Source organism: Parabacteroides sp. AF17-3, assembly GCF_003635445.1.
Classification (GTDB): Bacteria; Bacteroidota; Bacteroidia; order Bacteroidales; family Tannerellaceae; genus Parabacteroides; species Parabacteroides goldsteinii.
In genome coordinates this window covers 73864-249942 of the sequence record NZ_QTMM01000013.1, presented here as the reverse complement: position 1 = coordinate 249942, position 176079 = coordinate 73864, and the positions used below count along the sequence as shown (strand labels likewise).

137 protein-coding genes and 2 CRISPR repeat arrays are annotated in these 176079 nt (G+C 44.8%); of the genes, 56 read left to right on the top strand and 81 right to left on the bottom strand.

Annotated elements, in window-relative coordinates; genetic code table 11:
* The first annotated feature begins 465 nt into the window (after nt 1-465).
* From DWW91_RS18090 to DWW91_RS18080, 3 genes are all read left to right on the top strand, one after another.
* Nucleotides 466-1344 (top strand): pirin family protein, encoded by an 879-nt coding sequence (locus DWW91_RS18090; protein WP_016213103.1) that lies wholly within the window; start codon nt 466-468, stop codon nt 1342-1344.
* A 129-nt stretch (nt 1345-1473) separates the two neighbouring features.
* Nucleotides 1474-2634, top strand: coding sequence for a lactaldehyde reductase (gene fucO, locus DWW91_RS18085; RefSeq protein WP_122328504.1), 1161 nt, complete (start codon nt 1474-1476; stop codon nt 2632-2634).
* A 114-nt stretch (nt 2635-2748) separates the two neighbouring features.
* Entirely contained in the window at nt 2749-3261 is a 513-nt protein-coding gene (locus DWW91_RS18080; protein ID WP_007659478.1) for a ferritin-like domain-containing protein, read from the top strand.
* A 47-nt stretch (nt 3262-3308) separates the two neighbouring features.
* On the opposite strand, the gene DWW91_RS18075 is transcribed toward DWW91_RS18080, so the two are convergent.
* Both DWW91_RS18075 and DWW91_RS18070 read right to left on the bottom strand, forming a co-directional pair.
* Nucleotides 3309-3815, bottom strand: a complete 507-nt coding sequence (locus DWW91_RS18075) for a 5'-nucleotidase (RefSeq protein ID WP_233584516.1) — start codon at nt 3813-3815, stop codon at nt 3309-3311.
* 233 nt (nt 3816-4048) lie between these two features.
* Nucleotides 4049-4717, bottom strand: coding sequence for a Crp/Fnr family transcriptional regulator (locus DWW91_RS18070; protein ID WP_044215266.1), 669 nt, complete (start codon nt 4715-4717; stop codon nt 4049-4051).
* Nucleotides 4718-5078: 361 nt separating this feature from the next.
* Here DWW91_RS18070 and hcp point away from each other — a divergent pair, with 361 nt between their 5' ends.
* Entirely contained in the window at nt 5079-6734 is a 1656-nt protein-coding gene (hcp, locus tag DWW91_RS18065; protein ID WP_122328503.1) for a hydroxylamine reductase, read from the top strand.
* A 75-nt stretch (nt 6735-6809) separates the two neighbouring features.
* A complete protein-coding gene (gene mscL / locus DWW91_RS18060; protein WP_007659472.1) occupies nt 6810-7235 on the top strand; it encodes a large-conductance mechanosensitive channel protein MscL in 426 nt (141 codons plus the stop codon).
* Between the two features lie 85 nt (nt 7236-7320).
* Here the strand turns inward: mscL and DWW91_RS18055 are convergent, their stop codons facing one another.
* The 10 genes from DWW91_RS18055 to DWW91_RS18010 all read right to left on the bottom strand — a co-directional run bounded on the left by DWW91_RS18055 (nt 7321) and on the right by DWW91_RS18010 (nt 20646).
* Nucleotides 7321-8664: an aspartate kinase gene (locus DWW91_RS18055; protein ID WP_122328502.1), complete on the bottom strand. Its 1344-nt coding sequence runs from the start codon at nt 8662-8664 to the stop codon at nt 7321-7323.
* A 29-nt stretch (nt 8665-8693) separates the two neighbouring features.
* Nucleotides 8694-10424, bottom strand: coding sequence for an ATP-binding protein (locus DWW91_RS18050; protein ID WP_122328501.1), 1731 nt, complete (start codon nt 10422-10424; stop codon nt 8694-8696).
* Between the two features lies 1 nt (nt 10425).
* A complete protein-coding gene (locus DWW91_RS18045) occupies nt 10426-11547 on the bottom strand; it encodes a sensor protein KdpD (RefSeq protein ID WP_122328500.1) in 1122 nt (373 codons plus the stop codon).
* Between the two features lie 17 nt (nt 11548-11564).
* Nucleotides 11565-12338: a TorF family putative porin gene (locus DWW91_RS18040; RefSeq protein ID WP_122328510.1), complete on the bottom strand. Its 774-nt coding sequence runs from the start codon at nt 12336-12338 to the stop codon at nt 11565-11567.
* A 170-nt stretch (nt 12339-12508) separates the two neighbouring features.
* A complete protein-coding gene (locus DWW91_RS18035; RefSeq protein ID WP_122328499.1) occupies nt 12509-13090 on the bottom strand; it encodes a K(+)-transporting ATPase subunit C in 582 nt (193 codons plus the stop codon).
* Nucleotides 13091-13121: 31 nt separating this feature from the next.
* Nucleotides 13122-15164, bottom strand: coding sequence for a potassium-transporting ATPase subunit KdpB (gene kdpB / locus DWW91_RS18030; protein WP_122328498.1), 2043 nt, complete (start codon nt 15162-15164; stop codon nt 13122-13124).
* Between the two features lie 347 nt (nt 15165-15511).
* The gene (gene kdpA / locus DWW91_RS18025) at nt 15512-17221 is read right to left on the bottom strand and encodes a potassium-transporting ATPase subunit KdpA (RefSeq protein WP_122328497.1); all 1710 of its coding nucleotides are present in this window, start codon (nt 17219-17221) and stop codon (nt 15512-15514) included.
* A 21-nt stretch (nt 17222-17242) separates the two neighbouring features.
* Nucleotides 17243-17323 (bottom strand): potassium-transporting ATPase subunit F, encoded by an 81-nt coding sequence (locus DWW91_RS28420; protein WP_081615916.1) that lies wholly within the window; start codon nt 17321-17323, stop codon nt 17243-17245.
* A 462-nt stretch (nt 17324-17785) separates the two neighbouring features.
* On the bottom strand, nt 17786-19555 hold the full coding sequence (locus DWW91_RS18015) for an ATP-binding protein (RefSeq protein ID WP_122328496.1): 1770 nt from the start codon (nt 19553-19555) through the stop codon (nt 17786-17788).
* Between the two features lie 296 nt (nt 19556-19851).
* Nucleotides 19852-20646, bottom strand: a complete 795-nt coding sequence (locus DWW91_RS18010) for a DUF6261 family protein (RefSeq protein WP_046147849.1) — start codon at nt 20644-20646, stop codon at nt 19852-19854.
* Between the two features lie 858 nt (nt 20647-21504).
* Here DWW91_RS18010 and DWW91_RS18005 point away from each other — a divergent pair.
* Complete coding sequence (locus DWW91_RS18005; RefSeq protein WP_046147848.1) at nt 21505-22173, top strand: chloramphenicol acetyltransferase; 669 nt, start codon at nt 21505-21507, stop codon at nt 22171-22173.
* A 47-nt stretch (nt 22174-22220) separates the two neighbouring features.
* Here DWW91_RS18005 and DWW91_RS18000 read toward each other — a convergent pair whose 3' ends face one another.
* The 7 genes from DWW91_RS18000 to nrfH form a co-directional block, all read right to left on the bottom strand.
* Nucleotides 22221-23561 (bottom strand): sigma-54 dependent transcriptional regulator, encoded by a 1341-nt coding sequence (locus DWW91_RS18000; RefSeq protein ID WP_122328495.1) that lies wholly within the window; start codon nt 23559-23561, stop codon nt 22221-22223.
* 82 nt (nt 23562-23643) lie between these two features.
* Nucleotides 23644-24309, bottom strand: coding sequence for a Crp/Fnr family transcriptional regulator (locus tag DWW91_RS17995; RefSeq protein ID WP_010800213.1), 666 nt, complete (start codon nt 24307-24309; stop codon nt 23644-23646).
* 64 nt (nt 24310-24373) lie between these two features.
* A complete protein-coding gene (locus DWW91_RS17990; RefSeq protein ID WP_122328494.1) occupies nt 24374-25684 on the bottom strand; it encodes an alginate export family protein in 1311 nt (436 codons plus the stop codon).
* Between the two features lie 37 nt (nt 25685-25721).
* A complete protein-coding gene (gene ccsA / locus DWW91_RS17985; RefSeq protein ID WP_122328493.1) occupies nt 25722-26516 on the bottom strand; it encodes a cytochrome c biogenesis protein CcsA in 795 nt (264 codons plus the stop codon).
* Between the two features lie 3 nt (nt 26517-26519).
* Complete coding sequence (locus tag DWW91_RS17980; protein ID WP_122328492.1) at nt 26520-27791, bottom strand: cytochrome c biogenesis protein ResB; 1272 nt, start codon at nt 27789-27791, stop codon at nt 26520-26522.
* Nucleotides 27792-27793: 2 nt separating this feature from the next.
* Complete coding sequence (gene nrfA, locus DWW91_RS17975) at nt 27794-29278, bottom strand: ammonia-forming cytochrome c nitrite reductase (RefSeq protein WP_048317390.1); 1485 nt, start codon at nt 29276-29278, stop codon at nt 27794-27796.
* Nucleotides 29279-29303: 25 nt separating this feature from the next.
* Entirely contained in the window at nt 29304-29891 is a 588-nt protein-coding gene (gene nrfH, locus DWW91_RS17970) for a cytochrome c nitrite reductase small subunit (RefSeq protein WP_010800218.1), read from the bottom strand.
* 95 nt (nt 29892-29986) lie between these two features.
* On the opposite strand from nrfH, the gene DWW91_RS17965 reads away from it, so the two are divergent.
* A complete protein-coding gene (locus tag DWW91_RS17965; protein WP_122328491.1) occupies nt 29987-30820 on the top strand; it encodes an OmpA family protein in 834 nt (277 codons plus the stop codon).
* 163 nt (nt 30821-30983) lie between these two features.
* Here the strand turns inward: DWW91_RS17965 and DWW91_RS17960 are convergent, their stop codons facing one another.
* The 4 genes from DWW91_RS17960 to DWW91_RS17945 all read right to left on the bottom strand — a co-directional run bounded on the left by DWW91_RS17960 (nt 30984) and on the right by DWW91_RS17945 (nt 35668).
* Nucleotides 30984-31505, bottom strand: coding sequence for a hypothetical protein (locus DWW91_RS17960; protein ID WP_046147842.1), 522 nt, complete (start codon nt 31503-31505; stop codon nt 30984-30986).
* A gap of 49 nt (nt 31506-31554) precedes the next feature.
* On the bottom strand, nt 31555-32109 hold the full coding sequence (locus DWW91_RS17955; RefSeq protein ID WP_122328490.1) for a hypothetical protein: 555 nt from the start codon (nt 32107-32109) through the stop codon (nt 31555-31557).
* A gap of 695 nt (nt 32110-32804) precedes the next feature.
* Nucleotides 32805-34025 (bottom strand): sugar MFS transporter, encoded by a 1221-nt coding sequence (locus DWW91_RS17950; RefSeq protein ID WP_007659426.1) that lies wholly within the window; start codon nt 34023-34025, stop codon nt 32805-32807.
* Between the two features lie 158 nt (nt 34026-34183).
* The gene (locus DWW91_RS17945; RefSeq protein WP_122328489.1) at nt 34184-35668 is read right to left on the bottom strand and encodes a DUF4153 domain-containing protein; all 1485 of its coding nucleotides are present in this window, start codon (nt 35666-35668) and stop codon (nt 34184-34186) included.
* 154 nt (nt 35669-35822) lie between these two features.
* Between DWW91_RS17945 and DWW91_RS17940 the strand changes: the two genes are divergently transcribed.
* On the top strand, nt 35823-36305 hold the full coding sequence (locus DWW91_RS17940; RefSeq protein ID WP_007659422.1) for a ferritin: 483 nt from the start codon (nt 35823-35825) through the stop codon (nt 36303-36305).
* A 492-nt stretch (nt 36306-36797) separates the two neighbouring features.
* On the opposite strand, the gene DWW91_RS17935 is transcribed toward DWW91_RS17940, so the two are convergent.
* From DWW91_RS17935 to DWW91_RS17920, 4 genes are read right to left on the bottom strand one after another with little or no spacing between them, the layout of a single operon-like run.
* Nucleotides 36798-37574 carry a GDSL-type esterase/lipase family protein gene (locus DWW91_RS17935; RefSeq protein ID WP_370449594.1) on the bottom strand — a complete coding sequence of 259 codons (777 nt, stop codon included), beginning with the start codon at nt 37572-37574 and terminating at the stop codon, nt 36798-36800.
* Nucleotides 37498-38460: a glycine betaine ABC transporter substrate-binding protein gene (locus DWW91_RS17930; RefSeq protein WP_007659418.1), complete on the bottom strand. Its 963-nt coding sequence runs from the start codon at nt 38458-38460 to the stop codon at nt 37498-37500. The genes DWW91_RS17935 and DWW91_RS17930 overlap by 77 nt, the downstream gene beginning before the upstream one ends.
* Nucleotides 38461-38493: 33 nt before the next feature.
* Complete coding sequence (locus tag DWW91_RS17925; protein WP_007659416.1) at nt 38494-39309, bottom strand: proline/glycine betaine ABC transporter permease; 816 nt, start codon at nt 39307-39309, stop codon at nt 38494-38496.
* Nucleotides 39306-40532: a glycine betaine/L-proline ABC transporter ATP-binding protein gene (locus tag DWW91_RS17920; RefSeq protein WP_122328487.1), complete on the bottom strand. Its 1227-nt coding sequence runs from the start codon at nt 40530-40532 to the stop codon at nt 39306-39308. The genes DWW91_RS17925 and DWW91_RS17920 overlap by 4 nt, the downstream gene beginning before the upstream one ends.
* A gap of 950 nt (nt 40533-41482) precedes the next feature.
* Between DWW91_RS17920 and DWW91_RS17915 the strand changes: the two genes are divergently transcribed.
* The 6 genes from DWW91_RS17915 (at nt 41483) to DWW91_RS17890 (ending at nt 49094) form a co-directional block, all read left to right on the top strand.
* The gene (locus DWW91_RS17915) at nt 41483-42331 is read left to right on the top strand and encodes a DUF3298 and DUF4163 domain-containing protein (protein WP_010800224.1); all 849 of its coding nucleotides are present in this window, start codon (nt 41483-41485) and stop codon (nt 42329-42331) included.
* Between the two features lie 9 nt (nt 42332-42340).
* Nucleotides 42341-42961, top strand: coding sequence for a 16S rRNA (guanine(527)-N(7))-methyltransferase RsmG (gene rsmG / locus DWW91_RS17910; protein ID WP_007659413.1), 621 nt, complete (start codon nt 42341-42343; stop codon nt 42959-42961).
* The gene (locus DWW91_RS17905; protein ID WP_122328486.1) at nt 42958-43596 is read left to right on the top strand and encodes an MBL fold metallo-hydrolase; all 639 of its coding nucleotides are present in this window, start codon (nt 42958-42960) and stop codon (nt 43594-43596) included. Before rsmG ends, DWW91_RS17905 begins: the two co-directional genes overlap by 4 nt.
* A gap of 14 nt (nt 43597-43610) precedes the next feature.
* A complete protein-coding gene (gene gcvP, locus DWW91_RS17900) occupies nt 43611-46463 on the top strand; it encodes an aminomethyl-transferring glycine dehydrogenase (protein ID WP_048314237.1) in 2853 nt (950 codons plus the stop codon).
* An 18-nt stretch (nt 46464-46481) separates the two neighbouring features.
* Entirely contained in the window at nt 46482-47597 is a 1116-nt protein-coding gene (locus DWW91_RS17895) for a hypothetical protein (protein ID WP_007659409.1), read from the top strand.
* A 114-nt stretch (nt 47598-47711) separates the two neighbouring features.
* Nucleotides 47712-49094 (top strand): MFS transporter, encoded by a 1383-nt coding sequence (locus tag DWW91_RS17890; protein WP_122328485.1) that lies wholly within the window; start codon nt 47712-47714, stop codon nt 49092-49094.
* A gap of 84 nt (nt 49095-49178) precedes the next feature.
* Here the strand turns inward: DWW91_RS17890 and DWW91_RS17885 are convergent, their stop codons facing one another.
* The 6 genes from DWW91_RS17885 to DWW91_RS17860 form a co-directional block, all read right to left on the bottom strand.
* Nucleotides 49179-51872, bottom strand: coding sequence for a glycoside hydrolase family 2 protein (locus DWW91_RS17885; RefSeq protein WP_233584518.1), 2694 nt, complete (start codon nt 51870-51872; stop codon nt 49179-49181).
* A 221-nt stretch (nt 51873-52093) separates the two neighbouring features.
* A complete protein-coding gene (locus DWW91_RS17880) occupies nt 52094-53215 on the bottom strand; it encodes a DUF4998 domain-containing protein (protein ID WP_122328483.1) in 1122 nt (373 codons plus the stop codon).
* A gap of 32 nt (nt 53216-53247) precedes the next feature.
* A complete protein-coding gene (locus DWW91_RS17875) occupies nt 53248-54426 on the bottom strand; it encodes a DUF5000 domain-containing lipoprotein (protein ID WP_048314243.1) in 1179 nt (392 codons plus the stop codon).
* Nucleotides 54427-54455: 29 nt separating this feature from the next.
* Nucleotides 54456-56360 (bottom strand): RagB/SusD family nutrient uptake outer membrane protein, encoded by a 1905-nt coding sequence (locus DWW91_RS17870; RefSeq protein ID WP_010800233.1) that lies wholly within the window; start codon nt 56358-56360, stop codon nt 54456-54458.
* Between the two features lie 20 nt (nt 56361-56380).
* Nucleotides 56381-59614, bottom strand: a complete 3234-nt coding sequence (locus DWW91_RS17865; RefSeq protein WP_010800234.1) for a TonB-dependent receptor — start codon at nt 59612-59614, stop codon at nt 56381-56383.
* A gap of 167 nt (nt 59615-59781) precedes the next feature.
* Nucleotides 59782-60531 carry a DNA-binding domain-containing protein gene (locus DWW91_RS17860; RefSeq protein WP_122328482.1) on the bottom strand — a complete coding sequence of 250 codons (750 nt, stop codon included), beginning with the start codon at nt 60529-60531 and terminating at the stop codon, nt 59782-59784.
* A gap of 885 nt (nt 60532-61416) precedes the next feature.
* On the opposite strand from DWW91_RS17860, the gene DWW91_RS17855 reads away from it, so the two are divergent.
* From DWW91_RS17855 to DWW91_RS17845, 3 genes are read left to right on the top strand one after another with little or no spacing between them, the layout of a single operon-like run.
* Nucleotides 61417-62325: an electron transfer flavoprotein subunit beta/FixA family protein gene (locus DWW91_RS17855; RefSeq protein WP_007653585.1), complete on the top strand. Its 909-nt coding sequence runs from the start codon at nt 61417-61419 to the stop codon at nt 62323-62325.
* Between the two features lie 4 nt (nt 62326-62329).
* A complete protein-coding gene (locus tag DWW91_RS17850; RefSeq protein ID WP_046147828.1) occupies nt 62330-63349 on the top strand; it encodes an electron transfer flavoprotein subunit alpha/FixB family protein in 1020 nt (339 codons plus the stop codon).
* Between the two features lie 4 nt (nt 63350-63353).
* A complete protein-coding gene (locus DWW91_RS17845) occupies nt 63354-65060 on the top strand; it encodes an acyl-CoA dehydrogenase family protein (protein ID WP_007653587.1) in 1707 nt (568 codons plus the stop codon).
* A 67-nt stretch (nt 65061-65127) separates the two neighbouring features.
* Here the strand turns inward: DWW91_RS17845 and DWW91_RS17840 are convergent, their stop codons facing one another.
* A complete protein-coding gene (locus tag DWW91_RS17840) occupies nt 65128-66414 on the bottom strand; it encodes an MATE family efflux transporter (protein WP_122328481.1) in 1287 nt (428 codons plus the stop codon).
* A gap of 268 nt (nt 66415-66682) precedes the next feature.
* A CRISPR array of direct repeats spans nt 66683-68632; the repeat unit is 32 nt; unit sequence GTCGCATCCTTTACGGGTGCGTGGATTGAAAC.
* A 319-nt stretch (nt 68633-68951) separates the two neighbouring features.
* Here DWW91_RS17840 and cas5c point away from each other — a divergent pair.
* The 6 genes from cas5c to cas2 are packed head-to-tail and all read left to right on the top strand — an operon-like array spanning nt 68952 to nt 74260.
* Nucleotides 68952-69632 (top strand): type I-C CRISPR-associated protein Cas5c, encoded by a 681-nt coding sequence (gene cas5c, locus DWW91_RS17835; RefSeq protein ID WP_122328480.1) that lies wholly within the window; start codon nt 68952-68954, stop codon nt 69630-69632.
* Nucleotides 69629-71383, top strand: a complete 1755-nt coding sequence (gene cas8c / locus DWW91_RS17830; RefSeq protein WP_122328479.1) for a type I-C CRISPR-associated protein Cas8c/Csd1 — start codon at nt 69629-69631, stop codon at nt 71381-71383. The genes cas5c and cas8c overlap by 4 nt, the downstream gene beginning before the upstream one ends.
* Before the next feature lie 12 nt (nt 71384-71395).
* Nucleotides 71396-72262: a type I-C CRISPR-associated protein Cas7/Csd2 gene (gene cas7c, locus DWW91_RS17825; protein WP_122328478.1), complete on the top strand. Its 867-nt coding sequence runs from the start codon at nt 71396-71398 to the stop codon at nt 72260-72262.
* Nucleotides 72259-72927: a CRISPR-associated protein Cas4 gene (gene cas4 / locus DWW91_RS17820; RefSeq protein WP_122328477.1), complete on the top strand. Its 669-nt coding sequence runs from the start codon at nt 72259-72261 to the stop codon at nt 72925-72927. The genes cas7c and cas4 overlap by 4 nt, the downstream gene beginning before the upstream one ends.
* A gap of 3 nt (nt 72928-72930) precedes the next feature.
* Complete coding sequence (gene cas1c / locus DWW91_RS17815; protein ID WP_122328476.1) at nt 72931-73965, top strand: type I-C CRISPR-associated endonuclease Cas1c; 1035 nt, start codon at nt 72931-72933, stop codon at nt 73963-73965.
* Between the two features lie 4 nt (nt 73966-73969).
* A complete protein-coding gene (gene cas2 / locus DWW91_RS17810) occupies nt 73970-74260 on the top strand; it encodes a CRISPR-associated endonuclease Cas2 (protein WP_007653596.1) in 291 nt (96 codons plus the stop codon).
* Nucleotides 74261-74432: 172 nt separating this feature from the next.
* Nucleotides 74433-75191: direct repeats of the CRISPR family, unit length 32 nt; unit sequence GTCGTATCTTATAGAGGTACGTGGGTTGAAAC.
* Nucleotides 75192-75330: 139 nt separating this feature from the next.
* Here cas2 and cas3 read toward each other — a convergent pair.
* The 5 genes from cas3 to DWW91_RS17785 form a co-directional block, all read right to left on the bottom strand.
* Nucleotides 75331-77550 carry a CRISPR-associated helicase Cas3' gene (cas3, locus tag DWW91_RS17805; protein WP_122328475.1) on the bottom strand — a complete coding sequence of 740 codons (2220 nt, stop codon included), beginning with the start codon at nt 77548-77550 and terminating at the stop codon, nt 75331-75333.
* Between the two features lie 128 nt (nt 77551-77678).
* The gene (locus tag DWW91_RS17800) at nt 77679-79706 is read right to left on the bottom strand and encodes a BT4734/BF3469 family protein (RefSeq protein WP_233584515.1); all 2028 of its coding nucleotides are present in this window, start codon (nt 79704-79706) and stop codon (nt 77679-77681) included.
* Nucleotides 79707-79907: 201 nt separating this feature from the next.
* Nucleotides 79908-80294, bottom strand: coding sequence for an HU family DNA-binding protein (locus DWW91_RS17795; protein WP_007653605.1), 387 nt, complete (start codon nt 80292-80294; stop codon nt 79908-79910).
* 284 nt (nt 80295-80578) lie between these two features.
* Nucleotides 80579-81412: a PAS domain-containing sensor histidine kinase gene (locus tag DWW91_RS17790; RefSeq protein WP_007653606.1), complete on the bottom strand. Its 834-nt coding sequence runs from the start codon at nt 81410-81412 to the stop codon at nt 80579-80581.
* Nucleotides 81409-81933: a response regulator gene (locus tag DWW91_RS17785; RefSeq protein ID WP_007653607.1), complete on the bottom strand. Its 525-nt coding sequence runs from the start codon at nt 81931-81933 to the stop codon at nt 81409-81411. The genes DWW91_RS17790 and DWW91_RS17785 overlap by 4 nt, the downstream gene beginning before the upstream one ends.
* A 176-nt stretch (nt 81934-82109) precedes the next feature.
* Between DWW91_RS17785 and DWW91_RS17780 the strand changes: the two genes are divergently transcribed.
* Both DWW91_RS17780 and DWW91_RS17775 read left to right on the top strand, forming a co-directional pair.
* A complete protein-coding gene (locus DWW91_RS17780) occupies nt 82110-84452 on the top strand; it encodes an FtsX-like permease family protein (RefSeq protein WP_122328473.1) in 2343 nt (780 codons plus the stop codon).
* A gap of 49 nt (nt 84453-84501) precedes the next feature.
* Nucleotides 84502-85182, top strand: coding sequence for an ABC transporter ATP-binding protein (locus DWW91_RS17775; RefSeq protein ID WP_122328472.1), 681 nt, complete (start codon nt 84502-84504; stop codon nt 85180-85182).
* Between the two features lie 94 nt (nt 85183-85276).
* On the opposite strand, the gene DWW91_RS17770 is transcribed toward DWW91_RS17775, so the two are convergent.
* Nucleotides 85277-85906, bottom strand: coding sequence for a nitroreductase family protein (locus DWW91_RS17770; protein ID WP_048314255.1), 630 nt, complete (start codon nt 85904-85906; stop codon nt 85277-85279).
* A 131-nt stretch (nt 85907-86037) separates the two neighbouring features.
* Between DWW91_RS17770 and DWW91_RS17765 the strand changes: the two genes are divergently transcribed.
* A complete protein-coding gene (locus DWW91_RS17765; RefSeq protein ID WP_122328509.1) occupies nt 86038-86892 on the top strand; it encodes an AraC family transcriptional regulator in 855 nt (284 codons plus the stop codon).
* A 203-nt stretch (nt 86893-87095) separates the two neighbouring features.
* On the opposite strand, the gene DWW91_RS17760 is transcribed toward DWW91_RS17765, so the two are convergent.
* Nucleotides 87096-88703: a RagB/SusD family nutrient uptake outer membrane protein gene (locus DWW91_RS17760; RefSeq protein WP_122328471.1), complete on the bottom strand. Its 1608-nt coding sequence runs from the start codon at nt 88701-88703 to the stop codon at nt 87096-87098.
* Between the two features lie 34 nt (nt 88704-88737).
* Nucleotides 88738-91833, bottom strand: coding sequence for a TonB-dependent receptor (locus DWW91_RS17755; RefSeq protein ID WP_122328470.1), 3096 nt, complete (start codon nt 91831-91833; stop codon nt 88738-88740).
* Between the two features lie 607 nt (nt 91834-92440).
* On the opposite strand from DWW91_RS17755, the gene DWW91_RS17745 reads away from it, so the two are divergent.
* Entirely contained in the window at nt 92441-94033 is a 1593-nt protein-coding gene (locus DWW91_RS17745; RefSeq protein WP_122328469.1) for an arylsulfatase, read from the top strand.
* Between the two features lie 85 nt (nt 94034-94118).
* Here the strand turns inward: DWW91_RS17745 and DWW91_RS17740 are convergent, their stop codons facing one another.
* From DWW91_RS17740 to tpx, 3 genes are all read right to left on the bottom strand, one after another.
* Nucleotides 94119-95336, bottom strand: coding sequence for an MFS transporter (locus tag DWW91_RS17740; protein ID WP_122328508.1), 1218 nt, complete (start codon nt 95334-95336; stop codon nt 94119-94121).
* 225 nt (nt 95337-95561) lie between these two features.
* Nucleotides 95562-97274 (bottom strand): ATP-binding protein, encoded by a 1713-nt coding sequence (locus DWW91_RS17735; RefSeq protein WP_122328468.1) that lies wholly within the window; start codon nt 97272-97274, stop codon nt 95562-95564.
* A gap of 139 nt (nt 97275-97413) precedes the next feature.
* Nucleotides 97414-97920, bottom strand: a complete 507-nt coding sequence (gene tpx / locus DWW91_RS17730; protein WP_007653626.1) for a thiol peroxidase — start codon at nt 97918-97920, stop codon at nt 97414-97416.
* Nucleotides 97921-98082: 162 nt separating this feature from the next.
* On the opposite strand from tpx, the gene DWW91_RS17725 reads away from it, so the two are divergent.
* The 4 genes from DWW91_RS17725 to DWW91_RS17710 all read left to right on the top strand — a co-directional run bounded on the left by DWW91_RS17725 (nt 98083) and on the right by DWW91_RS17710 (nt 100620).
* Entirely contained in the window at nt 98083-99351 is a 1269-nt protein-coding gene (locus tag DWW91_RS17725) for a DNA recombination protein RmuC (protein WP_007653627.1), read from the top strand.
* Nucleotides 99352-99388: 37 nt separating this feature from the next.
* Nucleotides 99389-99766 (top strand): diacylglycerol kinase family protein, encoded by a 378-nt coding sequence (locus tag DWW91_RS17720; RefSeq protein ID WP_044215250.1) that lies wholly within the window; start codon nt 99389-99391, stop codon nt 99764-99766.
* 77 nt (nt 99767-99843) lie between these two features.
* Nucleotides 99844-100020: a DUF4250 domain-containing protein gene (locus tag DWW91_RS17715; RefSeq protein ID WP_010800257.1), complete on the top strand. Its 177-nt coding sequence runs from the start codon at nt 99844-99846 to the stop codon at nt 100018-100020.
* Nucleotides 100021-100095: 75 nt separating this feature from the next.
* A complete protein-coding gene (locus DWW91_RS17710; protein WP_370449596.1) occupies nt 100096-100620 on the top strand; it encodes a phosphatase PAP2 family protein in 525 nt (174 codons plus the stop codon).
* Nucleotides 100621-100732: 112 nt separating this feature from the next.
* Here the strand turns inward: DWW91_RS17710 and DWW91_RS17705 are convergent, their stop codons facing one another.
* The 6 genes from DWW91_RS17705 to DWW91_RS17680 all read right to left on the bottom strand — a co-directional run bounded on the left by DWW91_RS17705 (nt 100733) and on the right by DWW91_RS17680 (nt 108648).
* The gene (locus DWW91_RS17705) at nt 100733-101995 is read right to left on the bottom strand and encodes an ABC transporter permease (protein ID WP_010800259.1); all 1263 of its coding nucleotides are present in this window, start codon (nt 101993-101995) and stop codon (nt 100733-100735) included.
* A gap of 20 nt (nt 101996-102015) precedes the next feature.
* Nucleotides 102016-103308, bottom strand: coding sequence for an ABC transporter permease (locus DWW91_RS17700; protein WP_122328467.1), 1293 nt, complete (start codon nt 103306-103308; stop codon nt 102016-102018).
* 15 nt (nt 103309-103323) lie between these two features.
* Nucleotides 103324-104598, bottom strand: coding sequence for an ABC transporter permease (locus DWW91_RS17695; RefSeq protein WP_122328466.1), 1275 nt, complete (start codon nt 104596-104598; stop codon nt 103324-103326).
* 10 nt (nt 104599-104608) lie between these two features.
* Nucleotides 104609-105916: an ABC transporter permease gene (locus tag DWW91_RS17690; protein WP_122328465.1), complete on the bottom strand. Its 1308-nt coding sequence runs from the start codon at nt 105914-105916 to the stop codon at nt 104609-104611.
* 170 nt (nt 105917-106086) lie between these two features.
* Nucleotides 106087-107337, bottom strand: a complete 1251-nt coding sequence (locus DWW91_RS17685) for an ABC transporter permease (protein WP_122328464.1) — start codon at nt 107335-107337, stop codon at nt 106087-106089.
* Nucleotides 107338-107346: 9 nt separating this feature from the next.
* Nucleotides 107347-108648, bottom strand: a complete 1302-nt coding sequence (locus DWW91_RS17680) for an ABC transporter permease (protein ID WP_122328463.1) — start codon at nt 108646-108648, stop codon at nt 107347-107349.
* A gap of 114 nt (nt 108649-108762) precedes the next feature.
* Between DWW91_RS17680 and DWW91_RS17675 the strand changes: the two genes are divergently transcribed.
* On the top strand, nt 108763-109569 hold the full coding sequence (locus DWW91_RS17675) for a DNA-binding domain-containing protein (RefSeq protein ID WP_122328462.1): 807 nt from the start codon (nt 108763-108765) through the stop codon (nt 109567-109569).
* Nucleotides 109570-110012: 443 nt separating this feature from the next.
* Here DWW91_RS17675 and DWW91_RS17670 read toward each other — a convergent pair whose 3' ends face one another.
* Genes DWW91_RS17670 through DWW91_RS17655 form a run of 4 tightly spaced genes read right to left on the bottom strand, consistent with a single transcriptional unit; the run spans nt 110013 to nt 114561 of the window.
* Nucleotides 110013-110678 (bottom strand): ABC transporter ATP-binding protein, encoded by a 666-nt coding sequence (locus DWW91_RS17670; protein ID WP_007653641.1) that lies wholly within the window; start codon nt 110676-110678, stop codon nt 110013-110015.
* Between the two features lie 33 nt (nt 110679-110711).
* Nucleotides 110712-111974: an FtsX-like permease family protein gene (locus tag DWW91_RS17665; RefSeq protein ID WP_010800267.1), complete on the bottom strand. Its 1263-nt coding sequence runs from the start codon at nt 111972-111974 to the stop codon at nt 110712-110714.
* Nucleotides 111975-111995: 21 nt separating this feature from the next.
* Nucleotides 111996-113267 (bottom strand): ABC transporter permease, encoded by a 1272-nt coding sequence (locus DWW91_RS17660; RefSeq protein ID WP_044215248.1) that lies wholly within the window; start codon nt 113265-113267, stop codon nt 111996-111998.
* Nucleotides 113268-113316: 49 nt separating this feature from the next.
* Nucleotides 113317-114561 (bottom strand): efflux RND transporter periplasmic adaptor subunit, encoded by a 1245-nt coding sequence (locus DWW91_RS17655; protein ID WP_122328461.1) that lies wholly within the window; start codon nt 114559-114561, stop codon nt 113317-113319.
* Nucleotides 114562-114769: 208 nt separating this feature from the next.
* Here DWW91_RS17655 and DWW91_RS17650 point away from each other — a divergent pair, with 208 nt between their 5' ends.
* Entirely contained in the window at nt 114770-115609 is an 840-nt protein-coding gene (locus DWW91_RS17650; protein WP_122328460.1) for a PepSY-like domain-containing protein, read from the top strand.
* Between the two features lie 242 nt (nt 115610-115851).
* On the opposite strand, the gene galB is transcribed toward DWW91_RS17650, so the two are convergent.
* On the bottom strand, nt 115852-118362 hold the full coding sequence (galB, locus tag DWW91_RS17645; protein WP_122328507.1) for a beta-galactosidase GalB: 2511 nt from the start codon (nt 118360-118362) through the stop codon (nt 115852-115854).
* Nucleotides 118363-118456: 94 nt separating this feature from the next.
* On the opposite strand from galB, the gene DWW91_RS17640 reads away from it, so the two are divergent.
* The 3 genes from DWW91_RS17640 (at nt 118457) to DWW91_RS17630 (ending at nt 120977) form a co-directional block, all read left to right on the top strand.
* Nucleotides 118457-119761, top strand: coding sequence for an anaerobic C4-dicarboxylate transporter family protein (locus tag DWW91_RS17640; RefSeq protein ID WP_122328459.1), 1305 nt, complete (start codon nt 118457-118459; stop codon nt 119759-119761).
* 207 nt (nt 119762-119968) lie between these two features.
* Nucleotides 119969-120517, top strand: a complete 549-nt coding sequence (locus tag DWW91_RS17635; protein WP_010800273.1) for a hypothetical protein — start codon at nt 119969-119971, stop codon at nt 120515-120517.
* Between the two features lie 103 nt (nt 120518-120620).
* Nucleotides 120621-120977: a co-chaperone YbbN gene (locus tag DWW91_RS17630; RefSeq protein ID WP_010800274.1), complete on the top strand. Its 357-nt coding sequence runs from the start codon at nt 120621-120623 to the stop codon at nt 120975-120977.
* An 18-nt stretch (nt 120978-120995) separates the two neighbouring features.
* Here DWW91_RS17630 and DWW91_RS17625 read toward each other — a convergent pair whose 3' ends face one another.
* Nucleotides 120996-121646 (bottom strand): DUF5715 family protein, encoded by a 651-nt coding sequence (locus tag DWW91_RS17625; protein ID WP_007653656.1) that lies wholly within the window; start codon nt 121644-121646, stop codon nt 120996-120998.
* 109 nt (nt 121647-121755) lie between these two features.
* Here DWW91_RS17625 and DWW91_RS17620 point away from each other — a divergent pair, with 109 nt between their 5' ends.
* From DWW91_RS17620 to DWW91_RS17595, 6 genes are all read left to right on the top strand, one after another.
* Nucleotides 121756-121998: a hypothetical protein gene (locus DWW91_RS17620; RefSeq protein ID WP_010800275.1), complete on the top strand. Its 243-nt coding sequence runs from the start codon at nt 121756-121758 to the stop codon at nt 121996-121998.
* Nucleotides 121989-122306 carry a type II toxin-antitoxin system RelE/ParE family toxin gene (locus DWW91_RS17615; protein ID WP_046147804.1) on the top strand — a complete coding sequence of 106 codons (318 nt, stop codon included), beginning with the start codon at nt 121989-121991 and terminating at the stop codon, nt 122304-122306. The genes DWW91_RS17620 and DWW91_RS17615 overlap by 10 nt, the downstream gene beginning before the upstream one ends.
* Before the next feature lie 109 nt (nt 122307-122415).
* On the top strand, nt 122416-123411 hold the full coding sequence (locus DWW91_RS17610) for a PhoH family protein (RefSeq protein WP_007653659.1): 996 nt from the start codon (nt 122416-122418) through the stop codon (nt 123409-123411).
* Between the two features lie 17 nt (nt 123412-123428).
* A complete protein-coding gene (locus DWW91_RS17605) occupies nt 123429-124379 on the top strand; it encodes a phosphoribosylaminoimidazolesuccinocarboxamide synthase (RefSeq protein WP_010800277.1) in 951 nt (316 codons plus the stop codon).
* Nucleotides 124380-124385: 6 nt separating this feature from the next.
* A complete protein-coding gene (gene ubiE / locus DWW91_RS17600) occupies nt 124386-125150 on the top strand; it encodes a bifunctional demethylmenaquinone methyltransferase/2-methoxy-6-polyprenyl-1,4-benzoquinol methylase UbiE (RefSeq protein ID WP_010800278.1) in 765 nt (254 codons plus the stop codon).
* 19 nt (nt 125151-125169) lie between these two features.
* Nucleotides 125170-125910, top strand: coding sequence for a shikimate dehydrogenase (locus tag DWW91_RS17595; protein WP_007653662.1), 741 nt, complete (start codon nt 125170-125172; stop codon nt 125908-125910).
* Between the two features lie 66 nt (nt 125911-125976).
* Here the strand turns inward: DWW91_RS17595 and DWW91_RS17590 are convergent, their stop codons facing one another.
* Both DWW91_RS17590 and DWW91_RS17585 read right to left on the bottom strand, forming a co-directional pair.
* Nucleotides 125977-126741: a TIGR03915 family putative DNA repair protein gene (locus DWW91_RS17590; RefSeq protein WP_122328458.1), complete on the bottom strand. Its 765-nt coding sequence runs from the start codon at nt 126739-126741 to the stop codon at nt 125977-125979.
* Between the two features lie 5 nt (nt 126742-126746).
* The gene (locus DWW91_RS17585) at nt 126747-128006 is read right to left on the bottom strand and encodes a putative DNA modification/repair radical SAM protein (RefSeq protein ID WP_122328457.1); all 1260 of its coding nucleotides are present in this window, start codon (nt 128004-128006) and stop codon (nt 126747-126749) included.
* 67 nt (nt 128007-128073) lie between these two features.
* Here DWW91_RS17585 and DWW91_RS17580 point away from each other — a divergent pair, with 67 nt between their 5' ends.
* Complete coding sequence (locus DWW91_RS17580) at nt 128074-128901, top strand: AraC family transcriptional regulator (protein ID WP_122328456.1); 828 nt, start codon at nt 128074-128076, stop codon at nt 128899-128901.
* Here DWW91_RS17580 and DWW91_RS17575 read toward each other — a convergent pair.
* The gene (locus DWW91_RS17575; RefSeq protein ID WP_122328455.1) at nt 128896-130110 is read right to left on the bottom strand and encodes a multidrug effflux MFS transporter; all 1215 of its coding nucleotides are present in this window, start codon (nt 130108-130110) and stop codon (nt 128896-128898) included. The two genes, DWW91_RS17580 and DWW91_RS17575, sit on opposite strands and share 6 nt — an antisense overlap.
* Nucleotides 130111-130285: 175 nt before the next feature.
* On the opposite strand from DWW91_RS17575, the gene DWW91_RS17570 reads away from it, so the two are divergent.
* Complete coding sequence (locus tag DWW91_RS17570; RefSeq protein ID WP_122328454.1) at nt 130286-131458, top strand: glycosyltransferase; 1173 nt, start codon at nt 130286-130288, stop codon at nt 131456-131458.
* Between the two features lie 8 nt (nt 131459-131466).
* Here DWW91_RS17570 and DWW91_RS17565 read toward each other — a convergent pair whose 3' ends face one another.
* From DWW91_RS17565 to DWW91_RS17520, 10 genes are all read right to left on the bottom strand, one after another.
* A complete protein-coding gene (locus DWW91_RS17565) occupies nt 131467-132711 on the bottom strand; it encodes an ABC transporter permease (RefSeq protein ID WP_122328453.1) in 1245 nt (414 codons plus the stop codon).
* A 14-nt stretch (nt 132712-132725) separates the two neighbouring features.
* Nucleotides 132726-133925: a pyridoxal phosphate-dependent aminotransferase gene (locus tag DWW91_RS17560; protein WP_007653673.1), complete on the bottom strand. Its 1200-nt coding sequence runs from the start codon at nt 133923-133925 to the stop codon at nt 132726-132728.
* 141 nt (nt 133926-134066) lie between these two features.
* The gene (locus DWW91_RS17555) at nt 134067-134963 is read right to left on the bottom strand and encodes a YitT family protein (protein WP_046147797.1); all 897 of its coding nucleotides are present in this window, start codon (nt 134961-134963) and stop codon (nt 134067-134069) included.
* A gap of 141 nt (nt 134964-135104) precedes the next feature.
* Complete coding sequence (locus tag DWW91_RS17550) at nt 135105-135461, bottom strand: hypothetical protein (protein WP_046147796.1); 357 nt, start codon at nt 135459-135461, stop codon at nt 135105-135107.
* Nucleotides 135462-135588: 127 nt separating this feature from the next.
* Nucleotides 135589-136110 (bottom strand): DinB family protein, encoded by a 522-nt coding sequence (locus DWW91_RS17545; RefSeq protein ID WP_010800288.1) that lies wholly within the window; start codon nt 136108-136110, stop codon nt 135589-135591.
* 65 nt (nt 136111-136175) lie between these two features.
* The gene (locus DWW91_RS17540) at nt 136176-136850 is read right to left on the bottom strand and encodes an RNA polymerase sigma factor (RefSeq protein ID WP_122328452.1); all 675 of its coding nucleotides are present in this window, start codon (nt 136848-136850) and stop codon (nt 136176-136178) included.
* 10 nt (nt 136851-136860) lie between these two features.
* Nucleotides 136861-139185, bottom strand: a complete 2325-nt coding sequence (locus DWW91_RS17535) for a hypothetical protein (RefSeq protein ID WP_122328451.1) — start codon at nt 139183-139185, stop codon at nt 136861-136863.
* A 97-nt stretch (nt 139186-139282) separates the two neighbouring features.
* A complete protein-coding gene (locus DWW91_RS17530; protein WP_010800291.1) occupies nt 139283-140458 on the bottom strand; it encodes an MFS transporter in 1176 nt (391 codons plus the stop codon).
* 4 nt (nt 140459-140462) lie between these two features.
* Nucleotides 140463-142346, bottom strand: coding sequence for an ABC-F family ATP-binding cassette domain-containing protein (locus tag DWW91_RS17525; RefSeq protein ID WP_046147794.1), 1884 nt, complete (start codon nt 142344-142346; stop codon nt 140463-140465).
* A 178-nt stretch (nt 142347-142524) separates the two neighbouring features.
* Nucleotides 142525-143058, bottom strand: a complete 534-nt coding sequence (locus tag DWW91_RS17520) for a hypothetical protein (protein ID WP_122328450.1) — start codon at nt 143056-143058, stop codon at nt 142525-142527.
* Between the two features lie 92 nt (nt 143059-143150).
* Here DWW91_RS17520 and DWW91_RS17515 point away from each other — a divergent pair, with 92 nt between their 5' ends.
* Complete coding sequence (locus DWW91_RS17515) at nt 143151-143585, top strand: DUF6078 family protein (RefSeq protein ID WP_122328449.1); 435 nt, start codon at nt 143151-143153, stop codon at nt 143583-143585.
* 149 nt (nt 143586-143734) lie between these two features.
* On the opposite strand, the gene DWW91_RS17510 is transcribed toward DWW91_RS17515, so the two are convergent.
* A complete protein-coding gene (locus DWW91_RS17510; RefSeq protein ID WP_007653691.1) occupies nt 143735-144574 on the bottom strand; it encodes a phospholipase A in 840 nt (279 codons plus the stop codon).
* Nucleotides 144575-144735: 161 nt separating this feature from the next.
* On the opposite strand from DWW91_RS17510, the gene DWW91_RS17505 reads away from it, so the two are divergent.
* Complete coding sequence (locus DWW91_RS17505) at nt 144736-146529, top strand: MutS family DNA mismatch repair protein (RefSeq protein ID WP_173012305.1); 1794 nt, start codon at nt 144736-144738, stop codon at nt 146527-146529.
* A 41-nt stretch (nt 146530-146570) separates the two neighbouring features.
* Nucleotides 146571-146822, top strand: coding sequence for a hypothetical protein (locus DWW91_RS17500; RefSeq protein ID WP_010800294.1), 252 nt, complete (start codon nt 146571-146573; stop codon nt 146820-146822).
* A gap of 383 nt (nt 146823-147205) precedes the next feature.
* On the opposite strand, the gene DWW91_RS17490 is transcribed toward DWW91_RS17500, so the two are convergent.
* The 9 genes from DWW91_RS17490 to DWW91_RS17450 form a co-directional block, all read right to left on the bottom strand.
* Nucleotides 147206-148006 (bottom strand): M48 family metallopeptidase, encoded by an 801-nt coding sequence (locus tag DWW91_RS17490; RefSeq protein WP_010800296.1) that lies wholly within the window; start codon nt 148004-148006, stop codon nt 147206-147208.
* A 179-nt stretch (nt 148007-148185) separates the two neighbouring features.
* Complete coding sequence (locus DWW91_RS27700; RefSeq protein ID WP_158599461.1) at nt 148186-151272, bottom strand: glycoside hydrolase family 97 catalytic domain-containing protein; 3087 nt, start codon at nt 151270-151272, stop codon at nt 148186-148188.
* 10 nt (nt 151273-151282) lie between these two features.
* The gene (locus DWW91_RS17480) at nt 151283-152665 is read right to left on the bottom strand and encodes a GDSL-type esterase/lipase family protein (RefSeq protein WP_046147791.1); all 1383 of its coding nucleotides are present in this window, start codon (nt 152663-152665) and stop codon (nt 151283-151285) included.
* Between the two features lie 6 nt (nt 152666-152671).
* The gene (locus DWW91_RS17475; protein ID WP_046147790.1) at nt 152672-154534 is read right to left on the bottom strand and encodes an FAD-dependent oxidoreductase; all 1863 of its coding nucleotides are present in this window, start codon (nt 154532-154534) and stop codon (nt 152672-152674) included.
* Nucleotides 154527-156827, bottom strand: coding sequence for a hypothetical protein (locus tag DWW91_RS17470; RefSeq protein ID WP_147426554.1), 2301 nt, complete (start codon nt 156825-156827; stop codon nt 154527-154529). The genes DWW91_RS17475 and DWW91_RS17470 overlap by 8 nt, the downstream gene beginning before the upstream one ends.
* 159 nt (nt 156828-156986) lie before the next feature.
* The gene (locus DWW91_RS17465; protein WP_046147880.1) at nt 156987-158717 is read right to left on the bottom strand and encodes a RagB/SusD family nutrient uptake outer membrane protein; all 1731 of its coding nucleotides are present in this window, start codon (nt 158715-158717) and stop codon (nt 156987-156989) included.
* Between the two features lie 12 nt (nt 158718-158729).
* Nucleotides 158730-162020, bottom strand: coding sequence for a TonB-dependent receptor (locus DWW91_RS17460; protein ID WP_224264512.1), 3291 nt, complete (start codon nt 162018-162020; stop codon nt 158730-158732).
* 193 nt (nt 162021-162213) lie between these two features.
* Nucleotides 162214-163197, bottom strand: a complete 984-nt coding sequence (locus tag DWW91_RS17455) for a FecR family protein (protein ID WP_122328446.1) — start codon at nt 163195-163197, stop codon at nt 162214-162216.
* A 64-nt stretch (nt 163198-163261) separates the two neighbouring features.
* On the bottom strand, nt 163262-163801 hold the full coding sequence (locus DWW91_RS17450; RefSeq protein WP_046147878.1) for an RNA polymerase sigma factor: 540 nt from the start codon (nt 163799-163801) through the stop codon (nt 163262-163264).
* A gap of 314 nt (nt 163802-164115) precedes the next feature.
* On the opposite strand from DWW91_RS17450, the gene argR reads away from it, so the two are divergent.
* The 8 genes from argR (at nt 164116) to DWW91_RS17410 (ending at nt 173679) form a co-directional block, all read left to right on the top strand.
* Nucleotides 164116-164559 (top strand): arginine repressor, encoded by a 444-nt coding sequence (gene argR / locus DWW91_RS17445; RefSeq protein WP_044215257.1) that lies wholly within the window; start codon nt 164116-164118, stop codon nt 164557-164559.
* 66 nt (nt 164560-164625) lie between these two features.
* Nucleotides 164626-165219 (top strand): GNAT family N-acetyltransferase, encoded by a 594-nt coding sequence (locus DWW91_RS17440; protein ID WP_007653699.1) that lies wholly within the window; start codon nt 164626-164628, stop codon nt 165217-165219.
* A gap of 66 nt (nt 165220-165285) precedes the next feature.
* On the top strand, nt 165286-166485 hold the full coding sequence (locus tag DWW91_RS17435) for an argininosuccinate synthase (RefSeq protein ID WP_007653701.1): 1200 nt from the start codon (nt 165286-165288) through the stop codon (nt 166483-166485).
* Nucleotides 166482-167450 (top strand): N-acetyl-gamma-glutamyl-phosphate reductase, encoded by a 969-nt coding sequence (argC, locus tag DWW91_RS17430; protein ID WP_010800306.1) that lies wholly within the window; start codon nt 166482-166484, stop codon nt 167448-167450. The genes DWW91_RS17435 and argC overlap by 4 nt, the downstream gene beginning before the upstream one ends.
* Nucleotides 167451-167488: 38 nt before the next feature.
* The gene (locus tag DWW91_RS17425; RefSeq protein WP_007653703.1) at nt 167489-168616 is read left to right on the top strand and encodes an aspartate aminotransferase family protein; all 1128 of its coding nucleotides are present in this window, start codon (nt 167489-167491) and stop codon (nt 168614-168616) included.
* 288 nt (nt 168617-168904) lie between these two features.
* Entirely contained in the window at nt 168905-171139 is a 2235-nt protein-coding gene (locus DWW91_RS17420; protein WP_122328445.1) for a S9 family peptidase, read from the top strand.
* A 27-nt stretch (nt 171140-171166) separates the two neighbouring features.
* Entirely contained in the window at nt 171167-173023 is a 1857-nt protein-coding gene (locus DWW91_RS17415) for a mechanosensitive ion channel family protein (protein ID WP_122328444.1), read from the top strand.
* A 98-nt stretch (nt 173024-173121) separates the two neighbouring features.
* On the top strand, nt 173122-173679 hold the full coding sequence (locus DWW91_RS17410; RefSeq protein ID WP_010800309.1) for a copper resistance protein NlpE N-terminal domain-containing protein: 558 nt from the start codon (nt 173122-173124) through the stop codon (nt 173677-173679).
* A 104-nt stretch (nt 173680-173783) separates the two neighbouring features.
* On the opposite strand, the gene DWW91_RS17405 is transcribed toward DWW91_RS17410, so the two are convergent.
* On the bottom strand, nt 173784-174971 hold the full coding sequence (locus DWW91_RS17405) for an aminopeptidase C (RefSeq protein WP_370449595.1): 1188 nt from the start codon (nt 174969-174971) through the stop codon (nt 173784-173786).
* Nucleotides 174972-175112: 141 nt separating this feature from the next.
* Here DWW91_RS17405 and proC point away from each other — a divergent pair, with 141 nt between their 5' ends.
* Nucleotides 175113-175916 carry a pyrroline-5-carboxylate reductase gene (proC, locus tag DWW91_RS17400; protein ID WP_007653711.1) on the top strand — a complete coding sequence of 268 codons (804 nt, stop codon included), beginning with the start codon at nt 175113-175115 and terminating at the stop codon, nt 175914-175916.
* Nucleotides 175917-176079 lie beyond the last annotated feature (163 nt).

Here is a 176079-nt window from a genome sequence, read left to right as displayed (position 1 = left end):
TAATACTTGTACTACTTGTTGATATGTAAATCTTTCAAAGAACTCTTGTTGTTACACTCGCTTTATTTTAGCGAACGTGGATGCAAAGATAAGAACTTTTATTCCATACTTCCAAATGTTTTAGGAAGTTTTTTCTAAAAGTTTTTTTCATCATGTTTTGCAGTGCCGTTCTCTCTCGAATGCGGATGCAAAAGTAGTGCTTTACAACATACGCTCCAAACTTTTATGGGATTATTTTTTCAACTAAATCGTTACCGACAGACTATAATTCTGAACGACTGACAATTACAAAAGAAAAAAAATCTAACAGAGTCTCACCATGCAACTATCCTTAAAATTCAGACGTTATTACCTAACTAAGATCTTTTCAAGGACCTTCCCTATACATTATAATATGGGAATAACGAATTGCAACAACAAAGCCATTTTCTTTTTTGTTTTACTAAAAAACAAAGAGATTATTTTATGACAATAAAAAAAGTAGAAAGTATCATAGCTCCGCCTGCTCCGCATATGGTTGGAGACGGATTCAGAGTTCATAATTTCATACCGCATTTGGAAGAACTAAGCAGGGAACGTATGAATCCTTTCATCCTGTTAGATTATAATGCAAAAATGGAGTTCTCTCCACGTAAAGAGCCGAGAGGAGTCGGAGTACACCCTCACCGCGGGTTTGAGACCGTCACAATCGTATATAAAGGAAAAGTAGCCCATCACGACAGCAGAGGCAACAGCGGCGTGATCGGACCGGGCGATATCCAATGGATGACAGCCGCATCCGGAGTACTTCATAAGGAATATCACGAAGAAAGTTTCAGCCGGAAAGGAGGCGAATTCCACATTGTACAATTATGGATCAATCTTCCCGCCAGGGATAAGAAAGCCGATCCTAAATATCAATCTATCGAAAACAGCCAGATACCTAAAGTCGAATTACCCGATAACACAGGTATGGTGGAAGTTATTGCAGGCAGATATCAGAATACAAACGGAATAGCATCCACTTTTACCCCGATGCATCTGTTCAATGCTAAACTAAACAAAGGTGGAAATGCTGAATTTTCATTTCCGGCAGACTACAATACTGCTATTTTAGTCGTTGAAGGTTCCGTAAAAATCAATAATAATGAATTGGTTCCAACCGACTATTTTGCTTTATTTGAAACTAAAGGAGAAACGTTCACCATCCACGCTGTAAACAAAGCTACTGTTCTTATAATGAGTGGTGAACCGATCAAAGAACCTATTGCAGCATATGGTCCGTTCGTTATGAATAACGTGGCAGAATTAAAACAAGCTTACATTGATTTGGGAGCCGGCAAGTTCGGCAAACTGGACGATTAAACGACAATAATCCTAACGTAAAAGCATTATCAGTTTTGAAACCATAAATATCATATTTATAAGTTTCAGAAACTGGTAATGCTTTACTTTTGACGCCCTATTACAATACATAACAAAAGAAAAACGATCATGAACACGAACAGAATCGTATTGAATGAAACATCTTACTTTGGTCCGGGATCAAGGAGTGTTATCCCTGAAGAAGTAAAAAGGAGAAACCTTAAAAAAGCATTTATCGTAACAGACAATGATCTTGTAAAATTTGGAGTAGTAAAACAGGTTACCGACATATTGGAACAGGCGGCTATCCCCTACACCACTTTTGCAGAAGTAAAACAAAACCCAACTGTTACAAATGTAAAAGCCGGCGTAAAAGCATATGCAGCATCTGCTGCCGATTTCATCATAGCCATAGGAGGCGGTTCCCCGACAGATACGGCAAAAGCAATAGGGATTATTACTAATAACCCTGAATTCTCAAATGTCGTTTCACTGGAAGGTGTAGCCAATACCAAAAACAAATCCGTTCCTATTATAGCTTTGCCAACTACGGCAGGAACAGCAGCAGAAGTAACTATCAACTATGTGATTACCGACGAAGAGAATGTCAAGAAAATGGTCTGTGTAGACCCGAATGATATTCCAGTCCTGGCAATCGTCGATGCAGAGCTGATGAGTTCCATGCCCAAATCGCTCACTGCTGCGACCGGTATGGATGCGCTCACCCATGCTATCGAAGGTTATATAACCAAAGGTTCCTGGGAAATGTCAGATATGTTTGAACTGAAAGCCATTGAAATGATTGCCCGCCATCTTCCCGCAGCCGTTGCCAACGGCCATGATCTTGAAGCGCGTAATGGTATGGCAGTAGCTCAATATATTGCAGGTATGGGATTCAGTAACGTCGGATTAGGAGCCGTACACGGAATGGCTCATCCCCTGGGAGCTTTCTATAACATACCTCATGGAGTTGCCAATGCTTTGTTACTTCCTTATGTGATGGAATATAATATGCCTTCTTCCATTCAGAAATATAAGAAAATAGCACAAGCAATGGGATGCAACATACAAGGAATGAACGATGAAACGGCAGCTATCGCAGCAGTAGAATCCGTCAAACAACTATCCCTGAAAATCGGCATTCCACAGAAACTAAGCGAGATTGGAGTAAAGGAAGAAGATCTGGAGCAACTGGCCCAATCAGCTTATGCAGATGTATGTACTCCCGGCAATCCGAGAGACGTTACCGTCGAAGATCTTCTTGCTCTCTACCGGAAAGCCTACATCTAACATAATAGAAAAAATAATAAATTACCATTCCAATTTAGTTTAGTATGAACAAACACACGGCAGTATTGTTTGAACAGTACGAACGAGCATTATACTAAACTAAATTTTACAATTATGGCAAAAGAAAGTGTTAAGATTCTACAGAAAAAACTAGACGTAGAAAGTTTGTTATCACAGCTTAACGCTGCATTATCAGAAGAATGGTTAGCATACTATCAATATTGGGTAGGCGCTTTGGTTGCAGAAGGTGCTATGCGTGCAAACGTACAGGCTGAATTTGAAGAACATGCCAACGAAGAGTTAGGCCATGCCAAACTATTGGCCGACCGTATCATCGAACTGGAAGGTGTTCCCGTTCTCGATCCGAAACAATGGTTCGAACTGGCCAGATGCAAATATGACGTACCAAATGACTTCGATGTTGTCAGCCTGCTGAACCAGAATGTCGCTTCAGAACGTTGCGCCATTGTCAGATACCAGCAAATTGCCGAATTTACAGATGGCAAAGACTTTACTACCTGCGAAATAGCCAAACATATCCTGGCTATGGAAGAAGAACATGAACAGGATTTGCAGGATTATCTGACTGATATTGCCAGAATGAAAAGTTCTTTCCTGAATAAGTAATACCTGGTCCGGTATAGATTACTTAAAAAAATAAACCCACTCTTTTCTTAGAAAATTGTGGGTTTATTCGATTCCAGCCGGATAAAATAAAGATTTGCCATATTAATATATTTCTGATAATCAAACAGAAGTATATCCAATGAGTTCCATCTCTGCTCGATACTTGCCATCTTTATAGCCGGAGTTTCCGAAACAACTCTGCTTTCTGCCTGTAAAGGAGTAGGAGCAGCTACAGTAGGTCCGACTGGTTCTTCCGGTTCAGATGGTTCTTCTCCCTCACCTTCACTTTCTTCACAAAAATAAATATGATCAAGATAAAGCGTCCGTCCTCCGGGAGCACAGGATAAATTAATCCGGTTAATCTTCCCTTCTGTTTTAATAAGAAGTCCGGCCAAATCTATATCAAGGGCATTCCATGTATGAGGTTTTAAATCATAACTATATTCTTGTTCTACAGTATCATTACCAACCGTTATTTTCAGACTCATTCCACTTCCGGGAAATACATTCAGACAAAGACGACCTTTATCGTTCAACTGGACAGATGTTCCCAAAGTGATATTCTGCTTATCGAAATTCTCCAGTTTTAAACTTTATTCCCTTTCACATCTTCCTCTTCCCCTTTTATGGTTAAGTCCATTTCCGGGTCGGTTTGTGGCACTGTTCTAAAATTCAGTTACGAAGATAATTAAAAGCTGACCGAAGTCGGTATATCAGTCTGACGGATTAATTTCTTTTAATCCTTATTAAGGATATTGGCTGGCAAAACTGTTTCCGATTGGATGCTTTATTGCCCCATCTGCCGCAAAAGCTGCATGTTACAAATCGTTATCACTTTCCTGTCTATAGAAATAATTCCTTCCTGCTCCATCTCTGCCAATGCACGTGCCAACGAAGGACGGGTCACACCAAATGAATCGGCTATCTCCTGCTGAGTATCGGTCAGATGAATCACCGTAGACCACGCGTCCGGCAGTTTATGAAGCAAATAATCCGCTATCTTATTCTTTATATTCTTCAAAGACAAGAACATAATCTTGTCACTCAGGAAATGGCTCCTGCCGGATATCAGCATCAGGAAGTTTTGAAGAAGCTGCCTGTTCTGCTGCATCCACACGGTAAAATCATCCCGATGGATAAATAAAATCTCTGACGGCTCCATGGCGATGATATTTACCGGCAAATTGTTTTTTGGGGCATATAAAAAAGCGGGGGCTAACAACTGAGCCGCTTCCAATTCTTCAATAACAACGAGTTTACCCGCATCATTCACCATCTGTCCCTGCAAAAGTCCGTTCAACACGATCATCAGATAATTGCATGGCGTTCCCTGCAAAGCTATAATGTCCTTTGGGCGGTAAGATGCGACCCGGTAAGCCGTTGTCTCCAACAAACCGGAAATGTCTGATTCCGGGATATTCCGGAATAATATGGATTTAGAAAGAATTGCTATCATGTTCATTTATATATACAGACTTATTCAATTATATATACAGGCAAATATAGGAAAAGATACGGAAGAAACCTTATTCTCCTGCTGATGTAAGTTGTTGCCGACGCTGTCGGCAAAATAATCGACGACGTCGGCAAAGCTTTCGACAGTGTCGGCAATATTGTCGAGGACGTCGGCAACAACTTACATCAGCAGATAAATAAAATGACATAGGAACCGACACATGTTTCCCCCGTATCCAAATGAAAGTATGACCGCGTTTATCAAAGAAATATCCGCGTTTGTAACATTTGGTACAATATAAGAGACCGGCCTGTCCTACTTTTGTTTCGGAATAATATAAACCAATAAATTATAGAATAGTATGGATGCAAAAATGTTTTGTTTTCAGTGTCAGGAAGCTGCGAAAGGTACCGGTTGTACTATCAAGGGTGTCTGCGGGAAGGATGATGAAACGGCCAACCGGATGGACCTGCTTTTATTTGTCACCAAAGGTGTTTCCGTTGTGGCTACCCTGTTACGGAATGCCGGAGTAGAAGTTCCCGCGCATATCAACCGTTTCGTTGTCGATGCGCTCTTTTCTACTATAACAAATGCGAACTTCGATATAGAGAGTATTACCGGCCGAATTGTCAATGGCTTGAAGTTTAGGGAGCAGCTAAAAGAAGAGGCGACCGGATACGGCATCGAACTGCCGGTCATCGATGAACTGGTCTGGAAAGGCAACGAAAGTACTTTCGAAGGAAAAGCCCTTACGGTCGGTGTGTTGCGTGAAGCCAATCCCGATATCCGTTCCCTGAAAGAACTCATCATCTACGGCTTAAAGGGAATGGCAGCTTATGTCGAACATGCCGGCAATCTGGGATTCGAGGAAAAGGATTTACATGCTTTCATACAGCATGCCCTTGCCGAAACTCTGCGGAAAGACCTTTCGGCCGAACAATTGACGGCACTCGTTTTGGAAACCGGCAGTTACGGTGTAAAAGCAATGGCATTACTCGACAAGGCCAATACCAGCAGTTACGGTAATCCGGAGATCACACAGGTAAACATCGGTGTACGCAACAATCCGGCCATTCTGATTAGCGGCCATGACCTGAAAGATATGGAAGAGCTGCTTGCACAAACGGAAGGAACCGGAGTCGATGTATATACGCATAGCGAAATGCTTCCGGCCAACTATTACCCAGCCTTCAAGAAATACAAACATTTTGTCGGTAACTACGGAAATGCCTGGTGGAAACAACGGGAAGAGTTCGAGAGCTTCAACGGACCCATCCTGTTCACGACCAACTGTATCGTTCCGCCACTGGAAGGAGCTTCTTATAAAGACCGTGTGTATACAACCAACTCGACAGGCTTTCCGGGATGGAAACATATTCCGTCAAGGGAAGACGGCAGGACGAAAGACTTCTCGGAAATCATAGCCCATGCCAAACGATGTGACGCGCCCAAAGAAATCGAGCACGGACAGATCACCGGAGGATTTGCCCATAACCAGGTTATGGCGTTGGCCGATAAGGTAATCGACGCCGTTAAGAGCGGTGCCATCCGTAAATTCGTCGTGATGGCCGGCTGCGACGGACGAATGAAAAGCCGCAATTACTATACGGAGTTCGCCAGCGAACTGCCTTCCGACTGCGTAATCCTGACGGCCGGCTGTGCCAAATACCGTTACAATAAGCTGCCACTCGGCGACATCGGCGGCATTCCCCGCGTGCTGGATGCCGGACAATGCAATGACAGTTATTCATTAGCCGTCATCGCCATGAAGTTGCAGGAGGCTTTCGGACTGGAAGATATCAACGAGCTGCCGATTGTATATAATATTGCGTGGTATGAACAGAAGGCGGTTATCGTCCTGCTGGCGTTGCTGAGCCTGGGCGTTAAGAACATTCACCTGGGACCGACGTTGCCGGCATTTCTTTCACCGAACGTGGCGAAGGTACTGGTTGAAAACTTCGGCATCGGAACCATCAACACCGTAGATGAAGATATAGAAAAGCTAATTCTTGCCTGATATTTTAACTAAACTTTGTATATTCGCAACCAAATGCAATCATTTATGGTTATAACATAAAAAAGGCGAATATGTATGGGAAAGTTTTTACAAGAATTTAAACAGTTTGCCATGCGCGGCAACGTCGTTGACATGGCTGTCGGTATCATCATTGGTGGTGCTTTCGGAAAAATCGTATCTTCGGTCGTTGGAGATATTATCATGCCTGCCGTAGGGTTACTGGTGGGTGGAGTCAACTTTACCGATTTAAAAATCGTGCTGAAACAGGCGGTTATGGAAGGCGATAAAGTCATTACGCCTGCCGTCACAATCAATTACGGGAATTTTATACAGGTGACTTTCGACTTTATCATTATTGCGTTTGCTATCTTTATGATGGTAAAGGGGATGAATGCCCTGAATAAAAAGAAAACGGAAGAAGCGCCTGCCGCCCCTCCCGCTCCGCCAGCCGATGTTCAGTTGCTGACTGAAATACGTGACTTACTGAAAGAAAAGAAATAAAGAAAAACCTTATCCGTAAGGTTTCCTGAACAACAAGGAAGCGTGTCAAAACAGAGGTCAGCCTCTTTTTGGCACGCTTCTGTTTTCAGGCACCAATCGCTTCCGTCTCATCCGGTTTCGGGAACAGGCGGGAGCTCAGTGCCTGCAATGCACGCGTTTTATCGGCGGACTTCATCACCAGGGAGACGTTGCTGCTGCTTCCCCCGTAAGAAATCATCCGCACGGGGATATCTTTCAATGCATCTATGATTCTTGCCTCGAAGCCGACATTCTGCCATTCAAGGTCGCCGACCACGCAGACGATTACCATATCCTTTTCGACACTGATCGTTGCATATTTCTCCAGGCTGCCCACTATTTCCTGCAAATGTTCGGGATTGTCGGTCGTCACGGAGATGCCTATGTCGGAAGTCGTCACCATATCGACGGCCGTTTTGTAGCGGGCGAATGTATCGAACACCGTGCTCAGGAACTTATGAGGCGGCAGGATATTCAACGACTTCATTTTGATGAAGACGATATTGTCTTTCGCTGCTACCGCCTTGATCCTGCCCTTCTCCGCTGTATTCGAGATTAATGTTCCGGGAGCATCGGGTTGCAGGGAGTTCAGCAGGCGGACCGGGATATTGCTTTCCTTTGCCGGGCGGATGCAAAAAGGATGGAGTATCTTCGCTCCGAAATAAGCCAGCTTCGCCGCCTCTTCAAAGTTAAGCTGACGGACAGGAGCGGTATGGTTTACCACGCGCGGGTCGTTGTTATGCATACCGTCGATGTCCGTCCATATCTGTATTTCACTGGCATGGACGGCCGCTCCGATCAGGGAGGCACTGTAATCGCTTCCCCCGCGTTGCAGGTTATCCGTCTCGCCATATGCGTTCCGGCAGATGAAACCCTGAGTAATAAAGATATCCGTGTCCGGGAAGCGGGACAGCAGTGTTCCGAGATGCTCTTCGATGTAGGACATATCCGGCTCACCGTCGGCATTTATCCGCATAAAATCGAGAGCCGGAAGCAATGCCGACTTCATTCCCTGCTCTTGCAGGTAAAGATGCATCATGCCGGTGGAAATCAATTCACCCTGCGCCAGCACCACCTTTTCATCGAAGACGGTAAAAGGAGTACCGGCAAACGCCCATATTTCATTGAAACGTTCCGTTACCAGTTCCAGCGCCTTTTCCTTATAGGCGACAGAGGTATATAAATCCTCGATATGACCGGCATAAGCCTGTTCAAGGCGGGTAATGATTTTATTTGCCTCATCGACCTCCTTGCGATAGAAGCAACGGGTGATGTCGACCAGCGAATTAGTTGTTCCGGCCATCGCCGATAAGACGACAATTTTAGGTTCACCGCCGGATATGATAGATACGACGTTCTTCATCCGTCGGGCCGAGCCGACAGATGTACCGCCAAATTTTAATACTTTCATGATTGTTTACTGTGTTTTCTTACTTATTATCAGACATTAAATGAAACGATAAAGGTACTGCCCTTTCCTATTTCGCTTTCCACGCGGATGGTTCCGCCATGAGCTTCGACGAAGTCCTTGCTGATAGCCAGTCCGAGGCCGCTACCCTGCACTTTCGTACCGGGAACGCGGAAGTAACGGTCGAAGATACTCTGGTGGTAACGCGGGTCGATGCCCTTGCCGAAATCGCGGACGAATATCTCCACGACTTTGCCTTCCTGGCGGGCACCGATGATGATGCGGCCGTTCTCCGGCGTGTAGTGGATGGCGTTCGACAAAAGATTTGTCAAGACCCAGGCTATCTTTTCGCTGTCGACAAAGAGTTTGGAGATTTTCTCCGGATACTCGACCTCTATATGGCAGCCGAAACGCTCCGCCTGCACACGGTTCGCCTTGATGGCATAGTCTATCAGTTCGATTGGCTTGGTGATTTTCGGGTTCAGTTGCAGTTTTCCGGTTTCCACCTGCGTCATTTTGAGCAGTTCGCCGGTTATTTCGAGCAGGCGGTCGCTGCTTTCCTTAATGCTTTCGGCAAGCGCCTTCTGTTCGTTGTTCATATCGCCTACCCGCTGGTCTTCCAGGAGTTTGAGGCTCATCATGATGGCTGAAATAGGTGTTTTCAGTTCATGAGAGATGGTCGAGATGAAGGTCGTCTTTGCCGAATCCAGTTCCTTGAACTCGGTGATGTTTTTCAGGAGGATAACGTCGCCGACGTATTGGCTGACGTCTTTCTGCCCGTCCGTCAAATGGATGGGAATGTATTGTACCTTGAAATAACTTTCTTTGTTATCAGCATAAATTTTGAGAGGCTCCTTCTTTTCGTCGGGTTGCACCAGTTCGCGCACGAGGCGTCGCAGGAGATCGTTTTTCAGCGCCAGTTCGGCGGCTGACTTGCCGATGACATTTTCACGTTTCAGATTGAGGATTGTCAGGGCGACATCGTTGGCGAAAAGTATTTTACGGTTCCCGTCCAGTCCGATGATCGGCTCGGTGATGCTGTTGACGATGGCTTCGATGTATTTTTTCCCCTGGATAATATCCGCCAGCGTACTTTTACGGTATTCGGTCAGCCGTTCCGCCATCCGGTTGAAGGAGTTGGCGACGGCGGCGAACTCTTCATATTTCCCGAGGTCGAGGCGCTTCTCATAATTATGGTTGGCAATCTCCATGATACCGTCCGTCAGCTTGTGGATCGGCGTGTTGATGGACCGGGGGAGGCGGATCAGGAAGGCAAAGGCTATCAGGATGCAGGTGATGCCGAGGATGCAAATCCACAATAAGGCTTCATGTGCCGTATGCTCCGCCACCTGGCTTTTCCGGTAGATGGAAGCCATGTTCAGGCTCATCACCTCGTTCAACGCCATGCGGACACGTTGGATGGAGGCGTCGTTCATATCCTTTTTCATGGATTCGTATTGCGTGATCAGATGGGTGGTCGCGGCATTCTCGTCCACTTCCGTTATATTCTCCTTTTGCAGGTTCAGGTTCTTTTCGAACTCGGTACGCGCCACCGGGTCGGTCTTGATACGTTCGAGGGCATCCAGCATACGGCGCGAATACAGGAGCGTATTGTAATTATCCGCCAGGATATTCTGCGTATCCGCCGACATGCGGTAGATATTCTTTACCGAAAGACCGCCCAGCAGGACAATCATTGCAAACAGCAGACCTATACCATAGGTGAGCTTCGTTTTAATCTTCAGACTAACAGACTGTAACATATTATGCCAATATTATCAGGTCAATATTCATTTGCGACAAGCTATTCAGCAATTTCCGGTATTGGAAACAGGCACGGAACACGGAAACAAGCGTAAAGGCAGGCTTCCCGATACAGACGGTCGAAATCTGCTTTTCGCGGCATACTTCGATAATGCTGTCGGGAATACTTCTGGACTGCACTTGTATGATTTCGCCTCCCAGTTCGGCCGCCAGCTTGAAATGATTCGACAGGTAACGCTGGTTTGCCAACGGGATGCGGTCGATACTTTCGCGGGGCGTCTGCACGTAGAGAACAAAGAACTTCGTGTTGTAGCGGGTAGCCAGCCGGGCAGCCTTGCGGATGACCTTTCGCGGCGTCTTCTCCTGACTGCTGATACAAGCCAGGAATTTTTCATGCCGGACACCTGTATTGACGGGGACCGCGCTCTCCACCTTCTTCTCGACACGTAACGCAACCTCCTTCAAGGCAAGTTCACGCAACTGGAGAATATTTTCGGACTTGAAGAAGTTGTTCAGCGCCGTCTGAATCTTTTCCGGCTTGTATATTTTTCCGGCTGTCAGGCGTTTCACCAATTCGTCGGCTGTCAGGTCGATATTCACCACCTCGTCCGCCTGTTCCAGGACACTGTCGGGGATGCGTTCCTTTATCTCGATGCCGGTGATATCCTGCACGTCCTCGTTCAACCCTTCCAGATGCTGGATATTGACGGCGGTGATGACGCTGATACCTGCCTCCAAAATGTCCGAAACGTCCTGCCAGCGCTTTTCGTTCTTGCTACCTTCGATGTTGGTGTGCGCCAGCTCGTCTACTATCACGACCTCCGGATGGATATTCAGGATAGCCTGCAAATCCATCTCCTCCACTTCTTTCCCCTTATAAAATGACCGGCGACGCGGTATCAAAGGTAAACCTTCGACCAACGCCTCCGTTTCAACCCTGCCGTGTGTTTCCACGTAACCTACCTGCACGTCGATACCGCTCCGAAGCAATTCGTGTGCCTCCTGCAACATACGGTAGGTTTTCCCCACACCGGCAATCATGCCGATGTATATCTTGAAATTTCCGCGGCGGGATTTTTTCAGCAAATCTAAAAAGTGTTGTACGCTCTGTTCTCTGTCCATGAGTTGCTTGTTTCAGATTACCACGGTCTTAGTGAAATGCCAAAGACCAGATGTGCATCTTCCATACGGGGATTCCAAATAGCCTGCGCAAATATAGGCAAAGAGAATGAATCGCTGAACTTTATAGCGGTACTTCCTTTCAGCGCGACGTTGGTAACAGCAAATCCGTCGTTGGTCTTCGCCCCCGTATAAACTCCGTAAGAGGTATAGGGAAGGAAACCGCAGGTGGCGGTCATGTCGACCATTTTCACACGGAACGGATAGTTGAGTTCGACGTAGGAAGAATAGTTCTGATTGTCGTCCTCGTCCTTGTCCTGTCCGGCAAACATCGTATACCAGGCAACGGAGAGGGGAAATTTCTCCACGGGAAGCGTATAAGCCAGTCCGGCCTCGAAATGATGGGCGGTTTCATGGCTTTTGAAGTTGAAGTATTTGTTCGCTCCCTGTCCCGCCCACCACAGGTCGGCGATGGAGAGGGTAAGTCCGGAGTTGCCGAAGGTATAGGCGGCCGTCAGGTCGATTTCCTTGTTGGCGGCACCTTCCGAAGATTTATAACCGTCGAAATCGGTCGATCCCCACGCTGTCAGAGAGAAGCCGGCGACGCTAAAAGCGAGGGTCGGCTGGAAACTTGCTCCCGTTTGATAGAACCCTCTCCAAAGATACGAACTCAGAAGGTCCCCTTGCACGGTAAATGTGGCTCCGCTATCGTCTTTTTGAGCCATGACGCATGTAAAAGAGGTAAAAAACAGTAACAGAAACGCCGTTACTATGCGTTTTATAGATATATTCATTGTTTTATGCATTTTTACCAGGGTATTCATCATTCGATATATTTATTTTGAGGCTACGCCGCCGATTTAACCCATAAATAGTTGTTTTTATGCGTTTTTACCTAGGTATTTGCCCATAAATACGTTTATCTGATGATTTTTACCCTGCGTTTGGTATTTCGATACGATTGTTATTTATTTTTTTCGGCCTTTTCCAAAGCGATATTCAATTTCAGGACATTAACCTTCTCCGGGCCGAACAAACCTAATAAGGGTCCTTCGGTATTAGCACTCACCAGGGCCATGACGCTTTCGGGCGAGAGGCCGCGCGCCTGTGCGACACGTTGTACCTGTGCATAGGCGGCTTTCGGGGAGATATCGGGGTCGAGTCCGGAAGCGCTGGCGGTGACCATTTCGGCGGGCACTTCCTCACGTGTCAGATAAGGATGATGAATGAGGAAAGTGTCGATGCGGGCTTTGACTTCCGAAAGGTATTCTTCGTTGGAAGGGCCTTTGTTACTTCCGGCGGAAGAAGAAGCATCGTAGCCATCGCCCGCACAAGAGGGGCGTCCCCAGAAATAGATGTCCTCCGTGAAGTTCTGGCCTACGTTTGCGGCTCCCACGACTTTGCCATTGAGTTCAAGAACTTCGGCGTTACCTTTATTCGGACCTGCTATCTGTGCAAAAATCCATAAGACGAAGATGTAGCAGATACTAAACAACAGACTGAATGCTATTGTCAGTTTAAATGATTTGAAAAGAGTTGATATCATACTTGTTTGTTCTTTATTTTATTATTAATGATTACATAAACATGCTTACCACCAAATCGATCAGCTTGATGCCGACGAACGGAGCAATTATCCCTCCTACCCCATAGATGAGCAGGTTGCGGCGAAGCAGGGCGGAAGCCCCGATCGGTTTGTAAGCGACACCGCGCAATGCCAACGGAATCAAAGCCGGGATGATGAGCGCATTGAAAATAACTGCACTGAGTATCGCGCTTTGCGGACTATGCAGGTGCATGATATTCAATGCTGCCAACTGCGGGATAGCGACCATGAACAAAGCCGGCACAATGGCAAAATACTTGGCAACATCGTTCGCGATGCTGAATGTGGTCAGCGTTCCGCGCGTCATCAGTAACTGTTTGCCGATTTCAACGATTTCGATGAGCTTGGTCGGGTCGTTGTCGAGGTCCACCATATTTCCGGCCTCCTTGGCTGCCTGCGTACCGCTGTTCATGGCGACACCGACGTTTGCCTGGACCAGTGCGGGAGCGTCGTTCGTTCCGTCACCCATCATGGCGACCAGTTTTCCGGCTTCCTGCTCCTTCTTGATATAGTTCATTTTATCTTCCGGCTTGGCTTCGGCAATGTAATCGTCTACGCCAGCCTTTTCAGCGATATATTTTGCAGTCAGCGGGTTATCGCCTGTCACCATAACGGTCTTGACACCCATCTTGCGGAGGCGTTCGAAACGTTCCTGTATTCCCGGCTTGATAATATCCTGCAACTCAATCACACCGATAATAAAATCATCCTGCGAAACGACCAGCGGCGTCCCTCCGTTGCTGGTAATCTTTTCCACCAGTTCGGCTACTTCCTCCGGATATTTATTTCCGGCAGCCTCGCTCATCCGGCGGATGGCATCGAAAGCTCCTTTGCGGATACGTGTTCCGTCTTTCAGGTCGACGCCTGAACATTTCGTTTCCGCCGTAAATTTAATCATGCGGGAACCCGACGTACTCAGGTCGCGGATGCGGACACCCTTTTCGCGTCCCAGTTCCACGATAGACTTGCCCTCAGGCGTTTCGTCGGATAAGGATGCCATCAGGCAAGCCTGAACAAATGCCTGTTCGTCAATCCATTTTACAGGATAGAACTGAGTTGCCTTACGGTTGCCAATCGTGATCGTTCCTGTTTTATCGAGTAGCAGTGTGTCGATATCGCCCGCCGTCTCCACAGCCTTACCGGATTTGGTAATTACATTTGCACGCAAGGCACGGTCCATGCCCGCGATGCCGATAGCAGAAAGCAGTCCACCGATCGTCGTCGGAATCAGGCAGACGAACAAGGAGATAAAGGCAGCAATCGTAATCTGCGTATTCGAATAATCAGCCATCGGCTTCAACGTCCCGCAGACAACCACGAACACCAACGTAAAACCTGCCAGCAGGATGGTCAACGCAATCTCATTGGGTGTTTTCTGGCGGGAAGCGCCCTCAACCAGGGCGATCATCTTATCAAGGAAACTTTCGCCCGGCTGCGTAGTCACTTTCACACGTATCTGGTCGGACAAAACTTTCGTACCGCCCGTTACCGAACTTTTATCGCCGCCTGCCTCGCGGATGACCGGCGCCGATTCGCCTGTGATGGCACTTTCGTCGATAGAGGCGAGTCCTTCGATAATCTCACCGTCGGAAGGGATGGTATCGCCTGCCTCGCAGATAAAAATATCGCCTTTCTTCAGTTGCGAACTGCTGACTGTCGTGATACAGCCATTCGCACCGATTAGTTTGGCAGGTGTCTCCTCACGGGTTTTCCGTAAGCTGTCTGCCTGCGCTTTGCCGCGTGCTTCGGCTATTGCCTCGGCAAAATTGGCAAAGAGCAAGGTGACAAATAGCACAATGAAAACCAACATATTGTATCCGAACGAACCCTGCGCGTGATCGCCCGTCGCAGCGGACCAGATGGTGACAAAGAGCATTACGAACGTGACAACCTCCACGATAAACATGATTGGATTCCTGAACATCGTCTTCGGGTTCAGCTTCACGAACGATTGCTTCAAACTTTCTATAACAAGCTCCCTGGGAAACAGGGAAGCGGCTTTATTATTTTTCATATAACTTATTCTTTTTATGTTTCGATATAAATTGTATATCTATTGACAGAGTTAATTTCATATACCGGAAAATATCAGCTAGATGCTTATAGTGCCGGGAGTAACTTCTCCCCTCTCGAGAGGGGGTAGGGGGTGTGTTAACACATATCAATAAAGCAGACTTAAAATGCATTAACATGGAAATAGTTTAATTTATACTGAGGGTAGCATGATAAAGCCGGTTTACAGGCTGAGATATGACACACCCCCTGCCCCCTCTCAAGAGGGGAAAAAGTTACAATCAGTTTTTACTAATAAACATTCATCATTTAATAAACTGTGATACGTATTAATTCAATCAATCGTTATTAATATATCGAGAAATATTCCGCTATCGGCCCCAGCGTCAACGCAGGGAAGAAAGACAGGGCGGCAACGATAAAGATTACGCTGAACGTCATCACGGCAAATGTGGCCGTATCTGTCTTCAATGTCCCTGCACTTTCCGGGATATATTTCTTTTGTGCCAGCAGTCCCGCAATGGCAACCTGCCCGACGATAGGGAGATAACGGCTGATAATCAGTGCCAGACCAGTCGTGAAGTTCCAGAAATAGGTATTATCGCCCAGTCCTTCAAATCCCGACCCGTTGTTTGCCGAAGCCGACGTATATTCGTAAAGCATCTCGCTGAACCCGTGGAAGCCCGGATTATTCAGCCACCCTCCTTCCGCCTCCACAAAGGCCGGATTATATACCCAATAATAGCATGCCACCGCCGTGCCGATCAGGATAACGAACGGATGAGCCAGCGCCACAATCGTCGCAATCTTCATCTCGCGTGCCTCCACTTTCTTTCCCAGGAACTCAGGCGTGCGCCCGACCATCAACCCGCTGATAAAGACGGCGATAATCAGGAAAGCGTAATAGTTCATGAATCCCACGCCTACACCGCCGAACCAGGTATTAATCTGCATATTCAACATCTCCATCATCCCCGACAGTGGCATCGTGCTATCATGCATGCCATTCACGGAACCGTTGGAAGTCACCGTCGTCGTGCAACTCCACAAAGCGGTGGCAGCCGGACCGAGGCGGGTTTCCTTTCCTTCCATGGCACCGGCCTGCTGGTCGATTCCCATCGCCGAGATCATCGGGTTCCCTTTCGTTTCATAGTATGTATTGATGCCGACACTCACGAGGTAGGCAAACAGCATCACTCCGAATATCGAATAGGCGAGTTTCTTCCGTTTCAGATAGAATCCCAATGCAAACACCATCGCCATCGGCAGGATAAGGATGGACCAGCATTCCACCATATTCGTCAGGTAAGTCGGGTTTTCCAACGGATGCGAAGAGTTAACCCCGTAGTAACCACCGCCATTCGTTCCCAATTGTTTGATCGGGATGATTGCGGCAGCCGGACCTTGCGAAACAAGTTGTTCCTGTCCTTCCAGCGTCGTCAGTTTCATCTTGCCGTCGAATCCCATCGGCGTACCTTCTATAATCAGGATAAAACCAACCACCAGCGCCAACGGCAGCAGGATACGTGTACTACTCTTCATCAGCAGATTCCAGAAGTTACCGATCGTATGGGTCGATTTCGATGCCATCGCCTTGAAAACTCCCGCCAGGGCCGCCATACCCGTTGCCGCCGTAATAAACTGGAAGAGCATGATGACAAACAACTGTGTAAAATAAGTCAACCCGCTCTCGCCGCTGTAATGCTGCAAGTTACAGTTCACCATGAAACTGATACAGGTATTAAACGACAGGTGCGACGACTGGCTCGCATTGCCGTCGGGGTTCAACGGCAGGTACTGCTGGAAATACAGCAGGAACATTCCCCAGAAAAACCAAAACAGGTTAATGGTCAGCAATGCTTTGAGGAAGCTCTTCCAACTCATTTCCACGTTCGGGTCGATGCCGCACAGTTTAAAAATCCATCTTTCCACCGGGGCGATGAAGTCCAGGCAGGTCTTCTCCCCTTTATAAACTTTTGCAATGTACTTCCCCAGCGGGTAGGCCAGCACGACCATGAGTACTATTTGCGCGATGCTACCTAATAATTCCGTATTCATCTTTTTACCATCATTATTTGTTTAAAACTTTTCGGGCTTAATCAACACATACATCAGATACCCGAAGATAACCAGGCAGAGTATAAACAGTGCTACGAACATATCTCTCCTCCTTCCTTTAAATCTTTTCGAACCAATCTACACACTTGAAAAAAAACCAGTAGCAAAGGCTACCTACCGCACATAAAAAAATAAATGATACAATTTCATTCTCTAACATAGCTTTGTCTTTTAATCGTTTATACAAATCATTTTGCCCTTCTATATGCCAAAGCCGTGCCAAAGCGGAGACAACAACATGTTAAAACCTGTATCACAAATACTTATCAGAAAAACGCAGCATAACGTCGGAAGAGGCAACCCTTCCATTTTGAAAAGGTCGTCCTGTCAAAACGGTAAAGTATACTAAAACGGAAAGATGAAAAAGAGAGTGAGAGAATAAAAATAAAGCCCCGGCTTGTATAGGGCCCGGGGCTTTAATAAAAGTAAAGGTAGCCTATATCTCACGACATATCTGGCTACAGCAGGTCTCACGACCTAATAACTTAAAATCAAAAAAAAATATTATTCGGTAAATTGGTAAGGTACGGTGAACCAGAAACAGGTACCTCTGTCTATTTCCGAATCCACCCATATCCTACCACCTAGCTTATGAACAATCATTTCACATATACTCAGGCCTAAACCGCTTCCCTGAATAAATGTATTCAGCTTTGTGAAACGATGGAATATATCTTTCACCTTATTTTTAGGAATGCCGATACCCGTATCCCTGACAAAAAACTTCAACAGGCTCTCCCTTTGGTTATATTCATAACCAACCGTTATAGTTCCCTTCTCCGTAAACTTCATGGAGTTGTTCATCAGATTGGTCAGCACCTGCATCAAACGGTGTTTGGCAATGACAGCATAACATTCCATCAAACCTTTGCTGGAGATAATCTGCACATCCTTATTTCTGTTCGTCATCCGGGCAGACGTCGCAATCTCGTCGATAATATGGTTTATACAAGTCCTCGATTCGTTAAAGTCGAGCGTTTCCGCATCAATCATTGCCAGGTCGAAAATATCATTAATCAGTTTCAGCAGCAGCGCGTTGTTACTTTCGATAATCCCGATATACTCCCTCTTTTCTTCTTCCGTCTCAACGTTAATCAACAAATTGGAAAAACCGATGATCGCATTCAGCGGCGTCCGTATCTCATGGCTCATATTCGCCAGGAAGGCGGATTTCAACCGGTTGGCCTCTTCGGCGGCAGTGAGAGCATCACGTAGGCTCTGTTCCAGCAATTTTTGTTCCGTGATAGGCATGAAAATACCGTCGAGGGCAATAACATTCCCTTTGCTGTCGTACTCGACCTCAACCAGCATCTCTTCCCATGAGACTTCCTTGTCGTTATATATATTCAGATCGCTCAACTGGTATTCGAGATGTCCCCTGCATATCTCTCCACTGATTAATTGCCTGAACAACTCCCTCGCCTGCTCACGGAAATCGGTATGCACCAGCATCAAAGCCGTTTCCAGCGGGACTTTTTTATCTTCAACCAGCCTCCGGTGTGTCTTTCCGGTCAACGAATCATATTCGGCCACCATCTTTTTTACGGAGAATATATCATTCTTTATATCATAATACCAGCAGACCATATTGGCAGCCTCTATCGCTATCGACAGTTTATAATTCACCAGTTCGAGATTTTCGCGGTAATTTTTCAGCTTCGTCACATCGACAAAGAACACATCCACTACATCTTCTTCTTCCGATAGACGGATTATAACTGTATAATAAGATCCGTTTATCAAATATTCACCCCTATGCGTTTCTTTCGTAATCAATATTTCTTGAGAAATATCCAGAAACCGCTCCATTGATCCCAATGAAGTCTGTTCCAGTTGTTCTCTATTTTTATGCAGGATATCTATTTTCGGCAGTACCTTTTCATTAAAAGCTTTATTAACATCGAGCACCAAAAGGTCGGGCGCCTCCCTGTCGCTCCGGATTTTACACCGCAAATATGGGATAGGCATGTTGTCGAATAAATCACGATATTTAAGAAGCAATTTATATTCGCGGGTCCGCATCTTCGATTTTATATGCCTGATATAGATGATTGTAAGTAATGCAACAATGATGGAAGCAAGGAAATAGAGACTGAATATCAGCAGGTCATAATGTTCGATAAAATTCAATGGCTTTTCCAGCATGGAAGAATTTTCAGTATGAAACACATTCCCTCCTATTGCCGGAGAAATATTTATCGCAGAGATGCACCCTGCATATATCTTTCCGGTAAAATATTCCAGTAAAATAAATATACCGATGTTGCGCTTCATAATTTTATTTTAGACCCAGGTTATACCCTTTTAATAAATTCATTGTATTTTCTGTTTCATCTTATCCACATATGAAGAATAGTTGAAAAACATTGCTTTTATATTATCTGCAAAGTTATTGTAATAAATCTATTCTTCAAAGATAATTTGTAATTAAATCCATGAAAACCATTGATTTTTATTGACTATCACAAAAATAGCACATAAAAAACATAATATGGAATATCAAATTCGTATCAAAAATGCAGGCGGAAACCTCGCGGCCTCCGCCTACCCCCCTTATCAATCCTAACCTCCTATTCAATTTCAGGACGGTCGCCACCGCTACTTCCTCCCGATGATGGCGGGCGGGTAGTTCCGGTGCTTGTCTTTCCTCCCTTGCCTGCTCCGAGGCTGTCGGAGATGACGACACGGTAATGATCGATACGCGCGTTCCACCATGCGAACAGTTCGGCGTATTTATCATCTCCTTTGACGAGTGCCAGGGCATTTAGTTTTTCCACCAATGCGTTATAAGCCTTCTCGTAAATGGGACGTGTCATTTCGGTACTTCCTTTTCCGCTCTTTTCGGAGTGTTCTTTCGAGCGTTTCGATGTCAGCTCGGCACAAAGGTCGTTCGCTTTTTTAAGTTCGGCTATCCAACCGTCCAAACCTAAGAGAGTAGCGTCCGCCTTGTATTTATCGGACGCCAGTTCCTGCAAAAAGTTATTGATGAAACTTGTCTGGTCGTCGAACGAGCGCCGTTGGGCACCGGTAAAAGTATCAGCCAATACGCTCAGACGCAAAGCACCGTCTCGCTTATCCTGATCGAAGTGTCTCAATCCGTTTCTTATTTCTATAAGTATGGCAACATGCAGGTTACCACGCTGTTTGTTACCCGTAGTCATCTGTTCGGTAATAGAACTTTTGGCAACGTTGACAATGCTATCATCAAACGCCTGCAATTTTGCCTTATAATCGGGAAATATATCGGTTATCTCCAGTGTATCGTCGCCTTTGGCTTCGATAGCTGTTTCTATTTCACGACCGAACGTCAGACTTTCGTTGTTCTTCAACCGTGTTTTTGTTCCAAATGTTTGTATTTTAGTCATAAATATGTGTTTCTATTCTTTTAGTACCTGGTAAAAATATTTTCAATATTTTACAATAACATTACGCTCTAGACACAATCCCCCGATACTTATATCGATGAAACAAAAAACCCTTTAAACTGGTTCGATACTTATATCGGGGGCGCCTTCGTTGTGTAGAAAGCTTTCGATACTCGTATCGAAAGCTTTGGCTGCCGTATGTGTCTCACGACAAAAAATCGGCATATCTAGTATTAAATGATTTGCTTGAAAACAATTTTATCGTTATCTCTAATTTTTATTCTCGCTTCCTCCTTTTGTTTATCAACATCCGGAGGATGTTCAGATTGTCTTTGTTTCATTTTTATTAGATTTAAGTTATGGCCCGTCAAGGGGTCAAATTATATTTACGTTTATATTTATTAACAGCAAAATGACTAGAAAAAACGTTCCTTTTTTCCTGTCATTGCAAAGGAAGGAAAAATAATTAAAGAAACAAATATTATTTCAAAAAAAATCAAAGAGAATGATTGATTTTCTTATCATAATGAGCGTTATTTAATCGGATATGATTATTTCTAAAGAAAAACTTAAACGTGACTAGAAAAAAGGAACGATTAATTTAGTCATTCGCACTTAACACTTTTCACGATTGTTTTTCAATGGATACAAGCAGGTTATTCATTTAGGATTTAACATGTTTCAATTGTAAAAATCCCCTATTAGTATATATATTTTTTTATTAATAAAAAATCAATCTTATGAGGATTTCGGTATTGATTGATTTTACAATAAGTTTTCAGTCTTCCTTTTCAAAAAATAGATTCCTTCAAAACGAAATAGCTATCTTTGCATCTAATCAATAAAACTTAGTAGAGAATGGATAAGCAAACGGCCTTTCCGAAAAGACAAATCGTCGATATTGAAACGTGGGAACGGAAAGATAACTTTAATTTCTTCCGGAATTTCCTGAATCCGTGTATCACTATTACCTCCGAAGTGGAATGTACTGCGGCAAAAGAGAAAGCGAAAAAGAACGGGCAGTCCTTCTTCATACATTATTTATACGCCATCTTGCGGGCGGCAAACGAGATTAAGGAGTTGCGCTTCAGAGTAGATGACGAAGGGCAGATAATATATTTCGAGACTGTCGATGTCTTATGCCCCATCCGGATGAAGGAGAACGGGAAATTCTTTACGGTCAGGATTCCATGGATAACCGGATTTGAGGACTTCCATCGGGAGGCGCGACGTATCATCGCCTCTATCCCGGAGGACGGAGACCCGTATAATGCCGAAAACCTGTCGTCCGAAGAAAACCGGTACAGTGTTATCCTGGTGAGCGCGACGCCCGACCTTTATTTTACATCGATGACACATACGCAGGAGCGCGAAAGCGGTAGCAGCTACCCGTTACTGAACGTGGGAAAGGCGGTGACGAGGGAAGGAAAACTGGTTATTCCCGTCGCGATCAACGTGCATCACGGGTTTGTGGATGGGGCGCATCTGGCGACGTTCTATCAGAAGGTGGAAAAATATTTGGGATAGTATCCCCTCCCCTCTCGAGAAGGGGGCAGGGGGTGTGTTATAGTTAACTACAACCCGTATTCCTCAATCTTCCTATACAGCGTAGTCAGCCCAATCCCCAGCAGGCGGGAAGTTTCGGTTTTATTCCCGTTCGTATATTTCAGGACTTTCTGTATATGCATTTTTTCAACGCCGCTCAGGTCGAACCCGGCATAGGCTTCGTTTGCCGAGGCATTGGGTTGCTGAATGTTCAGGGGCAACGAATCCGGCGTCAGCACATCGCCATCCGCAATAATCAGGCTGCGTTCCACCACATTCCGGAGTTCGCGGACGTTTCCTTTCCAGGTGTATTTTTTCAGCAGGTTGATATAATCGGGCGAAATCGTCTGGATTTCCTTGCCCATCTTTGCCGACAAAGCCGCAACGAACGCCTTCACATGCAACGGAATATCCTCCGACCGTTCCCGTAACGGCGGCAGATGTATCTGGAAAACGGAAAGGCGGTAAAACAAATCTTCGCGGAAATGTCCCTCGGCAATCTCTTTGGAAAGATCGCGGTTGGTGGCGGCAATGACACGGACGTTGACCTTTACCGGACGTGTATCGCCAATCTTGATGAACTCGCCGGTTTCCAGGATACGCAACAGCTTGGCTTGCAGGTCGAAAGCCATTTCACCGATTTCATCAAGGAAGATAGTGCCGTTATCGGCCTCCTCGAAAAGTCCTTTCGTCTCCTTCAAAGCACCCGTGAAAGCGCCGGCTTTATGGCCGAACATCTCGCTCTCCAGCAGGTCGCGGCTGAAAGAAGAGCAGTTGATAGCCACAAAGGCTTTTCCGCTGCGCGAACTGTGTTGGTGGATGGACTGGGCGAAGACTTCCTTTCCGGTGCCTGTCTCGCCTGTCAGCAGCACGGGTACATCGGTTTGCGCCACCTTGCGGGCCAGGGCGATCGCCTCCTGTATGGCGGGCGATTTGCCGACGATGGTGTCGAACGAATATTGCCGGCCGACCGGCGAAGCGGCAGCTTTCTCCTGACGGTAGGCGGCGGTGGCCTTCTCCATAGCCTTGGCGATCAGGGGGAGGATTTTATTGTTGTCGTCGCCTTTGGTGATATAATCGAAAGCACCGTTCTTGATGGCTTGCACGCCGTCGGGGATATTGCCGTGGGCGGTCAGCAGGATGACTTCGGAATGGGGGCGCAGCTTCTTTAGTTCGCGTACAAGTTCAACGCCGCTGCCGTCGGGCAGGCAGACGTCGCACAGGATGACTTCGGGGGTCTGCTGTTCCAGTTGTTTCAGACCTGCCCGGCAGGTGGACGCCTGGAACACATCGTAACCTTCAAGTCCGATGATACGTGAGAGTAAACCTAAAATCTGCTTTTCGTCGTCAATAATCAGTACTTTTCCCATACATTCAACAATTCTGTAACGCAGGCAAATGTACGATGATTATTTTTTCCGGCAAGGGGATGCGGGGGCAATATGCTGAATTTTATAGCATACTGATAAGGGCCTGCTTGTTCAGTATCTTCACCTTGTTACGCGAGATGCGGATGAAACCGCTGTCTACGAGCTTATTGATTTCTTTGGAAAGGGCGGGCCGCGTGACGCCGAAATACTCGGCAAGCTGCACCTGGTTGTGCTCCATATCGACCGTGTCTTCGCCCTCTTTCAGATGGTCTATCAGATAATAGATGTAACGGCTGCGGATGCCGCGGAAAGAGAGGACACGCAGGCGGGTCATGGTGCATTTGTTGCAACTGGTGCTGACGCAAAGGAAGTTATGAAGGAGCACGGGCATCGAATGCATCATCTTAAAGAATGAATCTTTGGAAATCTTCATCAGGACGACATCTTCCTCGACCGAGAAGGTGGCGGGGAACTGGTTCTTTTCGGCAAAAACATGCGGAGTAGCAAAGGTGCGCGGGGCTTTGATGACCTCTACCCTGACTTCGCCTCCCGAGACATCGACTACGTCTACGTTCAGTTTACCTTCGAGCAGAACGTGTATGGCCTGGCACGGCGAACCCTGGTGGATAATCGTTTTTCCTTTCGGATGGTTCTCTAGTGTGTATTCCAGATTTTCCAGGAAGTCTTCCTGCATCTTCTGCGTGAAATTCCGGAACAACGGTATTTGAAAGATATCGGTTATATTCATTCAGCATCGATTTAGTGTCGGAAATGTTTCTTACAAAGATAAGAACATTTCCGACACCTGCAAGTTACCACTTGGCAATAAATATTCTTGGGTTGATGTTGATCGACAACCATCCCCAGTCTTGCCAACTATCTTTACTGCCTCCCTTGACGGCTTCCATCGTAGATGTTCCGAGCATCGTGGAGTAACCGGCGGAGAGTTTCACGTCTTTCATAATCTGCCAGTCCACCTGGAGGTCGAGTTCAGAACCTAGTCCGCGGTCGAGGTCTTTTCCCTTAATCGTTACATCGCTTGTGGTGGAGAAATAATGGTAGGCAAGCGACAGGTCGACTTTTTTCGACGGTTTGAAGGCGAGCTTCACCTGATTGTCCCAAAGTCCCGGATTGAAACCCGGCAGAAACGGGGTGGCATAATAATAATCCATCGCGCCGTAGAATTTGTGATGGGTTCCGTACAGCGGGTCGAAGGCCGTGTATTTGGCATCCGGGCCGTCCGTATTGTCTGCACCGCTCAGGTAATCGCTGCCGAGGGCAGCGCTCCATTGCGAATTGATTTTATAGGCGGCATTCAAAGCCCAGAGGAAAGCGGAGACGTCACGTTTCTTCGCATTCTTGCCGGACTGGTAATAAAAGGTACCGCCAAAGGTCCAGTCGCCCGGCTGGTAATACAGGTTTGCTCCCATCGTTTGCATGAACTGGGTGTCGGAAACCTTTTCTTTCGGGTCGCCGCCTTCCAGTCCGAGGTTCATGAAAAGGAAAGAGGCTTTAAATTCTTTGCTGCCGATATGCTGGTACCAAAGGGTTTGCATGTTCTTGTAAGGTTGCGCGCCCTCGGCGTAGAAGGTGCCGCCTATTTTAGTTTCGTCGTTCTGGTTAAAGGCGAGGATGAGATGAAGTTTGTTCTGTTTGTTCTCATAACCCAGTTTCAGGGCGTCGTGATAACGGCCGGCGATGTTCCAGTCCAGTCCGCCGAGGATACGTTCGTCATCGTAGATGAGCGACTGGCGTCCGAGTTTAGCAAAGAGGCCGTATCCGAAGTCGAGTTGTGCCCAGGCCTCGTTCAAGATGAAACGGCCGTTCTTGTCGATCTGCGGGTCCTGTCCCCAGACGCCTACGTGCTGTGCGGAAAGGCCGATCGAGAGGTTCTGCCGCTCGTAATTCATGGAGAGGCGGGCACGGTTATTGATGAAGCCGGCCGGCTCCTGCCCTTCGCTACGGGGATTTAAAACTCCGTTCCTGTACTCTGCACGCGGACGTATCTGCGCACTCATCGAGAATGTATTCTCTTTATCCTTGGATGTTTCATTTTCGTCTGCTTTCATCCACATCGAGCTTACCAACAGAAGCCCGGAAAAAACAATCACCCGTTTCTTCATATCGTTTATGTTTTAAGTTGATATTTCTTTTTATTTGTTATTCCATATTGTAAACGTGTACGCTGTTGCCTTGTGCCGAAGGCAGATAATTCACGCCGAACCAGCAAACTTGCAGCAAGATAAAAGCGAACACCAGTATTCCAAGGGCTGACCTGTACTGTTTATTCTTCTGAAATCGGAAGTGTATATACAGCAGATTGCCCAGCCAGGTCGCTGCTGCCCAGGTCTCTTTCGGGTCCCAACTCCAGTAATGCCCCCAGGCTTCTTTCGCCCAGAGCGCCCCGAAAAGCATCCCGATAGTCAGGAAAGCAGTTCCCACATAGACCAGGTTATCGCAGAGATTCATTACGCCCGGCTCAATCGCAGTCTTTCGCGACCGGACCAGTAGATAGACAGCCACCACGGCCCCCGCTCCCAGCATCGCATAGGCAAACATATAAACAATCACATGCGGTGCAAACCAGGGACTTTGCAAGGCGGGCATCAGCGTCTTATTATGTATCTCCGGTTTAAACAGGTTGATACAAATAAACACCAGCGACATGACCGTACTGAAAGACAAGATCCATTTATAGCGCCAGCGGATATAAGTAATGATTCCGGCCACCGGCAGGAAGAAGGAGTACCACAGGCGCGTCTCCCCCATCGTCCGCAACGGCGGTCGTTCCAGCGACACCCACATCCCGACAATGAAAGCCATAAAGATAGCCAGGCCGGCAACCGTCCACAAAACCACCTGCAACGACTTGCCGGGCCGGTAAGCCGCCATTGCCCCCATGCCCCAGCAGAATACGGCCGGCAAAGCAAAATATATCAAATGATTCCATTCCATACGTTATACTGTTTTTGCGTCATTAACCACCGTCTGTTCCGGCTTATTCCCGGGTGCCAGAATGAAAAGGCAGACGGAGCCGAGCAACATCATCAGAATGCCGGTATATACCAACGGAAGCCACGGGTCTTTCACCAACTCGAAGATGCTCAGGCAGCTCCATTTCCCTTTTGTTTCGTCGTAGCTTAGCTGGTAAATCTTCCAGCCGGACATACTGAAAGGCTTATTCACTTCAATCAATGCCTTGGCCTGCTCCTTTTCCTTCGTATACACCAAGACCTCGGAGGCGAAGCGTTTCGGTTCGCGTTCCGGCATGACCAGGCTCACCTCCTCATTCAGTTGCAGTGATACGTACGGGAACATGAAACTGCCGCAACTCACCCAACCGCTTTTTTCGACACCGCTTGCCTTATTGCGGGCAGTTACGTATAAGGCGGTTGTCGCCCCTTCGGAATGAAAGGCGACAAAGTTGACCGTGTCCTTTCCGGGGACGCAGGCGGCCATCGGCAACAGGTCGGTTACTTCTATCTCCCAATCCAGCAGGTTGCCGGACAAAGGAGTGGATTCGACCAAGATGTTTTCAGGATTCTTTTCGGGCAACGCTTTACCGTCCGCATTGTCGATAATCAACAACTTCGGAGGATATTCGTCGATTGTAAATGATTTCAGTTCGATGGCTAAAGGCAGTTCCTGCATTTCTCCGGCTTCGTCGGTTGCCCGCCATTCCGGTTCACCTTGCGAAACCGTCATCCGCAGACGTTGCAAGTCACCATTTCCTAAAATGGCTGCCAGCAACGTAATGAATAATCCGGCATGATTCAGGATAAAAGGAACATCTTTCCATTTAAAACAGCTTATCTTCCGAATCGTCACCAACCCCAATACGGAGAGAAAATAAAGGAACAGCAGCATAAAAGGCCACGAGACCGTCATTTGCATGAAACCTAACCCGGACAGTAGTCCTCCGTGAGTAACCGTCGCAGAGGGAGCCACTTGTCGGGTCAGTCCCATGATGATAACCAAAACCATCCAGGCCGTCAAAGACGTAATACTCGCCGTCAGGCTGTAAAACCACTGCAAAACAGCAGCTTTACGGCTCGCGGCATATACCATTATCAAGAAAAACAGGAACACTCCTCCTGCTATAGCGTTCAGGGGATACCGGAAAAGAGTCGCGTCCACCTTCCCGGTTGTCATTTGCAGAATGACTCCGGTAATGAACAGGCCGATGCTTATCGCCCATCCTTCTGCATATCCCCAGGGTTGCTTCCACATAATCAGATCTTTTCAGCCAGACGTTTGTTTGCTTTCGCTTCCTTAATCCATTCCGGAACGACAGTGTTCAGGAATTTCTCTTTTGCCTGACGTTCGGCAGCCATATCCAGACCGATATATTGCTGTGCTTTTTCCTTTGTCGAGATATCCGGCATCGGAACATCATCTGTATAACCCAATTTAGCTAATACTTTGGATACAGCCAGACGTGCCTGCATGGTCCTGTCGAGGCCGTTACCCAGGATACGTTGTATCTCCTGCGGTGCATGGAATGCTCCACCGTGGGAAGCAACACCGAAATCCCAACGCCATTGTGCCTGACGGAGCAGTTTCAATACCGGAGCCATCTGGTCTTCCGTTGCGCCTTTATCCCAGGCAAACTTTGCTTCGATATGTGCTTTTGCCAGTTCGGCTTCCAGGCGGTTACGCATTTCGTTTGCCTTGTTCTGACGTTCGTAAACATTATTACGCAAAGTTTCTTCGCTTTCACGATGGCAAACCTGGCAGGTACGGTCAATCATAGCCAGCGGGCTCATGATATGGTGGTCACTGTATTTCACACCGCCTTCGCTTTTATAAGGCATATGGCAGTCGGCACAGGATACGCCACGCTGTGCATGGATACCCATCATCGACAATTCATAATCCGGATGCTGCGCTTTCAGAATCGGTGTACGGCTCAGTTTATGGGTATAGTCTGCGAAACCTTCTTCGTCATAATAAGCCTCCATGTCTTCAACAGTAAAGCCTTTATCCCAGGGGAAAGTCAGATACTTGCCGTCACCCTTGAAATAATATTCCACATGGCACTGCGCACAAACCAGTGAACGCATTTCCTGCTGGGTCGCCTTGGTGATGTCGCGTCCCTGGCGCTGGAATGCTTCAATCAAGGCCGGACGACTGATATGCAGATTCATATTCTCCGGTTCATGGCAATCGGCACAACCGATAGGATTCACAATCTCCGTTCCCATTGCCGCCCATTTGCTCTTATAGAAATTATCTACTCCTATCGCCTGCATCATACGGGGAACGTCCGGACTCTTACAAGTCCAGCAAGTTGCCGGCTGCGGACCTTCATCGGGCGTCATCGGAGCGCCGACACGCAGGGTATGACGCATATCGTCAATCGCATGCATATGACCGCGTGGAGTTGAATAATCTTTAGAAAAAGCATATCCGGCCCAAAGAATAACCATTTCGGGACGGGCTGCCAGCACATCGACCATCTGGTTTCCGTTATACTTGGTTTGAAAACTGGTATCCATCGTCTGCGTCCAGGTTTCATATTCCCGCGGATAGTTCGGGGCAAACTTTTCGTTTACCGACTCAATGCCGGTAATCTCGACTTTCTTGTTATTCATCACACTGGCAATCTCGGCCCTCCGTTCATTGATCGAGGCAGCGAGTACGCCCAATACGAAAACAACGGCCATTGTTCCGCCGAACAACAACCAGCCTTGCCATGATTTAAGTTTCTTTTCCATATTCGTTGATTTTTATTTATTCGTTTTATTTAAGCATATCTTTCAGCCATTGCGGCGTATTGGTTTTCGGATAAGGCACAATGGCCGAAGGAGTGGACGAGAGGCTGTTGGAACCTCCGTGCGGAACATCGCGGTGACAGTCCCAACAGGCTTTTCCTTCACCCGCCATCGCCATATTGTGGTCGATACGTCCGGTGTTTACAAATTCGGTATTCAGTTGCGTGTGGCAACGGACACAGTTGTTCATGATTACTTCAGCGCTTTCGTCGATAGCCTGTATTACCTGCGGTTCGCCACGCATCATAAAGACAGCGGCATGTCGCATACCGTCCATTCCTTTGAAAAACCATTTCTTTGCGGCGTTTTCGTGCGGCACATGGCAATCGTTACAAGTAGCGTTCCGGCTATGCGAACTGTGACTCCAGGTAGCATAATAAGGCCCCATGATATGACAGTTCACACAGGTCGACGGCTCATCAGACAAGTAACTCCAGGCCCTCGATACATAAAATGTATAAAAGCCTAAACCACAAATCGCTCCGCTCGCGACAATGGCAAATAATTTCCATCGCCTGGAAGGAAGAATCGCGTTTATTATCTCTTTTATCTTCATACAGCCTTAATTAAAGTTTAATTCTTGACAAATATCTTAAATCGAGTACAGGTAAAGTGTAATAAATATTACATTGCGCGAAAATTATCCAACAAATGAGAAAAGTTTTATTCATGGCAGTCTCCGCACTGCTGATCTGCACCTCGTGTGTAACGAAGAAAAAATACCTGGAAGCCGAAAATGGGCGGCTCGAAGCCATCGGCCGCGGCAATGCTTTACAAGAACAACTGGTCGATTGCAAAGATGCCGGTGACAAACTGAACGAGCGCTTCGCCGCCCTCCAGCGAGACACGGCAAAGATGGGCAGCAACATCCGCAACTATCAGACGATGCTGAATTCGAACATGACACAACAGGAAAAGTTAAACTCCCTCCTCAGCCAGAAGATGGAAGAATTGAACGAGCGGGAACGGACAATTAACGAATTGCAGGACATGATTAATGCCCAGAACGAAAAAGTTCAAAAGCTGCTAAGCAGCGTAAAGGATGCCTTATTAGGTTTCAGCAGCGAGGAACTGACTGTTACGGAGAAAGACGGCAAAGTATATGTCGCCATGTCGGATAAGTTATTGTTCGAATCAGGAAGCGCCCGGGTGGATAAACGTGGAAAAGAGGCATTGGCTAAACTGGCGGAAGTCCTCAACAAGCAGTCGGATATAGATGTATATATCGAAGGCCATACCGACAGCAAACCGATTAACACGGCACAGTTCAAAGACAACTGGGATCTGAGTGTAATCCGTGCAACTTCGGTTGTCCGCATCCTGACAAAAGATTACGGCGTGAATCCGTTACAGATACAGCCTTCCGGACGTGGAGAATATATGCCGGTAGCAGACAACGAATCGGCTGAAGGCCGCAGCAAGAACCGCCGGACAGAGATTATTATGGCACCGAAGCTGGATAAATTATATCAGATGTTACAATAACCTATAAATAGCGGGAATGTGTCAAAAGTCGCTATCCTGTCTGTCATCCCGGGCTTAACCCGGGATCGTATACTACGTTGATATGCACCATTTAGTATAAGTTGGCGGATCAAGTCCGCCATGACAAAACGGACTTTTGCAACAGTCCTGTTATTCTATTGACCTATAGTGGATTTTTAATCGAAAAAAAGCTCCACTCCAAATCAAAGGGAGAACATGGGTACCAGATATCTTGTTTCTCTCCCCCTACTTCCTGAAAAATATGGATGAGACAGGTAGATGTTTTTAGGTATTTATCTCCATTTTCTTTCAATACGCTTACTTGACCAATCCCTTTGTTTTCAAATTCTCTGGTCGAATATCCCAAATTCGTATATTCCCTGAAAGAAGCCAAACTTTCTTCGTTATCCTTCACTTCTACCGATGCTTCATATATATAATACAAATAAGATTTATCAAACCCTGATTCCTTTGCTACATTTCCTGGAAGTGCACCTTTGCACACGTCAAGAGCTTCACAACGCGTAAATCCTTTGACAGCCACACTGTCATAATCATCAAATGTAAACCAGGTTATCTCCGGTTCCGATAAATAGATTTTTTTATCATACTGGAACTTTGTCTTTGAACAAGAGAGTAAAGCAAAGACAACTAACAGACTATAAATAAATGACAGATTCTTCATAATTCCTTAATTTAATATTAAATACCAGTCTTTTCATTCGTAAAACAAACTATTTATCCTCTTTCGATTTTACATCTATATCTTTAAAGGAAAAACAATGCCACTCCAAATCGAAAGGGGAACACGGATACCAGATATCCATCTTTTTACCATCCTTTTCCTGGGAAATATAGATTAGATAAGTGTTCATGACAAATGAATCATCAAGACTGTCATAATCTTTTACAGTATTGGAAACCCCAATATAACCCATATCCGGAAAAGAATATCCCAATTTAGTATTTTGATCAGCATACATAATAATAAAATCCTCCTCATTCATCTTAAATTCAGCAGTAACCGTGCAGATATAATAAACATAAGATTTATCGTATCCCGAATCCTTCACAACACTATCAGGCAGCATACCTTTATGTTCATCCCCGATAGTCCAGCTATTAAATCCCTTCACTACGATACTGTCCCCTTTCTCTACAGGATACCGGTTCACTTCCGGCTCCGACAAATACAAATAAACCTGACCGTTAAAACCAATCTCAGTCTTAGAACACGACATCAAGGTCAACATCAATAATAGATAAAACACAAACATTCGATTTCTCATATCATTCTCACATTTTAAATACTTCTATCCATTAAACGCCAGCCTTTGTTTCATATTGCGTGAGTGATAATCAATAAATTATTGTATGAGGCAGTGATAATAAAATATAAAAAAGACTCCCCCCTAATATTATTTATCATTAAATATTTATCATCTACTATCATACTATCATTATTTGATATAAATACATAATTATCAACACCCTATCTTATGACAGTAAGTGCTTTTAACTATCATATATCTATCATGCAACTATCATACCCGCTTAAAAAGTAAGATAGGAAACGTCTTCTTTTGGATAAATATATAGCTAAAAATCAACAACATAGTAACATATATTGCTTGACACCCGGGTCTTGACACCTTCGACACCCGGGTGTTCGCATCGTCAAGATGGGGGTGTAAAACAGGGTAAGATGGGCATCCCGGCAACAAAAAGTCTGTATTCGGGTGAAATTAAGTCATTGTTTTGGGATAAAAAAGTAGTAGACTAACGAATTATGAGAGACAGCATGTAACCGGGCAGTCATCTTTTTAAGGTCAAAAAGATGGCTGCTTAGTTAAAATAGAGTTAAAATGATGGTTGCATGATAGATAAATGATAGTTAAAAGTACCTACCATCATAGATTAGAATGCTTATAATCAGATATTTATATCAACCAGTGATAGTATGATAGTAGAATTAAAGATAATTCTACTTCTTACATCTTATTGCAAAATACAGAATATACAGAAATGCAATCAACGGCACAAAGAATCCGATTGCCATATTGTTTTCCCCGATATATCCCATCAGCATCGGACTGAAAGCGCCACCAGCCACTCCCATCACGATATAGGAAGATGCCTTTTTGGTATAAGCGCCCATCCCTTCCAGACCTAACGCAAAGATTGTCGGAAACATGATGGACATAAAGAAGAATGAAATATACAACGCATACAAAGATATCGTTCCGGCAGAAACAATTACCAACGCCATGCAGATGGCATCAGCCAAAGCAAACCAGGTCAGCAATTTTCCCGGAGCCATCCATTTCATCGTAAAACTTCCGGAAAGGCGGCCAATCATGAATAAAGCCATCCCGCCAAACGCAAGTATCCGCGAGGCTTCGATATTCGTCATCTGCGGGTCGAGTTCCGTGACATAATTAATAAAGAAACTAAAGATACCGGTTTGCGCCGCACAATAACAGAACTGGGCAATCACCGCCCGTACAAACTGCCCATGCCTCCACATCGAAGTGGCGGGGAGTTTTGTATCAAGTCTATTTTCCTCCTGTTCCTCTACCTTTATCTCCGGCAAACGAGTGAAAAAGAAAAGGATAGCTACCAATAAAACGATACCGCCCACAAGAATATAAGGTTTCGTCAGGGTAAACGGGTCATCCTGCGCACCTCCGAAGATTAAAGCCCCACCAACCAGCGGACCAAGTATCCAGCCCAACCCGTTAAACGATTGCGACAAATTCAGACGCTGCGCACCCGACTCCGTCGGTCCCAGAATAGTCGAATAAGGATTGGCTGCCGTCTCAAGAATACACAACCCGCAGGCAATGATAAATAAAGCGACCAGAAAAGGAGTCGCAGAATGCAAAAAGGCAGCAGGGATAAAAGCGAAAGCCCCGGCAGCAAAAAGTAACAATCCCAGAATAATACCTTTCTTATAACCGTAACGTTTCATAAACATTCCGGCAGGCAACGCCATCAGGAAATAAGCGATATAAGTGGAAAACTGCACCAGGCCGCTCTCTGCCTTCGTCATCGTGAAAGCGCCCTGGAAATGTTTGTTCAGTACGTCCAGTAAACCATGCGCAAATCCCCACAACAGGAACAGGCTGGTGATAAGTATGAATGGAACGAGATATGATTTTCCATTGGGGGCAGCAAATAAGCTTTGTTTGTTTTTCTTTTCCATCAGATTCTTTTGATTCGGGTAATTGAAATATGTCCATCAATTGCCATTTCTCCGCGGATATGGCGCCGGAAATGACTTAACAGATTGCAAAGGTAATTCTTTTCTGCCAATAAACTATGTATAATCAGGACCTCGCAGATATTGGAGGTCTTGACCGGTTATTTCTTTTTCAGATAATAATTCGGATTAAAGTAGGAAATCCGGTAAGCAGAGTCCGGAGCGTTACGGTATAAATTGATCGTATTAAAAACCAACTTTGCCGAATCCATATCGAACTCAAGTAAAACAGGGAACATCTTTTCAGGAACAGAATCATAAGGAGTCAACCCGGCTTTTGCCAGCTGGTTGTTCCAGAATGTCGTCAAGCTCTCCTGGTAGATAGTATATCCTTTATGGTTAAACAGATAAAAAGTATCCCGCTCTGTCGTTGTCCACATTTTACCGGGATTTTTATATCCGGCAACCGGCATTAAAAACTGATAACCCGAAATATCCACCGGCTCCCCGTTATCAATCTCAAGATAAGCCTGATAGTCATATCTCTTATCTTCCGGAGAGTAGTTATCCCGTCCGGTTTGCGAAATCCGTTCAATATCTTTTGCCGTGATTCCGGGTATATAAGTAACCACCGACAAGAAGACGATCGCCAGGCAGGAAGCATACAGATAACGGCCGTACTGTTTGGTAAAGAATAAAACGGCCAGACAAGTCAGTATCAACCCGACTACCACCAGATACACACGCGGCTCTGTAAATCCGTACTCGTTGATACGATAACAAGCACCCACCCAATACATCACCAAAGCGGGCAATACGGCAAAACTGGCCTGTTTATAAAACCAATCATAATACCTCTTCGTCAGAAAGACCTGGCAACCTTTCAGAATAAAAGTGACAGAAACAAAACTGACAACGATATAAGCCACCGCCCCTTTCGGCAACGACCAGAGAACCGCTACCTTAATAAAATAAAGATACAGAATGACCGCATAGATCAGCAAAGCCGGCGAAAGCACATAATTCAGCAGCACTTCAAACAGCCGGTTACGGCTCTCCTCCTTTTCTTCCCTTTCTTGATTGAACATGAGGAACAACAAAGGCATCCCACACATAAACAGAAGGTAAGCCGAGTCGGTATAGAAACTCCTGTAACTGTTTTCCCATATCTCAAAGATGTATTGTATGGATGTATAGATCGAAATTGCCAGCAAATAAGCAATCCCCGCCAGTAATCCGGCAGACAACAAAGACTTCACATAACGCAACCCGACACGTACAAACTCATCATTATCACGTTTCCAGCCGCTAACCAGATAGAGAAGTTGCACTACAATCAATGAAACCAGATAGGTCGGTTGCCATATCTCATCCTTATCCAGCCACAAAAAAGGAATAAAAAAGAAAGCCGATAAGAAATACAACGGCCGTAGTTTGTGTTGTACGGTCAGTCCGTTCAATATATAGGTTATCAGGAACAGGACCGGAAAATAAGCCAGCGGCGCCGCCAGAAAAGAATATCCGAATGCATACTCGAAATAGACACATCCTGCCAGACTGAAAACGACTGACAACACAACTTCCACCGGATGTTTCCTGACAGCCAGTTTCAACCTGTTTATGAGAACCTCTATTTTCTTTTTCATATTGATTCAACGTTTATTAGATAGAAACGAAGATAAGAACTTCTTATTACATAAAAGCGATGAGAGACGAAATAAATAAACACATATTAGAACAAATCCCATAACTGTTTGTTTTATTAATAAAATCAATAAACGTAATATAAAACATACAGCTATGACTTTAAGTAGAAAATTATCCGATGCTCTGAACGAACAGATACTGGCAGAGATGTGGTCTTCCAATCTCTATCTGTCCATGTACATTCATTTTGCTCAAATAGGTTTGGACGGTTGCGCCCATTGGATGAAAAAACAATCGGAAGAGGAACTCGAGCATGCCTATAAAATGATTGATTATTCTGTAAAACGTGGCGGACAGGTGAAACTGGAACAGATCAATGTTGTTCCGACAGCTTTCGGCACACCGCTGGAAGTATTCGAACATGTATACCAGCATGAGGTTCACGTTTCCGAGTTGATCGACAAACTGGTAGACATCGCACATGCAGAAAACGACAAGGCGACACAAGATTTCCTTTGGGGTTTTGTACGTGAACAGGTAGAAGAAGAAGCAACCGCCAAAAACATCGTTGAAAAACTAAAACTCTACGGTGAACATCATGTGGCAATCATGGATCATCATTTGGGTAAGAGATAATTGGTTCAGATATTATCAGGTTTGAATGTTACTTTTCTCTTGAAAGAAAAGTAACCAAAAGTTCAAGGCTGCATCCGCCTCGCTACTCAGCCTCCTACGTTCGCTGTCGTCTGTGAACTCGCTGCGCTCAAACAGCACAGCCTCCGGGCGCTCACTGCGGATGCTTCGTTTAACGCTCACTAGATGAGGCCTTTCATAGAACGCTTTGCGTTCTCCTAAGATTGCCGATACTACCTGTTAAATCCAAAAGTTTTTGTTCTATAAGTACCGGTATCGGCCATCTTAAGAGGAAGCACAGCTTCCTAGGAAAGGCCTAAGCGGATGAACGTCCGCGAAGGGGGAAGACGAAGCGGTTAAAAAAATCCGTTGTCTGAGCGAAGCGAGTTTCGGATTTTTCAGCGGAGTCTTTCACCGAAGCAGTGAAGCCGGTTAAGCCTTGATCTTTTGACTACTTTTCCATCAAGGGAAAAGTAGGTTCAATTATTTCTATATTTACTCTACTACCTTCATTATCGCCTTTCCCCAATATTCCCCCAATACGGCTGCCCCTTTTTCGTTCGGATGGAGATAGAACGTACCGGCATTACCTTCTTCCGGTATTAAATCCGTGAGGTAATTGGCCTTGAAATAGTCGAATGCCTCCGTATCTCCCATAAACACCTGACCGGGAAAACGTTTGGCATACTCTTCGACCAACGATTGCAATACCGGATAATAACTTTGTAGACGGTTTAAACCTTCTTTCAGATACATGGCGCCGTTATATGTATTCGGACTGTACCATACCGGACGATGTAAAACGATTTTACAACTGGGATACAACGCTAGTAACTGGTTGATAATAGCTTTCATGTTTTCTTCATATTTTTCAGGAGAGGCCGGTGCACCGTTCGGACCTGTAATCGCGCTATCGTTCGTCCCCAACATGATGGAAAAGATAAGGGTCGCCCAAGTCTCGTCCGCAAACTTATCGGCAGCCGCTTTCGCCTTCGGGAAAAGTGTTTCCGTTGTCGGCAGATAATCAGTAGTCGTACAGCCGCTTACTCCCTGATTGGAGTATTTGACAGAAGCGACCGACGGTTGCTTTGTTAAGTATAAAGCGGCTTTTACAGGAGGAGCGTCATGTGACGGAGTAGCGATTAACGCTCCCTGGGTAATACTGTTTCCTATAAATACGATGTTCATATTCTTTTTACTTTCCGCCTTCATAAAAGGACTGCTTATCGCCAGTCCCAACAACAGGCAGGCTATTTTCGCGATCTGTTTCATATTCGTTTAGCTGAGTTAATTTATTCGTTTGCGAAGGTAAAAATAAATCAACTATTTCGGGATGTTTTTGCAGCCAAACTTTTGCTCCCTCCGATTCACGTAAAGGATACTCTTCCATTATATCCATCAGTTCGCTCAGCTGCTCATTGGTAAACCTGAAGTTTTTAAAGAAAGCCGCAACGTAAGGGTGAGTTTCGGAAAAGCCTTTAGTAGCAACGGCTTCGATATGTTCTGCATTACCGAACACACCTTTACTGTCTTCCAGAAATTTCAGGTCATAACGGGAAAACATCCAGTGAGGCGTCCAGCCTGTCACGACAATCCAGTCGTTATGTTCAACCGATTTTTGCAGGAACGCCGTCATGGTAGGCCCGCTGGAAGGCATCAATGCCAGTTGTAATCCGTATTCATCAACAGCCTTTTCCGTCAGGTTCATCAGACTGGCACCGATATCGATTCCGATAATTTCATTTTTGAAACGTTCTTTGTGCGCATTCAGTTCTTCTATCGTATTGATCGTTACATAAGACGGAACAGCCAGTCCTAAACGGGCTTTTTCAAACGGAACACCAATCGTTTCCAGACGGTCGCCATATTTTTTCATATAGTCGACATGCGTATCCGGAAGCCACGCATCCAGAAACAGATCGACTTTACCGGCAGCGACGGAGGTAAAGATCGGAGCGATATCGGCATTCTTCAAAGTCACTCTATATCCCTGTTCCTCCAGCATTGCCTTTGCCAGGTAACTCATGGCGATGCCTTCCGACCAGTTCACATAGCCGATCGAAATCTCCTTCGGGTCTTTGGCACGACTACAACCGGCAAGGAACATGAGCACAGCCAGGAGCAGGATCAGGTTGATAAGTATAAATAATCTTCTCATACAATTTTTCTTTTTACAGTTAATCACGCAGGTTTATTTCTTACGAACAAACCCCTGAGTTATACGATCCAGTACAATGGCCAGAATCACAACGGCAATACCGCCTTCAAATCCGAGACCGATCTTCATCTGGGTAATACCTTTCAATACGATCTCCCCCAAACCTCCGGCGGAGATCATTGCAGCAATCACCACCATAGACAATGCCATCATAATCGTTTGATTCACTCCCGTCATAATCGTCGGCAACGCCAACGGCAGCTGTACTTTGAAAAGTAGCTGGCGGGAAGTCGCTCCGAATGAGCGTGTCGCCTCAACGATATCCTCCGGAACCTGCCGTATTCCTAAATCCGTCAAACGGACAACCGGCGGCATGGCAAATATCACCGTGGCAAAAGCACCCGGCACAGGTCCCAGCCCGAAGAACAAGACAGCCGGGATCAGGTAAACAAAAGCCGGCATTGTCTGCATCAGGTCCATAACCGGACGAATTATTTTGGCGGCAATGCGGTTTTGAGCCGTCCATATCCCAAGCGGGACACCCAGGATGAGGGCGATTACGGTAGACGATAAAACCAATGCTACGGTCTGCATCGTTTGTTCCCAGAATCCCATCCCGTAGATCAGGAAAAGTCCCAGCAACGTAAGCACAGCTGTCCCTTTACCGGCTTTATACCAGGCCAGTACCGTTAAGGCCGGAATCATAATGTAAAAAGGTATCCATAACAATCCATGCTGAAAGGTCTCGATGAAACCACCGATAATATTATTGATGACATCAAAAAAATGTGCCCAGTGCTCCGTCATCCAGTTGATGACGATTTCTATATATTTCCCGATATTAATCATAAATCTATTGCGTTTTGAATTATTTCTTCTATTTCTTTCTGATCTTTCCCGGTCATCTCAATGATGATAGCGGAAGGAGAGACAACACCCACCAACCGATTTTCCTCATTGACAACAGGTAAAGCCTGCCGCACTTTCGGAAGTAAAGGAAGCATATCTTCCACCGTAGTATTTTCAAGGACAGAAGGTACTTCTGTCTGTACGATAGAACTGACATCCTTGCTTCCCTCTTTCCGCAATTTCAATACATCTTTATATTGTATCTCACCGATAAACTGATCGTCATTCCCGATAACAGGCAGTGCATACAATCGTCTTTCACGCATTTTACGGAAGATTGCTTCCGGACCGTCTCTTTTAATCCTTACAACGATCGGTTGTTTAAGCATTATCGATGAAGCTGTTACGATGCGTCCCCGATCCACACTTTCTGTAAAACGTGTTACGTAAGCATTTGCCGGATCAGTCAGTATCTCTTCCGGAGTACCGACCTGCACGACTTCGCCATCTTTCATAATGGCAATACGGTCGCCCAGTTTAATCGCCTCGTCCAGGTCATGCGTAATAAAAACGATCGTCCTCTTCATCTTCTCCTGCAAAAGAAGTAATTCATCCTGCATCTGTTCACGGATCAACGGGTCCAATGCAGAAAATGCCTCATCCATCAAAAGGACTTCCGGATTATTAGCCAGAGCACGGGCCAGGCCGACACGTTGCTGCATACCACCGGACAGTTCATCGACCCGCTGATTTTCGTAACCTTTCAGACCGACCAGTTCGATACTCTCCTGTGCTTTCTTCTCCCGCTCTTCTTTAGGAACACCTTGCAATTCCAGACCGAACGAAACATTACTTAATACCGTACGGTGAGGTAATAACCCGAAATGCTGAAAAACCATTGCCAGTTCTTTCCGGCGTATCTGTAATAATTCCTTATCAGACGAACGTGTTATGTCGATCCCGTTCACACGGATCTCTCCCATTGTCGGTTCATTCAGCCGGTTTATGCAACGCAACAAAGTAGACTTTCCACTACCGGACAATCCCATGATAACGAACATCTCCCCTTCTTCAATTTCCAGGTTTGCGTTACGGACTGCGACTGTACATCCGGTTTCTTTCAAAATCTCCTGTTTACTTTTACCTTTCAGTATCATCTTTTTCGCCCTGTTCTTCTCAGAACCGAAAAGGATAGATAAGTTTTTTATTTCTATCTTCGTCATATATCTAATTATTTTGATTTCATACCCGGTGGTTATAGTCCGGATCTGCTTTTTCAGACAAGTACAATCTGGTACCCGGACGCACATAATGAATCCGGAATAACTTTTTGACAATAAACTTTATATGCTAATTTTTACACCCTGGTGGTAAACGGAATCAGTACCGTTACATTATTACAACAAGTAAACCTTGATTTAGTTCATTTAAGGCTAAAAACATCTCGTGTCGGACAAATATTACCGGACAATAAAACGGCTTTCGCCATTTCTCTAAAAAACTTCTAAAGTTCAGTGAAAATCAATAAGATGAATTACATCTGAAAAATATCATATATTTTTGTAAGAAGAAACTTCCGTCAAATGCCGCTCCGCAGAATACCGGAGAAAAAAAGTTTATAAACTGTAGCCTGGAAAAATCAAAGAAGCGTGGATACTGTCAATATATAGACATTGAGGCTCTCGACAGGCCCCCCAACAATATGTATAACAGTACCACGCTCTTATCTATATACACGAACAACTTTACAATTATCTCATTGTGTATAAACAGAAAAGAACATTTGCATTTACAGTACTATTACTTGTTGGGTGAAATTGTCGAGATTTCGATGTCAAATAATATAAAAAAACGCTTATGTCTAACTTATAAAATGCTCATGAAGCAACACCTTGCATTTCATGTGCGGAACAAAGATACACAGAAGATTTAAATAATCAATTTTTCATCTAAAAATATACATGTATACAATAGAAATACATGTAACCATTGTTATTTGATCAGTAAGTATTTTGTTTTCGAGGGCCTCATAAATGTTTTTGAGGACGCCAAAAACAGATTACTACCGGTAAAAAGAATAGGATTACCTAAAACAACCGGTAAACTAATTCGGTAATTCGGAGAGAAACATGTACATTTGCATTTTAAAGTATAAAATTAAATCTGTATCACAATGAAGACGCAATTATGCCAAAAGCTTGTAGTTCTCTTTCTCATAAGTGTATTTGTCAGCGGTTGTAACATCGGGACAAAAAAGACGACGGATAACGATGTGACATTCGATTCGATCAGTGTGGACAAAACATATCACCTCCTGGAAAATCCGGAAAATCCGAATTGTAATCTTCAGATAAACTTCACCTATCCGGCAAAATACGACAATAAAGATATCCTGAAAAAGATACAACAGCAATTTGTGTATTCTTACTTCGGAGATGGTTACGAAAACTTATCCCCCGAAGAAGCGACTGCCAAATATACCGAAGATTACCTGAACAACTACAAAGATTTGGAAGACGAATATAAAGCAGAAGTAGCAAAAGCCGACGAAACTCCGGTCGGAGCATGGTTCTCCTATTTTGAAATGTCGTCCGATGATATAGCCTACAATAAAAATGACATCCTAAGTTACACTGTCAACTTTGAAAATTACACAGGTGGTGCTCATGGCGCCCATTCTTTTACGAATCATGTCATAGATATGAAAACAGGTAACCTGATCAAGGAAGACGACATCTTTATCGAAGGTTTTCAGGAAGACCTGGCACAAATCCTTATAGACCGGATTGCCAAACAAAATACCGTGGAAAATCCGAAAGAACTGGAGAATATAGGGTTCTTCAGTATCGACGAGATTTTCCCGAACGGCAATTTCCTGATTGACGACAATGGTATTACCTATACATTTAACGAATATGAGATAGCCGCCTATGTAGTCGGTGCAACGAATGTACATCTTCCTTACGAAGAAATACAATATCTGCTCAAAAAAGAAAGTCCGATTGCACATCTGGCATTTTAAACATAATCTATGGAACTGATAAAAACTTATTTTCCGGAGCTGAACGAAACGCAACTTGCACAATACGAAGCTCTGTACGATTTATATACTGATTGGAATTCAAAGATCAACGTGATATCACGCAAAGATATCGAGAATCTTTATCCTCATCATGTCCTTCATTCGCTGGGGTTAACTAAAATGATGAAGTTTAAGGATGGTTCATCTGTTATGGATATCGGTACCGGCGGAGGATTTCCCGGTATTCCGTTGGCTATATTCTTTCCGGAAGTACAATTCCATCTGGTTGACAGTATCGGAAAAAAGATCAAGGTCGGACAAGCCGTGGCGGAAGCTATCGGTTTGAAGAACGTAACATTCCGTCACTGCCGGGCAGAAGAGGAAAAACAGCTTTTCGATTTTGTTGTCAGCCGGGCAGTCATGCCATTGGGAGACCTGGTCAAAATATCCCGCAAAAATGTAAAGAAAGAACAGCAGAACGCATTGCCCAACGGATTGATATGTCTGAAAGGCGGTGAGTTGCAACACGAAATACAGGCTTTTCAGAAACAGGCAATCGTTGTTGAACTGGGCGATCACTTCAAAGAAGAATTTTTTCAAACTAAAAAAGTAGTATACGTACCGTTATGATTACAATAAAGGCTTTTGAATTCAATTATTTCCAGGAAAACACATTCGTGTTGTATGATGACACCAAAGAAGCTGTCATCATCGACTGCGGTTGTCTTCGCCCGTCGGAAGAAAAAGAGCTGAGCGATTTCATTACAGAGAATAAACTGACAGTGAAACATCTGCTTTGTACGCATTTACACCTGGACCATATCTTCGGGAATCCGTTTATATATAAAACGTATGGTTTATCCCCGCAGGCACACCGGCTCGATGTGGAACAACTCCCTGCACCCGACAAACAGGCACAGGCATTCGGACTACCGGGACATTTCCAAGAAATCCCGGTACAGAAACAGCTGGTCGGCAATGAAGTGATCAAATTCGGACATTCGGAATTATTGGTCCTGACAGTTCCCGGACATTCTCCCGGCAGTGTGGCTTTCTACAATAAAAAGAACGGTTTTGCCATTGTTGGAGACGCGTTGTTTGCAGGAAGCATCGGCCGTACGGATTTATGGGGTGGTAATCAGGAAGTACTGATCGCCGCCATCAACGACAAATTGCTGTCATTACCGGATGAAACGGTTATTTATCCCGGACACGGACCGGAAACAAGAGTTATCGACGAAAAATTAAACAATCCTTATTTATAAACACATTAAATACTATGGACACAAATAAATTTGTAAACCGCCACGTCGGCATTGCAGAGGAAGATATCCCGGCTATGCTTGAAGCTATCGGTGTTAAATCGGTTGACGAACTGATTGACCAGACAATCCCGGCCAATATTCGTCTGAAAGAACCTCTGAATCTTCCGGAGCCAATGACTGAGCGGGAGTTTGCAGAACATATCGCCGAACTGGCATCCAAAAACGAAGTTTTTACGTCTTACATTGGAATGGGATGGTATGATACTATCTGTCCTGCTCCTATCCAGCGTAATGTTTTCGAAAATCCGGTTTGGTACACCTCATACACACCGTACCAGGCAGAAGTATCGCAGGGACGCCTGGAAGCACTGTTGAACTTCCAAACTGTAATCAGTGAGCTGACTGCTCTACCGCTAACCAACTGTTCTTTGTTGGATGAAGCGACTGCTGCTGCCGAAGCTGCAACCATGTTTTATGGCAGCCGCAGCCGTGCACAGGCAAAAGCCGGAGCTAATACGCTATTTGTTGATGAGAATGTATTTGAATCAACTTTAGCCGTAATCAAAACACGCATGATCCCACAAGGTATCAACGTGGTAATAGGAAATTATAAGACATTCGCCTTTACACCGGATGTATTCGGAGCTATCGTACAATTCCCGAATGCGGATGGTTCGATTGAAGATTATAAAGAATTCATTGCAAAAGCGAACGCCAACGAAACCCGTGTAGCCGTAGCAGCCGACCTGATGAGTTTGGTATTACTGACACCTCCGGGCGAATGGGGAGCCGACGTAGTGTTCGGCAGCAGCCAGCGCTTCGGTATTCCGATGTTCTACGGTGGTCCTTCTGCTGCTTATTTTGCAACAAAAGACGAATACAAACGTGCTATTCCGGGACGTATCATCGGTATCTCGAAAGATGCTTACGGACATCCGGCTTACCGCTTGGCTTTGCAGACACGCGAACAGCATATCAAACGTGAAAAAGCAACTTCAAATATCTGTACCGCACAGGCTTTATTGGCAACAATGGCCGGTTTCTATGCCGTATATCACGGAGCAGAAGGTCTGCGCAACATTGCCGGACGCATCCACGCTTCGGCCGGATTCCTGGCTGCCGAACTTGAAAAATTAGGTTACAGACAACTGAACAAGGATTACTTCGATACGTTGAAGATCGAATTGCCGGCTCATGTTTCTGTAAATGCACTGCGTGAAATCGCTTTGGAATGCAAGGTGAACCTTCGCTACTTCGAAGGCGGCCAGGTAGGCATCAGTATTGACGAAACAACACAGCCTACCGATATAGGCGTATTGTTGTATATCTTCGCCGGTGCTGCCGGAAAAGACTATATGCTGGAAGAAGCCATCCCGGAAAAGACTTATTTCGATCAGAAATTCGTCCGTACTTCCGACTTCCTTCAGGAAGATGTATTCAAAAAATATCATACGGAAACCGAGCTGATGCGTTATATCACCCGTCTGGGACGCAAAGACGTATCATTGGCACAGTCGATGATCTCCCTGGGATCATGTACGATGAAACTGAACGCTGCATCTGAAATGCTTCCGCTCAGCCGTGCTGAATTTATGAATATTCACCCGTACGCACCGGAAGAACAGGTAGAAGGCTATACGGAGTTGATTGAAAACCTGTGCTGCTACCTGGCAGAGATCACCGGATTCAAAGGTGTTACATTACAACCGAACTCAGGTGCCGCCGGCGAATATACCGGACTTCGTGTCATCCGCGCTTATCTCGAAAGCATCGGACAGGGACATCGAAATATCGTATTGCTTCCGGCATCGGCCCACGGAACTAATCCGGCCAGTGCTATCCAGTGCGGTTATACCACTGTTACTGTTAAATGCGACGAAAACGGTAATATCGACCTGGAAGACTTCCGCGCCAAGGCAGAAGCCAACAAAGACAACCTGGCTGCCAGCATGATCACTTATCCGTCTACCCACGGTATTTTTGAAGTAGACATCAAAGAAATGTGTGATATTGTTCATGCTTGTGGCGGACAGTTGTATATGGACGGTGCCAATATGAACGCTCAGGTAGGATTGACCAATCCGGGAACTATCGGAGCTGATGTTTGTCACCTGAACCTGCACAAGACATTTGCTTCACCTCACGGTGGTGGTGGTCCGGGCGTTGGTCCGATCTGTGTTGCCGAACATCTGGTACCGTTCCTACCCTCTCATCCGGTAGCCTGGGGAAGCGATCTGAATACGGTTTCTGCTGCTCCCTATGGTAGTGCAGGTATCCTTCCGATCACTTATGCTTATATCCGCATGCTTGGTACGGAAGGACTGGAAACTGTTACTAAAACTGCCATCCTGAATGCAAACTATCTGGCTTCTAAATTTAAAGACACTTACGGAATCGTCTATACCGGAGCCACAGGACGGGTTGGCCACGAATTGATTCTGGAATGCCGCGGTGTAAAAGAACGTTCAGGCATCGACGAAGGTGATATCGCTAAACGTCTGATGGACTTCGGGTATCATGCACCTACGCTTTCATTCCCGGTACACGGAACTTTAATGGTTGAACCGACCGAAAGCGAAAGCAAAGCCGAACTCGACCGTTTTGCCGAAGTAATGGACTGCATCTGGAAAGAAATCAAGGAAGTGGAAGAAGGCAAAGCCTCTAAAGAAGATAATGTGCTCAAAAATGCTCCTCATCCGGAATATGAAGTAACCGCCGATGAATGGAAGCATGAATATCCTCGTAGTAAAGCAGCCTTCCCACTGGAATGGTTGCATGACAGTAAATTCTGGATCAATGTGGCCCGCGTAGATAATGCTTACGGCGACCGCAATCTGATCCCGACACTCTGTGCTTGTGAAATTTAATAACAACAAACTATCTGAATGAAAAAAGTATTTTTAGCTTTAGCAGCCGTTGCCCTTCTGGTAACGGCTTGCAACAAAGCACCGGAAGCAAAAATCAAAGTGTACGGCTGGCAAGGTGAAGGCGGTAATACAACCGAAGAGACCTTACAAGCCGATTTTAGTAAATGGAAATCGCATGGGCTGGATGGTATGTGCTACAACGCCGGACATGATTTGCAAAAAATCCAGCGTGCCGCTAAAGTGGCTCACGCAAACGGTATGGAATACCATGCTTGGATACCGGCCATGTTACAGGGAGGCATGGACTCCACCCTATATGCTGTAAACCGCAAAGGCGAACCGGCTTACGAAGTACAAGCGTATGTTCCTTATTACAAATGCCTTTGCCCAAACCATGAAGGGACTGCCGAATTCCTGACCGATCTATACGGCAAAGTAGCCGATATTCCTGAAGTAGATTACGTTCATCTGGATTATATCCGTTATGTAGACGTTATCCTCGCCAAAGGTCTTTGGGAAAAATACGGTCTGGTTATGAACGAAGAATATCCGACTGCCGATTATTGCTATTGCGACAAATGTGTAGCCGATTTCAAGGCTGCTACCGGTATCGATATTAAATCTGTTGAAGATCCTTCCAAATGCAAAGAATGGGCTCAGTTCCGTTGCGACCTGATCACTAAGCTGGTAGATCGCATTGCAGATACAGTCCATGCTAAAGGTAAAAAGATCAGTGCAGCCGTATTCCCCGGTCCTGACTCACACGCCAAATGGATGGTTCGCCAGGAATGGAATAAATGGAATATCGACGCATTCTTCCCGATGAACTACAACGACTTCTACCTGGAAGACGCTGCCTGGGTAGGCGAGGTGACGAAGGAAGAAGTAAACTCTGTGAACGGAGAAAAACCCGTTTTCAGTGGTTTATTCATCTGCCACGATTGGCAAAACAAAGCTAACATCAAAGATCCGGAAGGACACGGTCTGATCCCTTCTGAAATAGAAGAAGCAGTACGCGGATCGATGGAAAGCGGTGCAGCCGGTGTTGCCCTGTTCACCCCCGGTAACATGACCGACGAACATTGGAAAGCTTTCGACAAAGCGATTCATCAAACTTACACTGTAAAGAAATAAAAGACTTACACAAGATGTAAATAAACGCAGGTATACGCAGCTCTAATTTTCTCATCTGCATATCCCTGCGTTTTTACATTTCATATTCTAATTCTAAAAACAAATAACTATCGCATGAACACAACGACAAAGAAAGAGAAAATCAAATTCAGTAAAGCGTTTTGGGTAGCCAATACCGTCGAACTATTTGAACGTGCCGCCTACTATGGCGTATTTATCGTAATAACACTCTACCTCAGCCGCATCCTCGGATTCAACGACATACAAGCGGCAACTATCGCCGGAACATTCTCCGCATTCCTCTACTTCCTCCCGACTTTTGCCGGTGCACTGGCCGATAAGATCGGATTCCGCAATTCCATGCTATTGGCCTTCTCTTTGCTGACCATCGGTTATGCCGGGTTGGGGCTTTATCCTACCTGGCTCCAGTCAGCCGGACTGGTTGAATACGGGACAACAACAACATTTACCGGATTGCTCGAAAGTAATCTCCGTTATGGAATTATCCCGATCATGATACTGATCGTTATCGGAGGATCATTCATCAAAAGTGTAATTTCCGGAACTGTAGCCAAAGAAACAACTCCCGAAACCCGTGCCAAAGGTTTCTCCATTTTCTATGCAATGGTAAATATAGGAGCCTTCTCCGGCAAAACTATTGTAAAACCGTTGCGCGAAGCATTAGGGAACGAGGGGTTGATCACTCTCAACTATTTTTCCGCTTCAATGACATTCCTGGCTCTTATTGCGATCTGGTTTTTCTATAAAAGCAGCCAACATTCCGGTGAAGGAAAAACTTTCGGACAAATATGGACGGCACTGATCAAAGTCTGTACAAACGGTCGCCTGATCATATTGATCTTTATTATTTCCGGTTTCTGGATGGTTCAGCACCAGCTGTATGCAACCATGCCTAAATATGTTTTACGTTTGGCTGGCGAAGGAGCTTCTCCTTCCTGGTATGCCAACGTGAATCCGCTGGTTGTAGTATTGACCGTAAACTTAGTTACCCAGTTAATGCGTAAGAAAACCGCACTTACCTCTATGACATTCGGTATGTTCATCATGCCGATCTCCGCTCTTTGCATGGCATCGGGAAATATGCTGGATGGCAACACAACTATCCTCGGTATGCATCCGGTAGCTTTCATGATGGTAGTCGGGATTGTCTTCCAGGGACTAGCGGAAACATTTATCTCCCCCCGTTTCCTTGAATATTTCTCATTGCAGGCCCCCAAAGGCGAAGAAGGATTATACCTCGGTTTCAGCCACCTTCACTCCTTCCTGTCATCTATACTCGGATTCGGCTTATCAGGCTTCCTATTAAGCAAATACTGTCCGGAACCGACACTGTTCGCCACGCATGAAGAATGGGTAGCCGCCAGTGCACATGCACATTATATATGGTATTATTTCGGGGCGATCGCACTGGTATCGGCTGTTGCTCTGATTATATATGGGCAGGTAGTAAAGAAACTGGATGCAACCCGCTGTTAAAAACCTAGTATAGAGCAAAAAAAGAAGGAGATTTTCTCATTTTCAGAGAATAATTTCCTTCTTTTTTATTAGGTTATCTACTTTCTATTTATTCAGTAATTGCTGAATTGCCGTTTGAGATCCTTTCTGCTTTTTTGATATAGAGATTGTAGGAAAAAGTGCTTCTATTTCATATGATTGCAAAGTATCTCTCGGATCAAAACGATCTGAAGCCACATATTTTTCAACCGAAGTTATTAATTGCCTCGTCGCTAAACGGTTATCTATATCACTTTCCGGATCTACACAAAGAACGAACAGCTTACCCTTTCTAACCTTTGCCTCGAAAGCAATACCCAGTTTCTGATTTGTTTCATACGAATCTATACTTTGAATAATAGGAGTTATATTATTCAAAGCAGTCAAATCCATAGCCGTTGCATGATTCAAAATATCCCACCATTGCCAGTCGGCATATGATTTTGTGGGAAAACACCTAAAAACCGAATGTTGGGCATTAATCAAAGTACCCACAATCATCGGATTCCAATTAAACATGATCGGGTTCCAAAAATGACTGGCAAAATGAGTTTTACGACCTTCGCACTTTTCCGGAATCAGTAATACATTATTTCCATCTTCAAGCATCTTCAAAGTTTCTTCATTCCATTTACGTGTATAGACAAAATTCGTTTGTTTTTCCGTTTGTTGCGGATATACCCAAATATTCCATTCATTTTTTACTCCTCCCATTCCTGCTTTCAATGTTAGTTGACAAGCATGAGTTATTCCATCCAAATCAATATCAATCGTACCTAAAGAGTCAACCGTATAAGGCTGGATATTTTTATTGTCCAAAGTGCCTTTGCTTATTATTTTCCCATCTTCATCTATCAGGCTCCAGTTTAGCTTTTCCTTTTTAAGAACATCTTTACCAAAATGATATATATCCATTTTTACTTTCAATTGTTCACCTGAAAGAAAAGTTCGTTTCTGTAAACGGGCCAGCAAAACAGTCGGTGCACATGACTCACGAAATTTCTCGGGAGAAACTAAACCTTTACTTTCCCAAAAAGCATCCAGGATTCCTACAAAAGCACTCCCTTGCCCCGGAAAATCAGCAAGGCCTAACAATTGAAAACCTCCCGAAGTACGGGTACGAAGTAAAGATTCATTTACTTCTTTATACTGTAATACGGTATGTGCACCTGTAGCTTTGAAGAAATCATTTGCCTGATGTAACATTCCATTTTTGGTTAACCTTTCTCTAAACACTTCAAAATTACGCGCTTCGAGTACACCCGTATATTTCCTGATCTCATCAAAATTGGGATACATACAACGCTGCCCGGTTTCATGTGCTATAACAGGTACATCAATGTCTGACTCTTTGTTGCGATCCCAATCGGTAGACGGAGTCCCTTCATAAACAGTGATCCATCCTTTGGAAGTAACATGTGACACATAGTATTGATCGGAAGCGGTATGAGTACGAGCCGTAGATGCAGAATAAAGACGACGGTTATCATAAGTCTGCGCTTTCTTGACCAAATCTTCCAAAACAGCAAAATCACCTTCATTTTCATTACCATTACACATTAAAATAAAAGAAGGATGATTACCGTAGGTATCCAGAATAGCATACATCTCTTTTTCAAAAAAATCGCGCCTGGCAGGATATTTGCCAACATCCTTAATCCACATGGGTAGTTCGGCTTGCAGATACATTCCCAATTCATCTCCTGCCATAAATGCAGCTTCGGGAGGACACCATGAATGAAAACGGACATGATTCATACCATATTCCTTAATTGTAGAGAATATACGTTTCCAATCATCCACATAGGTAGAAGGATAACCGGTCAGAGGAAACACTGCACAGTCGAGTACCCCACGCAAATGGATATCGTGACCGTTCAAACGGACATGATGCTTACCTTGTTCTACATTTCGCATACCAAACGTAATCGTCCGGGTGTCCTGCTTTCCGTCTACATGCAATGTTGTTTCAAGTTCATACAAAAAAGGATTGAACTCATCCCATAACTTTATCTGTTTACCTAAGTTGATCGTTTGCTCAATGCCCTCTTGTGCAACGAGACTATCTATCCCAACCTTATGAGTTGCAACAAGTTTACCTCCTTTTTCACGGACATGCAGTTCTAATGATCCTTTTTGGAATGTAGTTAAAGAAGATAACTCGACTTTCGCTAAAACAGACTTATTCTCTATATCAGGATACACATTTACATGGCGAATATGAACCTTTTCTTTGGCCTGTATAGATATATCACCTACTATTCCATTCCAATTAGTTTGTGTGTATTCGGTAGTTCCGTGGTTCCATTGATCCATTGGATATTTCAAACGATTGTCCACACAAAGGGTCAGGGTATGCACTCCCGGTGTTAAATATTTTGTTAAGTGGAAAATATTGGGTGTACTCAAACGTTCATCCATACCAACCAATTGCTCATCTACAAAAACTGTCGTCTCCCAATGACAACGTTCCAGATTCAAGACTATATCTTTATTCTTCCATTCTTCAGGAATAACAACTTCACGTTGGTACCAGGCAGCTCCCTGATACTCGAATTTACGACTGAGACGGTCCACATAACGAGCATTATTTTTAATACCTTTCCCACTCTGATCCGTAGATCCGGGTAATACAATAGTCTCTACTAATTTATCCAGATAGAGTTCCGATCCGGGGGTTTTACCAAATCCCATAGGATCCAATTGAAAACGCCACATACCGGACAAATCAATCTTTAGCGAATCTGTTTTCGCCTGCATCAAATATGCCACAAAGCATAACAACAATAATACTACAGTTTTTCTCATCTTGTTTTTAATTATCACGCAACAAAGAAATATCAAATCCTCTCAATAAAAAATAGACTATATTTAACCGAGATGGACTATCTTAAGAAATCAGGTATAGATTTAAGCTAAATCGAAGCTAAAATCCATACCTGATACTTAACCTTAACACTCTAAAAAACTTTACCTATTATCTATTTTCCATACACATAAATCTCGGCAACACTTGTAGACGGTTCATTATTACTATCCGGAAGCAACAATTTCAAATAACGTCCCTGTTCTGCCGATTCAGGTATTGATATAGAAAGACTATCACCATCAACAAACACTGCATTTCCTATTTTTTTCCATCCATCGACATTTCCGTTCGATTGATCAGAAACATATAATTCCACGCTCTTCGTATCCGTATTACCGGCTCTGCGATAGATTTCGATCCTTGAGATTTTTTTCTGAGATTGCATATCGATTACTGCCCAGTGCGGCAGAGGTGCACTTTCTGTTTCCCATTCAGAATGCCAGAAAGTACTCAAATCTCCATCCAGCAAAGCGACTCTTCCTCCATGATCTGCTGATTCATCCGATGCAGCCAAAACAGTCCATGAACTACTGTCATATTTATATTCTTCTGGAATAACGGTTTCAAATGTTTTCCATGCAGTTGCAAACGTATCGATAGCTACCGTTTCCGGAATAAACAAAGACCTGTATTCAATCGAAGAACCGGGTTTCACCTCCGGAAGTTCTACAACATCCTTTGTTGAAGAAGTTTCAACTATCGACTGCGAACCATCATTCTTCGTATACCGTATTTCACTACAAACAAGGTCACCCGGAGCAAAATACCAGGAAACTACACCTCCTTTATCCGATAATGATACCGTTTTAATGCGGCGGTCGCTTAACCTTGATTGATAGATTTCGCCATACGATGTTCCAAAATCCGTCAGATATAATGATTTATGTCCGAAATTATCTGTAGTACGAACATCAAACGTATAAGATTTTTCTTCCATATTATCCAATATAACAGAAATACTATCATAACCAGTCTTCAATTCAACAGGAACGATCAGCGAATCTAGTCCGTCATTCCAATATACATCAATAGACCGGACATTCGGAGCATTATAAGTACGACAGTTAAACAAAATCCGATTTTTACCTGCAATAAAACCTATCGTATCCGGTTTAGGAGCATAAATGATCTCACCATCTTCAATATATTCTTTATGTACGTCCATAAAATCATCGCAAGAAACGAAAGATAAAACAGATACTACAAATGCAACTATACCATATATTCTTTTCATAATCATTCTTTATTAATTCATTGAGCCAATCATTACTCTTCATTTTCTCCATAAAAAGATATTTCTGCTGGAGAAACATAAGAAGTACCCTTCCAAGCTGAAGTAAGAAGTATACGCACATATCTCATCGGAGGCTGCGATAAATCAAATGAAAACTCATGTCCTTTATCTGCCATTTCCTTATCAAGATCAGTAACAGTATTACCTGGAGAACCAGAAGGCTTAACAATTTCACAATCCATAATTTTAACCCATTCACTCCAATCTCCATCTTTACCAGGCTCGTGATCACAAGTATACACTTCCATTCTTTGAGGGTTACCATGATCATAATAAATATTTGTAGAACCATTTAACTTTCGTTGATGCATAACAAAACGACTAAGTTTAGCCATACAACCCAGATCTATTGTCAAAGCTGCCGGTAAAGCATTATTAGGGGTATGTCCAAAAGTTAAAGGATCATCATCAATCATATAAGCATCCAAACATCCCCATTCTGCAAAAGAAGCATCGTTATCCAAACGCATAACTCGCATTTTTTTCTTATCCAACTTTTCTTCAAACAAAGGCGTAACTTCAGCTGAAATCGTATCTGAGTAATTGTTGAAATTATCTCCTAAAATCATTGAGAATTTGGATAACTCTGGAGCATATCCACGTACGCTATACGTATTTTTATCAATATCACTAGTCAAAATATTTAATGTAGACATCCGACCTAAAGAATCAGGTCCTAACAATTCAACATTTAGAGGAACCTTGTCCGAATTTCCCCAACTAAAATTAGCACCTCCAAAATCTGCTTTAATTCTTACTGTTTTTATAGCTTTACTTAAAGGGGACTCTAAAGGATAAAACTTTACTTCCACAGGATCAGACAGTTCTTGAGCACGATTTACAGCATAAAGCACTGCAGTATGTTCTAAAGTATCATTGTATCCTTGAATTAATAGTTTGTTTTCATAATACGATGCCATTACTTCATTTTCTTTACCATCTGATAGAGTATATACACACTTCACTGCCAATAAATCTTCCGAATTGGGAATCTTATAAGAAATTGTAGCTCCACCGGCAGACGGCTCCACCGTAACATCTGTAACAATTCCCGGCTTACCTAAACTGCCACTAATAGGAGCCAGTTCTTTCTCCGAACAAGAAGAAAAGACCAACAGTAACAATAAAAAACTCAAATATTTCGTTTTCATACACTTATACTATTATTAAAAATAAACAATTACCACCCCGGATTCTGAATCAATTGCGGATTCTTTACAATATCCGATTCAGGTATAGGGGCTAAATAATTTTTAAATGAGAAAGACTGTTCATAAACAGGAGTCACCGTATAATAATTTTCCGCATCAGAAGCATTTATGTTCCACCCTTGAATCAAACGATTTTGTTCTTGCAATGCAGTTTTCCAACGGCGACTATCCCAATAATAACTTCCTTCGCAGGCTAATTCAATCTTACGTTCACGCTGAATGATTTCGCGCATACCTTCTTTTGTTGTCGGTTTTTCCGGATGATTCGAATATTTACGCCAGCTTTGCAATACACCGTCCAATCCGGCACGCTCACGTACCATATCTATATATTTATAAACCTCTGCATCAGGTACATTTTTCGATTCGTTCAATGCCTCGGCACACATCAGCAATAAATCTGCAAAACGCATATCCGGAAAAGGATATGACTCCCAGGTCACACTGTTAGCATCACGATAAGACGAATTTATTGAAACCAATTTTTTAGGCCAATAACCAGTTGCATTATAATTTCCAGGATCTGCCGCAGAAGAATATTCTCCAAAACGATTTTTAGGGTACAGACACTCTGCATCATCATCCGGTATATTTTTGTAAGAATTTCCATACCATTTACCACGATCGAAACCTAATGTTGAATAAAAACGTGGTTCACGGTCAAAGTTCAATCCTGCAGTTTGTTCCCCTTTCTGAATATAATAACGATTTCCTTCATCCCCTGTACGCAGACTATAACGGTTCGTATAATCATACATTATATCTTCTTCAATGGGAACCCCATTTTTCGAATAAAACCATTCAACAGTCGACAAAGGAACGCTCAACCTTTGTTTAGTACCCAAAGTTAAAGCAGACTCAAAATAAGTAAAACAGTCTGACTGGAACCCTCCATCAACAGGATAAGACGTGTTACTCCAAATTAGTTCAGCATTCCATCTGTGACTAATAACACCTCTCAGTGTTTGAACCTGCAAAGTTTGATCTGATAATTTCTTTGCCGATATATAATCAGAAGTTCGGTACAAACGAATTCCTGCAGTTTCACAAATATCTACAGCTTTTTTACATGCTTCTGCCGCAGTTGTCCAACGTGAAGCATCATAAGTCTGATTAAAAAATGGTTCTCCGTTATGATCCCTGAAACTATTATAGTCAGTATTTCCATTAAACAAAGGGCTGGCCCAATACAAAAGTATCTTAGCCTTCAACATATAAGCTGCCGGCTGCGTAAAACGTCCTAACTCTGTTGTCGGATTTGAAAGAATCAACGGTAAAGCTTCACTTTCTATCACTTCATCCATCAGATCAAGAACATACGAAAAACAATCATCCACTTTTTCGCGGTAAACACGTACAGCTTGAGTAGATTCGTTTACAGCCGGACTTTCACGTAACGGACAGATAGGTCCGTAATAAGACAATAAATAAAAATGAAAATAAGCTTTAAGCATTTTGACTTCAGCTATCATACGCTTTTTTTCATATTCATCTAAATCCTTTACATCACCTATCCCCATCATAAAAGTATTACAATCACGAATACCGGCATACAGCGAATAACTACTTGCCCAATAATTCATAAGTGCACTGGTCGGACTGTCTTGTCCTAACCCTAATTTCATACCAGTATCACCACTATACTCAGTATTTAAAATCATCTCCATAGCTCCATGAATCCCCGGATTCTCGCTCATACTCGCAGCCTTTGGTACTCTCCAATAACAAGAAGCCAGATATTTTTCTACAGTGTAGCGATCAGCAAAAGCATGCTCTTCGGTAGCCACATTGTCAGGAACCACATCCAGAAAATCACAGGATGTTGCAGCCAATGCAGTACAAACACATACGATATATTTATAAATTGATTTCATATTGTACTATTTTTCTTGTTTTAGAATCCTAAATTAATACCTACATTAATGACGCGTTGTATCGGATATCCCAAACCGTTTCCTGCCATTTCCGGATCCCACAGTTTGAATTTACTCCAGCATAATAAGTTTGTTCCACTTACGTACACACGTAAGTTTTGTACCTTAACTTTCTTTGTTAACATCTGTGGTACAGTATAACCTACTTCTACAGATTTCAAACGAAGGAATGTCGCATCCTGCATAAACCACGTACTCTTTTGGTTGTTGTTTTCAACAGACTGATTCGACAATCTGGGCCAGAATGCATACGGATTACGGTTACTTTCCGACCAATAACTATCGGCAATTACTTGCAAAACCTGGTTTTCACCTTTCAAACCATCGTCATCACTTTGACCGGAATTAGCGTCCATAAACGGAGTGATTTTCTTTTGGTCAAGCCAGAAAGACTGACGGGCTGATCCTTGAAAAAAGAAAGAGGCATCCAGTCCTTTATAACCGACAGAAAGTCCAAAGCCATAATTGATCTCCGGTGTCGTAGGATAACCGATGGGAACCTTATCCAACTCTGAAATTTTTCCATCTCCATTCACATCACGATATTTGATATCTCCCGCCATATAGTTACCGAACTGTGTCGGAGAGTTTTTTACTTCCTCATCGTCAATAAACAATCGTTCTGCAATATATCCCCACTCTTGTCCTAAAGACTTTCCGATCTTTGACAACCAGGGAGTAGAGCTATAATCCGGTTCTTCCCACTCTACCGCTTCACTCGTGGCATAGGTAAAAGTACCGCGTCCTGTCATCCACCAGTCTTTGTTGAAACTCTTCTCATAATTCAATTCCATATCGACACCATGCCCTTTTGCCTTTCCCAGGTTTGCCTTTACAGCCGGAAGGATACCCATTGTAGCAGGAATCACACGATCCAACAATATATTCTCACGACGTTCCGTAAAATACTCCACATTAGCAGATAAACCGAAAGTTGTCGTAGCCTCTAATCCGACATTCATTTTATAAGAAGTCTCCCAACCGATCTGATCGTTGGCATAACGATTGAAGCTAATAGCACCGGGATTATAATTCATCTGTGTACCCCAGTTAACTTTACGGTCTGCATTCATATTTACATCCGACAAGTAATAAAAACGATCATTCCCACTTCCTATCTGATCCTGACCGGACATACCATAAGAACCCTTAAATTTAAATTGAGAAAATACATCCTTTAACGGTTCAAAAAACGCTTCATTAGAGACCATCCATCCCAATGCCCCTGATGGGAAAAAGCCCCAACGGTTATTTTCTGAGAATCGTTCGGAACCATTATAACCAAAAGTAAACTCTCCGAAATAACGAGAATCGAAGTTATAAGCCAAACGACCGGCTAAACCTATATTTCTATAAGGTAATGACAATTGAAGATTATCCGCAATACCGGATTTCTGATTGCGCATCGTATAAACCAACAGAGCATTCACATTATGTTTATCATTAAATAAACGGGTATATTCTGCTTTTCCTTCCAAATAGATACTACTGTTTATATAGCGCTGCCCTGGTTCGTAATTAATCCATTCCGTACCATCGTTAGGATTTAAACGATTCAACTTATAAGAATTTGCCTGCAAATCATAAGATCCTATGCTATAATAAAATGGTTTATATGCACGATTTACAGAATATTCTGAATAACGATCCATATTGACAAGCACACTAGCCGTCAAACCCTCTGTTATCATTTTCAAATCCTGATTCAACACAAATTGTGTCAGCATCGTATTCTTACTGTACTCATTATAACCTCTTAAAGCCTGCGCATAAGGATTAACATAGTTAGCACTTCCATAATTACCAAATAAAATATGATTAGCATGGGCATATTTTTCATCCGGTTCATAATATGGTTTAAACAAAACAGGATTAGCCTGCATCACATGAGTATACATACCACTACCACCGCCAATAGGCCCTGAATAATCATCAAACGCAGCACTCATTCGCAAAACCAGTTCTGTCGTTTTAGTCAAGTTCACATTCACATTTGAGCGAATTGTATATTTCATCAAATTGATATTCGAGTTGAAATTATTACGTTTATCAACCTTCACATTTCCATTATCTCGTGTCATATTGGCCGCCACATAATAACGAGCAACCGTACCGCCACCACTCACACTGATATTTGCACGCTGATTCATAGTCAAATCTTTGAACATGGTGCTATACCAGTCTGTCGAAGGGAAAATATCCGGATATAACCCACGTTCAGTCATGGTTATCTTTTCCTGAGAATATAAAGCTAACCCCAACGGATCACGTGTTTTAATTGCCTCATTCTGCATCCGCATGTAGGTAACCGGATCCGCTTGATCGACCCGGCTGGTAGGAGTAGAAAATGAATTTTCAATACGGACATTCACTGCGACCTTACCTTCACGTCCTTCTTTTGTTGTTACGGAGATAACACCATTTGCACCACGCGCACCATACAATGCTGTAGCCGTTGCATCTTTCATGATTGTAAAGCTGGCGATGTCATCGGTGTTCAAACGAGCCAGGTCATCGGTACTCAATTCGATTCCGTCAATCAGAATCAAAGGATCTTTTTTCGCATCTGCTCCAAAAGTCGTGATACCGCGAATAAAGAAGTTGGCATTATCCTGCCCCGGTTCACCACTTGTCTGATAAGAAATCAAACCTGCTACACGACCAGCAAAGGCTGTGGTCAAGTTACTACTCGGAATTTTCAGTTCTGCCGGTTTTACTGTTGTGATAGCAGAAACCACGCTTTCTTTTTTCTGCTTGGCAAAAGCAACAACCGTTACTTCTTCCAACTCATCTGCTTTCGGCTCCATCACGATATTCAGGAACCCCTCTCCCTTATAAGTCAATTCTTTCGTTTCCATACCAATGAAGGAAACAACCAGTACCGCATTGGTATTAACTCCATCGAACTCGAAATTTCCATCTACGTCAGCAATCACACCTTTCGTACTTCCTTTGATTTGCACAGTAGCACCAGGTAGCGGATCACCACCGGTGTCAGAAATCTTACCTTTTACTTTTTTCGAGTTCTGTAAAACAAGGCCGACTAACGGTTCCATCCTGTTTCTTTCCTCATCATAGCGACTAATTTGAATGTCTCTCTTCTCTGTTGCAGGTATATTTCCGGCAGCAAATACCGGAATTGTACAAACAAATGGCAGGGAGACAAAAAGTCCTAAGAGTACTTTTTGCTTCATAATGTATAATTTTTAGGATAAATATAAATTAGGTTATCTTCTCTTTCTCTAAGTCTTACTTCCGTGAAGAGACAGTACTATCTCCTGTATGGAGGCAATACTGTCTCCGGCATGGCGATAACGGTATCTCCAGATAAAAGACAGTAAAATATTCTATTGCGATAAAATTATTCAATCTCCGGACGGTCGCTTCCTCCTCCCGTTCCTACATGTACCGGAATCGAGACAGAACGAGGGGTTTTCAAGGTTATTCCTGTACCTTTTGTATATTGTGTGGTTACGGTCAGTTCATATTCGCCGTCGGTCAGTTCAGTAGGGACTAAAAAGATCAGCTCCGAAGGGTTATTAGTAGCAAACATATCCTCAGTCACTTTTGTCACAGTATCGTTCTCCTTATTACGAATAACGATACCCACAGAAGCATCATCACCTACAACCTTCAAATATGCACCGCGAATCACAAAATTCCGTCCGGGAGTCATACTACCATCTTTCAATTTGGTTTTCTTGTCTTCTGTTTCCAGGATATACATGACATCATTTTTCTCACCTTGTATAACCACCTGGGTTTTGGCAATTTCTTCCCGCAATACTTTATCCTGATTGAAGGATACATAAATACTGTTCTTTTCAGGATTCCAACGTCCTCCTTCTATCAGACCTGTAAAACGTGGAACCGCATAAAACAATCCGGTATTCACATTGTAACCATTCATCAGAAAACGGGCTATGATACGTTCGTAAAGGCTAACAACGTGTACCAGTGTTTCTTGTCTTAAACCGGTATCCTCTTCCCGCATTTCTTTGTACACCTGTTCAAGACCAACATTTCCGGCAGCATCAAGAATCAAAATCTTGTCATTAGGATCTTTCGTCACACTATTGGGTACGATCCATCCTTTTAATTTGTTTTGCATAATAGCTCAAATTGTGAAAGACTAATCTTTCTGGTTTGTATTAAATATTGTAAATCCTACAACCTAAAAAAGCAATAGTCTTAGCAGAACTATGGTATCCATCTACATATTCTGGAAGTTTATTCAATAGAAGTCGTATATTATGACAATAAAACTCAGATTGGATATCTCAACTCATTCTTTGAAAATAAACACATCAAACAACTGAATAAACATTACAATCTCAAATTAAATATTTTGAAATACAGATTTTGAAAGTTTATATTTATTTGTACTTTATCAGCTGTTTCGAAAGATAATCCATTATCAAAGAATGAAAGTCTATTTTCTATTCTTAGAAAGCTCTGTATTTTTGCATTGTTAATTAAATAACCTAAAACAATACCATAGTTCTGCTAAGACTACAGTAACTCAGATGAAAAAATATGGTTATATAATCTTCCATACAGGTATGATAGTTTCTCCCGAAATTATCTAAATATAAAAAACTAAAACTTTAGCACACATCAAAAAAATCAATTAAACATCAAGTTCTTTCATCATATTATATATATGTAACCGGCATTTGATTATTTGCACAATCTTTCGATTAGATGTACAATCTTTCGATTTGCCATACCTCATCCTTCTTTAAACTTACATTTTAAATATTTGTAAAAATCGGATATTACATAACTATTGAACTTTTCCCTTAAAATAGCGAATGAACAGCTTATGTCAAAAACAACAAAGGTGCAGTCTGGGTGCTCAAAAAACCCTAAAGTGTGCAGATTTCAGGTTAAAGTTCTTTGAGATAAAGAATGTTTGACTACTTTTGCAATCGGTAATTTTTTTACTAATTACCAATTAATTTTCAGACAATAGAAATCTAATATTCCTATTAATATGAGTTTAAGAATTATTGTTTTAGCGAAACAGGTTCCGGACACACGCAACGTGGGAAAGGATGCGATGAAAGAAGACGGAACGGTAAACCGTGCCGCCCTTCCTGCCATCTTTAACCCGGAAGACCTGAACGCATTGGAGCAGGCACTGCGCCTGAAAGATGCCTACCCCGGATCGACTGTTACATTACTGACTATGGGACCGGGACGTGCCGCCGAAATCATCCGTGAAGGTTTATACCGCGGAGCAGACGGCGGCTTTTTGTTAACCGACCGTGCCTTTGCAGGAGCCGATACACTGGCAACATCATACGCCCTGGCTACGGCTATCAAAAAAATTAACGAGTACGATATTATCATCGGTGGCCGTCAGGCTATCGACGGAGATACTGCACAGGTAGGTCCCCAGGTAGCTGAAAAGCTGGGATTGACACAAATCACCTATGCTGAAGAAATCCTGAACGTGGATGAAGCAGCACGCCGTATCACCGTAAAACGTCATATCGACGGAGGCGTGGAAACCGTAGAAGGCCCGCTGCCTATCGTAATCACAGTAAACGGCTCGGCAGCTCCCTGTCGTCCGCGTAACGCCAAACTGGTACAGAAATACAAACGTGCCATGGGAGCACAGGAAAAAGCGGCTCAACCGACAGCCTGCCACCCCAATGGCCCGCAAGCTATTCAGTATCCTGAACTATACGAAACACGCCCGTATCTGAACATCCCCGAATGGAGTGTGGCTGATGTGAACGGCGACCTGTCTCAATGCGGATTATCCGGCTCGCCGACAAAAGTAAAGACTATACAAAATATCGTGTTCCAGGCAAAGGAAAGTAAAACACTGACCGGCTCGGACAAAGATATAGAAGATATGATTGTTGAACTGTTAGCTAACCATACCATCGGATAAGATTATGAATAACGTATTTGTATATTGTGAGATTGAAGGCACAACCGTTGCCGATGTAAGTCTCGAACTTCTGACCAAAGGTCGCAAGTTAGCGAATCAGTTAGGTTGCCAGCTGGAAGCAATTGTTGCCGGTAGCGGCCTCGAAGGCGTAGAAAGCCAGGTGTTGCCTTACGGTGTCGACAAACTGCATGTGTTCGATGCACCGGGCTTGTTCCCTTACACATCCCTGCCCCACTCTTCCGTACTGATCAACCTGTTCAAGGAAGAAAAACCCCAGATCTGCCTGATGGGCGCTACTGTTATTGGCCGCGACCTCGGTCCGCGTGTATCATCCGCACTGACCAGTGGTCTGACTGCCGACTGTACTTCATTGGAAATCGGTCCTCACGAAGATAAAAGAGCAGGTATCACTTACGAAAATCTGCTGTACCAGATCCGTCCGGCATTTGGCGGTAATATCGTTGCCACCATCATCAACCCCGAACACCGTCCCCAGATGGCAACCGTTCGCGAAGGTGTGATGAAAAAAGAGATTCTGGACGCAAATTATAAAGGCGAAGTGATCCGGCACGACGTAGCTAAATTTGTTCCGGAAACGGATTATGTAGTAAAGGTGATCGACCGTCACGTAGAAAAGGCAAAACACAACCTGAAAGGCTCTCCGATCGTCATAGCCGGCGGTTACGGAATGGGTTCGAGGGAAGGATTCGACAAATTGTTCGAACTGGCTAAAGAACTTCACGCTGAAGTAGGTGCCAGCCGTGCAGCCGTCGATGCCGGTTTCTGCGATCACGACCGTCAGATCGGCCAGACAGGTGTAACAGTTCGTCCGAAATTATATATCGCTTGCGGTATCTCCGGACAGATACAGCACATTGCAGGTATGCAGGATGCAGGTATCATCATCTCTATCAACAACGACGAGAACGCTCCGATCAACACGATCGCCGACTATGTTATCAACGGCACAGTCGAAGAAGTGATCCCGAAGATGATTAAATATTACAAACAGAACAGCAAGTAAAGAGATGGCAAATTATTATACAGACATACCGGAACTCAAGTATCACTTGAACAATCCGATGATGGAACGTATTTGCGAACTGAAAGAACGCAATTACAGAGATAAAGAAGAGTTCGATTACGCACCGCAGGATTATGCCGATGCAATGGATTCATTCGATAAAGTGCTTGAAATCACCGGGGAAATCACCGGAGAGATCATTGCCCCCAACGCCGAAGGTGTTGATGAAGAAGGTCCTCACTGCGCTAACGGACGTGTGGAATATGCTTCCGGAACAAAACAGAACCTGGATGCCATGGTGAAAGCCGGCCTGAACGGAATGACCATGCCGCGTCGTTTCGGTGGTTTGAACTTCCCGATCACTCCGTACACCATGTGCGCCGAAATCGTTGCCGCCGCCGATGCCGGATTCGGAAACATCTGGTCTCTACAGGATTGTATCGAAACATTATATGAATTCGGAAACGAAGACCAGCATAACCGTTTCATCCCGCGTATCTGCGCCGGAGAAACCATGTCTATGGACCTGACCGAGCCGGATGCCGGTTCTGATTTACAATCCGTCATGCTGAAAGCTACCTTCGACGAAAAAGAAAACTGCTGGCGCCTGAATGGTGTAAAACGATTTATCACCAATGGTGATGCAGACCTTCACCTGGTACTGGCCCGTTCGGAAGAAGGAACGAAAGACGGACGTGGTTTGTCTATGTTCATCTACGACAAGAAGCAGGGTGGTGTAGACGTTCGCCGCATTGAAAACAAGTTGGGTATCCACGGCTCTCCTACTTGCGAATTGGTTTACAAGAATGCAAAAGCAGAACTTTGCGGCGATCGCAAATTAGGCTTGATCAAATATGTAATGGCGTTGATGAACGGTGCCCGCCTGGGTATCGCTGCACAATCTGTCGGTTTGAGCCAGGCTGCCTACAATGAAGGAATGGCTTATGCCAAAGAACGTAAACAGTTCGGCAAAGCGATCATCGACTTCCCGGCAGTTTACGATATGCTGTCTATCATGAAAGCGAAGCTGGATGCCGGTCGTGCACTGTTGTATCAGACTTCACGCTATGTGGATATCTACAAAGCGCTGGATGATATTTCACACGAACGCAAACTGACTCCGGAAGAACGTCAGGAACAGAAGAAATATGCAAAACTGGCTGATTCATTCACCCCGTTGGCAAAAGGTATGAACTCTGAATACGCCAACCAGAATGCGTACGACTGTATCCAGATTCACGGCGGATCAGGTTTCATGTTGGAATATGCTTGCCAGCGTATTTATCGTGATGCCCGTATCACTTCAATCTACGAAGGTACGACACAGTTGCAGACTGTTGCCGCTATCCGTTATGTAACAAACGGTTCTTATCTGGCAACCATCCGCGAATTCGAAACAATCCCATGTTCTGCGGAAATGGAACCGCTGAAAGCACGACTGGTAGAAATGGCCAACAAGCTCGAAGCATGCATGAACAAAGTGAAGGAAGCGCAAAATCAGGAATTACTGGACTTCGTTGCCCGCCGCCTTTATGAAATGGCTGCCGACTGCGTCATGGCTCACCTGTTGATCCAGGATGCAACAAAAGCACCTGAATTATTCAGTAAATCAGCCGTAGTATACTTGAACTATACAGAAGCCGAAGTAGAAAAACACAACAGCTTCATCGAAAAGTTCAACGCTGACGAATTAGTAAACTACAGACAATAATAAGTATTGTCTCTTCATAAAAAAGCCGGATATCATCTTTATTCTGATATCCGGCTTTTTTCAGATATTACCGATGAGAAGAATGCCATAATATCCATTGCATAATCCCTCTTAATGATAAATAGATCAGGAATGCCATCCATAAGGCATGGTTTCCCATCACACCGTAAAAGAGATAATAGACCACAAAAAACAGTCCCGAAGCCACCAGCATCGAATAAAGCATCAACCGGGTAGCTGTTGCACCAATCAGGATACCGTCCCAAAGGAAAGCGGCAAAGCCAGCCAAGGGAATAGCCAAAACCCAATAATAATAACTTCCGGCAGCATTAATGACTGTTGTATCATTCGTCAGCAATCCCAGAAAATCTTGTCCACCTATCATATATAGAATCGTAAAAGACAACGACAATCCCCATCCCCAACGGAATAGCAAACGAATCATCCTTTGTAATCCAGTATTGTTTCGTGCGCCGATATAACGTCCGGTCATCGCTTCACCGGCATAGGCAAAGCCGTCCATTATATAGGAAAATAGTGTAAACAGCTGCATCAACAACGTATTAACAGCCAATACGACATCTCCCTGCCGTGCACCTGTCGATGTAAAAAAGGTAGTAACAGCCACCAAACATAATGTACGGAAAAAGATATCGCTATTCACCTGAAAGAAACGCTTCATAGCTGTCTTGCCGATTATCTCCCGCCAACGAAAAGCAATCTTCAACCGCCCATAATAACGAAGCCAAAGCAACGAAGCCATAAAAAATCCGGCATACTGAGCAATCAACGTTCCCAACGCCACTCCTTCTATCTTCATATCCAGCAAATACACGAAAGAAAGGCTGGCAACAATATTCACCACATTCTGTGTAATCGCTATAAACATCGGGAAACGTGAATTTTGCATGCCGATAAACCACCCTGCAAAACCATAAAGTCCCAATACGGCAGGTGCTCCCCATACACAAATATTGAAATAAACCGTAGCCAGTTCGCGCACCTCCGGAGTAGCATCTATCAAAAGAAAAGCTATTTTCCGGATCGGATATTGAAGCAGCAACAGACATAAAGCGATAAACAACCCCACTCCCACTGCCCGTAACAAAACACGTGTCACCTCTTTCAGGTCACGCTGTCCAAAAGCCTGCGAAGTCATACCACTCGTCCCCATCCGCAAAAAACCAAACAGCCAGTAAATAATATTGAATAGCATCCCTCCTACGGCAATCGCCCCGATATAAGCCGCCGATCCTAAATGACCGACAATAGCGACATCAATCAGTCCCAATAAAGGCACGGTTATATTCGAAACAATAGAAGGTATTGCTAATTGAAGAATTTTTTTGTTCATGTTATTGTATATACCAAAAGCTTATTCTTAAATTTGTAAGCAAAGTTACGGATTACTTTATATATAACATTATAACGCAACAATGTTTCAATAACAGATAAAACGCGAACCCAAAGTGGTTGTAAAAACACAGGATGTTCGCACTCCCTGTTATTCTGATATTTACAATATTATTAATAACTATACAAATACCTATTATTTGTACACTTTATTATTCGCAAAATTATATGCTGAAAATGTTATCAATAAAGCTTTCCATAAACATGGAGTCGCATCCTTTACGGGTGCGTGGATTGAAACAAGTTAACGATTCCAGCGTCAGAAACCGGGCGATAGTCGCATCCTTTACGGGTGCGTGGATTGAAACTCCGGGAGGATCGGGATGGCTTAATTGCTGTAGTTGTCGCATCCTTTACGGGTGCGTGGATTGAAACAGAAAAGGATTATCCTTGTATGTTGAGATAAAATGTCGCATCCTTTACGGGTGCGTGGATTGAAACCGGGTGTTTCCCATGCCAAAAGCCTCGATAAAATGTCGCATCCTTTACGGGTGCGTGGATTGAAACAGGAAGAAGACAATCTAAATTTAATTCTGCGGTAGGTCGCATCCTTTACGGGTGCGTGGATTGAAACCTCTGAGATAAACTACGACATCGAAGAAATGAGGTCGCATCCTTTACGGGTGCGTGGATTGAAACTCCGGGAGGATCGGGATGGCTTAATTGCTGTAGGTCGCATCCTTTACGGGTGCGTGGATTGAAACAATACATATAACACCTTTGATCGTAAAAGGGCAGAGTCGCATCCTTTACGGGTGCGTGGATTGAAACTAACATCGATACGATACTTGTATCCATTCGGACAAGTCGCATCCTTTACGGGTGCGTGGATTGAAACAAATTGATAGTTTAGGAAACTTACTAGCAAAAGCTGTCGCATCCTTTACGGGTGCGTGGATTGAAACATAAGCCATCCTCTGGGGCTGGGAAGTAAAATAAGTCGCATCCTTTACGGGTGCGTGGATTGAAACAGCTTAAATTTACTCTAACAGCCAAACCCAAAAGTCGCATCCTTTACGGGTGCGTGGATTGAAACAGAGAGTGTCCCTATGACTGAATTGGCAAGAAAGAGTCGCATCCTTTACGGGTGCGTGGATTGAAACATCATAATCTGCCATCTCGTTAATAGCTTCGACAGTCGCATCCTTTACGGGTGCGTGGATTGAAACAGAAAAACAGTGGGAACTCGGTGACTGGGATATGTCGCATCCTTTACGGGTGCGTGGATTGAAACTATTTTATCTCCTATATCCTTCTTAACATGGGAGGTCGCATCCTTTACGGGTGCGTGGATTGAAACCTCTGGGGCTGGGAAGTAAAATAAAAGCCCCCCAGTCGCATCCTTTACGGGTGCGTGGATTGAAACTATTTTGCCACATGATATACATCGGCAATAACCAGTCGCATCCTTTACGGGTGCGTGGATTGAAACGTTGTTACCGATGGATCTGGCAAATGGTCACATGGTCGCATCCTTTACGGGTGCGTGGATTGAAACTGGTTATCATACATAGTATATATGCTAGCTCGTAGTCGCATCCTTTACGGGTGCGTGGATTGAAACCATAAGACTATAACCTTAGCCTTAATAGCTCCTGAAGTCGCATCCTTTACGGGTGCGTGGATTGAAACATCGATCTTTAGCGGTATCATAATAGGTGGGACGGGTCGCATCCTTTACGGGTGCGTGGATTGAAACCGGTGGATAACAGGATCAAGTCTGATCTTATCAAGGTCGCATCCTTTACGGGTGCGTGGATTGAAACTTTTTACGATTTACGGCTTTTATTTTGTCTACGTCGCATCCTTTACGGGTGCGTGGATTGAAACCTGTGTATGAGGATTTTATGCAAATGGAGTTTGAAGTCGCATCCTTTACGGGTGCGTGGATTGAAACTATTTTAGCAGCCATAGAGGAAGGGGGTATCCTAGTCGCATCCTTTACGGGTGCGTGGATTGAAACATCAAATCTTTGTAACGCATGATCTTGTCCTTTGTCGCATCCTTTACGGGTGCGTGGATTGAAACAGTTATTGAAAGGATGTGGTTAATGTTGCCGACAAGTCGCATCCTTTACGGGTGCGTGGATTGAAACTTTTAACCCATGCCTGACCATGTGTAAACTTGGTCGCATCCTTTACGGATGCGACACGTTCCTTTTTCAGAGCGTTCAAATCATCATCGTTTCAATCTACTTAGTGAGTTCGTTTCATTACTAAGAATTACTATACTAAGTATAATTATAAACAAAATACAAACGACCACAAAAAGAAAATGTCATTATTCATCAATAGACTGTTCTTATGTCATTTACCTCTACTAAATCAAATTAATTTGCCTTCCATTGTAAATTAAAGCATGAAAGCTTAGTTCATTAAAAAATAAAACATAACTTTGTGAAATAGGAATAACAGAGAAAGTATATTTCTCAAAATGTGGACACCTATATTATTATTCACAATTTGTTAACCTAAACTTATGGTATACACGAATAAAGAATACTGTCTTGAGGTTAAAGGAAGCATGGCCTGTTTTACCAGACCTGAAATGAAAGTCGAAAGAGTCAGCTATGATGTGATAACTCCCTCTGCTGCACGTGCTATCTTTGAAGCTATCTTTTGGAAACCTGCTATACGATGGAACATAACCCGGATAGAAGTTTTAAATCCCATTAAATGGTTTTCCTTTAAAAGGAATGAGGTCGGGAACCTGATGAGTCCTCGTGCATCCGGGTTATTCATTGAAGATAACCGGCAACAAAAATCCAGTTTATTACTGAAAGATGTTTGTTACAGGATTTTCGCGGAACTGGAATTTATACCTATAAGGAATAGAACAGAAGAAGATATGTCGAAAGCGACAGCTGGGTCTTCTGACGAAAATCCAGGTAAATATAATGCAATGTTCGAGCGCAGAGCTAAAAAAGGACAATGTTTCAATCAACCCTATTTAGGTTGCCGTGAGTTCTCCGCTGATTTCACATACATCGAAAATCCGGTAAAAGGAAACGGAATCCCCGAAGACCGCGATTTAGGATATATGCTATATGATATGGATTTCACAAACGAAAAAGATCCGAAACCAATGTTCTTCCGTGCAATAATGAAACAAGGAGTCTTGGTTGTTCCATCCATTAACAGTGAGGAGGTACGCCGATGATTCTGCAAGCATTATACGAATACTACCAGCGTAAAGCCGCTGATCCGGAGAGCACCATCGCTCCCCGCGGATTAGAATGGAAAGAAATTCCTTATCTTATTCTGATAGATAAAAAAGGAAAGTTTTTGGAACTACAGGACACCACCGAGGGGGTAGGAAAACAAAAACGAGCAAAAAAATATCTGGTTGTTAAAAGTAAAGGGCGTACTGGCAGCAACAGTTGGCAAACTGCAAATGTATTTTGGGACCATTTCGGATATGTATTAGCCCAACCTAAAAATACGGATGATAAAGGAATGCCAAAAGCACTGGATGATGCCGCTAAACAACATAAATCCTTTGTTCAGGAAGTCAGGCGGCTTGCTGAAATACATCCTTCCAATGAAGACATTCAGGCTGTAGCCGGATTTTACGATAACCCGGAGAATCTTCAACATATAAAAACGGACCCGTTATGGGAAGAATGCATCAAAAAAGACGGGACAAACATATCCTTTAAAATAGCCGGACAAAATACTATCGTAGCCGAAAATCCGGATGTAACATCATCGACTGAAGATTGTTCGGAGAAGGATGAGCCGATAGGAATATGCCTTATTACCGGAAAAAAGGCTCCGATAGCTATACTCAATAGCGCCATTACCATACCCGGAGGCAAAAGCGGAGCAAAGCTGGTCGGCTTTCAGAAGAAATCAGGTTACGATTCATATTATAAAGAACAAGGTATGAACGCGCCTATTTCAAAAGAGGCTGAAGCTGCTTATACCACGGCATTAAATACGTTATTAGGAAAAGACTCCTCCAACAAATATCATTTACACGACACATCCGTTGTTTTCTGGTCGCAGAAACCGACAAAACTGGAGCAATGTGTCAGTTTCATGTTTGCACCTCCTTCAAAAGATAATCCGGATAAAAATACGGAAGTTATCAGAGACTTTCTTCAATCCCTTTCTTCCGGAGTATTGAATGATGAGGATGAAACACCCTTTTACATTTTAGGCTTAGCTCCTAATGCCGCCCGTATTTCCATAAGATTCTGGCGACAAGGAACAGTAGGTGAATTTGCCAGCCATATCAGACAACATTTTAAGGACCTGGAAATCATTAAAAGCAAGAATCAAAGAGTCTATTTTTCTCTATTCAATTTACTGACCCAGGTTGCATCCTTAAATAAAATGGAAAATCTGCCGCCCAGCTTAGCCAGCGATTTAAGCCAAAGTATATGGGACAACCAGCCATACCCAACCACATTGCAGATGCAATGTCTGATACGAATCAAAGCAGACCGGAATATAACGTCGATAAGAGCCGCTATACTCAAAGCCTACTTAAATAGAAAATTCAGAAATCATAATAATCCACCTAAAGAAATTCAAATGGCACTAGATTTAGAAAATAAAAACCAGGCGTACTTATGTGGCCGCTTGTTTGCTATCCTTGAAAAGATCCAGAGTGATGCTATCCCGGGAGCTAATTCTACGATTAAAGAACGCTACTACGGTGCAGCATCGACAACCCCGACAACTGTATTCGGCCGCTTGTTGTCTCTATCCAGACATCATCTTGCAAAATTTGATACAGGGAAATCTGTTTATTATGAAAAGTTATTGCAAAGTGTTATCACTGATCTGGATAGTAACGGGTTACCTAAATATTTATCGATGGACGACCAGTCGCGTTTCGCAATCGGTTATTACCATCAAAGAGAAGATTTATATAAAACAACAACAGATAAAGAAAAAAATTAATACTATACAAATATGGAAACAGCAATAAACAATCGTTACGACTTCATTTATTTATTTGATGTACAGGATGGTAATCCGAATGGTGATCCCGATGCCGGAAACTTACCCAGAGTTGATCCGGAAACAGGGGAAGGCCTGGTTTCCGATGTCTGTCTGAAACGTAAAGTCCGGAACTTTGTCCAAATAGTAAAAGGAGGAGAAAGACCGTATGATATATTCATTAAAGAGAAAGCGGTATTGAATAATCTGATCACTGAAGCTCATAAACAGGAAGGGGTTAAAGATATAAAAGAGAAAGGTGATAAAACAGAGGCTGCCCGACAATGGATGTGCAGAAACTTTTATGACATAAGGACATTTGGAGCCGTACTAAGTACTGGTGAAAATGCAGGACAGGTCCGTGGCCCTATCCAATTTACTTTTGCCCGTTCCATCAGTCCGATTGTTACTGCCGAACATAGTATAACCCGTATGGCTGTGGCAACGGAAGATGAAGCTAAAAAACAGAGTGGAGATAACCGTACTATGGGACGTAAATTCACTGTTCCTTACGGATTGTATAAAGCTAACGGATTTATTTCCGCTCATTTAGCCGTACAGACCGGATTCAATGAAGAGGATCTGAACTTATTCTGGGATTCACTGAAAAACATGTTCGACCACGACCATTCAGCAGCCAGGGGAATGATGAATGCCCGCAAATTGATCGTGTTCAAACACAGCACAGCATTAGGTAATGCTTCAGCCCATTCTTTATTCGGTTTAGTGAAGGTTCAACTTAAGGATGCCCAACGCCCACCCCGTTCGTTTGACGATTATATTGTTACCATCGACAAGGATAAACTACCGGAAGGTGTAGAAGTACTGGACATGATATGATAGAATACGGAGATGAGGACCTGTTGATGCTTTCCGGAATCCAGCATATAACTTTCTGTGAACGTCAATGGGCCCTTATACATATCGAACAACAGTGGGCGGAAAACAACCTCACTATTGAAGGAAACTGGATGCATCAAAAAGTAGATGATCCAACCTTGATGAACCGTAATAAAGGCATAGTTACATTAAGGTCTGTTACGCTTGTCTCCAGACGGCTGGGACTTTATGGAATCTCTGATGTAGTAGAGATGGTTGCTTCCTCCTCCGGACAAAATGCAATACAACATCCTAAATATCCGGGATTCTGGCAATTAATCCCGGTCGAATACAAACGGGGCAAACCTAAAAAAGATCAGATAGATGAAGTTCAGCTATGCGCACAAGCGGTTTGCTTGGAAGAGATGTATAACGTCAGCATAGAAAAAGGATTTTTGTATTATGGGGAAACCCGCCACCGGGAAGAGGTTCCGTTTACCGGAGAATTGCGGAAACTGGTTGAAAATAAATGTGCCCAAATGCACCGGTTATACGAACAAAAAGTCCTTCCGCCGGCAATATACAAAGCGCATTGCAAGTCATGTTCATTATGTGACGTATGCATGCCTAAAGTAATGACAAAAACACTGAAAGTGAATACTTACCTGTCCCAGTTATATGATTAAAATATGAGAAAATTATTGAACACATTATATGTAACTACTCCTGAAGCCTATTTAACTAAAGATGGAGAAAACGTAGTAATCAGGGTTAAGGAAAAAGATATATTCAGAATTCCGATTTTGAATATAGAAGGTATTGTCACATTCGGATATATGGGTGCTTCCCCGGCATTAATGAAGATGTGTGCCGAAAGAAATGTAGGATTATGTTTTTTAAGTGCCAACGGACAGTTTCAGGGTAGAGTATCCGGTCCGACAAAAGGGAATGTTCTTTTGCGAAGAACACAATACAGGATTGCCGACGATGCAAATAAATCGCTGGAGATCAGCCGTCTGTTTATAGCCGGAAAGATAGCAAATTCCCGGACGGTTATCGACCGTTTCAAAAGAGATCATATTTCTTCCGACGAACAGCTTTCCTTGTTTTTATCCGTATCTGAAAAATTAAAGAGATCAAAGAATCAGGCTTTAGTTACTGAGTCTTCCGATACATTAAGAGGTATAGAGGGAGAAGCCGCTACAACTTATTTCTCTGTATTTAACCAGATGATCATATCGCAATGTGAGGATTTTCCGTTTAACGGAAGGAACAGAAGACCGCCCAAAGACAAAGTAAATGCCCTGTTGTCATTTGTTTATACCTTGCTGAATCATGAGGTACAGTCTGCATTGGAAACAGTAGGACTTGATCCGTACGTAGGCTTTTTACATACCGATCGCCCGGGAAGAGCTAGTTTAGCGTTGGATATGATGGAAGAGTTACGAGCCTACCTGGCAGACAGATTAGTCTTATCTTTAATCAATCGTAAACAGATTTCCGGTAAAGGTTTTGTTGAACACGGAGATAACGGGATCGTTATGGATGAAGATATCAGAAAAGAAGTTTTACTCTCCTGGCAGAAGAGAAAAAAAGAGACAATAATCCACCCTTACTTAAATGAATCCGTACCAATAGGACTTATCCCATATATTCAGGCGATGCTTTTAGCTCGTTTTTTGAGAAACGATTTAGATAATTATCCAGTCTTTTTAATGAAGTGATTTTATGTATGTTCTAGTTACATATGACGTAGAAACAATGACTTCCGACGGACAGCGCAGGCTACGTCAGGTAGCACGTCAATGCCTGAATTATGGCCAACGCGTCCAGAATTCCGTTTTTGAATGCTCTGTCTCGCCTGCTCAATTTACCGAGTTAAGATTAAAGCTATCGGATATCATAGATCATAAAAAAGATAGTATCCGTTTCTATTTCTTGGGAAATAATTATTCTAAAAGGGTTGAATACATAGGTGTCATCACATCTTATAATGTAGAAGACGAACTTATAATATAACTGTTCGCGAACATTAAGCATTACCCCAAAAGCCGGGGTTTTCGCATTTATTGATTATTAGTCTATTGCACATATCTATTGGCTCTATTTCATCAATAAAGAATCCAAAAAGTTTATTATCGCATAAAGATATTGGTAACAAACTGTAAATGTTTGTGTTATTTGTAATGCGGTCGTATCTTATAGAGGTACGTGGGTTGAAACTCCGTCCGTTTAATCTCTAACATATCGACAACAGTCGTATCTTATAGAGGTACGTGGGTTGAAACTTGTTGACCTAGATAAAGCTGTAGAATACTATTGTCGTATCTTATAGAGGTACGTGGGTTGAAACATTTATAAGCCGGCCAATAGTAGCATTATTTCTTAGTCGTATCTTATAGAGGTACGTGGGTTGAAACATCAAATCTTTGTAACGCATGATCTTGTCCTTTAAGTCGTATCTTATAGAGGTACGTGGGTTGAAACTGAAAATACGGATGATTATGTGCCTAAGGGCTGGGTCGTATCTTATAGAGGTACGTGGGTTGAAACTTATCTTCCTCGGAAAGTGAATTGAGGAATGCCCGTCGTATCTTATAGAGGTACGTGGGTTGAAACCTGCAACATGCCGTCCAACGATCCAAACACTTGAGTCGTATCTTATAGAGGTACGTGGGTTGAAACGCCCATTTTCCCTAAAGCTTTCAAACGGACCATAAGTCGTATCTTATAGAGGTACGTGGGTTGAAACCCGAATTTGATGGATTCAGTTTAAATGGCCAAGGTCGTATCTTATAGAGGTACGTGGGTTGAAACTTTGTTCCATCTGTATACATGGTAATCGGCTCCTGTCGTATCTTATAGAGGTACGTGGGTTGAAACATCTGTTATAGAATTAAGGTCGATACCCGGGAAGTGTCGTATCTTATAGAGATGCGTGGATTGAAACAAACATTGATCGGGAGTTGATACACGGACATAACCGTCGCACCCGTAAAGGATGCGATGGTAGTGTTATTGTTGCAATTTCAATTCAGACACGTTTCAATCCACGCACTTATTATAACCAACTCAATCTGTAACACCTATCACACCAACAGCAACTCCTCCACCCAAGCGCCATCCAAAACCAACCCGGCATGTTCATCATAACACCTTCCATCCTCCAATATAAATATTCCGGCATACTCTCCCACAGTGCCCTGTTTACGGAACTGTTCGAAATCCCATTTTCTGACGGATACGCTATACTGTTGCAGCTTACGCAATAACCAGAATTCCGGACCAATCCGCTTCAGTTCTTCCAACAAGGTTGCGCCATCACCATAGCCGACTAAGATGGATACCGAGTCTTTATCGTCTATCAACCGGAATTGATCGGCCGCCGTAGCAAAAAGGAAATTCATTTCTCCGGCACCTTTATATAAAGAGTCTTTGATCTCTGCCTTATCAAAGGTATTACAATTGCTATAGAATAACCGGAAATATTGAGCCATACAATCCGGGGAAAACAAGTCACTCCCATCGGAAATAGACAACATCTCCCGTAAAGCAGCCGCCCCCTTCCCCATCAAACCACGTAAAGTACTATTCTCCGGTTTGAAGACAAAGACCTGCCCCAACTCACCCTTCTTATTTAACTTACCTTCCCGGTTACATCTTCCTGCCGCCTGTATGATTGAATCCAGACCGGCAAATGCACGGTACACTACCGGGAAATCAATATCTACCCCGGCTTCAACCAACTGCGTGCTTATCACACGAACCGGTTCATTGTCCTTCAATTTCTGCTTGATCAATTTTATCACTTCCATGATATGTACGGAACACATCATACGCGATAGATGCAAAGTTCCTTCAGGCATCCGCTGATAAAGCTCCCGCGCCTCTTTTCGGGTATTTACAATACATAATACACAATCATATCCGGACAGTTCGTCGGCAAGGTCATCGAAAGTCGTGGTCGATTCCGGCCAATGCAATTCTACCCGTTTAAAAGCCTCAAACAAATGATCATGCATGGAAGTAATTTCTGTGACGGGACTCTTCAGCCCACTAAAAGCCTTCTGCCCCGTTCCGATACGACCGGCAAAAACAGGCAATGTAGCTGTGGTAAACAAAATACTGGTTTTAAAAGACGATTGCAGGCTCTGCAAGATATCCAATATCGGCTGCAAAAATTCAACCGGCAACATTTGCGCCTCATCCAGAATAACAACCGAATTACAGATATTATGTAACTTCCGGCACCGTGAAGTCCGGCAAGCATACAGCGACTCGAAGAACTGTACATTCGTAGTCACAATAATCGGAGCATCCCAGTTTTCCGTTGCCAACTGGGAAGGAGACCGTTCGTCATTACTATCCGGCTGCAAATTACTATGATGCTCCACCACATTCTCCGCACCGAAAATATCCCGAAGCACGGCAGCCGTCTGTACAATAATACTCGTATAAGGAATGACAATGATAATCCTATCTTTTTTATAACGGACAGCATGGAGGAGCGCCCAGGCCATCGAAGCCAATGTCTTTCCCCCGCCCGTCGGCACTGTCAGGCTGAAAAAGCCGGGAAGCTTTTCCGCCATCTCACGGCAACGAGACAAGATAGCAGCGCGCTTCTCATTGATGAAAGAGGCAGGAGCACCGGCCGTGAGCGATTCCATATATGTATCAAACCGATCTTTCAATAGTTCCATAGAATCATATTGCCCGCGACGAACAGCCTGCTCCGGCTGCATAAACCGCTCCGTATCCAGATAGTCGGCATCTACCAGACATGAAAACAACATGCGAATCCATTGGTGCATTTCTTTCTGAAAATCACTAATCATAGGCGCATTCAGCGAAACGACCGCTTCCCGCATCTCTTCCGGCGCATCATTCAACATCTCCTGGTAACAGTCTGTTTTAGACAAACGTTTACTCAAATTAGCCTCCCCGGAAGAAGTCCAGTCTAGCAATCCCGAATGATGTCCGGCTATACAATAGGCCAACGGCTGATAATAACCCGGTAATTTCTCTTTCGCCAGCATAGCTCCGGCTGAGGAATGATCGGGTTTATTCACCACTTTCTGCTCTGCCGTCATACCGGATGCACTACGGATATAAGGTTGAAAACTATCCTTCGTATATTTTCCCATATCATGCCACCAGCCATTCTGCTTTCCCCAGGCCGCAGCACCGAAAACAGATGCGAACGATTCGCTTAAACCAGCTGTACCGACAGCATGTTCCTTAACTGTTTGTATCTGAAAAGCGTCATCCTCCACCTTGACATGCGCTATAAAATCCTGCTCATTTTTCATCTTACATAAAAGTTTTCACTAATTTATTTGCCATTTGCAATATTTCCACACAGCACATTGTATAACAACCAATTAAACTATTGCAAATACCGATTTCATTTGCAATGCCGTTTGCCATTTGCCATACATCATTTATTCCTAACAACCAAATAACACGTACCTCTCATCGTACGGCGCGACGGGATCTTATTCTTTTGAAGCAAGCGCCCGAAGTATGTCAACCGTTTAGTACCCAACCTTATGCCACTTTCATCTTGCAGATATTGAAGTATTTCAAGAGCAAAAAGTTCCTCATATTCCTCTCCCGGCAATGGTGCACGGAAGTTTTGCAGGAACAATTGTTCCTCTATCGGTATCTGCTGGAACACATCATTGTTGCGGGTGGTAGAAGATTCTTCTTCGGACGTAAACCAATAGCGTTCGCCTGCCTTTAAAGCCGAGACTGCCTGCGCATAAAGCTGTTCATAATTAACCGATACGGAATTATCTGCTGTCCCGGTTATCCCGATACAAATAAAACGGCGGCTACCGGTCGGATCGGTCAGCAAGTCATAATTATTACAAGTGGCAATGAAAGAAGCATATCGGTGCAACGCCTGAATGCTCCGTTTATAAGGTTGGCGGGCATTGACCACCGGCTTTTGAAGAACATTCTTCAAAAAACTCTGATACGCGGCACTTACCGAATCGAACTCATCGATATTGATCAACGCAAAGCGGGTAAGCAGCAATTCTGCATCCCGCTTATTGCTGAAATCGATGCTATCCGTATAATACATACGAAGCGAAGGGGGCAGCAGATTCCGACACCAGGTCGATTTGCCGCATCCCTGAGGGCCGACCAGTAAAGGTAACGAACTATTGGCATGCAAATGATCCCGCCGGTACCAATGAGCGACCATGCTCAGGAACCAGATATAAAACAAATCGCGCCAGGCAGTATTATCTGTCGGCAACGTATCGGCCAACGTACGGATATGGTCTTTCCCATCCCATGCCGGTAAATGTTCCAGATAATCTTCCAACGGATAGAAAACCGGTACCCTGTCGGAATACACATACCGCTTCACATCACGATCCCAAAGTGCCAATCCTTCAGCCTGTGCATTCAGTCCGATACTGTTCAGAACCGTCTCCGTCACAGGAGCAAAACGGATATAATATGAACCTCTTGCCCGAAACTCCACTTCGCCGGCCAGCATATTCCGCCTAAGCTCATAACGCCGTTTCATAAACTCATCCGTCTTTACAGACAATAATTGCTCGGGAGGCATCACCGGTTTCTTTCCAAAATTCTTCGAAAGCTGGTACACCGTATGAATGGTCTCCCGGATCTCCTCTTCAAACAGTTCCAGATGCTGGTATATCCTTGTCCAGCGAACCGCATCCTCCTCCGGTATCCCAGACTGGAAACAATTTTCAGCCAGCTTTGTCAGGAAAGGTCTGACCTCTTTTCCGTCATCCAAACCTCCCGTTTTCTCCAATGCATCCAGCATACAGGCATTATAAAAACGGGAAATGATACGACTGCGGTCGAATCCGGGCATCATACGTAAAAGCGGATCTTCTTCTTTCGATACGATTTCCCGGTATATCGGTTCGTCCGGCATCTGTGTCGGTTGTTCCTGAACCAACGCAACAGCCGAAAAATTATAATATAAATCAGGATCGAAGGAATGGCGGCATCCCCGCTCCAAAGAGGGAGTCTTTATCTCTATATCACATTGCAGCTGAGCCTGATAATAGGCAACAGCGCGCCGGTAGGCTACCGCATGAAACAATTCCGCCTGCTCCCTGTCCCGTGGCAATGTTCTGTCAGGCAAAACAAACGGTACCAATATTTTTACACTTTTTCCGCTGGAACCGGTAAAAGCAGCCAGTGTTTGAGGGGCTTGCGATGCCAATTCTCTTATTCTCGCCACCTCTTCCTTATTCGCCAGATTTCCGACCTCCACCAGAACCAGTCCGTTATACGACCGGAACTCGACCTTTTTATCTCTTTTTCCGAATAATGCGGAAAAACACAACGCCGGAAGATCTGTTGCATGTATACTTTTATCACCAGGCATCGAACAAGCCAGGAGCTCCCTGTATTCATTCACCACCTTCCGGTACTCGCCGCTACGCATACCGCATAAAACAACGTGCAACGCCATATTTTTAAAGGTTTTACCCCCATTCTTTGTTTGTGTAATGTACATAGTATATTTTATTTTCACCCCTCTTATGATATGACAAATGGCAAACGCCATTGCAAATAAAAAAGGTATTTGCAATGGTTTAAATTTCTATTATACAATATATTGCAGGACAATATTGCAAATGGCAAATACTTTCCTGAAACTTTATGTACAACCTTATTTCAGCCTCGTAAACTCGATATTGCTCAGCCGATCTTTCAACTTCGGACTGGGTTTGAAGCCTATCCCCTTCAGTTTAATGGATTCAGCGCGAATTTTAGACGGTTCTTCCACATCGCGATTCGGCTGGGCGGTCACCGAGAAGGTGCCCAGACCGTCGATCGTCACCGTATTGCCTTCTTTCAAGGCTTCCGATATCAAAAGAGTCAGATTTTCGATCATCCCTTTAACATCCCCATACGTGAAAGTACTGGCATCGGCCATTTGTTCTGCCAACATATCGAGGTTGACATTACCATAACTTACGGTGGTAACCGAATACTTTACCTGCTCTTTGCCGGTAATATTATCATTGATTTTTGTGAGTTTGTACCTTACTGCCATGCGGTTCCCTTTCTTTTAGATTTAATATTACTACTAGTTACTTCAAAGGTTACTACCTTTTATATCACTGATTACTAGTCAGTAATACCAGGCTGTACAGGATAATCGAATAAGGTGTACAGGCTGGCCGACCAGGGTGTACAGGATAATCAGCCAGGGTGTACAGGATGATATTACTAAGTCAGGACTAAAGGTATAAAATATAAGGAGACATACAATAGTTTATCCTATATTTTTATCTTCTATTGCCGTTTATGTTAATAACAACACTTCGATTTTTCAAACTAAGACACAATAAACGTCACCTGGAAACCGGGCACAGGCCGTTCAGCCAAACAAAGGTCCCGGCCTTGCCGAACCATCATCTGCCGGGAAAGTGACAAGCCGATACCCGAACCATTCTTTTTGGTTGTAAAGAACGGAACAAAAATCTCCCGCTCGACATCTGCCGGAATAGGCGCACCGTTATTGCTGATCCACAACTCCTTATACCAACGCACATCCATAGTCGTCGCCCCGGCTTCGCAGGCATTCTTGACCAGATTGATCAACACCTGGCGCAACATATTCTCATCCGTAAACATCGTGACAGCCAAAGGGATGGAAATATGCCACTCCAAATCCGGATAAAGCGTCCGAATTCTTTCCACGAAAGCGGCCAATGGGATCTCCACAAGAACCGGCTCCTGCAACTCTGCCAGTTTCCGGTAACTGTCCACAAACAAGGCAAGCCCCCGGCTGGTCTCATGAATGGCACGGACTCCCTCCTCGTAAACTGTCCCCGCAATCGCAGGATTATCCAAATAGGCCTGGCTGATGCTGGCAATCGGTGTCGTAGCATTCATGATTTCATGGGTAAGCACACGAGTCAGACGCTGCCACGATTCCACTTCGTTGCGGGCAAGCAGCACGCCTATATCCTTACCTGTTTCGTTAAGGGCTTCCTGCAACGCCCGTTCTCCGAAGAACAGACCTTTTACAGGAAGACGGAACGTGAACTCTTCGTTGCGAATCGCCTCACGCATCAGATGTGCCCGGTCTCTCAGCAACACCTGATGACGATAAAACCATCCGAAGAAGACAACAACGACCACCAAAAAAGAGACTATCAGAATCATAGTTTTTTCATTTTAGCATACAACGTCTGCCGGGTAATCCCCAACAGTTCGGCAGCCCGGCTGATGTTGCCGTGGCAACGCTCCACGACCTTATGCACATGTTCCGCCTCGACTTGTTCCAACGAAACCACTTTCCGGCCGGCATCAATCGCATCTTTCAGGACACGGATCAACTCCTGGTTGTCCCAAGGCTTGGTAACAAAGTCTGCCGCTCCCATCTTCAACCCGCGCACCGCCAATTTGATATCAGCGTATGCCGTCACCAGCACCACCGGAATGGCCGGATGTTTCTTATGGATTGCCCGAAGCCAAAGCAAGCCGTCTTGTCCGGAGTTTCCCCCTTGCGTGAAGTTCATGTCGAGCAAAATCACATCCACCTCCTCTTGTGCCAATACCGTAAGAAGCGTGTCGGGAGAAACAAGCGTCAATACTTTATCAAACTCACCGGCCAAACAGATCCTGACTGCCGTAAGAATCGCCGGATTATCATCCACCACCAATATCGTCCTGTAATTCGCCATATCCGATTCGTTTAGATTACCTTCATTTATCAGAGGCAAAGGTACGGAAAAAGGCTGTATGAATATCATACAAACAGGTGTATGATTTTCATACAAACTGCTCTAACCGCGCTTTACATCCATTGCCGAATGCCGGCAACCTTATACATTTGCAACAAATAAAACAATGAACAAAGATGAAATCGTACTTCACTTTTCTCAGCCGCAACAAGCTCTACACGGCTATCCAGTTCTTCGGACTGGCCATCGCATTGGGAGTCGTACTCCTCTTAACGTTATACGCTAAAACCGAATTCAATATCGGTAACAGACAGCCATACTCCCACCAATTGTATGCCATCGGCTACGGCGATGGCATCGGTATGACGGTCGGTACCGCCCCGGAATTATTCCCTTCCATTCCGGAAATAAAAGAATGGACACGCCTCATCAACAACGAGCTGACAGACTTGACCATAGACAACAACTACTACCAGGTGAACAGCCTTGCCGTCGATTCCAACTTCTTCCGGCTGATGGACTATCCGCTCATCGGATGTGAACGCGACAAGGTACTGAACGGAACAAACGAGGCCATCATCTCCGAACCGTTCGCCCGTAAAGTATTCGGCAATGAAGATCCTATCGGACGCACAATCATGTACCTGAACCAGACACCGCTACGGGTCGTCGGGATTCTCCCGACTTTCGATCCGACAGAACTGTTAAAGCCGGTTGACCTCCTGGTCCCTATCAGATTGGTGGAAAAGACTTATTCCTGGATGGATAACTTCGGTTCAACCCAAACATTTGTCACATTGACAGAAGATGCAATCCCCGGCATCGTCACCCGAAAACTGCTCGACAGCTATAAAAGTTATTGGGATTATTGGAAAGAAGACAACAGCACGAACAACTTTACATGGGGTTCATCACTCACACGCATGGACGAAATATACTTTTCACCCTTGAACCATTACACTCCTTTCCGCAACGGGACACGGAAACAGGTTCAAATCTTATTGGCCATCGCGATGATCTTGCTCCTTTCAGCCGTCTTCAACTACATCAACCTGACCGTGTCGCAAACCGGCAAGCGGGCACATGAGATGGCGACTCGACGGTTGATGGGCGATTCTGCCGGGCAAATCGTGTTGCGCTACCTCGCCGAGTCGGCAATCTTCACAACCGGGTGCTTCATCGGCGGATGCCTCATCGCCGTCATTGCCAAACCCTATTTCGAATACTTGCTCTCTACCCAAATCGCCATGTCGCTTTCTCCCGCAACGGTGGCCTACGCCCTGCTGTTATTAGTTGGAATCACCGGTATATCAGGATTAGTACCGGCACTCATCATTCGCAAATACAGCCCGATAGATATTGTAAAGGGGAACTTCCGCTTGCAGAACAAGCAACTGTTCAGCCGCCTGTTCATCATCGTGCAGAACGTGATCAGCACGTTCCTCATTACGTTGGGACTGACAATGGCCGTCCAAATACACTACCTTGCTACCCTGCCGACCGGCTATAATACCGATCTGGTCTTTGTACGGGCCTGGGATTTAGGACCGACCTACGACAAACAAGCCATCCTCCAGAAACGTTTGCAGGCATTGCCCCAGGTGGCAGAAGTGGCGTTGGCACGGAAACTGCCTTTCGTCAGCGGCCACGCTGGCGTACGCCAGCCGGACGAAGAGGGAATGTCATGGCTCCACCTCTCGGATGTGGACAGCACTGCATTCCGGATGTTGGGCTTCGAAGTGACAGAACGCTGGTCGGACCCGCTACCCGGCATGGTTTGGGTAACGGAAGAGACCTGCCGCCGTTATAACCTTTCGGCCGACAACCCCCATTTCGGAAAGAACGGTGACGAGGGCGGCTACCGGTATAACGTCTGTGGTGTTATCCGTGATTACCGTTCACTCATGCCGTTAAACACTCCGACACCCGATTCGCACGGAGCGGTCGGGGTGATGGACCCGCAAGGCTATGTGATCAGCCAAGTCGTCCGGACCCAAGGTAACCGGTCGGAAGCTTTGGCCGCCATCCGCCATACCTGTCGGGAAGTGTCCAAAGAGGTGATCGGGATGCCGAAAGACCTGGAAGCCGATTATATAGATGATTATCTGGACAAAGATTTGACACACGAGAAGAACATCGTGATGCTCGTCCTTTGCTTCATGGCCATCTCCATCCTCATCTCTGCCATGGGATTGTTTGCCATGTCGATAAGCTACACCGAACAGCAAAGCAAGCGGATTGCTTTGTGCAAAGTGATGGGAGCCGAAACAAGCGGTGCGGTATGGGAACTTTCCAAACGATTCATGATGCTCTCGTTGCTTGCCGCCTGCTTCGCCCTGCCCATCAGTTTGAAAGCGGTTCAAATCAGTTTGGAGTCATTCTATAACCGCATCGCCTTCCCGTGGCACCTCATAGCCGCGGCTGTTTTGGCAACCATAGTTATCGCTTTCGTGTCAATCATCAGTCAAACTTTGAAAGTCGCCCGCCGCAACCCTATAAAAAGCATCCGGACGGAATAAAAGCAACAGTATATAACAGGTAACATCATTATAAAAAACGAAACAAGTCATGATTAAAATAAAGAATCTCAGCAAAAGCTTCCGGACGGAAGAAATAGAAACCATCGCACTCAACGGCGTAAGCATGGAAGTGAAAAAGGGCGAGTTCGTCGCCATCATGGGTCCAAGCGGATGCGGCAAATCGACCTTGCTGCATATTCTCGGCCTGCTGGACAATCCGGACGAAGGCAGCTACCTGTTGGATGGGGAAGAAATGGGACACTTGAAAGAGAAAGACCGAACCCGTTACCGCAAAGGACGTATCGGGTTCGTCTTCCAGAGTTTCAACCTCATCGACGAGCTGACGGTGGAAGAAAACATAGACCTCCAACTGAAATATCTTGGCGTACCTAAAGCCGAACGCAAACAGCAGGTACTTGACATCCTGCGCAAAGTACGCCTCAGCCACCGCGCCAAACATTATCCGCAACAACTATCCGGAGGCCAACAGCAACGAGTAGCCATCGCCCGCGCCGTGGTAGGCAAACCTAAATTGATTTTGGCCGACGAGCCGACCGGCAACCTCGACTCCAAGAACAGTCTCGAAATAATGAAACTGCTCAGTCAGTTGAATGCCGAAGGAACGACTATCGTCATGGTGACACACTCACAGCACGATGCCACATACGCCGACTACATCATCAATCTTTTTGACGGACAAATTGTCAATGAGTTGGATGGAATACTTTGATGCCTATAACATTCTCTCAATGTCATATAGGATTATTCCCCAATTTCGTCTGCTATCTGCAACAAACGGCAGGACATGTCGCTTCATTCCCGGATTACCAACGATTATCATGAATTCTGTCCTCTATCCGAATTTCTTTCTGTTTACAGATATGTGCGTTTTCGGCCGGATAACCGATAGCAAGATAACAGGTAAACTCATATCCATCGGGGGCTTTAACCAGTTGTTTTACATGTTCCGGTTCGTTGCCGATGGGAATACGGAAAGCACATGCCAATCCTTCTGCCGTTGCTGCCAACAGGATATTTTCAACGGCAGCCCACGCCGAAGCGAAATAGTTGAGCGAACTTTGGTCGGCAGGTTGACACAGAGGATAATCCTTTTGCCAGAAAAACGGCAGAACAAGGCAATTGCTCTGCATAAGCATACGTTGCTGCTTGGGCAACGCATCGGTAAACATGGCGTGCTCATCTTTGTCCATCACACCGGCAGCAGCGTTAAGTCCTGTCTGCTGAATATTTTTAGTGTTTTGTGCCACAGGCGATACGAGTCGGGCAATATTCTCTTGTCCTCTCACCACAACAAATTCAAACTGACGCAAATGGTCATTGGTAGGAGCTTTAAATGCAGCCGACAATACCTTCTTCAATACTTCGTCCGTAACTTCTTTATCAGAAAAATCCCGGATAGTTCTTCTTTTCTCTAATACTTGATAGAAATCCATAACAATACATTTTATTGGTTATACTTATCGTTTCCGGCAGCAAAGTTATCCGGCTTTCTTGTTACATATTTGTGATATTGTTTCGTATACTTGTCGTATATTTGCATTCGGATCATTTTAAGCATACCTTTATGGAAGATACTGCTATTCCTTACGAATTGCCCGAGGTGGAAAATCATTCGTTTTTCTTTATAGACCAACGGGTAGAAACGGGTCTCGAGGCCAAATTGCATCAACATGATGCATGGGAATTGTATTATGTTGTCCACGGGTATGGTAACCGGATGGCAGGCGACACTTTACAACCCTTTGAAGCTGGCGATGTGGCATTGATACCTCCGTCCATGCTCCACCGCTGGGAGTATACGCCGGATTCAGCGGACGAAGAAGGCCATGTCCGTTATCTGATGGTAGCTTTCAGTCATTCACTGGTAGAACGGTGCATGCAGGTATTTCCCGAACTGCGCAACCATCTGAAAAACATTACATTTCCAGTCGATGCACTGAAGTTCGGTTCCGAAAGTTCACGAACCATCCGCCGGATATTATCACGGATGAACAACCTGGACGAGTTGGAACGCTTGTGCGAAATGTTCCGTCTGCTGCCAGTCATTTTCAAATCGTCCGACCATACGTTTGTAGGCAGACCGATGCGCATCGAACGGGATGTACGTCGTATGCAGCAAATATGTAGCTATGTGATGGCTCACTACGTCCACACTATTTCGTTGGATGATATTGCCGCCGAAGTAGGTATGAACCGCTCTGCTTTCTGTTCTTACTTTAAGCGTTGTAAAGGAATAACTTTTTCGCAGTATGTAACTCAATACCGTTTAAATACAGCCTGCAAACTTTTGAAACATTCACAGAAGCAAGTATCCGAAATATGTTTCACGGTAGGATTCAATGATTTACCTCACTTTGTCCGGGTTTTCACAAATAATATAGGAGTCTCTCCCAGCAGGTACAGAAAACAATTTCAATAATTATCTTATATCGTTTTCCCTTTTGTCTGTTATCTTCATTTGTCTTCACAACTGATTGGACTTGCTTGTGCCGAAGCATTTGCCGGGGGAGTCAAAAACGAAGGCTGCGGGATTCATATCCGACAGCCTTCCACATTAACCCTTAACTTTAATCAACTGGATTACCAGGAAATTCGTTCCGGCAGTTTCAACATAATAATACGTTAGTAACCGGAATTCTGTTTCAGGTTCGGATTCTTATCCATGCTGTCCTGCGGGATCGGCAGATAACGGTTCTTGGCAGCAAACTCACGGTTTTCAATCAGGTCCTTGCCTGTTACGACGGCACGTTTATAAGGATCTGTCTCGTTGTAATCGATTGTACCGACGATACGGTTTAACGGGCCGTTCAATAATGTTTCGGCCAACATCTTTCCTGCGGCATCTTTCCAACGCAGAATATCTGCACGACGCAAGCCTTCACCCGCCAATTCAATGCAGCGCTCACGACGAATCAGCTCACGCAATGTTTCTTTCGTGCTGTACCTGGCTCTGTCCACAACAGGCATGCCGGCACGGGTACGGATCTGATCCAGATAATCATATACCTGGGCGGAAGGGCCATTCAATTCATTCTCCGCTTCGGCATACGACAACAAAACTTCGGCATACCGGAACACGATCACACAAGTTCCGGTGCTCCACATATTGGGATACTGGTCGATGGGGTCCAGATATTTCGCCCAAGTCAGACTGGATTTCGAAGCATTGTCGGTGTAGGTGGGATAGTTCTTATTATCCGACTTATCCGCCAGTGTTTTATCCAGCGTGTTCAGCACCGAACCTCTCCAGTCCTGTCCCGGATAAAGAATACTCATCGCCATACGGGGATCGCGGTTGGCAAACGGATGGGCCGCATCATACAAGTTCGACTCTTCCTTCGTTTTACCGTCTGTCATTTCATACATATCCACCAGGTTCTGGGTGGGGACGATAGAGGACCAACCGCCGTCTACATTATTATACATCTGGCCGATTACTCCCAAACCGAATGTATTAGGGATACGCTGGTCGGCAATGATCACCTCTTTCGAATCTGTGCCAGTGAGCTTGAACAAATTGGAATAATCGGGTTCCAGTTCATACTGCTTCAGGTCGATGATGGCCTGGGCAGCCTCTTTAGCCTTCTGCCATTCTCCATAATACAAAGCCTCACGCATTTTTATTGCCAGTACACCGCCTTTGCCGATGCGTCCGCGGGCAGCCGGTGTCGTATTAATACCCGTCAAAGCTTCTTCCAGGTCTTTGGCTATCTGCTGACGAACTTCTTCTTCGGTATTACGGGGCACCTGGGCTTCTTCAGCTGACTGATAAGAGCCGATGATAGGCACACCGCCATACCACCAGTTCATCTGGAAGTATTTATAAGCACGAATCGCTTTCGCCTGTGCAACCAGGTCATTCTTCGTTGCTTCCGACTTGAATGTTACATTGTCGATATTCTCCAGCACGGTGTTGCAACGGCGAATAGTCGTGAAGCTATAAAATGAACTACCGGGGTTGGAGCTTGACAAAGAACCGTCACCCCAGGGGCGCCAACCTTCCCACGGAAAGTTGTTGTAAGCAATATCTGAACCACAATCGAGATAGAGAATGGCGGTCGGATCCCACAGACCGTTATAACATCCCACCACGAAACTTTCAGCATCCGTTTCGGTCTTCCAGGTGGTGGAAGGAGACAATGCATCATGTGGAGCCGTATCCAGAAAGTCCGAGCAGGATGTAGATAAAAACGCTGCTCCGGCCATTAAATATATTGATAATCGTTTCATAAAATTCAACTTATATTAGATAGTCATTAATAGTTTAGAACGTAACATTTACTCCGAATGAATGGGTAGTAGACAAAGGATAGCTTGACAAACGGGTGCTGACTGTCTCCGGGTCTACATTCAACGGCATAGAATCGAATGTCAGCAGGTTCTCAGCCGAATAATAAATCCTCAGGCTTTGAATACCGGCTTTTTCTATCAGGCTTTTCGGGAAGGTGTAGCCTAACTGTGCAGTCTTCAGACGCAGATAGCTCGTATTCATGATCCAGAAGTCAGACATGACAACAGATGCTTCACTCGGTGACTTACGGGCTTCTGCTACACGGGGCATACTTGCTCCTTTATTTTCGGGTGTCCATGAGTCCAGCCAGGCTGTTGAAGGGTGGCCGGCACTGCCGGAAAATTCACCGAAAGCTTCTTTGGTATAAGCGAAACCGACGTTTGCCGCACCGGTAAAGTTCAGCGTCAGGTCGAAGTTCTTATAAGCACCGTTCAGATTCAGACCGAATGTCATCACCGGATCTTTTGTCTTATAGAGTTCACGGTCTTCGGCAGTGATCTTACCGTCATTGTTGGTATCGACATACTTCAGGTCGCCCCCTTTAAATTTCAGGCCGAACGGATATCCGTCCTGACCGGCATATTTATCCATCCAGGCTTGTGCCTCTTCGTCCGACTGGAAGAAACCGTCTGTTCTGTACACGAACCAGGAATTGATAGGAGAACCGACCTGACGCATGAAGTCGCCGTCAGACATACGGTTAACACCTCCCAGGTTTTCTATCTTATTCTTGTTATAGGCAAAGTTGCCGACAACGCCGAACTTCCAGTCACCCCATTGGTTACTGTAGCCCAACTGCATTTCGACACCTCGGTTACGCATGGCACCTACATTATCTTTATAAGCACCCAGCGCAAATTCCGTCGGTACCGGAACTTCCATGATGATATCGGTTGTCTTGCGATCGTAGTAATCGAAAGTAAAGCTGATCTTATTATTGATCATTGCATCTATCCCGATACCCCATGTCGTTGACTTTTCCCACGAAAGGTCTGCTATTTTATAATTACTCTGATAATAACCGGTCGTCAACGCACTTCCGAAAGGATAGTTGGCACCCAGGTTATACGTATTCAACCAGGGATAAAAGTCACCGCCTGTCGGTGTCCCGTCGCTCAAAGCATCCTGGTTACCCAGCATACCCCATGATCCGCGAAGTTTCAGGCTATTCAACCAATTCCTCGTATTTTCCATGAAGTTCTCTTCGCTGATACGCCATGCTGCGGAGAAGGAAGGGAAATATCCCCAACGGTGTCCGGGGGCGAAACGGGAAGAAGCATCCGAACGGAAGTTTGCTTCCAGCAGGTATTTACCGGCATAGTCGTAGTTTACACGACCGAAATAAGAAAGCATATTCAATTTGCGGGTAAAACCTTCGTTGGTTTGGGTAGCCGTAGCACCGGCATTCATATCATCCAGTTCGTTATTCGGGAAATTTTCGCGGTATTCCTTATTGTAACGCACATCATATTTCTCGGCATGATATCCCAACATCACTTTCAAACCGTGATTACCGAATGTCTTGTCATAGTTCAGCAAAGCATCGAAATTATATCGTGACCAGTTGGTGAAACGTTCTTCCAGGCTGTTCGGACGACTGGCCTGTGCCGGGTCTGTATCCAATTTCATAACGAATGCCTTGAAGTGCTGGTCGTCATTTACATACGAACCGGACACTGTTGCCTTCAGTCCGTCTATGATCTGGTAATCGACTGCAAGAGAACCGGTAAAGTTCTGGTTGTATTTGTCCACAGTCTGTCCGGAGTCCAGCCAGGCGATAGGGTTACCGTCATTTGTTGCACCATATGTTCCATCCTCATTATAAACCGGAATCATCGGGCTCAGAATATTCAGCTGGCGGATAATCTGGTCCGACCAACCGCCGCCATAATTGGAGTTGGGGTCTTTATAGTCGTTCTTTATATATGACATATTCAAGCGAACCGTCAGTTTCTTCGTGATATTCATATCCAGGTTCGTACGGCCGTTGAATTGTTTACGTTCCGAGTTAGGAAGAATACCGGTTTGTCCCAGATAACCGACAGAAGCCATATATTTCGTATTCTCGGTACCTCCGCTGATATTTACATTGTGTTTATGCAATACACCGGTTTGGTAAGCGGCATCATTCCAGTCTGTGTTCGGATGTCCGTATGGGTCGGAGCCATCCTGAAACAGGCGGATGTCTTCATCACTATAGCGGTGAGGCTGTCCGTTATCATCGTCGATCCGGTTATACAGCATCGCATATTCGGCCGAACTGACGCGGTCTATTACAGCAGTCGGGCTTGAGACCCCGATATATCCGTTGTAAGTAATACGCGGAGCACCGGTCTTACCGCGTTTGGTCGTTATCAGAATAACTCCGTTGGAGGCTTTCGAACCGTAGATGGCGGCAGAGGAGGCATCCTTCAGGACAGAGATACTTTCGATGTCGTTCGGGTCGATACTGTCCATCGAACCGCTCTCGATCCCGTCGATCAGGATGTAGGGAGATGCGTTATTCAACGTTCCGACACCACGGATACGGATATTACTTCCATCTTCACCGGGACGGCCTTCACCGGCTGTGATCGTCACACCCGGCATCAATCCCTGCAAACCGGAGGATACATTCGAAATCGGTCGGCTTGTCAGTTCTTCGCTTGCCACAGAGGCTACGGCTCCGGACAGGTTGGCTTTCTGCTGGGTACCGTATCCTACCACCACGACTTCGTCCAGCTTTTGCGTATCTTCAGCCAGAGTAATTTTAAGAGTCGATTGTCCTGTGTACTTAATTTCTTGTGTCAGATAGCCGATGAAAGAGATCTGGATCACATCCCCGGCTTTTACATCCAGTACGAAGTTACCATCCATGTCGGTGACAGTACCGTTCGTTGTTCCTTTTACGACAATAGAGGCACCGGCAACAGGGCCGAAATCGTCGTTAACTGTTCCTTTTAAACTCTTTTGTTGCTGAGAAATGTCAACTTTGGATGTTGCCGTACTGTCGGAAGCATGTGCTGTCCCTCCGGAGCACAATGTGGCTGACAACAACAAAAGGCTGACTGGTCTTACGATTTTCAACATAACAATTGCTTTTTGTTTAATAATACTAGTAACTTTATAAATAAGATTTAAGGAGATTAACTCACTTTACTTATAGATTCACCTTATTCATGGTATTAACATTTACTCTTTCTGTAAAAATCTTATCCCTATGAAACCACAGTTCTTACAGAACTATGGCTTTTCTTATTTCACAAATAGCATGGTTTCAACATATTAACTCTAAAGAGACAATCATCTACCTTTATAATGGATTAACTTTAGTTTAAACGTTATTATTATTAAACGATCTCCAACGACTTGACTATTACTGAATAATCTGCACAATTTAATGTTTTATTATAAAATTAATATTACATTTGCAGGGTCGGTATTAAATTAGTTCTGTAAGAACTCAATACAAAAACGCCACATATCTTATTTTAAAAAAGGCAAAGCAAATGATCAATACAGATACCGCCATCCGCCATGCTAATAATCTTTTATATAAATAACCAATTATAACAAATCCGGCGACAATCACCATATATAGTAAGTCCATTATAAGAATACCTTTTACAAAGCCGGAAGAATTATATAAAAACTTATCTGTAACTTTATCGCCATATCTATTATAACCTTAGATAACATGACGAATAAAACTCTATTAAGTTCCGTGGTTCTTGCCTCTATGGCACAATTCGCGGCAGCCGGTAATGCCGGTGAACAATCGCATCCCAACATTATTCTGATCCTATGCGACGATATGGGATTTTCAGATTTGGGATGTTACGGAGGAGAAGTTAAGACTCCGAACATTGATTTTTTGGCAGAGAACGGAGTGCGTTTCAGCCAGTTCAAAAACACCGGACGCAGTTGCCCCAGCCGTGCCGCCCTCCTGACCGGACGTTACCAGCATGAAGCGGGAATGGGATGGATGACGGCTGTCGACGAGCACCGGCCCGGATACCGCGGACAGATATCTGCCGATTACCCGACTATCGCCGAAGTCCTCAAAGCAAACGGATATGCGACCTATATGAGTGGGAAATGGCATCTGACAGTACAGGGCGCATTCGATAAACCGAACGGTAGTTATCCCACACAACGAGGGTTCGATAAATATTACGGTTGCCTGAGCGGCGGCGGAAGCTATTACACCCCGACTCCCGTCTATTCGAATACAGACCGTATCACGACATTCCCCAACGACTTTTATTATACAACGGCCATTACGGATTCGGCCGTCAGTTTCATCCGTAGCCATCCGGCCGATGTCCCGATGTTCATGTATCTGGCGCATTATGCCCCTCACAGGCCGTTGCAGGCACCCAAAGAACGGGTGGAAGCATGCCGGCAACGGTATAAAGTAGGATATGACGTCCTGCGCCAACAACGTTTCGACCGCCAGAAAAAGATGGGATTGATGAATACCGGAGATACCCTCCCCATCCATCAGAAAGAATTTGAAGGAGGACGCCCGGCCTGGACAAGTCTCACTCCCGAACAACAGGAAGCATGGATAACCGAAATGGCTACCTATGCCGCCATGATTGAAATAATGGACGACGGTATCGGGGAAGTTATTGCTGCTACCAAAGAAAAAGGACTCTATGAAAACACCGTCTTCCTCTTCCTGAGTGATAACGGTTCAACCAATGAAGGGGGTTTTATTGCCCAATTACTGGCCGACCTGAACAATACGCCTTACAGAAGTTACAAACAATGGTGTTTCCAGGGAGGAACCAGTACGCCTTTTATCGTTATGTACGGCGATCCGCAAAAGAATGTTCTCAAAGGGAAGTTCAATCGCGAATTCAGTCATATTATAGATGTAATGCCGACCTGTCTGGATATGGCTTCGGTTGAATATCCCGGACAATTCAATGATAAAAAGTTGAGTACCACCGAAGGCAGAAGCCTGATACCCGCCATCCAAAACAAGACGTTGGAACCACGCGACCTGTTTTTCGAACATCAGACCTCATGTGCAATCATTTCGGATGGCTGGAAACTGGTTCGTAACAACGGCAAACAGTCCTGGGAGTTGATCGACCTGATGAACGATCCGTTTGAAGAAAACGATCAGGCAACCTTATACCCGGAAAAAGTAAAGGCATTAGAGAGTAAATGGAACCGATGGGCCGAAGAAAAACATGTCTTTCCTTTTGAATACCGTCCCTGGGGAGAACGTATTAATTACTATAAATCGCTCCATCCGGATCAAAGCGGAAAGGATTAAATGTTACAAAAGTCTCACTATGGCACACAGATGACACAGATTAAGCAGATGAACACGGATAAGTGTGCCATAGTGAGACCTTTTACTACTTATCAAATCCCTTCTTCAATTCTTTTATGGCTGGCAAAGCAAACGAGATCAATCCGATCATTCCCACCAGTCCTCCACCGATGATAAATGTATTTCCAATACCGATCGTATCCGCCAGAAATCCGGTACTCAACAATCCGATCATCGAAGGCAACAGACTAACACTCATATAAAACGAGAACACACGTCCCATCACCACCGGATTGATACGTGTCTGTACCACCGTCGTAAAGGAGGCCATATAAAGAGAACCGGATATACCGCCGACCGCCGTCAATACGACAAACAACGGGTAACCTGAAACCGGCAGAATACCGGACAGTCCGAACGTAACTCCCAACAGGATATACATCCAGTTTATCAATGAAATCTCATTCAGCTTAAACTTCTTCATCCCCAGAAAAGCACCGCCCAGCAAGGCGCCTATTCCCCAGGCTGCTTCAACCAGACTGATCTGAAAAGCATTCCCTGAATAATGGTCCAACGTCATCAACGGAAACAAAACACTGACCGGCATAATAAAGAAGGTAGCAATGATAGAAAGGATAAACAACCATGACAATCCGTTTTGTGCACGGACCTCTGTCAAGGCTTCCTTCGCTTCCTTCAAAAGATGTACTTTCTGCGTTTTTTCCGTATTATCCGGATCGGGGATTTTCACAAACAAGAGTGAAGTACATGCCAAAGCCGCACCAATCACATCCAGCAGCAAGATATTCGTCATCTTCATAAAAGAGATGAAAAGCGCAGCCAGGGCCGGCCCGGCAATATTACAGGCAGACTGGATAATCTGGTTGATGCCGGCAATACGAATCAGTTCCGACTTCGGAGCCAGCAAAGGGACCGATGCCTGCATAGCCGGCATATGAAAAGCCGAACCTACCGAACGTAAAGCCAACAAAATATAAATATGTTCTATCTTCGCTATATCCAGGTAGAACAGGACAGCCAGGATCAATGTACAGAAAGCGATAAAGCTATCTGCCAGTATCATCACCCGCTTCCTTTTCCAACGGTCGATAAAGATACCGGTAAACAGTCCCAATACCGATTGCGGAAGCATGGCTGCTATGGCAGCAAAAGCCAGTACTTCTGCCGATTTCGTTTCAAAACTAAGCCATAGGATGATTGCAAAATTAACGATTGAACTGGTCAGGATAGAGAAGAACTGACCGGTCCATATAATGGCGAATACTTTTTTCCAGTTATTCATAACTTCTTTTATAATATAACAATAATAGATACGGGATTCCCCACGGTTCCGGGAAATCGACAATATAAACTTAGAAAACAAGAAGGATATTATCCGTTTATCACACCAAATAAATGATGCCTGATTTAGAAGTTATTGAACACATAAAGATTATTTTATTTTCTGCAAGTATACGAATAAAATATGAATTACCAAACGATGATTAATAACGATGCTGTTTTTTCGCTATACCTCCCAGCATTTCCACCAACGGTTGGCGCAGATATATACGATATACTGGCGTACCTGATAATTAGGAAATTTCCGACGAGTATCATCGGCGTACTTCTTCACCTGCTCCACATCTTCAGGTCGGGGGTCTGAAAATTCCAACATCTTTTCGGCATCTTTAGCCTTGAAGTATTTGAACTCTACGACACGGTCGTCGGTATAATAATCCGTACCGGGAATACCGGTCATCTCGAAATCGGAACGCCCCACCGAATTGTTTTGCTCAATGGCAAAGGTGTAACAATTACTCAGATAACGAGAAACCAATTCATAGAATGAACAACGGATGAAGTTTTCATTTATTTTATCAAAGACCTGGGCGGGAAACTGTCCGAGGTATTGTTCGAAATAATTCTGCACGAGCGGTTCCAGGCGGCGGTCGCCGTCATATTTCCGGTAGGTAGGCACATAACGTTGTGCATTTCCTTCTATACGGTTCAAATCGTTGTAATAATCCATATAGACACTGCGCATAGTCATATTCGGAAGCGATGTCACATAGTTATCTCTGATCGTAGTCATGCCTAGATAGAACAGGCTGATCGGATAAAACTCTTTGTTGAAGAACTTTTGCTTGTTGAATTTGCTGGACAGGTCGGCTACGTTATAGGCCAGTTCATCATCGATAACCAGCGCGTCGAGCATCGCTTTCGCATTGTCGAGCGACATGGTCAAACGACGGATCCAGTTGATATCCGTACGGAGGTTCTCGTCGACCATTTCTTCGGGAATACTGCCGCCATTGACAGCAAATTTCTTAAAGAAATAGGTCAGGATAGTGGCATTAAACAACCGTTCGGCTTTCGGTTTAAAGCGATAGCCATCGTAGTTGTTTACGATAAGTTGCCATATCTCGTCATAACGGTCCTGGCTGCCCACATACTTATCAAGCACATAACGCAAATACGTTTCCGTTTCCGCATACGTAAAACCAAGCATATTCAAGAATGAAGGTTCCAGGGTCAATATTTCGGCTATATTGTAACCACTGGTCAAGTCGTCCATTGTGACGGGCAATACGCCGGTACAGAAACAGGTGCGGATGCTTCCTTCACCGATACCAGCCTTTATCACTTTAAAGAAGGTGCGAAGGAAACTGTCTTTAGTAGTCACCTGTTCATACAGTGGATCGTTGTAAGCTGTAAGCAGCTGGTTGGTGAAATTATCGTATTCGTCTATCAGCACGTAGACTTTAGGCAAGCCATGTTCACGGGCATATCCTAAAGCTTCTTCCAACATTTTTGAGGCATTACCTTTAGTAGTAAACTGAAAGTCGCCGAACAAATCCCGGTTATGTGTCACCATAATCTCGACCGGAATACAATTCAAATCATTGAAGTTCCGTTCCAATCCGTCCATATCGTTCGCCATTACCATCTTTGAGAAGTCATAGCGCACAATCATATATTGGTTATGTTCCGGGGTAGGATGGCTACCGATCCAGGTTCCACCGAAAAGTTCATCAAAGCGTGCCGCCCTGGTACGATCATAATAACAGGCCAGCGTAGAGATAAGCAGACTCTTGCCAAAACGGCGCGGGCGGAGGAAAACAGGGGCATTATAATATTCCAGTTTACTGATATAGTTGGTCTTATCCACATAATAAAAACCACGTTCGCGTAAATCGACGAAATCGGCAACTGCATAAGGTATCGTCATTGTAGCCATACTCGCTTTGTTTTATATTCAACAAGAGCAAAGGTACGAAAGTTTTCGGTACAACAAAACGAAGGCTGCGGGATTCACATCCGACAGCCTTCTACACTAACCCTTAACTTTAACCAATGAAAAACAATAATCTACTTAATTAGTTTTTTAGCGAAGCGATTGCGGCTTCGTAATTCGGTTCGTTGGTAATTTCAGGAACCAGTTCCTCATATACCACCTTGCCTGCTTCGTCGACTACTATCACGCCACGGGCCAGTAACCCTTTCAGCGGACCGTCAACCATCAGCATCCCGTACTTATCTTCAAAGCACGAACAGCGGAATGCAGAAAGTGTAATCACTTTATCAATACCTTCCGTAGTACAGAAGCGTCCGTGCGCAAAAGGCAAATCTTTCGATACAGCCAACACCACAGTATTTGGCAAAGAAGCAGCTTCTTTGTTGAAACGTCTCACCGAAGCAGCACATACGGCTGTATCCAAACTCGGAAAAACATTGATTACAACGTTCTTTCCTTTCAGTTCTTTCAGTGATAATTCAGATAAGTCACTTTTTACTCCTTTGAAATCGGGAGCCTCTGCTCCGACTGCCGGTAATGTTCCGTTTGTATTTACTTCCAGATTGCCTTTAAATGTTATCTTTGCCATCTTTGTAGTATTTTATGTTTTTGTTACTAAAAAGCGACGTACAAATATAGGCCGCTTTGTATGACTAAAACAAACGTTAATGAAGAATGTTTTTCCTTTTAACTCTTTTTAATCACTTGCCCTAAGAACTGTTTTTCTATCTTTGCCGCAAAATAGAACGACATGAACTGGTTAATTATTTGCGGACTTCTTATTATCATTGTTTTACAAATCTTATTCCGCCCGAAAGAGGATAAATCCGATACACAAAACGAACTGAAACGACTGCTCGATGAAATGCAACGTTCTTTCGAACGCATTGAAAAGAACTTCCGGGAAGACTTCCGGCTGAACCGCGAAGAGGGCCGTATCGTTGCCCGCGACAACCGGGAAGAACTGACCCGCTCCATGAACGAATTCAGGGAGGCTTTCGACCGGGGCATCGCTTCTTTCAACAACCTCCAACGGGAAAAGTTCGCCAACCTCGACGAACAGCAGCGCCTGCTGGTTGCCAACACCGAAAAGCGCCTGGATGAAATCCGCGTCACGGTAGACGAAAAATTACAGAAGACACTGAACGACCGCATCGGCCAGTCTTTCCGCCTCGTTACCGAACAACTGGAAAGCGTGCAGAAAGGTTTAGGGGAAATGCAGACACTGGCGCAGGACGTTGGCGGTCTGAAACGGGTACTGAGCAATGTGAAGACACGAGGAAACATCGGAGAAATACAACTGAGCATGTTGCTGGAACAAATACTGGCACCGGAACAATACGAAGCGAACGTACACACCCGAAAAGGTTCGGACGCGGTCGTGGAATTTGCCGTCAAGCTCCCGGGGCGCGACGATATCCGCGAATACGTTTACCTCCCCATCGACGCCAAATTTCCCAAAGATATTTATGAACAATTGCTGGACGCTTACGACAATGCCGACCCGCAGGCTATCGAGACAGCAGGCAAGTTGCTCGAAACAACCATCAAAAAGATGGCAAAAGACATTTCCGACAAATACCTGGCTCCCCCCGCAACGACCGATTTCGGCATTATGTTCCTTCCCTTCGAAGGCATTTATGCAGAAGTAGTGCGCCGTTCCGCCCTGCTGGATGAATTGCAACGGACCTATAAGGTCGTCGTAACCGGGCCTACCACCCTTGCCGCTATCCTGAACAGCCTGCAAATGGGTTTCCGCACGCTGGCCATCCAGAAACATTCCGGCGAAGTATGGACCATACTCGGTGCGGTAAAGAAAGAGTTCGAAAAGGTAGGTGGTATGCTGGAAAAAGCGCAGAAGAACCTGCAAACGGCCAGCGGCCAGATAGAAGAAGTACTCGGAACCCGTACCCGCGCCATCCAACGCAAGCTGAAAGACGTAGACACCCTGAGCGGCCGTGAAGCCCGTGCAATCATACCGGAATTGGGACCGTTGACGGAGGAAGAGGAAGAATCATAAAAAATACCTATCTTTGCCACCTCAACAGAATGGATATATGAAGAATGATGGCTTTACTTTCCGCAAGCGGCTACGGAGTTTCCGGTATGCGTTCAACGGGATACGTTTGTTGATCACGAAAGAACATAATGCCTGGATACATTGTTTTGCAGCTGTATGCGTGGTGATTGCCGGTGTTCTTCTGGGGTTGTCGCGCATGGAATGGGTTGCTGTCGTAATCGTGATCGGTGCCGTGCTGGCAGCCGAAGCCGTCAACTCTGCGCTGGAAGCTATTGCCGACTTTGTATCGCCCGAATATAGCGAAGCAATCAAACGGACCAAAGACCTGGCAGCCGGAGCCGTATTGTTAATGGCGATTGCCGCCGCAATAGTAGGCGGAATCATCTTTTTTCCCAAGCTGATTGCTTTATGTTGAATCCGTACATTTTAAACAAAACAGAACAAACAATAGTTATTTCAAATATTCACTATTAATTTTAATTACACATAACAATGAAACTTCCCGAAGACCCGACGATGCTTTTCAGCGTAGTTAACATGAAACTGCGCGACAAATATGCATCCCTTGATGAATTATGCCGTAAGATGGACGTAGACAAGGACATGCTTGTCCATAAACTTGCCGTTGCCGGCTTTGAATACAGTGCTGAAAACAATAAGTTCTGGTAACTTCCGTTTCTACTTTGCATCAACAAAGAAAATATGAAACGAACAACCTATCTTTTTACCTTTCTTCTGGCATTCATGGTCTGCTTCAACAGCCATGCACAAGAAGTCAAACTAAGCGGTAGCCGTAATGCCGTCCGTAAATCGGGCGACGTGCTGGCCTGCCTTACTCCTGCGGCGAGCCTGGCAACCGTGCTGATCCTTCAGGACTGGCAGGGGTTGAAACAGGGTGCACTGGCCGGTGTAAGTACGGTCGGCATGACCTATGCGCTGAAGTATCTGGTAAAGAAAAAACGTCCCGACGGTAGCGACAACCATTCGTTTCCTTCCATGCATACCTCCGTATCGTTTACAGGCGCTGCTTTTATCCAGCGCCGTTACGGTTGGAAATGGGGTATCCCGGCGTATGCCGTAGCAACCTATGTAGGATGGAGCCGTACGTATGCCAAGAAGCACGACTGGTGGGATGTGGCCGCCGGAGCCGCCATGGGTATCGGCAGTGCCTATATCTTCACCCGTCCGTTTGCCCAAAAGCACAACCTGACCCTCAGTCCGCTGGCCGGTGACAAACATTTCGGCATTTATGCTTCCATGACCTTCTGAGCATAACTGATATAACGGAATAGAAAAAAGCAGCCCGGACGTGTACTCGCTACAGATCCGGGCTTAATTACAAGTCTATATGTGACTAACTCTATATTCTTTGAGGTTTTAATCATTCGTAATGTAAAGCATCGGCCGGTTGCAGCTGTGCCGCTTCGTTGGCCGGATACCAGATACCGGCAATAATCATCCCGGCGATCAGCAGGAAAGTGACCAGCATCCCTCCCGCAAAACGCAGGAGGCTGTTATCCATCAGGTTCGAATCGATCAGATTGGCAAAAGCAATATTCAGACAGATGACAACGGCCGGAATAAACGCAAGTGTCAGCAACACGAGTCCTTCGCCCAACACCGTCATCCTCAACTGCCCCCGGGTAGCCCCTAATGCCATCCGAAGTCCCATTTCCCCCTGCCGCTGACGGGTACGGAACCAGAAAGTACCGACAATCCCCAGAAAGATATTCACCAGCAGGAAGAGCAGGATGGACAAACGCGTTTTCATCTCCCCTTTTCCGTCCCGCAAAGCATCTTCCCTTATATTGGAAAGCGGGATAATATTCTGAAGATAGAGGTTACCGATCTCCACCTGATCACTCTTCTCCTGCATAAATGTATCGGCAAAGTTCCTGTCGGCTTCCGGTTTAACCCGCACAGAGACTTCCATCCAGGGTAACATCTCTGCCGAGACGGTCTTTACCTCCGTCTCACTCTGGTTAATATAAATCCTTGCTCCCACCTTGCTAAATTCCGACCGGCGGACCTCCTGGCTAATTCCGCCGATGGTCATCGTTCCGGAATTATTATTTGTATAAACAGTCTGTTTTACTGCGTCCTTTACACTTTTCTCCGGAAAAAGCCTCTCTGCCGCATCCCGGGTTATAATAACCTTCATACCGCCTATCCCCTCTTTCAGTTCTTCAGGATTTCCGGAAATAGCGGAACCAATACGATATACATCGAAATACTCCGGAGTAACAAACTGGATACGGCAGGAAACAGCATCCGAAAGCGTATCCCGGCGAAGAGGCTGGTAATTATCCATGCTATTATAAGGAACGCCAAACCTGGATAAAGCCACTTCTTCCACGCCCGGCATCCTGCGTATGCGCTCCATCGCCTCCCACAAATCTTCACCGGCTTTGGCGGGGTGTTCCCCAGGTGTCAAATACCCTTCGGCCCCCTCTTCCCGGGCGTTAAACTCAAACTTATAGGTATGGTCGAGGTCGAAACCGACCGGTGCACTGAACGTATATAATACGACCAGCAAATAATCTACAATATACCACAGGCAAACCGTCACAAGTAACAATTCCCCCAACAACCAGCTATTACTTTTCCGCTGGTTCCATATTAATTTAATGATATGTTTGATCATCTTCGTACTATTTTAACGGTTTAGTTTTCATTCAAAGCTTCTACCACCTCTTTGCGCGACATCCGGTAAGCAGGTATTCCGGCAGACAGCAGGTTCAGTATCAGGCAGAACAGGAACGCATAGAGGAATATCACCGGATTAAGCAACTCTGAAACAGACAGCATCGGTGTCCCTCCGAACACGGAAGAGATGGAGCCGAAGCTATTACTCAGCAACCAGGTTCGCAATAAAAAGATGGCAATGTAAGAGAAGAGCAGTCCGACCACCCCTCCCAGCAAGGTCAGAAACATATTCTCCGACAGTATCTGCACCAGCAGACGGCCTTTGGTCGCTCCGAATGCCTTGCGTATACCTATCTCCGGCAGGCGGCTGCGCATCCGCGACAAGGTCATGCCGGAAAGATTGATTGCCGGCACCAACAGCAGAATCACGATAATCAGCAGATACTGCACGATCGTCCTCGTCTTGTCAGGCCCGATAGCCCTCACTCCTTTAATCTCCAATTCAAGTTGCGTATCCGGCTGGTCGTATAACACGAGCTTATAATCCTTCAACGAACTGTTATATTGTGCTTGCAGGTTGTTTATTTCTTTCCTGATTGTATCGAAATCGGATGCCGAGCGGGCCAGGATAATCACCTGGAACCATCCCGTTATATTCTCCGCCCAGGAATCATCGCTCAAATCGGCAGCCAAAGCCGTATAAGGAATCCACGCCTCCGCATATGCCGCTTTGGCAATCGTGGAAATATCCTTTACCACCCCACCGACCGTGTAAGGCTTATAAGCGATCATAATCGTTTTGCCGGCAGCATCGGCCGTGCCATATAACCGGCGGGCGGTCGATTCGTTGATGACTACCTTCTTTATGCCCGAAGACACTTCCTCTTTCGTATAAGGACTGCCGGATATAAATTCGAAGTTGAAGACCTTCCAGAACACATCGTCGGTAAACATCATCAGGCAATCTTTCTTCTCCTTCCCGCCCGGCAAAGAAGCCAGCAAGCTACGGCAGGGAGAGATAAACGACACTGCCTCGGGTGTTTTCAACGGTAGGAAACACGCTTTGACCGTACGCAAGGAAAGATAACCGTTCCCGTACTGCTCCCCTTTATAGGTCCGTCCGCCCCACCGCACATACATCGTCCGGTCGCGGTTGTCCTCGGGAGAATAGTTTTCGACACGTACCTGATACGTGATCACCATCACCATGATCAGGCAGATAGCCAATGCCGTCCCCAGGATAGAGATCAGGGCCAGGAGTTTGTTCTCCTTCAGCATGGCAAGTGCTTGTTTTAAATAGATATTATACATAATGTCAGTATTTGTTTATTCGTAATGCAAGGCTTCCGCCGGTTCGAGACGGGCCGCCTTACGGGACGGATACCAGATAGCCAGTGTGATGATAACGGCCAGCAACAGCCACGTCAGCAGGCTGACAAGCAACAGGCGGCCGACAGTCACCTCCATCACCTCCGTACTCAGCAGGCCGGCAAAGGCCACGTTCACACAGATCAGCAAGGCGGGTACGGCAGTTATGGTCAGTATCATCAATCCTTCGCCGATAAGCAACTGTTGCAGGCTGCGGCGACTGGAACCGACAGCCATGCGGAGCCCCAACTCGTTACGGCGGCGGTTCACACGGAACCAGAACGTTCCGATCACAGCTAGGAAGACATTGATCAGCAGGAATATGTTGATCGCAATGTCCAGCTTTCCCCCGCTCGTATTCATCGAAGTCTCCAGATAGTTCGTACGCACATCGGGATAATATTGCACGTTAGCCAGCCAGAAATTGCCTGCCGCCAGCCGGTGCTTCATCTCTTTCTTAAAACGGACGGCATATTCGGAAGCACTCTCCGACGCCGCATTCGGACGGACACGGAAACAGATCTGCATCTTCCCCAGCTCCTGTTCACTCATCCGCAGGATGCTCCGCTCTTTCATCTCTTTAAAGACAATCGAAGGCGGCTGGCTGAACTCTTCCCGCTTAACGGCTTCCGTCACTCCCTTCACACGGTAACGCAGGGTATCATCCTGAAGGATTAGCAACTCCCGGCCGTCCACCTGGGTCGAGCTGAAACATTTCATTGCCATCGGCTCACTGAGCAGGATACCTTCCTGAATAGCGGAAGCCAGTTCGTCCGGCGAATCGCCATCGGCCCTCTGTATCTTGAACACACGGAAATAACCGGGCGTAACGCTGAAGTCGAGAGCAGTACGGAAAAGAGAGTCTTTCTCCTGAAAATAAGTATCCGAATTGGACATATAGGTATAAGGCATCGAAGCCTCGTTCGCCAGGCCTACCACCTGCACGTCAGGATGCGTCTCCAACTGGCGGATGATACGCATGAAATCCTCTCCCGCCCCCTGGCTTTCCTGTTCGTAGGCAATATAGGAAGCACTGGTGGAAGGGCGCACGGCCAGCGTCACCTTATATACATTCTCAAACGAGTATCCCATCGGTTGCGACTGCGTGATCCGGCTCATCGTCATCCGGTCGACGGCGTACCAGAGCAGTACGAAGACAACAAGCAGTTCTATAAACACCCAGGTATTGCTGCGGCGTTGCGTCTTAATCAGTTTCAGTATATGTAACAGCATATCTATCTCTTTAATTGTGGTTTAATGACTCAGTTATATTCATACGGATCGCACGCCAGGCAGGGATCATCGACGACATCAGGTTCAGCAGGAAGCAGACCAGAAAAGCATACCCGAACACCGCCGGACTCAGCAGCATCCCGAAGGTCAGCTCCGTCTGCACACTGCCCTGCACCATCGCAATGATACCCGGTGCAAGCAACAACTGCTGGAAGAGCGCCACCATCCCATATGAGACCAGCAACCCGACCAATCCGCCCGGCAACATCAGCAACAGGTTCTCGATCAGTATCTGCATCAGCAGCCGGTTCTTACGTGCCCCGAAAGCCTTCCTCACACCCAGTTCGGAGATGCGGTCCTGCATCCGCGAAGCATTCAGCCCGGATAGGTTCAACGCCGGTATCAGCAGGAAAAGCAGGATCAGGAACAGCAGCATGAGATATACAGCAGTCACGGAGCCGCCCATCACAAACTGGCTGATCACATGCGTCAGATGTGTCTCCACCCCCGCCATCATACTGATCTTACCGTCGGCAAGGGTTGCATTATAGCGGTCGATCTGTTCTTCCAATTCCCGGCTCACCTCGTCCGGCCCCATTCCGTCGGCAGGTAGAATACAGGTTACCAGCAGGCCGACCGATACGTCCCGTTCTTTGGTAGCCCCCATAACCAGCGGCATGGAAGTATAAGGCACCCACATATCGGCATAAACGGACGGTGTCACGGCAGAGACATCTTTCACCACGCCGCTGACGGAATATTCCGTATCATCCAGCAGGATGCTTTTCCCCGTCACGCCGATCGTTGTCGAAAAGATACGGCGTGCCAGCGATTCGGAAACGACCACGCGGGGGAAACCCGACTGGAACTCCTCCTCGCTGAACGGTTTCCCTTCGACAAAGGAAAAAGAGAAGAGGCGCCAGAAGCTATTGTTCGTCCCCATCATCTGTACTTTCTGCGGGTCATCTCCCCCAGGAATCTGCACATAGGTATCGCCATAAAGCAGGCTGGTAATGGCCGTATTGGTCATAATCGCCACCTCCTTCGCCGACTTCAGCGGCATCAGGCATTCTTTGGCAGAACGGATGCCCCAAAAGAGAGTCATGTTGCCTTTCCCCCATTCATATTTGACCTGGTCGATATAAAGATATTTGCTGCGGTGCACTTCAGGCATGATGTCGGCGGTACGGATATGATACACGATCGCTATCACCATCACCATCGAAATGGCAAGCCCCGTCCCGATGATATACACCCCGCTGTAGAAGCGGTTTTGCCTCATCAGGTTCCAGGCTTGTTTGAAGTATTGTTTGTACATGATACGGTTTTATTTGTTATGCCGGACTAAAAGCAAATGCCGTGCCACAAATATAACCCGTTGATAATAAGCAGGAAGTCTAAAACAGATAGTGTTCGATACTGAACAGTCATCACAGTATCGAACACTACATATATATCCGGCAAACAAACGGCCGGGATTCCTATCCCCTATTCATAATGCAACGCCTCAGCCGGCTCGATCTTTGCCGAGCGGCGTGCCGGATACCAGGTACCCAGGCAGACGACAACAGCCAGCAGGGTAAATGTTATCACCGTATTCAGCAAGATGCGCAAAGGTGTTACATCCATATATTCTTCCGGCAGTAAATCCACCTGTACCAGATTCAGGCAAACAAGCAAAGACGGGATAAAAGCGATGACCAGCAACACCAGTCCCTCGCCTATCATCTGCCACAACACCATACGCCGGGAAGAGCCGACCGCCATGCGCAATCCGATCTCCGACCGCCGCTTGTTGATGCGCAGCCAGAAAGTCCCGATTATTCCCAGGAAGATATTGGTCAGGAAGAAGATCGAAAAGCCGATCCGGAAACGCAGCGGACTATATACCCACTCCAACTGCTCCTCGCGAAAATCGCTGAGAGGCGTGATCTCCGACAAATAGAAGTTACCCACCTGCAACTGCGGACGCATCTCACGGACAAAACGTTCGGCAAAGTCGGCCGTAGCCGCCGTCTCTTTCACCCGGAAACAGATATCGGTAGAACTCCATAAATCATTCTCCCCCCGAAGCACCCTGTCCGATTCGTCCAAAGGCATAAAGAGAAAACATGCCGGACGACTAAACTCCATCCGCTTCATCAGCGTGGTGACTCCTGCCACACGCATATTCAGGCTGTCGTCGCGGTCGAAGATAAAACCTCCGATAGCGGAAGAGCCGGGAAAGAGCCGTTCCTCGACGGCCGGAGTAATTATATAATCACTCTCCATCGCCTGTGCCAGTGTCTCCGGACCACCACCATCGGCAGAAGACACGCGGAAGACACGGAAGTAGTCGGGCGTAACGGTCAGTATCTCGGTATTCACCCGCAAGGTATCCCTCCAGTAGCTATTGTTCGAGTTGCTGCGGCAATAAGGATAATGCCATTCGCCCACGCTCACCCCTTCGATATCGGGATGCTGGCGCAGGCGTTCTTCGATGCGTTTCATGTTCTGGTAAGGTTCCGGGCTGCCTTCCTCGTAGGTGACATACCCGTTTTCGTTCGCCTGCTTCAGCGCAAGGTTCAGCTTATAGGTATTCTCGATATTGAAGCCTGTCGGGGTACTGGCGGTGATGGCCAGGACGCTCAGGTAATCGACAATGTACCACATCAGTGTGGATACGACAAACAACTCCAGCACGATCCAGACGTTGAAACGGCGCTGTGTCCATATTAGTTTAAACAGATGTCTTATCATAATGTATCCTTATTTATCGTTGATTGAATCTACTATCGGACGGCGTGTCGCTTTCCATACCGGCAGCAGCGACGAGAGCAGGTTGAGCACGACGCACAACCCGAAAGCCGAAAGGAAAAGCGGCAGGTTAAACAGCATGTCGAACGTCAGTTGTACATTCCCCTCATTCATAAACCCGAAACTGCTCAACAGGTAATTGCGCAACACGACCACCAGCAGCCACGACACCAGCAAACCGACCACTCCCCCGATACAGGTCAACAGCAGGTTCTCGGTCAGCACCTGCGTCACCAGGGAATGCGAACGGGCCCCGAAGGCTTTCCGTAACCCCATCTCTTCGGTACGCTCCTGCATCCTCGACGAGATAAGTCCCGTCAGGTTGATAGCCGGGACAAGCAGGAAAACCAACGCGATCAGCAGATAACGACGGATAATATCGGCATAAGACATTCTAAAGTTGAGACTGCCTATCTGTGTCTGCTGAGGCGTGGAAAGATTGAAAGCATCCACATACCGCTCCTGCAAAGTCGTATTATATTGGAGACGGCGGCGATTCACCTCATCGCGGATTACCTCAAAGTCGGCCGTACTCTTTGCCAGCATATAAGCGCAGACAGGTCCTGCCGACCGCTCGGCTCCCCCCGCCTCCACCAAGGCAGGCACAGAGGAAACAGGCACCCAGGCATCGGCACAGGTCATCGTCATGACAGACGACACGTCCTCCACCACCCCGGCCACCCGGTACTCCACCTGATTAATCATAACCCCTTTGCCAATCACATCAGCCGAACCGAACAGTTTGCGGGCATACGATTCGCTCAACACGATCCGTTTCATGCCGCTCTCATATTCTTCATCGGTATAAGGTTTGCCATGCAGCAGCCGAAAACTGAAGATACGCCAGAAGGCTGCATCGGTAGCCATCAAACGGGTTTTATAGCGGTCGGTGCTTCCCGGTAGCTGTGAATAGACAGTCCCCATCAACTGCCCCGTACTACCCGGATCGATACGCAGGCACGCCTCCTCCACTTCGGACAGCCCGTCCAGGATCTGCCGTGCCGCATGGTACGAAAGCATCCAGTTGTAGGTCCCCCCTTTTTCCTCATCCTTCGACTTCACGGAGGCACGGTTCAACTGCAACAGCCTGCTCCGGCAGTCTTCGGGAGCGATATCCGCGGTACGGATATAATATACGATCGCCATGACCATCACCATCGAGATGGCAAGCCCCGTCCCCAGAATATAGACGAAGCTGAAGAAGCGGTTCTGCTTCATCAGTTGCCAGGCTTGTTTGAGATACTGTTTGTACATATATATTACCTTTCTTAATTTATGTGATTCTGTTTCATCAGATTCAAAGCTTGTATGAGATATTGTCTGAACATATTACTTATCTTTGTCGTTTAACATTAATCTATGTGTGTTATGGATAAAGAGCTACCTAAATCAAAAATGACCGTTAAACCCGGCAAACTATTCGTCAAACTGAGTAAAAGCCAGTTGCCCGGCCAGGAACCGTTCTTTAGAGGGACACTTCCCAACCATCCGAGCCTGACACTCGACGATATCGCCGAACGGGCCGTCAGAAACCGCAGTTCGTATTCGCACGGAACGCTCATCGCCTCTTTCAACACCATGCTGGAAGAGATATACGGGGCGATTGAAGACGGCTTCAACGTCGACTTCGGCCTGGGGCGGACGGAACTGACCGTCGGCGGCCGCTTCAAGACCGAATTTGAAAAGTTCGACCGCGAACGGCATGCCATCCGTATCAACCTGCGTCCTTCACCACGCCTCAACCAGCTGGCCGACTGGTTCCCCGCAGAGGTTATCCAGTTCTTCCCGAACGCCCCCCTTCCCAACGAAGTCAGCATCCACAACGACCGTTACCTCAACCAGGAAGGCCGAGAGTTTTGCGTCATCCCTGCCGGCTATACCCTTCCGCTCTTTATCCACGGCAAGCGGCTGAAAGTGATGGGCGACCATCCCGATGTCGGGATCGTCATCCGGCAGGAAGAAGGCGAAATAAAATATTTCATCGAACCTCGCATGGTCTTCATCAACGAATCTCCCAGCCTTGCCTTTCTGCCGCCCGAGCCGCTGACACCGGGCAGGTGGGTGATAGAGGTGTGGAGCCAGTACAATGCCAGTTATCGCCTCTATAAGGAGCCTCGGATGGGGATGGTTACCCTTACCGTCTCCGCTACTACCGCATCGGGATGCGGTGACTAACTACACCGGGGTGCGGCTATCATCCGCATCAGGGTGCGGGACTCAACAGCATCGGGGTGCGGTAGCATCCTACCTTAGGCTATCCGTTACCCTTGCTAACCGGAAGAGGGACGGTCCCTGTGAAGGGAGGGAAGGCATTAGCCCAGGCTATGACACACCCCCTGCCCCCTCTCGAGAGGGGAAAAGTTACCATCAGTATCTGAAAGAACACTTGAGAGAGCCTGCTTAACTACCGGTATCGGCCATCCTAAGAGAACGCTTTGCGTTCTTGGAAAGGCCTCAGCGGGTGAGCGTTAAGCGAAGGTGAAAGACGGAGCGTCCGGAGGCTGTGCTGTTTGAGCGCAGCGAGTTCACAGACGACAGCGTAGTCTTTCACCGGAGTAGAGAAGCCGGTGCAGCCTTGATCTTTTGGTTACTTTTCTATCAAGAGAAAAGTAACAATCCTATTGAACCTGTCGTCCGTCGAAGAAACGCACCGTGCGACTCGTCTGCTGTGCCTGCGCTTCGTTGTGGGTTACCATCACGATGGTGCGGCCGTCTTCCTTATTCAGGCGGTGTAGGATATCCATGACCTCGATACCCATCTTTGAATCCAGGTTACCGGTCGGCTCATCCGCCAGGATAATCTCGGGGTTCCCTACGATGGCACGGGCGATGGCTACACGCTGGCACTGACCGCCGGACAACTGTGTCGGGAAGTGGCGCATGCGGTGGCTCAGTCCGACCTTTTCGAGAACGGCTTCGGCAGCCTTGCGACGTTCGGAAGAAGATACGTTGCGGTAGAGCAGCGGGAGTTCCACGTTATCCAGTACGTTCAACGAATTGATCAGGTGGAAGGACTGGAAGACGAAACCGAGCGTCTTGTTACGGAAGGCGGCCAGTTGTTTGTCGTTCATACTGACCGTATTGGTTCCGGCGATCTCGACCGTACCGGCTGTCGGGGCATCCAACAGTCCGATGATGTTCAGCAAGGTGGACTTTCCGCAACCGGAGGGGCCCATGATGCTGAGGAATTCTCCCTTCTGGATATCCAGATTCACATTCTCCAAAGCAACTGTTTCGATCTCCTTCGTACGGTAGATCTTCTCGAGGTTTGTTAATTTGATCATGATGTTTGATATTTAAATTGTTATTATTGTTCTTTATTCATAATGCAACGCCTCCGCCGGTTTCATCCGTACCGCCTTGTACATCGGGAACCAGATGCCGAGGCTGATCATACCCGCCATCAGCAGGTAGGCTCCTCCGAAGGTGACCGCGAAACGCCACCAGGTATAAGGCAAACGGATGGTATCGAGCATATCGAAATACAACATATTCAGGATAAAAACCAGCACCAGCGGGACAGTCAGTACCAGCAACATCAATCCCTCGCAATTCATCAGGCTACCAATCCGGCTACGGTTGGAACCCAAAGCCATACGAAGCCCGATCTCACCCTGCCGTGCCTGCGTGCGTAACCAGAACGTCCCGATAATACCGAAGAAAACATTGATGAGCATGAAACTGACCAGGGCAGACTTCTTCTTCATGGTGTCTTCGGATTTCTTCAGTATTTCGGTGCGCATCTCGCCGAGGGGAACAACGCTGGAAACATAGACGTTATTCACCGTCAGCCGTTCGCCCATTCCTTGCAGGAACCTTTCCATGTCTTCCGGACGGAAACCGGATTTCATTCGCACCAGGCAGTCGATGCCCACCGCCTGCGCCTCTTCGATCTGCCTGATCATTTCAGGCTGCGAAGGGATATAATAAAAGAAAGGGATACTCTTCTTATACTCCGATTCGCGGACAGGGCCTGAGACAGCCAGGATTGCCATCTCATCGGTGTTGTCGGGATGATACTTGACGGCCTTGCCCCGGGCGGAGACGTCCGCTCCGTAAAAGACCCGCTCCAGGTCGGAGGTGATAACGCCGCCTGTCCGCTGTCCGATCTGCGGGCCCAGCAGGTTGCCTTCGGTATCTTTCATCCGTAGCACCGTGAAATACTCGGGACTGACGGTAGACTGGCGGAAGTTCGCCTTGATGAACGTATCCGCATCCGCCCGGTAGAGTTGCGACCAGGAACGGTTTTCGGTGTACACACAGCCGACATGGGAGATGGAGACCTCCTCTACCTCGGGCGCCTGTCGGAGCAGTCCCGCCAGACGAAGCACGTCCTCCCCCTGGCGGGTGGTCAGCAACGAATCGTCCACGTATCCCGGAGTGCCCGGCGCGAGGATACCCAACTGCACCTTATACGTATCTTCGATGTCGAATCCCAGGGGCGAATAGTAAGTGTATTTATCGACCAGCAGCGAATCCGTCATTACCCACAGGATACTGACTACGACCAGCAGTTCGGCAAATATCCAGCCGTTGCTGCGGCGCTGGTTCCAGATTATTTTCAGTATATGCTTTATCATCTTCCTTTCGTATTTATATCGTTACATCTCTTCGGATTCTTCGCCTTTCAATGAAGCGGCTATCTGCTGGCGGGCGATACGCAGGGCAGGAATACCCGCAGAAAGCAGGTTCAGCAGCAGGCAGAACAGCAGGGCCACCAGGAAAAGCCCGGGTTTGAACAGCATATCGCTTTGCAGTACCGTGTCCGCCTTTTCCAGCAGGAAGCTGCGGCAGAGGGGCAACAGCAGGAACGAGAGCAGCAAGCCGATCACGCCACCTACCAGGGTGATCACCCCGTTTTCGTAGAGGACCTGGCGAACCAGGTCGCCGTAAGTCGCTCCGAATGCCTTGCGGATTCCCATTTCCGAACGGCGTTTCTGCACTGCCGACTGGGTGACGCCCATCAGGTTAAGGGCCGGTACGAGCAGGAGGAAAAGCAGCAGGCCGCCCATCTCCGTCAGGTAGTCCTTCAGCTCGACCTTGATCTGTCCGCTCGTACCGATCGCTTTGTCGAAACGGCTGATAGGGTTATGGAAAAAGTTGATCTGCGCCTCTTTCTTAGTGGAGTTGTAGCGGGCCATCTGCCCCTTCAGTTCCTGGCGGATGGCGTCGAAACCGGACGTCTCACGGGCCAGCAGGCAGACGTTGAAGGCCCCCGACATATTCTCCATAAACGCCATATCCGACAGGACCCGGTTAGTGGTATAGGGCGTCCAGACCTGTCCGTAGGCGGTGTCGGCGGCACGGCTGACGTCTTTCACGACACCGCAGATCGTATAGGACATGCGGTCGATGATAACGGGTTTGCCGACAACCTGGGTAGTACCGTAAAGTTGCTTGGCGACACTCTCACAGACAACGGCCTGTGGGATGGCGGAGCTGAAGTCGGCTTCCGAGAAAGGTTTGCCTTCCAGGAAAGAGAATGCGTATATCTTCCAGAAACCGGGATCGGTATAGTAGATCGTATAGGTCCTGAACATCTGCTTGCCCGGCAAAGAGAGCGGGGAAAAGCGGGTGGCCCAGGCACAGGCGGCCTCGGGTGTCTTCAGGGAATAGAAGCATTCGCGAACGGCTTCGACCGACATGTTGCCGCGGCTCCAACTATTCTGAGCCTTTACTTCGGTACCGTTTTCGACATAGAGCATGCGGTCGCGGTTTACTTCGGGCACGAACGAGGTCAGTTGTACCTGGAAGACCAGGATGACAACCATGATCATGGCTATCGAAAGGGCCGTACCGAGTATGGAGATCAGGCTGATGAGGCGGTTCTCACGCAGCATGTTCAAGGCTTGTTTGAGGTATTGTTTGAACATATTGTTGTTGTTTGTGTTGGGGCGGTTCGCGAACCGCCCGTACGGGACGTTATTTTATTTTAAGTTTGTTCTTGTCCTTATAGCTTGCCATGTCGGAGACTACTACCTGGTCGCCGGGTTGCAGGCCGCTGATCACTTCTACGTATTCGTAGTTGCTGTCGCCTAGCTGCACCTTGCGTTTCAAGAGTTGGTCGCCATTGACTACAAAGAGGTCGTATTCACCTTTGCCGACATAATAAGAGGCGTTGGCGATGCGCATGACGTCATCCTTGACGGCGTTCATGACATACACGTCGGTCTTGAGGCCGGAACGGAGGCGGCGGTGGTTGTCTTCTTCCAGTTGGACGGTGAAGGAGATGACGCCGTTCTTCGACAGCGGGGTGACGTCGCTGACGGTGCCCTCCAGTTTGTCGCTGCCGATCTTGACAACGGCTTTGCTGCCGGCGGCGATGCGGTCGCCATAGGTGTCGGCTATCTCACCTTCGATCTTGAAATGCGAGAGGTCGGAGACGATGGCGATCTTGGTGCCTTCGCTTACCTGGGCACCGATCTCGTTGTTCACGTAGGTCAGGATCGCCTTGCGGGGGGAGCGGACCTGGGCATCGTCGAGCGTGCGCTTGGTTTCGGCGAGGCTTTTGCGGAAGATGTTGAGTTCGAGTTCCTTCACTTTCAGGTCGGCTTCGGCAAGGGCCTGTTCGTTGATGTATTTCTGTTCGTCTTCCTTGAGTTTTAACTGGCTGACGTTGTAGTCGAGTTCTACCTGGCGGACTTTGTCGGTGGTGCCGGCACCGAGGCTGTCAAGGTAGCGTTCGTTACGCAGTTCGACGGCTTTGCGGTCGAGTTCCATGCGGGAGACTTTCAGGTTCATCTCCATCTCGGAGAGTTTGCTATGGCCGGTGACACGAAGTTTTTCCAGTTCGAGTTGTTTCATCTGTTGCTCGTCCAGTTTCTTCTTGTATTCCGTTTCGGCACTTTGCAGGTCGAGTTTGAGGATCGGTGTTTCTACATCGACGGAGTCGCCGCCTTTTTTGTATATCTCGACGATACGGGTGTTGATGGGGGAATTGATGATCTCTTCGAAAGCGGGTATCACCTTGCCGGAGGCGCTGACCGATACTTCGATGACGCCCTGGTCGACGGTGGATATAGTCAGGTCTTTACGGTTCAGGCTGGTTTGCAGGAAAGATATGATCACGGCAATGACGGCTACGGCCGCTCCCACGCCTCCCCCGATCTTTATGATTTGTTTGCGTTGTTCTTTTCTTCGAACTTCTTTTGATATCTCTCTGTCCATATTTAGTATTGTTTTTATTTTCCGTCACAGTAGAGGCAAACTCCGTGCCAAAAAGCTAAACTACTGATAGTGTGAGCCTACTATAAAACAAACAGTGTTCAATATCGGACAGTGTGTTCGGTTTTACAGAAAACATTCCGGCTCTCCGCGTTGTTCTTTATCGACAAAGAAGGTAAAAACACTTATTAATCGCTAAAACAAGAAAGATATGAGTACCAGATCTATTATTTTATCGCTTTTCGTCGCCTTGGGGTTCGTCCTCACCGGTTGCGACAATAATGATGACAATCACAAAAATGCCATCGAACCGACTGAGCCGGTAATGCAGGCTTTCAATAAGAAATATCCCGATGCCTCCAACCCGCTCTTTACGATCGAAGGAAATTATTATGTAGCCGAGTTCACGAACAACGGCGTTTCGACCGAAGCATGGCTCACCGAACAGGGCAAGTGGATGATGGACAAGGCGGATACACCTTTCAACCAGCTCCCGGAGGCGGTGACCGACGCGTTCAATAACGGCCTTTATGCAGGTTGGAAAGTGGATGACTCCTATACGATCAACCGCGATAGTATGGCTGTCGTCTATAAGATTAATGCCGAAAAGGGAAACAGCGACATGGACCTGTATTATTCGCAATACGGCAACCTGATCAAGGCCGTGAACGACGAAGGGAACGAGGATGCTCCGATCGTGATCCCGGCAGAGGTACATACGTTGATGAACCTTACTTTCGCAACCTGCGACCTGCTGGATATACAGAGCAACAGCGAAGGATATATCCTGAATATGCTGGACGGAAAGGTTTATAAGGTCGCCCAACTGAATAAAGATTACCGGTGGCAGAGTACCACATACCAGATAACCGAACAGGAGGTACCGGAGATTATTATGGCTGCCTTCCAGTCCACAGGCTATGCCGGAGATACAATCGAAGCAATCAATGTCAAGATCGAGGTAGCCGGAACATTCTATACCTTCACCGTCGATCATAACGGACAGAGCACAGATGTCACATTCGATGCGGTGGGGAATGTTGTTGGATGAAACAGCGTTAGAAATAATTGAGCTATCCCGTTTCCGTGCTTGACACGGGATCGCAAAGACACAGACCGTTTCCTATAATATCTTTTGATACTGCCAGTTCTCTTGCGGCCCCGTGTCAAGCACGGGGACAAGATTGCTCAATTTTGATAATAACCGAATCTCCCTACAACAAGAATCCCCTTGGCATGTTTGAAGTGCCAAGGGGATTCTTATTCCTATTATATCAATAAATATATACTGACTTACCGGCTTATCAACTCGATCCGTGCACTCTTGACACCCGGGGAGGATGCTTCAAAGTAAATCGTTCCCGGTGTTTCTTCCGTTTGTACGATGGCTGTCAGCTGACCGCTGAACAGTTTCATCTGCGGAGCCTGGAAGGATTCGAGGCTGGCGGGGTTACCGTTGGCTGCCGCCTTGTAGGTTCCGTTGCCACGTACGTTGAACTTGATCTGGTTGGTGGCATCCGGACAAAGATTTCCGTTCTTGTCGACCACTCTTACGTTGATGAAAGAGAGGTCTTTGCCATCGGCTGTCAGGTTGGTACGGTCGGCAGACAGTTCGATATGATGGGGTTTGCCGGCTGTGTGTACTTCCTCTTCGGCTACAGCGTTGCCATCCTTATCATAGGCTACCACTTTCAATGTTCCCGGCTCGTATTTAGTATCCATCCACATCAGACGGTAACGTTTCTGACGTTCGAAACTCTTCTGAGCAGCTTCGGTATAGCTGCTATCGATACCGATACTCAGGTCTTTCGTACGTTTGCCCTGGCTCTTTCCGTTGATGAACAGTTCGGCAGAAGGATAATTGGTATACACGAATACCGGAGTCACTTCGCCTTCGCGTCCCGGCCATGTCCAGTGAGGCAGGATATGCAATGTCTTTTCCGCTTTGTTCCAATGACTGCGGTACAGATAGTAACGGTCCTTTGGAATACCGGCCAGGTCGATGATACCGAACAGGGAGCTGTGGCTCGGCCAGTTGGTATAATACGGCGTCGGTTCACCCAAATAGTCGAAACCGGTCCATACGAACTCACCGATACAGTAAGGCAGGTCTTCATGCTGGATAAAGTCGTCTTCCGGCAGGTTTGACCAGCCGCAATGTTCTACATCGTAAGAAGAGCTCTGGTGATCGTCGTAGACTGCCATCGCCTTACGTTCAACCGGGAACTTATAAACACCGCGTGAACTTACCGTAGAAGCAGTCTCGCTTCCCAGGATGATTTCCTGCGGCAGTTTCTTATAATTAATCTGATATTTAAACGGACGGTAGTTGAAACCGGCCACTTCCATGACAGCGGCAAAGTTATTATTCACAACAGCATCCGGGGCATCCATGCCCTGGGTAACGGGACGTGTCGGGTCTTCGCGGTGACAGATGTCCTGAAGGAAACGGGCAATCTTGGCGTCGCCTTCGATCCACTGGTTGGGCACCTCGTTACCGATACACCACATAACGATACTCGGATTGTTACGGAAGTTATGAAGCAGGTTCACCATATCTTTTTCCGCCCATTCGTCGAAGAAAAGGTTATAGCCGTTCTTACATTTGGCCACGTTCCATTCGTCGAAACTTTCAGCCATCAGCATCATCCCCATTTCGTCGCAGGCCTTCACCAAATCGGGAGCCGGCATATTATGGGAAGTACGGATCGCATTACAACCCATATCTTTCAGGATACGGATCTGGCGACGGATAGCCGCATCATTGACGGCAGCACCCAACGGACCCAGGTCATGATGGTTACATACGCCTTTAAAGACAGTCTTTTCGCCGTTCAGGAAGAACCCTTTTCCCGGAATGATTTCGATGGAACGGATACCGAAAGGTGTCGTATATTCATCTTTCAACTCTGTCCCGTTTTTGTACAGGCGGCTTTCAGCCACATACAGGGCGGGCATATCCGGCGACCAGAGGGTCGGGGTGTGAACAATGAATTCCTGGTCGACCGTACCATTATTATATATGATATCGTTCAGCGGGAGCATTGTTTCAACCAGCATTTGTCCGTTCGGGTTACGCAGGCTGGTTTTCACGGCATATTGTTTCGGATCGGCACCTTCCGGAAGGTTAACCTTTGTGTTGACATTCACTTTGGCAAACTCTTTCTTAACGATAGGTGTTGTAACAAAAGTCCCCCATATCGGAATATGGGCATCTTCCGTAACAATCACATGTACATTTCGGTACAAGCCGGCTCCCGGATACCAGCGGGAGGACTCCGGCAGGTTTTCCAGACGGACAGCCAGCGTGTTCTTCTGTCCCGGTTTCAAGTACTTCGTAATGTCAAAATGGAATGAGTTATAGCCATAAGGCCAGTAACCAACCTCTTCGCCATTGATATAGACTTTAGCGTGGCTCATCGCCCCGTCAAACAGGATTGAAGCTTTTTTCCCTTCAGCGAACTGAGGTACTTCAAACTCGGTACGGTACCAGCCCACACCCACGAAAGGCAGACCGCCCGTACGGCCGGCATGTTCCATCGCCTCCTTTTGGCCGTCTTGCGAAATAGCCACTTCCTGCTTATCGTTCTGGGAACTGAACGGACCGTATATCGCCCAATCGTGCGGAACCGTCACCGATTGCCATTTACTGTCGTCGAAAGCGGGTTTGATAAAGTCGGGGTTATCCTCACGGGTGAACTTCCAGTTTTTCTCCAGCAGGAATTCACTGCGTACTTGTTGTGCCGAAAGGTTAGTCAGCCAACCGAATAACGCGACTAAAATAACAAAATTGAATCTTTTCATGCGCATTTTAAATGTGTTTGTAGTTCTTAGCGCAACAAAAATAACTAAATTTGCGACTTTATCAAACTAAATCTACAATAACAAGTTACAGAATATGTTGATTCAATTAGCCTTCGTTTTAGTTGCAATAATTATCGGAGCCCGTTTGGGTGGTATTGGTTTAGGCGTACTGGGTGGCCTGGGGCTGGCAGTACTGACTTTTATCTTCGGCCTCGAACCAACGTCACCCCCTATTGACGTGATGTTAATGATCGTAGCGGTCATTGCAGCAGCCAGTTGTATGCAGGCTGCCGGAGGGTTGGACCTGATGGTGAAATGGGCGGAAAAGCTGCTTCGTAAAAATCCTTCCAAGATTACAATATTAAGTCCGCTGGTTACTTATCTCTTCACTTTTATTGCAGGAACCGGACATGTGGCTTATTCTGTTTTACCGGTTATTGCCGAGGTGGCGACCGAAACGAAGATACGCCCGGAACGTCCGCTGGGTATTGCCGTAATCGCCTCACAGCAAGCGATTACAGCCAGTCCGATCTCTGCAGCAACCGTTGCCCTGTTAAGTATGCTGACCAGACAGGGGTTCAATGTCAGCCTGTTCGATATTCTGATGATCTCAGTACCTTGTACGTTGGCGGGTGTCCTGGCGGGAGCATTCTATTCCCTGCATGTCGGCAAGGAACTGGAAGATGATCCTGAATTTAAAAGACGTATTGCTGAAGGAGAATTCACTACCCAGAAATATGAACTGAAAGATGTCAAAAACCAGAAAGCGGCCGGCTGGTCGGTCATTATCTTTATCCTGGCGACAATCGGGATTATCCTGTTCGGTTCTATCGAAAGCATCCGTCCGGTATTCAACGGCCAGTCGTTGTCGATGGCTTATATTATCGAAATACTGATGTTATCGGCGGCTGCCATCATTTTGCTGGCTACCCGGACAGACGGGATCAAGGCGGTGCAGGGATCGGTTTTCTCTGCCGGCATGCAGGCGGTTGTCGCGATCTTCGGTATTGCCTGGATGGGCGACACGTTTATCGGTGGGAATATGGCTGAACTGAAAGGTTCTATCGAGCAGATCGTTACGGCTATGCCCTGGCTGTTCGGGATTGCCCTGTTCCTGATGTCTATCTTATTATTCAGCCAGGCTGCGACCGTTCGTGCTTTGCTTCCTTTAGGGTTAGCGCTGGGGATCTCTCCGTATATGCTGATCGCCCTCTTCCCTGCCGTGAACGGATACTTTTTCATCCCGAATTATCCGACAGTCGTGGCTGCGATCAATTTCGACCGTACGGGAACTACGCATATTGGTAAATATATCTTAAATCATTCTTTTATGGTTCCCGGACTGATCGCGACCGGTGTTTCTGTATTGCTTGGTTTACTTCTTATCCAACTGTTTTAAGGGCGGCCAGCAGGCTTCCCGTCAGAAAAAAAGAGATTCTAACTACCTCATTCTTATCGTTTTTTTAAAGAAAAGGCTTATCTTTATCTCGAATTTATAGAAAACAGGTGTATATGAAATGGTAGACCTGTTATTATTTTAGTAAGGATTTTATATTATTGATTAAGCTGTAATACACGAAAAAAAGAGTCAGAGACTCAGAGGTATATGATGGTAGTGGAAAACTTTATCTTGCCGGATCTTTTAGAAAGCATGCGCATTTCAACATCTTCTTCTCAGGAAAACACCCGGAATTTCCTGACAGATTATTCTATTGTGTATGCAGTATCCGGTACGTTATGTTTGAAAAACAGCGATTCCGAGCAGATCATTGAAGAAGGAGAATTAGCCCTTATCCCACCGGGAACATACGCTTTTTCCGAATCAGCCAATGATCAGAATCATTCCGGATTTACCTTCTTCTTCGACCAATGGACAGCACAGTGCATTCTCAAACTCCCGGAAGTGATCAGCGCCTTGAGTCTGTACCAACCGCCTGTTACCAGACAAAAAGTATATATCATCCCCCGGCAAAAGGTCTTCCGGAACTTTTTCAACGCCGTCCAGCTATACCATAACCTGGAGAAAAAGCTGAAAAAGGAAATGCTCCCGGTCAAGTTTACCGAGCTTATCTATCTGTTACTGAATAGTCCTCATAGAGACATTGTTTTATCTTTCCTCTCCGAGGCTACCGGTAATATGCCGGAGAAACGGTAAAGATATACCCCTGGGAAAAATTGACAAAAATATAAGTTATATTGCCATTCCGTTAGTCACCGAAGGAATGTAATTTTGCATTGTCAATTAAAACAATGAATATATGAAACCGATAGAACTAACAAAGACTGAATTCATTCAAAAAATAGGTAACGTCGAAGCTGCCCCGAAAGACTGGAAATATGTAGGTGACAAACCTTGTATCGTAGATTTCCAGGCTCCCTGGTGCGGTTACTGTAAACGTCTCGACCCGATACTGGAAGAGTTCGCCCAAACATATGAAGGACGATTGGATATTTATAAAGTGAATGTAGACAAAGAAGAAGATCTCGAAACGCTCTTTAATATCCGCACCATCCCTACCCTTCTTATCTGTAAAACGGACGGAACCAAAGAACTCATGCTGGGAACTATGCCCAAACACGAGTTGAAGAAGATCATCGAAGAGAAAATTCTGTAAAAAGCCTCTTATAACAGTTTATTTACGAACTGTGATATGGAAACATCCTTGCTTGCGTTCGTGCTTTATATAACAACGGTCTGCTCTTTTCAGGTCACGAAGCACTGACGCAAGTACCATTTTCAAGCGGTCGTTGTCGATATTCAGGGTATCTTTCTCATTGATCTTGGTATAACGCACCCAGGAAACGTCAAAGGTTGTACCATAACGGTGAGCCGAGTTCATGGAAGCATTGTAATTGCGTTTGCCCAGTTTCTTCACATCATCTACCGTACGGGTAACGCTGGTTACTTTTATTTTATAGAGAGATGCATTCAGATTATAAAGGGAGTCCTGAAAATTACGGCCGATATCTTCCAGTAAGGTTGCCGCTTCCGGAATCAGATAAGGGATAGAGTGTTTCAGTTCTTCCACTTCATAATAATCGCCGGTTTTGATCTCCTGCATCTTTTTGGAAGCATGTTCGGCATCTTCACGGTTACTGATGGGTTCTATCCCGATCTTTTGGGCGACAGCCAGCTGGACGTCATTCAAATCGTTAAAATCACGATTATAACTTCCGTTATACCAGATGGTTTTCAACTCGCCACGTTTTTCTTTACAGGAAGGGAACACACTGGTCGACACCAGTACAAAAAACAATATAATTGCATTAACAGCTATTTTCATCCTTTTCAATTTTACGGAGGACAAAAATAAGAAAATTACAATACTTTGTTGTATGAAGATCAAAAAGAATTACCTATTTTTGTGGTCAACACAATTAATTAATAAGAATATGAGTACTTTAGAACTAAAACTTTCACTGATCGAACAACTCACCAAAATCGACGATGAGCAGTTGCTGAACAAGATCAAAAAGCTGATCAGCCAGCATACAGAAAAGAAGACGGAGAGATATCCGGCACAAATGACGGTTGAGGAACTGAAAGAGGTGCTGAAGAAATCTATCGAAGAATCCAAACAAGGCTTGGGAATGACTACAGAAGAATTACGCAAAAGACATCCATTATGCAAATAAAACTAAAGTGGTTACCACGAGCCATCGCCTTACTTGACGACATTTACGAATATTACAGCGAGAAAAGTGAAAGATCTGCAATCCGCATATATAATAAGCTACTTGATTCTGCTGAACCTTTGAAGACATTTCCCTATGCCGGAATTTCCGAACCTTTATTGGAAGAATTTCCTCAGAATTTCCGCTCCCTGGTTGTCGAAAAACACTTCAAGCTGATTTACACCATCAGTCCAACCCTGATCGAGATACACGCCATATGGGATTGCAGGCAGGATAACTGGCGGCTAAAAGAAATGTTCCATCGGTAATATCAAAAAAAGACAGGAATATATTCATGAGATGAAGAATATTGCTAATTTTGCGTACCTAAATCAAAGGGAATAAAAACATAAAAAAATAAGACAAGGAAAAGAACGGATGATAGAACGTATTTATATTCTTGAAAGTGTAGACCCGGTTATTTTTTACGGAGTGAATAATGCGAACATGCAGCTGATTAAAACACTGTTTCCCAAGCTTCGCATCGTTGCCCGCGGAAATGTGATGAAAGTAATCGGAGACGAAGACGAATCCGAACTGTTCCTTAAAAAGATCCGTGAAGTAGAAAAATACTGCGAGGAATTTAACTCCCTGAGCGAAGATGTCATCCTCGACATTATCAAAGGAAAAACTCCGACAGTCGTCAAACAGGAAAACCTGATTATCCACGGAATGAACGGAAAAGCAATCGTTGCCCGCACCGAAAATCAACAAATACTCGTAAAAGCTTTTGAAGAAAACGACTTGGTCTTTGCTACCGGCCCTGCCGGAACAGGTAAGACATTCGTTGCAATAGCTCTTGCAGTGAAAGCGTTAAAGAATAAGGAAATAAGGAAGATCATCCTGAGCCGTCCCGCTGTAGAGGCCGGTGAAAAGCTGGGATTCCTTCCGGGAGAAATGAAAGATAAGCTCGATCCGTACCTGCAACCTCTGTACGATGCATTGCAGGATATGATTCCGGGTGCCAAACTCAAAGAGTACATGGAAAATAACGTGATTCAGATCGCCCCGTTGGCTTTTATGCGCGGACGTACGCTGAACGATGCCGTTATTATCCTTGATGAAGCACAAAATACAACGACGCACCAGATCAAAATGTTCCTCACCCGTTTGGGTATGAACGCTAAAATGATCATTACCGGCGACGTGACACAGATCGACCTTCCCCCTACCGCGACCTCCGGCCTTGTGCAGGCGATGCAGATACTGAAAGGTGTCAAAGGAATAGGCAAGGTGGAATTTGACAAGAAAGACATCGTTCGTCATAAGCTGGTACAGCGAATCGTTGAAGCATACGATAAATTCGATGAGAAAAAGAAAGCGGAAACCGCTGCAAAAAAAATAGAAAAGAACAACAAACTATCAGATAAATAATCAAAAATAAATTGGTCATGAAGAAGGCGTTAGTTAGAACAGATTACAATTTCCCGGGACAAAAAAGTGTCTATCATGGTAAAGTACGCGATGTGTACAATATCAATGACGAAGTATTGGTGATGGTCGCAACCGACCGTATCTCAGCTTTCGACGTAGTATTGCCGGAAGGTATTCCTTACAAAGGCCAGATGTTGAACCAGATTGCAGCCAAATTCCTTGACGCGACCACCGACATTTGCCCGAACTGGAAATTAGCTTCACCCGACCCAATGGTTACCGTTGGTGTACAGTGCGAAGGTTTCCCTGTTGAAATGATCGTACGCGGTTACCTTTGCGGTAGTGCATGGCGTGCTTACAAAAGCGGTGTACGTGAAATCTGTGGTGTGAAACTACCGGAAGGAATGCGCGAAAACCAGCGTTTCCCCGAACCGATCATCACTCCGACAACTAAAGCTGCTATCGGAGCTCACGACGAAGACATCTCCAAAGAAGAAATCCTGAAACAGGGACTTGTTTCTGAAGCAGACTACGCCGTTCTTGAAAAATATACGATGGAGTTGTTCAAACGTGGTACGGAAATCGCTGCACAACGCGGCCTGATCCTGGTAGATACAAAATATGAATTCGGTCACCGCGACGGAAAGATCTACCTGATCGACGAAATCCATACGCCCGACTCTTCACGCTATTTCTACTCGGAAGGGTATGAAGACCGTTTCGCCAAAGGTGAACCGCAGAAACAGCTGTCTAAAGAATTCGTTCGCGAATGGTTGATGGACAACGGTTTCCAGGGCAAAGCCGGACAGCAGGTTCCGGAAATGACTCCGGCTATCGTTGAAGGTATCAGCGAACGTTATATCGAACTCTTCGAACATATCACCGGCGAGAAATTTGAAAAAGGCGACACAGACAATCTGTTGGCCCGCATCGAAAAAAATGTAACCGATTATCTGAACAATAAATAAGCATATATGAAGTACGGTTCGGAACAGATTTTACCTTACAACCAGGAGGAACAGAAGGGCACGCAAGTCAAACGCATGTTCGACTCTATTGCAGGCACTTACGATCTACTGAACCATACGCTCTCGTTCGGTATCGATAAAATATGGCGCAGGAAAGGCATTGCTTTCCTGCGGCCTTTTTCTCCGCAATCCATACTGGATATTGCCACCGGAACGGGCGACCTGGCCATTTCCATGCACCGGAAACTAAAAGCCAACCGGATCATCGGGGCCGATATTTCAGAAGGCATGATGCAGGTCGGACGCGAAAAGGTAGCGAAAGCCGGTTTATCGGAGTATATATCGTTCGAACAACAGGACTGTACGGCACTCACTTATCCGGATAATTCATTCGATGCCGTTACCGCCGCATTCGGAGTACGTAACTTTGAAAATATCGAACAAGGTATTGCCGAGATGTTCCGGGTACTCAAACCCGGCGGCCATCTCATGATTCTGGAACTTTCCACACCGGAACATTTCCCGATGAAACAGCTCTACCCTATTTATTCAAAAACGATCATTCCATTTATTGGCCGGTTATTTTCAAAAGAGAAAGCCGCTTACAGCTATCTTCCGGAATCCATCAAAGTCGTTCCTCAAGGTAAGGTCATGGAAGAATTGCTTGCCCGCCAGGGATTTGCCCAGGCGAAAGCACGCACCTTCACCTTTGGAATTTGTTCATTATACACAGGTTGTAAGGATGGTTCGCGAACCACCCCTACGAAATAAACAAATACTAGAAAAGGTTATGCAGAAATATGGTTTATTGGGATACCCACTCGGACATTCGTTTTCCAAAACTTATTTCAACCAGAAGTTTGAAGCGGAAAAAATAGATGCCCAATATGTGAATTTCGAGATTCCGAATATCAAGGAAATTAAAAATGTACTGAAAGAGAATCCCGAATTGAATGGTCTGAATGTAACGATTCCTTACAAAGAACAGGTCATTCCTTATCTGGACGAACTGGATGAAGACGCCCGCCTGATCGGAGCCGTGAACGTTATCAAATTCACAAAAGGCCTTTTCGGTAAAAAACTGAAAGGATACAACTCTGATATCATTGGCTTCAAACAGTCTATCGATCCTTTATTAAATGAAACACATCGGAAGGCATTGATCCTGGGGACAGGCGGTGCCTCCAAAGCCGTATTCCAGGGACTAAAGCAACTGGGTGTCGGAGCAACCCTGGTTTCACGCAAACCGAAGGAATTTTGTATTACCTATGACGAAATCACTCCGAAAACAATGGAGCAATACACCGTCATCGTCAATACGACCCCATTGGGAATGTTCCCCAATGTCAACAGTTGTCCGGATATTCCATACGATTTGCTCACCCCAAATCATCTGTTATATGATTTGTTGTATAACCCGGATGAAACGCTCTTCATGAAAAAAGGAAAAGAAAAAGGGGCTGTCGTTAAGAACGGACTCGAAATGTTGCTGCTTCAGGCTTTTGCGGCCTGGGAGATCTGGCAAAAATAACCCAACTCCTCTGCCCGGCATTTTCTCACGAGTGAGAAAACAAGCCGAAGCCATTTTCGGACTTTCCTACTGCTTTTCCGTCATATATTTCCAGAAACGAACCGGCAAATGTTGCCGGTGCAGTTTCAGATTGATTCTTTCTTTTATCGCGATCGTTTTAAAATATTCTTTCCACATCTGTTGGAAAAGTTTTTCGTTTTCATCCATCAGCTCCTCACTCAGAAAACCGGAAAGCAGATGTGCCTCCTTCTGTTCAAAGCGAACTTCGATCGTTTCCTTCAGATCATAATAATATCCGTATTCACGGCGCATGTCGTAGATCAGCCATTTCTGGTCACCGAAACGGTCGTTCAGATAAGGAAGTACAAGCGGTAATACATTATATATAGGTTCGACAGCCGAGAAATAGGTACCATCCACCGCCTTCTGGAAACGAAGAAACTGCATGATACGAAGACGCTCATTACTCACCTTCTTCCATATTTTGGACATCTGCAATACATCAGGATCGCCGAAATTCACCTCGATAGACTTGGAATAGTCGATCGCCTTACGGATATAGCGGAATAAAAGCATGTCGATCTCCGGCAGCTCCGACAACCAGGAGACTGTCAGTCCGGAAAGGGACAGTTTGGATATTTTCTTTTCAAGGCCTTTCCAGACACGGTCGGCTTTTTGCTTGTCGGAACAGATTGTCACCGTCTCCTCACAGAACAAAGGCAACGGTTCCCCTTCGGCCAGCAACACATCAGGAAACGATTTCCGGACATAAGCGTCGAAGACGGCAGTCAGTAATCCCTCGAAAGTTTTGTCATATATAAAAGCAATCATCTTGTTTAGTCCCGGAATTGAAATGTTAGTTGCCGGTCGTCAAATTGTTTTCCCTTCTTTTGAATCAGGATGTGGCGCACATTCTCCGGCGTCAGTTCGTTAACCGTCCGCATCGCCAGTTCATGACAGGTAATGAAATATTGCGCTTTCTTCATCACGACCCCAATCTTCTTCAATTGCTCCGACCCAAGGCGGGAGTAACGGCGGGAAAAGATGATCATCTTCGCCGATTTCACCCCGATACCGGGAACGCGCAGAAGCAACTCGTAATCTGCTTTGTTGATATCGACCGGAAACATATGCGGATTTCGCAACGCCCATGATAATTTCGGATCGACCTCCAGATCGAGTTCCGGATAAGCATCGTTCACGATCTCATCCACTTTAAATTCATAAAAGCGCAACAACCAATCGGCCTGATACAAACGGTTCTCCCGCACCAGAGGCGGCTGTTTCAATGCCGGCAGCCGGTTATCATAATCGTTCACAGGAATGAAACCGGAATAATAAACACGTTTCATCGTCGGACGCTGATACAGGGCCGATGACAGGCGGAGAATATCCTTGTCCGTATCGGCAGTCGCCCCGACAATCATCTGCGTACTTTGTCCGGCGGGAGCAAACCTCGGAGCATGACGGAAACGCTTCCGTTCCTCTGCACTCTGTAATACCCCTTGCTGGATATAACGCATCGGGGCAAAGACGCTTTTAAAGTCTTTTTCCGGTGCAAGCACCTGCAAACTTTTTTCGTTGGGAATCTCGATATTCACACTCAGGCGGTCGGCATACAAACCGGCTTCGTTCACCAATTCCTGGCTGGCACCGGGAATGCTTTTCATATGGATATAACCGTTGAAACGATGAACCAGACGCAAATCTTTTATCACGCGCACCAACCGTTCCATCGTATAATCCGGACTGCGTACTACGCCCGAACTGAGGAAAAGCCCTTCTATATAATTACGCCGGTAAAACTCGATCGTCAGATTGACCAGCTCCGTTACCGAAAGCGTAGCCCGCGGCAAATCATTGCTCCGGCGGTTAATACAGTAGGCACAATCATACATGCAATTGTTGGTCAGCATAATCTTCAACAAAGAAATACACCGTCCGTCCTCCGCAAAACTATGGCAAATACCCCAGCCAGCCGCACTGCCTATCATTCCTTTCTTTCCGGAACGGGATGTGCCGCTTGACGCGCAGGATACATCATATTTAGCTGATTCTGCTAATACTTTCAGTTTTTCAAGTACATTTTCATTCATATTTCACGGGGATATACCACACAAAAATAAGGAATTAAAAACTATCTTTGCGATAAAATAGAGTGAAATGTTCTTAGATAATATTCCCGTACATAACCTGGATGAAAGTGATTTCTTCGTCGCCGAACGCATCGAAAACTGCGCACCATTGAATTTCCGGGGATCACACTGTCACAACTTTTACGAACTTTTATTTTTCATGGAAACCGGGCCGGAGGAAAGTCACAGCATCGACTTCACCGAGCATCCGCTGCAATCCAACCAGATTTTCCTGATCCGTCCGGGACAGGTACACACCATGAAACTGAAAGAACAAAAAGGTTTTCTGTTTGCCATCAATCGCGATTATTTCGAACGGCTCTGCCTGCATATCGAGAGTTATGCCGATTATTCATTCCCGGACATTCTCACCCTTCCCGATAGCGAAGCTCCTGCCGTCCGCCGGATAGCAGATCTGATTTATGCCGAACACGAAGGGTTGCACCGCAAAAGCCTGCTAAATTCTTATATGCATGCCTTTATCACCCACTTATTACTGCTACATACCGACACCCCGGGCAACCAGGACATCCGCGTCAACAGAGTGCTTTCCCTGATCGATACCCATTTTATCAGTGAACGCACAACCGACTTTTATGCCCGCGAAGTAAACCTCAGTAACAAACGGATGAACGAACTGACAAAAAAAGCCGTCGGTCACACAGTTAAACAACTGATCGACCAACGGCTGTTATTGGAAGCCAAACGCATGATAAGCCATGGCGCTTCGAGTTTCAAAGAAATAGCGTTCGATCTCGGATTCAGCGAAGCATCTTATTTCACCCGTTTTTTCAAGGAACAAAGCGGATACACGCCCGAGCAATTCCGGTCGCTGCTAAAGAAAGACCTGTCATGAACGGACCTTAATCACCGCCAGGCGACGACGCGTATCGACAAACAGCAGCACAAAAGAAGTCAACCCGCAAACAAATAATCCGCACATCATCGGTACAACCGAATCATTTTGTAAGAAACTGACTACTGCCGAAAGAACACCGGTAAAGAACAATTGCAAAAATCCCATCAATGCCGAAGCAGATCCGCTGTCTTCCTTAAAATAAGCCAAACCGAGCGATGTCGTAGCCGGTAACAATAATCCGATCGGAATCAGATTCAGAAATACCAGCACCAACAAAGGAATAACAGAGGTCGAAGCAAAAGCTGTAACAATCAGTAATGTCCCGATCAACAGTTGCACAGCCAGCGTATATCGTACCAGCTTCTTCAACGTCATATATTTCAGCATAAAATTAATAATATAAGTCCCGAACATCAATCCCAACGAATTGATCGCAAAAATGATTGCAAACGTATCACCCGACATACCCCCCTTCTCCATAATCAGAAAAGGTGCATTAGACACATAGACCATCAAACCTCCGTAAGCCATACAGCCAATAATGGTGTAAACCATGAACGGCCATACTTTCATCACCCTGACATATCCTTTTACCATTTCTTTCACCGAAGGCTTCTTCGCATTCATCTCTCCGGATAATGCCGCCGGTTTACTTTTCGGAAGAAACAACCAGGTCAGCAGAATAGTAAAGGCTCCCAACAGGGCCATTGTATTAAACACCCCGTGCCAATGCCACTGTTTCAATAACAAATTCCCGATAGTCGGCGCAATAACCGGTGCAATTCCGGAAATGATCACCAACAAGGAGAACACCTTCGTCCGCTGTTCATTTACAAACAAATCATTCACAGCAGCACGTCCTACCACCACCCCGGCACAACCGCCAAAGGCTTGCAGAAAGCGGATTACCCACAACTGTTCGATCGAAGTCACATAGATGGAAGCAAACGAACTGATCGTATACAAAGCCGTAGCTGCCAAGATCGGATTCTTCCGTCCGTAATAATCAGAAAGCGTCCCCCAGAACAGTTGTCCGATAGCAAAACCTGCCAGAAAGATGGATAAGGATATTTGTACTTCACTCAAAGAAACTTGCAGGCTTTCAGCAATATCTGTAAAAGCAGGGAGATAAAGATCTATGCTCAAAGGTTCCAGAGCCGCTAATAAAGAAAGGACCAGAACCACGATTCCCATTTTTCTATTCATCACATTATTCCTATTAAAATTACCGCAGCAAAAGTACTTCCTTCTTTCCGCCTGCCTTTTACATTAATTGCACATTTACTGGTATAAACAGGAACTTCAGGATATTTCTTTTTGAATGTGGTAATTAGGAAGGAAACATGTACATTTGTACGTTTTTTAATTTACATCTTCAAGAATGAACGACTTACTTATTTTCAATCATATAGAAATGATACTGGCAGGCACGACTGCCGGTCTATTCATCATCCAGCTCTTATATTATCTTGTCACTTATGCCCGCCCGTTAAGACAGGCTAAAAGAAGACAAATGCAACAGGGACAGGCAAAGCCTGCCGTTTCCGTGATTGTCTATGCCAAGAACGAATCGGAGAATCTAAAGAAACACCTTCCGGCTTTGTTGAACCAGGACTATCCGGAATACGAAATCGTTGTTGTCAACGACGGTTCCACCGATGAGAGTGACGAAGTTTTAAAAACATTCAAGAACGAATATGATCATCTTTATCACACCTATATCCCGGAAGACGTAAAATACCTGAGCCGTAAAAAACTGGCACTCACTGTCGGTATCAAAGCCGCCAAACACGACATCCTCCTTTTTACGGAAGCCAATTGCGAACCTATGGGTAAAAACTGGATATCAGCCATGGCACGCAACTATACCTCCAGGACAAACATCATTTTAGGCTTTTGTGCATATGGGCATCACAAAGGATTTTTCCATAAGTTGGTCGCTTATGATAACCTGATAACCGGATTGCAATATATCTCGTCCGCCCTCACCGGAAATCCCTATACCGGCAACGGCCGTAACCTCTCATACCGGAAAGATTTATTCTTTGCCCATAAAGGGTATTACAAATCGCTCAGCCTGCATGCCGGCGATGACGATTTATTTATCAACGAATCTGCAACCGATCAGAATACCTGGGTGGAATATTCTCCGGAAAGCATCACGGAAATGGCAAAGATAGACCGTTTCAGCATGTGGAAAGAGATGAAAGTATCACGTGCCGCCACCCAACGTTATTATAAAGGCTGGAACCTGACCTTTTTCAGGATGGAAAGCCTGAGTTATTTCCTTTTCTTTATCGCGGTAATCACCAGTATCGTCATGGGTATTTTAGGCAACTGGCTGATATCCATACTGGCAGGATTATTATACATCATACGTTTTTCAACCAAAGCGACAATCCTGCACAAATCAGCTAAACTCCTGCAACAGAAACCTGTAACCGGCTGGCTGTTCTTCCTGGAACTGCTGCTGCCCCTGTTCAATCTATACGTAAGAATTTACAGGATATTCAGAGGAAAAAACGATTATACATTCCGCCTGGGAAATAAATGAATTGAAAATTACTCAAATCGTATGCTCTTGGCAGGATCGATCTTCGTGATAAGGTAAGACGGACCGAGCATCATCAGCATCGATGCGCATAAGGTCCCGATATTCAGGAGAATCAAAGAGACTATACTTAAATCAATAGGCACCGCATCCAGATAATAGATGGAAGGATCCAGTTTTATTATACGAAAATGAGACTGGATCAAACAAATAGCGATACCAACCACATTCCCCCAAAGCATCCCCTTCCCGATCAGGAAGAAAGAAATATAAAGAAATATCTTGCGGATACTGACATTGTTCTCACCCAACGCTTTCAGGATACCGATCATATTCGTCCGCTCCAGAATAATAATAAGCAAACCGGAAATCATAGTAAACCCTGCAACCGCAAAGATCAGGATAAGAATAACTACCACATTCACATCCAGCACATCGAGCCAGTTAAATATCATAGGATTCATCTCCTTTATCGAACGGGTAAAATACGTATTTCCATGACGATCCTGTTTCTCCACCAGATTGAAATACAGGTCTTCCGCAATCTGGTCCAGCTTATCGTAATCATCTACAAGCAATTCCAGTCCACTGACCTCATCCTTCTCCCAACCGTTCAACCGGCGGATCTGCTTAATGTCAGCCAAAACAAACAGCTTGTCATAATCCATAAAGCCGGTCTCGTAAATCCCGGCGATATTGAGTTTTCGGGCACGAACATCTTCCTGCACAAAATAAGTCCGAATACTGTCGCCCAGCTTCAATCCCAGCAAGTCGGATAAATATCTGGAAATGATCACATCAGTCGAAGTCTTTTTGGGGTCTATCGTCAGCAACTCACCTTCTTTCAGGTTGTTCCGGAAAAAACTCCAGTCATAATCCGTATCGATCCCTTTCAATACGACACCCTGAAAATCACTATCCGTTTTCAAAATGCCCATTTTAGTGGCATATCCTTCTATATGCTTAATACCAGGAAACTCCCGGAGTGCCTGAAGCAAAGAATCGCTCACCGCAATCGGCGTCGTTTCATACGAACTGTTATTATCAAAATTGGTGATCTGAATGTGAGAACCAAAACCAATCACCTTATTACGAACCTCTTTCTTAAAACCAATCACAATAGCGACCGAAAGAATCATCACCGCCAACCCTAGCGCTACACCGACTATGGCAATACGAACAGCAGGAGGAGTAACCTGACGATTCCCCTCCTTACTGAAATGAATTTTTCGTGCTATAAATAGTTCTAAGTTCAATTCGATTCAGTTGATTAAATGACTCTTCCCGGATAAGCCTCCAACGCCTTTGCCAGAACCACCAGTGCTTTTGCCAAATCTTCCTTTTTCAGGACATACGCAATACGCACTTCATTTTTCCCCAAACCGGGTGTTGTATAGAAACCGGAAGCCGGAGCCATCATAACCGTCTGTCCTTCATATTCGAACTCGTCCAGACACCAGGCACAGAACTTATCGGCATCATCCACCGGCAATTTGGCAACCGTATAGAAGGCCCCCATAGGGATCGGAGAATAACAACCCGGAATACGGTTCAACCCGTCGATCAGGAATTTACGGCGTTCCACATATTCGTTGTAAACATCCAGCATATAATCTTCAGGCGTATCCAGTGAAGCCTCTGCAATGATCTGTCCGACCAAAGGAGGACTCAGACGTGCCTGACACCATTTTATAACATTTTCCTTCACCATCTGGTTCTTCGTAATCAGCGCACCGATACGGATACCGCATTCGCTGTAACGTTTGGAAACCGAATCCACCAGCACCACATTATTCTCGATACCCTTCAAATGGAATGCCGAGATATAAGGAGCACCCGTATAACAGAATTCACGATATACCTCATCCGAGAACAGGAACAGATCATATTTCTTTACGATATCACGAATCTGATCCATTTCCTTCTGTGTGTACAGATAACCGGTCGGATTATTCGGGTTACAGATCAGGATCGCTTTGGTACGCGGAGTGATCAGCTCCTCAAACCGTTCCACCGAAGGAAGAGCAAAACCTTCATCGATAGTAGACGGAACTGTTTTGATCACAGCTCCACAGGAAATGGCAAACGCCATATAGTTTGCATACGCAGGTTCGGGAACAATAATTTCATCCCCCGGATCCAGACAAGCCATAAACGAAAAGAATACAGCTTCCGAGCCTCCGGTAGTGATGATTATATCTTCAACATCGACATTGATATTGAATTTCGCATAGTATTTAACCAATTTCTCACGGAAACTACGAATTCCCTCACTCGGAGAATATTCCAATACTTTACGGTCAATACGGCGCATGGCCTCCATCGCGACCTCGGGAGTAGGTAAATCCGGTTGACCGATATTCAGATGGTACACCTTGGTACCCTTTGCTTTAGCCTTGTTGGCTAGCGGAACGAGTTTTCTAATGGGGGAAGCCGGCATATTGACACCCCGCTGTGAGATATTAGGCATTACTTTTTCTATATGTTAGTTTAAAGTTCGGCAAAGATAGGAAATAATTGAAAATTGAAAGTTGAAAATTGAAAATTAATATCGGTTTGCAGTTAATCTCCCCATTTAATTTTCAATTTTAAATTATTAATTTTCAATTCCTCAGATTCCCGGACGAGGCGAATCCTTGCTCGCATGCATAGTAGAAATAAAAGCGTTCGGATCGATCTCCTTAATTTCATCTTTCAGGCGCGGCATATCCTTACGTTCGGCAATGGTAAAGATGATCTCTTTTTCCTTTCCTTCATACATGCCCCGTCCGTGGAGGAAAGTACCCCGCATCCCCATCTTTCCGACAATCAGGTCTTTTATCTCCTGTGTCTTCTTCGATACGATAAAGACGGCACGATTCGGATTCTCCGTCTGGAACATTTCAACAACCTTTCCATACACGAAAATAGCGAACCAGGAATACAATGGAACCGCCCAGTCCTGGAATACGATCAAGCCTAACATCACGATCGCAGAATCCAGTATTATAATCATATTACTTACTTTCAAATTGGAATTATTGGCAATAACACGGGCCAACACATCTGTTCCCGCACTGGTACTTTGCGCCTTAAACACACAAGTCACACCGATACCCAATATCGCCCCTCCATAGAAACAAGCGATAAACGTATCATTTTCCACCAGCGGTTCCGTTCCGCAAAAATAGGATAATGTGTCCGTAAAGACGGAAATAAGCACAAATGTCACGATCGTTTTCGGTCCTGAAGCAAGACCGATCTTTTTCATTGCCAGCAACAACAATGGAACGTTAAAACATAAGGCAGTAGCACCCATCGGCAAACCGTCCGGAAAAATGGAGAAAACACCTTTCGTCACATAATGCAAAACGATGGAAATACCATAAACACCCCCCGGTACAATTTTAAAGGGAGCCAGGAAAAGTACATAACTCAATGCCTGCAAAAAAGCCCCAACCACAATCAGAGAATAATCGACTGCATTACTCTTCAATGTAGCATTAGAAGGAAAACCAAGTTGTTTCATAATTTAGATTCAATCATTATTTGTTTTCAATGCCGCAAAGATAGATAAAAAAAGAAGAGACTACACAAACAAATTGCGTAATCTCTTCCACCTGTTTTCAACAATCGCGATCCGGGGAACAAATCCCCCTCACCTTTTATATTAAAGGTTCAGTGCACGATTATTATTATTTGTCACATTCAACAATGTTACATATTTGCGATACTGATCGGGCGTCAGAACCTTTTTCATCAACTTCAGATTTCCATAAACAGCCTGATGCATCTTTTTTTGTTGCTGGCTTTCGCTGGCACGAAGACTCTCACGTTGTTTATCCAGGAAAAATTCATTTATATTTGCTACTTCACCTGTCTGAGACGGGGTTAATTGTAAATAATAACTCAGTTTCTCAAAGTTAATAGCAAACGGTTCTTTACTCACATTGTTCCGGTTCTCGCGTGCAAAACCTACCGTTGCACATAATAAAATGGCTGATACAGCCATACCTAAACGTCTCATAATACCTAAACATTAAATTAATAAACCTAAACATGGAGGCCGCTGCCTCCGAATCTATCTCTCTTTTTTCTTTTTGCCTTTGTGTATATAACAATATGTTTTATAACATTGTTCACGAACAGATTTATTACTTCATCCAGACTATCGGATATCCCAAAGCCCTTTTTATTGCCTCCATCTCGGCACTATGCCACATCTCATGCTTGAAACACCAGGACAAGGCTTCGTACTTTATATCGGCAACGGGATGCTTAAACGGGATTGGTTCAAGGGGTTCTTTCAGAGTTTCATCGTTAAGAGTCAGTAGGTTTGCAAGGCAAATATCGTGTACAAAATCCAATTGTTCCTTTAATTCCGAAGCAGGGATAAAGTTCCTTTCAACGGAACGATGCAAAGTCCCCATACCATTAAAGATTTTATTATAACGGGCAATTGGTATCTGCCGTTTAATATCTTCATTTACCCCGGTTATCGTTGTAATGGCATGAAAATTCTGTGAAACCAGCAGATGCCCGATCTGCCAGGCAAAGTTTGAATCCGTACCTTCCGGAATTGTGTACCATAGCTCTTCGGGCATTTCCGAAATCAGACGGTTTACAAAATTCCGTGCTTCAATGATTTGTTCTCTCAAAAATTCAATTTTACTCATCATAATGTTACTTTTTAAGTTATACATTATAATTATGTGAGTAACAGTGTAGAGATTGTGACAACTCAGTCCAAAAATTTTTCCCAATAATTCTTCCGGGGCAAATCTTTTTCAAACTTCTGATACAGGTCGGCCAACCGTATCATTTTGGCAACTGTGGTATATTCTTTATCCAGGTCAATAAAAAAGACCTGTTTACAAATCCTGCATTTACAGGTTCCCGCAGGATTATAAAGCGGACAGGTATCGGTCAGGAAATGGCTGATCTTATCAATGGAACGGGAGTATATCTTACGGACATTCTCCACTGACATTTCCATAATCTCTCCGATCTCTTTATGAGAAAGCCCTATATTCTCCTTAAAAATAAAAATCAGCCGGGCATCATTATTCAGGCAATGATTCAAAGCCGTCAAGCACCAGTCACATCTTTCTTTGACCCACTCTTTCCGTTCCTCATCAGAACCGGTATATTCGATTTCCTGCAAGGCCCTGAATTGCTCCAGCTTCACCAAGGTCGCCACCTTTTCATTTTGAGCATACCGCGAAATAGTCCGCTTCGCAATCGTATAAATCCAGGTCGATAATTCAGAATCTGCATTGAACGAAGGCAGGCTCTTAAACACCTCATACCAGACTTCCTGAGCCGCCTCCTTCGCAATCTCCCTGTTCTGAATCATCCGGTTGGCAATGGTTGCGACCATTGTGCCATAATGCTCAACTATATCCTCTAACTTCATTCAAGCTTATTCAATTAAAATTTCTAACGACCCCAAACTCACATTTCCCTGTACCTAGCAGTCCCATACCATCGACACCCTCCGCTATTCCCACAAATCCGGTATTGATATCGGAACAATAGAAAGAAACTTCTGCCTCCCCTTTTTCATCCGTTATGACGGAAGGTTGCCATAACAAAGTATTACGGGCATCGGGAGTTGACAATTGCATATCTATTTCGTCCGGTTGGTAAAATTCACGGGCAGCGTAGTAGCCTTTGGCACGCCAAAGGTTGTTCCGGCGGAGAAGTTCTTCTTCCGAATAAATAGGACCGTGATAAACGACATATTGTTCGTCTTCCACAATAAACCATTTTCCTCCATCGAAATATTTAGGTTTAATAATTCGATACGTTTTACCCTCTACCGGTTTACTTCGTTCTTCAAGAGGAACGATATTTGCATTGGGACAATAACGGGGGTCATGATGTACCGTATATCCGTCTTTATAATTTTCCAAATGTCCATCCGGGCACACCCAAGGCATACCAATGTCCATCTGTGCCAAACTATCTAAACGTCCCATAAACTTATCCCTGAAAGGTCTACTTGCTTTACGGGTAACAACTACCTCATCCAGTAAAATTGTACTATCATTACTAACGACCGGCATATCGAGAATCTGTTCTTTTACAGACTGAGAAATATCCATAATAGGGTAATATCTCTGTTTCTTTTTCCTTAGACTATCGATTTGCGGAAAATAATCTTCTATTTCAAGTTGAGGCTTATGTTCATTCGACAACATCGGTTTCAAATACACATAACCACCTCGAAGTTCCTTCAATATATCCGTACCGACAGTAAAAGAACCGGTTGAGTCAGCCCATACATACAATGAATTTCCCTCAGCACCGGATATCTGAATAAGTTGTTCCGTCCCCTGCGCCTCTTTCCTCTTTTTCTTACTATGAATAGATTGTATGCCTATTATTTCATCAGACAAAAACAGATTTTCATTATCGGGGGCATATTCTATATTCCAGACATACCGCCTCCATCCCTGAGTCAGCAACAATAAATCCATTGCCTGCATACGATCTTTATTCTTTTCATCGAAATAATAAAGCGGATTATGAATCTTTCCGCGTATCTGAGAGGATAGATAACAATGCGTCAATATGTTTACCGGATCTGCCGGATTAATATATGCTTTATCAAATACACTAAGGCCCAGATTCGTTTTCACTGGTACTCCATTCCCATCCGTCACCTTTATTTTCAATGTAGCTTTTTCACGAAGGGCATATGTTTTCTTATCCGGTTCAATATTGATCTGTAACTTCTTTTCCGGATGCACGTAAACCAACCTTTCTGCAACCGGTTGCATATCGCCATTAAACAAGGTGAACTCTGCGATTCCCTGATAAAAGAACTCACTAAGCGGCATTTTTATTTTAAGCCGGTCCTTCAACACTCCCTTTGCCACACAGCAAATCATCCCACGGACTTGTCCTACCAGACAAACGTCCTGAGCAGGAGAACCTTCGGTTTGTGAGATAAAAAACTCCAGATTTTTCTTGTCTTGTTTGGATAGGCTTAAAGTCATTCCTTGTGGGTAAATCTCCGGTAAAGAATAACAAGCACCATCCTCTAACTCTATCCGGTATTTCTTTTCTGTATCAGGAGTAAAGAAGAAAACCCCCATTCCGTCATGACTACTTTCCAATAGGGTGACCGGAGTATCATCTTGGTATAAAGTACCCTTTACCTCTACCGGATATCCTTTGCCATTTGTTGCCTTAAACGCCACACGTGAAGGCAAACCCGAAACCAGATTTCCTCCCTCCGGAAAAACATCAAATCGCAAACTATCTTTTCCTACATCTTCCGATTGTTGATTATCACGAGCTATATTTTTGACAATCCTTACTTTACGTGAAGACAGAATTCCTGTTGTGTCGTTATGAAAAGAGTGACGGGTATAGGCTTCCAGAAAATAATCACCATCCACCAGCTTCTCACTGACATAAACATGTCCGAATACCATACCGTTTTCTACCGGATATTTCTCTTGCCAAACGATACTATCCTTATTATTTATCATTTGCAGATACAATGTCTGACTTTGATTGGAGAATGCAAAAGATTGGGAATTCAACTGATATGCTTTAAACCAAAGGTCTTCTCCTGTCTCATAAATACCTTTGCTGGTTTGGAGATAGATAAGTTCAGAAGGAAAGGCAGCATATTCTTCATTAATAGAAGCGACCCAGGCTTCATCGACTGTTTGCTGGCAAAAACACGGCAAACAGGTATATGTCAGTAAAAAGATGGTTAACAGAATGTTTTTCATGTACCCGACATTTTTAATTATCATTGCAGTCCCCAAAACAAGACCACAGCACAAATATAAACAAAAGAAACCAATCTAATCAGGCAAGTAATAAAATTCAATCGACCAATTTATGCTTCTCATACGACGGCCTCACCCACCGCAAATAAACCAGGAGCGACACCAGGCAGCAACCCGATCCTACCAGATAGGCTGTTGCCAGATCGGCATGCGAAGCGATGAAGCCGGCTGCCAACATTCCGATTCCCACTCCGAAATCAAAAGATGTCAGATAAGTGGAAGTTGCCGTTCCACGCATATGATGCGGAGCGACATTTACGAAAAGACACTGGATAGCCGGGACACAAACACCGAATCCGATGCCTATCGCCAGCGCAGAAGCAAAAAAAACAATTTCATTATGAAACAAAGCAAATACAGCAAACGAAAGTGTCAGAAACACCAACGCACTAATCGATACCAGATGTATCTTCCCGTGATCGACCAACCGCCCGGAGATAAGCCTTGCCGTACCGACCCCTATCGCCATAAAAATAAAGAAATAACCGGGATTCGACACATTGATCTCTTTTCCGTACAGCACGACGAAAGAAACAACCATCCCATAAGGGATTGCACTCAACAGGTAAGCCAATGCCGTCGGTAACGCTTTCACCAGAATAAAACGATCCAGCGAAAAAGGAGGCCGTTCCACCTTCTCCCGTTTCGGATAACGAATCAGACAGACAGAGCCGACACCAACCAACGCTATCGCCAGACCTACCAGCACCAGCGGATGAAAACCATACCTATCATAAACAGCGACCGCCACCAACGGAGCAAGCGACATCGCCAGATTAATCGTCAATCCATAAAACCCCATTCCTTCGCCTCTTCGCCTGGAAGGAATCACATCTATCGCAATGGTATTACCGGAAACGGAAGTCATCCCCATAAAGCCACCCTGAATGAAACGGACAGCCATTATCGTCAGGACCGTCGTTGCAAACAAATAACCGGTAAACATACAGGCAAAAACCGTAAAGGCAAAGAGATATAACGGTTTGCGTGAAAAGCAATCCACCAAGTATCCGGAAAAGGGACGGACGCACAGCAACCCTATCGAATAACTGGATAATGCCACACCCACCTCCGACGGATTAATCTTCAATACCTCCACCAAATAAACCGGCATAGTCGGCATCAGCATGTAAAAAGAGAAATTCATCAGGAAATAAGAAATACAACACTGGATGAAATTCCGGTTCCAAAGCACAGGTTTCGTTTCGTTCATATCTTTAAGCCAGCTCACTTAACTCCAGCCAGCGCATTGTCTTTTCATCTATTTCTTCAATCACTTTTGCAATGCGTTCCGACTTTGCCATCAACTCGTCGTTGCTCAATGTTCCGCTGCTCATAGCCGTTTCAAGTTCAGCTTTTTCAGCTTCAAGCGCAGGTATTTCTTCTTCCAGCGCTTCAAACTCCTTCCGTTCCTTGAAAGATAGTTTCTTTTTCTGTTCATTCTGAGGGCGGTTGTTCTTTTCAGGAGCAGGAGCTTGTTTGGGCTGGCGGGCAGCTTCCGCTTCCTTCTCCAACTGATCCTGTACCTCTTTCCAATCGCGATATTGAGTATAGTTGCCGGGGAAATCTTTCAGGTCGGCATTACCACGAAATACCAGTAGATGATCGACAACCTTATCCATAAAGTAGCGGTCGTGGGAAACAACGATCACGCAACCTTTAAAGTTACGCAGATATTCTTCCAGCACATTCAGCGTTACGATATCCAGGTCGTTGGTCGGCTCATCCAGTACAAGGAAGTTCGGGTTACGCATCAGGACTGTACACAGATAAAGACGCCGCTTCTCTCCCCCACTCAGTTTATAAACATAGCTATGTTGTTTTTCGGGAGTAAACAGGAAATAATTCAGGAACTGAGAAACACCCAGTTTCTTTCCGTCGCCCAGGTCTACATATTCGGCAATATCCTGTACGACATCGATCACCTTCATCTGTTCGTCAAACTTCAAGCCATCCTGACTGTAATAGCCGAAACGAACAGTTTCACCCACATCGAAGCGTCCGCTATCCGGTTCCACTTCCCCCATCAGCATTTTAATAAAGGTAGACTTCCCGGTACCATTATTACCGACAATACCCATCTTCTCGAAACGGGCAAAAATATAATTGAAATCTTCTACGATTTTAATATTGCCAAAGCTTTTCGTCACATGCTCCGCTTCAAATATCTTCGATCCGATATAGGAAGCTTTCACATCCAGATTCACGTTTCCGTTATCCCGTTGCTGCTTGGCTTTCTTCTCCAGTTCATAAAAAGCATCGATACGATATTTAGCCTTCGTTCCACGGGCTTGCGGCTGCCGGCGCATCCATTCCAGTTCCTTACGTAACAGGTTGTTAGCTCGTTCCACTTCCGTATTCATCGCCTCCATACGTTCCTGCCGTTTTTCCAGATAGTAGCTGTAATTACCTTTATATTGATAGATTTGCTGACGATCTATTTCGATAATCTCACTACAAACCCGATCCAGGAAATAACGATCGTGCGTCACCATCAGAATACTGATATTGGCACGGCTCAGGTATCCTTCCAGCCATTCGGTCATTTCCAGGTCGAGGTGGTTGGTCGGCTCATCGAGGATAATCAGTTCAGGATCAGTGATCAAAACGTTAGCCAATGCCACGCGTTTCAACTGTCCGCCGGACAGATGTTCCACTTTCTGGTCGAAGTTTGTGATCTTTAGTTGTGAAAGGATTTGCTTGGCCCGTTGTTCATAATCCCAGGCTTTCAGGTTATCCATACGCATCAGGATATCCTGCAAGTTGGAATGATCGTCACTGGCCATAGCTTCTTCATACTCAGCGATCAGTCGAACCGTCTCATTCGGGGAATAAAAACAGGCCTGAAGAACGGTTAATCCTTCGGGATAAACCGGTGTCTGCTCCAGATAACCGACACGCAGGTCGTTACGGAACACGACAGCTCCACTGTCATAATCTTCTTTCCCGGCAATGATATTCAGTAAAGTTGTTTTACCTGTACCGTTCTTTGCGATAAGGCCCACTTTCTGCCCCTGTGCAATTCCAAACGTAATATCCTCAAAAAGAACCAAATCACCGAAGCTCTTGGTAAGTCCGTCTATCTGTAAATAACTGATCATACTGCCTTTTGTACTTTACTTTGAGGGGCAAAGATACAAAAAATTGGTGGAGAGTCGTTCCCCATAAACGAATGACCAAACTTTAGACAAAAATATTGTCTCCAATAGAATAAAAAGACAGCAGTAAATTCTTTTCACAAAGATATAGAAGAAAATATATCAATATACTTCCTATCCTTTAAAAACCACAATATTCAGCACCTGAGACTTTGACCTTTTTTATAATAAACATACGATCTAGGCCTTCAGAAGAACCTATAGTTATAACTTTTTTCTTAATATGATACCATGTCCCCTGATTAGGAGCCCCAGGTAATCTACTTATACGATTCTGGATATATTTCAAATGAATCAAATTCAGATTCTGATTATTCTCAGACAAATATTGTTCTTCAAAACGCAAATAAGCCGAATAAGGTTTATGCCCCTTATTCAAAGCAAAAGATAAGAAAGACTCAAACACCAACAAATCTTCAGCTTCCTGAGTCAGTTCAATTAATTCCATTCCTTCAACCTGTTGGGGAATATGAGCTTCCCGAATTATTCCATCCTGATCCATCACGACAAACACTGGTTCTAGAGATTCACGACGTTTACGTTTTTTCTTTCCTTTAAGTGTCCATATTCTGTCTTGTTGACAAAATCCATGTTCTAGCCAAAGCCCTGCATTATCTAAAACAAGACCTTCCTCTTTTCCTGGAGACGGACGCATACAACGACCGACTTGTTGTAAAAAAATACCCTCACATCATTTCCTTTTTTTCAATATTAACCTTATCTTTGTCAAATCATAAAATTCAACACATGGAACCTGAATCTAAATACGAATCCGTCCCCCAAGGTTTTGCTTACTGCCTGAATGAACAATGCAAGCACTCTACGGAGTGCCTGCGTTATCTCGTTTCGAAACAGCTTACGCCGGAACGGACTGTTTTCTCGATCGTAAACCCCGATTGCACGACGCCACAAGCAGATAGCTGCCCCTTTTTCAAAGCAGATCAAAAGGACAGGTACGCTTTGGGGATCACTCAATTATTAGAAGATCTGCCTCATAACAAAGCTGTTGCCATTAAGCGGGCAATGAATACTAAATTCAGTAAAGGAACCCTTTACCGCATCCAGAAAAAAGAACGATTGATTACCCCTGAAGAACAAAATATCATTCGTTTGATCTTTATTCGTCAAGGTATCCATACCGATCCGCTTTTCGACCAATATGTAGAGCAATACGATTGGTAAGAAATTGTAAACTTTTTAGGCCTTTATTACTTATAATCCCCACTTAAATGGGTGATATTCCCCACACAAGTGGGTAGTATTCCCCATAGTAGTGGGGGAAATTCCCCACATGAATAAAAATTGTGGGGAAAAAGCTCTATAACGAACTCTCAATAAATACTGAAATCCTGCGGTTTTATCACAAACCCGATCCGCAGCATACTCTTAAAGTGGTTATATTCCAGCAGGTTCTCACCGTAACCGTTATAATATTGAAGGAAAAAATATTGGTTCTCGTTATTGTTAAACTTATAACTTAACTCGACCTGTGTATTAAAACTGAACCAGGTTTTACGTTTCGTCAGGATCACTCCGCAGTTAAACCGCTTATTGTCTGTCCGGAAATTGGCCGCCATCTGGAAAATACCGTTATACTTTAACAGGTCTTTATTATATTTTCCATCGACGATCGGTATCCAGGTCTTAAACTGAGCCTCCCAGTTTTTGTTTAAAACAATGGCTGTTGCAAATGTCACCTTGTTCCAACTGCGCGAAGCCGTACTGTCTTTTCCGTTCGATTCATGTTCGAGCATCAGATAGCCTTTTCCGATGAATTTATTATGATGGATAATCAGATGCCCCAGTCCGATTCCCGGGTTGAAGTTCAGGTCGCGCATGGGCAGAGATTTCTGGAAAACATTCCAAAAGGCTTTCTGGGTGTACTGGATAAAAAGATAAGTGTCGAAAGGCAGCTTACTTTTCGTCAGGCGCTGGGCAATACTCAACTGGAACTTCACATCCGAATTGGCAGCGGTCGGTTTATGCCCGATCGTCGTCCCGCCGATGAAATAATTATCTTTGAATAAAGTGAAATAAGGCGCTTTGTCCAATACCGCACGCACACTGTCCGCGTTATATTCCAACTTCGGATCCTGCACCAGAACCTGGGCAGATACTGAAACAAAACAGGAAATGAATAAAACGTATAGAAATACTGCTGTCCTTTTCATAAAACATGAATATATAAACCTTATAAAAACAAAACAAAGGTAATATCCATCGAGGTTTAACAATTCTCCCCGATTTCATGAATTATGGTCAATTCAGTTACCTCTTCTTTATTAATAACCAAATCTTAACTGGTATGTTCATTTTTTATATCTTTGCCCGCATGGAAAAAGTATATCAATATTACAGGGATACAATAGCCGCTTACACACGTCGCTCGGACGGTCTGAGAAAAAAAATGCATTTGATAGGAACAATACGCCTGCTGCTGGTCGCCGGGCTTATTGCTGCGATATGGTTTCTGAAAGCCGAAAACTGGATGGTGTTAGGCGGAGCAATCCTCTTATTCATCATTCCTTTCATCGGGTTAATGGTTTATCATACATTTTTATCATCGCAAAAGTCGTATGCCGATGCACTATCCGCCCTGTGTAACAACGAACTGAAAGGACTGGATTACGATTTCAGCGCTTTCGACGGGGCACCGGAGAAAAGTTCGGCCGACCATTCATTCAGCCTGGACCTGGATCTTTTCGGAAACCGTTCCATCTTCCAGTCCATCAACCGGACAGTTACTTCGATGGGAAAAGAAAGGCTTGCCAACTGGTTTATCAACCCGCTTACCGATAAAGAAAAGATACTCAAACGCCAGGAAGCGATCCGTGAACTGAGCGAAATGACGCAATTAAGGCAACACTTCTATGTAACTGGTGTATTAAGTCCGGGAAATAAAGGAGATGTGAATACCCTAAACGCACTAACAGATCATAAACCGGCCTTCATTAACAGCCAGCTCTGGAAAATACTGATATGGCTCATTCCTGCCATATGGGTGATACTGATCGCAGGAGCATCAAGCGGAATAATCAGTTTCACCGGCATAAGCATATTCTTCGCCATCTCGTTCCTGATTTCCTACATACGGGGAAAACAAATCACAGAACTTCATAACTCCGTGAACAAGATGGAGAAAATCCTGTATACGTATTCTTCACTGATCAAAAGCATTGAAGGCGACCTTTTCAAGTCAACCGAACTGGCAGCGATCAGCAACCAGTTTAACGGGACAGACGGAACAGCCTCGAAGGCTCTGAAAAAGCTATCCCGCAGCATTGGTGCGCTGGACCAGCGGGGCAGTATGATGGGATTCATTATGAACATCTTTATTCTCCGCGACACCCGGACAGCCATCCGTCTGGAACGTTGGATACAGATACACGCCGAGGATATTCCCCGATGGTTCGATGCCCTTGCCGAGTTTGATGCCTACAGTTCGTTGGGAGGATTTGCATTCAATCATACCGGCTATATCTATCCGGAAATAGCCGACTCCTACTTCAAGATGAGTGGTAAAGCACTTGGGCACCCCCTACTCCGCCGTGATGCTTGCGTACGGAATGATATTTCGATAGAAAAAAGTCCGTGGTTCCTGATTATCACCGGGGCAAATATGGCTGGGAAAAGCACCTACCTCCGTACAGTCGGAGTCAACTATCTGCTGGCCTGTATCGGTGCTCCGGTCTATGCAGACTCCCTGACTGTCTATCCGGCAAAGATGGTGACCAGCCTGCGTACTTCCGATTCGCTGGTCAGCAATGAATCTTATTTCTTCGCAGAATTGAAACGGCTGAAAATGATTATCGACCGTCTGCAACAGGGAGAAAAACTATTTATCATACTGGATGAAATCCTGAAAGGAACTAACTCGATCGACAAGCAAAAAGGTTCGATCGCCCTGATGAAACAGTTGGTAGCTTACCAGACTTGCGGCATCATCGCCACACACGACCTGGCACTGGGCGAACTGGAAAACGAATTCCCCAACCAGATAAAGAACTACCGCTTTGAAGCCGATATTACAAATGAAGAACTAACCTTCTCCTATCTGCTTCGTGAAGGGGTAGCACAAAATATGAATGCATGTTTCCTGATGAAGAAGATGGGGATAACGGTTTAAATACTTATATTTGCACGTAAATTAATAGAAAGGAGTCACTTATGACAACAATAGAACTTGAAGCCAGCAAAGCGGAATTGGTTCGTGAGATATTAAATATCGAAAATAGTGAAACCATCGGAAAACTTCGCAAATATCTAAGTAAGCTCCGGAGTAACAAAGAAGAGGCAAGTCCGTGTGAATATACCCTCGAAGAGGTTCGTCAGCGATTGGCTATCACTGGTAAGGATGCTATTGCCGGAATAGGTATCAGCGGTGAAGAGATGGAACAGCGAATGAAAGATATTATATAATAGTATGAAAATCATATGGCATCCGTTTGCATCAAACGATTTTGATCAGATTATATACTATTACCGGGATGCTTTTGGAGTTAAAACAGCTCAAAAAGTCCGCGACACACTTCATCATGACATATATCATTTGCTCTGTTTACATCCTTTTCTGGGATTCTGTGAAACCTGTCTGAGTGACGTCGATCAACTCTCTTACCGTTCACTAGTCTCGGGGCACATTAAAATAATTTATACCGTTCACGATAAATATATTTATATCCACATGCTTTGGGATTGCCGACGTAATCCCAAACAACTTCAAAGCGAAATAAAAGAACGTAAATAAAACTTATCAAATGGAGTTGTATCAAAATTCGGTTTTAATACAACTCCATTTATTATCATTTTCCTGTTTTATACTTCGCCTTAATCTCCGGCAACGCCCGCTGTATCTCTGCGATACGGGTGGCATCACTTGGGTGAGTGCTCATGAACTCCGGAGTCGAGCCGCTTTTTCCGGCAGACATCTTTTGCCAGAAATTTACCGCTACATCGGGATTATATCCAGCCATCGTCATAAATACCAATCCCATATAATCCGCTTCCGATTCATGTTTGCGTGAGAAAGGAAGCATGACACCATACTGCGCACCCACACCATAAACCGTATTGGCAACCGTCTGGACTGCCGCACTCTTATTGCTTACAGCCTGTCCCAGAATAGCAGCTCCATATTGTGCCATCAGCTGCTGGCTCATCCGTTCGTTACTATGTTTTGCCACCGCATGCGCCACTTCGTGACCAACCACTACGGCCAGTTCGTCATCCGACGATACCAGCGACATCAAACCTTCGTAAACCACAATCTTTCCGCCCGGCATACAAAAAGCATTTATCTGGTTATCTTTCACCAGATTGAACTCCCACTGGAAATTCTTAATCTCGCTTTCCATTCCGTTCGCTTTCAGATAAGCCTCCGTTGCTGCGGCAATCTTCTTCCCCACACGGGTCACCATCGCACTCTCATTCTTATCCGACGACTTTGTGGCTGATTTCATATAATCGCTATATTGCGTTAAGCTGGAGGACAATACCTCCTGGTCGGAAACCAGCAACACCTGCTTTCTCCCTGTCAAAGGCACACTCCCGCACGCACTCAGCATCAGAAGCATCGCCATCAATAAACCTGTAATCTTTTTCATCTCTCTCATTTAGTTTTTACGAATACAAAATTATCATTTCTTTATGAGAATAGAACAATTCCAAAGGCATTTTTGCTCAACAGATATATAACGAAACCTGTTTATCCGGCGGAATCGGTATGAGGCGTAACACTTTCTGTATATTATTACATTTGTTCTCGTCAATTAAGAGACCAACTCTATTCCAATATACTCCCAACACATAATATTTTACCAATCAATACCTCATATTTATTTAGTTCTTCAATATTCATTTTTTTCTCTGTTTGCAAAATATCCATTTTATCAAAAGGGGTACAGTCCGCTTCTATTATAACAGAATGCTCACCATACGGTAGTTCAGGCATCCAAAAATAATTCATCCTGTTATAGGTACAATATTTATCAAATCTACGCGTGTCTTTTATTAGCTCTCCATCAATATAAACTTTTATACGAGCTCCTCTAAGACCCATAATATCAAACAATCCGACTCTTGTACCTTTAAAACGAAATTGAAGAGTCTCTCCACTTTTCTCAGTTGAAGCGACATAAGAGAAATGTTCCCTAAAAGGCTTGACAAAAGGATCACTTCCGTCTTTTTTCTCCCATCCTTCTGAAAGCCATTCCTTTTCTACATCATACATTTTAGCATTTTCATAATTCGTTTCGCAAAACGGGACTTTCATTTTCTGAACCATTGGGGTCCCTTTCACCATCTGCTGAAACGAATTGCATAGAGTTTCCGTATAAACAGCATGTCCGTCTGAACCTGGATGTGTACCATCCTCCGTAAAACGTATTTTCTCTCCATAATCCATATCCCGTAAAGCATGCATCACTAACTTATTATCTCTTAGTAGTTTTGCAACAGCGAAATCAAAAGAAACAGACGGAATACCATAATATTGAGCTATCTGCTCCATTATGCGGGATGAACGCCAATGATCTCCATTCAAAATCACATTTTCCTGTGGCTTATTTGTCGTATACAAAAAACAAATATCTACGTGATCTGAATGATTTCGGATTTTCCTTACTATCCCTTCCATAGAACGTACAATCTCTAATGAATCAGTTTGTGAATCATTCACTGCAAATTCGACAAAAACCAAGTCTGGATTTTTAGCTAAGACATCACTGTCCATTCTAACAACTCCCAAATCTGAACCTGTACCACCGATACCTGCATTTATAGTCGATAAAAGGACATCCGGGTAAAATTTTTTAAACCAATCTTCAAATTGTACCCGATAGCCAGAAGCTTGTGTTATGCTTCCTCCCAAAAAGGCTATCGTCAGCGGTTTTTTCTCTTGTATCTTTTTATTAGTCCAATATAACCCATTCCTTAACGCTAAACAATCCGGAAGTTGCTTTCTCAACAAAAGGCACGCACCACCACCTGCAGCAAGTCTGACTTTAATTTTATCGTTAGTTGTCGCAATTTGATTAGACACCTGATAAGATTCTCTATTGTTCAAATAATGCGCATCAACACCATCCTGAACTAACATTAGCTCATATTGTCCACGTGGTAAAAAAGACAAGGGGATCTCCAATTCTCTTGCCGATTCATTCGTCACAGCCCCAACCAGATAAACATTATCAGTCTGACGCATCATAACAATATATTCACCGACTTTACCATCCAACGTCCTACTCTCTTTCCAGGGCATCTGCTGAGCAGAGATAAAGGAAAGTAACTCCGGATACTTTTCATAATATTCCGGAATGTCAGGAAGAATCGTTGCTCCTGAAAAAGTCACCAATGTCCGGGCTGCTTCCGACACGACAGTCGAGGGGACCGGCTGGTTTTCATCTACTCTTGTTGTCGGCCCTTGTCTTAAATCAAACATGCCATTATTCATGTCGATCGGACCGGCCAACATATTCACAAAAACAGATGTTACGAATGTAGACGGAACAAAAACCCGATGGGCATCCAACTGAGCATGACAATATTCCCTCGTAATGGCATTAGGCCAGGTCCGCATTTGTCCATAAGGATGAACAGGCCCATCATGGAAGTCTACCAATAACTGATTTCGGGCACACAGTTCAGTAATCATTCTGGTACGAATATTTTTCTCCTGCTCGGAGCCTTTCATAAATCCATATTTTACCCCCACGGCGCCCCAATCGTGATACAACTTTAATGTCTCACTGATCGGGAAATTACGTCCTCCAACATCATTCAAGTATAACCAGATGCCTACACCTCTACTTTTCGCATACTGAATAATTTTTCGGACATCCTGCGCCTGGCCTCCTTTCATCGGATCTGATTCACTCTCATGCTCCGGTCCATACCAGTTCGCATCCAATACCAACCCTTTAAAACCTTGCTTCGAAGCAAAATCAACCATACGTACCCAGGAAGGATATGTCATCGAATAAGTAAAATCTTCAACAATCGCACCATCAATACGCCAATCCCAAACATAAACACCCGGTTTGACCCATGAGAAGTCCATCTGAGGTTCAGGATTTAACAATTCAATAATGTGCGAATCGACTAAAGTACCCAATTTATCACCAGCCATTACAACACGCCAGGGAGAACAATTTTCCTCGGACAAAGTCACAGGAGACGATTCTATCATAAAACTCTGATCCCCTTTTCCGGAGATTAACCGCAAAGGATTTCCCGCCCGTAAATCAGCTTCATGAATAGCCACATAGCATTTCGGATCAACTTCCAAAAGCACAACCGGACGTCTTATACCATCAATATCCGAGAGTTTTTCCGGACCAATATTGGCATTTTCCCCATTATAGGACCAGGCTGTATAATCAGCTACAAAACAAAACCCTGTCAATTCAGACTGGATATCTACTTGTTTTTCCGGAAATTCATAACGGAAAGCAAGTCCGTCATTATATAACCGAACGACAAACGATAGTTTAGTTTTTTCGCTCCCCGACTGTGGCGCCAATTCTAATGACAATTCATTAAAAACATCCGGCACCACCTCTCTTTTTCCCCATACTGGTTTCCAGACAGATTTAGACATTCTTTTGCTATGATTTGCTATTATCCAGTCATTTCCAGGTATTTTGTTTCCATTTGTCATGTAATATCCGATTGGAGAAGAGTCTATAACCAACTTATTCCCCATCGAAAACTTATATTCAAAAGTTCCCTTATCCGTCCGAACAAACCGGACTTCCAACTTTCCATCCGGAGACAAAAGGGAATACTCCACCCCCTTCATATGTCCAATGTTCATCAAAGCGAACATCAATACTCCCAAAACACGAATCCAAACTTTACTTTGTAAAAACATATCCTATGTACTATAAATTGTCATAAATAATCTTTGCTATTATATCATACCCGTTTGAAGTCGGATGAATACCGTCCGGGTAATAATTAACGCTATCTCTCATCTCCTCCCGATACAAATTAATCACCGGCAATTGTTCCTCTTCTGAAACCCGCTTAATCAGCTTCATTACTTTATTGCGCAAAATGTCATCACGCTGTTGCCATTTAAATCCATACGGCAATATCGGATAACAAAGATATACTTGATCTGAAATACTTTTCATTCTCCGGACCAACCTGAGATAATCTGCATAAAAAAAATCTTCATTTACCCATTCATCCGGTCTCGAATCATTAGTTCCCAATTTCACAATGATTACTTCCGGTCTGAATAATTTCAAATCTTTGTATGCCTCCGTCTTCAAATAAGTAGTAAATTTATCAAACTGCACAGCTGCACCCGGTACTCCGAAGTTGCGTACCTCAACACTATCTCCCAGCATTTTCTGCAATTTATAAGGATATGTTTCTTCAACCGAATTTGTTAAATACCCGTATGTGATGCTATTCCCCACACAAGCAATCCGCTTACGGGAAAATATATCCTTACAAAAAGTGTACATATCGTCAGAAACACGATTAAACAATGTTTCGTTTGTCCGGGAATTTATTCCATGATCGACATTCTCATATAATTTAGTTTCCACTATCCCGCCTTTACTTTCCAACGCTGTCGCAAAATTTACCGATTGATTATAATCAATAACATTATCTTTCATCCCATGCATCAAGAGACTAGCAGGAATATTCCTATCCGGAATATTAAACATAGCAGAAGCCTGACGCAAGTCCAGCGAGTCTATCACCTGAATAAACCTTTTTTGTACTACAGGTACAGGAAAATCACCCTCTCTCGTTTCCAACAAATTATAAGTCCCGGCCATACCTACCCAAAGTCTGCATCCAGGTATTTTCATGGCTGCCAATGCTGCTAAATGCGCACCGGCCGAAGCGCCGCAAAAACCGTAGCAAGATGAGTCCAACTTCCATTCTTCCTCATGCTTTCTGATAAATAATACAGACTTTTCAATCAAATCCATTACACGTCCTAGTGTACCGCCCTGATCCATCAAAGGATAAGAGATCCGAACACCTGCAATGCCTCTTTCCGCCATATAAATGGAATGCTTTTTAAAAACCCCCATATCTCCATGCTGCCATCCGCCACCATGTATATAAATCATATATGGACTTTGCTTTTTATCGCACCGGGGCAGATCAATTTCCAGATCAAATCTACCCAACGCTCCGGAGTAATATGTATATCTCTGAGTCGAGACTTCATACAACTTTTCTTCAGCTACGACGGAAAAAGAAAACAAACACAAAAGGATCACCCATAATGTCTTCATCTTGTTCTATTTTTTCGGACCCAATGTTTCCCCTTGATTGTACATTTGATTATTAGGAAGCTCCGATTTAGAAATACCTTTTTCCATCAGCACCTTCAACTTGTCAAAATACGACGGATAGATAGCGCGAGGAGAAACCCCATTCTGTTTACATAAAGAGGCCGCCATTCCGATCACTTCTCCTAATATACCGGTAGTTCTCATCACCCGAACCGTTCCCAGCGCGACATGAGTAACACTGATGTTACGCCCCGCCATAAACAAATTATCAATATTCCTCGAATAAAGACAACGATAGGGAACCGGATAAGGGTGTATCTTTTTCATTTCACAAATAGATTTAAACTCCTTTCCCGGAAAATGGGCTGTATTATCCGGATCCGGATAATGCAAATCAATCGTCCAGGTAGTAGATCCTGTTGCGTCCGGATATTTCACAAAATCAACCAAATCATTCTCCGTTAAAATATGATCACCGATCAAACGACGTGACTCTCTTTTTCCGGCAATATAAGCAACCCATTTCAATGAACGGTTAGTATACTTTTCCTTTAATGAATAGGAATTTTTAAGGAAAGACCAGTTTGAGTATACAACCAATAACCCATAATCGCGAATATATTCCGCGTCATTTACCTGATCCTTATTCATTCCGGTTTCCCAGGTCCATTCTCCCATCATCACCTTTTCGGCACTCTTTTCATTAAATTCCACACCATAATTAAAATCAGGGAAAATCGAACTCTGTGAATCTTCTTCTGAATACCATTGTACCGATGCCCCCATCGTCATTTTATCAGCCTGCACAGGAGCGGTCGGTTCATTATATTCAGACCTAGCCTCCCGACCGGAACGATATTCTGCAGAAGCCATAAATCCGAGGTTGGCATCTCCCGTACAATCTGCAAATAGCGGAGCAGTAAGAACCATTTCCTGATTCGTTTCAATATTACGTATGAAAACTTTGGTAATCCGGCTATCTTTCGTCTCCACATCAAATGCCCTGCAAGAAGCATACAAAGTTATATTCTTTTCCTGCTTAATCGCATTCATTTTTTTTTCATCTTCATAATAATTCCCAGGTTGGGCATTACCTCCTTTCAAAGGGCCAAACTCTTTTTGCAAACTACCTAAAGCCGTATAAGGACCCGCCTCTATACGACCTCCCAGATGAACTCTGACTTCCGAACTATTATTTCCCCCCAAAACCGGGCGATCATGGACCAAAGCGACCTTACATCCTAAGCGAGCAGCAGAAATGGCTGCGCTCATACCTGCAATTCCTCCTCCTACAACCACAAAATCAAACTTTTCCGCAGAAGGTGTTTTCTTTGTCAAATTCAATTTCCGATACCGCATTTCAGATAAAGTTTTTACATCTGCCGCCGGAATATCATTCTCATCCATTGTAAAATAGATGGCATCACAACGTCCATTGAAACCACTCAAATCGTGCAAGGCTAGTCTATTCTTCTTCTGTTTTACTTCTACAATGCCAGCTTTCTGCCACATCCATCGGTCACCCGTAACTCCTAATACGGCAGAAAAGGTTTCTCCGTTCAATTTCAACCGAAATTTGCCCGGTCCCTCTCCATTATACCAGGGCGATGTCCAATTATATGTGCGTACATATACATGATAGACTCCTGTCTTATCAAAATTAATTTCAGTCTCCGCATCTTCAACCGGTTGTCCCATACCATGAGCCATCAAATAACTGGATCCCATCTGATCCATAAACTGCTGGTCAACAACCCAACCACCTTTATTATCGAATCCTTCAGCCTCGACCCACAAATCCGCCGAATAAATGTATTCCGGAATAAAAGCAAATAATGCCACTAATAAAATATATGTTATTCTATTCATCTAATTTAATTTTTAAAAGATACATACTGTATGGCCTGATATCCAATGGAACAACAAGCTTTTTCCCATTTACTGTCAACATTCTTTTTTCTACCGGAATCGAATTTAATATTTCAGCTTCTTCATCCGTAAAATCTATATAATAACGATCAGCTCCCCGGGTTAATGGCAAAGTCTGACATTTCTCCTGCCGTAAAATTTCCAGCGATTTTTTCTCCTCCGGATCAATCGATTCTATTTCCACAAGGACATTTTTTCCTTCAAACATTTCCGGAATATCTTTCAACACGATCTTTGCATCCGGAAAAGCCAAAGGAGTTGCCTTCTCATAAAAGATAGAAGGTGAAGCAGTCCAAACCAGGATGCGATATTCATTTTTATCTGCTGTCGCCTGACTATACAACCCATATCCATCTTTATCATAAGGATATGAAACAGATGGTATCATCTTATCGAATAAGGAGTTGCGAAGAATCATCCCCTTTGCATAAGGAGAAATCACATTCTGATTTCCATAAGTAAGTAATCCAAAGTGGAATCCTCCTCCTGTTATCGGTAAAAAGTTCCCCTCTTCTTTTAAGTACCAATAGTGTACAGTCGAAGCAAAGCAAGCCATCGCCGCTTCCTTTCTGCAAGCTCCCTCCATATCCGACAGGTCTTCGATCGTAGAAGGTTCCGCAAGCCCGGATTCATCCACAAGAATTTTCAAATCAGGCAAAATATCATATTTCGCTAATATTTCATTGATTTTTGATTTGAAACCTTGTGCTATATTGGGAGCTGTCCCCGGAAACAAATAATTATGCCAGGTAATGTAGTCCAATCGTTTATCCGGACTTGTATCCGCCCGATAACGTTTCAGAAAACCATCGATAAAATCCCAATGATAAGGAGTATTGGAACCCAACCCTGCGACTTCCACCTGATCCTTATTTTTCAATCCTTTGTTAACATTATTGACTGCTTTGTACAAGCATTTAAAAATATTATAATGTGCATCCATATGGCATTCACTGCCACTAATATTATCATATTCATAAGGCATCTGCACAATTTTTAGTTGCGGACAGACTTTTTTTGCGTGAGCTATCGCAGTTTGATACCCTAATGTTAAATCCTCCCAGGAATACCCGGGAATACCTTCTTCCGGCAATGGGACCGTCCCCATTTTAGATGCTACTTTATATGCCTTTGTAACAGGAGATATCTGCATATCCAACACCACTTCATCCGCAGTCAAAGCCGCAACTTTCAGCCATTGGTCCATATAAACAATATCAGCACTGTCAAGTAAAGCTGGATTGTCCTCTTTCCAGGGCAACTGATGGTGTTGATACCGAAAAAGGGAGAAATTACCCTTCATTTGCCCCGTCACAGACAAGGCCATTTTTTCAATTTTGTCTGTAACTTCACCATATTGGTAGTCTTTAACCGGATTTCCGGAATAAGCCTGTACACGCCTTTCTCCCCGATCCCATGAAAAAACTTTCGCATTACAGGATACTTCTATCGTTCCCTCTTTATCCAAACCGGCAGATACGCGCTTAACCTTTTCATCCCACTTTTCCAGGTTCTCTATATGCTGCCTGTATCCCTCTTCCAACTTCGTTTCCGTTAAACCGGATTCTTTCCATGCATTATCAGCATCTGTCTTACTCAAATCCTCCCATAAAGATCCGATGCACATACTTGACTCAATATCCATATGATGTGTCAACGAATTAAACTCAAAGACCATACGATTCCCATATTTCAATAAAGTCGGATAAACCCTGACATACAATAACCCCATGACCTTTGTCACAGGACGTTCATTCGGAGAAGTATCAATCCGTAATGCCTTAAACGAGACTTTCAAATTACCACTGGTCGCCTCCACGACCTTTTTAGGGTACAAATTCATTACGATTGTCTCGCTTTCCTGTCCCGTCACAGTTAAAGAAAAAGACAGACGTTCTTCAGAACCAATCCCATAACTCAATGGTATGACAAATGTCTTTGCATAACCGGAATGGCTGAATGGTACTAAATCGCTTATACAACGTATAGTCCGGGCATAAGGTGATCCTCCTCTAAACAAGAGACTCACTCCATGAATCGTCCTGTCTTGCCAGTCTTTATAAGCTCCAGACCACAAAAGACCATCATACCAGGCGTATCTTCCTTTTGTGACATCTTCCAGATCTGTACGGGAAGACCTGTTAATCGGATATTCACTGTAACCGAATCTCCATCGAAATTGAACATTAGCATCTCCTCTCAGATATGAACTTTCCAAATTTTGAGACTGCATAGCAATATTTATAAAAAGCAGAAAACCGGAGAGAAAAATGAATTTATAGAAATATCCCATTCTGTTATATTAAATGTTATCAAATAAAATATTTAAGTGAACACAGAAAATTGAGCATTAATCTGCAATTTTCTGTGTTCCTTGAATCAAAACCTATTATCAATAACCCGGATTCTGACCGAGTGTTATGCCAAAACGGGCATAGGTATCTATTTCCTGCTGAGGAATCGGGCACAAATAATCCCGTGAAGAATTGAATACACGAACTGCATTCGGGAAACGAGCATCAGTATTCAAATCATATTGGCTTGCTATTCCGCTATAGGAAACGAAACCGTCTTCATCAATTTGAGGTATGCCAGTAGCTGTTTCAGTATCCAATATTCGACCGTAAATAGTAACCGGCATTACTTTCTCTGCGATCTTCCACCGTCGGATATCAAACAAACGGAAACCTTCATCTGCTAACTCTACTTTTCTTTCACGCTGGATAATCGTTTTCAACTTTGCCACATCCATAGTCGTAATAGCCGGATAATCAGCTGTTGCAGAAACATCTACTCCATAAGCACGGGCACGAACTCTATTTATGGCAGTCAACACTGACTCATCAACCTCTCCTTGCATGATTTTTGCTTCCGCGTAGGTCAATAAAATCTCGGCATATCTCATCAGGATAAAGTTATGATCATCCCAGGATTGAATTTTTACCTGCGTTTCTTCTATCGTATTTTTCTTCCATAAATAGCCACAGAAAGCTGCCGGCCAGGAAACTGTACGACAATCACTGTTAGATCCGCCGATTGCCCCATTTACCAAACGATAAGTCGTACTGTCCGGATGGCTTTCAAAAATCATACCAGCCCATTCACTTTGCGGAGTAATTATAGAGGCTTTTAAACGAGGATCCCTGTTCTCAAAGGGGCGTTTCGGACTATACACTTTCGACTTGTCGATTGTTTCACCATCAATACATTCGTAAGAATCGACCATAGACTGAGTAGGTACCATTACACTGACAGCCCCTTTATTACGTGATCCCTGAGTTACAGAAAACTGCGTAATATAATATTCATATTTAAACGGCATGATAAACATAATCTCTGCAGATGCTTGTCCGGCTAATTGGAACAATTCTCCGTAATTTGCATGAAGGCTATACCCAAAAGCCTGTTCATTATCCATAATCTCTTTAGTCGATGCCGCAGCCTCTGCATAATATCCATTATACAACGAGATACGGGCATGTAACCCTAGAGCAGCTCCCTTTGTAATACGTTCCGGCTCACCTTTCCATGAATAAGGAAGCACTTCTGCCGCTTTTTTCAAATCTGCGAGGATTTGATCAATTATAACCTTTTTCGATTCACGTGGAATCAGTCCTTCTGTCGGAACTTTTATTACTTTATTCAAAAATGGGACATCACCAAAAAGCTCAGTGAGATACATATAATGAAACGCCCTTATAAACAAAGCCTGCGCTTCAATCTGCTTATATATGGTTTCAGACACGACATCCTTGGATCGTACCATATTTTCCAACAATGCATTTGCTCGGGCAATACCTTTATAATGATCCGAGTAAATTGTGAGAAAACCTCCGTTAGTCGAACTTTGTGTTCCTTGTCCCTGATTCATCATAGCAGAACAAACACCCCTGGACACACCGATATCCGTCGCTCCATTATCCATCGCAACCATAAGAGGTATCTTATAATCAGTTGTCAAACGCAATGAATTATAAGTTCCATTAAGTGCCAGGTTCAATTCTTCTTCATTTTTATAAAAAACATCGTCAACCGGCTCTGTCAGAGATTCCAAATCCAAAATATTATTTTCACAAGAAGAAAATCCGACAACCAACAATAATAACAGCTTATATATTTTCATAATATTCTTCATTTAAAAGGATAAATCAATACCAAATGTATAACTCTTAGCAACAGGATAGATCGCTCCCTGCGAATCATTCGGAACAACCGGATCGATCCCCTGCGGAAGGCTATCAAAGGTCAATAAATTCTGCCCGGAGAAATATACTCTTAAGTTCTTGATAAATACTTTGCTCAAGAGCTGTTTCGGCAACGTATAACCCAATGTTACATTTCTCACTCTCAGGTAAGAAGCATTGAACAACCATGTGTTACTTGCCTGCACATCATTACTACCAAAGCTCGTTGCCTCCAGAATAGGGAACTTTGCATTTGAGTTTTCAGGAGTCCAACATTCTTTGACATGCCATTCCTGAAGTTTACCAGCATTAAACAAAGGATAAACAAGATCGCCACCTAAAAGGACATCACGTTTACCTACTCCCTGCAATGCAATCGCAAGGTCAAATCCCTTATAACCGGCAGTCAAATCAATTCCAAAAGTATATCTTGGAAACGGATCGCCTAATATAACTCTGTCATCCGCATTGATCACGCCGTCGCTTGCATCCATCACACCATCTCCATCGGTATCGACGGTCAATTGGTCTTTATAACGGAGATTACCAGGTTTTAAAGTACCAAATTGGCTGGGCGCCCCATTTATTTCTTCCTGCGATTGGAAAATACCTTCAGTTTCATAACCATAAATGGAATTGATCGGTGCTCCTAACCGGATAATAGAATTTCCCGTAATAATCATCTCGCTTCCACCCAGATTGGTAACCTCATTTTTCACATCTGATAAATTAATTTTTATGCCATAGTCAAAAGCCGAAACCCGGTCTTGCCATCCGACCGTTACATCCCATCCACGGTTTTCTACATTTCCGATATTTTGGATCGGTGCTTCAAGACCCGTTACTACAGGTACCGGTATATTCAACAAAATATCTTTTGTTTTACGAACATAATAATCAGCGGTCAGAGTCAATCTCTGATCCAGCAATCCTGCATCTACTCCAATATTGGTCGTTGCTGTCGTTTCCCACTTGATATTCTTGTTCGCCAGTACTTTCTGGGCTGCTCCGTTTACAATTTGTCCTCCCATCAGATAATTGGCACTACCCAATGCAATAGAAGATGTATAAGGAAAATCACTACCAATTTCTTGGTTTCCCAATTTACCCCATGAGGCACGTAATTTCAAATTAGACAAAAACGAAAGATCCTTCATAAAGTTCTCCTCAGAAAGTCTCCACCCCGCAGCAAAAGATGGGAAAATACCCACCCGATTATCCTTCGCAAACCGGGAAGAAGCATCTCGTCTCAGATTTGCTTCAAACAGGTAACGGTCCTTATAGGAATAATTGACACGTCCGAAATATGAGACTAACGCATTATGAGTCGCTGTTCCGGAGTTTGAATCATATTCTTCCGAACCGGCATTAAGCACTTCATAATCCTGCAAAACATAATATTGCCGCCCGGCAGAAAACATCTCATAGTTATACTTGATAAACTCATATCCTCCCAACACAGAAAAACTATGATCTTTAAGCGTCTTTGTATAAGAAACTACAGCGTTGAAACTCTGACTGAACGGACGCTCGTTTGTCTGCGTAAAGCTATTAGGATCTCCCTTTTTCCGGATCGTCTTAGTATCCCAGTCCATCACTTGCTCGTATGTCTTAGATGCTCTTTTTACATAAATATCTTCATAGGAGGGTGCATATAAGACTGAGATATTCATCCCATCGAAAGGCCGGTAGTTCGCTTTCAACAAACCTCTGAATTCATTATAAAGTCTTTTGTTATAACCGCCAGCCCGTACCTGCGCTATCGGGTTTCCTCCGGAGAAACCATCCCCCCAGGTACCATCTGAATAGACTGCAGGATAATTAGGCGCAATTCTGAACGCATCCCGTACAACAGCCGTCAATGTAGCATTAGATGCATTTTGCTCTGACCGGCTAAAAGCCAAATCAAAATTAATATCAAATTTGTCCGATAACTTCAAATCTGAATTAAATCGTCCATTGTAACGCTTAAAACCATAATTGACAATATCAGCTCCCTGATCCGTAAAAGAGACTGAAGCCAAAACCTTCGCCTTATCAGAACCTCCGCTAACATTCAGGTTATGATATTGTTGAAAGTTCGTTTCACTAAACAGCAAGCCAACCCAATCAGTATCCGGATATCGGTCCGGGTCTGTCTTCATACCCGCCCGATAAGCATCAATTGTCGCCTGATCGGAACCTGTATACTTCAAATAATCAAGAGCACCTAAGAACGAAGGAAGATTCGTCGGGTTCTGCCACCCCAGATAGTTCTTATAATTTACCGAAACACCTCCTTCTTTTGCTCTCTTCGTGGTAACTAATATAACTCCATTTGAAGCACGTGAGCCATAAATCGCAGCAGATGCAGCATCTTTCAATACCGAAATATTTTCGATATCATTTCCATCTATCGTATTAATATCTCCTTCCACGCCGTCAATCAAAATTAAAGGATCATTAGACGCACTGATCGAGCCCATACCGCGAATACGCAAAATCGCCTTATCTTCTCCCGGCTGTCCGCTCTCCTGAATAGCAGTCAAACCTGGAGCAAGTCCAACTAATGCCTGCGAAGCTTGTGCTACCGGTTGTTTTGCCAATCGATCACCACTCACAGATTCTACGGCCCCAGTCAAGTTTACCTTCTTCTGTGTACCATAACCGACCACCACGACTTCATCCAGCAACTCGGTATCTTCCGTCAGGACAACATCATACGTTGACTTATCCGTAAGTTTGAATTCTTTCGAAGCATATCCGATATAGGATACTTCAAGAATATTATGGCTTGAAACATCTATGGAAAAACGTCCGTCAAAGTCCGTAACTGTTCCATTTGTCGTGCCTTTTTCCACCACGTTTGCCCCTATAATCGGTTCGCCGGTTACATCTTTTACCACGCCTGTAACACGCCGGCCCTGTTGTAATACTACGGGCGAAACATTCCCCTTCTTTTCCATCGGATTGATCAGGATAAAATTATTCTCCGTAATTTCATATTGGATTCCTTCCTGTTCAAAAAGACGTTTTAAAACCGTTTCGACAGATTGGTCTTTCACACGGACAGATACTATTTTGTCCAAATTAATTTTCCCACTTTCATATATAAAACGAAAATCAGATTGATTTTCGATCAGGAAAAGAACTTCCTTTATCGATTGGTTCTTAACATCCAACGATAACTTCGTGTTTTGAGAATAAACAGTTGCAGATATATTAAGTGAGAATACAATCAAAAGTAATGTCGTTAATCTCATAATAGATAATATCTTTTTAAGGGTCGGATAAAAAACCGACTCTAACTTATTGAAAAAATTCATATATTTGTAAATTGATTATTAGTTAACTATTAGTGTTGCAAGCACTAATTTTATGATCAGACTTATAACGGGAGATGTTTCCAGCATTTCCCGTTTTGTGTATTCATGGTTCTTTACTTCATAGGCAATTCTATTTAGAGGTTATACTTATATTTTTTCCTGTCACATGATAGCGTATCTTACTCAGGCGGGACAATGCATTCATTACATCCGTTACGGTTTCTTCCTGTATGACCCCATTATAACGAATATTTTCCCCTAGCCCCGGTTGGAGCATAATCTTCACATCATACCATCTTTCCAGATATTTACAAACAACCGATAACGGCATATCCTCCATATATAACTTATTATCCAACCATCCATAAGAATGAGATAATATACCTTCCACTTGTTTGATCTTATTTGCTTGTTTATCAAAAACGGCCATTTCTCCCGGCTTCATGACCAACTTATCGCTTCCACTATCCAGTTCAATGCACCCTTCCACCAATGAAGCCTGAATAACCGGATCGTCCACATAAGCCTGTAGGTTGAAAGAAGTCCCCCAAACTTTCACACTCAATCCACCTGCCATTTTTATGACAAACGGGGATTTACTTTTAGATACATCAAAAAAACCTTCTCCCTGGAAACTTACTTCCCGTATTTTCTCCTTCGGATCATATAAATAAGTAATCTCCGACCCGGAATTCAGTTTTACCACCGATCCGTCCGGTAAAACAATTTCCGAACGGTTTCCGTAATCAGCATTCATGCTTACCAGCACCTCCGTATTCTTTTCAAAAACCCCCATAAAAGAAAGGGCAAACATAATCAGCAAGGAAGCAGCCACTCCGGAAATTACATAAGATATATTCTTTAAATACGTCCGGGTATTTATCTGCTGTCCGTTTATCATATTAATTTTCTCCCATGCCAGATCAGAGTCATAGACATTGGGTTCTGTATAAGAGCCCGATGCCTTCCATATTTTCTTATATTGCTCAAATTCTTTTTGATTAGATACATCTTCAGCTAACCATTCCGACAATACAGGAGATATGGCTTTTTCTTCTCCGTCATCCAGTAAATAGTCTATGATGTGATCTTTTATATTTTTTTGCTCTTCCATAAATCATGCTTTTAATATATGACACAACAAATAAAAAAAGGTCCTATTCAGGACCCGAAAAAAATTATATTCCTTTTAACTCCAAGCATCTCTTTAGTTTCTGAAGCGACGACCATATCTGATTTTTGATTGTTTTTACCGAGATTTGGAGTTTTTCTGATATTTCCTTCTGTTTCAGTCCTTTTATACGGTGAAGCAACAACACTTCCCTGCTACGATCCGGGAGGCGATCTATACAATCGTAGACTGCTATCCGAAATTCTTCGATTTCAACTCTGTTTTCTTCATAAGATAATTGGTCCTTGCTTTCCGATAAGTTATTAAAATAAACTTTTGACCTGAGTTGATTCAATGCCAGGTGCTTAGCCATACGATAGAGATAGCCGCTTACATTTTCTTTAATTTCAATCTTTTCCCGATTCTTCCATATCTTCAGAAAAAGTTCCTGCACAACATCTTCCGCATCACTTTTATCCATGAGCAGACTATACACATATTGACAGAGGCGAGCATAATAACGTTCGAACAGTTTATTATAACTAACGTAATCACCTCTCCCAATTGCTTCAATCAGCTTTTCATCTGTGGTAGTTGTATCCGACATTTCTTCCGGTTTATTTCCTTTGCGCCCAAATATACGATAAATTTTGGAAATCAATTTTTTCTAACTAAGAAAAGCAGCAACTACGAATTACCTTCACATTATTCATACAATCCTCAAAAATATTTCACCCTAACGGAACAGTTGTTTTTACGAATACAAAATTATCATTTCTTTATAAGAATAGAACAATTCCAAAGGCATTTTTGCTCAACAGATATACAGTATAAATAATTATGCAAAAAAACCGTCCCCACATGTATATTTATTCAATTATTCGCTTTATATTTGCAACCGTTTTGCATAAATATACAAACATGAGTACAAAAAAGGAACGATTGGATGCTATTTGCCGTATCATACAAACAAAGGCTATATGTAACCAGGAAGAGCTGCTGAAAGAATTGGAAGCCAGCGGATTTCAGGTGACACAAGCTACTTTGTCGCGCGACATAAAGCAGCTGAAAGTGGCCAAAGTACATGATGCGAACGGCGATTATGTATATTGTCTGCCCGATTATTCAGCTTTGATACAGCCGAACAAGGTGCAGACAGAACATCATCCGAACATCGAATTTTCCGGAAACCTGGCAGTAGTCAAGACACGTCCGGGATATGCGATGGGGATCGCATCCGACATCGACACCCATGCCCCGCACGAGATACTGGGTACGATTGCCGGAGACGACACCATCCTGATCATCCCCCGCGAAGGGATCAGCAGGGACCGGATAGTAAAAGCATTATCACATTTTATATAAGGGCGATTAAGGGAGACAACGGTTCTTCCGTTTATAAACAAAAGAAGACAAAGAACAATCGGAAAAATGAAACAAGAAACAGAAATCGATGTAATGATTGCTGACGCCTCTCACGAAATATACGTAGACAAGATATTGACTACCATTGAAGAGGCGGCCAAAGTGCGTGGAACAGGTATCGCTAAGCGTACGCATGAATATGTGGCCCAGAAAATGATTGAAGGGAAAGCGGTCATTGCGCTGGCCGGGGATCAGTTTGCAGGTTTCAGCTATATAGAATCGTGGGGCAACAAGCAGTATGTGACGACCTCCGGTTTAATTGTTCATCCGGATTTCCGTGGTTTGGGTATTGCCAAACGGATCAAGGATATGACGTTTCAACTGGCCCGCATGCGTTGGCCGAAGGCTAAGATTTTCAGTCTTACGTCCGGCGCGGCAGTAATGAAAATGAATACGGAACTGGGATACGTGCCGGTTACCTTTTCCGATCTGACGGACGACGAATCGTTCTGGCGCGGTTGCAACGGTTGCATAAACCATGATATTCTGGAGCGCACGAACCGGAAATATTGCATCTGTACGGCGATGTTGTTCGACCCTGCCGACCCGCACCGTGCGAAACGGGAAGCAGACGAAAGAGAAAAAAATAATAATAAATAATAAAGGAGGCCCGTAGGGGCGTTTCGCGAAACGCCCTTACCCCCCCCCCACAAAAACAGACAGACAATGAAAAAGAAAGTAGTAGTTGCATTCAGCGGAGGTTTGGATACCTCATTTACCGTTATGTACCTTGCCAAAGAAAAAGGGTATGAAGTATATGCCGCTTGCGCTAATACAGGCGGATTCAGCGAAGAACAACTGAAACAGAACGAAGAAAACGCCTACAAACTGGGCGCAACCAAATATGTAACTATCGACGTTACAAAGGAATACTACGAAAAGAGTTTGAAGTATATGGTATTCGGTAACGTTTTGCGTAACGGAACCTACCCTATCTCAGTAAGCTCCGAACGTATCTTCCAGGCTTTGGCCATCGCACGTTATGCCAATGAGATCGGTGCAGACGCTATCGCTCACGGTTCGACCGGTGCCGGTAACGACCAGATACGTTTCGACATGACATTCCTGGTGCTGGCTCCAAACGTAGAAATCATCACATTGACACGCGACATGGCGCTGACCCGCGACTACGAAATCAATTACCTGAAAGAACATGGTTTCGTTGCCGACTTCACCAAACTGAAATACTCTTATAATGTAGGTTTGTGGGGAACTTCCATCTGCGGCGGTGAAATTCTGGATTCTGCCCAGGGATTACCCGAAAGTGCTTACCTGAAACAGGTGGAAAAGACCGGTAGCGAAGAACTGCGTATCGAATTTAAAAAGGGTGAGATCCATGCTGTCAACGGTGAGGTATTCGAAGACAAGATCGCTGCTATCCAGAAGGTGGAAGAGATCGGAGCAGCTTACGGCATCGGCCGCGATATGCACGTCGGCGACACAATCATCGGTATCAAGGGCCGTGTAGGATTCGAAGCTGCCGCCCCCATGTTGATCATCGGTGCACACCGTTTCCTTGAAAAATATACATTAAGCAAATGGCAGCAGTACTGGAAAGACCAGGTAGCCAACTGGTACGGCATGTTCCTGCACGAAAGCCAGTACCTGGAACCGGTTATGCGCGACATCGAAGCCATGTTGCAGGAATCACAGCGTAACGTAAACGGTACGGCTATCCTTGAACTGCGTCCGCTGTCCTTCTCTACCGTAGGCGTCGAGTCGGAAGACGACCTGGTGAAGACTAAATTCGGTGAATACGGTGAAATGCAGAAAGGCTGGACGGCAGAAGATGCCAAAGGCTTTATCAAAGTAACTTCTACACCGCTGCGTGTTTATTATAACAACCATAAGGACGAAGAAATATGATTAAGATCGGAATTATAGGTGGTGCGGGATATACGGCAGGCGAATTGATTCGTCTGCTGTTGAATCACCCGGACGCCGAGATTACATTTGTGAATAGTACCAGCAACGCCGGCAACCTGATCACTGACGTTCACGGCGGACTGTTCGGAGAAACCGATATGCGTTTCACCGACCAACTCCCGCTGGACAGCATCGACCTTCTGTTCTTCTGTACCGCTCATGGCGATACAAAGAAATTCATGGAAAGCCATACTGTTCCCGACAACGTGAAGATCATCGACCTCAGCATGGATTACCGTATCGAAAGCGATGAACACGATTTCGTTTACGGCCTGCCCGAACTGAACCGACGACGTATCTGCAAGTCCCGACACATTGCAAACCCCGGTTGTTTTGCCACTTGTATCCAGTTAGCCGTTTTGCCGCTGGCCAAGCATCTGATGTTAAACTCGGAGTTGCATGTGAATGCAATCACCGGTTCCACGGGAGCTGGCGTAAAGCCTTCGTCAACATCTCATTTCAGCTGGCGAAACGATAATATTTCGATCTATAAACCGTTCACACACCAGCATTTGGCCGAGATAGGCCAAAGCCTGCGTCAGTTACAGAATAGTTTCGAAAGCAATATCAACTTTATTCCGGTGCGGGGTAATTTCTCCCGTGGTATTTTTGCAACGACTTACATCGACTGCAAGGTGGGACTGGATGAAATCCGCCGTATTTACGAAGAGTATTACGATGATCATTCATTCACGTTCATCACCGACAAGAACCCGGACCTGAAACAGGTTGTCAACACCAACAAGTGCCTCCTGTATCTTCAGAAATACGACAACAAACTGCTGATCATTTCCATGATCGACAACTTGTTGAAAGGCGCCAGCGGACAAGCGGTGCATAATATGAACCTGCTGTTCGGTTTGGAAGAGACTGTAGGACTACATCTCAAGCCTTCGGCTTTTTAATAATTAACTAATGTGCCAATATTAACACATTATTCATCATGAATTTATTCGACGTATATCCTTTATTTAATATAGAGATTGTAAAAGGCAAAGGATGCCATGTATGGGACAGCGAAGGCACAGAATACCTCGACCTGTACGGCGGACATGCTGTTATCTCCGTCGGTCACAGCCACCCTACTTATGTAGCTGCTATCACCGACCAGGTAAACAAACTGGGATTCTATTCCAACTCGGTCATCAACAGCCTGCAACAAAAACTGGCAGACAAACTCGGTAAAGCCTCCGGTTATGATGACTACTCACTGTTCCTGATCAACTCTGGTGCCGAAGCAAATGAAAATGCGCTGAAACTGGCTTCTTTCCATAATGGCAAGAAACGGGTGATCGCTTTCAAGCATGCTTTCCACGGACGTACTTCGGCTGCGGTTCGCGTAACAGACAACCCGAAAATCATTGCTCCGGTCAATGAAGACCTGGCAGTGACCTATCTGCCGCTGAACGATTCGGCAGCCGTTGAAGCAGAATTGCAGAAAGGAGATGTATCTTCCGTAATCATCGAAGGTATCCAGGGTGTCGGCGGTATCCAGCTTCCGACAGACGACTTTATGAAGGAACTGCGTACCCTGTGTACAAAATATGAGGCTTGCCTGATTCTGGACGAAATCCAATCCGGTTACGGACGTAGCGGTAAATTCTTCGCCCACCAGTATGCCGGTATCAAACCGGACCTGATCACAGTGGCTAAAGGCATCGGCAACGGTTTCCCGATGAGCGGATTGCTGATCAGCCCGATGTTCAAACCCGTTTACGGTATGTTGGGAACCACTTTCGGTGGTAACCATCTGGCTTGTGCGGCAGCTATCGCCGTTCTGGAAATCATGGAAAATGAAAAGCTGATCGACAATGCCGCACAGGTTGGAAACTTCCTGATTGAAGAATTACACAAACTGCCAGGAATCAAAGAGATCAGAGGACGCGGCTTGATGATCGGTATCGAGTTTGAAGAATCTATTAAAGAAGTGCGCAGCAAACTGCTCTTCGAAGAAAAGGTATTCACAGGAGTGGCCGGCACCAATACGATCCGTCTGCTTCCGCCGCTTTGCCTGACAATGGACGAAGCGAAAGAATTCCTTACCCGTTTCAAAAAAGTACTCAATGCTTAATTAGTTCTTTATTATAAAGAAGGCCGCCAACGGAATTTCCGAAGGCGGCCTTCTTGCTTTATTTTATCTCCTGTACTTTCGCGGCAGCAACGACACCACTTTCGAGGATACCGCGAAAGCTGTTTCGAGGATGGCGCGAAAGGCTTGTTGCGGCATCAGCAACCGTTCCTTTCGCGCCACCCGCAACCTCTTTTGAAGTCGCAAAGATAATAATAAAGAGTTTCCCCTTTGTTATCTCAAAGAACTTTACGTTATTTGTATGTTCAGAAACAAATACAATAAATACAAATGAAACTAAATAAGCTGATCGTTGCCGCTGCTATTTCTATTTTTTGCAGTAATCTGTGTACCGCACAAAAATCATTGGATTTAGAAGATGTACTGAGTGGAAAACTTATCCGGACAAAAGGTGTTGGTGCCATGAACTGGATGAAAGACGGGGAGCGCTACAGCCGCCTCGAACCAAACAAGGAAGAAGGAGGAATGGATGTCGTAGCCTACCGCGCCAAAGACAATGCCCGCGAAGTAATTATCCCCTCTGCTATGTTCACAGATAAATCAACCGGCAAGAAAATTGCCATGGGAAGAATATCGTGGAGTGATGACAATGATAAAGTTCTGATCTACAACAATACGCAACGTGTATGGCGCTACGATACCCGTGGTGATTACTGGGTACTTTCTTTACATGACGGCAACCTGCGTCAACTGGGAAAAGGACTACCCGAATCGTCCATGATGTTCGCCAAATTCTCACCCGACGGAACAAGGGTGGCTTACGTTTCCAACAATAATATATATGTGGAAGACATAAACTCCGGCAAAATCACCCAACTGACCAGCGACGGAAGCAAGACCATCGTAAACGGTACATTCGACTGGGTATATGAAGAAGAGTTCAGTTGCCGCGACGGTTTCCGCTGGAGCCCGGACGGCAAATACATCGCTTACTGGCAAAGCGATACGGAAGGAACCGGCGTATTCGATATCATCAACAACGTCGATTCCATCTATCCTACTATCCTCCATTTCCCCTATCCGAAAGCAGGAACTGCCAACTCGGCCGTAAAAGTCGGATACATCCCGGCAGCAGGAGGAACAACGACCTGGATCGACATTCCCGGAGATCCCCGCAACAACTATATCCCGCGCATGGACTTCATCCCCGAAAGCAATGAACTGTTCATCCAGCAGTTAAACCGGGAACAAAATACCAACAAAGTATGGATCGCCCAAATCGGCAGCGCAACCCCTAAGAATATCTTTACAGACAAAGATGCGGCATGGCTGGACACAAACGATAATATCCTGTGGCTGAAAAACAACCGGTATTTCACCTGGGAAAGCGAACGGAGCGGATGGCGCCACCTGTACCGTGTGAGCCGCGACGGAAAAGAGATCGTCCCCGTTACCAAAGGCGACTTCGACTATATCCAACCCGTCGGGACCGACCTGCAAAAGGGACTGGTCTATTTTATTGCTTCACCGGAAAACTATACGCAACGTTACCTGTACAGCGCCAACCTGTTCGGCAAAGGCGAAGTGAAACGGCTGAGTCCGGAAAACCAACCGGGACAGCACCGCTACAACATGTCTCCGACCGGAAAATGGGCCGTACATACCTACAGCAACTCGGTAACCCCTCCGGTGACCGACATGGTTTCATTCCCGAAAAATCAATCCGTACGCATCCTCGAAGATAATGCAGAGGCCAAGAAACAATACGATGCCCTGGGACTGAACCCGAAAGAGTTTGTCAAAGCCAGATCGGGCGACCTGCTACTGGACGTCTGCATGATCAAACCTGTCAATTTCGACCCTTCAAAGAAATATCCGGTCATCATCGAAGTCTATGGCGAACCTGCCGGCTCGACCGTACAAGACTCATGGGGAGGCGGCGACCTGTGGAATCAATATCTGGTGAACCAGGGATATATCTATGTCAGCATCGAAAACCGCGGGGCCAATGCTCCACGCGGCCGGGAATGGCGCAAATGCATCTATGGCGAAGTCGGCACCTTTGCATCGGAAGACCAGGCACGGGGCATACAAGACCTGGCACGCCAGTATCCGTTCATCGACCTGTCACGCATCGGCATCAACGGATGGAGCGGCGGCGGCGGCCAGACATTGAACTGCATGTTCCGCTATCCGGAAATATTCCATACGGGCATTGCGATCGCCGCCGTTGCCGACCAGCGTTTATACGATACCGTTTATCAGGAACGATATATGAACACACCACAGAATAACCCGGAAGGATATCGTAAGGGTTCCCCTATCTCCTACGCCGAAGGCTTGCAGGGCAACCTGTTGCTGATACACGGAACGGGTGACGATAACGTGCACTACCAAAGCTGCGAAATGCTGGTGGACGAACTGGTTAAACATGGCAAAGTATTCAGCCAGATCAGTTATCCGATGCGTAGCCACGGTATCTACGAGCGTGAAGGAACAAGCCTGCACCTACGGAAAAGCATGGCTAAATACTGGCTGGACCATCTGCCGGCAGGAGGCAAATAAAACAATTACTAAAAGGGTAGAAACACAATGAAACAGTTGATTTTGTGCATTGCCACTCTATCGGCAATATTCCTTATGCCTTCCCGGGCAACGTCCCAGATCAGGGAAAAGGCGGAAGGATTACTGAATGCCGTTATTACAGAGAATAAAACAAATGACATTCCTGCTGATTCATCGGCAGCGATTGAAGATAAACTCCGCCTGGATTCCATAAGGATGCAGGAGCTCGAACTTCAACTACAAGAGATGAAGTTGAATGAAATCGTACTCCGGACCGAGTTGAGTGACGCGCTGAACAAGCATATCACCACCGACTCGCTGAAAAAAGAGGAACAGCGCCGCAGCATCGACTCGCTACGGACGCTGACACCCGGTGTTCATCTGATCATCGACAATGATACCCTCCTCACTTTTTATGCCAAACGAGGAGGTGTCTCGGCCTATGACCGGGCAGAAAATGCCGTCAACATGATCCAGAAAATAGGTAAAAACCTAAGCCTGAAAGCAGATTCAGTCTACCTGTTTAACAGTGAATACCAGACAGATGTCATGTACGGGGAAAAAGTGATCCTCAGTGTGACGGATCAGGACGCCCTTTGGCTGAATACGGAAAGGGAAAAGCTAGCCAAAGAGTATCAGTCTGTTGTCAATAATAAGATCCTGGAGTTAAAAAAGGAACACAGTATACTTCAGATTGCCAAACGGGTTGCCTTGTTCATCCTGGTACTGGTCGTCCAGTATTTCCTGTTCAAACTGACCAACTATTTGTTCAGGAAACTCCGCCGCCGGATTATCTGGCTGAAACAAAACAAGCTCAAATCCATTACCATACGGGATTATGAGTTTCTGAATACCCACCGGCAAGGCAGGATACTCATCTTTCTGAATAATATCCTGCGTTATATTGTCCTGCTGATACAGCTTATGTTCAGTGTACCGATGTTGTTCGCCATATTCCCACAGACGGAACACCTGGCAATGAGACTGTTCACTTATATCATAGAACCGATCAAGATGGTCCTTAAATCGGTTATTGAATATATTCCAAACCTGTTCATTATCATTGTCATTTATTACTGCGTAAAATACATCATCAAGGGTATTCAGTATATAGCCAATGAGATTGAAAGCGAAAAACTCAAGATCACCGGTTTCTATCCGGACTGGGCGCAACCTTCTTTCAATATCATACGTTTCCTGTTGTACGCGTTTATGATCGCGATGATCTACCCTTATCTGCCCGGCTCCGACTCCGGTGTGTTCCAGGGGATATCCGTCTTTGTCGGACTGATCGTTTCTCTGGGGTCAAGCACAGTAATCGGAAATATCATAGCAGGACTGGTCATCACTTACATGCGGCCATTCAAACTGGGCGACCGCATCAAATTGAACGAAACAACCGGAAACGTAATAGAGAAAACCCCGTTCGTTACCCGTATCCGCACACCTAAAAACGAAGTGGTCACGATCCCGAACTCGTTCATCATGTCGTCACATACGGTTAATTACAGTGCCTCTGCCCGCCAGTTCGGCCTGATCATCCACTCGACAGTCAGCATCGGCTACGATGTCCCCTGGCGTCAGGTCCATCAGTTACTGGTCAACGCTGCGCGATCCACGCCGGGAGTCATGTCACACCCGAAACCCTTCGTTTTGGAAACGGAGTTGCAGGATTACTACCCCTGTTACCAGATAAATGCATATATAAAGGAAGCCGACCAGCTTTCGCAGATCTATTCGGACCTGCATCAGAACATACAGGATGTGTTTAACGAAGCCGGCATCGAGATCATGTCGCCCCACTATTACGCTGAGCGCGACGGAAGTGCCGTTACTATCCCTGCTGAATATCAGCAAAAGCCGGATTCTCCTGATAAAAAGTAAGAAACAGCACATTATATAGTTAAAAAAGTCCTCCTGCAAAACAAAATGCAGGGGGACTTTTGTTATAAGGCAAAGTCACTAATAAAAAATGCAGAATAATGAAAAAGTATTTTATCGCAGTAGCAGCTCTGGCTTTATTGGCTGCATGTAGCGGGAAGAAAACAGCCGAACCCGCTCTTATAGAAGAAGATGTTTATGCAATAGACGAGGCTGCGCCAGGCGCACCGGCTTTGCCTACCGTAACAGGAAAAGCTGCCAAACCGGTCAATATGCGTGATTCGCTGAAAGTAGATCCTAAAAAAGGAAGTGTCATTCAGAAAAAATATAAGGGCACATTCCCGGCAGCAGACGGTCCCGGCATCGTTTATGACCTGACTTTATATTATCAGCAGGATAGCGACGACGGCGTTTACGAAATGGACGCCACTTATCTGGAAGCTGAAAACGGAAAGGATAAAACATTCTCTTCCACCGGTAAACGCAAAGTAAAACATGGAACACCATCCAACTCCGAAGCAATCGTTTACGAACTGATCCCCAGCGATGGCGACATGGCATTTTACTTCCAGGCAGAAGGCGACAGCCTGACACTATTAAACCAGGAATTACAGAAAGCAGCATCAGATCTGAATTATACGCTGATACTGGTTCCATAAAAAAGCGACCCTATAAAAAAGCACATCTTTGTATAAATAGAAAAGAGGCGCCCCAACTCCTACCGGGAAACGCCTCTTTTTGCTTTTATTTTCAGATAATTGAATTATTTAATTCCTAACTTAGCCTTGATCGCTTTAGGAAGTGCATCTTTATGAACGACAATGTTCATTGTTTTGTAACGTACGAATGCTTTTGATGCATACCAAATACCGTTATATTTGTTGGCTGTACCCCAAGAGTTTTTCACCATGTAATATTCGTTTCCTTCCTGATCTTTGGCAATACCATAAATCTGCATACCGTGGTCGTCAGTAGTTTCCCAGTTATCATAAGCCAACTGGCGTTCTGCCTGTGTACACCATTTCTGCGGTTGCGGTTTCGTATTCAATTTCTTTTCTTCCGGTTTCATCTTCAACCAATGAGCCATGTCAGATCCGCTCAGTTCCTGTACCTTTTCGTTATCAGGCATAACAGCTACACCGTCGCGGGTAAAGCCGGACTCACTTACGTCGGATCCCCAGGCAATCGTATAACCTGTATTGATCGCATTGTCGAACACTTCCATGAACTCGTCGATCGGCAGGTTGTAAGACAATGCGTGACGCCAGTTATCCTGGATTTCCAGCGAGAACTGCGTATAGAACGGATGATGCGTATAAGAAGTCAACGATACATAATCCGACGGTTTTAATCCTGTAGATTCATAAAATGACTTCGGAGTGTATTCTTTTCCTTTATAAGTAAACTTTTCCGGAGCTTTTCCCAGATAGATTTCATGTACGGCAGCTACAGCCTTTTTCCACAACAGGTTATAATCCTCGTCATACTGGAATTTTTTTACTTTACCGCCAGCCATGGCGCCCACCATAGCATCTGTGAGGGCAGACAACTCTCCGTGGTTACTCAATGTATCGCTATACATCACCCCGGGGCGCATTTCTTCTTCCGGCACCAAACCGAAAGCTTCCATTCCGTAAATCACATCATAGAAAGACCCACCCTGCGAGAACGAAGCATCGCCATGAGTACGGACAGCCATATCGGCACGATCCTGATAAGTGTGGTAAACGGTAAACATCTCCGAAAGATCATATTCTCCCTTTCCCATACGAAGCAATTCAGATTCCAGGAAAGCCATGGTAGAGTAGCACCAGCAAGTACCTGCCCGGTTCTGATTCTTAATGGATGTAATCGGGTTTTCCTTTACTGTTGTAAAAATGAAACCTTCTTCTTTTTCTCCCTCTTTTTCTTGTGCTCCAACATTTGTTGCAGAGAACGCACAAGCCAGCATCAAGCCGGCAACAACAAGTTTCTTCATCTTTTGTTTTCGATTATATTAGCAATTATACATTTTGACGCAAATGTACGGGTTTTATTCCTTTTTTCCATACTTTTGCAACTCATGATTTTACAATTATAAATTAACGGAGACATGAAAATTACGATTATCGGAGCCGGAAGTATCGGCGGTGCCATCGCCCGCGGACTGGCAAAAGGAAATATGTTTAAAGCATCGGACATCACCTGTACGGCACAGTCGCAAGCCACATTGGACAAAATGAAAGCGGCCAATCCAGACTTTGTGTTGTCACTCAACAACATAGAAGCTGTAAAGGGAGCAGACATCATCGTCATAGCAGTAAAACCCTGGCGGGTGGAAGAGATCATCGACCAGATAAAAGGAGTGCTCGATTACGACAAACAGATCATCGTTTCGGTAGCTGCCGGAATCACCTTCGATACGCTGAATTCTTATCTCACTAAAAACACCAGTTATGAGGACTGGGTTACTCCGGCTCTTTTCCGTATTATGCCCAACACCGCTATCGAGGTATTGAGCAGTATGACTTTCGTCTCCGCCCATAACGCAACACCGGAGCAATCCGACCTGATAATAAATATATTCAATGAGCTTGGCAATGCGATGTTGGTAGAAGAACGCCTGATGGGTGCCGGTACTGCACTGGCTTCCAGCGGTATCGCTTTCGCCCTACGTTATATCCGTGCTGCTATTGAAGGCGGTGTCGAATTGGGTTTCTATCCGAAGCAGGCACAGGAAATCGTTGTCCATACCGTAAAGGGGGCTACCGACCTGTTATTGGAAAACAAGAGCAATCCGGAAATGGAGATCGACAAGGTTACCACTCCCGGCGGTATTACCATCAAGGGGTTGAATGAAATGGAACTGTCCGGTTTCACCTCTTCTGTCATCAGGGGATTGAAAGCCAGTAAATAAAAAGAGAATTATAAATTGATTCAGAATTTATCAGAAGTGAATGTTACTTTTCTCTTGATAGAAAAGTAACCAAAAGATCAAGGCTGCATCTGCTTCGCTACTCAGCATCCTGCGTTCGCTGTCGTCTGTGAACTCGCTACGCTCAAACAGCACAGCCTCCGGA

What these genes read in the sequence shown, in the direction of transcription:
- DWW91_RS18090 (WP_016213103.1), top strand. Translation starts at nt 466, where the DNA reads ATGACAATAAAAAAAGTAGAAAGTATCATAGCTCCGCCTGCTCCGCAT.
- fucO (WP_122328504.1), top strand. Translation starts at nt 1,474, where the DNA reads ATGAACACGAACAGAATCGTATTGAATGAAACATCTTACTTTGGTCCG.
- DWW91_RS18080 (WP_007659478.1), top strand. Translation starts at nt 2,749, where the DNA reads ATGGCAAAAGAAAGTGTTAAGATTCTACAGAAAAAACTAGACGTAGAA.
- DWW91_RS18070 (WP_044215266.1), bottom strand. Translation starts at nt 4,717, where the DNA reads ATGATAGCAATTCTTTCTAAATCCATATTATTCCGGAATATCCCGGAA.
- hcp (WP_122328503.1), top strand. Translation starts at nt 5,079, where the DNA reads ATGGATGCAAAAATGTTTTGTTTTCAGTGTCAGGAAGCTGCGAAAGGT.
- mscL (WP_007659472.1), top strand. Translation starts at nt 6,810, where the DNA reads ATGGGAAAGTTTTTACAAGAATTTAAACAGTTTGCCATGCGCGGCAAC.
- DWW91_RS18055 (WP_122328502.1), bottom strand. Translation starts at nt 8,664, where the DNA reads ATGAAAGTATTAAAATTTGGCGGTACATCTGTCGGCTCGGCCCGACGG.
- DWW91_RS18050 (WP_122328501.1), bottom strand. Translation starts at nt 10,424, where the DNA reads ATGTTACAGTCTGTTAGTCTGAAGATTAAAACGAAGCTCACCTATGGT.
- DWW91_RS18045 (WP_122328500.1), bottom strand. Translation starts at nt 11,547, where the DNA reads ATGGACAGAGAACAGAGCGTACAACACTTTTTAGATTTGCTGAAAAAA.
- DWW91_RS18040 (WP_122328510.1), bottom strand. Translation starts at nt 12,338, where the DNA reads ATGAATATATCTATAAAACGCATAGTAACGGCGTTTCTGTTACTGTTT.
- DWW91_RS18035 (WP_122328499.1), bottom strand. Translation starts at nt 13,090, where the DNA reads ATGATATCAACTCTTTTCAAATCATTTAAACTGACAATAGCATTCAGT.
- kdpB (WP_122328498.1), bottom strand. Translation starts at nt 15,164, where the DNA reads ATGAAAAATAATAAAGCCGCTTCCCTGTTTCCCAGGGAGCTTGTTATA.
- kdpA (WP_122328497.1), bottom strand. Translation starts at nt 17,221, where the DNA reads ATGAATACGGAATTATTAGGTAGCATCGCGCAAATAGTACTCATGGTC.
- DWW91_RS28420 (WP_081615916.1), bottom strand. Translation starts at nt 17,323, where the DNA reads ATGTTCGTAGCACTGTTTATACTCTGCCTGGTTATCTTCGGGTATCTG.
- DWW91_RS18015 (WP_122328496.1), bottom strand. Translation starts at nt 19,555, where the DNA reads ATGAAGCGCAACATCGGTATATTTATTTTACTGGAATATTTTACCGGA.
- DWW91_RS18010 (WP_046147849.1), bottom strand. Translation starts at nt 20,646, where the DNA reads ATGACTAAAATACAAACATTTGGAACAAAAACACGGTTGAAGAACAAC.
- DWW91_RS18005 (WP_046147848.1), top strand. Translation starts at nt 21,505, where the DNA reads ATGGATAAGCAAACGGCCTTTCCGAAAAGACAAATCGTCGATATTGAA.
- DWW91_RS18000 (WP_122328495.1), bottom strand. Translation starts at nt 23,561, where the DNA reads ATGGGAAAAGTACTGATTATTGACGACGAAAAGCAGATTTTAGGTTTA.
- DWW91_RS17995 (WP_010800213.1), bottom strand. Translation starts at nt 24,309, where the DNA reads ATGAATATAACCGATATCTTTCAAATACCGTTGTTCCGGAATTTCACG.
- DWW91_RS17990 (WP_122328494.1), bottom strand. Translation starts at nt 25,684, where the DNA reads ATGAAGAAACGGGTGATTGTTTTTTCCGGGCTTCTGTTGGTAAGCTCG.
- ccsA (WP_122328493.1), bottom strand. Translation starts at nt 26,516, where the DNA reads ATGGAATGGAATCATTTGATATATTTTGCTTTGCCGGCCGTATTCTGC.
- DWW91_RS17980 (WP_122328492.1), bottom strand. Translation starts at nt 27,791, where the DNA reads ATGTGGAAGCAACCCTGGGGATATGCAGAAGGATGGGCGATAAGCATC.
- nrfA (WP_048317390.1), bottom strand. Translation starts at nt 29,278, where the DNA reads ATGGAAAAGAAACTTAAATCATGGCAAGGCTGGTTGTTGTTCGGCGGA.
- nrfH (WP_010800218.1), bottom strand. Translation starts at nt 29,891, where the DNA reads ATGAAGATAAAAGAGATAATAAACGCGATTCTTCCTTCCAGGCGATGG.
- DWW91_RS17965 (WP_122328491.1), top strand. Translation starts at nt 29,987, where the DNA reads ATGAGAAAAGTTTTATTCATGGCAGTCTCCGCACTGCTGATCTGCACC.
- DWW91_RS17960 (WP_046147842.1), bottom strand. Translation starts at nt 31,505, where the DNA reads ATGAAGAATCTGTCATTTATTTATAGTCTGTTAGTTGTCTTTGCTTTA.
- DWW91_RS17955 (WP_122328490.1), bottom strand. Translation starts at nt 32,109, where the DNA reads ATGAGAAATCGAATGTTTGTGTTTTATCTATTATTGATGTTGACCTTG.
- DWW91_RS17950 (WP_007659426.1), bottom strand. Translation starts at nt 34,025, where the DNA reads ATGGAAAAGAAAAACAAACAAAGCTTATTTGCTGCCCCCAATGGAAAA.
- DWW91_RS17945 (WP_122328489.1), bottom strand. Translation starts at nt 35,668, where the DNA reads ATGAAAAAGAAAATAGAGGTTCTCATAAACAGGTTGAAACTGGCTGTC.
- DWW91_RS17940 (WP_007659422.1), top strand. Translation starts at nt 35,823, where the DNA reads ATGACTTTAAGTAGAAAATTATCCGATGCTCTGAACGAACAGATACTG.
- DWW91_RS17935 (WP_370449594.1), bottom strand. Translation starts at nt 37,574, where the DNA reads ATGAAACAGATCGCGAAAATAGCCTGCCTGTTGTTGGGACTGGCGATA.
- DWW91_RS17930 (WP_007659418.1), bottom strand. Translation starts at nt 38,460, where the DNA reads ATGAGAAGATTATTTATACTTATCAACCTGATCCTGCTCCTGGCTGTG.
- DWW91_RS17925 (WP_007659416.1), bottom strand. Translation starts at nt 39,309, where the DNA reads ATGATTAATATCGGGAAATATATAGAAATCGTCATCAACTGGATGACG.
- DWW91_RS17920 (WP_122328487.1), bottom strand. Translation starts at nt 40,532, where the DNA reads ATGACGAAGATAGAAATAAAAAACTTATCTATCCTTTTCGGTTCTGAG.
- DWW91_RS17915 (WP_010800224.1), top strand. Translation starts at nt 41,483, where the DNA reads ATGAAGACGCAATTATGCCAAAAGCTTGTAGTTCTCTTTCTCATAAGT.
- rsmG (WP_007659413.1), top strand. Translation starts at nt 42,341, where the DNA reads ATGGAACTGATAAAAACTTATTTTCCGGAGCTGAACGAAACGCAACTT.
- DWW91_RS17905 (WP_122328486.1), top strand. Translation starts at nt 42,958, where the DNA reads ATGATTACAATAAAGGCTTTTGAATTCAATTATTTCCAGGAAAACACA.
- gcvP (WP_048314237.1), top strand. Translation starts at nt 43,611, where the DNA reads ATGGACACAAATAAATTTGTAAACCGCCACGTCGGCATTGCAGAGGAA.
- DWW91_RS17895 (WP_007659409.1), top strand. Translation starts at nt 46,482, where the DNA reads ATGAAAAAAGTATTTTTAGCTTTAGCAGCCGTTGCCCTTCTGGTAACG.
- DWW91_RS17890 (WP_122328485.1), top strand. Translation starts at nt 47,712, where the DNA reads ATGAACACAACGACAAAGAAAGAGAAAATCAAATTCAGTAAAGCGTTT.
- DWW91_RS17885 (WP_233584518.1), bottom strand. Translation starts at nt 51,872, where the DNA reads ATGCAGGCGAAAACAGATTCGCTAAAGATTGATTTGTCCGGTATGTGG.
- DWW91_RS17880 (WP_122328483.1), bottom strand. Translation starts at nt 53,215, where the DNA reads ATGAAAAGAATATATGGTATAGTTGCATTTGTAGTATCTGTTTTATCT.
- DWW91_RS17875 (WP_048314243.1), bottom strand. Translation starts at nt 54,426, where the DNA reads ATGAAAACGAAATATTTGAGTTTTTTATTGTTACTGTTGGTCTTTTCT.
- DWW91_RS17870 (WP_010800233.1), bottom strand. Translation starts at nt 56,360, where the DNA reads ATGAAATCAATTTATAAATATATCGTATGTGTTTGTACTGCATTGGCT.
- DWW91_RS17865 (WP_010800234.1), bottom strand. Translation starts at nt 59,614, where the DNA reads ATGAAGCAAAAAGTACTCTTAGGACTTTTTGTCTCCCTGCCATTTGTT.
- DWW91_RS17860 (WP_122328482.1), bottom strand. Translation starts at nt 60,531, where the DNA reads ATGCAAAACAAATTAAAAGGATGGATCGTACCCAATAGTGTGACGAAA.
- DWW91_RS17855 (WP_007653585.1), top strand. Translation starts at nt 61,417, where the DNA reads ATGAGTTTAAGAATTATTGTTTTAGCGAAACAGGTTCCGGACACACGC.
- DWW91_RS17850 (WP_046147828.1), top strand. Translation starts at nt 62,330, where the DNA reads ATGAATAACGTATTTGTATATTGTGAGATTGAAGGCACAACCGTTGCC.
- DWW91_RS17845 (WP_007653587.1), top strand. Translation starts at nt 63,354, where the DNA reads ATGGCAAATTATTATACAGACATACCGGAACTCAAGTATCACTTGAAC.
- DWW91_RS17840 (WP_122328481.1), bottom strand. Translation starts at nt 66,414, where the DNA reads ATGAACAAAAAAATTCTTCAATTAGCAATACCTTCTATTGTTTCGAAT.
- cas5c (WP_122328480.1), top strand. Translation starts at nt 68,952, where the DNA reads ATGGTATACACGAATAAAGAATACTGTCTTGAGGTTAAAGGAAGCATG.
- cas8c (WP_122328479.1), top strand. Translation starts at nt 69,629, where the DNA reads ATGATTCTGCAAGCATTATACGAATACTACCAGCGTAAAGCCGCTGAT.
- cas7c (WP_122328478.1), top strand. Translation starts at nt 71,396, where the DNA reads ATGGAAACAGCAATAAACAATCGTTACGACTTCATTTATTTATTTGAT.
- cas4 (WP_122328477.1), top strand. Translation starts at nt 72,259, where the DNA reads ATGATAGAATACGGAGATGAGGACCTGTTGATGCTTTCCGGAATCCAG.
- cas1c (WP_122328476.1), top strand. Translation starts at nt 72,931, where the DNA reads ATGAGAAAATTATTGAACACATTATATGTAACTACTCCTGAAGCCTAT.
- cas2 (WP_007653596.1), top strand. Translation starts at nt 73,970, where the DNA reads ATGTATGTTCTAGTTACATATGACGTAGAAACAATGACTTCCGACGGA.
- cas3 (WP_122328475.1), bottom strand. Translation starts at nt 77,550, where the DNA reads ATGAAAAATGAGCAGGATTTTATAGCGCATGTCAAGGTGGAGGATGAC.
- DWW91_RS17800 (WP_233584515.1), bottom strand. Translation starts at nt 79,706, where the DNA reads ATGGCGTTGCACGTTGTTTTATGCGGTATGCGTAGCGGCGAGTACCGG.
- DWW91_RS17795 (WP_007653605.1), bottom strand. Translation starts at nt 80,294, where the DNA reads ATGGCAGTAAGGTACAAACTCACAAAAATCAATGATAATATTACCGGC.
- DWW91_RS17790 (WP_007653606.1), bottom strand. Translation starts at nt 81,412, where the DNA reads ATGATTCTGATAGTCTCTTTTTTGGTGGTCGTTGTTGTCTTCTTCGGA.
- DWW91_RS17785 (WP_007653607.1), bottom strand. Translation starts at nt 81,933, where the DNA reads ATGGCGAATTACAGGACGATATTGGTGGTGGATGATAATCCGGCGATT.
- DWW91_RS17780 (WP_122328473.1), top strand. Translation starts at nt 82,110, where the DNA reads ATGAAATCGTACTTCACTTTTCTCAGCCGCAACAAGCTCTACACGGCT.
- DWW91_RS17775 (WP_122328472.1), top strand. Translation starts at nt 84,502, where the DNA reads ATGATTAAAATAAAGAATCTCAGCAAAAGCTTCCGGACGGAAGAAATA.
- DWW91_RS17770 (WP_048314255.1), bottom strand. Translation starts at nt 85,906, where the DNA reads ATGGATTTCTATCAAGTATTAGAGAAAAGAAGAACTATCCGGGATTTT.
- DWW91_RS17765 (WP_122328509.1), top strand. Translation starts at nt 86,038, where the DNA reads ATGGAAGATACTGCTATTCCTTACGAATTGCCCGAGGTGGAAAATCAT.
- DWW91_RS17760 (WP_122328471.1), bottom strand. Translation starts at nt 88,703, where the DNA reads ATGAAACGATTATCAATATATTTAATGGCCGGAGCAGCGTTTTTATCT.
- DWW91_RS17755 (WP_122328470.1), bottom strand. Translation starts at nt 91,833, where the DNA reads ATGTTGAAAATCGTAAGACCAGTCAGCCTTTTGTTGTTGTCAGCCACA.
- DWW91_RS17745 (WP_122328469.1), top strand. Translation starts at nt 92,441, where the DNA reads ATGACGAATAAAACTCTATTAAGTTCCGTGGTTCTTGCCTCTATGGCA.
- DWW91_RS17740 (WP_122328508.1), bottom strand. Translation starts at nt 95,336, where the DNA reads ATGAATAACTGGAAAAAAGTATTCGCCATTATATGGACCGGTCAGTTC.
- DWW91_RS17735 (WP_122328468.1), bottom strand. Translation starts at nt 97,274, where the DNA reads ATGGCTACAATGACGATACCTTATGCAGTTGCCGATTTCGTCGATTTA.
- tpx (WP_007653626.1), bottom strand. Translation starts at nt 97,920, where the DNA reads ATGGCAAAGATAACATTTAAAGGCAATCTGGAAGTAAATACAAACGGA.
- DWW91_RS17725 (WP_007653627.1), top strand. Translation starts at nt 98,083, where the DNA reads ATGAACTGGTTAATTATTTGCGGACTTCTTATTATCATTGTTTTACAA.
- DWW91_RS17720 (WP_044215250.1), top strand. Translation starts at nt 99,389, where the DNA reads ATGAAGAATGATGGCTTTACTTTCCGCAAGCGGCTACGGAGTTTCCGG.
- DWW91_RS17715 (WP_010800257.1), top strand. Translation starts at nt 99,844, where the DNA reads ATGAAACTTCCCGAAGACCCGACGATGCTTTTCAGCGTAGTTAACATG.
- DWW91_RS17710 (WP_370449596.1), top strand. Translation starts at nt 100,096, where the DNA reads ATGGTCTGCTTCAACAGCCATGCACAAGAAGTCAAACTAAGCGGTAGC.
- DWW91_RS17705 (WP_010800259.1), bottom strand. Translation starts at nt 101,995, where the DNA reads ATGATCAAACATATCATTAAATTAATATGGAACCAGCGGAAAAGTAAT.
- DWW91_RS17700 (WP_122328467.1), bottom strand. Translation starts at nt 103,308, where the DNA reads ATGTATAATATCTATTTAAAACAAGCACTTGCCATGCTGAAGGAGAAC.
- DWW91_RS17695 (WP_122328466.1), bottom strand. Translation starts at nt 104,598, where the DNA reads ATGCTGTTACATATACTGAAACTGATTAAGACGCAACGCCGCAGCAAT.
- DWW91_RS17690 (WP_122328465.1), bottom strand. Translation starts at nt 105,916, where the DNA reads ATGTACAAACAATACTTCAAACAAGCCTGGAACCTGATGAGGCAAAAC.
- DWW91_RS17685 (WP_122328464.1), bottom strand. Translation starts at nt 107,337, where the DNA reads ATGATAAGACATCTGTTTAAACTAATATGGACACAGCGCCGTTTCAAC.
- DWW91_RS17680 (WP_122328463.1), bottom strand. Translation starts at nt 108,648, where the DNA reads ATGTACAAACAGTATCTCAAACAAGCCTGGCAACTGATGAAGCAGAAC.
- DWW91_RS17675 (WP_122328462.1), top strand. Translation starts at nt 108,763, where the DNA reads ATGGATAAAGAGCTACCTAAATCAAAAATGACCGTTAAACCCGGCAAA.
- DWW91_RS17670 (WP_007653641.1), bottom strand. Translation starts at nt 110,678, where the DNA reads ATGATCAAATTAACAAACCTCGAGAAGATCTACCGTACGAAGGAGATC.
- DWW91_RS17665 (WP_010800267.1), bottom strand. Translation starts at nt 111,974, where the DNA reads ATGATAAAGCATATACTGAAAATAATCTGGAACCAGCGCCGCAGCAAC.
- DWW91_RS17660 (WP_044215248.1), bottom strand. Translation starts at nt 113,267, where the DNA reads ATGTTCAAACAATACCTCAAACAAGCCTTGAACATGCTGCGTGAGAAC.
- DWW91_RS17655 (WP_122328461.1), bottom strand. Translation starts at nt 114,561, where the DNA reads ATGGACAGAGAGATATCAAAAGAAGTTCGAAGAAAAGAACAACGCAAA.
- DWW91_RS17650 (WP_122328460.1), top strand. Translation starts at nt 114,770, where the DNA reads ATGAGTACCAGATCTATTATTTTATCGCTTTTCGTCGCCTTGGGGTTC.
- galB (WP_122328507.1), bottom strand. Translation starts at nt 118,362, where the DNA reads ATGAAAAGATTCAATTTTGTTATTTTAGTCGCGTTATTCGGTTGGCTG.
- DWW91_RS17640 (WP_122328459.1), top strand. Translation starts at nt 118,457, where the DNA reads ATGTTGATTCAATTAGCCTTCGTTTTAGTTGCAATAATTATCGGAGCC.
- DWW91_RS17635 (WP_010800273.1), top strand. Translation starts at nt 119,969, where the DNA reads ATGATGGTAGTGGAAAACTTTATCTTGCCGGATCTTTTAGAAAGCATG.
- DWW91_RS17630 (WP_010800274.1), top strand. Translation starts at nt 120,621, where the DNA reads ATGAAACCGATAGAACTAACAAAGACTGAATTCATTCAAAAAATAGGT.
- DWW91_RS17625 (WP_007653656.1), bottom strand. Translation starts at nt 121,646, where the DNA reads ATGAAAATAGCTGTTAATGCAATTATATTGTTTTTTGTACTGGTGTCG.
- DWW91_RS17620 (WP_010800275.1), top strand. Translation starts at nt 121,756, where the DNA reads ATGAGTACTTTAGAACTAAAACTTTCACTGATCGAACAACTCACCAAA.
- DWW91_RS17615 (WP_046147804.1), top strand. Translation starts at nt 121,989, where the DNA reads ATGCAAATAAAACTAAAGTGGTTACCACGAGCCATCGCCTTACTTGAC.
- DWW91_RS17610 (WP_007653659.1), top strand. Translation starts at nt 122,416, where the DNA reads ATGATAGAACGTATTTATATTCTTGAAAGTGTAGACCCGGTTATTTTT.
- DWW91_RS17605 (WP_010800277.1), top strand. Translation starts at nt 123,429, where the DNA reads ATGAAGAAGGCGTTAGTTAGAACAGATTACAATTTCCCGGGACAAAAA.
- ubiE (WP_010800278.1), top strand. Translation starts at nt 124,386, where the DNA reads ATGAAGTACGGTTCGGAACAGATTTTACCTTACAACCAGGAGGAACAG.
- DWW91_RS17595 (WP_007653662.1), top strand. Translation starts at nt 125,170, where the DNA reads ATGCAGAAATATGGTTTATTGGGATACCCACTCGGACATTCGTTTTCC.
- DWW91_RS17590 (WP_122328458.1), bottom strand. Translation starts at nt 126,741, where the DNA reads ATGATTGCTTTTATATATGACAAAACTTTCGAGGGATTACTGACTGCC.
- DWW91_RS17585 (WP_122328457.1), bottom strand. Translation starts at nt 128,006, where the DNA reads ATGAATGAAAATGTACTTGAAAAACTGAAAGTATTAGCAGAATCAGCT.
- DWW91_RS17580 (WP_122328456.1), top strand. Translation starts at nt 128,074, where the DNA reads ATGTTCTTAGATAATATTCCCGTACATAACCTGGATGAAAGTGATTTC.
- DWW91_RS17575 (WP_122328455.1), bottom strand. Translation starts at nt 130,110, where the DNA reads ATGAATAGAAAAATGGGAATCGTGGTTCTGGTCCTTTCTTTATTAGCG.
- DWW91_RS17570 (WP_122328454.1), top strand. Translation starts at nt 130,286, where the DNA reads ATGAACGACTTACTTATTTTCAATCATATAGAAATGATACTGGCAGGC.
- DWW91_RS17560 (WP_007653673.1), bottom strand. Translation starts at nt 133,925, where the DNA reads ATGCCTAATATCTCACAGCGGGGTGTCAATATGCCGGCTTCCCCCATT.
- DWW91_RS17555 (WP_046147797.1), bottom strand. Translation starts at nt 134,963, where the DNA reads ATGAAACAACTTGGTTTTCCTTCTAATGCTACATTGAAGAGTAATGCA.
- DWW91_RS17550 (WP_046147796.1), bottom strand. Translation starts at nt 135,461, where the DNA reads ATGAGACGTTTAGGTATGGCTGTATCAGCCATTTTATTATGTGCAACG.
- DWW91_RS17545 (WP_010800288.1), bottom strand. Translation starts at nt 136,110, where the DNA reads ATGAGTAAAATTGAATTTTTGAGAGAACAAATCATTGAAGCACGGAAT.
- DWW91_RS17540 (WP_122328452.1), bottom strand. Translation starts at nt 136,850, where the DNA reads ATGAAGTTAGAGGATATAGTTGAGCATTATGGCACAATGGTCGCAACC.
- DWW91_RS17535 (WP_122328451.1), bottom strand. Translation starts at nt 139,185, where the DNA reads ATGAAAAACATTCTGTTAACCATCTTTTTACTGACATATACCTGTTTG.
- DWW91_RS17530 (WP_010800291.1), bottom strand. Translation starts at nt 140,458, where the DNA reads ATGAACGAAACGAAACCTGTGCTTTGGAACCGGAATTTCATCCAGTGT.
- DWW91_RS17525 (WP_046147794.1), bottom strand. Translation starts at nt 142,346, where the DNA reads ATGATCAGTTATTTACAGATAGACGGACTTACCAAGAGCTTCGGTGAT.
- DWW91_RS17520 (WP_122328450.1), bottom strand. Translation starts at nt 143,058, where the DNA reads ATGCGTCCGTCTCCAGGAAAAGAGGAAGGTCTTGTTTTAGATAATGCA.
- DWW91_RS17515 (WP_122328449.1), top strand. Translation starts at nt 143,151, where the DNA reads ATGGAACCTGAATCTAAATACGAATCCGTCCCCCAAGGTTTTGCTTAC.
- DWW91_RS17510 (WP_007653691.1), bottom strand. Translation starts at nt 144,574, where the DNA reads ATGAAAAGGACAGCAGTATTTCTATACGTTTTATTCATTTCCTGTTTT.
- DWW91_RS17505 (WP_173012305.1), top strand. Translation starts at nt 144,736, where the DNA reads ATGGAAAAAGTATATCAATATTACAGGGATACAATAGCCGCTTACACA.
- DWW91_RS17500 (WP_010800294.1), top strand. Translation starts at nt 146,571, where the DNA reads ATGACAACAATAGAACTTGAAGCCAGCAAAGCGGAATTGGTTCGTGAG.
- DWW91_RS17490 (WP_010800296.1), bottom strand. Translation starts at nt 148,006, where the DNA reads ATGAAAAAGATTACAGGTTTATTGATGGCGATGCTTCTGATGCTGAGT.
- DWW91_RS27700 (WP_158599461.1), bottom strand. Translation starts at nt 151,272, where the DNA reads ATGTTTTTACAAAGTAAAGTTTGGATTCGTGTTTTGGGAGTATTGATG.
- DWW91_RS17480 (WP_046147791.1), bottom strand. Translation starts at nt 152,665, where the DNA reads ATGAAGACATTATGGGTGATCCTTTTGTGTTTGTTTTCTTTTTCCGTC.
- DWW91_RS17475 (WP_046147790.1), bottom strand. Translation starts at nt 154,534, where the DNA reads ATGAATAGAATAACATATATTTTATTAGTGGCATTATTTGCTTTTATT.
- DWW91_RS17470 (WP_147426554.1), bottom strand. Translation starts at nt 156,827, where the DNA reads ATGCAGTCTCAAAATTTGGAAAGTTCATATCTGAGAGGAGATGCTAAT.
- DWW91_RS17465 (WP_046147880.1), bottom strand. Translation starts at nt 158,717, where the DNA reads ATGAAAATATATAAGCTGTTATTATTGTTGGTTGTCGGATTTTCTTCT.
- DWW91_RS17460 (WP_224264512.1), bottom strand. Translation starts at nt 162,020, where the DNA reads ATGAGATTAACGACATTACTTTTGATTGTATTCTCACTTAATATATCT.
- DWW91_RS17455 (WP_122328446.1), bottom strand. Translation starts at nt 163,197, where the DNA reads ATGGAAGAGCAAAAAAATATAAAAGATCACATCATAGACTATTTACTG.
- DWW91_RS17450 (WP_046147878.1), bottom strand. Translation starts at nt 163,801, where the DNA reads ATGTCGGATACAACTACCACAGATGAAAAGCTGATTGAAGCAATTGGG.
- argR (WP_044215257.1), top strand. Translation starts at nt 164,116, where the DNA reads ATGAGTACAAAAAAGGAACGATTGGATGCTATTTGCCGTATCATACAA.
- DWW91_RS17440 (WP_007653699.1), top strand. Translation starts at nt 164,626, where the DNA reads ATGAAACAAGAAACAGAAATCGATGTAATGATTGCTGACGCCTCTCAC.
- DWW91_RS17435 (WP_007653701.1), top strand. Translation starts at nt 165,286, where the DNA reads ATGAAAAAGAAAGTAGTAGTTGCATTCAGCGGAGGTTTGGATACCTCA.
- argC (WP_010800306.1), top strand. Translation starts at nt 166,482, where the DNA reads ATGATTAAGATCGGAATTATAGGTGGTGCGGGATATACGGCAGGCGAA.
- DWW91_RS17425 (WP_007653703.1), top strand. Translation starts at nt 167,489, where the DNA reads ATGAATTTATTCGACGTATATCCTTTATTTAATATAGAGATTGTAAAA.
- DWW91_RS17420 (WP_122328445.1), top strand. Translation starts at nt 168,905, where the DNA reads ATGAAACTAAATAAGCTGATCGTTGCCGCTGCTATTTCTATTTTTTGC.
- DWW91_RS17415 (WP_122328444.1), top strand. Translation starts at nt 171,167, where the DNA reads ATGAAACAGTTGATTTTGTGCATTGCCACTCTATCGGCAATATTCCTT.
- DWW91_RS17410 (WP_010800309.1), top strand. Translation starts at nt 173,122, where the DNA reads ATGAAAAAGTATTTTATCGCAGTAGCAGCTCTGGCTTTATTGGCTGCA.
- DWW91_RS17405 (WP_370449595.1), bottom strand. Translation starts at nt 174,971, where the DNA reads ATGCTGGCTTGTGCGTTCTCTGCAACAAATGTTGGAGCACAAGAAAAA.
- proC (WP_007653711.1), top strand. Translation starts at nt 175,113, where the DNA reads ATGAAAATTACGATTATCGGAGCCGGAAGTATCGGCGGTGCCATCGCC.